We start from the raw sequence: 187,939 nt of genomic DNA, 5'->3' as shown, positions 1-187,939 counted from the left end.
CGTGGTTCGTGTCTCCACGAACCATTGTATTTTTGCCACGGAGGCTCGGAGCACACGGAAAATCCATCTGACAGATGCATTAGCTATCAATCCCCAAATAGCAGTACCGTCCTTGCCAACTAAACCTGATCGGTAGGAACTTGCTTTTCAAATTATGAGTTAAACATTAATCTTATTTCGTCTTTTAAACAATTTATCAGAAAGTCTTAGCGAGAGGCTAAGACCAGATAGTAAATCAGGCTAAGCGTTTCCTTACAGTAAAAATATTTTCAATACCGTTTAATTCTCGATTTAAAATTACATTTTTGCAAAAATTATTTAAAAGTAAATGCAGAGTTACTCAGAATTTCTTGATCTAAGTGTTGGTTTCCCTCAAGAGGGTTTCGATGTTATAGATGATGAATTATATTTTCAGGATTTAAACCTGATGGAAATGATCGAAACTTACGGTACTCCCCTACGTTTCACGTACTTACCAATGGTAAGCAAGAAGATCCAGCAGGCAAAGATTCTTTTCCAAACCGCTATTTTAAAGAACAATTATCGTGGCGATTACAAATATTGCTACTGTACAAAAAGCTCGCATTTTAAGCATATTGTAGAAGAAGCTTTAAAAAACAACATCCACCTGGAAACTTCTTCGGCTTTTGATATGCCGATGGTTGATGCGCTGGAGAAAAAAGGCGTGTTAACGAAAGATACCACCATTATCTGCAACGGCTTTAAAACCTACCAGTACAAACAATATATCATTGATATGTTGCATGATGGTTATACCAATATTATCCCTGTTTTAGACAACAAAGAAGAGTTTAATCTTTTTGATGATGAGGTTGATATTGATACACCTTGTAACTTAGGTATCCGTATTGCAGCTGAGGAGCAGCCAGATTCGCAGTTCTATACTTCGCGTTTAGGGGTGCGTATGGAAGACATTATTGATTTTTACAACAATAAAATCGTTCACAACCCTAATTTCAGGGTTAAATTATTACACTTTTTTATTAACTCTGGTATTACCGATTCGCCATATTATTGGAACGAGTTAGAGAAATACGTAACATTGTATTGTAAATTCAAAAAAATCAATCCTGATTTAGATACCCTGGATATTGGTGGTGGTATGCCATTTAAAGATTCGTTGGTTTTCGATTTCGATTACGAATACATGGTAAACGAAATTGTAAAAAGGATTAAAGAAATCTGCGCCATCCACGACGTAATGGAACCAGATATTATTACCGAATTTGGTAAATATACGGTTGCAGAGGCTTCTGGTATTTTATATAAAGTATTGGGCCGTAAACAACAGAATGATCGTGAGCGTTGGTTAATGCTGGATGGTTCTTTTATTACCAATTTACCTGATGTTTGGGCATTGAATCAAAAATACATTTTATTGCCAATTAATAATTGGGACGCTGAATATGAGCGGGTTAACTTAGGCGGCATTACCTGCGATGGGCAGGATTATTATAACCAGGAGGCACACATGAACAGTGTATTTATGCCGAAAACGCGTAAAGTGCAATATTTAGGTTTCTTCCATACTGGTGCTTACCAGGAAGTATTGAGCGGTTATGGTGGTATTCACCACTGTTTATTGCCAAGCCCGAAACATGTTTTGATCCGCAGAAACCGTGATGAAAGTTTCAATTTCGAAGTTTTTGGAGAAGAACAAAATAGCAAGCAGGTATTGAAGATTCTGGGTTACTAAGTTTAACCGCAAAGAACACAAAGTTTTTCGCAAAGAGCGCCAGGTTTATACTTGGCGCTTTTTACGTTTTTAACCATTGGAGAAAACTTATTTCTTTTGTTTAAACTAAAGTGAATCCTGCTGAAAGCAAAACATTGGATTAGTGGCTACAAGCTTTGAGGCATTGTCATCTCGACCGGAGTGTTCCAAAGGAACTCCTTCGGAGGAGAGATCTTTTAATTGAGTTTAAAGATTTCTTTCACTATTATTTTTGAACTTTATCCAACTGAAACTGAAGACTAATTTTACATCCTACGATTGGTAATTTATTTAACCATCATTTATTCAAGATAGGCCCTGAAATAAATCCGATAGCTATCAGATCAGAGTGACGACAGCATATGATAAATTCTTTACAATTTTCTTTATTAACTTAGCGATAAAACAACTCAGGGATGACTACATCTACGAATAATTTGGGAATTTTGGGTCGATGAAAATATTTATAAAAATCATTCTAATTATCTTAATATCCTGCTTGGCATTCGTAGTATTAATGTATTCAAGTGATTTTTTCACTTCAATTATTCCCGGTTGGCACTCTGTAATTTCCGTTCCAAATTTAAAACAATTAATAGTTGTCTGTTTAAATATAATCCTACCTCTATTTTACTTAATTAGATTTCGTAAGCTTATAAAAAGCTGGCTATTTTTCGCCTACATTTTTTCTATTAATCTTTTTTATTATATAGGTTATCTGTTGATAAAACACTTTGAAAACAGATTAAGTATAGATATCATTGCCTATAGCAGTCTAATTAACGAATTGCTCTATTTGATATCACTTACGCTACTTTCCCATATTATCTTTACATTATATCTTTTAAAGAAATTAAAAAAGACAGATTATTAGCTGGACATTTCAATATATTTGATTTGAAATAAAAAAGACCAACATGAAATTCGGCCAAGTAGACGACCCAACCATTATAGATTATACGCTTCCTGCTGATGCGCCTGAAACAGCAGCAATTTTAGCAGCAAATAAACCTAAACAATCTTTCCAAGCATACGTAGGTTGCGCCAAATGGAATAAGGCCGATTTAAAGGGCTTTTATCCAAAAGGGACTAAGGATGAATTAACTTACTATTCTACTCAATTTAATTCTATTGAGCTTAATGCCACATTTTATGGTATGCCAAGCCGTGAACAGGTAATCACCTGGACACAAAAAACACCTGCAGATTTTAAGTTTTTTCCAAAACTCACCAATACCATCAGTCACTTTAAAAGGTTGATCAACGTTAAAGAACCTGTAGAACAGTATTGCGATGCCATCAGTAATTTCGAAGATAAATTAGGAATGGCTTTTCTTCAATTGCACGATAACTTTAAACCTAAAGATTTTGAAAGGCTAAAAATTGTAATCAGCGAATTCCCAAAAGTAATTCCTTTGGGTGTTGAAGTGAGAAATGAAGAATGGTTTTCAAATCCGGCCATTGCCAACGAATTTGCACAATTATTTCAGGAAAATGGTGTAGCCAATATCATTGTTGATACTGCAGGCAGAAGAGATATGCTGCACATGCGTTTAACTTCGCCCACCGCCTTTGTGCGTTTTGTTGGCGCAAACGATGATGACATAGATAAAAAACGCTTAGACGATTGGATTGAAAGAATTGTAAGCTGGAAAGAACAGGGTTTGCAAAACTTGTATTTCTTTGTTCACCAGAATGTAGAACTTTCCTCTCCGTTATTTTCTGCCTATTTTACAGAAAAGCTGAATAAAGCTCTAGGAACTGATTTAAAAATCCCGGTAATGGCCAATCAGGCTTCGCCTAGCTTATTTTAGTTCTTTTGGTACGTCATTCCCAATCAAGTTGGGAATGACGACTCTTCTAAGTTTATTTTCTTCTATAAATCGTTTCGGTAGCTTTAGCTTCTTCCCCTTCCGGCGAAACATTGTAGGCCGTTAATACGATTTCATTTTCGTTAATTATTTCAAGCGCTGTTCTCCAGCCCCAAAGCTGCTCGCCATATTCCGGATTGCCATATTCGCCAAAAACAGAAAAACCTTTTGTTGTAGCCTCACCGCTCGAAAGCATAATCTGCGTGCCCATGTGAAAACTATCTATCCAACTTGTTGTAAATCTTTGGTAAGGAATATCAAAACCGATAATCATTTTGCCTTCAAAAGCTTTTCCTTCTAAACTTCCCTGGTAATCAAGAGAAATAAAACGGTTGCCTAAAATAGAAGTAATTTTTGCTTCAGCTGGAGATTCATCTGCAAGCACATCCTTTTCGAACCAGGTTTTGGTTATCCCATTCCAGGTACCTATTAAACTTTGAAGCTGTTGGTGAGCACCATCTTCCAAAGATTGCTCAAATTTACTTTTCGCCATAATCCAAACTTATAAAATTTAAGTTGTAATGTTTAATTGTTTGCATAGAAGATTTTGAATTGAAAATTGTAAATTGTTAACTGAAAACTATCTATTTATGTTAAAGGCGTTAGATCTCAATCAGGTAATGGTTATCGATATCGAAACTGTACCTCAATATCCATCTTTTCAGGATGTCCCCCCGCATTTCCAGGAACTTTGGGAGCAGAAAACACATTATCAGCGAAGTTCTGATCAAAGTCCTGAAGAATTTTATGAAAAAGCAGGTATTATGGCCGAATTTGGCAAGATAATCTGCATTAGCATGGGAATATTTAATGTTCAGGGCAAATCCTGCTCTTTACGCATTAAATCTATTTTTGGCCATGATGAAAAAGAAATGCTGCTACAATTTTCTGCGTTATTGAGTAAACAAATGCCCACCTTAATGTTTTGTGCACACAATGGAAAAGAGTTTGATTTCCCTTATATCTGTCGCAGATTATTGGTTAATGGCATAGAAATTCCAGCTCAATTGCAGCTTTCGGGCAAAAAACCCTGGGAAATAAACCATATTGACACGATGGAACTCTGGAAATTCGGCGATTACAAACATTTTACTTCTTTAAACCTGTTGGCTGCTATTTTAGATATTCCTACACCTAAAGACGATATCAATGGTGCGCAGGTAAGGCAAGTTTATTATGAAGAAAAAAATCTCGATAGAATTGTTACCTATTGCCAGAAAGATGTAATTACTACCGCCCAGGTTCTGTTAAAATTTAAAGGTATGGATATAATTCCAGCAGAAAACATTACAATTGTAACCTAAATGATGGTCGAAGTAAAACTGGAAATTCCAAAATATAACAATGAGGTAGGATTGCAATCTAGCTGGGTAGATGGGTTTATTCTTAAAACAGATATTATTGAAAATCAAATCCAAATTCATGCTAATAAAGCAGGACTCATTTCTCTTGCGAAACAGCTACTTTCCTTAGCACAAGATGAAACCCCAATTGGTTGTCACTATCATTTAGGCGATTATGACAGTTTGGAAACAGGTTCAAATGAGCTTATTATTTCAAAAATTTGATGCTAAACGTAGAAAATCTAAATATCGATTTTTATAACCAAGATGAGAAAACCTGGTTTAAAGCTGTAAAACAGATCAGTTTTAATGTGAAAAAAGGAACCGTTTTAGGTATTGTTGGCGAATCTGGTTCTGGAAAATCAGTTACCTCTTTCTCCATTATGCGCTTGCATGATGAACGTGCCGCAAAAATTACCGGTGAAATAGATTTTGAAGACATTAGCCTGCTCAACCTCAGCTCGAACGAAATCCGCCAGATCAGGGGAAACCAGATCTCAATGATTTTTCAGGAACCAATGACTTCGCTCAACCCCGTTTTTACCTGCGGATACCAAGTGGCAGAAGCCATTATGTTGCATAGGGAAGTAGATAAAGCGGAAGCCAGAAAACATACCATTGCGTTATTTAATGAAGTGCAATTACCCCGACCAGAAAAAATATTTGATAGTTACCCACATCAAATATCAGGGGGGCAAAAGCAAAGGGTAATGATTGCCATGGCCTTAAGCTGCGATCCGAAACTGTTAATAGCCGATGAACCCACAACGGCATTAGATGTAACCGTTCAGAAAACAATTCTACAGCTCCTGTTAAAATTGAAACAGGAACGGAATATGGCAATGATCTTTATTTCGCACGATTTAGGTGTAGTAAATGAAATTGCCGATGAAGTTGCTGTGATGTATAAAGGCGAAATTGTAGAGCAAGGTCCTGCAAAATCTATTTTTGAAAATCCACAACATCCGTACACCAAAGGTTTGCTTGCCTGTCGTCCCTCACCTAGTCTACAATTAAAAAAATTACCGGTAGTGGCCGATTTCCTTACCGGAAAAATTGATGATGCTTCAGCACATTTACAGGCTTCAAACCAACTAACAACAGCAGAAATAGCCATACGGAGAGCGGAACTTTATACCCAGAAACCCTTACTTCAGATTAAAGATCTGTGTACCTGGTATCCTATCCATAATGGTCTTTTCGGTAAAACGACTGATTATGTTAAAGCTGTTGACCAGTTGAATTTTGAGGTTTTTCCTGGTGAAACCTTAGGTCTGGTTGGCGAATCGGGTTGTGGTAAAACCACTCTTGGCCGTACCATTTTACGGTTGATACAGCCTACTTCTGGTGAAATCATTTTTAATGGAGAAAACATTACACACATCGACAAAACAGCCTTACGGAAGTTAAGGAAAGATGTTCAGATTATTTTTCAGGATCCCTACGCTTCATTAAATCCGAAATTAAGTATCGGTCAATCGATTTTAGAACCACTGCAAGTGCATAAATTATACCATAACGATAGCGAGCGTAAACAAAAAGTACTGGAATTGCTTGATAAAGTAGGTTTAAAAGAAGAACATTTTAACCGATATCCGCATGAATTTAGTGGCGGACAAAGGCAGCGTGTAGTGATCGCAAGGGCTTTAGCTTTACAACCTAAATTTATCATCTGTGACGAATCGGTATCTGCTTTAGATGTTTCTGTTCAGGCGCAGGTTTTAAATCTCATCAAAGATCTCCAACGCGAATTCGGACTTACCTATATTTTCATTTCTCATGATCTGGCGGTTGTAAAGCATATTTCAGACCGTATCTTAGTTATGAATAAAGGAAAAATTGAAGAAGAGGGTTTTCCCGAGCAGATATTTTATGCGCCAAAAGCAGCTTACACCCAAAAACTGATCGAGGCCATTCCAGGACACCAATAATAAAAAATGCTTAGAAATCTTTCAATTACTTTTACACTGATTTTTCTTTCTTTAAACATTTATGCACAAAAAGTAGAAATCATTCAGTCGACTACTATTTTTGAAAAGGCGCCATTCGAGGCCTGTCATGCCTCAACCCTGGTTGATTTAGGTAAAGGAAAAATAATGGCTGCCTGGTTTGGCGGTAAACATGAAGGCAATAAAGACGTAGTAATCTGGTCATCAATAAAAACCGGCACGCAATGGAGTTTACCGATCGAAATTGCAGATGGAATAATAAACGATACCAGCAGATTTGCCTGCTGGAATCCTGTGCTTTTTAAAACAAAAAACGGCACGTTATTTTTACATTATAAGGTTGGTCCAAATCCAAGAATCTGGTGGGCAGAATATAAAACATCTATTAACAATGGAAAAACATGGTCTAAAGCACAGAAATTGCCTAAAGATTTTCTAGGGCCAATTAAAAACAAACCTATCCAATTACCAAATGGAACAATTCTATATCCCTCAAGTACAGAAAGTTTAGATGAAAAAACATGGGCCATCCACATTGAAAAATCAGATGCGGAATGTAAAAACTGGAAAAAGATCAATATCAACTGTGATACTTTTGGTGTAATCCAACCATCTATTTTAACCTATCCAAACGGCAGGTTACAGTTATTATGCAGAAGCAGGCAAAATGTGATTGTAGAAAGCTGGTCGGAAAATAATGGCGAAACCTGGTCAAAACTTAAGGCTACCCAATTGCCTAATCCAAATTCTGGTAGCGATGCCGTAACCCTGAAAGATGGTCGGCAATTACTGGTTTACAATCCGTTAACAGCAGGTAAAAACTGGTGGGAAGGCAGATCAGTATTAAAACTGGCCATATCAACCAATGGTGAAAACTGGCAGGATATTTACACACTAGAAAACCATGCTAAAGGCGAATATAGCTATCCGGCCATTATTCAGGATAGAAACGGCAACATCCATTTGAGCTATACCGCAGAGCGGAAGAAAATTACTTACGTGGAGATCAGGTTAGTCCGTAGTCCATAGTCCATAGTCCATAGTCCATAGTCCATAGTCCATAGTCCATAAGATGGAATGAGGGTTAGAAATAAGGTTTAATCTTGAATATTATTTATTTTATTCGTGGTTAATCGTAGATAGTCAATAGCAATTTTCGCTAACCCATCTTGGCCTATCAACAGTGAGCTATTAAAAACCAGCAAGTAGCCGATTTGCTTTACCGATGAACCAATGGCCGATGAACCAATGAACTAAAATCATCATGCCTTTTACATATTATCCGCTATATTTTCCATCCTGAGCATCTTTTCTGTATCTTCGGTAAATTCAGTTTAGCATATGGCAAAGAAAAAATCGGCAAATATAAAATTAGTTCTGAATCAATTGGTTAGTGATGTTTTTGAAAAAAACAATAATCAGCTGCTTAATTACAAGCAGGTTTCGGCCAAATTAAATTTGAACGATCAAGAATCGAGAGAAACCATTCTCGAGATCTTAAAAGAAGGGAAAAGTACGGGCATTTTCTTAGAACCAGAAAAAGGTAAATTTAAACTTAAAGAACTGCAGAACTTTATTATCGGTACGGTTGATATGACTGCCGATGGTTCAGCTTATATTGTTCCGGAAGATGAATTTGAGAAAGATGTTTTTGTAGCTCCAAGGAAACTTAAAAATGCATTGCATGGTGACACCGTAAAGGCTTATGTTTTTGCGAAGAAAAGCGGTCGTAAAAACGATGGTGAAGTTGTCGAAATCATTAAAAGGGCAAAGTCAGATTTTACAGGTGTAATCAAGATATCAGATCGTTTTGCATTTGTAATTGCTGATGATAAAAAAATGATGCACGATATTTTTGTGCCTCTGGCCGATACCCACGAAGCCAAAAATGGTCAGCGTGTATTAGTAACCCTATCAGATTGGCCTGAAAGCGCAAAAAATCCAATCGGGATTGTTAAACATGTACTGGGTAACCAGGGCGAGAACAATACCGAAATGAATGCTATTTTAGCACAGTATGGTTTTCCTTTAGAGTTTCCTCCCCAGGTAGAACGCGAAGCCAATGCCATTCCTGAAGAAATTCCTGCAGCAGAAATTGCCAAAAGAAAAGATTTTAGAAAGGTATTAACCTTTACCATAGATCCGGCAGATGCGAAAGATTTCGATGATGCCATCTCTTATCAAAAACTGCCTAACGGAAACCACGAAATTGGTGTGCATATTGCCGATGTTTCGCATTATGTAATCCAGGGAACCGATCTTGATAAAGAAGCGTACAGCCGTGCCACTTCGGTTTATTTGGTAGACCGTGTGATCCCGATGCTGCCAGAGCGTTTGAGTAATGGTGTATGTTCATTACGTCCACATGAAGATAAATTATGTTTTGCGGCTGTTTTTGAACTGGACGAGCAGGCGAATATTCAATCTGAATGGTACGGTAGAACGGTAATCCACTCCGACAGAAGATTTAGTTACGAAGAAGCACAAGAAGTAATCGAAAATAAAGAAGGTGATTATGCAGCAGAAATCCTGAAACTGAACGAACTGGCTTATATCCTTCGCGACCGTAAATTTAAAAACGGGGCCATCAGTTTCGAAAGTACCGAAGTTAAATTCAAACTGGATGAAGCTGGCAAACCAATTGGTGTTTATGTAAAAGAGCGTAAAGATGCGCATAAACTGATTGAAGATTACATGCTTTTGGCCAACCGTAAAGTTGCCGAGTTTATAGCCAAGAAAACTAAAGGAAAAGACAAACTGACCTTTGTTTATCGTGTGCACGATTCGCCAAATATGGAAACCCTGAATACTTTCGCAACCTTTGCTTCACGTTTCGGTTATAAAATCAACACCAAATCAGATAAAGAAATTGCCAAATCACTAAACAATTTAATGGCTGATGTAGAAGGCAAGAAAGAACAGAATATCCTAACTTCGCTGGCCATCAGATCTATGGCAAAAGCAATTTATTCTACTAAAAAAACCAGTCATTATGGTTTGGCTTTTGAATACTACACTCACTTTACTTCCCCTATCCGCCGTTATCCGGATGTGATGGCGCATAGGCTTTTACAGACTTACTTAGATGGAGGTAAATCTGCTGATATGGAATTTTACGAAGTGGCCTCTGTACATTCTTCGGCAATGGAGAAAAGAGCTGCAGATGCTGAACGTGCTTCTATTAAATACAAACAGGCCGAATACTTAGAAAACAATATCGGTACGGAATATAAAGGCATTATTTCGGGTGTTACCGAATGGGGTATGTATGTTGAGATAGAAGAGAACAAATGTGAAGGCATGATCCGTTTAAGGGACATATCAGACGATTTTTATGTGCTTGATGAGAAAAACTACTGTATTGTAGGCCAACGCAAAAAGAAAAAATACCAGCTGGGAGATGAAGTGATGATCAGGGTGAAAAAAGTAGATCTTTCTAAACGTCAAATCGATTTCACCTTAATTCCAGATTAAAATTTAAAATTGTGCCTTAAACACAGTGTTTACGCAATAATTACAATGCATACTACAGAACAATTACAACAAATTTTAGATACTGCAATACAAAATTTAAAGTTTCCGGATCATCCTAAACAGCTTTACGATCCGATTACTTATATCATTAATCTGGGTGGGAAACGGGTAAGACCACTATTGGTTTTAATGGCGACAGAGTTGTTTGGTGGAGATGCAAACGAATCTGTTCACGCCGCTATGGCCATTGAAATCTTTCATAATTTTACACTTGTTCATGACGACATTATGGACAATGCACCACTCCGTAGAGGGAAAGCCACCGTACACGAAAAATGGAGCACCAATATTGCCATTTTAAGTGGTGATGTGATGATGGTGGAAGCAAATAAAAACCTTGCGAAGGTGAATCCGGCTTTTCTAGGTCCGGTGTTGAATGCCTTTAATGCTACGGCACAAGGCGTTTGCGAAGGTCAGCAATTGGATATGGAATTTGAAGGCCGTGATGATGTGAGTATTGAAGAATACATCAACATGATCAGGTTAAAAACGGCAGTCCTTTTGGGTGGTGCTTTAAAACTTGGAGCCATTATCGCTGGTGCTTCAGAAAAAGATGCAGACTTAATTTATCAGTTTGGCGAAAATATCGGCATTGCTTTTCAGTTACAGGATGATATTTTAGACGTTTATGCTGATCCTGAAAAATTCGGAAAACAGGTTGGTGGCGATATTATAGCCAATAAAAAGACCTTTCTGCTATTAAAAGCCTTCGAACTTGCCGATGGAGAAACCAGGGCATCATTAGATACCTGGACAGGCTATAAAGAATTTAATGTGCAGGAAAAAGTAGATACTGTGCGCCAGGTATACGATACTTTGGATATTCAGGATATTGCTAAAGAAAGCATGAACAATTACCTCAACAAAGCTTTAGCTGTATTTGCGCAGATTAATGTAAGCGATGAGCGCAAAGCGAATCTTTTAACGCTTACAGATCAGTTAATGGCCAGGGAATATTAAGGTATTCGTCATTTCGAGCGAAGAGCAACGAAGCCGAGAAATCTATATCTAAAGATCTCTCCATTTCGCTGCGCTTCAGTCGAGATGACGTACTTCATATATTTTACTTAGGCCTTTACCAACTTATACTTGATCCAAAAATCAGAAGATTTGGCTGCAGATTCTCCGCCTTCTGGTGGTCGTTGACCTCCACCGCCCATTCTTCCACCACCCATACCGCCACGGCCGCCTCCACCCATACCCCCGCCTCCCATTCCACCTCTACCACCCGATCTGCCTTTACCACCGTTTGCACCTTCAGGCCTACCTTCTCTTTTAAAACCAGATTTATTCGGCTCATTAATTTTGATATTGTACGCCAATGGCTTTTTAAGGTCTAATCCTACCTGTAATTGTGCTAATGGAATGCTTAATTCGTAAATAAGATCTCTATTGGGATGAATGCTCATTCCGGTTTCGATACCGTCCTGATTCATCGCTGGCAGCTCACCATCAGCAATATTTTTAAAGCCTGAGACTCGAATGCTTTTATTCATCATTACGGGATCTTGTGTGGCCCCATCTGGCGATAAAGGAATATGTTCAGGATGCTCCTCTCCTTCTTTCGGCATGGGAGGTCTTTCCATTAAAGGAAAAGTTAACTTAATACCGTCTTTCTTTTTACCCTCAGTGTTGATATTTAAGGTAATGCCACCTCTTAGCACACTAAAAGTGGTTTGCGGATCTAACGATTCGATAATGATATACAGGTTTTTGTCGTCGTTGGCCAGCGCAAAGGCCAGTTTGGTGGCATCATTGTATTGGTTAAGCGGCTCGTTCCACTCGTTCGATATACCATCGGCCTTAAATGGTTTCACCATACGGATATTCTCTTCTACATCTTGTGCTTTAACCGAAAAGCTGACTAACATAATAGAAAAAACAGATAAGCTGAGTATTTTAAAATTCATCGCAAATAATTAAATAATGATATACGAATGTATCGCGATGAATTGTTAAATTTTGTTATTTAACAGGCTTTAACAGTTAGTTGAGTTTAGCGTAGGGCGTTTTGGGTTTGGCGTCGATTAATCGGTCTACTCAATGTGCCACCCTAAAAGGTAATTTATTGTAAAAAAATCAATATTAATGACAGCAGAGAAAAGATTAACCACCAAGTCACAAAGAACACAAAGTTTAGTTCCTTTATGATATAGCGGCAAAAAAACTGAACCTATAAGAGACACATAAGTTACATATAAGCTCAATGCCCCATATGTTCTTACATTCCTTATATGGTGAAAAACTATAATAAAGTGATCGCGTTAAGATTGCTTCGTCCAATTAACTGATTTGACTAATGACTAATGAACCAGTGAACCATATAAAAACAAAAAAAGTCCCGATTTGCATCGGGACTTTCCTTTATAAATTGTTACTAATTATTCTGCAGGTGCAGCTTCTTCAGTAGTTTCGTCTTTTTTAGCTGCTTTTTTAGCAGGTGCTTTTTTAGCAACTGGTGCTGCTTCAACAGCCTCTTCAGCTACAACTTCTTTTTTCGCAACCGCTTTTTTAGCAACTGGTGCTTTAGCTACTGCTGCTTCGATTTCAGCTTCAGTGATAGGAAGGATAGAAACATAAGATTTGTTATCTTGTTTCTTTCTGAAAATTACAGTACCATCAACTAAAGCAAATAAAGTGTGGTCTCTACCAATACCAACACCTTTATCAGGGTGGTGTTTTGTTCCACGTTGACGTACTAAAATGTTTCCAGCGATAGCTAATTGCCCACCGAAAATTTTAATACCTAAACGCTTACTATGCGATTCACGTCCGTTTTTCGAACTACCGGCTCCTTTTTTGTGTGCCATGATTTTATATTTTGTAACTCGCTAAAAAGCGAATTATTGGGTTAACAATTAATTATAGAGTGATGTCAGAGATCTGAATCTTAGTGAAAAACTGGCGGTGACCATTTTTCTTTTTGTAACCTTTTCTACGTTTTTTGTGGAAAATAATTACTTTATCACCTTTTAAATGAGATACGATCTTAGCTGAAACTTTAGCACCTTTAACTGCAGGAGCACCTACAGTAATTGCACCACCGTTGTCAACCAACAATACATTATCAAATTCAATACTAGCGCCTTCATCTCCTTGTAATCTGTGTACAAAAAGGTGCTGGTCTTTAGCAACTTTAAATTGCTGCCCTGCTATATTTACTATTGCGTACATTGTTTAAATATTAGTTTTTTAATTTTTATTTAACGAGGTGCAAATATAGAACAAATTCAATTAACACACAAATACATATCGAAAATATTTTTCACTAAAATCATACGGCATCAGGATTCGGAGAATTTAAGGATTTCAAGATCGATTTGACAACTATGTTAATTGCATTTTTTGAAAATCATGGCTTAATAATTCTTAGGCTAAGCCGGCCTTCCTTTCTATTGAAGCAAACACTTACGATTGGAGCGCAAGGTCAGTGCAAAATATTAAGTTTCTTCCCGTTTTACGCTTATACGCTTCGCTTCCTCGTACCTCGTTGCTGCAGGGTAACGCTTCAACCAGGGCTAGAAAATTAAGACTGCATTTCATTTTTATGAGTACAAGGTGCACAAACCCTTGTTCCTAAACCTGATTGGAGCGAACACGAAGTGCAACGGAGTAAAGCGTAAAGCAGGACTGAAGCCTGCCAATAACCACAAGCCGATCATTTCCAAATCATAATTAAACGCTTGCGAGCATACTATTGGGTTTCGGTCGGTGAGACGCCAACCGATAGATCTAATTAAGACTGCATTTCATTTTATGGGTGCAGGGTGCACAAACCCTTGTTCCTAAACCTGATTGGAGCGAACACGAAGTGCAACGGAGTAAAGCGTAAAGCAGGACTGAAGCCTGCCAATAACCACAAACCGATCATTTCCAAATCATAATTAAACGCTTGCGGGCATACTATTGCGTTTCGGTCGGTGAGACACCAACCGATAGATATAATCTTGGTTCAATAATCCTTAGATTAAGCCTACCCTACAGCCTATTCCTGTGAATGCTTATACTGGAGCATTAATTTAACCACAGATAGGAAGGATGTACACAGATATGAAATCCGTGTTTATCTGTGTGCATCCGTGGTTAAAAGCGCTTACCTTAATGACATTGGGGTAACGCTTCAGCTGGGCTATTGGGCCAAAACAGTATTTCATTTTCGGAGTTGCAAGGGGAAGAAACCCTTGTTCCTAAACCTGATTGGAGCGAACACGAAGTGCAACGGAGTAAAGCGTAAAGCAGGACTGAAGCCTGCCAAGAACCACAAGCCGATTATTTCCAAATCGTAATTAAACCCTTGCGGGCATACTATTGGGTTTCGGTCGGTGAGGCACCAACCGATAGATCTATAACCATTCATTTCCAAATATTTTCCTGAGTAGTATTCCAGTCAGGGTCAACTGTCATTTTCAACGCAGCGAAGAATTTTTACTTAACAGACTTAGAACCTAGTTCAGCCCAGAGAGATTCTTCATTACATTCAGAATGACAAATTCTTCTTTCACCTTAAGATAATAGCAATAATTCTCCGTTAATCTATATCTCCGCAGCTGAAGCGCCTACTTAATTCTTTTCGTTAAAAAATGTTAAAGCATTTTCACAACTACGAATTATTCGTAGTTTTACGAAAATTAAATAGACAACTTAAAACCAGATCTCATGAAACCAACCTTAATTATCTGTTTAGCAACAGTACTAAGCTTTTCAGTTAAAGCCCAAAGCCCTGATAAGGCCCTGGCCAGAGTAAGATATACTCTTACGCACATTGCGGATACTACCCAAAGGGATAAGCCCCGCACTGAAAATATGTTGCTTGTAACGGGAAAAAATGCTTCTGTTTATACCAGTTACGATAAGCTGAACCAAGCGTTAAATACCCAGAAGCAGATTCAGGAGCAGATGAAAAACCAAACAGGCAACTCCAATATCAAAATCGAGGTGAAAAGTGAAATGAAAGCTCCGTTAACACAGGAAGATTATTTCTTTTTTGCCAATGAACATAAAATGATTACCAAAGAGCGCTTATTTAACAATTACCTTGTTGAAGAAACTGCTCCACAAATTGACTGGAAGATTTTAAAGGACACCATGAGCTTTTCGGGAATAGCCTGCCAAAAAGCTACCACAAACTTTAAAGGCAGAAAATGGATTGCCTGGTTTGCCACAGAAATACCTTTTCAAAGTGGTCCATGGAAATTAAATGGATTACCAGGCTTAATTGTAGAAGCTTATGATGAGAAAAAAGAAGTAAAATTTACATTCGCTGGCCTTGAAAACGTAAAAGACGATGCCAACCAAACAAACTCAGGTGAGGATGGCAAAATTGTAACGCCCAATGGCACAGGCGTAGTAAAAATGGTGGGAATAGATGTGAGTACCTCTTACCTTGGATCGGAGATTAAATTACCTGCAGATGCCATTAAAACCACAAGGAAAGAACTAGATAAACTTAAAGAAGCCAGAAATAAAGATCCTCAAGGTTTTATGCAGGCCCAAATGGCCGCAAGTGGCATGCAAGGTTCTTTTAAGGCTAATCCTGCTCCCCGCCCGGCTGGAGGCACAACGATAAGCAAACCCGAGATCAACAATCCAATCGAAATTCCAGAGAAAAAATGAGAAAATGCGCTATAATGCTGGTGCTGCTGTTTGCTGCTTTTTCGGTGCTGGCACAAAAACCGATCAAAGGAATGGTTAAGGATAGCAAGGGAAAAGCGATTGAATCTGTTAATATCAGTTTAAAAGATCCCGAGGGAAATATTATTAATTTTAGCAGAACCAACCGCAATGGCGAGTTTAGTATTGCTTTAAAAAATGATCAGATTTCCGGCTATAAAATAGAAGCATCGAGCATTGGCTATAAAAAACTGAGCACGGTTGTGGCCGATGTAAACAAAAGTTATGATCTGGTTCTGCAGAACAGCGAAACCGCATTAGAAACAGTTACCGTAAAAAACCGACCATCTTTAAAGGCAAATGGTGATACCTTAAATTACAGGCCATCTGATTTTGCCGATAAACAAGATAGAAGTATCGGCGATGTACTTAAAAAAATGCCTGGTATCGAAGTTGCCGAAAATGGAAAGATCAGCTATAACGGAAAAGCCATTTCTAACCTGTATGTAGATGGTGATAATCTTTTGGACGACAAGTATAACATTGGCACTAAAAGCATCCCACAGAGCGCTGTTGATAAGGTACAGGTGATCCAGAATGATCAACCGATTAAAATGATGCGCAAAAACAACATGAGTGATGATGTTGCACTTAACCTGGTGATTAAAGACGATGCTAAACTTAAGGTAATGGGCGATGCCACGGTCGGTGCCGGAATGCCCGACCGCTTTGACGAAAACCTCACAGCAATGCTGTTCAATAAAAAACTAAAGTTTATCAATAATATTAAAGGCAATAACATTGGTAACGATCCGGGTATTGACCTCACCTCGCATAATTTATCGGATTATTTAAAACGCCTCGACAACGATAAGCCGAGTGGATTGCTGTCTACAGGAGCTGCCGGTGTGCCCTCTTTACCGCAAAGCAGGTATCTTTTTAATAAAGCTGGACTAATCAATCTAAACAACTTATATAAGTTTAATCAGGACCTGCAATTGAGGGCAAACCTTTCGTACTTATATGATCAGCGCGATCAACAATACAGCAAATTTTCGGAAACTTACCTTTCGGACCAAATCATCAGTTATTCAGAATCGCAGAACAATGCGATCAATCCGCAAAAATTAAGAACCCAATTCAACTTAAACGGAAATGCAGAAAAATACTATCTGAACAACAACTTTGTATTGGATTATGCACCTTATAAAACTTCTTCTGGCTTTGTAATCAATAATGTTGCGGCCAATCAGATACTCCGGCAGGAAACCCTCGATATTTCTAATGAATTTAATTACCGAAAAAAATTGAAGTCGGAAGATGTAATCAACCTCTACTCCTATTTAAACCGCACAACACAGCCTGAAACGCTAAACATTACACCGGGCCTCAATGCCGATATCTTAAACAACGGAAATAGTTACCTCGGCTTAAACCAGTACATTAAAATACCAACCTGGTACACCAATAATTATGCATCGTTTGCTTTTGTAAAAAACAATTTCGTACAAACCTATAAGGCAGGTTTTAATGTACAGCAGCAACAGCTCAACACTGAACTTTACCGTACACAAAATAACCAGCAAACAGAACTGGTTTCGGGTAATGCGGTAAACGATCTGGACTGGCTTAAAACCAAACTCTATGCAGATGCAACCTATGAATTTACAAACGATAAATTGAAAACAGGACTGAGTTTACCCTTGAGTTATAACCAGATCAAGTACAGTGATGAGGTAAATCAACTGGACAAAAGCCTCCACAAATTATTCCTAAACCCTTCATTTAATTTTAAATATCAAACAAGTCCTGAGAATTATGTAACGGCAAATTATGCCTTCCGAAATGATTTGGGAGGAATTGACGATGTTTATCGTGGTACAGTATTAAAGAATTACCGCTCACTTTTCGCGAACAATGCACCGATTTCGGAATCGAAAACCCATAACGTTGCGGCTGGCTTTAACTTTAGAAAAGCGATGCAGATGTTGTTTATCAATTTAACAGCTAACTACAGTGATGCTAAACTGAACACCATTTCTTCATACAGTTTGAGCAACAACATTCAGCAAAGGATTGTTTTACCGCTAAACAACCACATCCGTACCCTCTCATTGAGTGCAAATGCAAGTAAATATCTTTTCGACCTGAGAAGTACAGTAAGCGCTGGAGTAAGTTTTTCGCAGAGTAAATACGATCAATTGCAGAATAATGAACTGTTTGCCTTTAATGCACAAACGGTTTCTTATAAAATAGGTATAGAAGCGAAACTTACCAATTTTATCAATTGGTGGTACCTCGCAAATTTTGCGGTAACCGATAATAAAGCTAAAGTGGCCGATGCAATTAAAACTAATTTCCAGCAGCTTAGGCAGCAATCTACCCTGGCCATTGCCACCGTTAGAAATGTGTATTTAAATTTATCCGTAGAGCATTTATTTACGCATCAATCTACACAACCTAATCTGAAATATCTTTTTGCAGATATGAACATCAAATACAAACTATTAAAAATGAAAACAGATTTAGAATTTGGCATAACCAATCTGACCAATATCAAAAGGTTTGATGCAATTTATCTTTCTGCAAATTCACTCACCACCGGAACTTATTATATACCAGGAAGGGTGGCCATGCTGAAGGCTACTTTTAATTTTTAATAAATAGATTCGACATTTCGAGGAGGAACGACAAAGCCTTCTGAATACAATCAGATGAACAGGTCTTCGAACTTAAATCTGCGAAATCTTTTTGATCTGCGGGAAAAAAACGATTGGCTATTCGTTTTCCTGCAGATTTAGAGGATAAACGCAGATTTTTTTTCAATAGCAACTGCGCTCGAAATGACGAATCAGATGAAATCAACTATGGCTTCATACTAATCTGGATTGCCTGGTTATTTCTATCAACTTTGAGATCAGAAATTTTATTTACATTCAATTTATCAAGCTCCTCTTTTGATATTTTATTGCCATTTAAAAAATAGGTTGTGGTTTCGTTAACTATAGTTCCATTGCCTGTTACACGTTGATTTCCGTCTTCAGCAGATGAAGTTTTGTCCGTTGATTTTAAAAAATAAAACATCGCAACACCGTTTTTCCTTGGTATTGGTAAATTTTCGAAATCACCATTTTTGTCAGCTAAAACATTAATAGTAATATTTTTATGGTCTGCATTTGAGGTATCAGTAAAGCTAAAATGTTGTACAAAATTTTTGCCTTTAAAAGTTCCATCCGTTTTAAACCTCATGATCTTCACTTGCTTACCTAAACCTTTTAAAGTCTCTTCTATCGATTTTCGTGAAGAATCTGCACCGTCTACAATGCTTTTAAAAATAAAAGTCATTTTGGTGGTGGTATCGGGTGCTTTCAGCGTATCAATGATTATTCTCTTTTTGAATTTAGCTTTTAAAACTGTTTTAGGTTGTACAGCTACCGCAGCAACCTTTTCGGGCAAAACATCATCCACCATTTTGGTTAGGGGTGCTAAACTTTTCTTTACCTCCTTGTTATCGATGGTAAACGCTAAGGTAACGCAAAGCAATATCGGTAACACAAATAAATACCTGGTTAAATTTACTTTTGATGAACGTTTCGCGTTCATCATTTTAATCCGCTTTTTAAGGTCGGATAGATTAAAATTATTCACAATAGCTATCGGTGACTGCAACGTTCCAACATCTAGCAAGCTATATTGATAAGCTTTTTTATCGATCCCTTTTTTTAAAATCTTTGCGTCGGTAATAAACTCAATATTTTCCCTTACTGCCTTTTTCATCAACCAAACCCCTGGATTAAACCAATAGAAAACCACACAGATTTCGGCCAGAATAATATCTAAAGTATGCCATTCTTCTACATGTACTTTTTCATGTTCTAGAATATTGTTTAAATCTTGCTTTTTATGCAGACGCGGATTGATATAAATGGTCTGCCAAAAACTAAATGGACTTACCTCATCGTTTAAAATCCTCACCTTATAATCATCTAAATGATCGGGTGAAGAATTTTTATGCATGCTATAAAGCGAAATAAACTGCACTAGTAATCTTAAGGCCATCAATAAAACACCGGTATAAAAAAGCACCGTAAGTCCTTGCCAAAATACCGAAACGGCATCTTGTCTTACAAATTCACTTACATGCTGGTTAAATTGTGGAACAAAGGCAGGTACAGTTTTCCTGCCGGCGAAAAACTCGGTGAGGTTAATAAATGGATAGGCAGAAGAAAAGACGATTCCAAACAGCAGAAATATCCTGTTGATGGAGTAAAATGTTAGTCTCCGCAACACCAGGTAATAGGTTGCAGAAAACAAGATCAGCACCAGATTAATTTTCAATAAAATGATAAAGAAATGTGGCATGGCATTTACTTTTCAGGGTTCTCAATTAAATTTATAATCTCTTTAAGTTCCTCCGCACTTATTTTTTTATCCTTTGCAAAAAAAGCAACCAGTTCTTTATAAGAGCTCTGGAAATAATTATTCACAAAACCACTCATAAAGCGCTTTTTATATTCTACTTCCTTAACTTTTGCACTATAGCGGTTAGCATTGGCAAAACGTTCGCTCATCAAATATCCCTTGCGTTCTAAATTCTTGATGGTAGATGCCAATGTAGTATACGGTGGTTTGGGATCGGGAAGTACATCCATAAAATCTTTGATAAAGCCCTTACCTATCTGCCAAACAGCCAGCATGGCTTCCTCTTCCTGCAATGTTAATTTTTCCATTATTACGAATATATCGTAAATATACGAAAACATCCTAAAAGGAAAAAGACTTTAACAAAACGCTAACATTTAACGCTTTATTAAAGTCTTTTTTGGTTTATTGACCATTTAATGCATTGGTCAATGGTTTAATCGGTTAATTGTCTCAAACGCCAATTTAATTTAATCGACTTGAGACTCTGGACTCCCGACTAACCTGACCTACTTCCCGCTTCTTTTTTCGGCTTGTAATAACGTTTCCTGAATGATTTTTCTCATTTGAACAGCCGCATCCAGTAATTTTGGATTGCCATCAAAGTCGCCATAAATGGTCACGTGTTTTGACTTCTTTTTATAATTGAAAGTGATATCATAACGCGGTACCAGTCTGGATTTATCACTTTTTTTACCAATGGTATCTGGGAAATTCCAAAGGCCGATTTCGTTTGCCTTTCTATGCATGTATAACACATCATTGCTCTTTAAAAAGAACTTTTTGGTAACTACTGAGTCTTTATTATTTACGTAGTGGTAAACACCAGTCTTTGAATCATATGTGTTCTCCAAAGTATCTTTTAAACCATAACTATATTGCATTGACACAAAATCATCTTTACGAAAAGGCGCATTCTGTATAATAGGTTTATAATAGATGTAACAATAAATGATCATCGGAACGATAATGGTAATGGCTAAGAATATTTTTTTTCCTCTACTTGACACTTGATGTTGAATTATTGAATGAATATTTAATTATTGAATGAGAGATTGATTGAATAATTGAGTTATTGAATGTTTGAATGAATGAATTATTGAATGAGACAATAGGACTCAAGACTGCCGACTTTAGACTTACGCCTCCTTAAGCTCTCCTTCCCACTTACTTACCACTGCTGTTGCGATGCTATTTCCAACAACATTAGTTGCAGAGCGGCCCATATCCAATAAAGGATCAATACCAATTAACAAAGCTAATCCTGCTTCCGGAATATTAAAGCTCGCGATGGTACCAGCAATTACCACTAATGATGCCCTTGGTACACCAGCAATTCCTTTACTGGTTAACATGAGGATTAAAAGCATCGAAATTTGCTGCTCGAAACCTAAATGAATGCCATAAGCCTGCGCAATAAATAAGGAAGCAAAGGTCATGTACATCATCGAACCATCCAGGTTAAACGAATAACCCAATGGCAGTACAAAACTTACAATTTTATCTTTACAGCCAAAACGCTCTAAAAGCATCATTGTTTTTGGATAAGCTGCTTCGCTACTCGCTGTACTGAAAGCCAAGAGCGCAGGCTCTTTCATATCATTTACCAAACGGAAAATACGCTTCTTCAGTACCAAAAACCCTAAGAAAATTAAAACTGCCCAGAGTATGGCCAAACCCAGATAAAATTCGCCTATAAATATGGCATAGGTATTAAGTACATTCAAACCTTGTTTGGCCACAATGGCGGTCATTGCTCCAAAAACGGCCAATGGTGCAAAATTCATTACATAACCGGTCATTTTTAAGATTACGTGCGCAATGGCATCGAATGCTTTAATTACAATCTGGCCTAAATCACCAATGGCAGCTGTTGCTACACCAAAGAATAAAGAGAATACAACAATCTGCAAAATTTCGTTGGTTGACATCGATTCGGCAATGCTTTTTGGAAAAACGTGCGCGATAAAATCTTTCACACTCATCGATGCTTTCTGTATCCCGGTATTTACCAATTGATCGGGCAATGATAATTTCATATGTCTTCCGGGTTCGAATAAGTTTACCAAAATCATACCCAGTACCAGCGACATTAACGACATGGCCAAAAACCAGCCCAATGTTTTACCGCCAATTCTACCTACGGCCTTAATATCGCCTACTTTGGCTACACCAACTACTAAGGTTGTAAATACCAATGGCGCAACAATCATTTTAATCAGGCGAAGAAAGATATCGCTCAACAACGTAAAATATTCTAATTTTTTCTCCCTGATATCTTCGTTTTCTTTTTTGATTTTAGCATTTACTTTTCTTTCGGCCTTAAGTTGTGTATAGCCAATACTAGTGGTATCGGTCGTTTTGGCAATGCTTACCTCTATACTTTTAACTTTCGCATCGGCAGTGAGTATTTTCTGGTTATAGACATCGATTGAATTGACATTTAAAATATAGCCCAATGCAATACCCGCAATCAGCGCTAAGAAAATGAAAAGCGTGAGTTTGTTTTTTTTCATGAATATAAAAAGTTTGTGGTACTCTTAATTTGGTAAAACTACGATATTTACGGCGTGTAACAAATTTTGATAACAGCTGGCATTAAAAAATATATCAACGTTGTTGAGTTAAGCCATTCGACAAAGCAGAAATAATTTAACCACAGATAGAAAGGATGCACACAGATACGAAAATCCGTGCTTATCTGTGTGCATCTGTAGTTAAAAACTTTTAAGTCAATAGCATCAAAAAATATATTATTTTTGATTTCTGGTGTAACAAAAAATGTACATCCTCATCTAAAACGCAACTATAAACCCCTAAATGGAACAAAAAGACAAGTTATTTAAAGAGATCTTCGATTCAAATTCCAAAAAGATATTCCATTTATGTTATGGTTATACTGGCGATACCGACGCTGCAAACGATCTTCTACAGGAAACTTTTTTAAAGGTTTGGCAAAATCTGGATAAGTTCAGAAACAAATCTTTAATTTCTACGTGGATTTATAGAATTGCCGTGAATACTTGTTTAACTTATTTGAGATCAGAAAAAAGACAGGCGAAAGACGAATTAACAGATAACATTATAGAAAATAAAATAGAGGAATTTTCAGAGAAAAATGAACAGGTTGCCTTACTTTATAAATGTATATCCAAGCTCGAAGAGAATGACCGTTTAATTATTACAATGGTACTTGATGAATTACCATACCACGAAATTGCCGACATATCTGGAATAAGCGAAGGCAATTTGAGGGTAAAAATTCACCGTATTAAACAAAAATTAACAGAACTATATAGCCAGTATGCAAGCGTTTGATCAAATACAGGAGTTGTGGCAAAAGCACGAGGTAGAAGTTAAGGTTTCTGCTGATGAAATGCTGCAACAAGCGAAGAAAGAAGTAAATGGCATCAAGCTGAAATCGGCTTTGAACATTTTGGGTATGCTGGCATCCTTTATTGCCATTGCTGCATTGTGGATCTTTTTTCACTTCGAATCGTGGACCACACACGTAGGAATCAGCATCACCATTATTGCCATTGGCGTATATACCTTAATTCTGTACCGCGATTACAGGCTAATTTCGAAAACCGATTTCACCGCTCACCCGCACGAATATTTAAACAACCTAAAAACCTATCAATTAAACCGTTATAAACTTTACAACTCCTTATATTGGTTTTATATGATTGCACTTTCCTTGGGCATCATATTTTATTTTGTAGAAATTCTTGCGCACTTCAACACTGTTCAAAAAGTTTTAGCTGTTGGCTTAACAGCGATATGGATGTTATTTTGTTCAACGATATTAAGAAAGGCGGTGATGAGCAGGGAAAAAGAACGTATAGCTTTATTGATCGAGAAATTTGAGCGCATTAGCGGACAGATTTCTACTCCCGAATAATTTTAGGCACGGTTTTTTCACTGTAAAAACCAACACATGAAACCATCATGATTTACCATTTAACAATGGAATAACTAAGTCATGATAGCTTCACCAGCGTTGAAACTAAAATTACACAGGTGAAAAGACATATTATATTCCTTTTATTTTTGCTGGCACTGCCATGTACTTTTGCTTTTAAACAAGATTTTTCCGAGCCGATTCAATTGAATTGGGAAACGCATTTTAAAGGCAAAGCCGATATGCGCTCGCCATTTTTTGCGCTGACTGCTATGACATGGAAATACAGTTACTCCAGCACTGTTTACCGTAATCGCGTTGCCATTAAGCTTAAAAATGATGTGAGCATTGATAAAACGAGATCTTGGGTTAAGTGGGATAAAATTAAAGATCCTGAAATTAGGGCAAGTCTTTTACACCACGAACAAGGCCACGCCGATATTCAGTATGTTTTATTATTGGAGGCCGAAAGGGTATTAAAAAACCGGAACTATGCTGTAAGCAACTATAAAGCTCAAATATCTGAACTCGCCAATCAGATCAGCAATTATTTCGACACCATGCAACGTAACTATGATGAAGAAACCGAGCATGGCAGCAACCATAAAATGCAGGCCCGATGGGATGACATTATCCAGGATAAGATTGAAGAATCGAGGACTGCTATGGCCGAATTACAAAAATAGTTTTGGGATAAAAATAATGGCACCAACGACCAAAGCTAAAAACGCGGCCACCAAAACCGCAGCAGCAGCCAAATCTTTTACCACTTTAATTTTAGGATGATATTCTGGAGAAACCACATCGGCCAGTTTTTCGAGAGCAGAATTTAAAATTTCGGCAACAAAAACAGCCGAAATAACAGATAAAATGGCAATCCATTCTGAACCGGAAATTTTCAGGTAAAAGGATAAACCAATGGCAACGATTGCTGCAAACAAATGAACTCTTCCATTATGATCGTTAACGAAGAACAGTTTTAGTCCGTTAAAAGCATATTTAAAGCTCCTGATCCGATCGATGATAGAAAATTTTTCGTTGTTCATTGTTTTTAAATTGCGTGATAGATCCTGAAACAAGTTCAGGATGATGAATTAGTGTGGTCGTCGTCATTGCGAGCCACAAAACAATCTTAAAGCACATGCTATAACCGATTTATTCAGCACAAGAAAAGACCCTTCGACTACGCTACCATTGACGTTATTCTATAAACAACTATTAATCAATATTTTAGCCGCCATCGAATTTCCATCCAGCTAGGCCATAGCACGGTATCCCCGTTCTACTTAAATCCGGCCTAACAAATTTTTCGGGCTCCACCGACCCAGCCTACCCACTAGCTTTGAAAGAAAAATTTTCAGCCGGTGTTTTTTGTTTCTTTTTGACAGCAAAAAGAAAGAGCCCATCGGCGGCGGCGAGCCGAGGCAAGGATGAGCCTCTGGGCAAAAAAAAGATATGCGTCATTCATATTGATTTTTATACAATAAATTATCCCTCATGATGACAACGATTGCAAAAAGCCGTAACAGGCAGTCTCCTCGCCGCTTTATGCTCCACACCCTTTCCCTCTACCTTCCGCCTTTTACCTTAAACCTTACTTGACCTCACTTGTAGAAAAACTATTACCACTTAATTTATATTGATAGGTCTTCGTAATCGTTTTAGTACTATCTGCACTGTCTTTTACCGGAAAAGAACGGAACAGGTCTCCATTTTTAATAAAAAAATTATCGTTACCGTTATAACCTTTCTTTTGACTGGTACTTAAAGAAGGGAAACTGATTTTATTGAAATCGCCACGCGTGTATTCAAAAACATTTAAATCCGAAACTGTTTTTTTGCTTAAGAGCTGAATATACAATTCAGGATTTCCGTCATTGTCTAAATCCATATTCCAGGCATCAATCACAATGCCTTTACGATCTACGGCGGCTGACCTGTAATTATTATGCACTGAATCAGACATCAGAATCTGATATCCCCCAATAGAGTCAACCCCTTTTCCCCAGCTTACAATTTCGAAATTTAATCCGGGTCTCACTTCTATATCTTTATAAAAACGGAAAGGGTTTTTCTGCACTTTTTCAGTTTCTGTCTTAATTTCTTTAGGTTTTTCTTCTGTGCATGCAAAACAAAACAGCATCCCTGTTATTAACAAGAGATGCTGTAATGTATATTTCTGTAATTTCATTCTATTTAGGACGTTTTGGTTGCCCCAAATTAAGTATTTTAGCTTTTTAAAGCAACATTTTATTTCTTTGCATCTGTTTTAACTTCAGGTGCTCCGTTATTTAAAACGGTTTCGGCAACTACGCTTCTTTTGCCACTTGGTGCAATAACAATGGTTTTTAATACTCTTTTTTCTCCTTGTGGTACTGTAATTTTAATTGGTGCGGTGTACAAGAATGCATTTTCTGATGGACGGGATAAATCAATTGAATAATAAATTTTAGCTCCGGTTACAGGTGCTTTTAAATCAATTGTAAATTCTCCGCCTGTTAAGGGTTTATCGCTCTGACCAATTGGTGTAGGTACCCAGAAATTAACATTCATTTTATCTAAGCGAGCCAAATGAGCTGGTAAACGTTGTTCAGAAAAATTCTTTAAATCTTTACGCTCAACCGGCGACCATGCAATTTCAGATAAAGCCAATAAACGTGGGAAAGCATGGTTTTCTGCTTTTGCTGTGGTTTTAATATACTCCGTCCACATATTAGCCTGCACACCTTTAATGTATTTTCTTTCATCGGCAGTTAACACTTTCGGAATCGGATCGTAAGCATAAATCTTTTGATAAGGGGCAAATCCGCCAATGGTTACCGGCTCGTCAGGAGAGTTTGATTGTTTGTGGTCGATATATAAACCCATCGATCCTGGGGTCATAATTACATCGTGTTTTTGCTGTGCAGCTGCAATTCCGCCATCTTCGCCTCTCCAGCTCATTACGGTTGCATTAGGCGCCAAGCCACCTTCTAAAATCTCATCCCAGCCAATGATTGAGCGTCCCTTTCCGTTTACATGTTTTTCTATCGTCTGGATGAAATAGCTCTGTAATTCATGCTCATCTTTCAAACCTTTCTCTTTCATGAGGTTCTGGCAGAAGGTAGATTCTTTCCAATAGGTTTTAGGCGCTTCATCGCCTCCAATATGAATGTATTTAGAAGGGAAAATAGCGATAACCTCGTCTAAAATATTTTCAAGAAAAGTAAAGGTATTTTGCGAAGGCACAAAAATATCGTCAAAAACGCCCCAGGTTTGTTGTACCTGTTTACCTTTTCTGCTACCCGCCCATGGTGTTTTATCGCTGATAAAAGTATCGCGATCAGGGAAACAGCTTAATTCAGGATAAGCAGCAATTGCAGCAGAAGCGTGTCCTGGCAATTCGATTTCCGGAATTACCGTAATGTATTTCGTAGCTGCATATTTAACAATTTCTTTGGCTTCTTCTTGTGTATAATAACCTTTAACGGGCGTAAGATAATTGCCATTGCCTGGGTAATTGCCAATAATCGTTCCGTTACGTGAAGAACCGATTTCAATTAGTTTAGGATACTTTTTAATCTCCAGTCTCCAGCCCTGATCGTCAGTTAAATGCCAGTGGAAAGTATTGATTTTGTAATAAGCCAACTGATCGATGTATTTTTTGATGAAAGAGATCGGGAAGAAATGACGGCTTACATCCAACATGGTTCCGCGGTAGGCAAAACGTGGATAATCGTTAATATCAACTGCAGGGATGGTAATTTTATCGGCCACTTTATCTGGCATCATCTGCATAGCAGATTGAACCGCATAAAAAAGGCCCGCGCCTTTTCCTGTTAAAATAATTTGTTTAGGGGTAACTTTAATTGTGTAACCTTCGGCTGGCAATTGATCTGCTCCAAGAGATGTTAAAACAATTGCTTTCTGGTTAGGTTGGGTAATTTTCGTTTCACGTAAGGCAAAACCTGCCTTGGTAACGATAAAAGCGTTTAATAAATCAGCCATCTTTGCGCCGTCGATGCTTTGATTTACTAAAACCGTGGTTTTATCTAAAATGAAATTTCCGTTTGCCCTGGTAATGGCTACAGGTGCAGGTATGATACCCAGATTAGGATCGCTCTGCGCAAATGCACTCGTGCTGATTAATACTCCAATAAAAATCGATAATGCTTTGTTCATGCTGTGTTTTTGTTTTTATAGATTTATTTGATTGTTGGAACCAAGATAGAGATTATGGCCAGATTCCGAATCTCACATTCTTGTTACAATTTAGATCAACCGTTTGACTGCACCGCATAACGCAGATAATCTAAGTATTAAAAGGTCGTCATTTCGAGCGGAGTGCAACGCAGTCGAGAAATCTACATAACAGATTTCTCCATTCCACTGCGTTTCAGTCGAAATGACGACTACTTTTATGAAAATCAGGTGCAGAAGCGTTTGGGTAATGATAGTCCCGCTCCCGCTTTCTGCTCCCGATGTAAAATCGGGGGCATCCCGCTTTGATCGGGTTTAAATGGCACAGCCAGTTGAACTATTTGGGGTTGCAAAGTGTAGAAGAATTATTCTAGGCAGCATGCTGTTCAACTTTAAATTTAGCAGAAACCTAAGTATTTAAACCTGATTGTAATGGAAAGCACGCAATCCCGATTTTTCATCGGGAGCGGACTTGAAATGTAAAGCAGGACTAACAATAAAAGAACCACTGCAATTGCTTTCCAAAAAAAGAGAAATTGTAAGCCTAGTGAAACAAGATCAGCGTTGATAGATCTCTCCATTCCACTACGTTCCAGTCGAGATGACGACATTAACAAAAAAGAGAAACCGTTGCTGATTTCTCTTTTTAAAATTATATTAAAATATTTTACGCTTCTACAGGATGCTCTTTAGCAGCCAAGTACCTTTCGGCATCGAGCGCGGCCATACATCCAGAACCTGCAGCAGTTACCGCCTGTCTGTAATACATATCCTGCACATCGCCACAGGCAAAAACACCTTCGATATTGGTTAAAGTGGAACCTGGTTTGGTAGCTAAATAACCCGTTTCATCCATATCCAACTGGCCTTTAAAAATATCAGTATTTGGCTTATGACCGATAGCCACAAAGAAACCTTCTACAGCGATATCAGACTCAACACCAGTTTTGTTATTTAAAACTTTAACCGCAGTTACATTTTTACCGTTACCTAAAATCTCCTGGGTTTCGGTATTGTAATGCACCACAATATTCGGTGTAGCCAATACTCGGCTCACCATTGCTTTAGAAGCTCTGAATTCGTCTCTACGAACCAATAAATGAACGGTTTTACATAATTTAGCTAAATATGTTGCTTCTTCGGCAGCAGTATCTCCAGCACCTACAATGGCAACATCTTGTCCTTTAAAGAAGAAACCATCGCACACGGCACAGGCCGAAACCCCAAACCCATTGTATTGTTGCTCACTTGGTAAACCCAGCCATTTTGCTGTAGCGCCTGTAGCAATAATTACGGTATCAGCTGTAATGGTTTTAATTTCATCAACCACTACTTTATGCGGCGTTGAAGAAAAATCAACCGAACTTACATAACCAAAACGGATATCGGTACCAAAACGCTCTGCCTGCTTGCGGAAATCCTCCATCATTTCTGGCCCCATAATTCCTTGCGGATAACCTGGAAAATTTTCTACATCTGTAGTTTGCGTAAGCTGCCCACCGGCTTGCATACCGGTATACATAATTGGTTTTAAATCAGCTCTGGCAGCATAAATAGCAGCAGTATAACCTGCAGGACCTGAACCTATAATTAAACACTGAACGTGTTCGTTTTCTTGTGACATTATATTGTGTGTTTGAAATTCATTAATCGTAGCGCAAATTTAACGCTTTAAATATTTGTTGGCAAGTGCACATTGTCAACATAGTTTACTTATTAACATCATAAGCCGAGTGGAAAGCGCATGGCGTTTGGCATTTAAAGCTATTCGTGGTGTCAGATGTTTCCATCTGACACTGACTCCATATATGCGTGATAATTTTTTACCAGTCAGATGGTAACATCTGACTGCACAACAAGCTCCAATTCAGGAATACTTTAAAGTAAGACGGTAACATCTGACAGCACAAAAAATTATCCTCCTTTATTCTCTCTGATCAACCGAACTACATTGCCTCCCAAAATTTTCTTGATATCGTTTTCCGAATACCCATTTTTAATCAGCTCATCGGTAATTTTAGGATAATCTGCTACACTGTTCATTCCTAAAGGAAAAGATTCGGCACCATCAAAATCGGCCCCCAATCCTACATGGTCTATGCCAATTAATTTCACCACGTGACTAATATGTTTAACCAAAAGTGCAATCGGCGGACGTGTGGCATCGGCATCAGCCTGATGGTTGAAAATCAACGTATCAATGGCATTGCTTCTACCATATTTAGCAGTCAATGTTTTAAGCTCGCTAACATATTTTGCAAAGAATTCTTTTTGTTTGGTATTGAAGCTAGCATCTAAAAAACCACTGTAGAAATTAATGCAAACTACACCGCCATTTTTACCTACAGCTTTAATCTGATCATCTTTTAAATTTCGCGGAACCGGATTTAAAGCATAAGCACAGCTATGGGAAACAATTACGGGTTTAGCAGATGCAGCAATGGCATCATAAAATGTTTTTTCACCCACGTGTGATAAATCGACCATTGCACCGAGTTGATTCAATCGTTTTACAACCTGTTTTCCAAAATCGCTTAAACCCGCATATTCGGGTTTCACTTTACCCGAAGTTTCTTCGGTGGCCGAACTCGACCATGGGGTACTGTTGTTCCAGGTTAAAGTAAGGTAAGCCATTCCGCGCTTTGCCAAACTATCGATATAATCTAAACGGTTTTCGATCATATGCCCACCTTCTACCCCTATCATCGCAGCCAATTTTTGTTGTTTAACCGCTTGTTCGAGATCTTTAGCATTTGTTACCAATTTAATTTTATCGGGATATCGTTTAATTAAACTATAAAGTGAATCTATTTCCTGATTAGCTACAGCATATCCACCCGTTTCATAACACCAGATAGAAAAAAACTGAACATCCAAGCCACCTTGTTTGGCCCTCACTAAATCGAAATTCCCCTTAGATTGAAGTTTCCCGATATCGATGCCCGATTTGATCTGATTGAACAAAATATCGCCATGTGTATCGATTACAATCGCATTTTGATGAATTTTATCCGAATTTTGGGCAAACAGATTGATCTGCAACAGTATAACGACAAGAAAAAGATAAAGATTTTTCATGCACTAAATATAATATTAATTGTTTTTACAAGTACAGACATTCAACGTCCCATCTATTTTTTAACCACCAAGAAACAAAGGCACAATATGTTCTGAATGAGTTGACCGCCTTAGAAACTTAGTTCCTTATAGATGGTTATTTGTGCTCAAAACTCAGGTGCTCTAAGGTGCCTCAGGTGGTAAAAATAATACAATGTAACTGTCAGATGGTAACATCCGACAGCACATTATAACTAAGTCTGTATCACACCTACATTAAACTTCTTAGTAATCGGCGATTGGTTGGCAGCCTCAATTCCCATCGAAATAACTTTTCTCGTTTCTAACGGGTCGATAATACCATCTACCCAAAGCCGGGATGCAGCATAATAAGGGGTGGTTTGGCTATCGTATCTGTCGGTGATTTCTTTTAACAACTCTGCCTCTTTTTCTGGCGTAATTACCTCTCCTTTTGCTTTTAAAGAGGCTTCCTGAATCTGAAGTAAAGTTTTTGCAGCCTGCGAACCGCCCATTACCGCAATTTTAGCAGTTGGCCAGGCATAAATCAATCTAGGGTCGTAAGCCTTACCGCACATGGCATAGTTGCCAGCACCATAAGAATTACCCAATACTATTGTAAATTTTGGCACTACAGAATTGGCAACAGCATTAACCATTTTAGCACCATCTTTAATAATACCACCATGTTCTGATCGGCTGCCTACCATAAAGCCAGTAACATCCTGCAAAAACACCAATGGGATTTTCTTCTGGTTACAGTTCATAATAAAACGGGTAGCTTTATCGGCGCTATCAGAATAAATTACACCGCCAAACTGCATCTCTCCTTTTTTCGACTTCACCACTTTACGCTGATTGGCCACAATACCTACTGCCCAGCCATCAATACGGCCTAAACCACAAACAATGCTTTGTCCGTAGCCTTTTTTATACTCTTCAAATTCCGATCCATCAACCAAACGGTTAATGATATCCATTATTTCATAAGGTTTATCTCTGTTTTCGGGTAAAATACCATACAATTCTTCTTCATTTTCTTTTGGTTTTGCTGGTTTAATCCTATCAAAACCGGCATTTTGAGGCGCGCCCAACATACTCATGATGTTCCTGATGCTATCTAAGCAGGCCTGATCATTGGGATGTTTATAATCGGTAACACCTGATATTTCGCAATGAGTAGTGGCTCCACCCAAAGTTTCATTGTCAACCTCTTCACCTATGGCCGATTTAACCAGGTAAGACCCCGCTAAAAAAACCGATCCTGTTTTATCAACAATCATCGCTTCATCGCTCATAATGGGCAAATAGGCACCACCGGCAACACAAGCCCCCATGATGGCAGAAATCTGGACTATTCCTTCCGACGACATGATGGCATTGTTACGAAACATCCTTCCAAAATGTTCTTTATCAGGAAAAATCTCATCTTGCATCGGGAGATATACACCAGCGCTATCAACCAGGTATATTACTGGTAGGCGGTTCTCCATAGCAATTTCCTGAGCACGGAGGTTCTTTTTTGCAGTCATGGGAAACCAGGCACCTGCTTTTACTGTGGCATCGTTGGCCACAATCATACATTGTCTTCCGCTTACATAGCCAATACCGCACACCACTCCTGCGGAAGGACAGCCACCTTGCTCGGCATACATACCATCAGCCGTAAAAGCACCAACTTCTAAGAAGCTGGTATCTTTATCAATTAAATAGGCAATCCGCTCGCGGGCCAATAGCTTTCCCTTTTCTTTTTGTTTGGCCGCATTTTTTTCACCGCCACCTAAATATATTTTTTTGAGTCTGGTTTTCAGTTCGTATACCAACTGTTTATTTACATCCTCATTTTTATTGAATTCGATATTCATGGTGGCAATTTAAATTTAATTTTAGAAAAACAGTATTGACCAAAACGGTTTCTGGTACAAAGCGATTTTTAACCACAAAGAAAACAAGAGAAATCACTGAGGGCACAGCGTTCTGAATGCTTTTTAAAGATTAAATTACCTACAACTTAATTGATAACTAAAGTATTTTCTCAGTTTACCTCTGTGTAAAAACTCTGTTCCCGCTGTGGTTAATTATCCATTTTAACCACAGAGAAATAAGAGAAATCACGGAGGGCACAGAGATCTGAATGCTTTTATTTAGGATTAGATTACCTACAATTTGAGTGACAACTAAAGTACTTTCTCAGTTTACCTCTGTGTAAAAACGCTGTTCCCGCTGGGGTTAATTATCCGTTTAAAATGATATTTTTGGGTAAATCCGAAAAATGGAACTAACCATCAATATTCCTGCCCTATTGTTTCCTGCCATCAGCTTAATTATGCTGGCTTATACCAACCGTTTCCTGGCTTTGGCAAGTTTAGTGAGAAGTTTGAAATCGAAATATGAGGATGGCGATAAAAATGCAGCGCTGCATAAACAGATCGAAAACCTGCGTTACCGCTTAAGATTGATCAAAAACATGCAGGCTTTTGGTGTACTTAGCTTTGCCAGCTGCCTTTTTTGTATGTTTTTTATTTATTTGGAGTGGAATACCGTTGCTGAAATTCTTTTTGCCCTGAGTTTGATATTTTTCATGATATCGTTAATCATTTCGTTAATAGAAATCCAGATCAGTACAAAAGCCCTGGAGCTGGAGCTGAGCAGTTTAGAAGAACTCGATAATCCATCAATTGTAAGTAGATTTAAAAAGAAATTTGATAAAGATTGATATGCAACCATCTGTTAATACGCCAGAAGACTATTTAAACAGCCTCCCTGAAGAAAGGAAAGCGCCAGTTTCGAAATTGAGAGATACTATTTTAGAGAATCTGCCAGCAGGTTTCGAAGAACAGATTACGTATGGTATGCTGGGATATGTTATTCCACTCAGGCTTTATCCTCCAGGTTACCATTGTACACCAGAACAGGCTTTACCTTTTATCAATATTGGTTCACAAAAGAATTTTATTGTTATGCACCACTTGGGATTATACGCATTTACTGATTTACTGGAATGGTTTCAGGCAGAATATCCTAAACACAGCAAATACAAATTGGATATGGGTAAAGGTTGCGTCCGTTTTAAAAAGCCTGATGATATTCCATACGCATTAATTGCCGGGCTTATCAGAAAGGTTACACCTGCAGAATGGATTGAACAATATGAAAAAGTATATAAACGTAAAGGCTAATTTTGATAAACTACCCCATCAATCTTCAGCTTTTTAAACTTTTCGGCCCAGCCTTTACCTCTTATGTATTTTACCTGCGATGGGTATCCTTTTAAATTTGGATGATAAATCGGATCAAATGAAAAAGTCATTTCGGTATCCGATTTTTGAATAACAGTGACTTCGTTATCATTTTCATCCTTTTCTCCAGTTGTAAAAAATTTATCGCCCATTTTTGCATTAAAATCAGCTCTGGTATAAGTTTTCAAAGGACTATCGGGATAGCCCTCAATCAATTTATTCTGTTCGTCGATCCTTAAATAAACTGTACTCACTGCATCGCCTCCTAACAATGAATAAAACTTGAAAAAAAGCTTTTTATTGATGCGAACAGTATCCTTGATTTCGGTATAAGATTGAGCATTCATATACCATAAATTGCCAATCTGCATCGGCAAAAACGAATCGGCTGCCAAATTTTGATCTTTATTCATTTGGCAGGATAGGATAAACAGACTAATTAAAACAAAACTTAAAGATTTCCAGTTTACGATCATGAGGCATTTATTTTTTCTTATTTAACGTTAAAGATAAACAATGCACTACATTGTAAGCTATTAATTCACAAAATGATACAAGAAAACAACCTCACCACTAAAGGCAGGTTTCTTTTGATCTTCAATTTCCATTTCGATAGCCATATTTACTTTGGTTACGCCTCGGAGATTAATAATAGAAGCCAGTTTTGCTTTTAGCCGTACTTTGCTGTTAACGGTAACTGCCTGCGCAAACCTTAAACTTTCGATACCATAATTGATCTCCATTTTTAATTTTTGGATATCAACAATTTCTTTCCATAGGTAAGGGATTAAGGAAAGCGTTAAATAGCCATGCGCTATGGTTGCTTTAAAAGGGCCTTCATTTTGGGCTCTTTCTTCATCAACATGAATCCATTGATGGTCTAATGTGGCATCGGCAAATTTATTAATCTGTTCTTGTGTAATGGTGTGCCATGAAGAAACGCCTAATTCCTTGCCAAGGTATTGTTCAAATTCTGCGTGGGAAGTAATGATTTGCATTTCGGTATATTTTTAGCGCCAAGCGTTATGCGGCCGGCGAATTAATAATTATTTTTTTAATTCTGGTTAAGAGGCATTTTTGGGTTAATAGCTTATAGTAGATGGTTAATGGCCTGATGATATAAGCACCCTAACTATGAACTATTGACTATTAACCATAAGCATCTTGCTATAATTAACTCAGGTTCCGCTCTCTAAACCAAACCTCGTCTGGAATGGCAGAAAAATCATCCATTTTATCAATTAAAGTTTCGGCATTTGCTTCATTAAAAACTAAATCGCGATTGGCCGGTTTCAAAAACTTACTTTGCACCATCATATCCATTTGGGCAAATAAGGGATCGTAAAAACCACTTACATTTAATACGCCGATTGGTTTTGTGTGCAGGCAGAGCTGCAACCAGGTTAACACTTCAAAAAACTCTTCAAGGGTGCCGAAACCACCGGGCAAAATAACAAAACCATCACTTAAGTCGGCCATTCTCTGTTTTCTTTGGTGCATATTTTCGGTTACGATCATTTCGGTTATCCCTTTATGACCAACTTCTTTATCCATTAAAAACTGTGGGATTACACCTGTAACTAAACCACCTAACTCAAGTACATCATTGGCTAATACACCCATCACGCCTACACTTCCGCCACCGTAAACCAATCTGATCTGCTGTTTTACAAGTGTTTCTGCCAATTGCCTTATTGCGTTACGCAGCGCTACATCGCCATTAAAGTTTGAGCCACAATACACACAAACTGATTTAAGCTTATTCATTTAGTTAAAATTTACCGAAGTTAAGACTTTATCGGCTTTCTGTAAATTTTAATTCTGCACAAAGCTGTTACAGTTTTAGTTGTTTCGTTAACAAGTGCTGTATCTTAAGTGATGATTTCCATTGGAACTTGTTACGTTGTCCAAAGGACTCCTACGGAGAGCTTGTCGAAACGCTTTTCGGGAAATTTAACAGGTCCTTCGACAGGCTACCATTGACGTTATTTGCAATTGCTTACTAATAAGACATTTGCAACTATATACATTTCCGTCCAGCTAGGCCATACCACCCCATCCCCGTTTTACTTAAATACGGCCTAACAAATTTTTCGGGCTGTACTGACCTAGCCAACCTACTAGCTTCAAAAGAAAACGGCGAAGCCCTCATGAATGCAGCTGAAAACTATAATACGAATGAATAAATTTTCAGCCGGCATTTTTTGTTTCTTTTTTGATGCCAAAAAGAAAGAGCCATTCGGCGGCGGTGAGCCGAGGCAAGAATGAGCAGTTGGGCAAAAAAGGATATGCGTCATTCATATTGATTTTTATATAATAAATTAACCCTCAGGATGACAATTCTATATTTATAATAAAGCCTCTTACTAAAAAAAGGAGTGGCATTACACCACTCCTTTTAACCAAATATAAGAGAGAAAAGATTAATTTAGAGATTAGAAAGCATAACGGATTGTAGCACCATAAGTTCTTGGATCGCCCAGTACGCCTGCGTATAAGCCTGAGTTACCAGCTGCAGCCTGCAATTGTTCATAATAGTTTTTGTTTGCGATATTTCGGCTCCATACAAACAAAGAGAACTTATCCGATTTAAATCCTAACCTTGCATTAAATAAAGCATAACCTTTAACATTTAAAATGCTTGATGGTGTTGGGTTTGACGAATATTCTGAACGGTAACTCGCATCGCCGGCGATAAAATATCTACCAGCCCTGGTTGCTAAATTACCTGGGGTACTAAATTCAGAACCTCCAGAGATATTCCATTTAGAAATACCCGGCAATCTGCCTCCCGAAGCATCTTTAAATGCCACTTGGGTAGCCACACCGTTTACCAATTCGGTATGGCCGGTTTCTTCTAAAGGAAGTGGCGCATTGGTGAATTTCACATATTTACCATCAAGGTAAGCTACCGCAGCATTTAAAGTTAAGAATCTTTCCAATTGATAAGTTCCATCAATTTCTAAACCTTTTACTTTAACTTTTTCTGCATTAGCAAGATACCCCCTATTTACCCCCAGCTGTGGAGATTGTACATTGGTTTGGTAATCTTTAATGTCGGTATTAAAAGCGGTAACATTCAATATGGCACCTTTAACCGGTTTTGTTTTTAAACCTAATTCGTAATGTTGAACATATTCTGGCTTTACAACAGCAAGCGACAAGTCTGCTTGTCCGGTTGAAGTAGTTGGCAAGCCACCTACGTTAACACCAACAGGTTTATAAGCAGTAGAGAAAGTTCCATAAACGTTTAACTTTGTGTTAGGGCGGTATGAAACCGTTAAGTTACCCGATAGGTTATTGTTATCTACTTTGGTAGTAAACTGCTGATTACTATACACAGCGGCTTTTAGTGCAAGTAAAGTGGCATCTGTAGTCTGCAATCCGCCATAAGTTACCCTGTCGTAATCCACATCTTTTTTATCGTAGGTGTATCTTAAACCAGGTAATACGTGAAAGTGCGCTAAAAATTCCCAGTCTACCTGAGCAAAAATAGCTGCACTTAACGATTTGATGGTCGAATTGGTTTTGATTCCAAAGCCATCTAATAAACCAGGGGTTGAATATAATGCCTGATTACCCGTATTGCTGGTTTGCACAAATCTCCATTGATCTTTACCTACTTCTTCCGTTTGGGCCAAACCTTTTAAGTTCTGAGCAAGGGCAAACACCCCAATTACACCACTTAATTTATCAGTGATATTACCAGCATATCTAATTTCCTGTGAATATTGATCATGACGGGAGTTGCCTTGAGATTTTGTTAATGCAGACAGTTCAGAGAAATCCCTGTCGTTTGTGGGATCCCAGTTCCAGAATCTCCATGCAGTGGTAGAAGTTAATGTTCCGCCACCAATCTTATAATCCACATTTAAGGATATACCACCGATTGATTGATTATGTCTCCATGGAGTATTGGTGTTTATTTCTCTGGAAAAAGGATCAATTTTAGGTTGCTGGTAGCCTAAATCTGAAACAATTTTGGCATACTGACGGTAAGCGCTTCTTTCTGTCTGCGCAACACCAGCAATTACCAATGGGTAACCCGCAGGGTGCTGAACACTTACATCGCTACTCAATAATATCTGTAGCCTATCTGAAGGAGTAAAATACAACTGGCCTTTAAAACCAAGGTTATTTTGTCCGCTATATTTACGTTCTTCTCTGGTATTCCATATTGTACCATCTCGTTGGGTACCGGAGATTGATATTTTAGCAGCAAGATTTTTTGCTACCCCGCCCGAAACTGACGTTTTTGCCTGGATAAAGTTATAGTTTCCAACGCTTAGTTCTACTTTGGCACTTGGTGTTTGGGTTGGTTTTGTAGTGGTGATGTTAAATGCACCTGCGGTAGTATTTTTTCCAAATAACGTACCTTGAGGACCACGGATTACTTCTATTTGTTCGATATCCAGGAAATCGGTTGAGGTAGCAGCCGGACGAGCATGATAAACACCATCTACGTAAAAACCTACACCTGGGTCGATACCATCGTTAGTTAAACCGAATGTTGAACCCAGACCTCTAATATTAAGTGTTGTATTTCTTGCATTCGAAGCATATAATTGTACAGATGGCACTAACTCTTTTAAACGGTTAACATTAAAAGCACCTGCATTTTCTGCTGCCTGGCCACCGATTACAGTAATTGGAATAGGCACGTCCTGTAAAACCTCCGAACGTCTTCTCGACGTTACAACGATCTCATCTAATAATGCATTTTCTACCAGAACCAATTCTATTGGCGTTTCCTGAAGTTTTAAAATCTGAAAATCCTGTGGTTTATAGCCAACTGAGCTCACTTGAAGGTAAAATGGAGTCTCTTGTTTTACATTTATGCTGAAAACACCATTATCATCTGCCACTACGGCTTGGTTTGTTCCTCTTACCTTTACAGTAGCATGTGGTATTGTACTGCCATTTGTTGTTTTAATTACGCCGGTTACTGGGCTTTGGGCAAAGGCAAAACTTGCCGAAAGTAAAAATGAAAAGAGGATAAGTAAACTTTTGTTCATGATTAGTTATATAGTTTGTTTAAATGTTGTTGATTAATGACTCGTTCGAAAGTATGCGATTACTGTTTTAGAATGGCTACAACAACAATACGAGCGTGTTTTTTGATTTGTTTTCATAATTATTATATAAATCCTATAGATTTAGTCGACAAATATATTAAAAAATTTTAGCTGCCAAATTTTATTTTGTGATTTTTATCTTTATTATCAATTCTCCAGACCTCATAGGTTTTAAAAACCTATAAGGTCTAAAAACAAAACGGGGCTATCGTAAACGATGCCCCGCTGAATTATAAAAATATTGCTAATGAGATTGCTTCGTTCCTCGCAATGACGATTATTCGAAAGGATTATACCTTATCTGGTATAATTTGGTGCTTCTTTAGTAATCGTAATATCGTGTGGATGGCTTTCGCGCATACCTGCCGCAGTAATCTGCACAAATTGTGCTTCTTGTAATGCCTCTATATTTGCTGCACCGCAATAGCCCATACTTGCACGTAAACCACCAATGTACTGATACATTACTTCTGCTAGGGTACCTTTAAATGGCACACGGCCTACAATACCTTCTGGAACTAACTTTTTAATATCATCTTCTACATCCTGGAAATAACGGTCTTTAGACCCCTGCTCCATTGCTTCAATTGAGCCCATTCCACGGTAAGATTTAAATTTACGTCCTTCGTAGATAATGGTTTCGCCTGGTGATTCTTCAACTCCTGCAAATAACGAACCTGCCATTACGGTGCTTGCTCCAGAAGCAATTGCTTTGGCAATATCACCTGTGTGTTTAATACCACCATCGGCAATAACAGGAACACCTGTGCCTTTTAAAGCTTTGGCACATTCGTAAACCGCATATAATTGAGGAACACCAACACCGGCAATAATTCTTGTTGTACAGATAGAACCAGGACCAATACCAACCTTAACAGCATCGGCACCAGCATCGGCTAAGAATTTAGCAGCAGCACCGGTAGCAATATTTCCAACGATAACCTGTAAATCAGGATATTTAGCTTTAACTTCTTTTAATTTATCAACTACTCCTTTAGAATGGCCATGAGCAGTATCAATGGTAATTACGTCAACACCGGCATGAACCAAGGCATCAACACGTTGAATAGTATCAGCTGTTACACCAACCGCAGCACCTACACGTAAACGACCGCGTTCATCTTTACAGGCAGCAGGATAATTTTTAACCTTCGAAATATCTTTAAAAGTAATTAAACCGCTTAAGTAACCGTCTTTGCTCACCACAGGAAGTTTCTCGATTTTATGGTTCTGAAGAATTTCCTCTGCCTGAACCAAAGTAGTACCTTCTGGTGCAGTGATTAAATTTTCTTTAGTCATTACCTCAGAAATTGGTCTTTTCATATCCTTTTGGAAACGTAAATCCCTATTTGTAATAATACCCACCAATTTATTGTCGCTGCTTACAACAGGAATACCACCAATTTTATGCTCTTTCATAATCTTGAAAGCATCGGCTACAACAGCTGTTTCCAATAAGGTAACCGGATCCTGGATCATACCGCTTTCAGAACGTTTAACCTTACGTACTTCTTCGGCTTGTCTTTCTATGGTCATGTTTTTATGTAACATACCAATACCACCATTTTGCGCAATGGCAATGGCTAGTTCGGCTTCTGTTACAGTATCCATCGCTGCAGAAATCAATGGAACATTAAGTTTAATTTTTTTTGTTAAAAAAGTGGATGTATTTACTTCACGGGGCAGAATTTCGGAATATGCAGGTACTAGAAGTACGTCGTCATACGTTAAACCTGTGGCAATAAACTTTGTGGAATCGAGTTGCATAGCAAATAAATTAGGATTTATTATTTGCCAGGCAAAGATACGAAAATTGAGGGAATATAAAAGTATAATAATAAAAATGCTTAAATATTGAGCTTGTCTGACAATCGCAATCATCACACAACAAAAACTAAGCTTTAATAAGTATTTGGTAACAATGACCTAGCTATTTAGCGAAATTATTTGAATAAAATTTTAGTTTTATATAATTTCAACAAACCAAATATAATAAGATGATAGATTTTCTTGAAGGCGTAAAGGAATGGCTTGTAGGATTTTTCGGCTTACCAGCACTGCTAAAACTACTGCAAACCAATGACTATAGCCAGTTTATGAGCTGGAATGGCATTAGTGCGCTTATGGGGCCTTTGATTCCCTTTTTATTGGTTTTTGAAATCATCAGGATGGCATTTTACCGCCGTTTTAAAGTGGTTGATTACCGGATTTCTTTCTTTTCACTGGTGATTAATTCTTTTATTGGCCGCATTATTTCTATCGGCATGGTATCTATCTGTATCGGTTTATTTGGCAAATACGCCATTTTTAAAACAGAGATTACCTGGTACTGGCTGATATACGGGTATGTGATCTGGGAATTCGGCCATTTTATTTATCATTTTTTAGCACATAAAGTAAGGCTTTTCTGGTGTTTGCACTCCACCCATCACGCACCCGAAACCATGAATTTATCGGTAAATTTTGCACATTTTTTTCTTGAAGCACCTTATGCAGACCTGATTAGAACTACAACGTGCATCCTTTTGGGTGTAAGCCCTGCCCTGCTTTTTTTAATCATGTTCATCGACGGTTTTTGGGGATCTTTTATCCACATTGGAGAAAACATTTCTAAAGATGGCCGTTTTGGATTTTTAAATAAAATCATCCTTACGCCTTCTCATCATCGTGTACACCATGCCAAGAATGCCTTGTATATGGATACCAATTTCTGCAACCTGCTACCCATCTGGGATCATGTCTTTAAAACCTATCAGGAAGAAGACAAAACAATAAAAATTGAATATGGTATTACCCGGGAAATGAAAAAAAACAGCTTTTTAGATGCTTATTTCGGCGAAATTGTTCTCTTGGCCAAAGATGTTTGGCGTGCACCTGGCATTAAAAATAAGTTTCTATATATCTTTATGCCACCGGGATGGAGCCATACTAAAGACCATAAAACGGCTAAAATAGTGAGATCGGAATATTTGAAAAACTACAAAACTGAAATGCTCAACTCATAAGATGAGTTAACGGAAATTCTTTATAAATTAGCATATGATTACTGAAAACCAATATTTTGATGGCAACGTTAAATCGTTAGGCTATGAAACCGCTGAAGGAAAATCGACTGTCGGCGTTATAAACCCGGGAGAATATACTTTTGGAACAGCTCAGAAAGAAATTATGCATGTTATAGAGGGTGAACTAACAGCGCTTTTACCAGATACTACAGATTGGCAGCGTATTAAAGCTGGTAGTAATTTTGAAGTACCTGCAAACTCCTCTTTTAAAGTAAAAGCCAGCGTTCAAACGACCTATCTTTGCCAGTACAGGTAGTTAATAAAAGAATAACAAACCGAAAAAGTCGTCATTTCGAGCGGAGTGTAACGAAGCCGAGAACCCGAAGGCTCTGCGAAGCAAAATCTATCTGGATAGATCTCTCCATTTCGCTACGCTCCAGTCGAGATGACGAATAGCGGGGATATTTATAACTATTTCTTCCCTATCACCACCTCGGTAAAATGATCGGTTGTTAGGTATTTATTCGCCAAGGCAAGTAATTCTTCGGCAGTAATGGTTTTAACCTTCTCTATATATTTGGTATAGTAATCGTAATCCAACCCTGCGAAATAAATGTTCTTGAATTTATCGGCGTGTGAGAATACATTTTCTAAACTGCCCAACATCGAACCCAGCATGTAGTTCCGAACAAGATCCAGCTCTTCTTCTCCTACCAGTTCATTTTTCAATAGCTCTATTTCTTTGTAAATCTCAGTTAATGCAGCCGAACAAACATCGGCGCCAACTTCAGTAGCAATAAAAAGATAACCGGCCTGTTGTAGCGAAGAAATCCCAGAACCAATACCGTAAGTGTAACCTTTATCTTCACGGATGTTATTCATTAAACGCGAGCCAAAGTATCCACCTAAAACAGTATTTAAAATCTGAAGACCAGAAAAATCTTCATGTTTACGGTTAATGGCCAACTGACCAATTCTTATCGCAGACTGTAAAGCTTCTGGTTTTTCCGTATAAACAAACTGCTTTTCTGTTGTCGTGAAATTGAAACTGTTCTTTACCGCATTACTTTTTTCCCAACCTTGTCCAAAAGTATCGTTCAGCAGGTTAAAGCTAACATCGTCAAACTTACCTGAAACAATAATGGTACAATTATTTGGTGCATATGCGGCCTTAAAGTAATCAACCAGATCTTCGCGCTTCAATGCATCGTAATGCCCTGCTTGTATGTTTACCCCATAAGCTGTATCACCAAATAAAGCATGTGCAAATTCTTTTCTCGAAAGAACATCGTTTTTCTTCAGGTTTACCTGTAGCTTTTGCTTTTGGTTTTGAATGTAAATGTCAAGTTCATGCTGTGGAAACTGGCTTTCTGATAAAACATCCTTCACAATCGGCAGTACCGAGCGTAAATGTTTATTTAAAGTGTATAGTGTAACCGAAGATTGATCCTGAACATATTCTGTCTGAAAAAATGCACCATAAAAATCAATTTGTTCGGCTATTTCTTTCGCCGATAATTTATTTGTTCCATTATTGATCAATGCGCTTACCGCAATGGCCTGTAACGGTTTTTCAAACTTCCAGTTTACGTTTTCGAAAATAAATTCGATACGTACCAGATCCTGTTCTCCGGAATAGATTGTAAAAACGGGCACACCGTTATCCAATACTTTCTTTTCTGGGTGGATAAAATTTATTGTCGATACCTGCTTAAAATCAGGCGCCTGTTGTCTGTTAAGCATTTTCTTCAGTTAAATAATATAAAGTTGATGATGAATTTGGTTGGAAAGTTTCGTTGGAGATCCGTTTTATATCTTCTGCTTTAACCTTTAAAAATTCTTCAGTTTCCTGGTTTAATAAAGCGGCATCACCTAAAAGCTCATAATAAGCCAGGTTCATCGCTTTATCCAATAAACTCATTTCAGAAAAAACAAGTACCGATTCTACTTTGTTCTTTACTTTTGTTAATTCAGCATCAGAAACCAGTTCGGCTTTTAATTTATCCAGTTCTGCCCAGATTGCTTTTTCTGCAGTTTCGGTTGTTACTCCTCCTACCAGTTTACCTTCAACTATAAACAAACCCGGATCTAAACTGCTCGAAATGTAAGCATTGATATCGCTAAAAAGTTTCTGCTCTTTCAACAAACTATTGTACAAGCGCGAAGACTGCCCACGTGATAAAATATCAGATAATAAATCAAAGGCATAATAATCCTGATTTAAGCGCCCTGGCATTTTAAAAGCCATATAAATCGCATTTAAAGGCACATTTGCCTTCACTGTTTCTTGTCTTGCTTCTGTTTGCGGTTCTTCCTGAACTAAATCACGGTTATACTTCTCTCCCGCAGGGATCGGTTCGAACCATTTTTCAGCCAGTTTTTTTACATCTTCGGTTTTCACATTTCCACCCACAACCAAAATTGCATTTTGTGGTGTATAGTGTTTTTTGAAAAACGCCTTCACATCTTCCATCGTGGCGTTTTCGATATGCGAAAGCTCTTTTCCGATAGTTGCCCAGCGGTAAGAATGCTTTTTATAAGCCAGCGGACGCAACTTTAACCAAACATCGCCATATGGCTGATTAAGATAACGTTGCTTAAACTCCTCACTCACCACATTTCTTTGCGTATCTAAACTCTTTTCAGAAAAAGCCAGGCTCAGCATACGGTCGCTTTCCAACCAAAATGCCGTTTCTATGTTTTCTGCAGGCAGCGTGATGTAGTAATTGGTAATATCATTGCTCGTAAAAGCGTTATTCTCACCACCTACACGCTGCAAAGGCTCATCATAATTCGGAATATTTACCGATCCGCCGAACATTAAATGCTCAAATAAATGCGCAAAACCGGTTTTTTCAGGATCCTCGTCACGGGCGCCAACATCATATAAAATATTTAAAACTGCCATTGGCGTTGTCGCATCTTCATGCACCAAAACTTTTAAACCATTGGCAAGTGTAAAACGATTAAAATCTACCATATTAATTTTTAGAACCGTAAAGATATTGTTTTAAGGGAAATTGGAAGATGGAAAATGATGGAGAATGTAAAATGGCAAATTGTGGACAATTACGATGGAAAATGGATGGTCCATGATGTAAGACGGAAAATGAATGATGGCAATTTCCAGCTATTCGCCAATCGCCTAACGCCTACCATGATTTTTTTTGACAAACCTTAAACCTTAGCCCCTCAACCTTCCCTCCCTTTTCCTTATCTTTGTGGTATGAATACAGCCGATTTACTGCAACGGGCATTACACTTCGATTTTTTAAGCCTTGAAGAAGGAGTACATTTATATCATCATGCCGATACGGCATCGTTGATGTTTGTAGCGAATGAATTAAGGAAAATTCAGGTACCCAGTGGCAAAGTAACCTGGCAGATCGACCGTAATGTAAATACGACCAACGTTTGTATTGCCAACTGTAAATTCTGTAATTTTTTCCGCAGGCCTGGTCATGATGAAAGTTATATTACTGATATCGAAACTTATAAGGTAAAAATTGAAGAAACTTTCCGTTTAGGTGGAGATCAGTTATTATTACAGGGCGGTCATCACCCGGATTTAGGTTTAGCCTTTTATGCCGATCTTTTCAAAAAACTAAAAGAATTATATCCAGATTTAAAATTACATGCTTTGGGCCCGCCGGAAATTGCACACGTTGCAAAGCTGGAAGGAATGACGCATACTGAAGTATTAAAAGCATTAAAAGAAGCAGGAATGGATTCGCTTCCTGGTGCAGGTGCAGAAATTTTAAATGACCGCGTAAGGCGTTTAATTTCAAAAGGAAAATGCGGTGGACAGGAATGGCTTGATGTAATGCGTGCATGCCATCAATTAGATATTACCACATCAGCAACAATGATGTTTGGTCACGTAGAAACCATCGAAGAGCGTTTTGAGCATTTGGTATGGATCCGTCAGGTACAGAGCGAAAAACCTGCCGATGCAAACGGATTCCTGGCTTTTATTCCATGGCCTTTCCAGGATGACGGAACTTTATTAAAAAGACTCCGCGGCATCAGCAACAATGTAACAGCTGATGAATATATCCGCATGATTGCCCTGAGCCGCATTATGCTGCCTAATATTAAAAACATTCAGGCCAGTTGGTTAACCGTTGGTAAAGCAACCGCACAGCTTTGCTTACATGCAGGTGCGAATGATTTTGGATCGATTATGATCGAAGAAAATGTGGTATCGGCTGCTGGTGCACCACACCGTTTCACTGCGAATGGTATTCAGCAATCTATTAAAGCTGCAGGTTTCGAACCTCAGTTACGCGGACAGAAATATAACTATAGGGATTTACCTGAGCATTTGGAAGAACAGGTGATTACTTACTAATTAGTGATTGAATTAGTGCGTGATAGAATTTAATGAATGTTTAAGTTTATTCCGTATTATTTGGGTAAGTAAACCCGATTGCAGCGATATACTTTTTAGCTGTCATCCTGAGTGTAGTCGAAGGGCAGTTAAAAAGATTTAGCGTAAAGCGGGACTAACGTTAATTGAAAAACAGAACCTTGCTTTCCAAATCACATCGCACTAATTTGGATCCTAAAATCCTTACATCCAATTAAATCCTAATCAAAAAAGGGAAGTAAAACCAAGTTCTACCTCCCTACCTTAAACAAAACATTACCTAATTAATAATGTAAAAACTTTTGCTATGATAACTTTTTGCCGTCTTTCAAGAACAAGTTAGCAATTGTGATTACGCTGGCTTTATCCAAAGGCTCATCAAAACTTTCTACCGCTACAGCTTTGGTTATGCCTGCATTGCCACCTAAACCTACAATATTTGCACCAGCTTGTACGGTTAAATCTTCGCCAGCATATACTGCATCTACCTGAGGAACTCCAGAATCATTTGCCTGACCTGAAGCACCAAGACTAACCCAGGGCTTATATATTGCTGTACCAGCCGCTGTACGCATTTGACGGATGTGTGAAGCATGACGTGCCTCCACCGAGTGGATCTGCAAAGCGGTTTGCAACACGCCCGGACTTACCAATAAGTTTCCTGCCTGACCTTTGTATGCCCTAACTCCGGTATCTTCGAAACCCTGTGCTACTGCTAAAAAAGTACCATAATCAGAATATACAGTAGAAAACGTTCCACCTGCTCTAAAATCGGTATCCGCATAGGCAATTGGTGCACGGGCAGAACTTCCCAAGGCACCTATCAGTAAATCAACGTGTGCTTTTTCGTGATCACGAATGGTAGTAATGGCGGCTTGACTGGCTGCATTAGGAAAATTAAAAGTAACATCAGTTACTGCCGATCCCGGAGTTTTGCCTACAATACAGTGATTATAAAAATGGTATTCCAAATACTCCAGCGATAATGCAAAGTTCAATACATCAACAACCGCAGCAGGTAAAGCTGTTTGCCCATATGCTTTTTGAAACATTGAACCTAGGGCTAGTGGCATAGCAGCCAAAGAGATTTTTTTCCCCATGTTGAAAAAGCTTTTCATTGCGGCTCTTCTTGGATTTAATCTCTCATAGATTTCACCGTCAACTTTTTCAATTTCTTCTAATATATTTACGATATTCATGATTTTCTGATTTTAAAAATTAAAGATTGATAACATTAATTTTGGTTTTAATATACTTTCCAGCAATGGCTAAGACCTTATCTGGTGTTAAAGCTGCATCTAAACCAGCTGCGTTATTGGCACCCAATGGAGCAAGGCTATTAAGATCAGCAAACGACCCGTTTGAGATTAAATCGCGAACATAAGCTGCGTGACGAGCCTCAACCGAAACAATCTTACCTGCCAACAATAAATAAGTACCATTTTTAATTCTTGGTCCGGCACCATTGTATGCTGCTACGCCTAAATCTTCAAAAGCCATTGCCGCACCTAAAACACTAGCAGAACTGGTAAAATCAATTGATGAAAAATCTACCTCCAAACTTCCAATTGCGGCTGTACTTAAAGCGGCTTTAAAAAACTCCCTGTGTGCAATCTCATGGAACTGAATATCCTGGAAATATGCTTTCTGGGCAGCTGTGAAACTTGCAGGAGGAGCTGAAGCAACTTTTATGTAAAATGCAGCTTCTAATTGCTCTAAAGCATATGCATAATTTAATACACCGAAGTCATCTTTAAAATCTAAGGTCGCGCCTCCCATAGTAGGATTGTCGTAACCGCGATCTTTTTTACAACCGGCTGCAACCAAGGCGATGCCAGCAGCACCTGCACCTGCATACTGAAGAAAAGATCTTCTCCCTACAGTTTTGTCAAATAAACTTTTTTCCTGAAGTTCATTTTTTGTTTCTAGTTCATTGTGTTTCATAGTAATCTATGTTTAGTGGTTTTGAATTCGTTTGATGATACATACGTGACAATCAGAACACTGGTTTTTTTGATTTGCATTTTTTTTTATAAGCGCATTTTAATACATTCACCAACCTATAGTTATGACAACATTAAAAGCCATTATTGTTGATGATGAGGAGTTTGCCCGGTCATCATTGTTTTTTTTACTGCAACAGAACTGTCCACAGGTAGAAATTACCGGTATTACAAGATCTGTAGTGGAGGCGAAAGATATTCTGGCACACCATCCTATTGATTTAATCTTTCTGGATATAGCAATGCCCGGAGGGAATGGTTTCGAATTAATTCCTGAGGCTCAAAAACATAATGCAGCAGTTATATTTACTACCGCTTATGATCAATATGCGCTAAAAGCAATTAAGGCTAACGCACTCGATTATTTATTAAAGCCAATTGATATCGATGAGCTTAAAATAGCTGTAGATAAGGTTTTTCAGCACATTAAGCGCTTTAAAGGTCAGAATGAGAACGATGAAAGAATCAATAATCTGGCTTCCAGTTTAAGCTCAAGATCCGAAATCAGGAAGCTTACCCTTCCCTATGGCCAAGGTTTTAAAATGATTGATATAGATGATATCATTTATATCGAAGCCGATAGCAATTACTCTATTGTACACTTAAATAACCATGATAAAATAACGGTCTCGAAAGTTTTACGAGAATTTGAGGAGCTTTTACCGGGCGACCAATTTGTACGGATCCATAAGTCGAGCATTATCAATCTTAACCATTTAAAAGAGTATAATTCTAAAAACGGACTTCAGGTTTTCTTAAAAAATGGAGAAAGTATTAATATTTCGCGAAGAAGAGCAAGCGATTTTTTTGAAAAAATAAAATTATTTACAAAGGCGAACAGTGATCATTAAACTAGGCAAAAAAGTGTTTTTATTTGCTGAAAAAGCAATCCTGAAGTTAAGCTTCAGCCGCTCTTTTATTGCTTTTTTATTCGGGCTTATTATATTATTTAGCGCTCCAAAAACCCTGCTTGCTCAAACCACTTACCTTCCCCATTATAATACTAAAAATGGGCTGGCCAGCAACAACTGTTATTACATTTTACAGGATAAAAAAGGCTTTATCTGGATTGCAACGGATAATGGATTGAGCCGTTTTGATGGTACAAATTTTCAGAATTTTACGATCGAAGACGGACTTCCCGATACCCAGATCCTCCAGATGAAAGAGGATAAAGAGGGTAGGCTGTGGTTTTTTGCCTTAAATGGTCAGCTCAGCTACTTAAAGGAGGGAAAGTTTTACAACCAGGATAATGACGAACTGCTTAAAAAGCTAAACTTTAATACGGTAATTGTTTCCTTTTTAGTAGATAAACTGGGGCGGATTTGGCTCGGAACCAATGCCAACCTCATTGTTTGCTGGGATGGAAAAACGATCAAAAAGTACATTTCGCCTAATCCAAATGATCAATTTATCAATGCCTTTATACACGAAGATGAGCAAGGTAACATATTTGCCTATAGCGATTTAAGTGTACAGAAATTTAATGGGAAAACTTTTTCCATGGTCAGTTCGAAAGTGCAGCCCATCTCCTACATGACTGCTGTTAATTCTACGCACAGATCTTTATTTTACCTAGATGCTGGCGGCTTAAAACAATATAGACATGGAAGCATCAACGATCTCATATCTATTCCTCAGAATCTGATCAAGAACATGTCGGGTTACTTTTACTACGACATTGCCAGTAAAGAAGTTTGGCTATCGAATGCCAATGGTGCCTTTGCTTTAGATAAAAGCGGAAAAACAGTCCAGTATCTACAGGATATACCGGTTAATCAAGTCATTAAAGACAGTAACCAAAACATGTGGTTTGCCACCAATCAGGGTATTTATATGCTTCCTAATGCAAATAACCGTTTATCCATCATTGATGCCGAATCGGGCCTGAGTAGCAACGTAATTAAAAGCATTACCAAAGATGGAAAAAACCGCCTCTGGCTGGGTACCGATGATGCTGTAATCGACGTATTAACCATCAACAATTACCAGGTTGATGAAATTGGTTTAGACGATTTCAAGAAATACAAAACAATTAAACAGGTTACTTTCGACCCAAAAGATCAATCGATATATTTTGCATCCGATTATGGAATGGGTGTTTTCAAAAATATCTATAACAGCAGGAATGAAGTAAGTTATTTAAAGGAATCGAACAATTCCATGTTTGTAATCAAACATTTTAGCATTGGCAAGAATAACGACCACTTGGCGCTGGCCCTTTCATCGGGTGTTGTTTTTTTATCGGATAGAAGAAACAAATTTGAGTTTAATGCCGCAAAGTACCGCGAAAAAGAAGATTTTTTTAAAGACAGATCTTATCACGTTTTTTACGACCGCGAAGGGAATTTGTGGTTTTCGAATATTAATGGGCTGTCTCAATTTTCGAAAGGTAAATTAATTAAACATTACGAAAATCATCCCCTGCTTACCAAAAGGATAAACGATATTCAGCAGCTTGCAGACGGCACTTTGATTTTGGCAACAGATGGTTACGGTTTAATTTTCTATAAGAATAGGCAGATTACCCGACAGATTACCCAAAAAGATGGCCTAACCAATAATATCTGCACCAAAATATTTGTAAAAAACAACGAAATATGGGTATTAACAAACAAAGGTGTAAACAAAATAGCCGATTATCCCAATCAATTCACCGTGACCAATTTTGACTATGGTAAGGATCTTTTGAGTGATGACATCAACAGCTTGTTTATTGATGATAGCACGGCCTATTTTGCAACAAACAAAGGCCTGATCCTATTTAAGTACAACAATAAAAACAGAGTTAAGAATCTTCCTAAGGTTTACGTTACTTCTATTATTAAGGACAATGAGCGTTTGCCGGTTGATCAAGGTAATTTTACTTTCGAAACAGGTAACAATACCATTCTATTTACCTTTAGTGCAGTCGATTTTACCACGAGTGATATCACTTATCGTTACCGTTTAAATGAGAATTCAGCTTGGGTAGAAACCCGCACAAGGCGGTTAGATTTTTCTTCACTACAAGCAGGTGATTACATATTTGAGGTGAGTGCCAAAAGCCAAAATGGTAATTGGGGTGAACCGGCAAAAATCGCTTTTACCATTAAAAAGCATTTTTGGCAAAGCTTATGGTTCTTATCTATTTTGATACTGCTCGTAGCCTATATTTTTTATAAAGTGGCTGTTTACATTACCCGTAAGCAAAAAGATAAAGAGCAAGAGCAATTGTTGTTAAAAAACAAAGTGCTGATGCTCGAGCAACAAGCCTTACAGGCGATGATGAATCCACATTTTGTTTTCAACGTGATGAATTCGATCCAGCATTATATCAATACGCAAAATACGGCTTCAGCAAATAAGGTTTTAACGGGCTTTGCCAGATTGATCAGAAAGAACCTGGAGATCTGTACCAAAAGTTATATCTCTTTAGAGGAAGAGCTGGAATACTTGAATCTTTATTTGAAATTAGAGAAGAACCGTTTTGGCGATAAATTAAAATACATTTTTAATATTGATGAAGAAATTGATAAAGAAGAAACCTTTATCCCATCTATGTTGTTACAGCCTTATGTAGAAAATGCAATATGGCATGGCATTATGCCAAAAGAAACAGGTGGCGAAATCCTGATCAACATTAAACTGAAAGATGAATTCTATCTTAACATCGAAATTATTGATGATGGGATCGGAATTGACAACTCTTTAAAGGATAAAAAGGAAACACACATTAGTAAAGGAATGCAGTTAACCAAAGAAAGATTGCACCTTTTAGGTCAGATTGGAGCAAAACCTATACACTTAAACGTTAGACAGAATACCACAAATGGTACAACAGTATCGATTTCTATACCGTTAAAATAGAAAATTTACCGTTTACTCAATTATTAATACCACTCACTAAATAGAATCTTGATCGAACCCGCTTTAGCCTTAAACTTGTGTTAGAAATAAACGATAGTGTTTATCAAAGACGTTCTTATAGAATTGATATAGATATTTAATAACCTAACCTAAAACTATATCTTAATTCAGGTTTCATTTGTGTGTTGAAAGCGGTCTTGTTTTTAAAAGCGAGACCGCTTTTTTTATGCCCAAAAATTCTATTTTTGTATATGCCCAATCACAACATCACCAGGCACATCGAAGCCCTCGTATTTTCTTCCAGCCAAAGCATAGGTACACAAGAAATTATACTTGCCCTAAATGCCGTTTTTAACGAAGAATTTACCGAAACACAGGTATTCGAAAGCATAGAGCAGATTAAGGAAAAATATGGCCATAATGATTTTGCCATTGAATTGGTATTCTTAAACAATGGTTACCAGTTTCTCACCAAAAAAGATTACCATGAAACGGTCAATCAACTTCAGTTACACCGCTCGAAGAAAAAATTAAGTCAGGCCGCGATGGAAACACTTGCCATTATTGCCTACCGCCAACCAATAACCAAATTGGAAATCGAACAGATCAGGGGTGTAAATTCAGATTATTCAGTACAACGCCTGCTGGAAAAAGAGCTGATCAGTATCGACGGAAAAGCAGAAACGCCAGGCAGGCCTATCCTATACAGTACAAGCACATTATTTATGGATTATTTTGGTTTAAATAACTTAAACCAGCTTCCTCAATTAAAAGACATCGTAAAAGAGGAAAATACCGTTGGAGAAAATGTGGAATAAATAAATTAATTTCTTTGCTTCCAGATTGTTATTAAAAAAAGTTTTTTTGTATTTTTAAACTATAAAAGCAATTTTTATTTTTGTGTTATGAAAGCGCCAAAGAAACTCCCAACTAAGCCGACTGCCAAGAAACAGGTAGACGAAGATGATGATCTTGAAGATGACGATATTCAAACAACGAAAAAGAAGCCTCAAGATGACGACGATGATGATTTTGATCTGCCATTAGATGATCTTGACAACTTCGATAATTTCGACGATGACGACGACGACTATTAATATTTAAAATAACATATATTTGAAAAAGCATCCGCCCGCTTGGTAGGATGCTTTTTAATTTTAAAATCTGCCCATGCAAGTTATACCAGTAAGCAATTCATCACTAAAAAAAGACTTTCTAAACACACCCAAAATCCTATATAAAAACGACAAAAACTGGATCTGTCCGTTGGATAGTGAGGTTGAGAATGTTTTTAACCCAGAGAAAAATACCTTTTTTGCACATGGAAAATGTACACGCTGGGTTTTAAAAGATGATGCAGGAAAACTGATTGGCCGTATAGCTGCTTTTATTAATGAGAAAAAAGCTTACCACTACGACCAGCCAACCGGTGGTATGGGATTTTTTGAATGTATTGATGATGAAAAAGCGGCCTTTCTTTTATTCGACACAGCAAAAACCTGGTTAGCCGAAAATGGAATGAAAGCCATGGACGGCCCGATTAATTTTGGTGAAAACGATAGCTTCTGGGGCCTGTTGGTTGAGGGTTTTACCCCTCCTTCTTTCGGCATGAACTATAACTTTCCATACTATCAGAAATTTTTCGAGAAATATGGCTTTGTTACCGAATATGAACAATTAACCAACCATATTAACCTAACTATCCCCTTCCCGGAACGTTTTACAAAAATTGCCAACTGGGTAAGAAATAAACCGGGTTATACTTTCGAATATTTCAGCAAGGCCAATTCGAGCAAATACATTAATGATTTAATGGAAATCTACAATGATGGCTGGCAGGATTTCGAAAACTTTGTGCCTATTAAAAAAGAAACGCTCGAGGAAAGCTTTAAAAGTATGGAACCCATCATGGATGAACATTTGATCCAGTTTGCCTACTTTAATGGCGAACCAGCCTCTTTTGTAGTATTGATTCCAGATGCAAACCAGATGATTAAAGGCTTTGATGGAAAACTTGGTTTAATTGAAAAATTAAAGTTTGCTTACCGCCGCTGGGTGGGCGTTACCCGTATGAGGGCAATTGTAATGGGTACCAAACCCAAGTTTCAAAAACATGGCCTGGAATCGGTACTTTTTATCCGTTTAGGCGAATACGTACTTCCTAAAAATCAGTACAAAGAGCTTGAATTGAGTTGGGTAGGTGATTTTAACGAACAGATGATTGCTATCCATAAAGCCACGGGTGCTACCTTTGGTAAAAAACACCTTACTATGCGTAAGATATTTTAAATTAATCGTCATTGCGAGAAGGCTTTTTCAGCCGACGAAGCAATCTTAATTCGATAGTATTTATCTAATTGAAAGATTGCTTCGTCGTTCCTCCTCGCAATGACGATTTGCCGAAAACTTAGCCTGCACTTTTATATTTCGGCAGATTAATCAAAAGCACACTACCTAAAATAATCACCAAACCAATAATCTGAGTAAGGCCTATCACTTCGTTGGTAAAAGTTAAACTCAGTAAAACAGCCACTACCGGGTTTACATAAGCATAGGTGCTCACTTGCGTAGCCGGGCGCACCTTTAACAACCACACATAAGCGCTAAATGCGGCAATTGAACCAAATAGAATAAGGTAAACGATAGATAACCAGGCATCAAGCGGTATGTTACCCCAATCGAGTAATTTAAACTCAGATTTGAAAAACCCTCCGGGTAAAAAAGCCAAGCTGGCCATCAACATCTGCCAGCCTGTATTAACAGAAACCGAACTACCGGTAGTGGGATGATATTTCGAATAAAGCGATCCTCCAGCCCAGGCTATTGGTCCAAAAACAAGTAATACCATACCTATAATCTGCAAGTTGCTTTGAGGTTTATCAAGCGCCTGTACAATCTGATCGCCGAATAAGAGCACTACGCCCAAAAAGCCGATTACCAAACCCGATATAATATATTTATTACTAAGGTTTTCTTTCCAATGCGATTTATCCAGAATCACGAACCATATTGCTGCCGAAGCGACCATAATGGCTACTAAACCGCTCGGAATAAACTGCTCTACCCAAATTACGATTCCGTTACCCAAACCCAACATTAAAATCCCGCTTACAGTAGCAATTTTGATGGTTTTTAGGTTAAAAATATCTTCTCCGTTAATCTTGCACCAAGTCAACATCAGCACTCCCGCAATAGAAAAACGGAATGCACCTAAAATAAAAGGTGGAAAACCCGCCAAGGCCTTTTGAATAAAAAAATAGGTAGAACCCCAAACAATATATACGATAGCAAAAGCCAGATAAACCATTACCGGCGATGCTGTTTTGTTTAAATTTGCCATATGCTTATTTTTCAGGAATTACTAATTTTTGATGCTCTTTTACGGTCTCCAGTACAATCGTGGTTTTAACCGATAAAATATTCGGAATCTTACTAAATTCATCCCGCAGTAAAGCCATTAATGAGGCCGAATCTGCTGTCCTCACCTTAATCAGAAAGCAATCATCTCCTGCAATAACGTGTACTTCTTGTACATCAGGTATTTTTGCCAGTTCGTTTGCGGTATCACTACAGCCCAAACTTTGAGATGATTTCATTGAAATAAAGGCGAGTAATTTTAAATCGAGTGCCACAGGGTTTATCCGGGCATTATATTGGGTAATTACATTTTTTTTTTCCAACTTCTTTACCCGTTCCAACACAGCTGAAGGAACCAGATCCAATGCCTTTGCTAAATCTACATTCGAGATCCGCGCGTTATCCTGCATAAGTCTGAGTATAGCCAGATCGATATGATCTAAACTAAAATTGCTTTCGATTACCATTCTATATAAATATAAATATTTAGAATAAAATTCATAATAATTTAATTAAAAATGAATTTTATTCTTATTTATTGTTTTATAATGATAATTAGTCAGTAAAAGAACAGATAAACCGATTTTTATATCCCGAGCTTATCATACAGATCGATAACCTTTTTACGGAGCTTATTAATTTCTTCTTCCTTTTCGATCAGTTCTTTTTTAAGTGCAAGAAGTTCTTCTTCTGATGAATCTGATATTACAGATTGGCCAGATATCAACTGCATTACCGGAACCTTAAATGTTCTGGAAATCTGGAGTAAACGGGAAATATTGAGATCGGTTTGGCCTGTCTCTATTTTACAAAAGGCAGGAGTAGAAATATTAAGTTTTTTAGCAGCATCCGCCTGACTTAGACCTAAGGCCAACCTACTTTGCTTAATGTTATCTCCGATGCTTTTCATACTTTTTTTTTAGATTTGAGATATTAGACGTGAGATAGAGAATCTGAATCCGTCTCATATCTAATATCTCACGTCTAATATCTATCTCTTTAAAGAAGCTGCCAACTCAGGCAGATCGAAACCTGCGTAATTGCCAGAACTCATCATGAGTAGATTAGTGTTTTTATAATTCAAGCTCAATAAATAAGCTTTTAACTTAGTTGCATCATTAAAAAACTTCAGTTTTGGATTAGCAAAGGCCTGCTGAACATCATCTTCAGAAAAAGGCTCCATCCGTTTTTGTTCAAAAGATTTAATATCTATAAAAACAATTGCCTCATCGGCTTTATCCATTGCTCCTGTATATTCTTTTAAAAAATCTTTATTCAGGCTACTGAAAGTATGCAATTCGATACAGGCTACTAATTTCCGATTGGTAAACTGCGCTTTAACAGCATCGATAGTAGCTTTTAACTTTGACGGCGAATGTGCAAAATCTTTGTAAACGTTGGTTGATTCATCAGCTGAGATCACTTCTAAACGTTTAGCTGCACCAGTAAATGAAGAAATGGCGGCATCAAATTCTTTCGCATTGATTTCCAATTGTTTGCACACCAATTTAGCTGCATTCAGGTTCATCAGGTTGTGATCGCCAAAAATCTTTAAAGCTGTTTCTTCTGGAAGCAGATAGGTTATTCCATTTCTGATTTCATGCGCTGGAATAGCATAAGCAATCTTTGTAACGTTGGCTTTTGATTGTGTTACAATTTCATTTAAATCAGCATCTGCTTCACAATAAATTAAAGTTCCGTTATCTTCAATCGTATCGATAAATTTATCAAACTGCGAAGTATAATCGGCATAGGTTGGAAAAACATTGATGTGATCCCATGCAATACCGCTAATTACAGCCACATTTGCCTTGTAAAGATGAAATTTAGGTCTTCTATCAATCGGTGAAGCTAAATACTCATCTCCTTCAATAATCATCACCGGTGCTTCTTCGGTAACCTTTACCATGGTTTCGAAGCCGGCCAGCTGTGCACCTACCAAATAATCGAAATCGCGTTTATAGTAATTTAGCACATGTAAAATCATACTGGTAATGGTTGTTTTACCATGACTGCCGCCAATTACTACGCGTAACTTATTTTTGCTTTGCTCGTAAATATATTCAGGATAAGAATAGATTTTAACACCTAATTCTTGTGCTTTCAATAACTCTGGGTTATCGATACGGGCGTGCATGCCTAAAATTACAGCATCCAGGTCGCTTGAGATGCGATTTTCATCCCAACCCATTTCAGCAGGCAAGAGTCCGTATTTATCTAAACGGGATTTTGCAGGCTCGAAAATCACATCATCAGATCCCGAAATTTGATACCCTTTTTTATGTAAGGCGATGGCCAGATTGTGCATTGCACTTCCACCAATCGCAATAAAATGTATGTGCATATAAGTTAATTATTGAATGAGAGAAGGGTTGAATGAAAGAATGGGTATTGTCTTAAACTCAATCATTTTCTCATTCAACATTCAATCATTATTTTTTCTCAAACTGAGCCGCAACCCAATCGCCATTTTGTTTATGATCGACGTATTTGATGCCATATTTAGCACACTCAGCGGTAATCATTCCTAAATCAGGATCTAAATAAAATCCACTGAAGAAAATTTTGCCTCCAGCTTTCAATACCTCGGCGTAACGGTGAATCTGATCCAGAAGTATATTTCTATTGATATTGGCAAAAATAACATCGTATTCCTCGTTAGGAATCACCTCCTTACTACCACAAAGCGCCTTTAGATTGTCGACATTGTTAAGCGCAGCATTTTCGATGGTACTTTCGTAACAGATATCATCATAATCAATGGCCATTAAGCTTTTAGCACCAAGTTTTGCAGCCAGAATTGCTAAAATCCCGGTACCACAGCCCATATCCAGAATATTTTTATCCTTTAAATCAGCCGCTAAAATATACTGCATTACCATTGTGGTCGTTTGATGATGACCAGTACCGAAAGCCATTTTAGGATCGATTACAATCTCATACGGATATGATGGCTGAGGTTCATGAAAGGTTGCCCTTACATAACATACATCATCAATAATCAGCGGACTAAAATTTTTCTCCCATTCAGCATTCCAGTTTTCGTCGGCAACATCTTCTAAAGTATAATCGGTTGCAAATTCTTCGCTATAATTTGCCAAGAGATCTTTTAATTCCTGCTCGTTAAAGTTGTCTTTGATTACGAAAGCCGTAAAACCACCCTCACTATCTTCGAAAGTATCGAAGCCTAGATCGGCAAGATCGCTGATGAGCAGATCCTGTTGATAATCTTCGATACTTTTGAATGTAAATATTGCTTTTGTGTATTGCATTTAGCTATTTAATGCTTTAATAATATCTGTAAAATCGCGTGATTTTAACGATGCACCACCAATTAGGCCGCCGTCAATATCATTCTGAGAAAATAAACTTGCAGCGTTGCCCGGGTTACAGCTACCACCGTATAAAATGGTTGTATCATCAGCCACATTAAAACCATAGTTAGCTTGAATTTCACTACGGATAAAAGCATGAATATCTTGCGCTTGCTCTGGAGAAGCAGTTAAACCTGTGCCAATAGCCCAAACTGGCTCGTAAGCAATAACCAATTTTTTGAAGTCTTCTTCAGTTAAACTAAAAATACCTTCTACCAACTGTTTTTTTAATACTTCATAATAACTACCGTTGTTACGTTCGTCTAAAGTTTCGCCAATACAGAAAATTGGTGTTAAGCCATTCGCCAAGGCAACTTTAGTTTTTTCAGCTAATAAAGCATCGCTTTCAGCGAAATATTGTCTGCGTTCTGAGTGGCCTAAAATAACGTATTCTGCACCAACAGATTTCACCATTTTAGCTGAAGTTTCGCCTGTATATGCTCCGCTTTCTTTATCGCTAATATTTTGAGCGCCAATTTTAACATCGTTACCCCCCAATTTTGCCAAGCTGTTTAAGTGAATAAACGGTGAGCAAATAATAGCCAGTTGATCGCCTTTGCGCTCATCTTTAACCATATTTACGATTTCGCTGAACAACGAAACACCTTCGTTATAATCTAAGTTCATTTTCCAGTTACCGGCAACAATCTTTTTTCTCATTTTGTATTATTTAATGCTTGGTTGATCTTTCCAGATCGGGTTTTATATTAAAATCGTCTATACGATTCAGTTAATTCAAATACTTTAGTAATGATATCTTTTTCTACCTCATCGAAAGCTATATTTTTTCGGGCAAATACCTTTTCTGTTGTTTCGAACATTTTATTCAGTTTATAGGTATCAAAACCGCTGGTGCCTCCCCAACTAAAATCAGGAATATGATTTGGAGGAAAACCTGCACCAAAAACATTGGCTCCAATACCAACCACACTACCGGTGTTAAACATGGTATTTATGCCAGATTTAGCATGATCGGCCATAATTAAACCACAAAACTGCAAATTGGTGTTTCGCATTTTTTTGCTTTCGTAATCGTAAAGTTTTACTTCGGCATAATTATTTTTTAAATTCGAATTATTGGTATCGGCACCTATATTACACCACTCGCCCATTACCGAATTGCCCAAATAACCCTCATGGCCTTTAGCAGAGTTGCCCCAAATTACCGAATTGTTAATTTCACCTCCTGCACGGCTATTCGGACCTATGGTAGTACCTGAATATATTTTAGCACCCATTTTTATAGATGAATTTTCGCAAAGTGCAAAGGATCCTCTTATTAAAGAACCTTCCCAAACCTCAGCATTCTTACCGATATAAATCGGTCCGTAAGTACTATTAAATACGCTGCATTCGGCTTTTGCCCCCTCCTCTAAAAAAATATCATCTCCGAGTAGCTGATTGGTACCACTTAACCTTGCCGAACTGCGTCCTTCGGTCAATAATTTAAAATCTTTTCTGATCTCGCCGGGATTATTACCAAAAATATGTTCAGGATAAACAATCTGTATAAAATCAGCTGTGTATTCTATCGGCTTTAGCGATTTAACCGATTCTAAGTCGTGCTGATCTGCGATATATGCGATTATGACATCTCTTTTGTAAAGCACTTCACCTGCTTTAAGTTTATTTACAGCGTTTAGCAAAGCCTCATCCGGACAAACAGAACCGTTTATAAACAAATCGGCATTGGGTTTTGGCGCAAACTTTACAGAAAGGTAATCTTGGGTATGAAAGCCAAAATCGGCTTTTAAATATTTAGCCCATTTCTCGGCAATGGTTAAAATTCCTATGCGTAAATCGGCCACAGGCCTAGTAAACGTAAGCGGACGTAGGGACATCCAAGAAGCATCATCAAAAAGATTGATTGTCATAAGCAACAAAAATAAAAAAAGTCCCGATGCTTTTGGCAAAGGGACTTCAAAAAATGCTTTTTGTTGCTAAAATTATTTCTTAGCGTAACGGTTTTTGAATTTATCGATACGTCCTGCTGTATCAACCAATTTCATTTTACCAGTATAAAAAGGGTGTGAAGTGTGAGAAATCTCTAATTTATAAAGAGGATACTCGTTACCATCTTCCCATTTAATTGTTTCTTTAGTATCTACGCAAGATTTTGTTAAGAAAGCATATTCGTTAGACATGTCTTTAAAAACAACTGGTCTGTAGCTTGTTGGGTGCAAATCTTTTTTCATTTGAATATTATTTTAAGTTATTTGTGTGAAAGCATCAAGAACATTTTTGCAATTTGCTGGCAACAACGCTTATGACATTTCCTATTAGTCTTTCTACCTCTATTTTAGAGGATGCAAATATCTTAATTTTATTTTTGATTTACAAGCCTAAATTAAAATTTTAATTATAAGATTTCCAGGCATCTGTTTTAGTAAAACTGATTTAAACAATGTTTATTGTAAAACGATTGCTCCATCCACATATAATGCAACAAATCTAAAATTTTTGGACTGAATATTGTTTTTCAGATATTTAAAAAATATATATAAATTTGATATATGAGAAAAGATAGCGAGTTTGATGGAATTATCCATTCTAGCAGTAGCGGAAAGCTCTACATTAAAAGCCCCGATTTCTTTGCGCAGCCAAGGATCAGACAAATGGTGGGTGCTTTAATGGAATCGAGTATTTTCAAAAAAATAGAAAAGGATAAAAACAAGAAATAGCCGATATAGATGCCTTTTAACCTGCTCTTATTCCCTCTTGTAGGCGGCTATTACATTCTTATTAGGTTCAGATACCTTAGATACGTACAATATCGGCTAGAAAACCAACGTGTACTGTTAAATTCTGCTTTTGCAGGCATCCTGCTTTTAGGTGTATGCTTTTTATTAAGAGGATTATTCATTGCCATTTTTCCTGAAACCGTTGAACAGTTAAGTAAACTACTCCCTATCCATACTCCTTATTTCGGAACCACGAGCATGTCGTTATTTGTGGCTGTAGGTGCAACAGAAATCGCAAATCTTTTCATTAACAGGCTTAAGGCTATTAAAAGAGCGATAGCTACTTCAGGAAATGAATTTGAGCTTTTACTGAGTTCTTCTTTTTTTGATGCCCATCTTTTACAGTTTACCTTGGATAGCGGCAAATTTTACATTGGCTGGGTTAAAGAGCTGCCAAAACCCTTTACCACCAGTTATATCCGCATTACCCCTGCCTTTAGCGGCTACCGCAAGGCTGACGATAAAGAACTGGTTTTTACCACTCAATATTTAACGGTTTATGCCAGTTATATTGAAGATGGCTCGGTTGCAAATACAGATGAGTTAAAAACCGACCTCGTACTAAAAGCGGATAAGATCAATTCCGTTTCGTTTTTTGATATGGATATGTACAACCGTTTTAATCCTTCGCAAGGATAAGCTTTCAAAATTTAGAGCCTGTTTAAATTTTATCAGAATTTATTCGTATGTCAGTCTGTCCAAAGGACTCCTACGGAGAGCGTAGTCGAAGACCCATTTTTTGATTTATTAAAGGCAATCGACTCCGCTACCATTGACAGATCTTTTAAGAAGGGTCGTCATTGCGAGGCACGAAGCAATCTTAAAGCGCTCGCTACTAGCGATAGTTGTAAGATTGCTTCGTCGGCTGAAAAAGCCTTCTCGCAATGACGATAATCTGAGGAGATTTAATTTTTTAAATTCTCCTGTCATTAATATTGATTTTTATACAATAAATTACCCCTCAGTGTGACAGAAATATAGATAGGTAAAATAATTGCATTATTTAAACAGGCGCTTAATCTTTTTTCTGACTGTACTTTTTCCATGTTTCTATTTTAGCCATTTGGCGGGCAATATAGGCATCAGCAATTACTTCAGCCGAACTCGAGCCTTCAACAGTTTCCAGCAGTTCCTTTAATTTATACTGATCTACATCTGCCTTATATAAGATCTGGATCAGTTTTGGAAAGTCGTTATCAATTAAATAAGCAAAGGCATCAACCAATGCATCGCGCAACTGATTATCAGAAAGATGATCTGGTATATCGAAATCTTTGTTGATGATACTAATTAATGACATAGAATTAGGATTTTTTGGGATTATAGGATTTTAGGATCAGGGCTTTAAGATTACCTTTTTTATGCGCTTAACCAAGAACCACAGGCCAAAATTAAATAAACCTGATAATAGCGGCAGGTCCCGATTTAAGTACTATATTTTGTCTTTTATTTATGGTGTGCTTGCTTGTTTCACAGGTTTCATCGGGACTATAGCGGTTAGCAGGACTGAAGAGGCCATGGAATAGGGATCTTTCGTTTTCAAAATTATAATGGAGTTACTAACCGCTTTAAGATCCCTGCATGCGCGAGGATGACGGTATCGAAAACTAAATTCATCTTCCGTTTAATCTATTATATCCATTTAATTTCCTGGCAGATCTCAATCAGTACGCCATTGGTATCTTTTGGATGTACAAAACACACCATTTTATTGTCTGCACCCTTTTTTGGCGACTCGCTGAGCAATACAAAACCTTCCTTATGCAGCCGTTCCATTTCTGCCAGGATATCATCAACCAGAAAAGCGACATGATGAATCCCCTCTCCTTTTTTTTCGATAAATTTAGCAATTGCACTATCCGGAGCCGTAGCCTGCAGCAGTTCGATCTTGTTTTCGCCAGTTTTAAAGAAAGCCGTATTTACAAACTCGGATGCAACTTGCTCAGTTTTATAGCAATCGGTATTCAATAGTTTCTGATAAATATCTATAGAACTGTTAAGGTCTTTTACCGCGATGCCGATGTGTTCTATCTTATTCATAGATTATAAGGTTATGTGAATGTAAAAATGCGGCTTTTCTCTATAAGGTCATAGCTATTATTTATAATTGTTAAATAAGTTTTTTCGTATCTTTGTGTTATAATTAACAGAATAGAGATGAAACAGCCGATATATTTAGATAATAATGCTACTACCCCGTTAGATCCAAGGGTGTTGGAAGCAATGCTACCTTACTTTACAGAGAAATTTGGAAATGCCGCAAGTCGTAATCACGCGTTTGGCTGGGTGGCTGAAGAGGGTGTAGATTATGCCCGTGAGCAGGTAGCCAAACTAATCGGCTGTACTGAAAAAGAAATCATTTTTACATCAGGTGCAACTGAGGCCGATAACCTGGCTATTAAAGGTGTATTTGAAATGTACAAAGAAAAAGGTAACCACATTATAACTGCGGTTACTGAACATAAAGCAGTTTTAGATACCTGCAAACACTTAGAGAAAAACGGAGCACGTGTAACTTATTTAGGTGTTAAAGAAGACGGTTTAATTGATTTAGCTGAATTAGAAGCTGCCATGACTCCTGAAACTATTTTAGTTTCGATTATGTATGGCAACAACGAAATTGGCGTAATCCAACCAGTTAAAGAAATTGCAGCTATTGCACACAAACATGGTGCTTTATTCATGACTGATGCTACGCAGGCAGTTGGCAAAATTCCGGTTGATGTAAATGCTGATGGTATTGACTTAATGGCTTTCTCGGCACATAAAATGTACGGTCCGAAAGGTGTTGGTGTACTTTACGTTCGCCGTAAAAACCCAAGAGTTAAAGTTACTGCACAAATGGACGGTGGTGGCCACGAGCGCGGAATGCGTTCTGGTACATTAAACGTTCCAGGTATTGTTGGTTTAGGTAAAGCCTGCGAACTTTGCCGTTTAGAAATGGAAAGCGAATCAGTTCGTTTAGCTGCTTTACGTGATAAGTTAGAAACTACTTTGAACAAAATGGAAGAGAGTTATGTTAATGGTAATACACAACACCGTTTACCACACGTAGCCAATATCTCTTTCAAATATGTTGAGGGTGAAGGTTTAATGATGGCGATGAGTGATTTAGCAGTATCTTCGGGATCAGCTTGTACTTCAGCATCTTTAGAACCATCATACGTTTTAAAAAGCTTAGGTTTATCTGATGATTTAGCGCACTCTTCTATCCGTTACGGTTTAGGAAGGTTTACAACTGAAGCAGAAATCGATCAGGCTATTGAAGTGACTCAAAAAGCGGTTAATCACTTAAGAGAACTTTCTCCACTTTGGGAAATGTTTAAAGAAGGAATTGACTTGAGTAAAATTGAGTGGGCGGAACACTAAGCCAGTTTGGAGTTGGCAGTTAACAGTTTGGAGTACGCGAACTGGCAATTGAAAATTGGTAATTGAAAACTAAAAATAAAATTGCTCCGTAAAGGAGATTAAAAAATAAAATCATGGCATATTCAGAAAAAGTAATTGACCATTACAATAACCCACGTAACGTAGGTACTTTAAATAAAGACAGCAAATTTGTAGGAACAGGATTAGTTGGTGCACCTGAGTGCGGCGATGTAATGCGTTTACAGATTGAAGTTGGAGAAGATAACGTAATCACTGATGCTAAATTTAAAACATTTGGTTGTGGTTCGGCTATTGCTTCTTCTTCTTTAGCTACAGAATGGTTAAAAGGAAAAACAATTGATGAGGCTTTGTCTATCGACAACATGGATATTGTTGAAGAATTGGCTTTACCTCCAGTAAAAATTCACTGCTCGGTTTTGGCAGAAGATGCAATTAAATCGGCCATTAACGATTATCGCGTTAAAAATGGTTTAGAAGCAATTGTGTTAGAAAAATCGCACCATTAATAGGTAACAAGACATAAGTATCTAGTATCAAGACTATAATAATTCAATCTTGATACTAGATACTAAATACTCGATACTATGATCACAATAACAGATAAAGCAAAAGAAAAAATCACCCACTTAATGCAGGATTCGGAAATGGGTTCTGATTACTTTTTACGCGTTTCGGTAAAAGGTGGTGGCTGTTCTGGCTTATCATACAATTTAGATTTTGATAACGAAGAACAAAAAGGCGATCAGTTTTTTGAAGACAGGGGAATCAAAATTGCTTTGGATATGAAATCATTCCTTTATTTAGCCGGAACTGAACTCGACTTCACTGACGGTTTAAATGGAAAAGGTTTTAACTTTATAAACCCAAATGCCAGCCGTAGCTGTGGCTGTGGCGAAAGCTTCTCTGTTTAAAATCTTATAAAACGTATATTTAAGGGGCCCCGAAATTTTCGGGGCCCTTTTGCATTTTTAAACCAAAAAGCCTTATAATTGTTAATTATAATTAGCGAACCAATACGAGCATGCCATTAATAAACGAATTTTCAACCGTTCCTACCTTGTTGCGGAATGTTGTAAAAAACATCCATAAACCTCAAGAAACCTTTTTGATTCATAAACAAGGTGCAGAATGGACTGAAATTTCTTATGAAGATACTTTAAAAAGAGCCGACGCTGTTTCTGCCTTCTTTTTAGAGAAAGGAATAAAAAAAGGTGACCGATTAGGATTAATGATCGAGAATTCTCCTGAATACGTATATTATGATCAGGGAATCCAGCAGATTGGTGTAATTAATGTTTCCATTTACCCTACACTTTCTGAACAGGAAGTAGCTTATATCATTAACGATTCTGGCATAAAAGCTATTCTTATTGGGAATAACTTTCTATTCCGTAAAGTATTAAAGGTTGCAGCCAATTGCAAACAGTTAAAATATATTATTCCTGCCTTTAAAGATTTTGAAAAAGTTGTTATTCCAGAGGACGTACATGTAGAAGTTATTGCCTTTTCTGATATTCTGGCACTTAAACATCAGGTTACGGCCGCCGAAAGGGCTGACATTGACCAATGCAGAAGTTTGGTTTTACCTGACGATGTTTCCTCTTTAATTTATACATCGGGAACAACAGGAACTCCAAAAGGTGTAATGCTTACCCATTTTAACTTTGTTAAGAATGTGGAGGTTTGCTTGCAACAGATCCCTGTGATCGATCAAACGGAAACTTTTCTTTCTTTTCTACCGCTATCCCACGTATTCGAGCGTACAGCAACCTACCATGTTTGTTGCGCACAAGGCTGTAAAATTGCCTTCGCGCAGAGTTTAGAATTATTGGCCAAAAATATGGGAGAAGTTCGTCCTACGGTAATGAGCTGCGTTCCACGTTTATTGGAGCGGATACACGATAAAGCCATAAAAGGAGGAACAGCTGGTGGGGGCACAAAAGCAAAAATATTTACCTGGGCTTTAGAAACGGGTAACAAATACCGTTTAGCAAAAGAGGCCGGAAAAAACCCAGGCTTCATTTTATCAGCTAAAAAAGGAATAGCAGAGAAACTGGTTTTCAGTAAAATTAAAGAGAAAACCGGTGGACGTTTAAAGTTTATGATTTCAGGCGGTGCCGCCCTGCCTAAAAATGTGGGTGAATTTTTTGGCGATCTGGGCATTAAAATATTGGAGGGATTTGGCTTAACAGAAACTTCGCCCGTAATGTCGGTTACCGAATACCACAGGCAGGTTTATGGCACTGTTGGTCGCGTAATCCCTGGTATTGAAGTGGGTATACAAGATGTCGAAACTAAAGAAATGCTCAGTATCCAAACGCACAATACTTTTAATGAAGAATTTGAATGCGCTGAAGGGGAAGTAATTGTACGCGGTCACTGCGTAATGAAAGGTTATTTTAACAAGCCAGCAGAAACAGCCGAAGCGATAGATAAAGACATGTGGTTCCATACCGGAGATATTGGCCGTTTTTATAAAGGTAATCTGCAGATTACAGACCGTTTAAAAAACATGATCGTAAATGCCTATGGCAAGAATGTTTACCCTACCCCGGTAGAAAACATTTACCTGAAAAGCCCAAAAATTGATCAGCTTTTCTTAATCGGAGATAAACGTGAGTTTATTACAGCAATTATTATCCCGAACAAAGAAACTTTAGAAGAAACCTTCAAACTCAAACCATCATTTTTTGAAGAGGCTGATCCTTTTATCCGCGATCAGGAAATTATAGATTGGATGGAACAGGATATTAAAAAAATATCAAACGAGCTGGCCAAATTTGAGCGCATTAAAAACTTTAAAATCAAGCGTAATCCTTTCAATATAGATGAAGGAGAAATTACCCCTACCATGAAAGTTAAACGCCGGATTGTAGAAAAGAAATATGCCGAAGCCATTAACGAAATGTATGAGGAAGGTAGAAGCTGAATCATAATTAAACAAAGGGTCATCATTACAAAATAAGTATGATGACCCTTTAATTTTTTTCCGGCAATCCTAAAAATCAACTACAGATCCATTCCATTTGCATCGGTTGTCAATATTTCGCTCATATAATCAAAGAAAGGTCGCATGTTTTTAAATTCCCGATTACAATATCCTAAGTAATCTTTACTTAAAACTTCCTCATCGGTAAATCGATGAACTAACAAAAATTGCTTATAACGTAACAGATCGATATCCTGATGATCTCCATCAAAACCCTTTGGAGCAGTCTTTAATTGCTCGCCTTTCAAAGTTCCGAAGGAAGCCATAAAAGTTTTATCACTTAATATTGCTCTCAAGGGTTCGGCATCAAAAGCTATATTTTCCCTTATCAATTTCAAATCTTGTGGAGAAGGACCGAAAAAGCCACCAGCTACAAAACTATTGCCTGGTTCGATATGAAAATAGTAGCCACCCCTTCTTTGTTTACCTGCCCGTTTAAAACTTCCGCTCCAATGTGTTTTATAAGGCGTTTTATCATTTGAAAAACGCGTGTCCCTGTAAATCCGGTATAAACTTTTCTTTCCCGATGGTGTTTCAATTACATCATGGGTATTCATGAGATCTAATAAATCCTGGGCAAAAGATTCTATGTATGTCAGTTCTTTCTGGTAAGCTGTTTTATGGTCATTAAACCACTCACGTTCGTTGTTATTTTTTAACAACCTTAAAAACTCAAAACTAGAAGGTGGTATTTGTTTTATATCGGGCATCGTTTTTTAGATGGCTATTCACATCCAAACAAATATAACATCTGTAAAACACTAAATCCATATCGCTGAAAAATTACTCGATTAAATACTTAAAAATTTCAGAAGGGATCTGACCATGGAGTGGCTCTAAACCATTGAAACTATAGAAAAGTCTTTAATAAAAAAATTCCCAATGACGAATTATGAAACAGATATATTTAATAGCTTTATGTATCATTTGCCAGAACGATGAAACACGATTTATTTTTTGAACAGGTTTGGGATTTAACCAGAGAAATACCCAAAGGAAGGGTAACGTCATACGGAGCAATTGCAAAAGCCATTGGTACACCTAATCTATCAAGAATGGTTGCCAGAGCAATTGGTGCCTGTGGATCAGCACAGCCTCCTGTTCCTTATTATAGGGTAATCAGCAGCAACGGCTTGCTCAGCGGCGATCCATCATCTACAGCTAAAAGACAGGAACTCCTCGAAAACGAAGGCGTTGAAATTAAAAACCTGAAAGTTCAAAACCTTAAAAAGGTATTCTGGGATCCATTAATTGATTTGGAATAAATACTATTGGTAAAGTTTCTGCGCATCAATTTTTATCCAATTGCTTTTAACATGCTAAAATGCGATGTTATATCTATAAAGCATTTAGTAATTACAATAGCTTTCTTATCTTTGCAACCATCTGTTTTAAGTGGATAGCTAATTGGTACTGAAAATTGAATTTTTTCCAATATTAATTCAAAATTTAATCAGCTAATTATTTCTTTTCATTAAAGCGCCAAAATTTAACAATAACAAAAAATGCAAGAGCATTACTTTTGCAAAAAATACCTGAAATGAGTATAGGATTATCAGAACAAGAAGTATTACGACGTGAGTCGCTAAAACAATTACGCGCGTTAGGCATTGAGCCTTATCCTGCAGAAGCTTATGAAGTAAATGCATATGCTGCAGATATATTAGCTAATTATGAAGTAGATAAGACAGCGTACAAGACCGTAGTATTAGCAGGTAGAATTATGAGCCGCAATATTATGGGTGCTGCGTCTTTTACGGAGTTACAGGATTCTACCGGCAGAATTCAGATCTACTTAAAGCGCGACGAACTTTGTCCTGGTGATGATAAAACCTTATATAACACAGTATTTAAAAAACTTTTAGATATTGGCGATTTCATTGGAGTTAAAGGATATGTATTCACTACGCAAACAGGAGAAATTTCTGTACATGTTACTGAATTTAAGGTGCTTTCTAAGTCACTGCGCCCGCTACCAATCGTTAAACGCGATGATGAAGGCAATGTTTATGATGGATTTACCAATCCGGAATTGCGTTACCGCATGCGTTATGTAGATTTAACAGTAAACCCTGATTTTAAACAGATCTTCATTAAACGTAGCAAGGTGATTAACACCATGCGCAATTATTTTGATAACCAGGGTTGGATGGAAGTAGAAACGCCTATCCTCCAGCCTATTCATGGCGGTGCTGCTGCGCGTCCTTTTGCCACACACCATAATACTTTAGATATGCCGCTTTATTTGCGTATTGCAAATGAGTTATATTTAAAAAGATTAATCGTTGCCGGTTTTGATGGTGTATATGAATTCGGTAAAATGTTCCGTAACGAAGGGATGGACCGTACGCATAACCCCGAATTTACTTCGATGGAAATTTATGTTGCCTATAAAGATTATATCTGGATGATGGCAATGGTTGAAGAATGTTTAGAAAAAGTAGCTATTGCAACAACTGGTGCAAGTGTAGTTAAAGTTGGGGCTAACGAAATTAACTTTGAAGGACCGTACGAAAAATTAACCATGTACGAGTCGATCCAGAAATATACCGGAATTGATGTTTCGGCGATGACGGAAGAAGAAATTGCGCAGACTTGTAAAGATTTAGGCATCGAAATCGATGATACAATGGGCCGCGGTAAATTAATTGATGAAATTTTCGGTGCTAAAGTTGAGGCGAATTTAATTCAGCCAACCTACATTACCGACTACCCAATCGAAATGACACCGCTTGCTAAAAAGCACCGTACGGCAGAAGGTTTGGTAGAGCGTTTTGAGCTATTTGTTAATGGTAAAGAGATTGCAAATGCTTATTCAGAATTAAACGATCCTATTGACCAAAAAGAGCGTTTAGAAGATCAGTTAAAGTTAGCTGCCCGCGGTGATGACGAGGCCATGGCCATGGATGATGATTTCGTACGCGCATTAGAATATGGTATGCCACCTACTTCAGGTTTGGGCATTGGTATTGATCGTTTGGTGATGTTAATGACCAACCAAAGTACCATCCAGGAAGTTTTATTCTTCCCGCAGATGCGCCCGGAGAAAAAGAAAATAGAAATGACACCTGAAGAAACAGAATTATATTCATTGGTTTCAGAAGGCGAACAATATCTGTTAACTGAAGTAAAAGGAAAACTGGTCGATTGGAGTAACAAAAAATGGGATACAACCTTAAAAGCTTTAACAGGAAAAGGAATTTTAAAAGTTGCCAAAACAGACGACGGCTTATTCTTATCTCATAAATAATCAATCTGAGCCCCGAAAAAGGGAATTCTGGATTTGGTTTTAACAAAAACATAACATAAACTTAAAAGGCTTGCTAACAATTATTTAGCAAGCCTTTTCTATATTTACGGCAATCGATAATTAAAATCATTGCGATATGAATACGTCAAGTTTAGAAATCAACGAAAGAGAATACTGCATTAAATTAAGCAAAGATGCTTTTGATTTAACGCTGGTACGTCAGTTAATAAAAAGAATTCAGGCCGAGGCCTTATTCTTCTCAAGAGTACAAGCCGAAGAAGAAGATATCTTAAGCAAAAGAGCTCAAAGAGAAGAATTTGAAGGATTTGATTATTTAGGAGATAAGTAGTCAGTTTTCAGTTGGTAATTCCCACTTAACAGTTAATTTAACAATTAACCAGTTAACCAACTAAAACAATTAACCTCACTAATCCACCTCCAAAGTTCCCTCTACCGAATCATCCATTGTTTTTCCTGTAATTACCGACGCTGCCATCTTTAAAAATGCAACGGCAGTGCCGTGTTTGGTGTCCCAATAGTATCCCTCCGAAGGGATAACCTTAATCAAGGTAATATCAGGATCCTCTTTCCCTCCTTGAAACCATGTTTTGATAAACGGGCTCCAAAGCTTGTCGATTTTAGCCTGATCCCTGCTGATTTCTGAAATTCCATAAATATTTACAAAACCCGAGTGTGCTCCGGCCTGAAACAGCAAATGAGTAAACGGATCAGTTGAAATCTCATCATTTTTATGACTGTCTTTCATGCTCATGAACCATATATTCCCCTCATCATCGACCTGCTGAATAGCCATTGGCCTTACCGACAAGGGTACACCAGTTTTAATATTGGTACAGAAAAAACAGCTTTCAGCCTTTTCGGCTAAACTCCTAAGTTTTTCTATAGCTTCTTTGCCGCCTAAATCTTTAATGTTATTTTCTTCCTGAGTATTGTTGGTACTCCCTTCTTGTGATGTTGCCATAGTATTAGATTTTATATAAACTACAATGGAAAATAGCGTTTGGTTTTGATTTTTTGCGAGAGCGGTTGGCGAATGGCGTTAAGTAGCGCGCATAGTGTATGATTTATTGACTAAAAATTATGGAGTTTTAATCAAAGCCAATATCTTTATTTAATAGAAAGCCAATGGACACAAAAAAACCGAAACCCTTTACTGCTGAAATCAAGATTATTGGCATCAATCCTTTTGTATTTGTACCGGAAGAAGCATTAAACTATGTTTTCCATCAAGCTGGGAAAGACAAAGGTCAGCTTCCAATTACAATGAAAATTGATGGGCATGAGTTTAAACAAACTTTGGTAAAATATGCGGGCGATTGGCGTTTGTACCTGAATACGCCGATGCGAAAAGCCGCAGGCAAAGCTATTGGAGATACCGCAAGCTTCGAAATTGAATTTGATACTGAAGAACGAACAATAAGGATAAACCCTAAGTTGGAACTGGCTTTAGTAGAAAATAAACAGGCTAGGGATGTATTTGACGGCCTTGCCCCCCATTTACAGAAGGAAATTATACGTTACATTGCCAACCTCAAAACGGAAGAATCGGTAAACCGCAATGTAAAAAAGGCGATTCAGTTTCTTTTGGGTAAAGAAAGATTCATCGGCAGAGATGGACTTTAATGGAAAATAGTGCCATAGTTACAACGTTACCAACCTAAGTTTGAACGAACTACTGATTTTGCTTTTATCCATCAGCACAGTCTTGCCTCGGCTTGCCGCCGCAGAAGGGCTCTTTCTTTTTGCTGCCAAAAAGAAACAAAAACCACCGGCTGAAAATTTTTCTTTCGAAGCCAGTGGTAGGGCTAGGACAGTATAGCCCGAAAAATTTGTTAGGCCGGACTTGAGTAAAACGGAGATACAGTACTACGGCCTAGCTATGCGGAAATATATGGGCACTTCAAGGCACTCATTGATATACAATTACAGAATAACGTCAATGTTAGCCCTTATTGATTATAGTACAAAGGTCAATTGGTAACTGTCCTTTGTACTATAATTTTGTTTTACAACAATCCGCGTTTTTTAAGCATTGGTTTAATATCAGGATTATGTCCCCTGAAATTAAAAAACATTTTGCCAAGATCTTCGGTATTTCCTTTGGACAGAATCATGTCCCTAAAACGCTGACCATTTGCCCTGGTCAGTCCCCCATTTTCCTGAAACCAAGAAAAGGCATCATTTTCAAGCATAGAAGTCCAGCTATAGGCGTAATAACCTGCGGCGTAGCCATTACTCCAGATATGCAGAAAATAGCTGGAGCGGTAACGTGGCGGCACATATGATAAATTTAGATTGGTTTTCTTTAAAGCTTCGGCTTCAAATTTGTCGACATCCTGTAATGGTGAACCCGGAGAAATCGTGTGCCACTGCATATCCAGATCGGCTGCTGCCAATGCTTCAGTAAAAATATACCCTTGGTTAAACGAACTCGCCTTTTTAATTTTATCTAATAAAGCTTGTGGCATCTGTGCTCCGGTTTGATAGTGAAGGGCATAATTCTTTAATATTTTTGGATCGGAAGCCCAATGCTCATTAAACTGTGAAGGAAATTCTACATAATCGCGGGCTACGTTTGCACCCGAAAGACTGGGATATTGCTGGTTGGCAAACAGACCATGTAAACCGTGCCCAAATTCATGGAACATGGTTGTAACATCATCAAAACTAATTAATGCTGGTTTTCCGGTCTCGGGTTTGGTAAAATTGCAGACATTATAAATAACCGGTATCGTGCCGAATAGCTTAGATTGGGGAACAAGGTTATCCATCCAGGCACCACCATCTTTATTATCACGCTTATAGTAATCACAATAAAACAAACCTAGCTGTTTTCCGTCTTTGTCTATCACATCAAAAACACGAACATCTTCCTGGTAAACAGGTAAATCTTTACGTTCTTTAAAAGTAATGCCGTAAAGTTGTGTTGCAGCATAAAAAACACCGTTAATGAGTACTTTATTTAACTCGAAATAGGGTTTAACCTCGTTTTCATCTAAATCGAATTTTGCTTTGCGAACTTGCTCGGCATAATAGTCCCAATCCCAGGGGGCTAATTTAAAGCCACCTTTTTGCTGATCAATTACGGCTTGTATATCCGCCGCTTCACTTTTTGCTTTAGCGGTAGCAGCCGGAATAACTTTACTAAAAAAATCTTCAACTGCTTCGGGTGTTTTAGCCATCTGATTTTGTAATTTCCAAGACGCATAATTTTTAAAGCCAAGCAATGCAGCCTGAGCAGAACGGATCTGCGCAATTCTTGAAATTATTTTACGGGTATCATTTGCATCACCTTTTTCAGCCCTGTTCCATGATTTATTAAAAAGTTCTTCTCGCTTGGCACGATCAGCCATTGATTGCAATTCGGGTTGTTGGGTAGTATTTTTTAAACCTTTGCCTGCTGCCTGCAATTGTGCGGTAAACTTTGCGCTCAAGGTAGCTTCTTCTTTGTTCAGTTCTTTAAGCTTGCCTTTGTCAGCATCAGATAGCTTTGCTCCTGCCAGTTCAAATTTTTGGCAATAATACTCCAGTAAGCGCAAGGATTCGGCATCCAGTTTCAGCTGATTCTTCTGTTTGTAAAGGGTTTCTACGCGGTTAAAAAGTTTGGTATTTAAATAGATGGCATCGGTATTTGCAGTTAATTTAGGGGCTTCCTCTTCTTTAACCTTTTGCAATTCGGGATTGGTATTGGCTCCTGTAAGCAGGTTAAAAACCATACTTGTCCGGTTCAGCAGTTGTCCGCTTTTTTCGATGGCCAGAATGGTATTTTCAAAGCTGGGTGCATCAGTCTGATCAGCAATTTTCTGGATTTCATTCATCTGCTGTTTCATCCCTTCCTCCAGTGCGGGTTTAAAATCGCCGTTTTTAATTTTGCCGAAGGCAGGCGCCTGAAAGGCAAGTTCGCTTGCTTTAAAAAAAGGATTAGCCGATGAGAAGCTTTCATTGCTTTCTTCAGCATCTTTTTTGTTATTGCAAGCACCTAGAATGGCAAAGAAGGCCAGCATCGGTAAATAAGATACTTTTTTCATGAATATTTAAAGTTAGTTATCCATAAAAATAGTAATTTATACAGTGTAATTTTCAACAAACAAAATTGAGCTGAAACAAAAAAGCCATTCCGGTTAAGAAATGGCTTTAAAATTTTATCTGTAACGAACTTGCTGCTGCTTGTCCATCATGCCCATCTGATCCTTCATTTGTTTAATCTGATCGGCCAGTAATTTATTTTTATCCGCTTTTTTCGCTTCAGCAAGATACATGGTTGCTTCGCGTTTGTTACGCTTAGCCATTGCAATACCCGCTAAACTTAATTTTGCTAAAGCAATGTTATGATCCATTTGCATACCTAATGCAAGCGACTTTTTGAAATACTTCTCACTTTGCATCGGCGCTGTTCTGCTTTCAATTAATCCGATCAATAAATTATAATAACCATGTTGAACTTTGATCAACTGCGTTTCGTAATTGGTAATCCGATCTAAAAACATTTTTGCTTTAGGCATGTTATCTTTTCTAAGAAACCATTGTGCTAAAAGCATGTTCTCATTAAAGAAATAAGTTACAAGTACAATTATTCCCAATAAAATGGCAACAATGCCCCATGGCCAAAAGCCGAAGATAAATAAAGCTACTGCGCCACCCAGTAAAGCAAACCCCGCAATTAATCTGATAATATTTGGCATAAATTTTATTCTAATTATTTTTTTTGCAAATATCGTGTTTAAATGGCAGAAATTAGATTTTAAAACAATAATTTCATTAAAAATTTAAAAGCTCACAAAAACCGTCTCTTAAATATGAAAATCCTATTATCCATCACCCTAATCGTACTTGCAATGAATGTTTCTGCACAGGAAGTTAATAAAAAAATCCACGATCAAGTCCACAATAAAGATATTCTGATTAACGCCTGTACGCGTGAAGGAATTACCGCTTTTCCTGAGTTTAAAGAAATGTATGATCCACTTTATGCGGCGTATGTACCGGATGCAGCAACCATGATCGAACTGAAAAAACTGGTTAAAAACGAAAAAATAAAAATTGTTTTGGGCACCTGGTGCGGCGATAGCAAAGCAAACGTACCAAACTTTCTTAAAATTTTAGATGCCTTACACTTTAAAGGGAAAAACGTAGAAATTATTGCAGTAGATGGAAATAAAAAGGCTGAAAACGGCATCCTAGACGGCCTGGATATTGTAAGGGTACCAACATTTATTGTTCTTGATAAAAAAGGAAAAGAACTGGGACGGATTATAGAGGGACCAAAAACAACGCTCGAGGGTGATTTACTGGCGATATATAAGAAGAAATCTTAAACTTTTTAAGAAGATTTTGGTTCATAGTTTAATGGTCCATGGTCGATGGCCAAGGAGTTCAGACCTAATAGCTTAATACTTACGGACTCAGTTTAATAATTTATAGATAACGGCCCATGGTCTAAACTGAACACCCAAACCATTGACCATAAACTATCAAACCATCAACCATATTACATAAACATCTTACATAAAAAACATGTCTGCAGCATTAGAACCAGGTTGGTTAGCCGTTTTAGAGGAAGAATTTGAAAAAGACTACATGAAAAGCCTTAAATCTTTTTTACAGGAGGAGAAAAACAAAGGAGCCACGGTTTACCCAAAAGGTACTGATATTTTCAACGCATTAAATACCACACCATTTGACCAGGTAAAGATCGTGATTTTAGGTCAAGACCCCTATCATGGTGCTGGCCAGGCGCATGGCCTGTCATTTTCAGTACAACGCGGTGTAGCCGTTCCACCCTCGTTAAAAAACATTTACAAAGAGCTGGAAACTGATATTGAAGATTTTAAAACACCAAACCATGGGAACTTAACGCATTGGGCAGAACAAGGCGTATTGTTGTTAAATGCAACTTTAACCGTTCGTGCTTCGGAAGCAGGCTCGCATCAAAACCGTGGCTGGGAAATTTTCACTGATGAAATTATTAAAGCTCTATCTCAAAAACGCGAACATATCGTATTTCTGTTGTGGGGTAAATATGCGCAACAAAAAGCGGCTTTAATTGATCAGAAAAAACATTATGTACTTACGGCTGCCCATCCATCACCATTTTCGGCCTACAATGGCTTCTTTGGATCGAAACACTTCTCTAAAGCAAATCAGCTTTTAGTACAGAACAACTTAAGCCCTATCGACTGGAACTTACCAGCCTAATGAATACTTACTTTATCAGCGGTTTAGGTGCCGATAAAAGGATTTTTTCTAAGCTAAAGCTTAATGAAAACATCAATATGATTCATATCGATTGGATTAGTCCGAATAAAAACGAATCATTAGCTTCTTACGCCGAACGATTAAGTAAGGTGATTGACTTAAGCCAACCATTTGCTTTGGTTGGCGTTTCTTTTGGAGGGATGATTGCAGTGGAAATGGCCAAATTACTAAAACCTGCAACAACGATTATCATTTCGAGCACCATGTTAAGCACTCATCTGCCAGCATTATACCGTTTCGCAGGCAAGCTAGGTCTACTGAAATTTATCCCCGCTCAGTTTTTAAAATCATCGAACAAGCTCACTCAAAATTATTATTTCGGTACGCGTTCCAGTAGCGAGAAAACTTTGTTGAGCAAAATTATAAAAGATACCGATCCTTATTTTTTGAAATGGGCAATAGGGAGTATTTTAAGCTGGAAAAATAAAATCAGACCTAAAAACATCTACCATATCCACGGTACCAATGATAAAATTTTGTATTCGAAAATTGCTCAGCCAGATTTTGTGATTAAAAACGGAACACACTTTATGGTTTATCAAAATGCTGATGAAATTTCTGGAATTATTGATAAATTGCTCTTGTAATTCTACCAACTAACGAATTACTTAAAAATCATCCTAAAAACATTATTAACTAATTAATGGATTTTATTGTGATCAATAAAACTTTTCTCGACCAATTAGAATACAAGGTTACAGGTGCTTGTATAGAAGTAAATAGAATTCTCGGCCCTGGCCTTCTCGAAAGTGTTTACCAGAAGTGCTTAATGAGAGAACTACAGCTACAAAACATAAATTTTACTACTGAACATCCTATTATACTTTCTTATAAGGATGTGCTACTAAACACAGAGCTCAAGGTAGATTTGGTGATTGAAAACTGCCTGGTATTAAAACTAAAAGCAGTTGAGCGTATATTACCCATTCATGAAGCACAGATTTTAACCTATATGAAATTACTAAAAATACCAAAAGGATTATTGATCAATTTCAATTCGACCAATATAGTTCATAACGGAAAAAAGAGTTTTGTTAATGAATTTATGTACGATATAAACCCTTAAACATAAAAGCATGAACGCCCAACTTAGATGATCTCAGGTGGCTTAGGTGGAAAAAAAATAGTGGACCACCTTAGTCACCTCAGGACACCTTAGCATTTTAGGTTGCCGTAATTACTTAGTGTTAATACTCCAAAGGCACAATTGGTTCTTTTTTCGTGGTCGACATAATCATCATCGTTTGGAAAGTTTTAACCACAGAAATCTTACTGATTTTATCCATGATTAAACGTTCGTACGCTTTAATGTCTTTCACATAAACCTTTAACAAAAAATCGGCCTGACCAGTAACGTGGTGACACTCCGTGATTTCCTTGATTTGATTTACTTCATCCAAAAAGATCTGAATGGTGTTATTTTTATGAAAATCGAGTTGAATCTGAATAAAGGTTTTTATACCTAAACCCAGTTTTTCTTCATCTACCAAGGCATGATAACTTTTAATATATCCAGCCATTTCAAGCTTGCGTACACGCTCTAAAGTTGGTGCAGGTGATAAACCAATTTCTTGGGATAAAAGCAAGTTGGTAATTCTTCCATTCTCTTGAAGAATTCTTAAAATTTTAAAGTCAATTTTATCTAATTCAGATGCCATATGGTGTTAAAGGTATTTGAGAATACAAACATAACCAAATTATATTCTAAATTTTAACATAATTTATCATATATATTTTAAATAAAAATTTTTAGATTTACCTAAAAATAAAATTAGATAAACATAAATGCAAAGTTACACGGAAGAGAACTATCTAAAGACTATTTACCATCTGGCAGAGAAAACTACAAACGTTCAAACCAATGCCATTGCCGAGCAAATGCAAACCAAACCGGCATCTGTAACCGACATGATTAAGAAATTAGCTGAGAAGGGCTTAGTTGATTATATTAAATACCAAGGCGTTACTTTAACCGAAACAGGAAAAAATACAGCGATAGATATTGTACGTAAACATCGCTTATGGGAAGTTTTTCTGGTTGATAAATTAAACTTTAAGTGGGATGAGGTACATGATGTGGCTGAAGAGTTGGAACATATTAAATCAATTGAACTGATTGAAAGATTAGACGAGTTTTTAGGCTTTCCGAAAGCCGATCCTCATGGCGACCCCATTCCCGATAAAAACGGAAGATTTGCCAAAACCCAGTTTATTAAATTAATCGAACTAAAAATAGGTGATCATGGCACCATTACCGGTGTTACCCAACATAGCTCGGCATTTTTAAAACATTTGGAGAAACTAGGCTTAACCTTAGGTAAAAAAATCCAGATCAGCGATGTGACCGATTTCGATGGTTCAGTAGAAATCCTGTTATCCGGTAAACAAATTAATATTAGTAGAGAAGTTGCAAAACATATTTTAATCAGCAGTAATGGCAAAAACTGAATCGTTAAGTGAAGTACATCAAAGTGTAAATACAGATAAAAGAAAAGGCTGGAGAAGAATTTTAGCTTTCATTGGTCCTGCTTATTTAATTAGTGTTGGCTACATGGATCCAGGCAACTGGGCAACCGATTTAGCAGGTGGCAGTAAATTCGGTTACCAATTAATTTGGGTTTTACTGATGTCGAATCTCATTGCGTTACTTTTACAATCGTTAAGTGCCCGCTTGGGGATAGTAAGGGGACTGGATTTAGCACAGGCTTCTAAACAAGCTTATCCGCGCTGGGCCAATATTCCATTATTTGGCTTAGCACAAACCGCAATTATAGCCTGCGATTTAGCCGAAATTATCGGGATGGCCATTGGTTTACAGCTCCTTTTTGGATTGCCATTAATCTGGGGTATTTCAATTACCATTTTCGACACCATTTTATTGCTCTTTTTACTCAATAAAGGTATGCGCGCCATGGAAGGTTTTATCGTTTCGATGGTTTTTATTGTCGGAATTTCCTTTCTGGTTGAAATGTTTATTGTAGAACCCTCGCTTAAAGAAGTGGCCAAAGGTTTTGAACCCTCTATACTAAATGGTGATGCGCTTTATATTGCTATTGGGATTATTGGTGCTACGGTGATGCCACATAACCTATATCTGCATTCATCTTTAGTACAAACCAGGAAGATTGAGCGCAGCAATAAAGGAATTAAGGAGGCCTTAAAATTTAACCTCATTGACACAACGGTTGCATTAAACCTTGCTTTTTTTGTTAATGCCGCCATACTGATTCTTGCTGCAGCTGCTTTTTATAAAAATGGATTGCACGAGGTAGCCGAAATTCAGGATGCACATAAACTTCTTTCCAATATTTTCGGCGATGTTGCCCCAACCCTATTTGCGATAGCGTTAATCGCCGCCGGACAAAGCTCTACTGTTACCGGAACTTTAGCTGGACAGATTATTATGGAAGGTCACATTAACTTAAGGATTCAACCTTGGTTACGGCGCATGATTACACGTCTTTTGGCTATTATTCCTGCATTTTTCACTATATTACATTATGGCGAAAATGCACTTGGTGGCTTGTTGGTATTGAGTCAGGTGGTATTAAGTTTGCAATTGGGTTTTGCCATTATTCCATTAATTCATTTTACATCAGATAAAAAACTGATGAAAGATTTTGCAATTAAACCCTGGGTTAAAGTATTGGCATGGGCAAGTGCTTTAGCTATTATCGCATTGAATGTTAAACTGGTAATTGAAGAGATAAGTGGCTGGGCAAAAGAGGCCAACACCTGGTGGATTTATGTGATTGTAATACCAGCATTAATCCTAATCGTTTTACTCCTGCTTTATGTTTTCTTCCACCCATTATTAGAAGAGAAAAGGAATGCTTCAAAACAGCTTGTACCACATGGAAATGCTTTGGATATTGGAAAAATAGACAAAATCAGCTATAAGCGGATTGGAATTGCCGTAGATTTCTCTAAAAACGATCGAAACACCATCAGGCATGCTTTAATTCAGGGTGGTAAAGAGGCACACTATTACCTTATCCATATCGTAGAGACTGCTGCAGCCCGCTATCTTGGCAATGAAGTAATGGACCATGAAACGCAGAGTGATGCTGCAAACCTGGAGAAATACAGGGCTAATCTGGAAGATCTTGGATATGATTCTACGCCTTTTATTGGTTTTGGAAGTACCGGTAAAGCCATAGCCGATATCAGCAACAGAAATGAGATGGAGCTATTGGTAATGGGTGCGCATGGTCATAAAGGCTTAAAAGACCTTATTTTCGGCACTACGGTTGATTCTGTACGGCATAAGGTAAATATTCCGGTTTTGATTATCCGGTAAAATTTAGACTTGTCCTTTAGCTTATAACTTACTCATTGTTGTAATATAATTAACCACAGATCAAAAGGATAAACACTGATATCAAAATCCGTGCTTATCAGTATAATCTGTGGCTAAAAAATAAGATTATTTACCTACTACCGTCATTAGCTTTTTTACGCCACCATCTCCCGATTGGTACATCAGCAATTTACCAGTTGAAGAATATAAGTACATTGATGGGTATTGTTTTGGCAAAAAGGTTGGGATAAACATGCGTTTTTTGTCCTGCAATACCAATACATTGGGCTTGGTGTTTAAACCTTTGGCGTAAGAATTGAAAAACTGCGGAATGATATAGCCCTCATCCATGGTAATCATGTAAATATTAACATCTTTAAACTTGGCGTAATTGGTGTTCAGGTTTTTACTTTCCCTCTGGCAATGCTCACAAGTACAATCAAATAAGATAAAAAGGTTCTTTTTTCCCTGTTTAATATCATTATTTGAAAATGGTTTTCCATCCAGTTTGTAAAAAGTGAATTGTGGCAATAAAGTAGGTTGCTGTGCTTTTACCTGAAAAGTAACGGTTAACAATAAGATTAAAAGTAGGTTCCTGAATTTCATTTTTGAGATTTAAAGTCCAAACTTAAACGAATAAATACGAACATAATAATATATCCTTAGCTTTTACAAACAGATGAACATTTTTATTGATTCCTAACCTGGGGTTTTAGTTTAAAAATCGTCGTCATCTCGACTGAAGCGCAGTCCCGAACTTTCGGGAGAGAGATCTATCGAGACAGATTTAGCTTCGCTGAGCCTTCGGGTTCTCGACTGCGTTGCACTTCGCTCGAAATGACGACCTCTTACCACTTCTCCCATAAAACAAGAGCCTGGTTGGCGGATGAAAGGGCTAAGCAGGGGCCATTCTTATCTATGGGCGGGATGAAGGGCTTGAGTCTCTTGCACGGGCCCATCTTAAATAAACCTGATTGACGCGGAAACCAAAAGCTTTTTCTGCTTTTGTTGGAGCAAAAGCAGGACTGAGGCTGCCAAAAGAACTGTCCATACATTTCCAAATCATAAGACCCTAAAAAATATTGCAGTTTGCGTAAAAAATAAACTGTGACCGCTACAAGCCTTAACTTAATGTGATTAAAACTAAATTATCACATCAATTTTTAGGATATTTGCAATCCGGCATATATATTTTATGCCATTGCCGAATATTACAACAACATATACTTTATTACAATTTTGAAAAACGACATCAACATAAAGAATAAAAGAGCATATTTCGACTACAATCTTTTAGATAAATACGTAGCAGGGATTGCCCTTTTAGGAACTGAAATAAAAGCAATCAGACAAGGTAAAGCCAATATGACCGATGCATTTTGCATGTTTATTGGGGGGAACCTTTATGTACGCAACCTTCATGTTTCGGAATACTCACACAGTTCTTTCTATCATCACGATATTAAACGCGACCGCGCCTTATTACTGCAGAAGAAAGAAATTAGAAAATTAAAGCTTAAAGGCGAAGAAAAAGGTTATACCATAGTTCCATTGCGCATTTTTATCAACGAAAGAGGTTTCGCTAAAATAGAAATTGCACTGGCTCAAGGTAAAAAAGAATTCGACAAACGCGATAGCATTAAAGATAGAGATACCAAACGTGAGTTAGATAGAGCGATGAAGAGATAGGTTAGTTTGGAGTTGAGGGTTTAGAGTTTGGAGCTATTTTTCGTGGTGTCAGATATTCTTATCTGACACTAAATCTATTTTTGCGCTTTATTCACCTAATAGTCAATCTTTTCTTAATATACTTATTAGTCAGATGGTAACATCTGACTGCACATTTAAAATTAGGAGTTTAATTTTTACTTAAACTCCTATCTCCAAACTTGTTTACCACGCTTGGTCGCCCACTAAAGGCACAAACCTAAAGGTATCCAACACAATTTTTTCGTAGTCGGTTTCGCTTACGCGGATGACAGTAACCATTTTCTGGGTTTTCTCATCTCCTACCGGAATGACCAGAATGCCACCTATTTTTAATTGCTTTAATAAGATTTCTGGAACCAAAGGAGCACCAGCGGTAACGATTATTTTGTCGTACGGTGCATGAGCAGCAATTCCTTTCGAGCCATCACCACAGTAAAAAGTAGGCCGGTAGCCCATTCCGGGTAAAACCTGAATGGTTCTGTTGTAGATATTCTCTTGTCTTTCGATGGTAAAAACATTTGCGCCCAGTTCCATTAAAATACAGGTTTGATAGCCTGAACCCGTTCCGATCTCGAGTACCTTATCTCCTTTTTTAATGTGTAGCAGTTCACTTTGGTAAGCAACCGTATAAGGCTGGGATATAGTTTGCCCATCACCTATTGGAAAAGCAATATCTTTGTAGGCTTGGTTCCAAAAAGTTTCATCAAAAAAGAAATGACGTGGAACTTTACCTATGGCTGTTAACACATTTTCATCTTCAATTCCGCGAGATTTTAACAACTCAACCAGTTTTTTTCTCGCTCCACGTTCCCGGTAATTATCAACAAATTTATACGCCATGAGCTTCAAAATTAGCTTTTTTTAACGGGGGATACAATGATTAAATGAGAGATTGTTTCAATTATTGGGTTATTAAATAATGATTACCTGAGTTAGAGAATGATACATTATCCACATCTGAGAAGGATTGAATGAGCGAATTATTGAATGAGAGATTGAACAAACCCATCCAATCATTCAAAATTCAGTCATTCACTCATTTCTAATACGGATCCACATCTATTTGAGTAAAAATGCCTTTAAATTCTTTGGTAGCGTTAAATTGAGTCAGGGTTTCTCTCAATGCATCTTTAACTTTTTGAATGGCAGTATGCTTATCAGCCTTGATAATGATCTGTTTGATATAAAGATTGCGAACACGACTTACCAGAGGTTGCTCTGGACCTAAAACCCGTTTGCCAAATTTTCCTTTAAGGATATTTGCAAGCGTGAATGCCGCATGATCCAGTACATGAGAATCTTTATGTTTTACATACAAGAATATCATTCTGGAAAAAGGCGGATATAAAAATTTTTCCCGTTCTACGATTTCGTCGTTGTACATGCCTTCATAATCGTTGTTTACCACTTGCTTGATAATACGGTTTTCGGCATCATAAGTCTGAATACAGACATTCCCTTGATCAGCCCTTCTCCCTGCCCTACCTGCAACCTGCGCCAATAACTGGAAACTCCTTTCGTAGGCACGGAAATCAGGATAACCTAAAAGCGTATCGGCATTAATTACCCCAATAAGGTTCAGGTTATCGAAGTCCAGCCCTTTAGCTACCATTTGTGTGCCGATTAAAATGTCGGTTTTCTTTTCTTGAAAATCGTTTAAGATCTGTTGGAGCCCATTTTTTGTCCTTGTACTATCCATGTCCAACCGGGCAATGGTAACTTCAGGATAAAGCAACCTGAGTTCTTCTTCAATACGCTCAGTACCAAATCCTTTTTGCTCTACATGCACCGAACCACAGGCCGGACAGATATTTACGCTACTTTGTTGATAGCCACAATAATGGCAATGTAATTTACCACTGCTTTTATGATAGGTTAAACTTACATCGCAGTTTACACATTTTGGAGTATAACCACAGGTAGCACAGATCAGGATAGTAGCGTATCCTCTTCTATTCTGAAATAACACAATCTGTTCCTTTTTAGAAAGCGCTAGGTCGATATCTTTGATCAAGACACTCGAAAAATACGAGCTCATTGTTTTTTTCTTCGTTTCTTCCGAAATACTTACCACCTGCTGGTTTGGAAGCTGAACACCACCGAAACGTTCCTTCATCTCTACAAGTCCATATTTACCTTGTAAGGCATTATAATAACTCTCAAGTGATGGTGTGGCAGAGCCTAAAACCACTTTGGCCTGATGCAGATAACCTAAATAAATGGCCGCATCTCTTGCCTGGTAGCGTGGTGCAGGATCGTATTGTTTGTAAGATGGTTCGTGTTCCTCATCAACAACAATTAATTTAAGGTGTTGAAAAGGAAGAAAAACGGCTGAGCGAGCACCAAGAATTACCTTGTAGGCGCCTGTCCGCACTTTATTCCAGATTTCTACCCTTTCGCTATTATTGAATTTAGAATGGTACACCCCGATCGAATTTCCAAAATAACGCTTAATCCGTTCTACAATCTGTGTCGTTAAGGCAATTTCGGGCAACAGGAACAATACCTGACCATCTGTATCTTGAATAATCTTTTCAATCAGCTTGATATAAACCTGTGTTTTTCCAGATGCGGTAACACCATGCAGCAAAACCACCTCCTTCTCTTCAAAATATTGATTAATCTGACTCAATGCCTTCTGTTGCCCTTCGTTCAGTTCGAAATTCACACTGAATTCTTCATCGTGAGCGGCCAGGCGACTAACCGGCCTTTTCATCACCACAAAAATATCTTTGTCGGTTAAAGCTTTTAATGCTGCTGGTCCACAATTACTTTCCTCTAAAAGCTGCTCTTTAGAGATCGGAAGATTTGATTTTTGCAGTTTCAGGTAAGCCAATAAAGCGTCTAATTGTTTAGGTGCCCTATCCAAAACATTAAAAAGCTGTTTCAGATTTTCTTCATCACTATAAAAATCATTTAATATGATGAACGATTTAAGTAAAGGTTTATATTTTTGCACCACCTCCTCAGCTACGAGAATCAATTCTTTATCGAGCAAATGATTGATGATCGGATATACTGTTTTCTGTCCAAGGAGCTTGGAAACATCATTAACAGTAAGTTTCTGTTGCTGTTTCAGTGCATTGATAATGATTTCTTCCTTATCGGTAAGTTCGGTATCTTCATTGTAATCTTCGCGAAGAATCAAGATCGTTTCGCTGGCCAGTTTTAAACTTGCTGGCAAAGCAGCCGCCATTACATCACCTTCATTGCACATGTAATAATTGGTCATCCATGTCCAGAATTTAAGCTGCATGGGTGTAATTACAGGCTCAGTATCTACTACATCGATAATATATTTTGCCTCATAAACCGTTGGGGGTACAGTGCTGATGCCGCTAATTAAAGCGGTATAAATTTTATGCTTTCCAAACTGAACAACCACACGTTTTCCGACGGCAACCTGATCGTTTAAATCGAAAGGTACCCGATAAGTATAGTTTTTCGCCAAAGATAATGGCAAAATAACTTCAACAAAAAGTGTTTCTCTTTCTGCAAAAATATCATTTTCGAAAGTATTCATTATTTATCTTTAAATGCTGCAAAAAAGAGCATTATCCATCCCAATACAAATAAAAGCCCACCAATTGGCGTTATTGGACCAATAAATTCAGTAAATCCTAAATGCGATATGCTTCGGGTAGCCAATAAATATAACGACCCTGAAAAAAGGATAATCCCAAACGTGAAGCAGAAATAAGCGATATTAATGAGCTTGTTTCTGTAACGTGCAAAGGTAGAAAGGTACAATAGTGCAAATGTATGATAGAACTGATAATCAACACCTTTTTGCCAAATTTCTAATGATGGCCCATCAATTAGGGCCTTTAGGCCATGAGCACCAAATGCACCCAGCAGAACAGCAACAGCACCAAAAAAAGAAGCAGTAAGGATTATTCGTTTATTCATAGTTATTTGCTAGTAGCAATCGCTAAATTAATAAATTGACAAAGAACTTCTCACTAATCAATGTAATAAATTAAATTTGTTGCACAGCAGATGAAAAAAATCGTAATTCTAATAAGTGCATTATTTTTAGGTGTAGCCTTTATGGCCTACGTCTATTTTTCGAAATTGGGAATTGATAATGATGCGAAAGATCTGGCGCTGCAATCGGCAACCAATAATGCCGCATTGGTATTTTCTTTTCAGAACGATAAAGGTTTTTACGACATCATTGAAGGGCAACAGCTTATCCAACAGGTTTTAGGGAAGGATAAAATGAACCTGTTAAAACAGCTAAAAACAAGTATCATCGACGATAATCTGCTAAACAGATACCTGAAAGATCAGCAGGTTTATATTAGTGTACTGCCCGACTCGAACAAAACCCTGAACTTCTTAATCACCGTACAGATACAACGTGATAATGACATCAAAAAATTTTACGAACAGTTAAAATTAAAAAAAGCGATTAGCGAAAAGGCTAAAGACCTATACACGGTGAAGCTCAATGACAGCTTATCGGTTTATTTAGGCGTTCATGACCAGGTATTAACAGCTTCAACATCGCTCAAACTGATCAATGATGCCAATGTACGTTTAACAGAAAATCCCTTTACCGAATATATTAAGCAGAATAACCGTCAAATTAAAAATGTGCTCACCCATGTTTATATCAATTTTAACCAGGCGCCCTTACTACTCAAAAATATTATAGCCGGCAACATTAATGGAGAAATTTCAATTTTTAATAAACAGAACAGTTTTGCCGTGCTTAATTATAATTTCAGTAAAGAAAAAATCCTTTTCAGCGGCAATACAGAGTTAAAAGATCAGTATAACTACCTTAAACTATTCGAAAATACCACTGCACAAAATACATCTATCCAAAATATCCTGCCTGATAATACAGCAAACTATGCACTTTATGCCTATGATGATTACGGTAAATGGCTCAAAAAGTTGAATGGTTGGCAGGAACAAACGAAAATACTTCCCAAAACCAATGCGGTAATAAAAAAGGTAAAAGATGAATACAGAACAGATTTAAATCTGATTTTTACTACTTATACTAAAAATCAATTTATTCTTTTTCAGTTAAGCACCAGCGAAAAACTGGGTGCAATTATATTATCAGATGGGGAAAAAGTAAAACAGTTGTTGCTTGATGTAAGTGCAGATTACAATGAAGAGATTAAGCTCTTTAAATCGTCTGATATCCTATATAGTTACTTTGGCGAACCATTTAAAAAATTCAGCAGGCCATATTATACTATTGTAGATAATAACTTGGTTGTGGCCAATAATGCGAGTACAGTTCAATCATTTTTAAATGATTATAAGCATAACAGGCTCTTAATACAGACCCCACAATATTTAGATGCAGTAAACCAGATTTCAACTACTTCGAATGTGAGTTATTACATCAACACCAAAAATTCGGCAGATATTTTCAGGAACAATATTCAGCTTCCATTTTATAAACATTTGAGGGCCGATAGCGGTTTAAAAAATTTCGATACTTTTTATTACCAAATGAGTGCAGACAAAAACAAGTTTATCACTAACTTGCTTTTAAACAAATATTTAAAGCCAGAAATACCAGATTCGTTAAGTAACCGTTAATAAGGAAACAAGCCCAGAAAAACTATTTTACATGAAGAAACTTTTACTTGCGTTACTGGCATTAGCCAGCTTCGGGGTTGCAAATGCACAACAATATGCACTTTTTGGCACCAAAACAATGTTTGATGCCTTCGAAAACCCATCTCAAAAATCTTTCACCCTGGATTCATCGCGAAGATTTTCTTCCAATTTTTTCCTGCCCTATTTTGGAACAAATGCCATTAACAAAGGAAGCTCTAAATTTGCGATAAGAAAATTAACACAGGAAGGTGTTTTTGATACAAGAAGTTTACCGATTGGTACCGGAGAAGTGAACCATTTTTTCGAAAACAGCAATATTTATGTAGCTGCATTCAGACTTTTCAAATCTTATAAGTATCAAAAGGAGATGGGTTTTTCGTGGCAGATCAGGTCTGATGCACATATAGATTACACAAATGAAAGTCTTGCTATTTTCGATTCTTTTGAAAGATTTAACAAAGGACAGCAATATACCGGAATATTCGATTCTAAAGGGTATGAACAAAGTTACCATCAGTTTAGCTTTACCTACAGGGAAAACTGGGACAAGAGGCTTGCTTTTGGGCTAAAGGCGAGTTTATTGAGCGGAATTTTATACAACAAACTCGATATAGCTGATTCTTATTTATTTATTGATCCAGCTGCTTCTGCATTATTGATCGGACTGAATGGTAACTACTCGAGCAATTTTTCTGATTTTGACGAGGTAAACAAGAAAAACTTCTTTCCCAATTTTAAAAATCCTGGCGTATCATTAAGTTTTGGAACGAATTATACCACTAAAAAAGGCTTGTTTTTAATGGCCAATATTAAAGATTTAGGTTTTATCTGGTGGCGGAGCAACACACAGCGCACTACGATAAATCAATCTAAAATAATTGAAAATCTAGAGGATCAATCTAATACCAACCAGGAAATAAAGGACATTTTTCTGCTTTCTGAACAGAGCAAAAAGTTTTTAGCACCTACCAATGCCAAACTGGATATTTATCTATCTAAACGCTATGGATTTTACAAACCAGGGTTGGCCGTTTCGAAAAATCTGTTTTACAAAGGTGGAGATATTGCTTTTGTAAATACTTTTATTGCTAATGATTTTTCGGGAAGTATTACCCCATTGTATAACTTAAACGGTGTTTTTATGGTTGGACTGCAGGCAAAATACCAAACTCCGAATTTCGAATTATTTATAGGCACCGACAATTTAATGGCTACCAGTTTCCAAACCATGGGCATGATTAAAAATGATGCTACGGTAGGCAGCGGTCCAAATGGCGCTTCTTTTTATATGGGTGTGGGCATTAAATTCGGTAACGTGGTTAACCATCCGCAGTTTGCCGATGTAATACCTGGCATAAATGATAATGAAGGCGGAAGTTTTTTTAAAAGTTTGTTTTCGATCTTTAAAAGAAGATAACCGACTTAGCCCTGTGCTTGTTGTTTTTTAGATTGCGTAACGACAAAATCTTTCAGGTAAAAAGGTTCGAAATAGGCTACATCTTCAAATTTACCGTTGCTGAAAGCTTTGTTAGCTAACCGCGACATGTATGTTGCAGCATTGAAATTAGCCTCATCAAACTTTGCATTTTGGTGTGTTAAAACTTCAGCGCACTTGGCTGCTCCATCGCCTAAAAAAGTAACAGTTTGCGGTGAAAGATAATCAGTGAAACTTGTTTCATCAATAATTTTTGCTTCAGTTGGCGTGATTACGTTTAGAGAACGGTCGAAAATTGAGGTATACACTTCCATTCTGCGGGCATCGATCATTGGACAGATTAAACCAAAATAATCAGGATTTTCAATTAAGAAACCTGCAGCCATCATCTCTAGCGTTTCAATAGCGATTAATGGCTTATCTAGCGCATAACAGAGTCCTTTTGCCGTAGAAACACCAATTCGAAGCCCTGTATAAGACCCTGGGCCTTTACTTACCGCAACAGCATCCAATTCCTGATAGCTTACGCCTGCCGTTTTAAGCACCTCATCAATAAACAGGGTTAAATTAGCAGCATGTAGGTTTTGTCCTTTTTCTTCTTTAAATGAAATCGTTTCGCCGTTGATAGATAGCGCTACAGAACAAATTGCAGTAGCCGTTTCTATTTGAAGTATTTTAGCCATTGCGCAAAGATAAGTAAAAATGAAAGAGAAGATAAGTTTAGAGTTGAGAGTTTGGCGTTTGGAGTCAATTAACCGATTTAAACAATTAACTGGGGCAATTATCCATCGTGGTGTGTCATCCTGAGGGTTAATTAATTGTTTAAAATCAACATGAGTGACGTACAATTGATGTCTTTTGCCATACGTCACGATCTTGCCTCGGCTCACCGCCGCCGAAGGGCTCTTTCTTTTTGGCATCAAAAAGAAACAAAAAATGCCGGCTGAAAATTTTTCTTTCGAAGCTAGTGGGTTGGCTTGAGGAGTGCGGCCCGAAAAATTTGTTAGGCTGGGTTTAAGTAGAACGGGGATACGGTGCTGCGGCCTAGTTGGGCGGAAATACAAAATCTGTTAAAAGATTGATTAATAAAGTCTTGTAAAATAACGTCAATGGTAGCGTAGTCGAAGGATCTTTACTCGAATTTCGACTCAATTTAACCAACTTACAATCTAAAAGATTCTTCAGCTCGCTCATATCCCCTGCCTCGAAACGACGAATGTAGTATGAACTAATGACTAATGAACAACTGAACTAATAAACCCATCTAAGGAACAGGATCGTGACCATGTTTGCCCCATGGATGACAACGACCAATGCGCTTCAGTGCCATCCAGCCACCTTTAAATGGGCCGTGCTTTTTAATGGCTTCTATCCCATACTGCGAGCAAGTTGGCGTAAACCTGCAATTTGCACCCAGCATTGGCGAAATGGCATATTGATACACCTTGATTAAACCTAAAAAAAACCATCCGAAAATTTTATTGATGAATTTCATTTGGCTGGATTAAATTTTGAAAACGTTTAAAAGTAGCAATCAGTTTTTTCTCGATAAAGGCAAAATCATATTTTTCTTTACCCACAAACTGAATAGAAATCAAAAGCAATCCCCTATCATTAGGTAAAGGCAAATATAATTTATCTTGTTTATTTAGGCGATAAGCTTCGCGTATGCGGCGCTTGAGCAGATTGCGATCTACTGCCCGTTTATATCTTTTTTTAGGAACGTTGATTACCACCTGCGCTTGCACATCAGCCGGTTGATCGACAAAAAGATAAGAAATCCGGAAGGGGTATAATAAAAAAGAAGAACCGTTTTTAAACAACAGGTCTAAATGTTTCCTGCTGCATAACCGTTCTTCTTTCCTGAATGTGTACATATATTTTTGATTGATAACTGCAGATTTTGATCTGCCGATCCCGAATTAACGGAAAAGCAATCAAAAATTATGCTTTATGCTTGCGTTCGTCAGAAACCGTTAATCTTTTTCTTCCTTTAGCACGACGTGATGCTAATACTCGTCTGCCGTTAGCTGTTGCCATTCTTTCGCGGAAGCCGTGTTTGTTTCTTCTCTTTCTTTGCGAAGGTTGGTATGTTCTTTTCATGACTGTATATTATCTATTGTAAAATTAAGAGGTGCAAATATAAAGCGATTTCTCTACAAATGCAAGAGTGATTAATTATTATTTTTTCTATTTAAGTGCAAATGTAATAATTCTTTTGAAAAAGATGCCCAGTGGGTACTTAAAATATGTGCTTGTATGTTTTATTATTTCACCAAACCTCCTACAGAACGAAATATAAATATTTTTTTTCCACCCATGATCTATCCGATGCAATGTCATCCTGAGGGTTAATTTATTTTATAAAATCAATATTAATGACAGGAGAATTTAAGAGATTAAATCCCCTCCAAGTATCGTCATTGCGAGAAGGCTTTTTCAGCCGACGAAGCAATCTTACAACGATCGCTACTAGCGTGCGCATTAAGATTATTCATTTTTGCAGTTGCTTTTAAAGGCATTCATGAGCTCACTCTGTTCGGTTATCTTCGTGCCTCGCAATGACGACCTTTCTAGGGAGGTCTGTCAATGGTAGCGTAGTCGAAGGGCAAAAAGATTGTAACGGAAAGCAGGGCCAACAATAATTTTAGCACTCAATTGCTTTCCAAAAAAGATCTTCATTTTCCCTATCAGTTGCCATCTCATCAACCAACAAAAAACTCAGTAATATCATTTCGGTCGGTGAGACACCAACCGATAGATTCATTCGAAGGGTAAATTACAAGCCCAACGCGGCTTTCAATTTCACGTAGCCGGTTTTGCTTACAGGCAGCCATATATCAGACTTTAATAACACAACATAACTATCTTTCTCTTTTAGTTCTATTTTGGTCACCTGGGCCAGGTTAATGATGTATGACCTATGGATACGGATAAACTGGCTCACATCGAGCGTTTGTTCGAAATAAGCCATCGTTTTATTCTTATAGAAAGCACCGTCAACAGTACTTAATTTCACATAATCATCATCAGCCTCTAAATAGTTGATATCGGCAACAGGAATAATTTTAATTACACCATCTTTTTTAACCACTACCCTATTGTTTTGTGCCGGACTTAAAGCCGCTGCATCCAAAACAGCCTCCGTATTTTCGGTTTGATTTAATTTGTTCGGCAGTTTTTTAATGGCCGCATCAAAGCGCGATTTATCGATGGGTTTAAGCAAATAATCTACTGCATTAACCTCAAAAGCTTTAATGGCATATTCATCAAAAGCTGTAGTAAAAATTACTGCAGGTTTATCTTCAACGAGCTCGAGCATTTCGAAACCGCTTATTTTAGGCATTTGGATATCCAGAAAAATTAAATCAGGCTTATGCAGGGTAATGGCTTTTAAACCTTCGAACCCATCACCACATTCGGCTACAATCTCTATTTCTGCATGATCTGAAAGGTAATATTTTACAATATCTCTTGCTAAAGGCTCATCGTCAATTAGTATTGTTCTGATCATTTTTTTGTGGAATTTTTAGGGTGGTAATATATAAATTATTTGCCTCAATATCGGTTTGCAACAGATGGGTATTCGCAAATAACAGATATAACCTGCGTTTAATGGCACTTAAACCAAATCCTGTTCCTCCGGCAGCCTTCATTTCTGGATCAAAAGGATTTTGTACCCGGATCTGCAAAATATTATACTCAACGGTAACATCTATCTTGATGGTAATGCCTGCGGAAGTGTTATAAAGTCCGAATTTAATAGCATTCTCTACAATGGGCTGCAATAGTGTACCTGGCAAACAAAGGTTTAAAGTATCTTCAGCCACATTAACTTCGATATTTAACCTGTGGCTAAACCTCACCTTCTCAATATCAAGATACAATTGGATGTACTCCATTTCCTCTTCTACCGAAACCCACAATTCGTCATCACGTTTTAGGGTTCCACGAAGAAAAGAAGCTAATTTCATTATCATTACGCCTGCCTCTTTCGGATTAACCATGGTAAGTGCAAATACCGAGTTTAAGCTATTGAAAAGAAAATGCGGCTGTAATTGGTGTCTTAACTTATTTAACTCGGCCTCTTTGGCTAAACTTTTAGCTGCCGATAGTCTTTCGTGTGTTTCTGATTGCTCTTCTAATCTATACCATAAAATATTAGCCAAAGCACACCAGGCTAAACACATAAAAGAAATTAAACCCCTAAAGGCAAAAGAGAAATTATAAAAATCTTTATATTCCTTATAATCAGAAAAAATATAGAGCACCACATATTTTGAAGCGAAAATAATCACAAAAGTAAGCGCAAGCGTGATGATCAGTACGTACAGTATCCGCTCATTTTTTGGCTGGTAATACCCAAGCATGTTACTGATGCCAATGCAGGCCAAAGCCAATAAAAAATTATTGGTTAAGCTATCGGTTATTGATATCCACCAGGAAAAATTAACTACATAATGCAATCCTGCACCACACAAAACAGTCCACACTATTGCTATGGTAAGCGATATTTTCTGTATTTGCGGAACGGATAAAGGTCTAGTTGTCAAAATGGTTTTGATTAGTTAATGATTTATTGCGGTGCGCTAGCTTTTCCAGGTATTGCGCAACCGATTTTGGCTCAACAATCCTGGAACTTACTTCTACACCATCAGCAAGTTCTTCCACTGCCGATATTCCACCTACACCTAAAAACTTCCATACCACTTTATCACCATTACAATTATTAAAAGATGGGTTAAAATGTACAGCATTTAATTTGGCTTTATCTAAAGCCTGCGCAATCCCCTCTGCCTGGATTAAACGCGTTTGTTCATTAAACTGGGGCGTATGTTTTCCCTCACCACAAATTACCTGATAGATACAATTTACTGCAAACCATTTCATAGGCGATGTTTTATAATAAATGTTTAGAAACTTTTAATTTCGATCCCTCCAAATAAAGCCGTCCCATCTAAAATCAATGTTTTTTTCATCTCTGCAACCGGCATTACATGCGATCTTTTATCTTCAACGCTACCAAATAATGCCGTTACGTTCGATTTTATTGCCCAGTTTTGTGGTACAATTAATTTGATTCCTCCAAAAACTGCCGTTACATCAAGCGACACCGTTTCAGGGAAATCAGCCTGAGTCATTACAATATCTGCTCCTCCAAATACAGCCGTAATATCGCCGCCCTGAAAGTTTTTAGAGTAGACCGTTTGGTTACTTCCCCCAAAAACGGCCATTACATCAATAAGATCATTATTATTTGTGGTCTTCTGATCGGCAGCTGTATCAAAATCGAAATCGGCTTTATGCTTATCTTTAGGTTTTTTCTTAAACACAAAAGCATCCTTTGGTCTGAAGATTAAAAACCCACCTACTATAACCAAACCAATACCTAAAGCGTATTTAGATAAATCAAGATCTAACCCAGGTATATTACTTAAGGTATTGTAAGCGCCGATCAAAATCAAAATTAGCCAGGCTATTCCTTTAAAGTTACGACGAACGCCGATAAATACACCAAGTGCAATTAAAAAATTAGACCAGCTGAATATCCATCTCGGAATATTTAGTCCCATGTTGTTCAATAGAAATGCAAATCCGATGATGACTATGATGAAACCACTCCAAACTCGTCCTGAGTTTTTAATGTGGTTGTTATCGTTTTTATTAAGATTATCCATGTGTGTTCATATTTAATAATCCAAAAGTATTGATAAACAATACATCATAATATACACAAGGTGCAAGAACTCGGTAAAAGACGGTAAGTGCCCTTATTTTATCGGTGAAAATTATTTTGTTATTTTGATGGTATGAAATTTTCACTATTAATGTTTGTTTTTGCTATTTCTACCAGCTTATATGCACAGGAAATAAGTAACCATTATAAGATTTACGATGTAAAAAAACAGAAATCCATTTCAATGAACGATATTGTTACTGATATGGACAAGGCTGATGTTTTATTCTTTGGCGAAGATCATAATGATTCTATAGGTCATTATCTGGAAGCAGCGCTTTTTAAAAGACTTCATTCAAAATATCCATTAAAAACGGTACTGTCTTTAGAAATGTTCCATACCGATGTACAACCTGAGGTAGACGAATACCTGGCAGGATTAATTTCAGAAAAGAACTTTATCAAAGAAGGCAGGGCCTGGGGCAATTACAAAGATTATAAACCTTTAATGGAGTACGCCAAACAAAATAAGCTAAAAGTTATTGCTGCAAATGCCGCTGCGCGTTACAGCAATGCCGTTACCATGGGAGGGCTTAAAGTTTTAGAAAATTTCCCAAAAACATCATTTAATTTTTTACCACCCTTACCCATTGATACGGCTCAGGGTAGGTATTATGAAAAATTTACAGAAACTCTGGGTGGCCACAGCATGGGCTCGATGAAGATTTACCAAACGCAAAATTTATGGGATGCGACCATGGCATGGTCTATAAATAAGTTTCTTAAGGCAAACAGAGGCTTTAAGGTTTTTCAGCTTAATGGCCGTTTCCATAGCGATGAAAAACTGGGAACATTAGCAAAACTTGCACAATCAAATCCAAAATTAAAAATCCTGAACATTTCGTCATTTTCTGACGAAAGCTTTGCCAATCCCAATTGGGAAAAATTTAAAAATCTTGGCGATTATATCATTATAACCGATCCAAGTGTAAAAAGAAGTTATTAAAGCAAAAAAGCCGCCCCTTTTTACATCTGGGACGGCTATTGATATTATGCTTTTGCTTTTAATAAATCTCTGATTTCGGTTAAAAGCACTTCTTCTTTTGTAGGTACGGGAGGAGCCGAAGGCGCAGCTTCTTCTTTCTTTTTTAAATTATTGGCACCTTTAATAATAAGGAAAAGAACGAATGCAACAATAATAAAGGTGATTACCTGCGAAAGGAAATTCCCATATTTTATCGCGGTACCTGCAATGGTAAGTTTGCTTAAGTCTTCCAGTCCTGCTGCTTTTAGTGCCGGCCCCAAAACCGCTGGAGTTATTATATCTTCAACCAGAGAACTAACAATTTTGCCAAATGCAGCACCAATGATTACACCCACAGCTAAATCGAGTACATTTCCCTTAACTGCAAATTCTTTAAATTCTTTAATAATGCCCATATTTCATTAAGTTTTAGTTTTTTATTACTAAAGTAGCAAACATTAAACTCAATACAAACGTTTAGCAAATAATTTTAAAACCAAACATATCGATAGCATTTAAGTCAATTCAGCAGAATATCTGAAATCTATTGTTTATTTTTGCCCCATCCTTTTATATTTACTATGCTTAAGCAACACTTACAACAAAAATTATTACAAAAGTTATCACCGCAACAAATACAGTTTATTAAACTGTTGCAGGTGCCAACCGTTGCTTTAGATACCCGTGTAAAAGAAGAACTTGAAGAAAACCCAGCGCTTGAAGACCCAAGCTTAATGACTCAGGATGAGCCAAAGAGTGAATATGATGATCTGAATGACGGGCCCGAAGATTACGAACAATCATCAGAAGATACCAGCATGGATGAATTTAATGTAGATGATTATTTACAGGACGATTCTACCAACGATTATAGCACCAACTATAATAATGGCGATGACGATGAAGAGAAAAAAGAAACTCCAATTGCCATTGAAAGTACTTTTTTTGAAAGTTTACAGGAGCAATTAGACCTTATTCCATTATCCGATCAGGATTTCATTATTGGTAAACAGATTATCGGGAGTTTAGATGATGATGGTTATTTACGCCGTCCGCTGGGCTCCATGATTGATGACCTTGCCTTTTCTCAGAATGTTATGGTTGAGGAAGAGGATGTACTGGAAATGTTAAAACTGATTCAAAGTTTCGACCCTCCAGGCATTGGTGCAAGAGACCTGAAAGAATGTTTGTTGATCCAGTTAAAAAGGAAAGACCCGAACAATCCGATTATAGTAAAAGCAATGAATGTTGTAGAAAACTATCTGGATGAGTTTACGCGTAAACATTACGATAAATTAGAAAAAAGCTTAGGTTTAGATAGTGAAGAACTTAAAGAGGTTGTAAACGAAATTTTGCGTTTAAACCCAAAACCAGGTGATGCCAATCAGGTTACCACCAAACAAATGCAGATTATTCCTGATTTCCATATCAGTAATAATGATGGCGTATTGATTTTGACGCTAAATTCGAAAAATGCACCAGAACTAAAGGTAAGCAGATCTTACCAGGAGATGTTTGAGCATTACGACAAAGCTTCATCAAAAGATAAAAAGCTGAAAGAGGCCGTGCAGTTTGTAAAGCAAAAATTAGACTCCGCCCGATGGTTTATCGATGCGATTAAACAAAGACAACAAACTTTGTTAAAAACCATGAATGCCATTATGCACTACCAATATGAATATTTTTTAACAGCCGATGAGCGTAAAATGCGCCCAATGATCTTAAAAGATATTGCCGATAAAATTGATATGGATATTTCAACCGTATCAAGGGTGGCAAATTCTAAATACGTGCAGACTGAATTTGGTACTTTCTTATTAAAATCATTCTTCTCAGAAGCAATACAAACCGAAAATGGTGAAGAAGTTTCGAATAAAGAGGTTAAAAAAATATTGGAAGACTGTATTGGGAACGAAGATAAACGCAAACCTTTGGCTGATGAAAAATTAACCGAAATTTTAAAAGATAGAGGTTATAACATTGCCCGAAGAACCGTTGCAAAATATCGTGAACAAATGAATATTCCGGTAGCAAGGCTAAGAAAAGAACTTTAGCCAGTTGGCAGTTATCTGTTTACAATTCAAGTTTACAGTTACTTATTTAAATTATTGAATTGTAAATTGCCAAAGAAAGCGTTGCGAGCCAAATATAACTAGTGTATTTATTGTGACTGGGAAATGAACAGTTCTGTGTGCTTGGCCGTCTGCAGTCCTGCCATTCGCTATAGTCCCGATGAAACCTGTGAAACAAGCAAGCACACCATAAAAAGCGAAAAATAGTGCTTAAATCGGGAGCTGCCGCTGCTGTCAGGTTTAAACACAAAGTTGGTGCACCCTGCAACCTCAAAAATGAAAAACTGCCCTAGCCATTTAGCCCCGGTTGCAGCGCTACCCTGCAGCGAGGAGGTACGACGAAGCGAAGCGTAAAAGCGAAAGACGGGAGGAAACTTCCTGTTCTATACAGGTTTTGCGCTCCGATTTACAAGCTGAATATTTTGCAGAAGCCTAAACACCAGCATGTTACCACATTTTAATATACGATGGCACCTTATAGATATTATTCAACAATAGGCCCAATACAATTTCATGGCTGCCGTTACTCACCTGATTTAATTGTGAAGTGGTAAAATCGTACGAATAAGTTAAATTAACCATTTTCCCAACATTGAAACCTGCCATTGCTGCAAACGAATCATCTTTACGATAACTCCCTCCTAACCATATTTTGTCTTTAAAAGCCAGTTTAAGGTTTAAATCAACAGAAACCGGTGCAGGTGATACGTATTTTACCATCACCGATGGTATTGCAGCAATTTCATCATCAAAGAAAAACTTATATCCTGCCGTAGCAAAATAATGTGGTGCCTCTTTGCCTAAATTATAACTATTATCGCCGGTGAAGCTTAATTTTTGTGGTAAAATCTGCTGTACCGATAAACCGGCAAACAACCTTGCGCCATATAACCATAAACCAATACTCAAATCGGGTTTCACCTGGTTAATCAGCGCCCTGTTCATAATCGGATCTATTGGTGTGTCGAAAGTAAGTGCATTTACATCTAACGAAATACTCGAAATGCCCGCAGCAACACCTGCCGAAAGATTAAAATTATTACTCAATTGAAGATGGTAAGCGTAAGTAACGTTTGCGTCCAGTCTTTTTATTGGGCCAGTTTTATCCAACACGGCCGTTACCCCCATTCCATGATGCGATGGCGACGACATGTAGTTTTGCATATAATTACGGTCCATCGGATTACCTGTTTGCTCGGGGAAAGAAGTTAGCGCATTACTCCACAATTGATTATCGCCCAATGCCCAATGTGCCGATACAAATGAAGTTTGAGGCGCATCGGTAATACCTGACCATTGTTTACGGTAACCGGCTTTAAAATCAACGTAATTTTCAATTCCTGAGAGCGCCGGATTTAGCAGATACTGATTAAAAATGTATTGGGTATACTGTGGCTTTTGTTGTGCAAACCCCTTAAATGTTGCAAAAAGTGCAAATATGATGATGAGCTTCTTCAATTTATCTGATTATAGTGAGCGGGCCAGTTATTGTTTTTCGTCCGTTACGCGGGTTGATAATATAATAATAAACACCTACCGGAAGCGGTTCATTTCGGTAATTCCCATCAAAAGGAATTTTATATCCAGTGCTAAAAAACACCCTGTTTCCATTTCTGTTAAAAATTTCGACGGTAGCATTTGGATAAGAGTCTAAATATTTAATGATCCAGGTATCGTTTACATTATCGCCATTTGGCGTAAAGGTATTAGGTGGATTTAATACTTGCAAAACTTTTACCAATACCGTCGATGTTGTGGCGCATCCGTCAGGCTGTGTGGTTGCTGTAAGCGTATACTCAGTATCGTTATCTGGTGATGCAATTGGATTTAATACATCCGTTTTATTCAAACCTGTTGCAGGCGACCAATTATATTTCAAATTAGTACCTTCTGCAGTGGCGGGGATCTCGATCTGTCCGCCTGCCAGGATATAAATTAATGTACCTGCATTGGCCACAGGAGATTTATATACCTCAATTGTATTGGCAATGGAACTAGGACAACCATTACTCCCCGTAAATGTATAAGTGATGGTATGCGGCCCAAGCCCTGCAATTTTCGGATTAAAAGTACCATCTTCCTTTATGCCATCTCCAGAATATTTGCCATCACCTCCGGTCACCTCTTCTTCAGCTTTCTGTTTTGCCTGTGTAATTAAAACGGTGCCATCGGCCTCGCAAACCGGAGCCATATCATCAAACACCAATTGTGGTACTGGTTTTAAGATAAGTGTTTTATCCGAAAATTTAGAACAATTTTCTCCTGAATAAGCCACAAGCCTGATGTTGAATGTACGATCTGCGGTGCCACCAAAACTGTCGTACTTAAGAACAAAAACTTCGTTATTATCCGGATAAGGGATTGTTTTATAAATGGAAGTTTCCCTACCAAAATCTCTGTAAATCTCGATTTTTGTAATGTTGCCTGTAAATACAGTAGACATATTTTTGATCATGATATCCTCGCTCACACAGCTATGGTCGTTAATAATTTCAAAATCTGCTGTTTTAACATCACCGTTAACGGTAAACTGTTTTGGCCTAAAGCTTTCGCAACCATCCGGGTTCTTCACAATCAGCGTTACATTATAATTTCCTGTGGCTGTCGGCGTAAAAGCACCATCGACACCCGTTGTAGTGGCTATTACATTATTGTTATTATCCATGTATTGCCATACAAAAGTTAAACCGGTTGTACTTCCGTCTGCATTCTTGGAGGTATTTTTAAATCTGGCCACGCCATCGGCTAAACAAAAATCAGGAAGTTCGAAATCAGCAGATTGTGGATCAATTACGGTTACAATTTTACTTTTCACTAAACTTACACATCCGTTATCACTTTCTGTCGTTAGTGTAATGGTATAAGAACCAATAGCACCGTATTGATGGATGGGGTGCTGTTCAGTAGAAGGCGTACTTCCATCCCCAAAATCCCAGGTCCACTTCACAATAGTTCCGGGGCTTTCAATCGTTGATTTTTCGGTTAAAATTATCGGTCTGCCTACACATAAACCTTTCACATCAAAATCGGATACAGGCTGAGGATTAATCACGATTGGAAATGCGGAAGATGTTCCTGAACATTTCGAATCTGTTGTAGCGGTTAAAACTACATTATAAGCACCTGGGCGATCGTAAACATGAATAGGGTTCTGTTCAGTAGATGTTTTTTCGTCACCAAAATCCCATAACCATTGTGTAATGCTCCTCGAATTTGAATTGGATGCACTTGTGTCGGTAAATTGAACACCATTGGATTGGCAACCAGTGGCTGGTAATTCGAATGCCGCTGTAGGTTGATTATCAACTGAAAAATCAATGATCAATTCTTCTGTATTACCACAATTATCTGCGTTGGGCTTAGTGGCAATTACTTTAAACTGATAATCGCCAGGATTGGGATAATTCAGGTCGTTAGGATACTTATAAGTGTAATACGTATTATTATCATTTGGCCTCGTAAAGGTCTTTATTGCCACCGGATTATCATCCGTAAAGTTTGCCGCTCCCTCAATCACCCAATCTATTTTAATGGCCTGATAGGGCAAGTTTATAGTTAAACTGATGGGCTCCCCTAAACAACCGCTGCTAATGGGTTGTCCCGTAACCATACTGGTAGGCTGAAAAGTAAAGTTCTGAATATTTGCACCAGCTAAGTACGCATAAGATTCTACCGGCCCATAACCGTATGAAATCGCCGAAAAACCACCTGCTGCAGATAATCTGTGCTGGGGCTGCGTATTGGTTACATCAATTACAGCATAACTAAAAGTGTTATCAATAGCTATAAAATTATTCACCGGATTCCCATCCAGTCTGAACGAAGCTATATCTGCTGTTTTAATAATTACATTCAGGTAGTATTTCAAGATCTGGGTAGGCACTCCTACTGATCCCAAATCCGAGAAAACCGTAATATTATTTAGTGTCTGCTCTACAGGATTAAGCACCGTTATTTCAGGGTCACCCGGAAATTGATATTGGTTGGTATTGCTGCCATTGTTTAGATTACAAGTTTGAGAAGTCTGGTATTGTGCCACAGCAATTGGTTTAGAACCAGAAATTACATTTGCTGAAGTAGAGAAAAAGGTAACTACCACTCCCTTATTATATGGATTAGAAAGCGGGGTTCCATTGGCGCTAGTAGTACTCCCATTAACGGTTAATATAGTATTATCGTCAGCTACAATTATCCTCACAATATCGGTATTACCATGAAGTGTATTATAAAAAGGTGCAGTTACAAAATTTTTTCCCCATGCAGAAACTGGAAAAACCTGCTGATACAGGTTATCGCCACCACCCGGATTGCGGCTATTACCTTCATTGCAAAATGCTGCCCAGGTATTACCTGTAAATACGGCTACAGGATTACAGTTTAAGGCTTTAATGTGGCTTCCTGTTAAATCACCAACTGATTGATATTGATAAACATCCCCACTATCCAACTTAATGGTAAATGTCGTATTTGCCGCCCTTCCCCCATATCTCTCGTTTTGTTTAGGGGTAATTTCGACATCTGTATTATCAACCGTCGCCACAATTGTAAATTGTGAAAAGCCTTGTTGATTTCCATGGTTTTCATAGCTAAAAGCATAATATTCTTGTCCTAAAGTATTGGTAGGCAATACTAAAGTACCTCCCGTACGGGCATTATTAGAAATAATGCTATACAATGATATTGCTTTAGTGGTAACCACGTGAATGGCTTTATTGGATTCTATTAAATTGGAGCTACTCATTAATACTGCATAATCATTTGGATTGATCACAAATGGTAAACAGGTATTGGCAGGTACTGTAGCGCCTGCCGGAGAAATTAAAGTATTACCGACATAAACTTTATATTCAGTAGCCTGATCTGCAGATAAAAATAAGGTTAACCTTGACCTATCCCCATCGATATGGCCGGCATAAGGAACATAAAAATCTTTTCCCTTATTTGATGTGTTTTGAGCAAAAGATAAAGATGTTGCAAAAAGCAAGATAAGCAAAACCAATAACCAATGCCTGCTCATTACCTATCAGTTTAATTTGAAAACGTTATACATGTTTGTTTGATTAGATATGCAATATACTATTAATCAAATCACAAGAAAAAACAATTGGTAGAATTTTAACAATTTAAGCGGAAAAAATCACCTTTCGTGTAATAAACCACGGCAGTGGTGTAAAAAAGTTTTACATAAATGTATAATTCTTATGAGAAGAATTAATAAGATAAAACCAAAAAGCCACTATTAAAAGTGGCTAAATGATAAAAATTCAGTTACTACCCTGATCTGACTGATCACCGCTACCGTATTTTGCGGAGAAATCTTTGGCTTTTTCGTCTGCAGCATTATCGTTATGCTCTTCAGGCTCCAGGTTTTCATCTAATCGGTCATTCCAATCATTTATTCCTTTAACCGGATGTTTTGCATTTTCTGCTGTAAAATCGGATTTTGATTTAGCCAGATCTTGTTTTTGATTTTCCATGTTGGCGTTTATTTTAGTTAAAACAGCGCCACTAACAGAAAGTTTTGTTTGTTGCAATTATTTAACCGGAGGTTCGTCTTTGGCATCTTTAAATTCTTTCACACTTCTCCCTATTCCCCTCATCAATTCAGGTAATTTTTTGCCACCAAAAATAAGCAGAATAACCACTCCTATTAAAATAATTTCTATTGCAGACATATCTTTATATTTTTCACAATATACGAATAGTTTTATCGGTTAATTTGTTCATTGTTCATTAGTTCTTTATGTGCGCAAGAAGATTCTGACCCCAAATATTCGGGACAGGAAGACGGAACTAAAGATACTAATGCTTGCCGCCATCCCCTTAACATCAACTGCCTACTGTTACACCAACAAAGCATTCAAAGTTCTTGTTTTTATCTTTGGCACCGCTCCATGACGCATAAATTCGGCGAAACCTTTTAACTGTTTGATTGATTTAATGGCTTCATATCCTTCATAAGAAGTTCTGATTTTGTTTAGCAACATGGTATCTGTTTTAAACATATCACTTTCAACCAACACCCCTTTATTCAGAAATTTCTTAATTAATTCGGCCATTTTGCCGTTGGCGTAAAGGTGAAGCGGTAGTTTAAACACGTCATTATTCAGTTTTTCAAAAGCTTCATTAATCCAAGCCACCTCAGTTTCTGCATTCACCGCTATTTTCCCATCCTTCAACACAATGGAAGTCAAAAACTCGCGGGCACGCTGACGGGAAATTACCCCACCATGAATACCGTCACGCAAAGTGTAGTCCAAACGATCGGCACAGAGCCCTGGCAGTGGCTGTTCTAAAATATCAAACGTACCATACAGAATCTGGTTAACATTGTATCCATAATTCAACAGCACATCAGGCACTTCCGATCTGCATAAAACTTCAGCGAAAACCTTTTCATGATAGTCTTCATCTGTATTGTCGAAAACATAATCGCCCACATGAGAAAAAGCGGTATGCGAAATATCGTGTAGCAACCCCGCAATTTGTTCCAGTTCCGAACCACCAAGCATCCTGATCAACATGGTAACTCCTATGGCATGCTCCAACCGCGAATGGCAGATATCTGGATTGACCAAAAATATAGCACCGCTTTGATGAATTCCGCCTAACCTTTTTAAAGCATCGGTATTTAACAGATCAGAAAATACCATTGGCAGTTCCATTTTGCCATATAAAAAATCGTTTACCTGGATCATCTTGCTTTATTTAGTTATAAGGAATAATTAAAAACAAAAATACTAATTATTTTAGTTTTTTAATAAAAAAATATCAACAATATAATTTGGAAAAAACTAAAATAATTAGTCAAAAACCAACTTTCAAATATTTTGAAAGCTATTATTACAATTTCATGATCAACAAAAAACCAACTATAAAAACAAGCCAATAAATTAAACGTTATACTTGTAAAAAACAGGTATATGGCAACTGCTCAGCAAATTAGAAAAGCATATTTAGATTATGTTTTAACAAACAATGAAAAACCAAAATCGGTTTATGTTTTTGTGAAAAAGCTTAAAATTGCGGAAGCCGATTTTTATCAGTTTTTCTCTTCTTTTGAAAGCATTGAAAAAACAATCTGGTTCGAACTTACTTTCGAAACCATTAACAAAATTAAAGAGCAGGAAGTTTGGCCCCAGTACACAGCTAGGGAAAAAATGCTTTCTTTCTTTTACAGTTACCTCGAAAACCTGAAGAACGAACGCAGTTTTGTAATTTACAGCTTAAAGAATCACCGTGGTAAATTTTCCACTCCTGATGTACTTGCTGGCGTAAAACCTATTTTCGAAAACTTTGCACAAGAAATTATTGAAGAAGGTTTAGATAGCGGGGAGCTTGCCGAGCGCCGCTTTCTAAGTAAAAGATACAAAGATGCCTTATGGATCCAGTTTGCATTTATTGTTAATTTTTGGATCAACGATGATAGTGAAGGTTTCGAAAAAAGCGATGAGGCCATCGAAAAAGGCATTAATGTAACTTTCGATCTTTTTCAGCATTCGCCAATTGATAATTTATTGGAATACGGGAAGTTTTTAACCAGGAATGGGAAGTTTGCAGAAAAGATGAGGTTTTAAATACCAGATGAAGACACAAAAAAGTATTCCAACAACAAAGGTAGAACGTTCGGCAAAATTTGTTAAAACAGGTATTCAGATCGGGGGCAATTACATTAAACATTATTCGAAAAAACTGTTTAACCCTGAAATGGACCGAGAACAGCTTAACGAGGACAATGCAACCGACATCTATAAATCGCTGAGCGAATTAAAGGGCAGTGCCTTAAAAATCGCACAGATGTTAAGTATGGATAAGAATATCCTGCCTAAATCTTACGTTGATAAATTTACCCAATCTCAATACAATGCTCCACCCCTTTCAGGTCCGTTAATTGTTAGAACTTTCACCAAAAATTTCGGTAAAACACCTGAAAATATTTTCGATAGTTTTAACTTAAGCTCCAGCAATGCAGCTTCTATTGGACAGGTGCATCAAGCGATGCTTAATGGTAAAAAACTCGCCATTAAAATTCAATACCCTGGTGTTGGAGACAGTATTTCTTCTGATCTGAAACTGGTAAAACCTTTCGCTTTCCGTTTATTGGGCATGTCGGAAAGAGAATTGAATATCTATATTAAAGAAGTTGAAGAACGTTTGCTCGAAGAAACAGATTACGAACTGGAAGTTAAACGTTCTATCGAATTTTCAGAAGCCTGTAAAAACCTCGATCATGTTGTATTTCCAAAGTACTATCCAGAATTATCAGGAAAGCGGATCATTACCATGGACTGGATTGATGGTTTGCATTTAAAAGAATTTTTACAAACGAATCCTTCTCAGGAATTACGTAATAAAATCGGACAGGCGCTGTGGGATTTCTATAATTTCCAACAGCATGAGCTAAGGGCTGTGCATGCAGATCCACATCCTGGAAATTTTATGATTACGCCTGATGAAAACCTTGGCGTAATAGATTTTGGCTGTATTAAAGAAATGCCTGATGATTTCTATTACCCGTTTTTCGCCTTAATTTCTACTGATGTAATTAATGATAAAAATAAAACGATAGATGCATTTAGAAAACTGGATATGATCCATGCCGACGATTCTCCTGAGCAGATTGAGTTTTACCATAAATCGTATAGGGAGATGATCAGTCTGTTTGCCAAACCCTATACCAGTAAATTTTTCGATTTTAGTAAACCTGATTTTTTTGAGCAACTGTATGTCTATGGCGAAAAAATTTCTAAAATGCCAGAATTTAAACAGGCCCGCGGCGTAAAACATTTTATTTATGTTAACCGGACTAATTTTGGGCTGTATACGATATTACATGAATTAAAAGCAACGGTTAAAACAGATACATTTAAGCCTAATATCAATGTGTAAACACATCATTTCTACAGCGCAGAGGAATAATCTATAAGTTATTTGAATATTGGTTCCTCATTGCGTGATCAATACTGACCATTAAGAAATTAAGAACATTAAGATTTTATCTATGATGCTGTAGAGGAAGTGATCCCTCAAGAAAAATCCGTCATTTCGAGCGTAGCCGAGAAATCTGATAGTTGTTATAAAATAATTTTAATGATTTCTCCATTCCGTTGCACTCCAGTCGAAATGACGACTGTTCGATTGTATAAGAAAATCTAGCTGTTTTTCTTCACTACTTCAACCATATGATCGAGATCAAACGGTTTTTCGATATAGTCATCGGCTTTGCATTCTTCTGCCTGCTGAGGTAAATTATTTGATGTAGAAGTTAACACAGCCGATACATCTTCTGTTTCAGGGTCAGATTTAAGTTCTTTAATCACCTGTGATCCTCTCTTTTTTCCCTTAATGTGATCATCTACAATCACTACATCAGGTTCAATTTCATCTATTTTATCTATAGGCTCGGTTGTCAATGATGCCGTAACATCAAATCCCTCCTCTTCCAATACATGGTCCATTATATCAAGGATATCTTTATTATCCTGAACAAGCACAACCTTTTTCTTCATAAATAAACAGACTAAAATTCTCATTAAATATAAAGAAAAAGACTAGATCAATAAAAGATCTTAAAATATTTTACAAATGCTTGGTAAAAGTTTCAAGTTTTCGTCTTGAATTAATGCCTGTTCGTCGAGTATTAACTATCGATTGTATAAAAACGCAACATTGCCTGCAACGTTTTTCATTTCACTGCGTCTTATCATCAAAACTATAACAAAAAAGACTTAAACATTTAAATAACAATTAATTAACATTTAATTATTAAATGAAAATATTATGAAAACCTCAATCAAAACCCTAATCGCCACTTCATTAACCGCAATCGTTCTATCATCAGCTCTGTTTACTACAAGCGTTTCTGCAACAGAAAAAGAGCCGGATGCAATTTTAAAAATATCAGCTTTTAAAAGAATTTCTGTAAAAGGAAATGTAGAAGTAACCATTATCCAGCGGAGTAACCCAGGCATTTCTTATACTGATGATAATACAGGAACAGCAAAAGTGATGCAGGATGGTGATAATTTAAAAATCACTTCAACCAGTACTGAAAAAGCAAAACTAACTGTTTATGTAAACGATTTTTACAGAATAGAAGCATCAGAAAATGCAATTGTTAAAACTGAAGGAAAACTAAAAACTAAATATCTTCAGATCTTTTTAAAAGGAAATGCACATGCCGAAATCAATACCAGCTCAGAGGGTTTGTACACTGTAATTGCCGATAATGCAGATTTAAAATTAAGTGGTTCAACTGATCAACATACTTTGGTTATGGGTAAATCACAAAAATTAACCATCGATAGATTTGCTGCTTTAAAAACGAACATCAGCTCTGTAGAAACTTTTGCAATTGAAAAAGAAATTGCTGCAATCAAATAATATAAAACACACAAATGAAATAAGGCTTTCTGATCTGATCAGAAAGCCTTTTGTTATTAAACATAATATAGTACAAACTTCTAAGGAGGCTTTATCATAAATATAGGTTGCCATCCTGTCCAAAGGACTCCTACGGAGAACCTGTCGAAGGACCTGTTTAAATGCTCCGCAAGGCGTTTCGAAAGCTCAACGTGACAAGTTCGAATGGAATCAATATGATACTGCCTTTAACTTGTAGCGTCGCTGACCTGTAGTTTTAGTGCTGTAACACTTTCGCAATTTCCTTCTCGATGGATTTGATCTCTTTAGGTTTAAGTTTTTTAGCAGCATCTGTTTTACCTGCTACTTTACTTTCCAGATATTTTACGCCTACCCTTAAAGCTTTTAACCCAGAAACACCTTGAAGTTCATCTAGTTCAAGCTGCTCTAAATCGTCGTTTAAATAGCCTTGAACCTGCATATATTTAATGTACTCCATATATTCTTTGGCTTCTTCAGGATTGAAATAAACCATTGCGATTTTATGGGGCTGTGTTAAACGTTCGGTTGTACCTTTAACCAATACTTTATCGATACGTTTTTTAACTACTTCGTAACGGATGTTGTAAGCACCTTCTACATCAAAACGGCGTTCATCGTTCCTAAAGCTAATATCAATTGCATTAGAGTGGATAAAGATCAGCTGTGTGGTTTCTAATGCACGGGGCATTTCACCAATTAATCCTTTCGATAAACGCGCGATATCGACCATTGAAGTTAACTGCCATAAACGAATATTTTTGAGATACAACAAATCAAATGGGCGATCTGGTGCAATTTCCTGTCCGATGTAAATATCGTACTCCACGCCATCAGTCCTGAATTTGGCAAAATAACAAGGGTACGAAGCCTGTAAATTAGCCTGCGATTTCTCCAGGTACTGACTCACTTCGGTATTGATCAGCTGCATCGAAATTTCCAACTGCCTGCGATTTGCAAATGCAGCACCGGTTTCCGGAACAATAACTTCGAAATAACGATCTACAAACTCAGCTGTTATCGGGTAGTTTCCTTTTATAATTGATAAGAAAGGGTAAACTTCGATTTCTAAAAACTCGTTCAGTTTATTTTCTTCGTTTGATGAAGCAAAATCGCCGATGCGTTTAATCCAATCTTTACAATTGAACAATAGTTTATCGGTAAGTTCTAGAGAAACATGCTTACGGATAGCCTTTAAAGTATCAATTAAACTGTTTAACTGTACTTCCATATCATCTTTTAAAGCTTTATTCCGCTCTATGGTAGAATTACGGATATCAATTGCACCAAACAGCGGATACATATGTTTAAAGGTGATCGTTTCGATTTCCTTTAATTTATGGTAACTGTTATTCTGCTGAAGAAAATGCCAAACAGCTTCGTTAAACTTCCATTGTACCGATGGTTGCAAGGCGGTAAACTTATCCATCAACACTTCGTCCATTTTAGCATCAAATTCTTCAATACTGTATTGGAAAAGCTGACCGATTAAAGGCATCGCCGGACGTAACCTCGATAAAAGTTTATCATCAACCAATACTTCCTCGCTAGAATAAACTTCTAAAACACCAGCCAACTGCGTATTGTAGTAAACAGGCAGTACGGAGTAAGAACAAACACCGGCAGCTTTTAAAACCCTCAAAAAAGGATCTTTATCGATCTGATCGTCGTTAATTGAGCTTACAAAAATGGCCCTTGGGTTTTCTTTATACTTATCAACCAACGAATAGAAAACTTCTTCTTCCAGATTGGATGATTTTGCCGAATTAATCAGCATACTTTGTGAAAACTCCTGGTTATCGAAAACCAACTTATTGTTAACGGTTAAAAAAGGCATTAAACCAAATTCGAGTTTTCCGTTTCCACTAAGGGTTTTTAAGGCATGGATTACATGTGTATAGGCTTCGGTTTGATAATTGTGATTAACAAGCGCATCGCGGATACCATCTATAGCATGTTGCAAGGTCACATCTGTTATTGAGATGATGCTGAATCCTTCAAAGTGAAAATCTTGTAAAGGCAGGTGCTTTACCAGGTATTCCAGTTCGGTTTCGTCTTGAAAATGCTTGCCCAGTTCTTCAAAATTAAGTTCAGGTAAATCGCCCTTATGCATAATATCTACAAACTTCGTATCGGTTTGGATATTGTAGTATTGTGTCAGTTTTGTTTCCTGATTAATATGAGCATAAATGATCTCATTTTTCAGCACTGAAGTAAAGTTATAAAAACGGCCTAAAATAACATTGTAGATAAACTTTAGTTGTTTTTTCTCAATAGGCTCGTTGTCTTTCGTTACCTTATTTTTAGGATCATGATCCTTAAAAAATTTATAGAATGCATTGGTGCTAAAGAAAATCTGATCTGGAATTGGCGTACTTAAAGCCCAAAACAAATCATCTTCATTATCCATTAAAGGGGTTAGGATTGTAAAAATTAATTCTAAGGTATCTTTATATTGGGATAAATCTTCTGCACTGATGTTGCCAAGCAGCACATCGTCTTTTTCAATTTTTTGAAGTAAAAACCTGTAAAATTCAGATTTTACCGATTTTTCTGTTTTCAATCTGCCTTTTAAATATTCCACAAGTGGGCGGAAAGACAGAGATGATTCTACCTGGCAATGTATACATTCGTTTTTATGTAGTTGTATTACATTGGTATTCATTGTATAAGTTTTGCTATAGTGTAAATTTTATAGTTATCTATTTAATTATTAATTCATTGCAAAGATACATACTCGTTAAAGCAATGTTCGTCTGCTGAACGTAATACTTGGATATTACATCTATTAATATGTTACACAAATTTAGTACCTAAAATTAAGCGATACGTATGGATACCAGCCATCAGACGAGTGTCCCATCACAAAACGCACAACTGTAAGTGATGCCGGAGCGAAGTAAACGCCCCCTCCTACACCGTGGTGCCATAATGTAGAAGTTTCGTCACGTTTCCAAACCCGCCCTACATCATAAAAACCCAGCAGGCCAACTTGTCCGGGTAAAACATAACTAACCAGGTCGCCAAGTTTGGCCCTAAGCTCCAAGTTGTTATAAAAAGTATGTTCGCCGGCAAACCTAAACTGGCGGTAACCTAAGAGATTACCTTGCCCGCCCAGATATAAAGCCTGATAAAAAGCTGGTTTACCAATGGTTACCCCTCCGCCAAAACGATCTGCCAGAATGAAGTTTTTCCTGCCATCAAGGTTTTTGTACAAGGCTATACTGGCCGTAAACTGTCCGTAAGAATTTGAATATCTGTTAACGCCTTTATAACCCAAAATTTTAAAATCAACATAACTGCCCAAGGTTGGTAACAAATCATTATCGCGGGTATTGTTGGTGAAATTTACAAATGCACCTGCAAACATCTTTTCGTTTCGTACCGTTATTGAATCAGATGAATGTAAGCGTGATGGATTTTCGATAAAACGGCCATCGTTATCTTCCTGATTATATTTATAATATTGATATGACGGGCCAACGCTAAAGGTAGATTTCGGGCGGCGCCACCTGATTGAAGCATCAACCTGATAAAGGTTGAAACGTGCGCGGTAGTACCTAATGTTGTCTCCATCATTGAAAGGTGTTTCGTTGCCCAAGCCAAAGAAATTTTGTGTGTTATTTGGTGCAAAAGCATCGGCTTTTAAAACAAAATCGCCCTTACCTAAAGCTTTTAGCCATTCGCCTTTATAGTTAAACCTAAAAGCTTTTGTAGAGAATGAATGTAAAAAAGAAATAGTCTGCGAATTGCCATAAGGCTGTTTTCTGAAACCAGGATTAGTTTGTTTGTAGATCAAACCCAATAAAAGGCCATCATCTTGATTGTAACCTGCATTTAACAACCACGAACTCCGGCGGTACATATCTTTTGGTATATAACTGAAGTTCGAGGTATCATTAGAAATAATTTTCCTTATTTTATTGGCATCCTCTCCATTGTAAGTTGCTTTATCGGTTCTACCGTATAACTTTACAGATCCGTTGCTGTTTGCAAAATTGTAAACTTTAGCGCCCTTGCCCCCGATAATCCGCAATTTAATATTTGAATTTTTATTGTTTAGAATCAAGCTGTCATTACCATTGTGCATGTACACCCTGATTTCTTTGGTTACTTTGGGATCGAATTTCCGATCGAAGAGTTCATCTTTGATATTACCTTCTTTAGAAATTTTATTGATTTTAACGCGTAACCCATCGTTTTCAGCATCGGTAATCTGAATCAGTTCATTTTTATTGCTTACTTCGATATCTACAATGCGGTTAAAGAAATGATAATATTGGTTCATTAACTTTGGCAAAGTGGCTATCCGGTTACGCATCTGTGCTAAAAAGGCATCGTGATGTAATGAATAACTTGGTTCAGGGAGTTTTTTTAGTGCTTTTTCGAAAACGGCATCGTTATAGTTTGCGCAGAAATCTTTCACAATTTTATCAAACTCTTCTTCATCAATATTAGCGGTCCAGCGGCTGCTGATTTCTCTTCCTTCCCATAAAAACCAATTGATATTTTTTATACCACGTTCATAACCCTGCATCATGGGTAATAATGACGAAGATTGTGTGTATCGCTGTAAAAGGCCGTCAGATCTGAAAAATACCTGATCGCGATCTCTTGGTACCGGCGAATAAAGCGAACCATCTTTAGTTTTGGTTTCTTTCCAGCGCCATTGGTCTTCATGTCTGTCCCAATCGCCCAATAACACATCAAACGCCCTGGCTTTTACCCAGGCAGGCCCGTCTAATCTATTGTCGTTATCTTCGGTTAGTTTTTTATCCATTTTCGGAGAACTGTCTGATTCTCCTGTGGGTTCTCTTTCTTCGAACAAACACAAAGTATTGGCAAATGCAGATTCAAACTCTCCAAGATTATCATCAGGAGAAACCCAGCCAATAATCGGGTTGCTATGCGCAATACCGCCAGCCTTAGCAAGTTCGGGAACTACCAGTGCCGAAAAGGGATGCTGCGCCGACATGTTATCCTTTATAACATCTTTAGCAAAAGTTTCGCGCAGTGCGGCAGGCAAAAGTACTTCAGGGTATTTCTCCACACTACGCAATACATATTCTTTACCGTTTTTATCTTCTAATCGTAGAGAACGCGATTGATTGCCTCCACCGCGCTGAGTCGCTTTTAAACCACCCATCATTTGAGAAACCCGTAACACAGGAACCTTTGTTTTTGCAGCATATTCTTTACGGTAATTTTCGCCAAAAATAGTACGATGAAAACGCCCAACGCTATCATATTCGGGCTTAATACGTACAAAAATACTATCAGCGGTAATCGGTTTATCTCTATTCCTTATTATTTTAGGGATGGTTTCGAACTTTTTAATGTAACTGTAAACTCTTTTAACGCTCGTATCCGAATAAATGTAATATTCGTAGCGCATATCATTGTTTTTCAACTGATCGGCAACCACGTAGCCCTGCTGCATTTCGTGAAACAAAGAAGTTTTACCCTCTTTATTTGGCGACACCTTTGAACCCGAACCGCTTATAACCTGCAATTGTTTGCCTTTAATCAACTGTAAACCATGCTCATGCCCCGCTACATAGGTTACATTTGGATAATCGCCAAATACACCTGTTACTGATTTAATCATATCCTTATAAGCAGGGTGATTTAAATCTTCAGGACTTAATAAAGTGGAACGCAACATCGGGTAAATAGAGCCCAAAACAGGCAATGGGATATATAGATTTTTATCCAGCGAGGTGAGCGGAAAAATGTGGTTCCTCAAATTGAAATAACCGCCATGTGGGCCGTAACTCTGAAATGGATGATGTGAGGCTAAAAGAATAACCTTGTCTTTGTTCTCTTCGAGTAACTGTTCCATTTTCACTAAAACCTCATCTTTGGTACGGCATTCGCATTCGCCGTTAGGGTTTGATTTATTGTATGGAAAAACCCACCATTCACTATCGTAAGCAATGATGGTTAATTTATCAGTTAATTTAATGGCCACAGGATCAGGGCATCCGTTTTCTGGTATTAGCCTCAGTAATGGATCGTTCTGTGCTTTAAGGAAATCATCCTGCGCTTTGATTTTGGCTAAACCTTTGGGGCCAGATTTATCCCAATCGTGGTTGCCGGGTACAAAATAAACCGCAGCACCCATTTTACGCATAGGCTCGAATTGGGAACGGAGGATTTTCTTGGTTTCTTCCTCTTCAACGCTACCTGGCAGGCCCATCCCTGTTGGATAAATATTATCACCCAAATATATAACGGTTGTTTTTTTGGGAAGTATTTGTTTGGCAGCATTTTTTAAATCCTGCATCTGCGCAGGGTTCATTTCGCCGGCATCGCCAAAAAGAATTACACGATATTTCACATCATCCTGCGCAAGGGCAATGAAGTTGATTAAAAATAAGATGGTAAAAAGGGTAAATCTTTTAATCATAGACTCAGCGTTTGTATAAAGATAGGTATTTTAAAATTTATTTTATTTCTTGAGGATTTTTCCCATTGCACCGTCATGCTGAATTTATTTCAGCATCTATATAGCAGGAAAGATCCTGAAACAAGTTCAGGATGACGGTCGCCAAATGAAAACAGGATTTACTTTTTCAATTTAAACATTAAAATGTTTCCTGCCGATAATGTACCACCTTCGTTAGAGATGTAAAGGTTCTGATCGCGATCAAATGCAATACCTTCTGGTTGATTAAAAAAATCTCCTTTTAGCGGATATGTTGCTTTAATTTTAAAGTTTGCATCAGTAACAACCAATAGTTTATTCATTGATGAAAGCACATACCACTCGTTAGTTGATGGGTTTTTAGCCAAAGCAGAAGGACGGAACTTAATTTTGGCTTCGCCTGATAGGTCAGCTATTTCTTTATAAGACAAGGCAAAAGTTCCACTTTCGGTAAATTTACCATCAGCATATTTAAAGGCATAAATATCCGTCTGATCGCTTTTATTTTTCTTAATTTCTTTAGTTAATACATACATCTGGCCTGTTTTTTCATCAGCAGCTAGTCCTTCATATTCGGCTTTGGGAACCAGGTCTTTGGTTTTAACCACATCTGCAACTTCAGGTTTATTGATCTCGCTAATGGGAAAGCTATGCAGTTCGCCATTACTTTTTAACACAATTACAGTGTTATTTAAGATAGCCAGATCTTCATAATCGCCTTTGCCACCAAATTTGGTAAATTTCGATTCTTTATCGGTTAAACCCAGATGAAACAAATCTCCATCTTCATCCTGAATTGCAAATACTTCTTTAGGATCACCATTATGAAATACAATTCCGGAAATTTCGAATAAATTTTGCGGCATCTTATATTTTACAGGATTGGCTAAATCGTAAGGAAGGTTTGATTTTTCTGCTCCACCATTAAAAACGGTTTCCGTAGAATCACCTTTTTTATCATCGCGATTACCATTTACGCACGAAATGCCCAAAAAGGCAACTGAAATTAGCAAGCTAGAGGCGAGGAAAGTTTTATTGTATTTCATAAGGGTAAAATTTAATGCTTGTTTATTTATTAATCGTTATCTCAACAGCATAGCCGTCATCTCGACCGTAGCGTTACAAAGGAACTCATTTGGAGGAGAGATCTATCAAAGATCATTTTCTATAGATTTCTCCATTCCGTTGCACTCCAGTCGAAATAACGATCGTACGGTGAGGACACAGACCACGGCACTATTTATTTTTTAATAATTGATAAATATCGTATTGAGACTCGACAAGAGCCCCACTACCTTTAACAGGAATATTGTTCATGTTTTCATCTATACAAACCGCCTGTACGTTATCTTGTTTTTGGATTTCGATAATATCTATCATTTCTTGCTTAATCTGCTCGTTATGAATCGGAAAGCAAACTTCAATTCTTCGATAGATATTACGGTTCATCCAATCGGCAGAGCCTAGGTATACATCGTTTTTGCCTAGATTATGAAAAATAAAAACACGTCCGTGCTCTAAATAACGATCTACAATACGGGTAACCTTAATATTTTCGCTCATTCCTGTTACGCCTGGAATTAAGCGACAAATACTCCGGACAATCAGTTCGATCTTTACCCCTGCCTGCGAAGCCTCGTAAAGTTTGTTGATCAATACTTTTTCTTCGAGATTATTCATTTTAATGGTAATACCCGATGGTTTGCCTTGTTTGGCATGTTCAATTTCGCGATCTATCAAGTCAAGAAAAACTTGCTGTAAATTAAACTGTGCTACCAATAAATGATTAAATTTAATCAGGTCCGCAGAAGTAGGTTTAACCCTTTTTGCCAGAAAGATAAAAAGCAGTTCTACCTCGCGCAGCATTTCTTTATTGGCCGTCATTAAAATATGATCGGTATAAAAAGCTGCTGTGCTTTCATTAAAGTTTCCGGTAGAAAACAAACCAGAATAACGCATGCGGTCACCTGTCTGGCGTTTTACCAAAGCTACTTTGGCATGAACTTTTAAAGCGGTTACACTGTAAATAATATCAACGCCAACCTCCTTCATTTTCTTGGCCCATTTGATGTTGTTGGCCTCATCAAAACGGGCTTTAAGCTCTACCAAAACAGTTACTTTTTTACCGTTTTTTGCAGCGCTGATTAAAGCGTTAACAATTTTCGAATCGCTGGCTACACGATAAAGCGTAACATAGATTTCCCGAACCTCAGCATCAATAGCCGCTTCGTTAAAAAAACGCAATACACTATCGTAACTCTGGTAAGGTGTATGCACTATAATATCGTTTTTATAAATGGCCTCGGTTAAAGATCCATCTATGAGGTCGGTATTGCAGATTTTTGGCCAGTTTTGGTTGGATAATTTTGGCGAATTAATTGGAAAACCCATAAAATCTTTCAGGTTATGGTATTGTCCGCCTTCCATCCTATTGGCTTTTTTTAAATTGAAAAGCTTTTTGAGCAATTCGAAAACGTTGGCCGGTATGCCTGGCTGGTGAAGAAAACGTGTAGCCAAGCCCGAATCGCGTTTGAGCAACTGCTTCTCCAATTGTTCGGATAAACTGCCCGAATATTCATCTTTCAAATCAATTTCGGCATCTCTGGTAATTTTGAAGCTATAACATCCTGTAACTTCAGCTTCCGGAAAAATACGGTCTAAATGAAAACGCACGATATCATCCAGAAAAACAATAAAGGTTTCATCACCTGATTCTACCTTATAAAAACGGGGTAACTGGTTGGAAGGAATATTTAAAATAACAACTTCAGCATCTTCTTTCTTTTTTAGCGTAATCAGAAAGTACAGTTCATTATTTGAGGGAAAGAAGTTGGTATCAGCATTAATGTAAACAGGCTGCAAAAAGGCCATTACCTGACTCAAAAAATATCGGGTTATATTTTTCTGAATTTCTGCAGGGAATGGTTGTCCATAAATTAAGTTTATCTTATTCTCTTTAAGCAAGGGAATAAGGTCTGATTTAAGTACCTTACCGTAACGCTGCTGCTGTTCTGAAATAAGCAAATTGGCCGTATTGAGCAAATTATCGTCAATCTGGATATCATTATCTTCCTTATTGCTCAATTTCTCTAAAGCGAGTAACACGGGCATTCTTACACGATAAAACTCATCAAGGTTGGAAGAGAATATCGACAAAAACTTAATGCGTTCTAAAAGTGGAACAGTACTTCGCTCGGCTTCCATTAAAATACGCTCGTTAAACTTTAACCAGCTTAAATCTCTATTAAAAAAAGAGGTTTCAACTATCTGTTCCATTAAAGTTTACCGTAAGCTGCGTAAGCAATTACAAATGCAAATACTGCTGCAATTAAACCAAACATGAAAATATTGTAAGCCAGGCGGATCAGTTTATACTTTCTGCCCAAAACTACACCTTGTGAGTATACATCGGTGATCAAGGTACCATATAAAAAGTCTTTATCGTTCATCACCTTAATCATACCATCGGTATAACTGGGTAGGCTCATTTTATAAAAGTTACCAAAAAACAATAAGTTTACCTTTTTATTATCCATATCTTCCTGAGTGAATTCTCCCTTAGGGATAGCCGGACGGGTTGATAAAATGGAAACCACCACACAGGTTAAACTCACTATTAACAAAATAAATGTGGGAATAATCAGGTTGCCATGGTCTTCCAATCGCCTTAACAATAAACTCACGATCAGGGAAAGCATGATCGAATTTACGGTGATCAGGATATGAGCCTTGTTATCGGCCATGTCACTCAGGCGTTGGTTATTGGCTGAGGTAATCCTAAACATCGTTTCGATCCCTTTATCCGGCCGATCGTCTTTATCCTTTTTCTTTTTATCTTTCTCTTTCTCTTTCTCGATGACAGGGGCAAAGTTTACGGGTTCTGCCAATTCGGTGCTAATTTCTTCCTGCGGTGTTAATTTACTTTTCAGTTTGTTGATATTCTTCTGTTTCTGATCGCTCAGCAACAGGTTGGCATAATCGGTATGGTAGTGATGCGATTCCATAAACTGGATATCTTTTTTACGCCAATCAAGCTTACTGATATCTTTTTTATAAATCAGTTCATTTTCCTTGTGCATCAATTTCCCCTTTGCGCGGAAATCGGGCAAACCTAAATGGAACAGATCTGCATCGCAAATGATTTTATCAATTTCATTTTTAGGGTTCTGAGGAATTTTAGTGGCCAATATTGCACTTTTAACATGGTCACGGATTTCTTGACTGACCTGATGTTTCGCTAAAAAATTATCAGCCAGTTCTGCTCCTTTTGCTTCGTGGTTTAGTGCATCTTCAAAATATCCCGTATCGTGAAAATAGGCCGCAACAGTTACAGAGAAAAAATCCTGTTCATTAAGCTGATAATGATTGGCAATTTGCTGTGCAGCATTTACCACTTCTTGTGTATGTTCCAGGTTATGATAAACCAAGCGTGGATCGTTATGGGTATGGAAGTAATCGCCAACGTGCTTTTCTACATCTTCCTGCAATTTTTTATAGTTCATGAGTGTATTCGGGGTTGCGGTAATTTATTATGACGATGGAAATGCATTTCTTGAAAATGTTTAAAGCTGAAAATTGTACTATTTTTTTTATGATTATAAAATTACGCTAATTTTTTAAAAACAACGCTGATCTCCCCTTAACAATAATAATGCCTTGTTTATTTTACAATTAGATTTAGAAATGATTAAATTTAGCACTATAATCTCCCGCGACCAGGTTATTTCTTGTTAAAAAAAGATTATAATCTGATATAAACAGCACATTTATTAACTCCGGAAAATTCTAATTTGCGCTTATTAGCTTGTAGTTGATAAGCAATAGTATTTTGAGTTGGCACTAATAGCCTGAATGATAGCAATTATGGTATTTATAATTGTTAATACATCTTAGCGCTTAAAAGTTGATTTGCTTATTCTAAAAACTAGCCTCGATTTTACAAAACCAAATATAAAAGATACAAACACCATATACTACTCAAAATTTCCTGAATAAATAATGAAAAGAAAAACTACTTTTTTTTTACTCTCAATGACAATCGGCTTAAACAGCTTAGCGCAAAAAACGATAGAAATTGCTACAAAAAACAATGTACTGATTTTAGAAACAGATCGTGATAACACTTTATTATCGACATACCTGGGCAAAAAATTAGATAATGCAAGCGAATACCCAAGTATACAAGCATTAGATAAATACAAACCCGGCTCTGATGACCTTTTAAATAAACGTGAAGCTTACATTGCTTCCGGCTCGCTTAATTTATTAGAACCGGCATTAACCGTAACCCATGCTGATGGAAACAAATCTACTGTATTAACATTTTCGGATGTAAAAACTGAACAGCTGGATCAGAACAGAAAATTAACCAGTATTATTCTTAAAGACTTAAAATACAACTTTCAGGTTACTTTAAAATACCTGGCCTATTTTAATGAAAATGTAATTGAGCAATGGGCCGAAATTGAACATAAAGAAAAAGGCACAATAGTATTAAACAAATATGCTTCGGCAAATCTTACCCTGAGTGGAAAAAAATTCTTCCTTAAAAACCAATATAGTGGTGCTACACGCGAAATGCGATCGGAAGAACAGCAATTGCTGCATGGCATAAAAACCATCGATTCTAAACTAGGAACCAGAACAAACCTGCTTCATTCTTCTTCGTTTATGGTTTCGATAGATCAGCCTGCAACTGAGGATACGGGCGAAGTAATTGCCGGATCGTTAGCATGGACAGGGAACTTTAAGTTAGATTTTGAAACTTTTGATGAGTATTACCTCAGGATAACGGCCGGGATTAATAATTTTTCTTCGAACTATACTTTAAAGGCTGGCGAAAACTTCATTACTCCCCGCTTTATTTATACCTATTCATCGGCAGGAAAAGGTTTAGCCAGCAGAAATTTACATGATTGGGCCAGAAACTATCAAATATTAGATGGAAAAGGCGAAAGATCTACCATCTTAAACAACTGGGAGACTACTTATTTCGATTTTAATGATGAAAAATTAAACGAATTAACAAAAGATACCAAAAAGCTAGGGGTTGATGTTTTTTTATTGGACGATGGTTGGTTCGGCAACAAATACCCACGTAACGGTTCTACTTCTGGCCTGGGAGATTGGCAGTATAACAAGCAAAAGCTAAAAAATGGAATCAGTTCATTAGGTAAAGAAGCCACAGCAAGCGGTGTAAAATTTGGTATCTGGATCGAGCCCGAAATGGTGAATCCTAAAAGTGAGTTATACGAAAACCATCCCGATTGGATTATCAGACAGCCTGAAAGAAAAGAATATTACATGCGCAACCAGTTGGTGTTGGATTTAACCAACCGCAAGGTTCAGGATTTTATTTACAAAACCGTTGACGATATTTTTAAGGAAGTGCCAGAAGTTGCTTTCATTAAATGGGATTGTAACTCCTTAATATACAACGCCAACTCTCCTACTTTAAAAAATCAGGATCATTTTTATCTTGAATATATCAGGGGATTAAATAGCGTATTGGAGCGGATTAGAAAAAAATACCCTAAAACACCAATGATGCTGTGTGCCGGAGGTGGTTCGAGAGTAGATTATGCTGCACTACAACATTTCACCGAATTTTGGCCTAGCGATAATACCAATCCCTACGACCGCATCTTTATTCAGTGGGAATATTCGTATTATTTCCCTTCTATTGCTGTAGATAACCACATTACCGACATGGGTAAACAGCCTATTAAATTTAAAACAGATGTGGCCATGATGGGAAAACTCGGTTATGATGTACGTGTAAATGAGCTCAGTAAAAATGATTTACTTTTTAGTCAGAATGCCGTTAAAACCTATAATAACTTTAAAGATATTATCTGGCATGGCCAGCAGTACCGTTTGCAGGATCCTTATGAAAATAAAATAGCTTCAATTGCCTACGTAAACGAAGCAAAAGACCAGGCTATCGTTTTTAATTATTATGTGGCCACCCTTTTCACCAATGGTGTAATATTACCTATTAAACTAAAAGGATTGGATCCCACCAAAAAGTATAAAATAGAAGAAATTAATCTGTACCCTGGTGCTAAATCGCCAATTGACAGCACTAAAGTTTACTCTGGCGACTTTTTAATGAAGGTAGGTTTTAATCCAGAAGCCAATGCTTACAGAACCAGCGTGGTTTTAAAGGTACAGGCGATATAAACTGTTAAAAACATAAACTTATGGTATTAAGGGTAGCTTTTCGCCTTCTTTTTTTATAGACCCATAATACATGTTGAAGAAAAAAGGATATTCTAAAAAACAGAATATCCTTTCTATTTAAATTCAATATTTTTCGTTTCCTGTTGATCCGCTGAAAAGCATTCGAACTAGTGCTATTTTTTCTGAAAAATTATTCCGTTGCATAATCAAATGCCTTAAACTTTTGGAAAACATTTGCTGCACAGCCTAACAAACCAGCCTTGTTGCCCAGCTTGGCCGCAACAACCAATTCATTACCAGGTGTAATAGGGACCGCTAATGTTTTTATTCTTCTTTCTATCTCCCGGACATAGAAGGCACCTGATTCGCTTATGCCGCCACCAATTACAATTTTTTGCGGACTAAACACATTTATAAAACTAATAATGCCCGTAGCCAGGTAATCGAAATGCGATTCCATAGCTTCAACGGCGTATTCTTCTCTAGCCAGGTATTTTTCTACCATATATTTACCATCAATCTCTTCTGGTGAATTAGGGTTGATAGACTGATAATGGTTAAGCAGGGCAGATACCGACGCATAAGCTTCTAAACAACCGCGACCCCCGCAGGCACATGCAACCCCACGGTGTTGTACAACAATATGCCCTAACTCTGTACCTCTATTTCTAAATCCTCCATAAAGCTTGTTATCAATCATCACGGCGCCTCCAACTCCCGTGCCAACGGTAAGAAAAACCACATCGCTACAATCTTTGGCCGCCCCGTAAGTCATCTCTCCTAACCCCATTAAATTGGCATCATTATCCATTACAATATTATAACGTGTTACTTCTTGCAGAATTTCGCCTAAAGCCAATTGCTTAAACCCGGGTAAATTGTCGGCACCGGCAATAATCTTGTTGTTATAAATAGTCCCCGGAAAACCTATACCTACCCCCAGAATAGGGTTTTTAAATTTTTTAGCACAGGTATTGATCGCTTCCACAATAACTGCAATAATTGCACCCTGAGTTTTTGCATTCTTTAGCGATACAATAATGGAATATAAAATTTTGCCTTTTTGGTTTACTACTCCACATTTGAGTGAAGATCCACCCACATCAATTCCGATAGCATACGATTGTTCCATGTTGAAATTATTTAAAATAATCATATATAGAACCTAGTTTAAATCTTTTTTGCATTTCTTTTTTGGACATGTTTTTTTAATATCATTTTATATTCGAATCTAATATAGGCTAAAATTGAATCCGATAAGCCTTTGCCCGTTAGATTTCATCTCAAAACCTTTCAATATTGATTAAAAAGAGAAATATACACTTAACAGTAATCATTTTTAGGCAACACAGCCATAAACGTAATACTTTTAAGCGTGAGGAATGCAGCGAATAGCTAAACCCTTATTCAGTTTGGGGCACACGGCTACTAAATCTTCATCACTAAGCAGTTTTTTCCTACTATATTACATATTTCGCTTAAAAATAACCCACCGAGCTAGCTATAAGCAGTCTCCTTTTTTAGAAAAACTACAAATATCTTTTTCTCCAAACCTGCATCATAAATACATTTATTTCCCATTGATCGGCAACTGGGAGGTTGGTAAACGGAATGGTTGGCATATAACTGGGCGGGCCAAATTCGGTTAACATAGTGAGGATTTTACCTTGTTGTTTTTTAATGGCAACAACTTTGTCCCACCAGGCAAAATGTGCATCAACCGCTTGCCTCCATTCCAGCGCTCTCGGATCGCTTACCTGTGGTCCTTCTGCGTGGCCAACCCTGGAGTGAACATGATCGGTACGTGAAATGGCAAGTGCCACAGTTTCTGGTTGATCTTCGAGTAAACTTTCGCTCACATTGCACCAATGAGAAATATCGAGGGTTAACCTTAAATCAGGGTTTTTCTCTAAATATTGTAATGATGCCGGAGCTGAATAAAGCATACGCGACCGATGGGTTTCATGATAAATTGGAACTCCTGTTTCTTTGGCATACTGAACAGTAAAATCAATGAATTTTTTATTGTCCTGGTATTGAAAAAAATCCTTTCCGGAGTGAACATTTATATACAAAGGTTTTTGATACCGATGTTCAATAGCTTCTTTAAGTACTTTTTTAAAAGTTGCAAAGTGCGGCACCGGAAAGGCTTCATCTCCACGACAAAGGAAACCAACTTCTAATTGATATTTTTTTAACGCTTTAAATAACTCTTCTGCAATTTCTGGCGACCATAAGATTTCTATTCCATCATAGCCTGAATCTTTTGCCTTTTTGCAAAAATCAGTTACCGAGCCATTAAACCCCCAATAGGGCGCCATGATTTTTAGGGCGAAACCATTTGTCCATTTTTCAGATCCGGAAGAAGGTGTAGCATATGTTTCCATTGGTTTTAAAAATAAAGCTGATGTGAGTGCCATGCTACCACCAATAAAATCGCGCCGGTTATATTTCATATGATATGTTTTACGGATTGAAGTTACACATTTTTAGTTTTTAACGAATTTAGCTCATATTAAAAGGTGATTTCATTTATAAATCAATGGAAATAACAATTCAAAATACTTTTAAAAGCACAAAAAAGCCCTTCAGAATACACTGAAGGGCTACCTTAATTGGATGTTTTTCCAATGATTTTTAGCTTAGCTCGATTAATTACGAATTTAAAAAAACCTTGTTATCGAATCTGATAAACTACTTGATGCGCTTCCCATTGTACAGGCACTTCGAGTTTACGCGCTAGTTTATTAAGTATTCCTGCAGGAACAATAGCAGATCTATTTTTATTCTGAACGTGCAAATGTTGATAAGGCACTTCAATATAGATAATACTTACTTTTGCCTTGTAAATACCAAACAGATCAATTAATTGCATGCGCATCTGGCTCGTCGTATTGGTAGCATTCCAAACAAATGATTGCTGTTTTCGCAGATAAACCCTGGCTTGCTCTTTTGCTTCTTGTATTACCCTCCCATTACCTGCTCTATCCGTTGGAGATATTCCCTTTTCCTTACGGATACTGTCTAAAGAGATTATCGGCCAATCTGCGTAATGTGTTTTAATATAGGTGTCTTTTCCGGCACCAGGCAAACCACTCATCAAAATAACTTCCGTTACTGGCTCATCAAATGGGATGTAATCTAAATAAGCATCTTCATGTTGCATAAAATACATTTGCGCAGCATTTGATTTAAACCGATAGGAGTTTCCCCAGCATTCGTTTTCCTTACAAAATTCTTCGAAGCAAGCTATACGATATAACATCTCTTCCTGATCATCACAGATACGGCCAAGCATATCTGCTTTTGCCAATAAACATAACCATTGCAAATTAACTTCCATGCTTGCCTTAACTAAAACTTTCACAGGATCAGTTTTTTCGAATAACCAAATTGGCAAACCATGGTGCCTTACCAGCCCTACAATTTGTTCACGAATGGCAAAAGGCGTAGGTTCAACCTGATATAGTAATTGCCTTGCAAATTGAGCTCCTTTACGCGCATGTCCTTTTGAGGTAATGCTTCCGTCTGTTTCAAAAACAGTAGTGCTGTATTTTTCAACATCGTGCAATAAAGCAGCTGCCCATAAAATTTCCTGATCCTGTTCAGATAAATCTTTAAAAGCAGGTTCATTTTGCAAAGCTGTTAATACCATTTGCGTATGTATGGCCACATTGCCTTCTGCATGATAGCGTGAATCTTGTTGAACATCTGCCATGCGTTTTATCCAGTCAAAGCGAATTTCAAGATCCGCCCACTGTTTATTTTCACTTAATGTCCACATGCTTACCTCCTTCATTTATCAGTGATGCGCGTTTCCAGCTTCTGGTCCAATGCTCATCAGTTTTAACATGCCCCTTGCGTACGTATTTGAACACATTTTGGGCAAAATCATCAACAGCGTACCCATCAGCATTCCTGCTAACAATTCCTTCCATAGTAACCTGGGTTTTATCGTAAACATCATAGGTATCAAATTTACCTGGTGCCTTCACCAACTCGAGTATTTCTTTTTCGTACTGTTGTTGATTTTCTGGTTTTTGCTCTATTTTAATTACTGGGACAATTGGCAGATCTAACATAGTTGCATAAAACTCCGTTTCTTCCCAACTGAGCCAATGGTCGCCTTCGCGGATACCGAATACATAAAAATGATGTTCCAGCTTACGGTATTCAATAGAATGGATGGCATATAAGTTTTCTACGAAGATTTCTAAGTCTCCTAAATCATGTTTCGCAAGCTGCCAAAAACGCCTAAGACTTTCGGTCCATGGTGATGTTGTTGGAGCTGCATGCGAGCGGGCAAACACCCCGTGTTTAGACAGGCAATTATTCTCGCCATCAAGTTTTTCGGTGTGTATAAGTGTAGGGATTTTTTGTAAATATTCCCAATAGTCGTGCTGTATCCTGTCATCGCTGGTTGTTCCCGGCGAAAAAGGATAGTGATAAGTACGACCATATTTTTGTGAAATAGCCATATTGTAATAAGTAAAATAAAAAATAAATAGTAATTACTCCCTCCCCGGGTGGGAAAGGTCATTCAACATTATATGCAAATGATATTACATGACACAAGACTTAAATAGTTCGTTTGGCAACAAAAGTAATAAAACTAATTTAGTTTCTTAAATTAACGGAATGTTATTTAAGAAGTTAACAAAAAAAATCCATTTTTCTTTAGCGAAAAATGGATTTATATTCTTGCGGTATTCAAACTTACCAGTAAGAAGAATACAGAAGTTTAGAAGTGCCTTAAAACAATTTAAATCCGACAGATAAATTAAACAAACCGCTTTTTTCACCTAGTCCTTTATTAATTTTTGCAAGGCCCCTGCTGTATCTGGCATCAATACTGATGTTTCCAATATCTACGCCTGCATTGATCACTCCACCGAAATTAAGCTTTTTATAATCAAAGCCAACCGGCCCTTTTGCTTCGTTAAGGGTATAATTAACATCAGGCCCAGCAGAAACCCTAAAATTTAAGGCTTCGGTATCGATCAGTTTGTAGCCCACCATAAGTGGTAAATTAAGTTGGTTAAATTTTGGTGTATAAGTGTTAGCTGCATAAACATATGAACTCTTAAAGCTAACATAGTTCAATTCTGGTTGAAAATATAGCGATTTCCCAACCCGTGCAAATACCCCAAAATTATAACCTACCTTTCCTTTTTTATCTGTTATGGCATTTAAACTTGTTGGCAATGTTCCATAGTTTACACCGGCTTTTACACCAAATACAACGTCAGCATCTTGTGCTTTTGCCACTCCCGCTGTAATAACCATAACAGCAAATAATAAATAAAACCTGTTCATTTTCATACTTTTTTGTTTTTAAATAATTGAATATTTATTGTGTTTTGAAAGTATGACAACAACATTTGTATTTACCCCTACGCCCAATGTCATTTATTTTTTAGGAGAAAACAAAAAACATTTGTCATCCTGAGGGATAATTTATTGTATAAAAATCAATATTAATGACAGGAGAATTTAAAAAATTAAATCCCCTCAGATTATCGTCATTGCGAGAAGGCTTTTTCAGCCGACGAAGCAATCTTACAACTATCGCTAGTAGCGAGCGCTTTAAGATTATTCATTTTTGCAGTTGTTTTTTAAAGGCATTCATGAGCTCGCTTCGTTCGGTTGTCTTCGTGCCTCGCAATGACGACCCTTCTTAAAAGATCTGTCAATGATAGCCTGTCGAAGAACATTTTTTTGGGTTTTTGACCATAGAAAGGTCTTCGACAAGCTCAGACTGACAACGGCATAGCACTTAACTTAATCACATTGCCACGCCATTAAAAAAACAAATTAAACTTATGGTGGAAAAAGCTAGATGTTGTTAGGCTCTTTTAAATTTAACTGAGCTTCCCGGTTTTACCCAAACTGCTTTCTTCACAATGGTTTTTCCCTTATCATCTAAAAATTTAGGCTGCCAAAGAATTTTCTTTTGACCATTGTTACTTAGCGTCGTAGCAATATTACCCTCATGTTTTACCGTAACAGAAGTCATTAAAACTTGTAAATCTTTTAATTCGGAACTTGTTGTTTTTTTACCACGGTACAAAGTTGTGATCTGATCAAACCGGGCATCCGCTTCTATCCCCATTAACCCTTCTGTAAAACCTTTAATTACACCGAAAGAAACTTCGGGGTACTCCCTTCTGGTTGTTGCAGGATCGGTTAAGTGCAATAAATAACCGTAGGCTTTTTCTGACTGCCCGTTCTGGTACATAATTAAAGGAAAATACGACAGGTTTTCTACATTCCAGTTTTTCGATAATAGATGTTGAATGGTTTTTTCTTTGCGTTCACCGGCTTTTAAAGCATCGAACCAAAGTAGAAAAGTTTCCCCTTCATCCATACCAAATTTATGGTCGTTCGAATAAAAAGTATGGTATTGCGAAGCGCTGTCGTTCCACCACAAAGCATCGATACTTTTCTGATAAGCTTCAGCCTTTTCTTTAAACTGTTTTGCTTTATCGTGCTGCCCTTTTAGGTCGAGCATTGCTGCATACGACATTAGTCCCCTATAGATTGCGGCCACAAGATCGACCCCCATTTTAATATTGGGCACTCCCTCCGAATAAGAAGGTAAACCACGGCACCGATGAAATGAATCGTTGTTATTAAAAGGCACTGGAGCATTTGGATGCGTTGGCCTTTTAAGCAAAGAATCGGCCTGCAATACCCAACGGTTGATATATTCGGTTACTGATTTTTCGTGAAAGTTTTTAAAACCTGCGCCATTGATGTATTCAAGGTCGCCTGTCCATAAATATAATTTCCAACTGGCATTAAGCACATCAAAATTCGCATTCAGGTTATACCAAAATGCTGTATCATTGCGATAATCATCTTTAGCGGGTTTACCTAAATGATTTATTTCCCAATAAGAACACCAGTCTTTAGATTCGGATATATTGTTAACAAATAGCCTGAACATATTTTTATTTTCCTTATTCAAGCCCAATATCTCGCCACCAATGCTCTGGTGGGCTACATCGCGCATACAGAACGCCGATCGTGGCGGTAAAGCAGATTCGTACCAGGGACCAACCGGATCAGAAGGCTTGCCTTTATAACTTAATGCCATTTCTTTGGCCCTAACAAATGCGGTTTGCAAAGCGGCATCGGTTGATTTGAAAGTTACTCCGCCCTGGGCATAAACGCCGCAGCATAGGCAAAGAAAAATGTGTACAAAAAGGATTCTTTTCATGTGTTTAATATAAGTTAATTTCTACAGCCTGTTTTCCGCCCCAGTTGATTTCTTGTTTTTTGCCACTTTCCTGTTCTACCAAAATTTTGATCTTTCCTCCAATCTCGAAAACCGTAATACTGAAATCGCTATTAAATGCACGTATGTGTTTAAGCGACATTTGTTTCCAGCCTGCTGGAAGATAAGGGCACAACCGGAATGATTTAAAACCAGTAGGTTGTATCCCAAACAATCCTTCGGTTATGGCACGACAATATAATCCACTCTCAGCCGAAAGATGTCGTTGATCTCCTTCTGGCCAGGCTTCAACAGCATAAGGCACATGTTCTCCCAGCAAACGTTTGGCAGTATAGTATTTCAGGTATTTCATGGTGGTATCGGTCACACCCGCGTTGAACAAACCACGCACAGCGTACAAAAGCGAACGATCCCAGAATACTTTTGATCCCGATTCGCTCAACATCCCGTCCTTTGTCCACAGGTAATCAGACAAAAGCGCCTTGGCAGTCTGCTCTTTTCTGTCGTAAATACCCATTACCAGTGGCATTCCTATCCATGATCTAAGCTTATCGTTTCCATCGTAGTAACGGTAAGTATCGAATCCTTGCACCTTTGCTCCAAAATATTTCTCTATGGCTATTTTTAGTACTGATGCTTCTTTAAGCAAATTTGTTGAAGTTGTTTTATCGCCAAGACTTGCTGACAGGTCTGCAGCACTAATCAATGCGCCGTAAACCAGCGTATTGGTTGATAGGTTAATTTTACCCGCCGGAAACCTTCCTTCCAGCTCATCCGAATCGGAAGCAATTACCCCATCTGCACTTTTTTTCCTTCTTGAAAATTCCAGGCACCATGTTATCAGTGGCCACAATTGTCGGGCCTCGGCTGTATCTGCATAAGCCAGTGCAAACCTCGATGCACCATAAGCAATCATAGCCATATCACCGCGATCGCCCGCTCCATTCCATTTATCAGTTCCTTCTGCTATAATCGAACTAGGAATCGGTTTGTATTCGGGATTCATGTATTTGGCAAACAGCCGGAAACTGTTTTTAGCACTTTCATTCCCTGCAGCATTGCCCAAAAAAGGGAAAAACGGGTCCATGTATTCGGCCTGATCGTTTGCCCAGATTGCAGCGTAATAAGATCCACCACCCGGACCATGCATTAAACCATTTTTCGTATCAAAAATACTTTCAGAAGCTCTGATTTTGGAAAAAGCAAACATCTGGTTCAGGGTATCATCTGGTGTTTTCAGTACCAGTTGCTGCGTAATTTCGCTTACGAAATTCCGTCGTTTTAATGATTCGTATACTGAAGAAAAAGTATAAGGCTGGTCGGCTGTTTTCCGTGCCGAATAAACAATTGCATAGGTTTGTTCTTCTCCTGCTTTTAAAATAAACTTACCCGTCCCAAATATTTTTGTATTGAGCAGGTAAGTACCATAAACGCCTTTACTGCGTGCAGTACTATCTGTTTGATCAAACTCCGGAACAACAATTTCGACTGGTTTCAATCCCCTATTTTTAAATATCGTGTGTTCAATAAATGCCGGTTTATCGGTTGATGGGAAGAGCTCGCGAAGTACGTTCACATTTCCAATTTCAGACCTCACCTTTACCGAACCATTGATAGAAAAAGCCATGGGCTGTTCGTTCAAGGCTGCTCCGTCGATCAAAACAGGAGGTATTAACTGATCAAAATCTTTAATCAGGCTTCCACGGGTATCGTTTGGGATAATCCGCAGCATCGGGAATACGAGTTTTCTTTTTAAGACCAGGTTATTTTTATCGTTTACACCATAGGTAATTATGGCGGAAATTTGTTTCCCGCTCATTTCTATCTGATCGGTATGTTTGGTGTTTTTTTTAACAGTCCATTCGATGCCCCCGTTCTTTTGCAGGTGCCAGCGTAAATCCTGAGCGTTTACATCAAAACAATGCAGCAAAATTAAGATGAACGGTAAACATTTTATTGGGAAAGATTTCATATCAAAAAAGGAAAAAATGAAGTATGAACGTTTTGTCCACACTTCATTAAAAACAGCATTTAATTAATAATTTGGATTTTGCACAATGGCAGGGTTCTTTTGTATTTCACTTCTTGGTATTGGGTAGAAATAAAAACTTGGCACCCAGGTACGCTCCTGAACAGTCATTAATGCATAGGTAAAAGTACCGTTTGCCTGTTTGGTAATCGTTACACCTTTTGCATCTTCTGAACCTGTTTCTGCTATTCCCCATCTTCTGATATCAAAATAACGGTGTCCTTCAAAGCAAAGTTCTATCCTGCGTTCATGTCTTATCTGATCCATTAGTAATGCTCCAGACCCACTTACGGCCGGCATACCCGCTTTTTCAATTCTTATTTTATTCAGGTAATTTAGGGCCTCTCCCTCTTCGCCAAGCGCAGCACAGGCTTCGGCATAATTCAAATAGATTTCCGATAACCTGAAAACCACCCACTGGCTGGCATCGTAATCCTGAACGTTCCAATCGAAAGCCTCATTTACCATTTTTTTCACACAGTATCTGGTTTTCGAAGCATTCCACGGAGAATAAGGGCTTTGGGGAGAGTCGTCACCACCTTCAAAAAAGCTGGTTAAACGTCCTTTAAACTGCTGATTATTGGCCAAAATTGTTGCATAAAATCTTGGTTCTCTATTCAGATACGGATCTTTTGCCTGTTGAGGATTGCTCCAGCTAAATTTTGTACCATCGGCCATTTCAAAATCATCAACCATTTGTTGAACAACGTTATAAGCACTATAACCATTATAACCATTTGGGCTTAAATCTCTGCTCACGGTATTATAACGATCTGCTCTTACCAAGCCGCTGTATACCCTCGAAAAAATAATTTCAGAATTGAAAAAATCGAGATAGGTTTTATTATAGCTTCCGTTAGCTGCATTGCCGTATAAAGCATATTTAGGCGTAGTAAAATCTATTACAGCCTTGGCTGCCAGTTTTGCATCTTCCCATAATTTTTTGTCATTGCTTTTGTTGAAATACGGGCTCGCCGCATAAAGCAAAAGTCTCGATTTTAAGGCCAAAGCTGCGCCTACAGTGGCACGGCCTTTATCATTTGCACTTGCATAAACTGTTGGCAGGGTTTTTAAAGCTTCCGTTATCTCGGCAAGTATAAAATCCTTCGTTTCGCTCCATGTAGCTCTTTTTTCGTTAAAACTTTTGTCGTTCACATCGTAAACCTTAACAACAAGCGGTACGCCACCAAACCTTTTTAGGAGTTCGAAATAAGCCAAAGCACGTAAAAAGTGTACTTCACCTTTCATGGTTTTAACCGCATCGCCTCCTGCTGTTACCTGATCAATATTTGTGAAAAATATATTACTATAGCGGACAGAAGCATACATTTTGTTCCAATGGTTCAGCGATCCTGAACTTTGGTTATCAGGCGTGGCCTCCCCCCGTACATACAGGTTTTCATTTGTCCAGTTAAAGTTTCCATAAAGCTCATCAGTTTGCGCGCCCCAGCCTAGCCCACCATCCTGGTAAGCCAGCACCGTCTGATCGTAAATACTGTTTACAAAAACCTGAACCAGTTTTGGATCGGTCCACACATCCTTTTCTGAGTAAGCGTTTAAAGGCTGCAGCTCGAGCGCCTTTTTACATCCTCCGATTAGCAGCAGTGTACAGATGAGTAAAACTGTACTGTTTATTTTTAAATTATTGATGTTCAATTTCATGATATACTTTTTTAGAAGGTAATGTTTGCGCCAACATTGATCACACGCTGTTGTGGATAATACTGTCCTGAATTACTTGGGGTTTCTGGATCGAACGATGGCCCGAAACGATCGATAGAAAATAGATTTGTTCCGCTGATATAAAGTCTTACATTTTGCATTTTTATCTTTTCAATCAATGTTTTTGAAAAGGTATAACCCAGCTCCATGTTCTTCAACCTTGCAAAAGCCGCATTCCGTAACCACAGATCCGATTCAAGGGTATTTACACCGAATGTTCTGCCAGTTGGACCGCTAAAGTTTCTTGGATATTTATTATCTCCTGGGTTTTGCCATCTTTCTTCAAAAAATTCCTGAACCATATTTAAACCCGCTGGCGCCAGGTAAGATTTGGCCCTTGCCTGTCCTTGAAAGAAAACCGTAAAATCTATGTTTTTCCAGCTGGCGCCAAAAGAAGTACCAAACATAATCTCCGGTGTACGGGTAAGTGGCGTTCTCACTTTATCCAAATCATTAATTGCACCATCATTGTTTATATCCTTATATCTGATATCGCCAATACCCGTACCTGCCGGATGCGGCGTATTGTTAATTTCCTGTTGATTTTGATAAATACCATCACTCTGATGCAGGAACCACGAATCAATCGGGATATTGGTTTTGCGTTGATAATCCGGAATATTCGCGGCTTCATCCATAAAGATGACCTTATTCCTTGCGAAAGTGATATTACCCCTAACGTTGTATTTAAAAGAATCGCCAATAGTGTTGTGGTATAAAACCTCCATTTCTATTCCACGGTTTAATACTTTCCCCAGGTTTTCACTCGGCAGCGTTAAACCTGTGTATCCTGGAACAGATTCACTTCTGGTGATTAGAATATTAGAGCGCAACGATCTGAATACATCAATATTAACGCCTAACTTTCCTTTAAAAAACTGTGTTTCCAAACCAATATCGGTAGTATTGGCCAGCTCCCAGGTAATGTTCGGATTTGGGGTTGGACCCAATACCAGTGAAGAAACCTGCGAAGCGCCAGAACCCAAAGAATAGCCATAGCCGCTACCAAGCAAATAGGTTTGCAAATAGTTAAAGGCAGAAACGGCATCATTACCAGTCTTACCCCACGACGCCCTCAATTTCAGCTCGTTGATCACATCCGATTTGAAGAAATCTTCCTGCGAAATACGCCACCCTCCTGATACTCCCGGAAAAAAACCATAACGTTTTCCCTGTGGAAAATTCTGAGAACCATCATAACGCATGGTATAATCTAACAGGTACTTACCTTTATAATTGTAAGAAAACCGGCTGATGTAATTCACACGTGCGGCCTTTGCAGCGCTCGAATTGTTCTGTTGACCGATAAGGCTTCCTGCAAAAAGCTGATCTAAACTATTGCTGAGGAAATTTGACCTGTTGGCATTAATGATATCAGTATTGCCTTTAAAGCTTTCGAAAGCGACAAAAGCATCAAAAGTATGATCGTTGATTGTTTTTAAATAACCTAGTTTTAAGTTTAATAAACCTTGATTAATATCGCCGCGTTGCTCAAATAGCGATGGCGTAATCGAAGAAAGCACCTGGGTGTATCCCTTTGTTACAGGATTATAACGGAATGCCGGAGGTGGTGTTTTGGTAAACGATTTTGTTTTCGATATGGTTTTGTCAAACGCATAATATCCATCCACGAAAAGTCCCTTGGTCACCTTATCCAGCTTCCAGCTAAAAGATGCCTTAGTTTGCAGGTAATCAGTGGTGAATCTTTGGTACCCGGCCTCTCCAGAAGTAATGTAAACCATACTGTTATCCGGACCGCCTCCAATTCCCACACCAACAAGATCATTGTCGTATATTGGGGTAAGGTAAGGATAGGCTAGCCACAACTCTCTAAAAATTCCACCAGCATCATAGCCACGTTTGGCTGCATTGCGAAATTCGTTGCGATAACTCACATCTACACCCATTTTAAAATTATCGGTCACATTCACATCTACATTTGCCCTCGCCTGGTCTTGTGTATAATAAGCGGCATCGCGTTTATAGATACCATCTTGTTTCTGGTGCTGACCTGAAAAGAAATAACTCACTTTATCCGTTCCACCGCTAAGCGAAAGAATGTGGTTTTGCTGTAATGCACGTTTTTTCATTACCGCATCCCACCAGTTGTTGCTTGGATACGCGAGCGGGTCAGATCCGCTACGGAATTTTTCAATATCCTCTGCTTTCCAAGTTAATTGCTGCCCAACTAAAGCATCGTATTCATTTGTAGCCTGTGCATATTGGTAGGCGTTCAGCATTTCTGGTACACGCGTAGGCTGTGTTGTAGCCCAGTTGGTTCCAATCGAAAATACTGGCCGACCAGATTTACCTCTTTTTGTGGTAATGAGGATAACCCCATTTGCCGATCGAGCACCATAAATTGCAGCACTTGCATCTTTGATCACCGTAAAAGATTCGATATCAGCTGGGTTTAGCCTGGCGAAGCCGCCTGATCTGTCTGGAATCCCATCAATTACGACTAGGGCGCCCGTGCTTCCTAAAGTACTTTTTCCACGAACAAACACATCGGCATTATCATTGCCCGGTTCACCGCTTCTTGTATTTACAATAAGCCCTGGAACCTGGCCGGCAATAGAATTGGTAAGATTGGTTGAAGGTGATTTTGCCAGTTCAGCCCCACTTATTGTGGCAACGGCACCCGTTAAATTTGCCCGCTTCTTGGTACCATAACCTACCACCACTACGTCATTTAAGCCAGAACCTGATGTTTCTGCCAGCTGTACATCAATGTTGGTTTTATCACCTACAGTAATTTCCTGATCGGTATAGCCCACATAACTAAATATTAAAATGGCATTAGCCGGAACGCTTAATTTAAATCGTCCATCGGTATCTGTTTTTGTGCCTTGCTGGGTTCCTTTTACCCTAACCGAAGCCCCTGGCAATCCCAGTCCATTGTCTGTTACCCTGCCCGAAACCATTTGCTGAGCAAACGAGGGAACACAAACAGCAAAAAAGAGCAGTAATAAAATAAGCTTTTTCCAGAGCAGATCGGAATAGCCTAACTTTTGAAAAGTAAGTTTTAAGTTCATATTTGGTTTATTTTGGTTGGAAATAAAAAAGATAGTCAAGTTAATCTAGTCTATTCTGTTCTATTATGTTGTAAATATAAACGATCTTTTATTAGAATTGCAAAACTTATTTTCTGCTTTTTGTAAAAAACATGTTCAGCACCTGGCTGCCCCCAACAAAAAAAAGTCGATTTTGTGCCTTTATTGTTACAAAAACTATCTTTACAAATCACTACGCGAAAAATGAGATGTGGAATATTTTTTTTTCAATTGTTGATTAACTGAATTTTATTACCTTGTAAATTAAAAGGCAACTCATATTACAAACCTATAGACTAGTGTAGCCCAATCTACTTTATGATAACTATTTTCGAAAAAATACGGGAACTAGAAGAAATACCCTCCTATTCAAAACATGAGCAGTTCGTTCAGGGCTTTATTAATGCTATTGATGAAAGAATTATTTCTAAAGGAGAAGCGCTTCCTTCTATCAATGTGTTGATTAAAGAACTTGGTTTTGCCCGCGAAACGGTAATGAAAGGTTATCGCGAGTTGATTAGCCGTGGCATAGTGGAATCGAAAAAGCGTTTAGGGTATTTTGTGGCTAACGACGATACCGAACAAACCTTAAAGGTAGCGTTGCTGATGTACCTGATCGATTCCTTCCAGGAGCAATTTTACCGTAATTTCAGGAATGAACTTGGACCAAATGTACATATCGATGTTTTTTTTCATCACGGCAATATCACCATCTTCGAAACCATGCTGGATATGATCAAAGGAAAGTATGGAGTTTACGTCATTTCGCCAATTCCACATCCTAAAACCAAACACCTGTTAGATAGCCTGCCAAACAATAAACTCATCATGTTCGACCGCTACGAAGCCTTAAAAGGTGAATTTAATTATGTAACGCAGGAATTTGAGCAATCTACCTACCAAGTTTTGGCCGAACTTGCCGATACCATAAAAAAGTTCGATGAAATGATTTTCTTTCATGTCCCCGGTTCGTTAGATCCTGTCGAAATTATCAGGGCCTTTAAAAAATTCTCGAAAGATTTTGCCGTAAATACCCGGATAATAAATGAATATGAGCCTGGAAGTGTAGAAAAAGGCAAGGTTTACTTTACACTAAACAATTCCGAAATCTGGAAAATCCTGAAGGACTGCGAAGCAAAGCAGCTTCAGGTAGGAAAAGATATCGGAATCCTTTCGCATAATGATGAGGTTGTAAAAGAACTTATAGGTGGAGGCATTACCACTTATTCGGCCGATTTTTCGTTAATGGGCAAAAAAGTTGCACAGGCAGTGCTGAAAAAAGAAAAAATCCAGGAAATTATTCCAACAGTACTCATCAGAAGAAATTCTTTATAAGCTAAAGCACATGAATACTACGGCGCTCGTTACTTTTATAGTGGTAACCTTTCTGGTTGCATTGATTTCCTGGATCAAAACCCGAAAGCATAAAATCACGACTTCAGCCGGGCTTTTTCTGGCCAATCGCACCTTAAGTTTTACTGCTGTGGGAAGTGCATTATTTTTCACCAACATCAGTGCCGCCGAATTTGTAGGCAGCAGCGAATCGGTATACATCAACAATATGACGGTAATGGCCTGGGGTGTAAGTTCTGTATTTGCTATGTTATTGGTTTCAGAATTTGTGATTCCGGTTTATTTGAAGGGCGCCATGTCTACCACACCCGATTTTTTGGAAAGCCGGTACGATCCGCAAACCAAAAAACTTGTCTCCTTTCTTTTTTTGATCAGCTACCTCGTTAACCTCTTGCCTATTGTATTGTATAGTGGTGCAGTTGCGCTAAATGGCCTGTTTCATTTTTCCGATATCTGGAACATCAGTTATGGCAGCAGCATCTGGATTTTGGTTTGGTGCATCGGGCTTGTAGGCAGTTTATATTCTATATTGGGCGGCTTAAAAGCCATCGTTATTTCTGACCTGGTATTGGGTGCCTGTATGTTTACCGGTGCATTGTTACTGGCTTATTTTGGGGTGAGGCATGTAGGAAATGGAGATCTGCAACAGGGTATGCATACTATTCTTACCTCAAAAACCGAACACTTTAATTCAATAGGAAAAACAGGTGATGCCATTCCGTTTTCGACCATTTTTACCGGTATGATTTTAATGAACCTCTTTTATTGGGGTACGGAACAGGTAATTGTGCAACAGGCATTGGCTTCTTCTGATCTTAAAACCAGCCAGAAGGGAATTGCACTGGCCTGTGCGGGCAAACTTCTTGGCCCCTTATTATTTATGCTGCCGGGAATTATTGCTGTTCATATGTACAGCAACATGCAAAATACGACTGAAGTTTTTTCGAGGGTGGTAAGCGATGTATCGCCCCCTATACTCAGCGGTTTTATTGCTGCCGTTATTTTTGGCGCTGCCATTACCTCATTTTCTCCGGGACTGAACAGCGCCAGTACATTGTTTATCCTCAACATTTACAAACCAGCCAAAGAAAAGAAAGGAATTGTGGTTACCGAGGCCAAAATGTTAAAAACCTCGAAAAGATTTGAAATGTTTGCCTCCTTATTGGCCATGTTCATAGCGCCCTTATTTATATTTTCAAATGATAGCTTTTATACCTTCATGCAAAAGATAAATGCGGCATTCAGTATCCCCATCTTTACCATTATGTTTGTTGGCTTTGCAACCAAAAAAGTTCCGCCAATTGCCGCAAAAATAGGCCTGGGATTTTGCTTTGTAGCCTATATACTTACACAAATGGTATTTGATACCGGCATCCACTTCCTGCATGTACTGGCTATTCTTTTTGTTGTTACCACCGCCATTATGCTCATTATAGGAAGATTATACCCATTGGAAACTGCCTATGTAGCCCAGAACAAACAGGTTGTTGATTTAAAGCCCTGGAAAAACCGTTATTGGGTTAATGGACTCTTATTATTGATTATGGTTTTATTGTTTTTATTTTTCTCCCCTGCATATCTCGCTAAATGATGATTTAAGCCCTCGCATATTTTCGTTTGTACTCCATAGGCGAAAGCCCCGTAATGCGCTTAAAGATTTTCCTGAATGCTTTCAAATCGTTATAGCCTGTATCTTCCATAATAAATGGCAAATCTTTATGGTTCATTTCGATGGCTTTTTTTGCTGATTCTATTCGTACCCTTTGCAGATATTCGAATGGTGTATTATGGGTAGCGGCCTTAAACCGACGGATAAAATTACGCTTACTCATGTTAACCAGCCCGGATACCTCGTCCATCGCGATTTCGTTCTTATAGTTTTCTTCAATATACTGCTGGGCTTTCAAAATGTCTTTATCATCATGCTGATGCTGGCCGGTAAATACCTTAAAATGCGCCTGACTGGTTCGATCCATTTCAATGGCAAACATTTTACTGATCCACAGCGCAGCTTCGCGACCGCAAAATTTCTCGATCAGGTAGAGGATCAATTTAAGAGAAGAGAATGCTCCGCCACTGGTATAAACCCCGTCTTGATCAGTGGTTACCAAATCGCTTTTCATTCTTATTTTAGGGTAACGTTTCTGCATATCGGCTGCTACAGCCCAGTGTGAGGTTACTTCCTTACCATCAAGCAAACCCGCTTCTGCCAAAAAATAGCTGCCTACGCATAAACTGGCCACTTCTGTCCGACTGGCGTACATTTCTTTGATCCATTTAACAGCCGCTTGGTTTCGGCCCAACACGCCATCGTTACCAACACTAAATGATGGAATAATAATCAGATCAGCTTGTTGAATATCCTCATAATTTAACTGCTCAATATTGACGTTATTAAAGTGAAAGGGAATTTCGTGACCTTTCTCTGCAACCAAACTTAGCGCAAATACAGGCTTTTTACCAGCACGCTCCATATAACGGTTGGCACCACTCAATAAATCTACTACTCCGGTAACCGATGAAGGAACAGCCTCGTCGAAAATATAAAGGCAAACTTTTAACATGCTCAAATCGTTATTTTAATCCTAACTAAATTAAGCATTTTAGTTGTCACTTTCACGCCCTTAAGTTGTCATTTATGCCGCCTAAATGATATCGATAATCTATAGAGATTTGTAACAGATAAAACAACAGACGTATTATTGAGTGATGAGGCACTATAATTAAGAATCAATATCTAAATACTATAATTATGAAAACAAAAATCTGGGCCAATTTAGGCGTTAAAAATGTAGAGAAAAGCAGAGCCTTTTACAACAAACTAGGTTTTGAAAAAAATGCAGGACTCGAGAGCGATGAGCTGGCCAGCTTTTTATTTGGCGAGGATAATTTTGTGATACACTTTTTTAAGGAAGATAGTTTAAAAAAGGGCATGAAAGGCGAGTTAGCCGATTTGAGCAAGGGCAATGAAGTTATATTTACCATTTCGGCCGAAACAAAGGAAGAAGTAGATGACTGGGCCGTAAAAGTAAAAGATGCCGGCGGTTCAGTATTCTCGCCACCAGAGGAATTTCAAGGCATGTGCGGCTGCGCTTTCGCCGACCCTGATGGGCATAAGTTTAATATATTAAAATGGAAATAAGTATATAAAAGCGGCCGCTAACGCAGGCCGCTTTCTAGTTGATCTGACCTAGGAACACTATAAATAATTCTCCCGCGTTCCTTTTACTTCATATCCATGTCTCACCTTATTTAAGCCGTGAGATTAGCTGGAGTTATGTATTTCAAAAATATAATCCCTTTAATTAAGCATCTGGTATTTCTGGTTCGACCAGCTTGGCTAACTTTTCGAGCGATTCCTGCCAACCCAGGTAGCACATCTCAACAGGGATAGCTGAGGGAATTCCTTCCTGAGTAATTTTAATTTCGGTACCCACTAAAGTCTTTTTCAACCAAACTGAAGTAATCATTTCACCAGGCAGGTTTGGATCATCAAACTGATCGGTATACTTTAAAAACTCGTTTGGTGTTACTTCAAGGTATTTTCCGCCGAACGAATGACCATTAGCGGTAGAAAAATTCTGAAATGACATTTTAAAAGAACCTCCTAATGCTACTGTCATTTCGTGAACAGTACAAAGAAAGCCATATGGAGGTAACCATGAAGCGATTGCCAAAGGTTCAGTAAATGCACGATATACTTTTTCTGGCGATGCTTTTAAAACTCTGTGCAATGAAACGGTGTTGTTCGACATAAAATCATTTTTTAATTTCCTACTCTTAAGGCTTTTCGGTTTCGCCCGTTTTTGGAATGGTAGCTGCTCCATTAATTTATCTTTTTTTTATATCAATTCCTGACTATACAAAGATGGCATGTAAATTCGAGTTTGCCAGTGGTGATATACGACAATGTTGAAGGGGCTTTACGGCCTAACTTATGCTGTACCATGCCAGAAGGTCACTTAAAAACTTAGCTGTTTATTCCAAGTGAGCTAACCATTTTTTTGATGTAATAAACAAAAGTTTCACTTCACCGAATTATTGTTATTAAAATCAGGTACGATAGTTAACTTTGCATACTACTTCCCTATTAAAATGACAAAATGGATTACCCGTGAACATCCAAAAATTGACCGGATTGCCTGCCCCTGGCTAATCAGGCGTTTTATCGATCCCGATGCAGAAATTATTTATGTCCCCTCAGATCAGGTGATGATTAAAGCCAGGGAATTCGGAGCCATACCATTCGACATGCCAGATGTAGAATATACACATTACAATGATCAATGCACTTTTGATTATTTCATCAAAAAACATCAGTTAAAAGATTCTGCTCTCGACCGCATTGCGGCTATCGTTCGCGGTGCAGATACTGATCGCCATGACTTCGCACCACAGGCAGCAGGGCTAGAAGCTGTATTTTCGGGTTTAGCTTACCACAGTTCAAATGATCAGGAGTTACTGGCTTTAGGTATGCAGATTTATGATGGCCTGTATAGTTGGGCAAAACACCTTTACCACAAAACACATACACAGGCCGGACCAGTTGAACAAATGTTACTCGACATATACACCAGGTACCTTCGGGAAAATAAAGGAAAGAAAGCACCGGCCTGGGCGAATGAATTACGGGAAATGATACAGGATCAGATGGATACGAATATGTCTTTGAGTCTCCAGCAGGCTTCAGATGAATTGGAAATTAATCCAGCTTATTTATCCCGCGAGTTTTCCAAGTATTTTGATGATCTGTCTTTTGGAGATTATATAAGGAAGATGAGGATTGAAAAGGCTATGCTGTTGATAGAAACAACAACATACTCATTAACCGAGATTGCCTATCTTACCGGATTTTCAGACCAGAGCCACTTTAATCGAATCTTTAAGAAACAGACCGGAGAAAACCCGTCGTTTTACAGAAAAAAACACCAAAAAGGTAAAACGGATACAAATAGTTAAATCCGTACAATTATAGCGCCTTACGAATAAGCAATATTGTAATAAAATACAATTTGCTGATGAAAGAACAAACAGATAAAGCCAAACCGCTATACTCACTAACCGAAATTACAACGTATTTCCTAAAATTGGGCACTTGGGGCTTTGGCGGTCCCGTTGCGCTGGTGGGCTATATGCAGCGTGATCTGGTTGAACAGAAAGGCTGGCTGAGCGAGGAAGAATATAAAGAAGGGCTAGCGCTTGCGCAATTGGCGCCCGGGCCGCTTGCCGCGCAGTTGGGGATCTATATCGGCTTTGTACACTATGGCTTAATTGGCGCTACTTTAACAGGTTTAGCCTTTGTGCTGCCATCCTTCATCATGGTGGTTTTGCTTGGTATGGCCTACCAACAATATGGTGGGCTGGCATGGATGCAAGCAGTATTTTATGGTGTAGGCGCTGCCGTAATCGGTATCATTACCATGAGTGCTTATAAATTAACCATTAAATCAATCAGCAAATTGGAACTTGCTGCCATCAAATCCAAATGGCTTTTATGGGTGTTCTATATCATTGGAATCGTGATCACCGTTGTTACCGAAAAAGAGGAAATCTTACTTTTTCTAGCTTGCGGCATCTTATATATGCTTATTAAGGCCCCACCACAATGGGTTAAAAAGCCTTCAAATCTACACGCAGGAATATTGTTCAGTACTGGTTTTTGGCACTATGACAGCAAGACCTTACAAGATATTAGCTGGTTTTTCGTTAAGGCAGGAGCATTTGTATTTGGTAGCGGACTGGCCATTGTACCTTTCCTGCATGGTGGTGTGGTAAAGGAATTTGGTTGGTTAACGGAGGCTCAGTTCGTAGACTCGGTGGCAGTTGCCATGATCACACCTGGACCCGTAGTAATTACAGTAGGATTTATCGGTTATCTTGTCGCAGGGTTTCCAGGGGCCTGTGTTGCGGCGCTAGCTACTTTTCTGCCCTGCTACATTTTCACAGTAGCTTTAGCACCCTCTTTCAAAAAGGTTGCAAAAAATAATAGTGTTAAAACATTCGTTGAAGGAATTACTGCGGCTGTGATTGGCGCACTCGTTGGTTCAGTAATTGTGATCGGTATGCGTTCGATAAAAGACATTCCAACAGCATTAATCGCAGTAGCAGCTATACTTTCACTTATCTACATCAAAAAATTACAAGAGCCCTACATCATTGGTGTAGCGGCTGCGATAGGACTACTCATTAAATTCTTCTAATTTCTCATTATGCATAAAATTTCTACAAAATCGCCTATTAAGCACAGTATATTTCTACTTATTTTCACTACGTTCCTAAATTTATCAACAAAAGCGCAACAAACAGGTCAAAACCAAGCTTATCCGAAGATAACCGGTTATTTCAGCTTGCTTCACCCCATCGGTTCCTGGGATAAAAATGGATTCCACGATAACTTTTCGAATGCATATACACTTATATTTCCATTTGGAATAAACATTTTAAAGAGTGATAAATTCGGGGTCAGTTTCGAGATTGCCCCGGGTATCCGTACCGAAAATAATATTTCTAAGGTCAGTTCAGTATTATTTCATCCGGGGGCAATGTTCAGGTTCAAACATGGCTTTACTTTTATAGGTCGTGCAGCATTTGAAACCAATGGCCGTTATGGCTTTACACCGGTTTTGAACCAGGTTGTAAAAAAAGGAAAAGATGTGAGCCTGTATCTTGCATTGCCTTTCCCTGTAAGATTCGGCAACAATTTACCAGCATCACTATCCACGGGTTTACAGGTGGGTGTTAGTTTTTAAATAAGTGACGATACAAATGGATTGGATGTTTAAATGAAGACTTAAGGTTTAAAGCAACCCGTCGCGTAGTAGTAAAAACATAAATAGTCAGAAAAATATTGTAACTATTTGATTACATATAATTTGTTTATATATTAGATTCGTCTGATCAACACGATTAACCTAAACTAACTTAAACATGAAAAACACAAAATTTTTATCACTAACCATGGTATGCGCTTTATTTTTATGCATATCTTCTTGTAAGAAAAACAAAACTTCAGAAGAAACTGACAACAAAGCCGAAATATCAGCAAGTACTTTACAACAAATAAAAAGCTTAGGATTTAGCGTCGAAAATGCACGTAAAGTTGATAATGGTTACCTGGTAGAAGGCGACATCGTTCTAACAGATGCCAACTTAAATGAAAAGTCTTTAAGTCCTAATTTAAATATTGCTGAAACCGAGCAGTACCGCACAACAAATGTTGTTAAAGCACTACCACGTGTGATTACAATTTCAGTTACAAATTTACCACAGGTGTATAGCGATGCGGTTGACCTGATGATTTCAAGATACAACTCATTGGGCCTTCGCATGACTTTTCAAAGGGCAAGTACTGGCACTACAGGTAACATTGATGTATTTGGATTTAACGAAGGACCAAGTGGTGGTTACATCACTTTAGGCTCATCTGGTTTTCCTACTTCAAGCGGCGAACCATTTAATCAGGTTAAAATGAATACGAATGTTAATGCCTACGGAACTAATCCTAACTTATTATATGTAGCCTCAGTGCTGCAACATGAAGTTGGGCATTGTATAGGATTCCGTCATACAGACTATATGAACAGAGCATATAGCTGTGGAGGAAGACGTTCTAATGAAGGAGCAGCAGGAGTTGGCGCAATACAAATCCCAGGTACACCATCAAAAGCTGATGCAGAATCATTTATGCTGGCTTGCTCTAACGGAGGCGACCGTACATTTAATGCAAATGATGTAATTGCAATGAATTACCTTTATAAATAAACCAAATACAGATCAAATAAAAAAGTATAGATCAGATAAAAAAGAGGGAGCTGAAAAGTCTTCCTCTTTTTTTTTTTGAACTGAAAAGACTGGAAGAATATATTTTTTTTCGCTTTTAACAAAATAGCCCTTTAAAAAAACACAAACACGGAGCAAACACAAAAAACAATGTAATTCAGAAAAAAAATAGCCATTTTTTAAATAATAACATATGGCTCACTTCATTGTGTTAAATCTAATCCTTAATTCTGAACCTATTAATTAAAAATCCTTAACATTATTTTCAGTTGGCCCTACAATTCTTAATGATTTCTTAATTCTAACTGACAAAATCCATAATCGGGTTAAGGCATCTTTGTGGGAAATTCACAGGGCAAGAACAATCGTTTGTTTCTGTGAATGATCCAAAACAATCATAACCAATCATTCATGAAACAAAACTACAAAAAGACGTACTTGTCTTTGATTGGCAGATGGCAATGTCTTGTTGCAATGCTGCTTTTCATTTCATTAAACGCCCATGCTCAGAGCAGTAAAACAATAACAGGTAAAGTTGTTGATGAAACCAACCAGCCATTACCAGGCGTAACAGTTAAAATAAAAGGCAGCAATTTAGGAACATCAACAGATACCAATGGTGTTTATACCATTCAGGCAAAACCATCTGATATACTAACATTCTCTCTACTTGGAAGCTTAACCAAAGAAATTCTGGTTAATAACCAATCTAAAATAAATGTAGTCCTTGCTTCCGATAATCAAAACCTGAAAGATGTTGTGGTTATTGGCTATGGTACCGCTAACAAAAAAGATTTAACAGGTGCGGTAACTTCTGTAAAGTCAGAAGAATTTAATCAGGGCGTTTTGGTTAACCCAGCACAACTTTTACAAGGTAAAGTTGCGGGTTTAAACGTTACTAAAAGTGGCGATCCAAATGCTAAACCCTCTACTATTTTACGTGGTCCATCTACTTTAAGAGAAGGTGCTGCACAAGAGCCATTTTACGTTATCGACGGTGTTCCTGGCGCTTCAATTGATTTATTGGCTCCGGCCGATATAGAAAATATCGACATTTTAAAAGATGCATCTTCTACTGCGATTTATGGGTCAAGAGCCGCAAACGGCGTAATCATTGTAACCACAAAACGTTCTAAAAGCGGCCAATCTCGCTTAAATTATAGCGGTTATGCTGCCGTAGAGAAAGTTTCTAAAAAATATGATATGCTTTCAGCTCCTGAGTTGAGACAATACCTTGCAGATAATAAGCAAACTTTAAACGCTGTAGATGATGATGGTTCGGACACAAACTGGCAATCACTTTTGGAAAGAACAGGTTATTCTCAAAATCATAATCTTTCTTACGGCGGCGCTGGTCAAACATCAGATTATGGTGCAAGTGTGAATTACCTCGATAATAAAGGGATTCTTAAAAATACATCGCTAAAAAGAACAATTGTTCGCGCTTTCCTTAACGAGAAGTTTTTTAATGATAGGCTTAAACTGGGTTTAACCATAACTAACAGTAATTCAAAAAGTTCTGATGTATATCAATCACAGGCACTTCCCAATATGCTTTTCTATTTACCAACAGTAAATCCTTTTAATACTGATGGCAGCTATAAAGAGAACTACAACCGTACCGGAAGTGGAACAAGAAATCCATTATCAATTGTTGATAATAACGTTATCGATAACCTGAATAATAAAACGTTGATTAATGGTATGGCTCAGGTAAATATTATTGATGGGCTAAAGTTTACAGCCAGCGTTTCATCTCAAAGAGACCAAAATAACTACAGTACTTATTTAAATAGCCAATCCGGATTGGCCAGAGGCGTTAACGGGCAAGCGCAAAAAATTGATGTCCTAAACAAAAGCCAGGTTTTAGAGGGCTACTTTAACTATGATAAAACTTTTGGAAAACACAGTTTAAAATTGCTTGGTGGTTATTCATGGCAAGAAGATAGAACCAATGATGGTTTCGGCGTAACTACACAAAATTTTTCAAATGATAATTTAGGCTATAACAACCTGTTTTTATCTAACCCAAGTTTACTCTCCCAAATCACCTTTAACGATGCGCCAATATCTACTTTAAGGTTAATTTCATATTACGGTAGAGTTCAGTACAACTATAATGAGAAATATTTATTTCAGGCATCTTTAAGAGATGATGGTTCTTCCGCATTTGGAAAAAATAATCGCTGGGGCTTATTCCCTGCTGTTTCTGCGGGCTGGAGAATTATTAACGAAGATTTTATGCAGTCGGTTCCGGTGATTAGTGATCTAAAACTTCGCGCCGGTTATGGTGTATCCGGTAATAGTTTAGGTTTCAATGCTTTCTCTTCATTATTGATTTATGGAACACTTTCCGGAAGTAATAAATTTCTAAACAACGGTTCTATCAGTAATGCGATTGGGCCAGTGAGAAACCCGAATCCAGATTTAAAATGGGAAAGTACAGCAACAACCAATATAGGTTTAGATTTTGGTTTATTTAAAGGTAGAATTACAGGTTCGTTAGATTTCTACGTGAAACAAACATCAGATTTGATTTACGACCGCTACGAAGTATCTACAACACAGTTTTTCTTACCAACCATTACAGCCAACGTTGGTAAAATCAAAAATACAGGAGTAGAATTTTCATTAAATGCTACAGTTTTCCAAACAGCTAGTTTCAGATGGACAACCTCGCCAAATGTTGCGCACAATAAAAACGTAGTAGAAACCTTATCTGATGATTTCTATAAAATCGCAGCCATTCAAACAGCTCAGCTTGGTGGTAAAGGCCAGTCGGGCAATTTCAGTCAGTTAGTTCAGCCAGGTTATGCATTAGGTACTTTTAACCTTTGGAATTATGCAGGTAAAAATGCTGCAGGTGTAAGTACATACATCAATGCTGCCGGTCAAACTATTGCCACACAGCCTTTAACCACTGATGCAAAAATTGCTGGCAACGCCCAGCCTAAATTAATTTACGGATGGGTAAATAGTTTCAGCTATAAAAACTGGGATTTTAACTTTTTAATTAGAGGCGTTTTGGGCAATAAGATTTTGAATGCTACAAAAGCATCTTTAAATAATCCTGCCGATGCAAAACTCCAAAACATCCCGACCTTTACTCTGAGCGAATCGTTCAATGATATTAATGCATATCTGATTTCAGACCGTTTCCTTGAAAGTGGCTCATACTTGCGTTTGGATAACGCTACACTTGGCTATACGCTAAAGCCTAAAGCACCGGCCATCAAAGCCATTAGATTATATGTTACGGCAAATAACCTTTTTGTAATCACTAAATACAGTGGTTTAGACCCAGAAATCAACATCGGAGGATTAACACCGGGAATTGATAACAATAATTATTATCCAAAAACAAGAACCTTCAGTTTCGGTGCAAGTGCATCATTCTAAAAAAATAAAAATGAAAAAGATTATAATCCTATTTAATATCCTTGCTTGCCTGATGGTATTAGAATCGTGCAGTAAGCTAGATGTCGATGTTGAATCGCAATATGTTAAAGATAATTTTCCTTTTACCAATTCAGATTATGCGGCACTTTATGGCACCATGTATTCTAACCTTTCTTCCCAGTATGGCGTTCCATATTGGAGAATGCAAGAGCTTTCTACAGACGCCGCAATTATTCCGGCACGTGATGGAAACTTTGATGATGGCGGTCAATACCGACAGCTCCATTACCATACCTGGACGATTGATCACCCGAATGTGAGAGATATCTGGCAGTGGGGATTTGGCGGAATCAATAACTGCAACCGCTTAATCAACCTAACTAGTGAATCTTCAGTTTCTGCTACAGTAAAAAGCAGCAGTTTAGCAGAAGTAAAAGCAATGAGGGCCTTATACTATTACTTTATGATGGATTTATATGGTAATGTACCGATTATCGATACTTTCCCGGTAAGTACGCTGCCTGGAAACCAAACCAGAGATAAAGTATTTGAATTTATTGAGAAAGAACTTTTAGCCGTTATTCCGCAATTACCAATAAAAGATAATAATAACCGTGTATTGGTTTATGGCCGACCAACCCAGGCAATGGCTTATGCTTTATTAGAAAAAATGTACCTTAATGCTGAAGTCTATACTGGCAAACCGAGATATGCAGATGCCGTAATTATGGCTGATAATATTCTAAAAAACACCAACTACGCTTTGGATAACAAATATTCAGATATTTTTGATGTAAACAACGGTCCTTTGATTAATGAAACTATATTCGCTATTCCTTACGACCAGCAGATTCCGGGTAACCAGATGACAAGATTTGGTTTCTACCCTGCTTTAGCGGCAGCTTATGGAATTAACGTAGGTTTCAGTATTGCAATGAGCACTACTCCCGAATATTATAATCGTTTTAATTTAAACAATGATATCCGAAACAGTTTCTGGTTAATTGGCAAACAATATGCGCCAGATGCTAATCGTAAGCCTGATCTAACTAAACCTGTTTTTGTTGCAGGAACAACTACACAAATAGAAATTACGCCAGATTTAATCTTGAAACCAGGCAAGCCAATGGACTTAGGTAATACCGTTGCAGATCAGGCTAAAGGTGTTCGATCGGTGAAGTACTGGCCTGATGTAAATGCAATTCAGGCGACACGTTTAAATGGCAACGATATGCCCCTACTCCGTTTGGCAGATGTAATGCTCATGAAAGCAGAAGCGATATTAAGAGGAGCAACTGCTACTACTGTTAATGGCGAGCTGCAAACTCCATTGGTGCTTTTAAATAAAATAAGAAGCCGTGCAGGTGCAGAATTGGCAAGTTCCGCAACATTAACGAATTTATTAGATGAAAGAGCCCGTGAATTTAGCTGGGAAGCTTGGAGAAGAAATGACTTAATCCGTTTCGGACAATTTGAAACTGAATATCCGTTACCAAACGATGTACTTTTCATGAATAAGGATATAACCAGAAGAATTTATCCTATTCCAGCAAACGAGTTGAAGCTTAATACAAACCTGAAACAAAACCCTGGGTATTAACAATCAAAAAGGTGTATGAGAATCATCAGTTGCATTAGTCTATTGCTGGTATTGCCAGCAATAGCGTTTATTACGGTTCACGAAGATCCAACCATCAATCAGATTCAGGTAATTGGTTCGCACAACAGTTATAAGCAAGCCATCGATCCGGCATTATTTACGATGTTTAAGAAAACGGATTCGATATCTGCGAGTAAGATTGATTATGAGCACATTTCTATTCCCGAACAATTAAATATGGGATTAAGAAACCTGGAGATTGATGTTTATGCTGATTCTGCTGGTGGTCGTTATGCGCATCCAAAAGGTTTAGATTGGGCGAAAGATCAACCTGCTTTTGATGCTTCCGGAGAAATGAGAAAACCTGGTTTTAAGGTTTTACACATCCCCGAACTCGATTTTAGAAGTTCTACACCAACTTTTGTCGAAGCTTTAAAAGTGTTGCGTACCTGGTCAGAAGCACATGCAGATCATACACCGGTTTTTATTACACTTGAGGCTAAAGATGATTCGATAAAAAAACCTGGATTTACGTCACCGGAATTATTTACGCCAAAGGTTTTTGATGAATTGGATAAAGTGATTTTAGAGCATTTAGGTAAAGAACATATCATTCTTCCTGATTTAGTAAGAGGTAAATATAGTTCGCTTGAAGGTGCTGTACTTCATCAGAACTGGCCAAAATTGAGCCAGGCGAAAGGCAAATTTATTTTTGTACTGGATGCTACCGGCAAAAAAAGAGAAACTTATATTCTAAATCATCCATCACTAAAAGGCCGTGTAATGTTTACGAATTCAGATCCCGGCACACCTGAGGCTGCTTTTATGATTAGAAATAACCCGAAAGACAAACAGATTTCTGAAATGGTAAAAAAAGGTTACATCGTTAGAACACGGGGCGATAACGATACGCAACAGGCCCGTAAAAACGATAAGGGTGATTTTAATGCGGCTTGTAATTCTGGCGCACAGGTTATCACAACAGATTATTATTTAAAAAGTACACACTTTAATTCCGATTACGCTGTCAGCTTTGCTGGTGGCAAATATTACAGAGCTAATCCCTTATTTAAAAGTAAATAGAATATGAATAGAAGGTCATTGTTAAAAGGTGGATTGTTAGCAGGTTTAACTATTCCATTTACAGGTGTAAGTGATGTTATCGCTAAACCTATTGGCGGTTCAAAGAAAGCTAAAAACATCATTATGATGGTAAGTGATGGCATGAGTATAGGAACGCTGAATATGGCTGATATCTATTCCAATCGCATATTTGACAAAAGCAGTAAGTGGCTGGGGCTTTATAGAGATAACAAGGCTGTTAGGGCATTAATGGATACGGCTTCCGCAAGTTCTTTGGTTACCGATTCTGCCGCGGCAAGTTCATCTTGGGGTGGTGGTATGCGGGTTCGAAACGGTTCACTTAATGTAGGCATGAAAGGCGAAAAACCACAACCGATCCTTCAGAAATTTAAAGAAAAAGGTAAAAAGGTAGGTTGTGTAACCACTGTTCCCATAACACATGCAACACCTGCTGGTTTTTGTATAAACATAGATAACCGTGGGGGGCAGGATATTATTGCAGAGCTCTACCTGGGCTTAAAATTTGATGTGATGATGGGTGGCGGACAAAAGTATTTTGGAGAAAAACGTGCCGGAGGAAACCTGATTCCTAAATATTTAACCCAAGGTTATAAAGTAGCTGAAAATAGAGACGAAATGCTGGCTTTGAATAATTATAAGCCCGTTTTAGGTTTATTTGCCGAAGATGGATTGCCTTATGAAGTAGACAGAAAGTACGATAAAAACCTAATGAAATCTACCCCATCATTAGCAGAAATGACGATGAAGGCTATCGATTTGATGAAAGATAATAAAGACGGGTTTGCTTTGCAGGTAGAAGGTGGAAAAGTAGATTGGGCCGCACATTCTAATGATGTAAGTGGATTAATATTCGACCAGCTTGCTTTTGATGAAGCGGTTGGTAAGGTTATTGAATTTGCAGGAAAGGATGGAGAAACGCTGGTTATCATCACTACTGATCACGGGAATTCAAATCCTGGTTTATTTTATGCTGATGAAGCTGATAAAAAATTTGAAAGTTTACAGAATTTCAAGCATAGCAACACCTGGTTGTTGGCGCAATTGAACCAATCCTTTAGCGAACAGAAAATAATTGATCTGATAAAAGAAAACCAAGGTTTCGAAATGAAATCTGAAGATGTAAAATCCTTATTAGTGCATTTCAAGGATATTGTTCCTGGTCAGCTTTACAACGAATCGAACCTGCCATTTTACGAGTATGGTAAAATTTTGGGCAAATATACCGATGTACAATGGGCCGGAATGAACCATACCGGTGACTACGTGGAACTAACTATGTTTGGCCCGGGTTCGGAAAATTTGAAGCCTTTCGTTAAAAACTACGAGCTGCATAACTTTATGCTCAAGGCAGCAGAAATGCCTGAAGCGTTTTTAGTAAAAGCTTAATCTTAATTACAGGGCAAATAAATAATCAGGCACCTGCATTGCAGGTGCTTTTTAATTCTATTTTAAATTAGGTTATGACTATTCAATTAAAATATTTTCGTTTTTCATTTTGCCTCATTTTAATGCTCAATGCAGGCTATCTCCAGGCACAGGAAACTATTAATCCTCCGGCAATCATAAATAAAAATGGTGTTTGGCTAAAAGGCGACTTACATGTGCACTCACGGCATAGTACAGAATCATCGAATAATTCGATAGCAAAAATCATTAATTTTTCTAAATCTGTTAAAATGGATTATGTGTGCATTACAGATCACGATAATCATGTAGACGGTGATGTGGAACACCATACCTGGGCAGATCCAGAATTTAAATCAGACTCGCTTCTATTGTTATATGGTGCAGAATGGACTACAACCAGAGGGCATGGAAATGTATTTTCTGATAAACCATATCATCATAAACACTTATTTGATGTTCGAGACGAACGTGATGTTAATATTGGTAAAGTGAAGAAATCTCTTAATATTCACTTATCGGCAAACCATCCAAGCGGAAAAGACAATTTTGGTTTTTCTTATGATCTGGTTCAATCGATTGAAGTTTGGAATTCGTCAGTTTGGTCAAAAAATGCAAATGCAATTATGATCTGGGATGATATGCTTTCATCAGGAAGGATGATGACGGGAAGAGGAGGAAGTGATACACATCACGGCGTACCTACAGGAGCTGAAAAACCAAGTGCAAACACCTATCAAGCTGAATATAATTATGTTGGTACGCCAACAACCTGGGTTTTTGCAAAGGAAAAAAGTTTAACGGCAATTGTTGATGCGCTAACTCATGGAAAGGTTTCTGTGAGTTCAAATCCTTTTGCACCAAGAGTAGAATTTTATGCAGATGCAAATGAAGATGGGAAATTTGAGATGATGATGGGCGACAATGCCATTTCGAAAGGTAAACCTGTAAAATTTTTGGTTCAGTTAATTGGTAATACTTTGCCTGATGTAGATTACACTATTACCATCATTAAAAATGGAAAGAAATTGAATACTTACCATGCTAAAGGCGAAATACCAACGGTTCAATTTGAAGATACACCAGAAACAAAAGGGAGAAGCTATTATCGGGTAACTGTTGAGGGCATAAATACACCGTATCCACAGGTACCAAAATCTATGGCTTTAAGTGAAAATATGGTTGCTTTATCAAATCCGATTTATTTTAACTTCGATCCAAAATTTTAGATTTCTTTAAAATTATTAAAAAGACTATTTAAAGTCTGTCAAAAGCATGGATGCATTAAACGTTAAACATGCAATTATATTAAGTCAATTGAAGAATCTGCTAATCAAAACATAAGGATTCTTCAAGGTAACATTTACCTCAACACAATAATAGCTGTCTGGCCAAGTCCAACCTTACATTATAATATACTGCCCTGCCAATCATAAATTTGCTGCAATTTTGATTATGCTATTAAATCGGGAGCCATACTATCAAAAAACTGAGAACTTTAATATATTAGTGTTCAATCAAATTACTGTGATGAAAAGACTATGTATCCTCCTTATTACCGCTATTTTTCCCTTTTTCCTTATAGCACAACAGATACCATGTAACTGCCTGCAGAATTTAAATGAGGCAATTGTTAAAACTGAGCTCAACTATGCCGGATTTCCACAAAAAGTATATGCTAAGACAAAACCGGCCTATGAAAATCTGGTAACCAGTCTCCGCGCAAAGGCAGAGAATGAAAGCAATCCTAAAAACTGCTATTATCTTATTAAAGATTATGTTCGTTTTTTTGCAGACAAACATTTTTCATTGACATACCTCAACAAAGATGATTACGAAAAAGAGACCATAACTATAGACGAATCTTATTTTAAAACACTGAAACCAGGTATTGGCACTGAAGGCATTTGGATAAACGCAGACAGTTCAATTAAGCTGGGCATAAAAAAATTCCCGGGCAATGAATACAAGGCTATTGTACTTAGTGCAAAAGATAGCATGCTCCATAAGGGGCTTGTCTATTTCACACTAAAACCGCATCAAAAAGGCTATCTCCTAAACCAGTATAATGTATTTAACAGTATAGATTTTTATGCCCAGCAAAGAGGTGGCCTGCTACAACTGTGGAATTTTTCACTTTTTGGAAGGGTTTTTCCGAATGAAATGACTGCCAAAGAAAAAAAGGAGTTAGGTACATGGAAAAACAGCAACAATGGACTCGATTATTATCAATTGGACAAGGAAACCAGCTATATCAAAATTCCGACCTTCTTTAATAACGACAGTAAAATCGAGAAATTAGTTGCAGCCCATGATAAAACCATCAGGAATAGTAAGTACCTGATCATAGATCTGCGTGGGAACGGAGGGGGCAATTCCGGTTGGAACTTTCTCTTACCCTACGTGATGACCAACCCCATCAAACAGGACAGCCCTTTACTTCGGATTTCCCAGGACAATGTCCGGCTCAAAAGATCAGAGCTTGAGTATTTCGTCAAAAATCCAGTACCTGTAGATCTAAAAAAATACTATCCGGATCAATATGTGGCTAAGCTCAAAAAAATCTACGAAGAACTCCCATCTGCCAAAAGCACGTTTTATCAGATCCCCGGATTGACGATCCCTCTTGATTCTGTTCTTGGCAGTCCTGCTAAAGTTGCACTAATTACTGATGAACTTTGCGGTAGCTCTACAGAATACTTTTTTCATTTAATGAAACAGAGCAAAAAGACAACACGATATGGTAGGAATAGTGTAGGCATGATGGATTACGAAGGGCCAACATCACAAACGCCACTTCCGTGCAAAATGCTGATACTTATGATGCCAGTATCGAAATCGAGCTGGACCGATAAAAAGCCAATTGATGCAACAGGATTCCGTCCAGATGTTAAGCTCAACATATCAGCCGATCAGTGGGTTGAATACATTATCAAAGACCTCAAAAAGGAAAAACTGAATTAAGATGAATAACCCTTTTCCGCAATTCCTTTAGGGAGTAAGCTTTATACGAATTTTTTCGCAAGTAACCCCGTCTTTCCTGAAGTCGTGTGATCAATTTTAATACGGCATCGATAAAAAAATCATTTCAACCCGGATACATCTTTTAAAATTCTGTTTTTTTAGATACTTAATTAAAAAAAAGAGGCTATCTCAAAAAAAGGGTAGCCTCTTTGGTTGGGTGTTACTCAGCCATTTACTCCCGATTACACTACCTACTTTGCCCGAAAATGCGTCATTTGCGCCTTTTGAATACATTGCCATAATTTTTGTTTTTTATTGAAAGAATGTTTCTATAAAAGGATTTCTGTTTATACCGGTATATTTTAAATCCATGCTCAAACCTAGCGGTTTAGCTGCATTGCCATGTCATTTTGAGCTAAAATGAGCTAAATTGAGCTAATTTAGACCGTTATTGAGCTAAAATGGACCGTTACTGTTTGGGCGGCGGTGCAAAAGCCAAGGCATTATGGCAGCCCAATATCATTAAGTTGAACCATTCGGCACAAAAAATAATTTAACCACAGATAGAAAAGAATGCACACAGATATAAAAATCTGTGTTTATCTGTGCGCATTTGTGGTTAAAAACGCTTAAATAATGACATTGGGTGGCGGCCTGCTTAAGGGCAGCATAACCGTAAGCGGTGGTGCCATTCTGCGAAAGCAGGCGCTGGCTTTACCTTTTAGGTAAAGAAAAGGTAAAGCCGGGGTAACCCTGGGGTTAACTTGGGGTTAACCTGGTAGCAACAAAGGGTACAGAACAGGTATAGCAGGGGTAGTCAAATACGGCCATTTCGCCGGCTTTTTTAGTAGGCAGTCAGTAAATCTTTCAGGTAAAAACGATCGCCACCAGGTAGTTTTACAGATTTGACTGTGCCGTCTTTTACCTTACGTTTGTAACTGGAATTGGTTAGATTTTGAAACTGCAGCAGTTTGCTACTATTACAGAAAACAGCCTTTAAACCACCTATAGCATATTTTTTTTGAGCAACAAAAAACCCCTTCAAGTCATCCTTAAAGGGGTTTAAAGCAGTGGGCCCACCTGGGCTCGAACCAGGGACCAAAAGATTATGAGTCTTCTACTCTAACCAGCTGAGCTATAGGCCCGGAAAAAAGGTTATCCTTTTTTGCGAGTGCAATGTTACAAATTTGAATTGAATTTTCGAAAATGTTTTCGGCATTTTTTCATAAAAAGAAAGAATATAAACTCATTTTCAAGTGCTTAATTTTACTTTTCATTTTACGGGCAGTCTTTTCTAACTAAAAATTGTGGATAAAACGCCGATTAATCTATCCTCAAATCCATTTCGAATAGGTTAATTTTGTAATTGATATGAATACGCCCGACCCGGACAACCAACTTCTTTTAGATTTTTTAGCCACCACCAACCAGCCTGTTTTTTTAACAGGTAAAGCTGGAACGGGCAAAACTACGCTGCTACGCAAGATTAGAGATACCACCAAAAAGAATTTTGCCATTGTTGCACCTACTGCTGTGGCCGCAATAAATGCTGGTGGCGTAACACTTCACTCCTTTTTTCAGATTCCTTTCGGTCCTTTGGTTCCTGTTGTTGATGAAAATGCGGAAACGAATTTCAAATATTCAGACGAAAAAACAAGGTTATTACGCTGCCTTGATTTATTGATTATTGATGAGATAAGTATGGTAAGGGTTGATTTAATTGATTTTATCGACCGTACTTTAAAACGTGTTAAAGGCTCTAACCGTCCCTTTGGTGGTGTTCAGGTGTTAATGATCGGCGATCTTTACCAGCTCTCTCCTATTTTTCACGATGCCTGGCATATCCTGGGCAGTTATTATTCCAGCCCCTACTTTTTCGATAGCCTGATTTTCAGGTCTACGCCAATGCTTACCTTTACCTTAGATAAAGTTTATCGCCAATCAGACCCCATATTTCTGGATATTTTGAACGGCATGCGCGAAAACAGTCTTGATGTTGGCTTACTAGCGAAGCTGAATGAGCGTTACGATCCATCTTTAGATCAGGAATGGAAAGATGATTACATTACTTTAACCACACACAACCAGCTGGTTAACGAAATCAACCAGGGCTGTTTAGAAAAATTACCAGGAGAAATTTTCGAATTTAATGCGGAGGTAAGCGGCGATTTTCCGAAGGATGCCTACCCTACCGATGAAAAACTCCAGTTAAAACTCGGGGCGCAGGTTATCTTTATTAAAAATGATTCTTCGGGCAAAAAGCAGTTTTACAATGGAAAAGCGGCAAAAATAACGGCTATTAGTCAAGATTCGATAAAAGTAACCTTCACCAATGGTGGCAGGGAAATCGAAGTAGAAAAAGAAATCTGGCAAAATGTTAAATATAGCCTGAGTGACGAAGAAAATAAAATCGACGAAACCAGCACTGGATCATTCTCGCAATACCCGTTTAAATTAGCCTGGGCCATTACCGTACATAAAAGCCAGGGATTAACCTTTGATCAGGCGATAGTTGATGTAAGCACCGCATTTACCCACGGACAGGCCTACGTAGCACTCAGTCGCTGCAGAAGTTTGGAAGGGCTTATCTTAAAATCACCTGTGGTTGCCGAAAACATCATTACCGATGCCAAGGTAATCAGTTTCACAAAGGCCGCTCACCAGGATAAACCTACGCCAGAGCTGCTGGCACGTTATACGCAGCGATACGCCTGGGGATTGATCCATGAATTGCTGGATTTTTCACTGGTTGCCAAAGACTGGGAGAAACTCGGGCGTTCCAAACTGATCGACAAGGACGAGAAAAATGCCTTTTTATCAATTTACGAACAAGGCTGCCAGATCCTTCAGCACGAAATCTTTAAAGTGGCCAGGAATTTTATCGCAAAAGAATTTTCTAAAATAAGTACCGATGAAAATCCGGCAAATGAAAGTGCTTTTATGGAACGTTTGCAGAAGGCATCTGATTATTTCGTTCCAAAACTTGAACAGCTCATTACCTTAATGGCAAGAATTGTAGCCATCAATTTTTATAATGATACCCACTCTGACAAACTCCTTACGGTATTAAACGACTGTAAAGATGCACTCCAGATAAAACTGGCTTTATTTAAAATTTCGTGGAATCCATTTTCGATCAAAGATTATATCGATACTTTACATGCGGCAGGCAATAAACAGCCAGAGAAAAAACCAGTTAAATCGAGCATCAAGCCGAAAGAGGTTTCCAATCCACAGGTTTATAAAAATCTGGTCGAATGGCGCAAAACAATCGCGCTGCAACGGGGTACTCAAGATTATGCGGTACTTTCAGACTTAGCACTACTTTCCATTGCCGAAAAAATGCCCAGAACTACCGATCAACTGGCAGCACTTAAAAGCGTAGGAATTGGCAATGCAAAAGAACTTGGCCAGCAAATTACACGCATTGTAAACGCCCATTTGGGTACAAGTGAGTTATTTTAAAAAAGTTTAGTTCAATAGCTCTTTTTTTAATACTTTCGCAACCCCATTTTAGTCGCCAAACACAGCATACCAAGCCATGAGTAAGTTTTTATACGGAATCGATTTTGGAACAACCAATTCGGCACTTTCTATTTATGATGAAGAAAAGAAAGAAATTGTAGATACGATTTCTATCCCCTCATTAATCTATTTTACAGAAGTAAAAAGCGTTATTGATGGTGAAAGTCATATTGTTGGCGAAAAAGCAATCGACGCTTACCTGAACGATGGTATGAAAGGCCGTTTTATCAAATCCATTAAACAGATCCTTTCGAGAACTACTTTTACTGAAACCCGCATTCACAATAAACGATATACAGCTTCCGATCTGGTTACACTCATTCTTAAAGACCTGAAAGAAAAAGCCGATCTGATTACGGGCGATGATTGCCACAAAGCCATTATCGGCCGGCCAGTTTTCTTTGATGATGATAATACGATGAAAGATACCCTGGCGCAGACCAGGTTAAAAAAAGCTGCCGAAAGCGCGGGTTTTACTGATGTGCGTTTTCAATTCGAACCTATTGGGGCCGCCTTTGCCTACGAAAAAACAATTAAGAAAAAAGAACGTGTTTTAGTGGCCGATTTAGGTGGGGGTACAACAGATTTCACCTACCTGATTCTCGATCCGGATAAAGTTGGCAGCAAAGACCGTAAAAACGATATGATTGCCTCTGGTGGTATCTACATTGGTGGCGATAGTCTGGATTCTGCTTTTATGTGGGATAAAGGCACTCCTTACTTTGGAAAAAACACGATGTATGAGGCTACACCCGGCAAAATTTTAAATGTGCCGAAATCGCTTTTTGCCAATATCTGCACCTGGGATAAAATGAACTTTTTTAACGGTTTAAAAATCCAGAAAGAGATTGAGGAATATTATTATTACTCAGGCAACGATCCGAAATTTAAAAACCTGATCACCTTGATCGAAAATAACCTCGGTTATTCTTTGTTCAGATCGATTGAGAAAACGAAAATCGAACTTTCCGACCAGCCTGTTTCTACCTTTGCCTATAACAATATGGAAATTGAGATTGATGAAAATATTTCACTCGAACAGTATAATTCGATTATCGAAAAAGACATCAACAAAATCGATGCTTATCTGGATCAGTTTATGGAAACATACAAAATCAAGCCAGAAGACATTGACTGCTTGTTTTTAACCGGAGGAACATCGATGGTTTCGGCCGTACAAAACTTGTTTAAAACCAAATTCCCGCACATTCCATTAAACTCTGGCGATAATTTCAAAAGTGTGGCTAAAGGATTGGCGTATAGCGGTTATTTATTTGAAAATTAGCATTTTGTCATTCTGAATGTAATGAAGAATCTGCAGCAGCCAAGTTCAAATTTGCTACCGACTGGTTTTTAACCACAGAGGGCACAAAGAATAAAGCGCAGAGAGAACAGAGCTGGGTGCCAATTTTCGCTTTGTTTATCTGAATTAATTTTATTACACTTTGGTCTTTATCTTAACAGATCAAAACCTATAAACCTAAATGACTTTATTTTATGCTAACGCTCGTTTCTAACGAGCGTTGAATAGTCAATCGTTTACAACGATTAAATTGTTTAGCCCATAGCCCTTCATTTTTAAGGTTTCCACTCCCCCTTGTTCCTAAACCAGATTGGAGCGAACATACCGATTCTTCATCGGTATAAAGCGTAAAGCGGGGCTGACAGCCGCTAAGAACCACAAGTCATTCATTTCCCAATTCCAAAACCTAATAAAGAGTTTTCTATTTCGGTCGGTGAGACACCAACCGATAGCATAAAAGGATTGGCGTATAGCGGTTATTTATTTGAGGATTAAAGATAAATCTGCAACATAGCAGCACTGTCTGCATAGGTCATAGGCCGAGGAGAAGAATGCTGATTTGGATTTGGAGCGCAGGATCTGTGCAAACCACCCAGTTCCTTCCCGTTTTCCGCTTTTACGCTTCGCTACCTCGTTGCTGCAGGGTAACGCTTCAACCGGGGCTAATGGGCCAAAACAGTATTTCATTTTTAGGGTTGCAGGATGCACAAACCCTTGTTCCTAAACCAGATTGGAGCGAACATACCGATTCTTCATCGGTATAAAGCGTAAAGCGGGGCTGACAGCCGCCAAGAACCACCAGTCATTCATTTCCCAATTCCAAAACCTAATAAAGGGTTTTCTATTTCGGTCGGTGAGACACCAACCGATAGCATAAAAGGATTGGCGTATAGCGGTTATTTATTTGAGGATTAAAGATAAATCTGCAATATAGCAGCACTGTCTGCATAGGTCATAGGCCGAGGAGAAGAATGCTGATTTGGATTTGGAGCGCAGGATCTGTGCAAACCACCCAGTTCCTTCCCGTTTTCCGCTTTTACGCTTCGCTGCCTCCTACCTCGTTGCTGCAGGGTAACGCTTCAACCGGGGCTATTGGGCCAAAACAGTATTTCATTTTTGTGGTTGCAGGATGCGCACAAACCCTTGTTCCTAAACCCGATTGGAGCGGACATACCGATTCTTCATAGGTATAAAGCGTAAAGCGGGGCTGCAATCCGCCAAAAGAACTGCGCGTTCATTTTCTAATATTAATAAAAAAATTATCTCCTCGCTATGCTACAATATCAAATTCAAAAAAAAAAGTTGGTGAGACACTAACCTTGAAATTAATTTAGTTAAACTGCCAATAGAAATATTCATGTTCTTTAGCTGCTAAACTTACTAGACTTTTTATTTTACCTGCCCGAGATTATCGCAGACGCTTGCTTGTAAATACTAAAATACAACTTCGTAACATTATTAGGAATATTTTTTTTCTTTAAGCTAAGATTTTATAATTTAGCCGAGGCAAAATTGGTGCGGCTGATAAAATAGATGCAGTAAGCAAAACTTTACGCGTTAGGCGTGAAAGCAATTAATGTAGTGAGGTCTGGAAAACCTGTTTTCTAGAAGAGATGAAATCGAACTGCCGAACATTTCTTTGGCAGACGCACCAATTTTTCATTCAATTTAAGTCAGGCGGCTAAATTGAAGTACCGATATGCCTTTATGCCGCCTAAAACTCGTGCTAAAATTAGTGGTTTGTTCAAAACCCAATAATTCAGCTATTTCATCAACCGTATAATCACTATGAAGCAACAATTCTTCCGCTTCGCGCATTATCCGATCTTTGATGAGCACTGTTAAGCTTTTCCCAAGTACACGGTCTAAAAATTTATTCAATTTGCCAGGGCTCATCCCCATACCTTCCGCATAAAACTGAATTGACCTTTCTTGCTTATAAAATTGCTCCAAAATAGCCCTAAACCGCAATACCTGCTGTAAATCATCTAAGGTTAAAGCAGCGAGATAACCGTCTAAACCAGCCGTAAAACCCAGAAATAATGATAAGTATTGCGCTAAAAAGGACATATCTTTTTTAATATTGATTTCTTTTTTTAGCTGATCGAGCAAACTATAAGTTTTAGTTGATTTATGCGGATCGAGATCCCTTAAAGACAAATTTAAGAAGAGATTCTTAGCCTGTGGATCCAAGTGCTGAAGTAAAAATTCTGCATATAATAAACTGCTAAAACTGAGCCAATAACCTGAGGTAATTTCTCCTTCGAGCCTAACCAGGCCCTCCTCCGGAATAAAAAATATCCTGCCGTTTAACAAGGGGTAATCGCCAGAATTCATGCACAAAAAGCCTTTCCCCTCACGTACAATCAACATACGCATAGGGTATATTGCCTGCAACGCACGTTCTCTTTTAAAAAAACCGGTAATTGGCTCTAGCTGTATCATAAACTTAAGGATAAACAACAGTAAGACCAAAGTTATCAGATTTGGTTACAAGTTGCTAAAATAATCTATTATAACGATTAAATTCCATCTGTAATACAGGCTATAAGAATCGAAGCATCAACCAATCATTATTCCTTCGGCTCAATAATTAACAAATTTATTGCGATTGATAATGTTTGATGCAATTCGAAAGAAACCTTTAAACCCTTTTTTAGATTAAATCCATTTATTGGGCCGCTTTGATAAAACAGAACTTCTTCTCCAATATCGTTCCTGATTTTCCCAAAGCCTTCAGTTTCATTATAATAATCTATTGTTCCCATTTCTTTTGTCACCATTTCGAACTTTTGCGTTAACTAATACATAGTTAACCCAAAAAACTGTGCCAAATAATAAATAGACCGTAATATAATATAAAAAGAACCGACTGTAAGGCCTACCTATGCAGATAGCACCATCACTTTAATGGCCTCGATACCACTTTGTGTAAATTCGATTTCAAACTGAACAATATTATTGGGCTTTATCGGATCGATTACGCCGCGGGCAAAAACACTCACTTCGCGCCCACCATTTGACGGAGTAATACTGCCAACACCTTCTTTAGGGTTATAAAACTTTACGGTACCTAATCTCATTGCACCATTAAATCAGTTTTACATCAACCGCATTGGGGCCTTTTTTCCCTTGTGCTATTTCGAACTCTACCCGATCATTCTGGCTTATTTTATCAACCAAGCCTGTTACATGAACAAAAACTTCTTCTCCGTCTTCTGTTATAATGAAGCCAAAACCTTTAGATTCATTGTAAAATTTTACTGTTCCTTGCATTTAATTTAGATTTAATACAATAAACATACAAAAACTCAAAAAGTTTTAGCAATTAAATAGATTTCTATACCAAATCTATAGATCAAGCGACAATTAATGATGATTTTAATATTCAAACAAACAAAGCACATATAAACAAAAAAAAGTCGTAGACTGAATCAGCAACTTAGCTATTTTATTCCGTTACACTAAGTATTGACTAAGCGAATTTGGATCAAAAAACCAACAAAAACAGACACGCTTTACCAGAATTGATATTACGATTGACATAATATAAGGAATACAAGTCCTTAATAGAGAAATTTGTAAAAACTGCTCCTATTAATAAGCGCTCACCTTACATTATTATTGCGCATTGCAAAACAACCCTAAATGCTACAAGGCTGTTGTGAATACCAGAAAATGAATTCTTTTTTTATCCGGATACCGAATTTTGCCGCATCATCAAAATAAACCATTCGAAGAGAAAAATTTCTCTTGAAAAAAGTATTTGAAAGTTGAAACTAACCCTTTTTTCCGCTAAAAATCACAAAGAAAACACTAAAACCACCCAAAAGGAAAACTATTCCAAGAATCAAATTTACTTTATCGCCCATTCTGTAAGTTACAGATTAAAATCAGAATGACAATAGGCTGACACAAAATAATTAAAAAAACAACTTAAAGTTGTATGATTTTCAATTTTTATAGCTTTTTCACACTAATTCCGATGAGTCCGGTTGATGATGAGATAAGCTGATAACTGACCCGATCACCAATTTTTAGTCCTTTGAGCCTAAGAACCAGAACCCGCTTTTTAAGCTGATCATCTTCTAAAAAACAGATAGGCCTATCCTTATGAAATGCGACTATGGTTCCCTTTGCCATGCGTATGAAATCAATTATTTTATCATAACTGATTTTAAATCGCCTAAACGGGACACTCTTAGAAGAGATTAAGCAGAATTTTAAAATCGAAATCTTTATATTAAAATTTTGGGCCTCGCCTTAAGTTTAACTATACCCATTATGTTTTTAGCAACTATTCCTCTTTTCGTAATAGCAGTATCAAATTCGACTGTACTTCCAACATACAAACCTTTAGCTTTGCAATCTACTATATCAAAATAGATGCTTTCTAAAACCAAATATTGAGAGATTAAACCGAAACCTCTTTCTTTATTGTAAGCTGTTATTACTCCAGTCATCGTAGTATTGTTAGCGTGCATACCTACATAAAGCTAACATTACCAGTACAATACCTATTAAACAGTAGAGATTATTAACAAAAAAATAGATAACCTTAATAAATCTGTTGATGTATGTATTTTGACCAAAAACGTTTTATAATTTCATTTTGGATCCATTCAATATACAATTCAACCGCCCTATAAATAACTAATTCTATTTTAACATTATTCGCATAAATTTTGATACAATACTTCAGGCTATAAAACTATATCCTATATTTATTCAAAATACCTTAATCAAATAAATGAAAACAACTTTTACGCTACTGTTATCTGCCATTGCATTTGTATTAATATCGGCAACAACACTGAACAAAAACATTTACGAAAGCAGGGCTTTCGATTTTTTCCCAAAATATAAAATAGACACACCAGATCAGGATCGTTTTGTAAAAGTGACCCTTGCTCAAGGAGAATTTACAGAACCTACAGAAATGACCATCCTCCCTAACCTGGATATTTTGGTAGCACAACGCAGAGGTGAAGTATTGATTTATAAAAACCAGACCAAAAAAATCAAAGAAGCTGGTAAACTTGATGTTTATTTTAAAACCAACACCCCTAATGTTAATGCGGAAGAAGGTTTATTGGGCATGGCTGCCGACCCAAAATTTGCCATAAACAATTATGTTTATCTTTTTTATAGCCCTTTTGATAAATCTGTAAACCGATTATCAAGGTTTAAACTGGTAAACGATCAGATTGTAAAAGAATCAGAAAAGATCGTTTTAGAATTCTATTCTCAGCGCGAAATCTGCTGCCATACCGGAGGATCTATTGCTTTTGGTTCAGACAATTTACTTTATGTATCTACTGGTGATAATTCTACTCCTTTTGATGCCCCAAAACAGAAATATGTAAATAAAGGTTATGCGCCGCTTGATAACAGAAAAGGTTTTGAACAATACGATGCCAGAAGATCGGCTGGAAACACAAACGATTTGAGAGGTAAAATCTTAAGGATCAAGGTAAATGAAGATGGTACTTACAGCATCCCGGAGGGTAACCTTTTCCCGAAAAATGATCCAAAATCTAAACCGGAAATTTATGTAATGGGTGATCGAAATCCTTACAGGATTTCAGTAGATCAAAAAACTAATTTTTTATATTGGGGAGAAGTTGGTCCGGATGCTTCCAATGACGACGCTTTAAGAGGCCCCAGAGGATATGATGAAGTAAACCAGGCAAGAAAGGCTGGTAACTTTGGCTGGCCCTTATTTATAGGCAATAACTACCCATATAAAGCTTACGATTACACGAATGGAGCCAATGGCAACGCTTTTGATCCTGAAAAGCCAATTAACAATTCGCCAAACAATACAGGTTTAGAACAACTGCCACCTGCGCAACCTGCCTATATCTGGTATCCGTATGGCGAATCGAAAGAATTTCCACAGGTAGGTTCGGGCGGGCGTACCGCAATGGCCGGACCAGTTTATTATGCAACTGCAAACTCACCCTACCCCGCTTACTATAATGGAAAACTGATTATTTACGAATGGGTACGTGGATGGGTTAAAGCCGTTACGATGAATGCACAGGGTGATTACCTGAGCATGGAACCTTTTATGTCTAATGTTTCTTTAGCTGCACCTATTGATATGGAATTGGGGCCTGATGGAAAATTATACATTCTGGAGTATGGCAAAGGCTGGTTTACCAAAAACCCTGACGCAGCAATTACGAGGATCGATTATTTAAAAGGTAACCGACCACCATCAGTTGAAAGTTTAAATATTGCTAAAACAAGTGGATTACTTCCTTACAAATTAACCGCAACGGTTAAGGCTAAAGATCCAGACGGAGATGCTTTAACTTACATTTGGAACCTGGGAAAAGGAGTTACCAAAACTACAACCACGCCAAGTTTACAGTATACCTTTACTAAAGCGGGCGAATATCCGGTTAGCGTTACCGTAATTGATAAAAGTAAAGCTTCTGCAAAAAGCCAGGTTGTACCGGTATATGCAGGGAACGAGCACCCAACTGTAGCTATTGACTTAGCTGGAAACAAAAGCTTTTATTTTCCGAATAAACCAGTTGATTATAAAGTTTTAGTAAGCGATAAAGGTGCTAAAGTGAATAATAATCGCATATACATTTCAAATACTTATACAGAAGGGACAGATTTAGCTGGAGCAGAATTGGGCCACCAACAAGCAGCACAAACCCTTGTGGGTAAAACGATTATGTTAAAATCTGATTGTAGCACTTGCCACAAAGAGGCTGCTGTTTCCATTGGTCCTGCGTTTAATAAAATCGCAGCAAAATATAAAAACGATAGTAAAGCGGTTGATTATCTGGCTTCGAAGGTAATTGGCGGCAGTCAGGGTGTTTGGGGAGAAGTACCCATGCCTGCGCATACTGCGATGAAAGAAGCTGAAGTGAAAAAAATTACGGAGTGGATTATGACTTTAGGCAATAAAGAAGCAGTCAAAGCATCACTCCCAACTGCAGGCAAAATCATTCCACCAGCTGCTGCTGATAAGAAGAAATCGGTTTTAACTTTAAAGGCAACTTATACAGATGCAGGAGGTACAGCATTTAAAAAACCGTTAACCACAACAAAAGTAATCAACCTGAAAAGTAATGTAATTGATGCGGATGATATCAAAGATTTTGGCGGTTTTGAACGAAAAGATATCTATGGTGGTGAAAAACTTATTCTGACCAAAGCAAATGGTTGGATAGCCATTAAAAATGTTGATTTAACTGGCATTTCAGGATTTGGTTTTTCATTTTTAAATCTTGATCCTGGATCAGATGGTGAAATCGAGATCAGGTTAGATGATAGCAGAGGCATTATGATTGGCAAATCTACCTTTAGGAAAAGTATCCCGATCAATATGCTTTCAGATGGAAAATTCCATTCAATTTATTTTGTGTTCAAAGAGCTAAAAACCGGCGACAAAAAGAACAGACCGATTATTCAATCGATCACGGTAGAACCTAAATAGGTGTCTATAAATAAAATTATTTTGATGTTGCGTCATTCCCGCGAAGGCGGGAATCTTAATGCGAATAGAAAATACCACTAAAGCATTAAGATTCCCAATCAAGTTGGGAATGACGCATCTATAAAATATTACTCTCCAATTAAGTACTTCGGGTTTTTTATTGTAAAAAAATGCCGTTTAATACCCTCCATTAAATCAGCAATAATATCTTTGCAACAAATGCTAAAGGATTTCCATGCAAAACATTAAAAACATTATTTTTGATTACGGAAACGTAATATTTGATATCGATTTCAGAATTGCGCAAGCATCTTTTCAAAAGTTGGGCATTACCGACATCGAAAATTTCTTTGCCCATAAAGCACACAATCAATTATTTGATGACTTTGAAACCGGAGCAATTTCTCCTGCCGAATTTAGGACAGGAATTAGAAAGGCAGCGCGCAAACCAGACTTAACCGATAAACAGATTGATGATGCCTGGAACAGCTTATTGATCGGTACCATCCAGGAAAATCACGATTTATTACTTCGGGTAAAAGAAAAATACCGTACATTTTTGCTGAGCAACAATAACGAAATCCATTACGACTGGATTATCAATTACCTGAAAACCACTTTCGAAATCAATAATTACGATGCTTATTTTGAGAAAGCCTATTTTTCTCAACACATGAAACTGCGTAAACCCAACACCAATATTTTCGAACAGGTATTAAAAGACAATAATTTAGACCCTGCCGAAACTTTATTTATTGATGATAGTCCACAGCATATTGAAGGCGCAAAAAAAGTAGGTTTAAATGCCTTATTAATGACCGAAAAACCAGCTCAACTGGAAACTTTTTTAAAAGCAAACGGAATTTTGTAAATTAGTGTATGTCAGAAAAAAAGTTTAAGTCGCTAAAAGAGTTCTACCCTTTTTACTTGTCAGAACATACCAATACTACATCACGTATTTTACATTTTATTGGTACCGGATTGGTTTGCCTCGCTTTTTTTACAGGCTTTCTTTTCCACAACTGGCATTTCTTTTTGGCTATTCCTGTACTTGGATACGGCTTTGCGTGGGTTGGTCACTTTTTCTTCGAAAAAAACAAACCCGCTACTTTTCAATATCCGGGTTATAGTTTAGTAAGCGATTTTATATTGTTCTATGATCTCTTGACCGGGAAACAATCTTTTGTAGTGAAGAAATAATTCGGCGTAATTAAAAACGACCACTGGGCCTAAACTCGATCGATAGCTATCGGATGAAGCGGCATCCTTTTTGGCTGTCACCCTGAGGGGTAATTTATTGTATAAAAATCAATATGAATGACGCATATCTTTTTTTGCCCAGAGGCTCGTCCTTGCCTCGGCTCGCCGCCGCCGATGGGGCTCTTTCTTTTTGCTGTCAAAAAGAAACAAAAAACACCGGCTGAAAATTTTTCTTTCAAAGCTAGTGTGTAGGCTGGGTCGGTGGAGCCCGAAAAATTTGTTAGGCCGGATTTAAGTAGAACGGGGATACCGTGCTATGGCCTAGCTGGATGGAAATTCGACGGCGGCTAAAATATTGATTAATAGTTATTTACAGAATAACGTCAATGGTAGCGTAGTCGAAGGGCAGCCAAAAAGATACAGCGCAAAGCGAGGCTGCATGCCCCGAAGAACTGCTGCATGTTCATTTCAAAAAACAATGAAAAAAACTATAAAACATGAGATGCTGAACTAAATTCAGCATGACGATACGAAAACAAAAACAGTTGGCAATTTTCAGTTAACAGTATTTATTACCACCCAAAACTGAAAACCACCAACTGTTAACCGAAAGCTGAACTACAGTTTTCTTCTTTTTAATTCTCTTTCAATCAAACCCAGCTCACGACCTGTTTGCCCAGCAACTGATGTATTTTCCTGTGCTCTTCTGAACAGATAAGGCATTACTGCTTTAATAGGCCCGTAAGGAACATACTTTGCTACATTATAATTTGAATCGGCAAGGTTAAAACTCAAGTTATCACTCATCCCTAACAACTGGGCAAAATATACATGAGGGTGATTGTGGGAAATATTTTTTTCTTCTAAAAGATAAGTCAATAAACGGCTGCTATCTTCATTGTGCGTTCCTGCAACGATGGCAATTTCTTCAATATGATCTACACAATACCGTAAAGATTCGTTATAATCACGGTCAGATGCTGCTTTATCCGGTTGAATTGGCGAAGGATAACCCATTTCTACTGCACGTTTACGTTCTTTTTCCATATAGGCACCGCGAACCATTTTCACACCCAGAATAAAACCATCAGCTTTGGCGATTAAATGGTCGGCTTTCATATCGGCCAGTTTATCATGGCGGTACATTTGGTAGGTATTGTAAACAATAATACGCTCGCGGTTAAATTTACGCATCATATCCAAAGCCAGTTCATCAATGGTATTCTGGATCCAGGTTTCTTCTGCATCGATCATAATCGGCACATCTTTATCGAAAGCCGTTTTACAGATCATTTCGCAACGCAGTTTTACTTTTTCGTATTCTGCCTTTTCTGCATCATTTAAGGTTTCTTTAGCATCAAGCTTCTGCAATAAGGCAAAACGGCCAATACCGGTAATTTTGAAAACCGTGATCGGAATTTTGGCATCACCATCCGCGCGAACAATCGTACGGATAATCTCTGCACAGGTTTCATCAAAAACCTGTTCTTCCTCTTCCCCCTCAACCGAATAGTCTAAAATGGTACCTACACCACCTTTATGTAATTGTTCAATGGCTTTATCACATTCTGCAATGGTTTCGCCCCCACAAAATTGTTGAAATATAGTGGCTTTTATTGCACCCTGGATTGGTAAACCAATATTTAAAAAGAAATTGGTAATGGCAGGACCAACTTTGGTAAGGAAATTACTCCCTATCATTTTAAAAAGCCAATATGCTTTTTTTAATTCATTGTTAGATTTTTGACGGAAAGCAATTTCCGTATTGTCGAAATTTGGTTGTTTGTTGGGGGATAAATCCATTTTTATCTATTAATAAGTCAGATTGGTGCAAAATTATAAAAAGCATTGGTTGTTAAAACTAAAAACCTCTAAATAATCGTATTTTTGCACAAAATGATACAATTCAAATTAGAGGGCGAATTTATTCCATTAATCCAACTGTTAAAAGCAAGCGGATTGGTTGGGAGCGGCGGCGATGCCCAAACCGTGGTAGAAGATGGTTTAGTAAAAACTAACGGTGAGGTCGAATTCCGTAAACGTTATAAGGTTAGGGTTGGCGATATTATTACTTTTGGAGAAAACAAAATAGAAGTTATTTAATGGAACCACTAACCAGTGCAGGTCACACCCTATATTTCGAAAGTAATTTAGCAGCGCTAAAAACACTTTTGGAAAGTAACAAATACAGCAAAGTTTTTGTACTTGCTGATGAACATACCAGCGAAATCTGCTTGCCCCTATTTCAATCACTTTTAGATGATTATGCCGAATTTGACCTGATCGAAACTTCGGCAGGTGAAGAAAACAAAAACATCGATTTTTGTATCGGAATCTGGAAGACGCTTTTGGATTTTGAAGCAGACCGCAAAAGTTTAATGATCAATTTAGGTGGTGGTGTAATTACCGATATGGGCGGATTTATTGCCTCTACCTATAAAAGAGGAATCGATTTTATCAATGTACCTACTACCCTTTTATCGCAGGTTGATGCTTCGGTAGGTGGTAAAACCGGAATCGATATCGACAATGTAAAAAACATGGTAGGTACCTTTACCTTACCACAAATGGTTTTTATCGAAACAGCCTTTCTAAAAACTTTGCCACAACGTGAGCTTTTATCAGGTTTTGCCGAAATGATTAAACATGGCCTGATTTATGATAAGCCATATTACGAAAAATTAAAAGAAAGCAATTACTTAAGCCCTTCGGCACAAGATATTTACAGATCTGTAGAAATTAAAAATGAAGTAGTAACCATCGATCCGCATGAAAAAAACCTGCGTAAGATTTTAAACTTTGGGCATACCATTGGACATGCTGTAGAGGGTTACTCTTTGGCAAATGATGAAAACCCATTAACACATGGTGAAGCCATTGCCATAGGTTTTGTTTGTGAGGCTGCATTATCGATCAAAAACAGTACGTTAACTCAGGAGGAATTAAAGGATATTAGTGGATATATTTTATCCTTATACCCTAAATACCACATTAAAAAAGAAAGTTTCGATACACTTTTAGAACTGATGCAAAGTGATAAAAAGAATGAAGATGGAAACATTCTCTTTTCACTTTTAGAAACAACAGGTAAATGCACGTTTAACTGCCGTGTAAGTACCGCCGATATTTTGAGCAGTTTAGATTACTATAACAGTTTATAAAATGAATTTTACCGGAAGTGATATTTCTGTTGTTGGCCTATTTGGTTTCGTAATTGTTTTAACCTTGGTTGAAATGTATTTCAGCTATGCCCACGACAGAAAATTATATACCAAACGCGATACGTGGACCAATATCTACCTGATGACGGCTGCTATTGTGATTAATTTAGCAACAAAAACAGGTACTTTTTTTCTACTGCAGTACTGTTATCAATTCCGTTTGTTCCAAATCCCTAATATTTGGCTTTATTGGTTTGTTTTGATTTTAGCGCAGGATTTTCTGTATTGGTTTTTGCATACAGTTGGCCATTACGTACGCTTTTTCTGGGCGATGCACGTTACACATCACTCGTCTGAACACTTTAACCTAACCACAGGTTTCCGTTCAACCGTTTTCGAACCTTTGTACCGTGTTTTCTTTTATTTGCCCTTAGCATTTATGGGTTTCACGGCTGTTGATATTCTTTTTGCCTACCTGGTAACCCAAATTTATGGCAACCTGGTGCACACACAGTACAATATTAAGCTTCCAAAATGGTACGGGTATATTTTCGTAACGCCATCACACCACCGCGTGCACCATGCCAGCAATGTACGTTACCTAGACAAAAATATGGGTATGGTTTTAATTCTTTGGGATAGATGGTTCGGTACCTTTCAGGAGGAATTACCAGAAGATGTGGTTAAATATGGTTTAACTACTCAGCCTGAAGATACTGGTGCGGTTAACATTATTTTCCATGAGTTTATTGCATTGAGTGCTGATGTTAAAAAAGCACCAACTTTTATAGATAAAGTGAAATACATTTTTAACCCGCCGGGATGGAGCCATGATGGAAGCACTAAAATTGCTAAAATTATGCAACAGGAATTGCGTGAGGAGGAACAGAAAAAATACGAAGCCTTACAACAGGACAAAGTAAAAGGGCTTAACGATAGAGGAGAATTAAGTTCTACAGGATAAAAAATATTAATTTGTTTAATCTAAAGGTCTGTGTCTCCACAGACCTTTTTTGATATACCTTATCAATTGTTTTTTAGCCACAGATGTGCACAGATAAACACAGATGATGTTTTATTCGAAAAAATGCTGTCATTCTGAGCACAGCGAAGAATCCCTGACTGCAGTAAACTGGTATTTCTTCGCCTGTAGATGCTTCGTACCTCAGCATGACAACTTATCTGTGTTTATCCTTTTCATCTGTGGTTAACAATACCTAAACCATATAAAAATCCGTTTTTAAGCTATTTCCAGAAACAAAAAGACCCATCAAGAAATTAGTCCATTTTAAACAAAATTAAATTTTATTAAAAATATTTTCAATTTCCTATTGACAAATTAAATTTTGTTGCTACATTTGGCTCAACAAAAAAAGGATGAAAAATTTTAACACATATTACTTTGGTTACTTTTACTATTTTAGTGAGAGCCGGGGCTAATATGCAAAAAGATATATAACAATATTAAAATGTATAAAAAAGTCCCGGCAAACAGCCGGGACTTTTTTGTTTTAACGCAAAAATGGAAACGACAAAACGAGTAGCAATCCAGGGTATTAAAGCATCTTTCCACGAGGAGGCCGCCTACAAATTCTTTGGTAAAGACATTGAAACTGTTGAGTGTAATTCTTTTAAAGAAACCTGCGACAAGCTAGAGAAAAACGATGCCGATTTCGTAGTAATGGCTATCGAAAACTCTATTGCAGGCAGTTTATTGCCAAACTACACACTGATCAGAGATTTTGGTTTTTCGGTTGTAGGCGAGGTTTATTTACCTATCCAGTTGCACTTGATGGCGCTACCAGGCGTAAAGTTTGAAGATATTAAAGTGGTTACTTCACATCCTATCGCCATCCGCCAATGTATCGATTTCTTTTACGATTATCCACACATTAAAATCGTGGAGAGCAACGATACTGCTGCTTGTGCAAAACGTATCCAGGAAGAGCAATTAACGGATACCATGGCCATTGCAAACAGTTTAGCTGCAGAACTTTATGGCTTAAACATTTTAGAACGCCGTGTAGAATCGAACAAGAAAAACTATACCCGTTTTCTGATCCTTAAAAAGGATAAAACAGACGAAGGAAAGAAAATAAACAAAGCATCAATCTGTTTTCAGGTTGGGCACAAAGCAGGCTCATTGGCAACTGTGTTAAATATTTTCGCCGAACAGGATGTAAGCTTAACAAAAATACAATCTATGCCGGTTTTAGGTAAAAGAAACGAGTATTACTTTTACGTCGACTTAGAATGGCCAAGTACAGAAAAATATGATAAGGCCATTAGAAAGGCATTAAAATACACCTCGAACTTTAATATTCTGGGAGAGTACCAGAAGAACGATAAAGTATAAAAGTCGGGAGTCCTAAGTCGGGAGTCCGAAGACAAATAAGAGAACAAATCAACTCATAATATAAAATAATTAAAATATAACTCCGGACTTCCAAAAAGAACTACGGAATTTAAACACCCCATCATCATGAAACTTAATTTAAACATCCAACCATTAAACACCTGGTTAAACGTAAACAACGAACCATTAATCATTTCTGGTCCTTGTAGCGCAGAAACTGAAGAACAATTATTAACTACAGCACATTTATTGGCTGCTACCGGTAAAGTATCGGTATTGAGAGCCGGTATCTGGAAACCACGTACCCGTCCGGGAGAATTTGAAGGTATCGGAAGTATCGGTTTAGAGTGGTTAAAACGTGCTAAAGCAGAAACTGGTTTACCAACGGCTGTAGAGGTTGCAAATGCAAAACACGTTGAAGAGGCTTTAGCAGCTGGTGTAGATATCCTTTGGATTGGTGCACGTTCTACTGTAAACCCCTTCACTGTTCAGGAAATTGCTGATGCTTTAAAAGGCCATGATGTTCCGGTATTGATCAAAAACCCAGTTAACCCAGATTTACAGTTATGGATCGGTGCAATTGAGCGTATCAATGGCGCTGGAATTACTAAAATCGGTGCTATTCACCGCGGTTTCTCATCATTCGAGAAAAGTTCTTTCCGTAACGAACCAATGTGGGAACTTGCTATTCAATTAAAAACACTTTGCCCTGAATTACCGATCATCAACGATCCAAGCCATATTTGCGGTAACCGTGAGTTAATCCCTTACATTTCTCAAAAAGCATTAGATTTAGATATGCAAGGTTTAATGATCGAATCTCACGTAGATCCTTCAGTTGCCTGGACAGATGCTAAACAACAAGTTACTCCTGCTGCTTTAGCTGAATTGGTTGACCGTTTAACTGTACGTGAACCAGAAGCACCAAATGAAGCTTTCGCTGATAAATTAGCCGACCTGCGTAAATCAATCGATAAAATTGACGATATCTTATTACAGAAATTAGGCGAGCGTATGGCTATTGTAGAGAAAATTGGTGAGTTTAAACGCGATAACCAGGTAACTATTTTACAGGTTAACCGTTGGGATGCCATCATTAAAAAAGGTCATGCTTTTGCAAAAGCTTTAAAATTAGACTTAAACTTTACTGAGAAATTCTTAGAATTGATGCACGGGGAATCAATCCGTAAACAAACTGAAATTATGAATGCTGGCAAAGCTGAACAAGGTATTGCTGCTGAGCAACATACTGAGGTTAAAGCGTAATTGAGGTTATAAGCTGAAAGACTAAAGCTGAAAGCTAAGTTTAACAGTGGTGTCATCCTGAGCCTGTCGAAGGACTTACGATAGTTTTCGACTAACTCAATATGATATTAAAAACAAATATAATGTAGTGTCAGGTGTTTCCATCTGACACTTACATTTAAGAATAAAAACAGAATAAAATGTCGAAAAACGCCTTAGTTTCTTTTAAAGGAACCAAGAATATTAATACGGAAATCCAATTAACAGGCTCGAAAAGCGAATGCAACAGGGCTTTAATTATTAGTGCTTTAAGCAAGAAACTGGTTAAAGTTGAAAACCTTTCCAATGCTGCCGATACGGTAACCTTAAATGGCATCCTAAACAAGTTGGGAGTTGAGACTAGTGAGTTGGGAGCAGACTCTAAACTGAAAGCTGCAAACTCCGAACTGGTTGACGTTGGTCCTGCAGGAACCGCTATGCGTTTCTTATCGGCTTATCTTTCGGCTAAAAACGGCAATTTCTTACTTACCGGAACCGAACGGATGAAACAGCGCCCCATTGGTATCTTGGCAGAGGCTTTAAAAACCATCGGCGCCGATATTTCTTATGCAGAAGCTGAAGGTTTCCCTCCATTGAATATTGTTGGCCCTTTAAATCAAAAAACTGCTGAAGTTAAAATTAAAGGCGATATCAGCAGTCAATATATTTCGGCCTTGCTGATGATTGCTCCTATCCTACCTCAGGGTTTAACTTTAGAAATTGAAGGTGAGCTTACCTCTAAACCATATGTAGATATGACTTTAGATATGTTGGCTGAAGTTGGCATTGCACATTCCTGGAACGGAAATTCAATTTCCATCAAACCACAGGTATTTAAACCTGGTACTTTGGTTGTTGAGCCCGACTGGAGTGCAGCATCATATTGGTATAGCATTGCAGCTTTAGCTGTTGAAGCAGAAATTAGTTTACCTGCATTAAAAGAGAAAAGTTTGCAGGGTGATAGCCAGATCAAAAATATCATGAAGATTTTTGGCATCGCTACCAGCAAAACTGATAAAGGAATCGCCATTAGCAACTTAGGCCTTTCTTTAGAGACTAAAGAAGTTTTAGATTTAAAAACCTGTCCGGATTTAGCACAAACTATTGTAGTTATTGCAGCCGCATTGGGCAAAAATATGTCTTTTACAGGCTTAGAAACCTTAAAAATTAAAGAAACAGACCGTATTGCAGCGCTTCAGAATGAATTGGCTAAAATAGGCGTTACTTTTACAGAAGATAATCTGGTTTATACCTTAAATACAGACAACCTTCATTTTCCGGATAAAGTTACTTTTGCAACCTACGAGGACCACCGTATGGCGATGGCTTTTGCACCACTTGCTTTATTGATTAACGAAGTTGAAATTGAAGAAATGCAGGTAGTAGAAAAATCTTATCCGTATTATTGGGAAGATTTGAAAAAAGCGGGATTTGATATTAGTATCAAGTAAAAAGTATCAAGAACCAAGTTTAAAGAACCAAGTATAAAGATTGGATGTTAAAATCCATTCAATAATTTAATCAATCTATAATTCAATCAAAAATAATGGCAGGCAACTCATTCGGACAACTATTTCGCATCACAACCTTTGGCGAATCTCATGGCGTAGCCATTGGGGTAATTATTGATGGCTGTCCGGCGCAATTGGATATCGATATGGATTTTATCCAATCAGAACTTGACAAACGTAAACCTGGTCAATCCAAAATCACCACTCAAAGAAAAGAAAGCGATACCGTTCAGATTTTATCGGGTGTATTTGAAGGAAAAAGTACGGGTACGCCAATTGCACTTTTAATTCCAAACGAGGATCAACGATCAAAAGATTACGGTCATAATGTTGATGTTTACCGTCCCAGCCATGCCGATTATGTTTATGATGCAAAATATGGCATCCGCGATCACCGTGGCGGAGGTCGCTCTTCTGCCCGCGAAACTGCTGCCCGTGTAGCTGCTGGTGCTATTGCAAAGCTGTTTTTAAAACAACAGGGCATTGAAATTTTCGCACACGTAACTTCGGTAGGTACAATAGAAGCCCCTAATTTAGAAAGCAATGATTTATCCGCTTTATTGCAAATTAGGGAAGAAAATATTGTGCGTTGTGCTGATCCTGCAACTGCACACGAAATGATTGAGTTTATTGATGCCGTTCGTAAAGATGGCGATACCGTTGGCGGAAAAATAGGTTGTGTAGTAAAAGGCTGCCCTGCAGGTTTAGGTGAGCCTGTTTTTGATAAATTACATGCCGATTTAGGTAAAGCTATGCTCAGTATTAATGCTGTTCATGGTTTCGAATATGGCTCTGGTTTTGCCGGAAGTGAATTAAGAGGATCGCAACACAATGATATTCCTCAGCCAAAAGCAGCCGATTCGAAAGTTTTTAAAACCACAACCAATTATGCCGGTGGTATTTTAGGTGGCATTTCTAACGGAATGGACATTACTTTCAAAGTAGCTTTTAAGCCTGTTGCAACCATTATGCATAACCAACAAACCATCAATGCTGCTGGTGAAGCTTCGGAGATTAAAGGCAAGGGCCGACATGATCCTTGTGTAGTGCCCAGAGCAGTAGTAATTGTTGAGGCCATGGCTGCATTGGTTTTAGCTGATCAGTTTCTAAGAAACAAAGCAAGTATTATATAATTTTTTGTTAATGAGAATCATCACCTTCTTATTTCTATTGATCAGCATGAATAGCTTTGCACAAAGTTATGCTGATCAGATCGCCAAACATCGTGAAACCTATAAAGAGGATTTTATTAAAGATGAACGCTCACCTCTTAAGAAGAGCGACCTGCAAAATCTTCATTTTTATGAGGCAGACAGTGCTTATAAAATCTTGGCCGATGTAGAAATACTGAAGAATGAAAAAGTTTTCAAAATGCCTACTTTTAATGGCTCTAGCAGCGATTACTATAAATATGCACATGTAAACTTCGTTCTTGATGGCAAAAAAATCCAAATGACTTTATATAAAAGTGTTTCTTTATCAACGAACCCGGTTTATAAAGATCACCTCTTTCTGCCCTTTACTGATGAAACCAACAATAAGGAAACTTATGGCGGTGGCAGGTACATTGATCTGGATGCAAAAGAAATTGTAGATAATCACATCGAAATCGATTTTAATAAAGCCTACAATCCTTACTGTGCCTACAGTGACGGGTACCGTTGCCCAGTTCCTCCAGAAGAAAACGACCTGCAATTGGCGGTAAAAGCTGGCGAGAAATTATACACTGGTGAAAAGAAACACCAGAAATAAAAGTTAATGTTACGTTTATCCACAAAATGATACCTGATTGTATTATAATCCACATTTTAACGTAAATTACAAACATTAAGTAAAAATACGTGTTCTCTAACTAAATTACATAACCCATTCCTAAATGACGTACAGCTGTTTAATTGTTGATGATAATGAAATTGAAAGAGATGCCATAGAAATGCATCTAAAAAAAATCCCATCATTAAATATTATCGCTGTCTGTAGTAATGGTATAGAAGCTTCGCAAATTTTATCAACTACTTCTGTAGATATTGTTTATTCTGATATTGATATGCCGGAGCTTTCTGGCATGGATTTATTAAAAAGCCTGAAAAAACAACCGCTATTCATCTTTATCACTTCATTTAGTGAGTACGCGGCAGAGAGCTTTAATCTGGATGCATTGGATTTTATTGTTAAGCCCGCAACGTTCGAACGTATATTAAAAGCCACAAATAAAGCAATCGAGTATATTGAATTAAGGAAACAGGTAAATAAACTTCCCGTCGAAAACTTAAACAACGACGATAAAAAAGACGACGATTATTTCTTTTTTAGAGAGACCAAAGGCATAACCAAACTGAAATATAATGATGTAATTTATATTGAAAGTATGGGCGATTTTTCAAAGCTGTTTACCAGTATCGATAAACATGTTATTTTAGTAAGCCTAAAAAATCTAGAAAAGCAGTTGCCTTCAAAAATTTTCTCCAGAGTACACAAACAGTACATCATTAATATAAACCACATTGTAACCTTAACCAACCATGAGGTTCATTTAGATCATAACTTTCTTGTTCCGATAAGTGCTTCTAACAGGCAGGAATTATTGGAAAAATCAATTGACAAGAAAATTCTGTCGAGATTTTTAAAATAAGTTATTTTTTCAGAATTATTTTAAAACAACTTCCTCCTGTAGGATTAATATCGGCGCTGATTTTACCATCCATCAAGCTAATAAAGGTTCTGCAGAGCAATAAACCTAAACCTGTACCTTTTTCTTTATTGGTTCCTAATGTACTCACACCCGCGCCTAAATAGCCTGGCTTATTAAAATGCTCAACCTGTACAGGTGTTAAACCGATCCCTGTATCTGAAATTTTAATCTCAAGCACATTTCCGTTATGAATGGCACTAGTTGTGATTGTACCACCATCCGGCGTAAATTTAATGGCGTTACTGATGATATTTCGAATAACCAGCATGAACATATTCGAATCTGCTTTGCAAAATGTTTTGGTTGACACTAAATTCTGAATAGTTAAGTTTTTTTCGTTGGCGTTATCCCGCAAAGAAAGTATAACTTCATTAATCAGCTCATGAATATCCAACGATTCTAAATACGGGTTAAACCCCTGCATCTGGCTGGCGGCCCAATTAAGGAGATTCTCCATCATTGTAGAGGTATAGGTGAGGTTGTTTTTTAGTGATGCAGCATATCTGTTTAATTTTTCCTGTTCTATGTTACCGCCCTCTAACAACTGCATAAAGGAAATTAATGAATTTACAGGGGTACGCATATCGTGACTTACCACACTAAAAATACGGTCTTTAACCTTACTTAACTGCTCCAACTCCCGTTTCTGACTATTGATAATCTTATTTAACCTGGTTGTTTTCCGCTGATTAAAAAATATAACCACGGCAATAATCAGAATCAGTGTGGTGGCTATGGTGAGGAATAATTTTACACGTTCATCAAATTTAATCTGTTGTACCTGTTTACTAATCTGCTTATCCTTTATCCCGGCGGCCAACTTTGCCTCAAATTTGGCATTAGCAAATTTACTATCCTGAGCGAAACGCTGAATATCGAGATCAGCTTTTGCCTTTTGAAAAGTTAGGAGATCCAATGCTTTTTCTTTATCACTCAACACTAATTGTTGCCTTTTTAGCTCAAGTTCTTGTTGTTGTCTTTTTAACTCGCCTTCTGTAAGTTTTTGCTTCAATAAATAGTCGCGTTCCTTAATACCAAAATCGAGCTGCATCTGCCTTCGGGTAATTTCCTTTTCCTTTTCCTGATCGAAAATCTTATCTCTAACGGTAATATATTGCCTGTAATAGGCTAACGATTTATTATAGTCTTTTAGTTTTTCATATACCGTACTCAACCCTAAACTAGCTTGTTTTTCTATATCCAATAAGCTGTTTTCTTCGGCAATTTTTAAACTATTATTGAGTAATAGGGTGGCGTTTTCAAAATCGTTCTCTTTTTGGTAAAAGTTTCCCAAGGCATATAAACTTGAGGCATAGGCTTCTTTATCTTCTCCCGACTTATTTAACTCAACTGATTTTTGATACGATTTTAACGCCGCATCCTTCTGTCCTATTGAACTGTATAAATCGGCAAGATCTCGTTTAACAGTGGCTATTAAACCTATGTCTCCAATGGCTTCTGATACCCGCAAAGATTTGTTATAATACGCTAAGGCCAGTTTTATTTTCTGGTTAGGCAATACATCCATCTCCTTTAATTCACGATCTGAAGCCTCGAAATAATTGGTACCGATCAAGCCGTAAACAACGGCTACGCCTCTTGTATTTTCGCCTCCTTTAGCAAATACTTTCAGCGCCATGTTCATGTAAACCAAGGCCTGACTTTGATTACCCAAACTTTGGTAAATAGTAGAAATATTGGTATAACAACTTGCCATGTCGGTTTCGTTGCCCATTTTTTCGTAAATACTTATTGCCTTTTGGTTAACTTCTAAAGATTTTACATAATCGGGAATGCTGCCATATAAAGCCCCTAAATTGAGATAAGTTCCCGCAACCATATCTAAATTACCCACTGAAGAGAACTCAGCAGCTGCGTGATTATAATTCTCTTCTGCCTTTTGATAATTAGACCTACCGTGATACATTAAACCCCTACGATAGTAAGCCATTGCAGAGAATTTTTTTAGATTTTTCTCTTGCGAAAGCTGAATGGTTTTATCCACATATTCTTCCGCTTTATCTACATTTTTCATCCTCATGTATTGGCGGTAAACTTCCGTCAATATTTTGATTTTGGTGGAATCTGTTTTTAAATTCTTTTGATTTAAACTTAAAAGGCTATCCAGTTTTTTCTGCGGCGCACTCACCTGGCTAAAACTAGCCATGCATAAAAATGAGAAAAAGAGAAACAGCATGCCTTTTTTAGAAAAACACGCTTTACTAACGAACTGAGCATTTACAAGATAGCGCTTCATTTTCAGATCAAACCAATGATTTGTTTCTTCTATATAATACGCATAAAAAATCTTGAAAATTACAGCGTTTCATGTCCGGGCTGAGATAAAACATACTGAAATAACAAAATAGAATTTGGTTTATAAAAGTAGTTAAAAAACTGATCAATAGGTGACCAGTTTTTTACCTTTTCATCAAGAATCCCAATCATCTAAGCATAAACAAAATAAGAAACTGATTTGTAAACCTTTAAATTATCCAGACAGTTAAATCTTATGCCTCAGCGATTGCTTTATTAAAAAAATGCGGGGTATTTAGTTGGATTTGCATCGTGCATCATCTGATAAATAGTTTCAATTACATCATCAACCGATGGTTTACTGAAATAATCACCATCAGATCCAAATGGCGGGCGGTGTGCTTTAGCCGATAATGTTTTCGGCTGACCATCTAAATGGAAATAACCTTTTTGCTCTTCGAGTACTTTTTGCAGGATATATGCAGATGCACCTCCAGGAACATCTTCATCTACAACCAGTAATTTATTGGTTTTGGCAAGGGAGTTTACACAAACCTGAGTGGTATCGAAAGGTAATAATGTTTGTGGATCAATAATTTCTACAGAAATGCCCAATAAGCTCAATTCTTCTGCGGCTTCCTGAACAATTCTTAACGAAGACCCGTAAGATACTACTGTTATATCCGTTCCTTCTTCTAAAACCTCTGCTTTACCTAATGGAACCGTAAAATCGCCAACATTAGTTGGTAGTTTTTCTTTAAGTCGGTAACCATTTAAGCACTCAATTACTACAGCAGGCTCATCAGCCCTAAAAAGGGTGTTGTACATGCCTGCAGCTTGAGTCATATTTCTTGGTACGCATAAATGCATCCCCCTTAAAGCACCTAAAATCATGCTGATTGGTGAACCTGAATGCCAGATTCCTTCTAATCGATGGCCACGGGTACGCACAATAACAGGTGCTTTTTGAATTCCTTTGGTTCGGTATGATAGTGATGCTAAATCGTCGCTGAGTACATTTAGTGCAAAAATTAAATAATCAAGATACTGTATTTCGGCAATTGGTTTTAAGCCCCTCATGGCCAAACCAATGCCTTGCCCCATAATGGTCATTTCTCTAATTCCAGTATCGGTAATCCTCAACTCACCATATTTGGCCTGTAAACCTGCAAAACCTTGATTTACATCGCCAATATTTCCTAAATCTTCTCCGAAAGCCACTAACCGTGGATCGCGGGCAAAGTTTTCGTTAAAGCAGGCATTAAGCACTTCCCTACCGTCGACCATTTTTGATTGTTCATCATATGCCGCGTTAACGACTGCAATCATATCCGGACTTTCTTTGCCATCAGTATGCAGTTTAGAGTTATAACGGTCGTGATTAGCCTTAGCCTGCTGTTTATACCAGGCTAACAGTTCATTGCGTTCGGGAGAATTAAAACTAGCCGATAAACGGATGGCTTTTCGCACAGCCGTGAACACTTCCCTGCGTTGTGCATCGGCAGTTGAGGCTAGATTTGCAGCGATTCTAGCCAGTTCCGGTTGATGTTTAGCTACACCACCAATTAAATCAACCACTTGTTTTTGTTCGGGTTTAATGCTATCCAAAAACTCATTCCAAGCTTCTTTTTGTGCATTGCGTACAAAAACCTTTGCGTCTTTTTCAACCGCTGCAATTTCCTCTTCGGTTGCTACTGCCGAATCGAGCATCCAGGCACGCATTTTCAGGATGCAATCGTGTTCGGTTTCCCAAGCTAAACGGTCTTTTGATTTATACCTTTCGTGCGAGCCAGAGGTAGAGTGCCCCTGAGGCTGAGTAAGTTCGGTAACATGAATTAAAACAGGTACATGTTCATCTCTGCACACATTTATTGCTTTTTCATACACCTCGCATAAAGCTGGATAATCCCAGCCCTTTACTTTATAAATTTCATATCCTGGTTGATCAGGCTCACGCTGAAAACCTTTTAAAACTTCAGAAATATCTTCTTTTGTAGTTTGATATTTTGCCGGAACTGAAATGCCATAAGCATCATCCCAAATTGAGATGGCCATGGGTATCTGCAATACACCTGCGGCATTAATGGCTTCAAAAAACACGCCTTCAGAAGTCGAGGCATTACCAATGGTACCAAAAGCAACTTCATTTCCGTTAACCGAAAAGTGTTTTAAGTAATCCAGTTCCTTATTTTGCCTAAATAATTTAGAAGCATAAGCTAAGCCAACCAAACGGGCCATTTGGCCACCGGTAGGAGAAATATCTGACGAACAGTTTTTAATCTGCGTTAAATCGTTCCAGCTTCCATCTTCGTTAACTGATTTTGTTGCAAAATGGCAGTTCATTTGCCTTCCACCTGAAAATGGATCGGCTCCATCGGTTGGATTGGCATAAAGCTGTGCGAAGAATTCTTTAATGGTAGAAATCCCAGTTGCAAAAGCAAAAGTTTGATCGCGGTAATAGCCCGAGCGCCAATCGCCGTTTTTAAAAGCTTTCGCCATAGCCACCTGCGGCACCTCTTTTCCATCGCCAAAAATACCAAATTTAGCCTTCCCTGTTAATACTTCTCTACGGCCTAAAACACTGGCCTGCCTACTTTCAAAGGCTATTTTATAGTCGTTTATAACGATAGATTTAAAATCGTTAAAACTGAGTTCGGAAGCATCAATAGTGTTGGTCATCAATTTTTCATTCGGCATAGTAATCAAAGATTGGTTGCGGCAAATATATACAAAATTAAAAGTTTGCCTTTATCCTAGATTGTAAAATTATATATGGATTTGTAAAATATATTTGGAATAGTTTTTGTTTTAATATGAAAACATTAAATTTGTTTTGGAATTAAAAAAATAAATTACAACCACATAACATGAAAAAGATCTTAGTATTATTCGCTTTTGTTTTAGGTTTAGGTATTGCTGTAAATGCACAAACTAAACCTGCAGAGTTTAAATTTGAATCGGAAACTCACGATTTCGGTAAAATCGTTTTAAACAAACCAGTAACTTACGATTTCAAATACACCAATATTGGCGAAGAGCCATTAATTATTACCAAAGCTGAAGCAAGTTGTGGATGTACAGTACCTAAATACACTTCTACCCCATTGAAAAAAGGAGAAACTGGTGTAATTTCAGTAACCTTTAACGCTGCTGCTGGTCCATCAACTTTTTCAAAAGCTGTAACCA

The 187,939-nt window shown here is 37.8% G+C and carries 159 protein-coding genes and 1 tRNA gene (1 of these 160 running past the window's edge); 77 read left to right on the top strand and 83 right to left on the bottom strand.

The window, feature by feature from the left end:
* Positions 1–328 precede the first annotated feature (328 nt).
* Together LQ227_RS21875 and LQ227_RS21870 are read left to right on the top strand one after the other, a co-directional pair.
* Positions 329–1,717, top strand: coding sequence for an arginine decarboxylase (locus LQ227_RS21875; RefSeq protein ID WP_029277861.1), 1,389 nt, complete (start codon positions 329–331; stop codon positions 1,715–1,717).
* Between the two features lie 935 nt (positions 1,718–2,652).
* A complete protein-coding gene (locus LQ227_RS21870; RefSeq protein ID WP_230145988.1) occupies positions 2,653–3,549 on the top strand; it encodes a DUF72 domain-containing protein in 897 nt (298 codons plus the stop codon).
* Positions 3,550–3,601: 52 nt separating this feature from the next.
* Here the strand turns inward: LQ227_RS21870 and LQ227_RS21865 are convergent, their stop codons facing one another.
* Positions 3,602–4,099 (bottom strand): DUF1579 domain-containing protein, encoded by a 498-nt coding sequence (locus LQ227_RS21865; protein WP_230145989.1) that lies wholly within the window; start codon positions 4,097–4,099, stop codon positions 3,602–3,604.
* Positions 4,100–4,196: 97 nt separating this feature from the next.
* Here LQ227_RS21865 and LQ227_RS21860 point away from each other — a divergent pair, with 97 nt between their 5' ends.
* From LQ227_RS21860 to LQ227_RS21835, 6 genes are all read left to right on the top strand, one after another.
* Positions 4,197–4,910 (top strand): 3'-5' exonuclease, encoded by a 714-nt coding sequence (locus tag LQ227_RS21860; protein ID WP_230145990.1) that lies wholly within the window; start codon positions 4,197–4,199, stop codon positions 4,908–4,910.
* A complete protein-coding gene (locus LQ227_RS21855; protein ID WP_230145991.1) occupies positions 4,911–5,174 on the top strand; it encodes a hypothetical protein in 264 nt (87 codons plus the stop codon). It begins immediately after the preceding gene.
* The gene (locus tag LQ227_RS21850) at positions 5,174–6,880 is read left to right on the top strand and encodes an ABC transporter ATP-binding protein (protein WP_230151074.1); all 1,707 of its coding nucleotides are present in this window, start codon (positions 5,174–5,176) and stop codon (positions 6,878–6,880) included. The genes LQ227_RS21855 and LQ227_RS21850 overlap by 1 nt, the downstream gene beginning before the upstream one ends.
* Positions 6,881–6,886: 6 nt before the next feature.
* Complete coding sequence (locus LQ227_RS21845) at positions 6,887–7,927, top strand: exo-alpha-sialidase (protein ID WP_230151072.1); 1,041 nt, start codon at positions 6,887–6,889, stop codon at positions 7,925–7,927.
* 312 nt (positions 7,928–8,239) lie between these two features.
* The gene (rnr, locus tag LQ227_RS21840) at positions 8,240–10,372 is read left to right on the top strand and encodes a ribonuclease R (RefSeq protein WP_230151071.1); all 2,133 of its coding nucleotides are present in this window, start codon (positions 8,240–8,242) and stop codon (positions 10,370–10,372) included.
* 45 nt (positions 10,373–10,417) lie between these two features.
* Entirely contained in the window at positions 10,418–11,392 is a 975-nt protein-coding gene (locus tag LQ227_RS21835) for a polyprenyl synthetase family protein (RefSeq protein WP_230145995.1), read from the top strand.
* Between the two features lie 107 nt (positions 11,393–11,499).
* Here the strand turns inward: LQ227_RS21835 and LQ227_RS21830 are convergent, their stop codons facing one another.
* The 3 genes from LQ227_RS21830 to rplU form a co-directional block, all read right to left on the bottom strand.
* Positions 11,500–12,342 carry a hypothetical protein gene (locus tag LQ227_RS21830; RefSeq protein WP_230151069.1) on the bottom strand — a complete coding sequence of 281 codons (843 nt, stop codon included), beginning with the start codon at positions 12,340–12,342 and terminating at the stop codon, positions 11,500–11,502.
* Positions 12,343–12,813: 471 nt separating this feature from the next.
* Complete coding sequence (rpmA, locus tag LQ227_RS21825) at positions 12,814–13,242, bottom strand: 50S ribosomal protein L27 (RefSeq protein WP_230145997.1); 429 nt, start codon at positions 13,240–13,242, stop codon at positions 12,814–12,816.
* 52 nt (positions 13,243–13,294) lie between these two features.
* Positions 13,295–13,606, bottom strand: coding sequence for a 50S ribosomal protein L21 (gene rplU, locus LQ227_RS21820; RefSeq protein ID WP_025146774.1), 312 nt, complete (start codon positions 13,604–13,606; stop codon positions 13,295–13,297).
* A gap of 1,482 nt (positions 13,607–15,088) precedes the next feature.
* Here rplU and LQ227_RS21815 point away from each other — a divergent pair.
* On the top strand, positions 15,089–16,045 hold the full coding sequence (locus LQ227_RS21815; RefSeq protein WP_230151067.1) for a GLPGLI family protein: 957 nt from the start codon (positions 15,089–15,091) through the stop codon (positions 16,043–16,045).
* On the top strand, positions 16,042–18,702 hold the full coding sequence (locus LQ227_RS21810; protein ID WP_230151065.1) for a TonB-dependent receptor: 2,661 nt from the start codon (positions 16,042–16,044) through the stop codon (positions 18,700–18,702). The genes LQ227_RS21815 and LQ227_RS21810 overlap by 4 nt, the downstream gene beginning before the upstream one ends.
* A 205-nt stretch (positions 18,703–18,907) precedes the next feature.
* Here the strand turns inward: LQ227_RS21810 and LQ227_RS21805 are convergent, their stop codons facing one another.
* The 4 genes from LQ227_RS21805 to LQ227_RS21790 all read right to left on the bottom strand — a co-directional run bounded on the left by LQ227_RS21805 (position 18,908) and on the right by LQ227_RS21790 (position 22,980).
* The gene (locus LQ227_RS21805; RefSeq protein WP_230151063.1) at positions 18,908–20,404 is read right to left on the bottom strand and encodes a M56 family metallopeptidase; all 1,497 of its coding nucleotides are present in this window, start codon (positions 20,402–20,404) and stop codon (positions 18,908–18,910) included.
* 5 nt (positions 20,405–20,409) lie between these two features.
* Positions 20,410–20,772, bottom strand: coding sequence for a BlaI/MecI/CopY family transcriptional regulator (locus LQ227_RS21800; RefSeq protein ID WP_108201046.1), 363 nt, complete (start codon positions 20,770–20,772; stop codon positions 20,410–20,412).
* 201 nt (positions 20,773–20,973) lie between these two features.
* The gene (locus tag LQ227_RS21795; protein WP_230146001.1) at positions 20,974–21,474 is read right to left on the bottom strand and encodes a hypothetical protein; all 501 of its coding nucleotides are present in this window, start codon (positions 21,472–21,474) and stop codon (positions 20,974–20,976) included.
* Positions 21,475–21,603: 129 nt separating this feature from the next.
* On the bottom strand, positions 21,604–22,980 hold the full coding sequence (locus tag LQ227_RS21790) for a dicarboxylate/amino acid:cation symporter (RefSeq protein WP_230146002.1): 1,377 nt from the start codon (positions 22,978–22,980) through the stop codon (positions 21,604–21,606).
* A 304-nt stretch (positions 22,981–23,284) separates the two neighbouring features.
* On the opposite strand from LQ227_RS21790, the gene LQ227_RS21785 reads away from it, so the two are divergent.
* From LQ227_RS21785 to LQ227_RS21775, 3 genes are all read left to right on the top strand, one after another.
* Positions 23,285–23,782, top strand: coding sequence for an RNA polymerase sigma factor (locus LQ227_RS21785; RefSeq protein ID WP_029275756.1), 498 nt, complete (start codon positions 23,285–23,287; stop codon positions 23,780–23,782).
* Complete coding sequence (locus LQ227_RS21780) at positions 23,769–24,368, top strand: hypothetical protein (RefSeq protein ID WP_230146003.1); 600 nt, start codon at positions 23,769–23,771, stop codon at positions 24,366–24,368. The genes LQ227_RS21785 and LQ227_RS21780 overlap by 14 nt, the downstream gene beginning before the upstream one ends.
* Before the next feature lie 119 nt (positions 24,369–24,487).
* Positions 24,488–25,054: a DUF922 domain-containing protein gene (locus LQ227_RS21775; protein WP_230146004.1), complete on the top strand. Its 567-nt coding sequence runs from the start codon at positions 24,488–24,490 to the stop codon at positions 25,052–25,054.
* On the opposite strand, the gene LQ227_RS21770 is transcribed toward LQ227_RS21775, so the two are convergent.
* The 6 genes from LQ227_RS21770 to LQ227_RS21745 form a co-directional block, all read right to left on the bottom strand.
* Complete coding sequence (locus tag LQ227_RS21770; protein ID WP_230146005.1) at positions 25,043–25,414, bottom strand: diacylglycerol kinase family protein; 372 nt, start codon at positions 25,412–25,414, stop codon at positions 25,043–25,045. The two genes, LQ227_RS21775 and LQ227_RS21770, sit on opposite strands and share 12 nt — an antisense overlap.
* 548 nt (positions 25,415–25,962) lie before the next feature.
* A complete protein-coding gene (locus LQ227_RS21765) occupies positions 25,963–26,559 on the bottom strand; it encodes a hypothetical protein (protein WP_230151060.1) in 597 nt (198 codons plus the stop codon).
* 59 nt (positions 26,560–26,618) lie between these two features.
* Positions 26,619–28,529 (bottom strand): beta-N-acetylhexosaminidase, encoded by a 1,911-nt coding sequence (locus LQ227_RS21760; protein WP_230151058.1) that lies wholly within the window; start codon positions 28,527–28,529, stop codon positions 26,619–26,621.
* 685 nt (positions 28,530–29,214) lie between these two features.
* Positions 29,215–30,171, bottom strand: a complete 957-nt coding sequence (gene trxB / locus LQ227_RS21755) for a thioredoxin-disulfide reductase (protein ID WP_113951968.1) — start codon at positions 30,169–30,171, stop codon at positions 29,215–29,217.
* Between the two features lie 290 nt (positions 30,172–30,461).
* Positions 30,462–31,625 (bottom strand): dipeptidase, encoded by a 1,164-nt coding sequence (locus tag LQ227_RS21750; RefSeq protein WP_230151044.1) that lies wholly within the window; start codon positions 31,623–31,625, stop codon positions 30,462–30,464.
* A 233-nt stretch (positions 31,626–31,858) separates the two neighbouring features.
* Complete coding sequence (locus LQ227_RS21745) at positions 31,859–33,487, bottom strand: acyl-CoA carboxylase subunit beta (RefSeq protein WP_230146009.1); 1,629 nt, start codon at positions 33,485–33,487, stop codon at positions 31,859–31,861.
* A gap of 407 nt (positions 33,488–33,894) precedes the next feature.
* On the opposite strand from LQ227_RS21745, the gene LQ227_RS21740 reads away from it, so the two are divergent.
* Together LQ227_RS21740 and LQ227_RS21735 are read left to right on the top strand one after the other, a co-directional pair.
* Entirely contained in the window at positions 33,895–34,338 is a 444-nt protein-coding gene (locus tag LQ227_RS21740; protein ID WP_230146010.1) for a DUF2721 domain-containing protein, read from the top strand.
* A gap of 1 nt (position 34,339) precedes the next feature.
* On the top strand, positions 34,340–34,801 hold the full coding sequence (locus LQ227_RS21735; protein ID WP_230146011.1) for an iron chaperone: 462 nt from the start codon (positions 34,340–34,342) through the stop codon (positions 34,799–34,801).
* Here the strand turns inward: LQ227_RS21735 and LQ227_RS21730 are convergent.
* From LQ227_RS21730 to guaB, 5 genes are all read right to left on the bottom strand, one after another.
* The gene (locus LQ227_RS21730) at positions 34,798–35,274 is read right to left on the bottom strand and encodes a hypothetical protein (RefSeq protein ID WP_230146012.1); all 477 of its coding nucleotides are present in this window, start codon (positions 35,272–35,274) and stop codon (positions 34,798–34,800) included. The genes LQ227_RS21735 and LQ227_RS21730 overlap by 4 nt on opposite strands.
* 123 nt (positions 35,275–35,397) lie before the next feature.
* A complete protein-coding gene (locus LQ227_RS21725; RefSeq protein WP_029275744.1) occupies positions 35,398–35,859 on the bottom strand; it encodes a MaoC family dehydratase in 462 nt (153 codons plus the stop codon).
* 175 nt (positions 35,860–36,034) lie between these two features.
* A complete protein-coding gene (locus LQ227_RS21720; protein WP_230146013.1) occupies positions 36,035–36,628 on the bottom strand; it encodes a TIGR00730 family Rossman fold protein in 594 nt (197 codons plus the stop codon).
* A gap of 668 nt (positions 36,629–37,296) precedes the next feature.
* Complete coding sequence (locus LQ227_RS21715) at positions 37,297–39,876, bottom strand: TonB-dependent receptor (RefSeq protein WP_230151042.1); 2,580 nt, start codon at positions 39,874–39,876, stop codon at positions 37,297–37,299.
* A 357-nt stretch (positions 39,877–40,233) separates the two neighbouring features.
* Positions 40,234–41,703 (bottom strand): IMP dehydrogenase, encoded by a 1,470-nt coding sequence (gene guaB, locus LQ227_RS21710; RefSeq protein ID WP_230146015.1) that lies wholly within the window; start codon positions 41,701–41,703, stop codon positions 40,234–40,236.
* Between the two features lie 230 nt (positions 41,704–41,933).
* Between guaB and LQ227_RS21705 the strand changes: the two genes are divergently transcribed.
* Both LQ227_RS21705 and LQ227_RS21700 read left to right on the top strand, forming a co-directional pair.
* The gene (locus tag LQ227_RS21705) at positions 41,934–42,941 is read left to right on the top strand and encodes a sterol desaturase family protein (RefSeq protein WP_230146016.1); all 1,008 of its coding nucleotides are present in this window, start codon (positions 41,934–41,936) and stop codon (positions 42,939–42,941) included.
* Between the two features lie 34 nt (positions 42,942–42,975).
* The gene (locus LQ227_RS21700) at positions 42,976–43,257 is read left to right on the top strand and encodes a pyrimidine/purine nucleoside phosphorylase (protein ID WP_230146017.1); all 282 of its coding nucleotides are present in this window, start codon (positions 42,976–42,978) and stop codon (positions 43,255–43,257) included.
* A 155-nt stretch (positions 43,258–43,412) separates the two neighbouring features.
* On the opposite strand, the gene LQ227_RS21695 is transcribed toward LQ227_RS21700, so the two are convergent.
* On the bottom strand, positions 43,413–44,684 hold the full coding sequence (locus LQ227_RS21695) for a pitrilysin family protein (protein ID WP_230146018.1): 1,272 nt from the start codon (positions 44,682–44,684) through the stop codon (positions 43,413–43,415).
* Complete coding sequence (locus tag LQ227_RS21690) at positions 44,677–45,921, bottom strand: pitrilysin family protein (RefSeq protein ID WP_230146019.1); 1,245 nt, start codon at positions 45,919–45,921, stop codon at positions 44,677–44,679. The genes LQ227_RS21695 and LQ227_RS21690 overlap by 8 nt, the downstream gene beginning before the upstream one ends.
* Positions 45,922–46,167: 246 nt before the next feature.
* Between LQ227_RS21690 and LQ227_RS21685 the strand changes: the two genes are divergently transcribed.
* Positions 46,168–47,292 (top strand): CofH family radical SAM protein, encoded by a 1,125-nt coding sequence (locus LQ227_RS21685; RefSeq protein ID WP_116251886.1) that lies wholly within the window; start codon positions 46,168–46,170, stop codon positions 47,290–47,292.
* Between the two features lie 323 nt (positions 47,293–47,615).
* Here LQ227_RS21685 and LQ227_RS21680 read toward each other — a convergent pair whose 3' ends face one another.
* Complete coding sequence (locus LQ227_RS21680) at positions 47,616–48,509, bottom strand: ferritin-like domain-containing protein (RefSeq protein ID WP_230146020.1); 894 nt, start codon at positions 48,507–48,509, stop codon at positions 47,616–47,618.
* A gap of 19 nt (positions 48,510–48,528) precedes the next feature.
* Positions 48,529–49,254 carry a ferritin-like domain-containing protein gene (locus tag LQ227_RS21675; protein ID WP_230146021.1) on the bottom strand — a complete coding sequence of 242 codons (726 nt, stop codon included), beginning with the start codon at positions 49,252–49,254 and terminating at the stop codon, positions 48,529–48,531.
* Positions 49,255–49,378: 124 nt separating this feature from the next.
* Between LQ227_RS21675 and LQ227_RS21670 the strand changes: the two genes are divergently transcribed.
* The 5 genes from LQ227_RS21670 (at position 49,379) to LQ227_RS21650 (ending at position 55,451) form a co-directional block, all read left to right on the top strand.
* Entirely contained in the window at positions 49,379–50,164 is a 786-nt protein-coding gene (locus LQ227_RS21670) for a LytTR family DNA-binding domain-containing protein (RefSeq protein ID WP_230151038.1), read from the top strand.
* A complete protein-coding gene (locus LQ227_RS21665) occupies positions 50,154–53,162 on the top strand; it encodes a two-component regulator propeller domain-containing protein (RefSeq protein WP_230151034.1) in 3,009 nt (1,002 codons plus the stop codon). The genes LQ227_RS21670 and LQ227_RS21665 overlap by 11 nt, the downstream gene beginning before the upstream one ends.
* A gap of 251 nt (positions 53,163–53,413) precedes the next feature.
* The gene (gene scpB, locus LQ227_RS21660; protein WP_230146024.1) at positions 53,414–53,980 is read left to right on the top strand and encodes an SMC-Scp complex subunit ScpB; all 567 of its coding nucleotides are present in this window, start codon (positions 53,414–53,416) and stop codon (positions 53,978–53,980) included.
* 87 nt (positions 53,981–54,067) lie between these two features.
* Positions 54,068–54,259, top strand: coding sequence for a hypothetical protein (locus LQ227_RS21655; RefSeq protein ID WP_230146025.1), 192 nt, complete (start codon positions 54,068–54,070; stop codon positions 54,257–54,259).
* 73 nt (positions 54,260–54,332) lie between these two features.
* Complete coding sequence (locus LQ227_RS21650; RefSeq protein ID WP_230146026.1) at positions 54,333–55,451, top strand: GNAT family N-acetyltransferase; 1,119 nt, start codon at positions 54,333–54,335, stop codon at positions 55,449–55,451.
* A gap of 118 nt (positions 55,452–55,569) precedes the next feature.
* On the opposite strand, the gene LQ227_RS21645 is transcribed toward LQ227_RS21650, so the two are convergent.
* The 8 genes from LQ227_RS21645 to LQ227_RS21610 all read right to left on the bottom strand — a co-directional run bounded on the left by LQ227_RS21645 (position 55,570) and on the right by LQ227_RS21610 (position 62,088).
* Positions 55,570–56,502 carry an EamA family transporter gene (locus LQ227_RS21645; protein WP_230146027.1) on the bottom strand — a complete coding sequence of 311 codons (933 nt, stop codon included), beginning with the start codon at positions 56,500–56,502 and terminating at the stop codon, positions 55,570–55,572.
* Between the two features lie 4 nt (positions 56,503–56,506).
* Positions 56,507–56,986 (bottom strand): Lrp/AsnC family transcriptional regulator, encoded by a 480-nt coding sequence (locus LQ227_RS21640; RefSeq protein ID WP_230146028.1) that lies wholly within the window; start codon positions 56,984–56,986, stop codon positions 56,507–56,509.
* A 119-nt stretch (positions 56,987–57,105) separates the two neighbouring features.
* Complete coding sequence (locus LQ227_RS21635; protein ID WP_230146029.1) at positions 57,106–57,429, bottom strand: helix-turn-helix domain-containing protein; 324 nt, start codon at positions 57,427–57,429, stop codon at positions 57,106–57,108.
* An 81-nt stretch (positions 57,430–57,510) separates the two neighbouring features.
* Positions 57,511–58,863 carry a UDP-N-acetylmuramate--L-alanine ligase gene (gene murC, locus LQ227_RS21630; protein ID WP_230151032.1) on the bottom strand — a complete coding sequence of 451 codons (1,353 nt, stop codon included), beginning with the start codon at positions 58,861–58,863 and terminating at the stop codon, positions 57,511–57,513.
* Positions 58,864–58,951: 88 nt separating this feature from the next.
* Positions 58,952–59,791 (bottom strand): 50S ribosomal protein L11 methyltransferase, encoded by an 840-nt coding sequence (gene prmA, locus LQ227_RS21625; RefSeq protein ID WP_230146031.1) that lies wholly within the window; start codon positions 59,789–59,791, stop codon positions 58,952–58,954.
* Positions 59,792–60,553: a triose-phosphate isomerase gene (gene tpiA, locus LQ227_RS21620; RefSeq protein ID WP_132396929.1), complete on the bottom strand. Its 762-nt coding sequence runs from the start codon at positions 60,551–60,553 to the stop codon at positions 59,792–59,794.
* Positions 60,554–60,600: 47 nt separating this feature from the next.
* On the bottom strand, positions 60,601–61,767 hold the full coding sequence (locus LQ227_RS21615; RefSeq protein WP_230146033.1) for a putative sugar nucleotidyl transferase: 1,167 nt from the start codon (positions 61,765–61,767) through the stop codon (positions 60,601–60,603).
* Positions 61,768–61,839: 72 nt separating this feature from the next.
* Entirely contained in the window at positions 61,840–62,088 is a 249-nt protein-coding gene (locus tag LQ227_RS21610) for a type B 50S ribosomal protein L31 (protein ID WP_025142617.1), read from the bottom strand.
* Positions 62,089–62,406: 318 nt separating this feature from the next.
* On the opposite strand from LQ227_RS21610, the gene LQ227_RS21605 reads away from it, so the two are divergent.
* Together LQ227_RS21605 and LQ227_RS21600 are read left to right on the top strand one after the other, a co-directional pair.
* On the top strand, positions 62,407–62,574 hold the full coding sequence (locus LQ227_RS21605; RefSeq protein ID WP_157258143.1) for a hypothetical protein: 168 nt from the start codon (positions 62,407–62,409) through the stop codon (positions 62,572–62,574).
* A gap of 9 nt (positions 62,575–62,583) precedes the next feature.
* Positions 62,584–63,273, top strand: a complete 690-nt coding sequence (locus LQ227_RS21600) for a hypothetical protein (RefSeq protein WP_230146034.1) — start codon at positions 62,584–62,586, stop codon at positions 63,271–63,273.
* A gap of 376 nt (positions 63,274–63,649) precedes the next feature.
* Here the strand turns inward: LQ227_RS21600 and LQ227_RS21595 are convergent, their stop codons facing one another.
* A complete protein-coding gene (locus tag LQ227_RS21595) occupies positions 63,650–63,934 on the bottom strand; it encodes a hypothetical protein (RefSeq protein WP_230151029.1) in 285 nt (94 codons plus the stop codon).
* A 332-nt stretch (positions 63,935–64,266) separates the two neighbouring features.
* Positions 64,267–64,674: a methylmalonyl-CoA epimerase gene (gene mce / locus LQ227_RS21590; RefSeq protein WP_230146036.1), complete on the bottom strand. Its 408-nt coding sequence runs from the start codon at positions 64,672–64,674 to the stop codon at positions 64,267–64,269.
* Between the two features lie 117 nt (positions 64,675–64,791).
* Here mce and LQ227_RS21585 point away from each other — a divergent pair, with 117 nt between their 5' ends.
* The 4 genes from LQ227_RS21585 (at position 64,792) to LQ227_RS21570 (ending at position 68,953) form a co-directional block, all read left to right on the top strand.
* Entirely contained in the window at positions 64,792–66,003 is a 1,212-nt protein-coding gene (locus LQ227_RS21585) for an IscS subfamily cysteine desulfurase (RefSeq protein ID WP_029275719.1), read from the top strand.
* Between the two features lie 113 nt (positions 66,004–66,116).
* Positions 66,117–66,530, top strand: coding sequence for a Fe-S cluster assembly scaffold IscU (iscU, locus tag LQ227_RS21580; RefSeq protein WP_025142622.1), 414 nt, complete (start codon positions 66,117–66,119; stop codon positions 66,528–66,530).
* A 78-nt stretch (positions 66,531–66,608) separates the two neighbouring features.
* Entirely contained in the window at positions 66,609–66,935 is a 327-nt protein-coding gene (locus tag LQ227_RS21575) for an iron-sulfur cluster assembly accessory protein (protein WP_025142623.1), read from the top strand.
* Positions 66,936–67,045: 110 nt separating this feature from the next.
* The gene (locus LQ227_RS21570; RefSeq protein ID WP_230151026.1) at positions 67,046–68,953 is read left to right on the top strand and encodes a long-chain fatty acid--CoA ligase; all 1,908 of its coding nucleotides are present in this window, start codon (positions 67,046–67,048) and stop codon (positions 68,951–68,953) included.
* Between the two features lie 80 nt (positions 68,954–69,033).
* Here the strand turns inward: LQ227_RS21570 and LQ227_RS21565 are convergent, their stop codons facing one another.
* On the bottom strand, positions 69,034–69,723 hold the full coding sequence (locus LQ227_RS21565) for a DUF2461 domain-containing protein (RefSeq protein WP_230151023.1): 690 nt from the start codon (positions 69,721–69,723) through the stop codon (positions 69,034–69,036).
* A 228-nt stretch (positions 69,724–69,951) separates the two neighbouring features.
* Between LQ227_RS21565 and LQ227_RS21560 the strand changes: the two genes are divergently transcribed.
* The 3 genes from LQ227_RS21560 to LQ227_RS21550 all read left to right on the top strand — a co-directional run bounded on the left by LQ227_RS21560 (position 69,952) and on the right by LQ227_RS21550 (position 72,612).
* The gene (locus LQ227_RS21560; RefSeq protein ID WP_230151021.1) at positions 69,952–70,278 is read left to right on the top strand and encodes an MGMT family protein; all 327 of its coding nucleotides are present in this window, start codon (positions 69,952–69,954) and stop codon (positions 70,276–70,278) included.
* 275 nt (positions 70,279–70,553) lie between these two features.
* Positions 70,554–72,263: a lysine--tRNA ligase gene (lysS, locus tag LQ227_RS21555; RefSeq protein WP_230151020.1), complete on the top strand. Its 1,710-nt coding sequence runs from the start codon at positions 70,554–70,556 to the stop codon at positions 72,261–72,263.
* A 136-nt stretch (positions 72,264–72,399) separates the two neighbouring features.
* The gene (locus LQ227_RS21550; protein ID WP_029275714.1) at positions 72,400–72,612 is read left to right on the top strand and encodes a hypothetical protein; all 213 of its coding nucleotides are present in this window, start codon (positions 72,400–72,402) and stop codon (positions 72,610–72,612) included.
* A gap of 78 nt (positions 72,613–72,690) precedes the next feature.
* Here LQ227_RS21550 and LQ227_RS21545 read toward each other — a convergent pair whose 3' ends face one another.
* Positions 72,691–73,245 carry a pyridoxamine 5'-phosphate oxidase family protein gene (locus LQ227_RS21545; RefSeq protein ID WP_230146041.1) on the bottom strand — a complete coding sequence of 185 codons (555 nt, stop codon included), beginning with the start codon at positions 73,243–73,245 and terminating at the stop codon, positions 72,691–72,693.
* A 164-nt stretch (positions 73,246–73,409) separates the two neighbouring features.
* Here LQ227_RS21545 and LQ227_RS21540 point away from each other — a divergent pair, with 164 nt between their 5' ends.
* A complete protein-coding gene (locus tag LQ227_RS21540) occupies positions 73,410–73,907 on the top strand; it encodes a YdeI/OmpD-associated family protein (RefSeq protein ID WP_230146042.1) in 498 nt (165 codons plus the stop codon).
* Between the two features lie 383 nt (positions 73,908–74,290).
* On the opposite strand, the gene LQ227_RS21535 is transcribed toward LQ227_RS21540, so the two are convergent.
* Positions 74,291–76,312: a M3 family metallopeptidase gene (locus LQ227_RS21535; protein WP_230146043.1), complete on the bottom strand. Its 2,022-nt coding sequence runs from the start codon at positions 76,310–76,312 to the stop codon at positions 74,291–74,293.
* 114 nt (positions 76,313–76,426) lie between these two features.
* Positions 76,427–76,966 (bottom strand): DUF2892 domain-containing protein, encoded by a 540-nt coding sequence (locus LQ227_RS21530; RefSeq protein ID WP_029280631.1) that lies wholly within the window; start codon positions 76,964–76,966, stop codon positions 76,427–76,429.
* A gap of 114 nt (positions 76,967–77,080) precedes the next feature.
* On the opposite strand from LQ227_RS21530, the gene LQ227_RS21525 reads away from it, so the two are divergent.
* The 4 genes from LQ227_RS21525 (at position 77,081) to LQ227_RS21510 (ending at position 79,605) form a co-directional block, all read left to right on the top strand.
* Positions 77,081–77,599 (top strand): thioredoxin family protein, encoded by a 519-nt coding sequence (locus tag LQ227_RS21525; RefSeq protein WP_230146044.1) that lies wholly within the window; start codon positions 77,081–77,083, stop codon positions 77,597–77,599.
* 199 nt (positions 77,600–77,798) lie between these two features.
* Positions 77,799–78,479: a uracil-DNA glycosylase gene (gene ung / locus LQ227_RS21520; protein ID WP_230146045.1), complete on the top strand. Its 681-nt coding sequence runs from the start codon at positions 77,799–77,801 to the stop codon at positions 78,477–78,479.
* The gene (locus LQ227_RS21515; protein ID WP_230146046.1) at positions 78,479–79,126 is read left to right on the top strand and encodes an alpha/beta fold hydrolase; all 648 of its coding nucleotides are present in this window, start codon (positions 78,479–78,481) and stop codon (positions 79,124–79,126) included. The genes ung and LQ227_RS21515 overlap by 1 nt, the downstream gene beginning before the upstream one ends.
* Positions 79,127–79,182: 56 nt before the next feature.
* Complete coding sequence (locus LQ227_RS21510; protein ID WP_230146047.1) at positions 79,183–79,605, top strand: GxxExxY protein; 423 nt, start codon at positions 79,183–79,185, stop codon at positions 79,603–79,605.
* Positions 79,606–79,726: 121 nt separating this feature from the next.
* Here the strand turns inward: LQ227_RS21510 and LQ227_RS21505 are convergent, their stop codons facing one another.
* Positions 79,727–80,197 (bottom strand): Lrp/AsnC family transcriptional regulator, encoded by a 471-nt coding sequence (locus LQ227_RS21505; RefSeq protein WP_025142637.1) that lies wholly within the window; start codon positions 80,195–80,197, stop codon positions 79,727–79,729.
* Between the two features lie 127 nt (positions 80,198–80,324).
* Between LQ227_RS21505 and LQ227_RS21500 the strand changes: the two genes are divergently transcribed.
* Together LQ227_RS21500 and LQ227_RS21495 are read left to right on the top strand one after the other, a co-directional pair.
* Entirely contained in the window at positions 80,325–80,987 is a 663-nt protein-coding gene (locus LQ227_RS21500; protein ID WP_230146048.1) for a metal-dependent transcriptional regulator, read from the top strand.
* A complete protein-coding gene (locus LQ227_RS21495; protein WP_230146049.1) occupies positions 80,974–82,839 on the top strand; it encodes an Nramp family divalent metal transporter in 1,866 nt (621 codons plus the stop codon). Before LQ227_RS21500 ends, LQ227_RS21495 begins: the two co-directional genes overlap by 14 nt.
* A 126-nt stretch (positions 82,840–82,965) precedes the next feature.
* On the opposite strand, the gene LQ227_RS21490 is transcribed toward LQ227_RS21495, so the two are convergent.
* Entirely contained in the window at positions 82,966–83,445 is a 480-nt protein-coding gene (locus tag LQ227_RS21490; RefSeq protein ID WP_230146050.1) for a redoxin domain-containing protein, read from the bottom strand.
* A 633-nt stretch (positions 83,446–84,078) separates the two neighbouring features.
* Between LQ227_RS21490 and smpB the strand changes: the two genes are divergently transcribed.
* Entirely contained in the window at positions 84,079–84,528 is a 450-nt protein-coding gene (gene smpB, locus LQ227_RS21485; RefSeq protein ID WP_208745894.1) for an SsrA-binding protein, read from the top strand.
* A gap of 204 nt (positions 84,529–84,732) precedes the next feature.
* On the opposite strand, the gene LQ227_RS21480 is transcribed toward smpB, so the two are convergent.
* From LQ227_RS21480 to LQ227_RS21470, 3 genes are all read right to left on the bottom strand, one after another.
* Positions 84,733–85,389, bottom strand: coding sequence for a protein-L-isoaspartate(D-aspartate) O-methyltransferase (locus tag LQ227_RS21480; protein WP_029279871.1), 657 nt, complete (start codon positions 85,387–85,389; stop codon positions 84,733–84,735).
* 202 nt (positions 85,390–85,591) lie between these two features.
* On the bottom strand, positions 85,592–88,072 hold the full coding sequence (gene priA / locus LQ227_RS21475; RefSeq protein WP_230151018.1) for a primosomal protein N': 2,481 nt from the start codon (positions 88,070–88,072) through the stop codon (positions 85,592–85,594).
* The gene (locus tag LQ227_RS21470) at positions 88,072–88,458 is read right to left on the bottom strand and encodes a DUF423 domain-containing protein (protein ID WP_029279875.1); all 387 of its coding nucleotides are present in this window, start codon (positions 88,456–88,458) and stop codon (positions 88,072–88,074) included. The genes priA and LQ227_RS21470 overlap by 1 nt, the downstream gene beginning before the upstream one ends.
* Positions 88,459–88,548: 90 nt before the next feature.
* Here LQ227_RS21470 and LQ227_RS21465 point away from each other — a divergent pair, with 90 nt between their 5' ends.
* On the top strand, positions 88,549–90,117 hold the full coding sequence (locus LQ227_RS21465; RefSeq protein ID WP_230146052.1) for a hypothetical protein: 1,569 nt from the start codon (positions 88,549–88,551) through the stop codon (positions 90,115–90,117).
* Positions 90,118–90,148: 31 nt separating this feature from the next.
* A complete protein-coding gene (locus LQ227_RS21460; protein WP_230146053.1) occupies positions 90,149–91,555 on the top strand; it encodes a DUF5723 family protein in 1,407 nt (468 codons plus the stop codon).
* A gap of 5 nt (positions 91,556–91,560) precedes the next feature.
* On the opposite strand, the gene tsaB is transcribed toward LQ227_RS21460, so the two are convergent.
* The 8 genes from tsaB to LQ227_RS21420 form a co-directional block, all read right to left on the bottom strand.
* A complete protein-coding gene (gene tsaB / locus LQ227_RS21455) occupies positions 91,561–92,256 on the bottom strand; it encodes a tRNA (adenosine(37)-N6)-threonylcarbamoyltransferase complex dimerization subunit type 1 TsaB (protein ID WP_230151016.1) in 696 nt (231 codons plus the stop codon).
* Between the two features lie 581 nt (positions 92,257–92,837).
* Positions 92,838–93,068, bottom strand: a complete 231-nt coding sequence (yidD, locus tag LQ227_RS21450) for a membrane protein insertion efficiency factor YidD (protein ID WP_215128375.1) — start codon at positions 93,066–93,068, stop codon at positions 92,838–92,840.
* The gene (locus LQ227_RS21445) at positions 93,052–93,450 is read right to left on the bottom strand and encodes a ribonuclease P protein component (protein WP_230146055.1); all 399 of its coding nucleotides are present in this window, start codon (positions 93,448–93,450) and stop codon (positions 93,052–93,054) included. The genes yidD and LQ227_RS21445 overlap by 17 nt, the downstream gene beginning before the upstream one ends.
* A 67-nt stretch (positions 93,451–93,517) precedes the next feature.
* Positions 93,518–93,676 carry a 50S ribosomal protein L34 gene (gene rpmH / locus LQ227_RS21440; RefSeq protein ID WP_010601723.1) on the bottom strand — a complete coding sequence of 53 codons (159 nt, stop codon included), beginning with the start codon at positions 93,674–93,676 and terminating at the stop codon, positions 93,518–93,520.
* A 676-nt stretch (positions 93,677–94,352) separates the two neighbouring features.
* The gene (locus LQ227_RS21435) at positions 94,353–95,087 is read right to left on the bottom strand and encodes a LytTR family DNA-binding domain-containing protein (protein ID WP_029280416.1); all 735 of its coding nucleotides are present in this window, start codon (positions 95,085–95,087) and stop codon (positions 94,353–94,355) included.
* Positions 95,065–96,126, bottom strand: a complete 1,062-nt coding sequence (locus tag LQ227_RS21430) for a sensor histidine kinase (RefSeq protein ID WP_230146056.1) — start codon at positions 96,124–96,126, stop codon at positions 95,065–95,067. The genes LQ227_RS21435 and LQ227_RS21430 overlap by 23 nt, the downstream gene beginning before the upstream one ends.
* Positions 96,116–96,463: a DUF4288 domain-containing protein gene (locus LQ227_RS21425; RefSeq protein WP_230146057.1), complete on the bottom strand. Its 348-nt coding sequence runs from the start codon at positions 96,461–96,463 to the stop codon at positions 96,116–96,118. Before LQ227_RS21425 ends, LQ227_RS21430 begins: the two co-directional genes overlap by 11 nt.
* A 23-nt stretch (positions 96,464–96,486) precedes the next feature.
* Positions 96,487–97,251, bottom strand: a complete 765-nt coding sequence (locus LQ227_RS21420) for a LiaF domain-containing protein (protein ID WP_230146058.1) — start codon at positions 97,249–97,251, stop codon at positions 96,487–96,489.
* Between the two features lie 132 nt (positions 97,252–97,383).
* On the opposite strand from LQ227_RS21420, the gene LQ227_RS21415 reads away from it, so the two are divergent.
* Positions 97,384–98,256, top strand: coding sequence for a ChaN family lipoprotein (locus tag LQ227_RS21415; RefSeq protein ID WP_230146059.1), 873 nt, complete (start codon positions 97,384–97,386; stop codon positions 98,254–98,256).
* A gap of 44 nt (positions 98,257–98,300) precedes the next feature.
* Here the strand turns inward: LQ227_RS21415 and mscL are convergent, their stop codons facing one another.
* On the bottom strand, positions 98,301–98,690 hold the full coding sequence (gene mscL, locus LQ227_RS21410) for a large-conductance mechanosensitive channel protein MscL (RefSeq protein WP_230146060.1): 390 nt from the start codon (positions 98,688–98,690) through the stop codon (positions 98,301–98,303).
* A 165-nt stretch (positions 98,691–98,855) separates the two neighbouring features.
* On the opposite strand from mscL, the gene rpoN reads away from it, so the two are divergent.
* A complete protein-coding gene (gene rpoN, locus LQ227_RS21405; RefSeq protein ID WP_230146061.1) occupies positions 98,856–100,328 on the top strand; it encodes an RNA polymerase factor sigma-54 in 1,473 nt (490 codons plus the stop codon).
* A gap of 465 nt (positions 100,329–100,793) precedes the next feature.
* Here the strand turns inward: rpoN and LQ227_RS21400 are convergent, their stop codons facing one another.
* The 5 genes from LQ227_RS21400 to LQ227_RS21380 form a co-directional block, all read right to left on the bottom strand.
* Entirely contained in the window at positions 100,794–101,804 is a 1,011-nt protein-coding gene (locus LQ227_RS21400) for a type IX secretion system membrane protein PorP/SprF (protein ID WP_230146062.1), read from the bottom strand.
* A gap of 1 nt (position 101,805) precedes the next feature.
* Positions 101,806–105,363, bottom strand: coding sequence for a PKD domain-containing protein (locus tag LQ227_RS21395; RefSeq protein ID WP_230151014.1), 3,558 nt, complete (start codon positions 105,361–105,363; stop codon positions 101,806–101,808).
* Between the two features lie 247 nt (positions 105,364–105,610).
* Positions 105,611–105,823, bottom strand: coding sequence for a hypothetical protein (locus LQ227_RS21390; protein WP_230151011.1), 213 nt, complete (start codon positions 105,821–105,823; stop codon positions 105,611–105,613).
* A 57-nt stretch (positions 105,824–105,880) separates the two neighbouring features.
* The gene (locus LQ227_RS21385) at positions 105,881–106,021 is read right to left on the bottom strand and encodes a twin-arginine translocase TatA/TatE family subunit (RefSeq protein WP_083505447.1); all 141 of its coding nucleotides are present in this window, start codon (positions 106,019–106,021) and stop codon (positions 105,881–105,883) included.
* 168 nt (positions 106,022–106,189) lie between these two features.
* Positions 106,190–107,044, bottom strand: coding sequence for an HD domain-containing protein (locus LQ227_RS21380; protein WP_230146065.1), 855 nt, complete (start codon positions 107,042–107,044; stop codon positions 106,190–106,192).
* Positions 107,045–107,269: 225 nt separating this feature from the next.
* On the opposite strand from LQ227_RS21380, the gene LQ227_RS21375 reads away from it, so the two are divergent.
* Positions 107,270–107,923, top strand: coding sequence for a TetR family transcriptional regulator C-terminal domain-containing protein (locus tag LQ227_RS21375; protein ID WP_230146066.1), 654 nt, complete (start codon positions 107,270–107,272; stop codon positions 107,921–107,923).
* A gap of 7 nt (positions 107,924–107,930) precedes the next feature.
* The gene (locus LQ227_RS21370; protein WP_230146067.1) at positions 107,931–109,235 is read left to right on the top strand and encodes an AarF/ABC1/UbiB kinase family protein; all 1,305 of its coding nucleotides are present in this window, start codon (positions 107,931–107,933) and stop codon (positions 109,233–109,235) included.
* Positions 109,236–109,498: 263 nt separating this feature from the next.
* Here LQ227_RS21370 and LQ227_RS21365 read toward each other — a convergent pair whose 3' ends face one another.
* Positions 109,499–109,855, bottom strand: coding sequence for a two-component system response regulator (locus LQ227_RS21365; protein ID WP_230146068.1), 357 nt, complete (start codon positions 109,853–109,855; stop codon positions 109,499–109,501).
* A gap of 271 nt (positions 109,856–110,126) precedes the next feature.
* Between LQ227_RS21365 and LQ227_RS21360 the strand changes: the two genes are divergently transcribed.
* Positions 110,127–110,729, top strand: coding sequence for a GIN domain-containing protein (locus tag LQ227_RS21360; RefSeq protein ID WP_230151009.1), 603 nt, complete (start codon positions 110,127–110,129; stop codon positions 110,727–110,729).
* 256 nt (positions 110,730–110,985) lie between these two features.
* On the opposite strand, the gene LQ227_RS21355 is transcribed toward LQ227_RS21360, so the two are convergent.
* The 5 genes from LQ227_RS21355 to LQ227_RS21335 all read right to left on the bottom strand — a co-directional run bounded on the left by LQ227_RS21355 (position 110,986) and on the right by LQ227_RS21335 (position 121,676).
* Positions 110,986–113,412 (bottom strand): GAF domain-containing protein, encoded by a 2,427-nt coding sequence (locus LQ227_RS21355; RefSeq protein ID WP_215128405.1) that lies wholly within the window; start codon positions 113,410–113,412, stop codon positions 110,986–110,988.
* A gap of 141 nt (positions 113,413–113,553) precedes the next feature.
* Positions 113,554–117,156: a BamA/TamA family outer membrane protein gene (locus LQ227_RS21350; RefSeq protein ID WP_230151006.1), complete on the bottom strand. Its 3,603-nt coding sequence runs from the start codon at positions 117,154–117,156 to the stop codon at positions 113,554–113,556.
* Between the two features lie 158 nt (positions 117,157–117,314).
* Positions 117,315–118,220, bottom strand: a complete 906-nt coding sequence (locus LQ227_RS21345; RefSeq protein WP_230151004.1) for an SdiA-regulated domain-containing protein — start codon at positions 118,218–118,220, stop codon at positions 117,315–117,317.
* 190 nt (positions 118,221–118,410) lie between these two features.
* Positions 118,411–120,450: a polyphosphate kinase 1 gene (gene ppk1 / locus LQ227_RS21340; protein ID WP_230146072.1), complete on the bottom strand. Its 2,040-nt coding sequence runs from the start codon at positions 120,448–120,450 to the stop codon at positions 118,411–118,413.
* Positions 120,450–121,676 (bottom strand): Pycsar system effector family protein, encoded by a 1,227-nt coding sequence (locus tag LQ227_RS21335; protein WP_230146073.1) that lies wholly within the window; start codon positions 121,674–121,676, stop codon positions 120,450–120,452. Before LQ227_RS21335 ends, ppk1 begins: the two co-directional genes overlap by 1 nt.
* Positions 121,677–122,172: 496 nt before the next feature.
* Between LQ227_RS21335 and LQ227_RS21330 the strand changes: the two genes are divergently transcribed.
* A complete protein-coding gene (locus LQ227_RS21330) occupies positions 122,173–124,356 on the top strand; it encodes an alpha-galactosidase (protein WP_230146074.1) in 2,184 nt (727 codons plus the stop codon).
* 190 nt (positions 124,357–124,546) lie between these two features.
* Here the strand turns inward: LQ227_RS21330 and LQ227_RS21325 are convergent, their stop codons facing one another.
* From LQ227_RS21325 to LQ227_RS21285, 9 genes are all read right to left on the bottom strand, one after another.
* Positions 124,547–125,488, bottom strand: coding sequence for an ROK family protein (locus LQ227_RS21325; protein ID WP_230146075.1), 942 nt, complete (start codon positions 125,486–125,488; stop codon positions 124,547–124,549).
* 397 nt (positions 125,489–125,885) lie between these two features.
* On the bottom strand, positions 125,886–126,812 hold the full coding sequence (locus tag LQ227_RS21320; RefSeq protein WP_230151001.1) for a sugar phosphate isomerase/epimerase: 927 nt from the start codon (positions 126,810–126,812) through the stop codon (positions 125,886–125,888).
* A 221-nt stretch (positions 126,813–127,033) separates the two neighbouring features.
* Complete coding sequence (locus LQ227_RS21315; RefSeq protein WP_230150999.1) at positions 127,034–128,074, bottom strand: AAA family ATPase; 1,041 nt, start codon at positions 128,072–128,074, stop codon at positions 127,034–127,036.
* A 49-nt stretch (positions 128,075–128,123) separates the two neighbouring features.
* Positions 128,124–128,834, bottom strand: a complete 711-nt coding sequence (locus LQ227_RS21310) for an RNA ligase family protein (RefSeq protein ID WP_230150996.1) — start codon at positions 128,832–128,834, stop codon at positions 128,124–128,126.
* Positions 128,835–129,108: 274 nt separating this feature from the next.
* A complete protein-coding gene (locus tag LQ227_RS21305; RefSeq protein ID WP_230150993.1) occupies positions 129,109–129,672 on the bottom strand; it encodes a porin family protein in 564 nt (187 codons plus the stop codon).
* Positions 129,673–130,201: 529 nt separating this feature from the next.
* Positions 130,202–131,578 (bottom strand): trehalase family glycosidase, encoded by a 1,377-nt coding sequence (locus tag LQ227_RS21300; RefSeq protein WP_230150990.1) that lies wholly within the window; start codon positions 131,576–131,578, stop codon positions 130,202–130,204.
* Positions 131,579–131,582: 4 nt separating this feature from the next.
* Positions 131,583–133,568 carry a hypothetical protein gene (locus tag LQ227_RS21295; protein WP_230150987.1) on the bottom strand — a complete coding sequence of 662 codons (1,986 nt, stop codon included), beginning with the start codon at positions 133,566–133,568 and terminating at the stop codon, positions 131,583–131,585.
* A 63-nt stretch (positions 133,569–133,631) separates the two neighbouring features.
* A complete protein-coding gene (locus tag LQ227_RS21290; RefSeq protein WP_230150984.1) occupies positions 133,632–135,287 on the bottom strand; it encodes a RagB/SusD family nutrient uptake outer membrane protein in 1,656 nt (551 codons plus the stop codon).
* An 11-nt stretch (positions 135,288–135,298) separates the two neighbouring features.
* Positions 135,299–138,382 carry a TonB-dependent receptor gene (locus LQ227_RS21285; protein WP_230150981.1) on the bottom strand — a complete coding sequence of 1,028 codons (3,084 nt, stop codon included), beginning with the start codon at positions 138,380–138,382 and terminating at the stop codon, positions 135,299–135,301.
* A 336-nt stretch (positions 138,383–138,718) separates the two neighbouring features.
* Between LQ227_RS21285 and LQ227_RS21280 the strand changes: the two genes are divergently transcribed.
* The gene (locus LQ227_RS21280; protein ID WP_230150978.1) at positions 138,719–139,735 is read left to right on the top strand and encodes a GntR family transcriptional regulator; all 1,017 of its coding nucleotides are present in this window, start codon (positions 138,719–138,721) and stop codon (positions 139,733–139,735) included.
* A 10-nt stretch (positions 139,736–139,745) separates the two neighbouring features.
* The gene (locus LQ227_RS21275; RefSeq protein ID WP_230146085.1) at positions 139,746–141,344 is read left to right on the top strand and encodes a solute:sodium symporter family transporter; all 1,599 of its coding nucleotides are present in this window, start codon (positions 139,746–139,748) and stop codon (positions 141,342–141,344) included.
* Positions 141,345–141,348: 4 nt separating this feature from the next.
* Here the strand turns inward: LQ227_RS21275 and LQ227_RS21270 are convergent, their stop codons facing one another.
* On the bottom strand, positions 141,349–142,317 hold the full coding sequence (locus LQ227_RS21270; protein WP_230146086.1) for a GlxA family transcriptional regulator: 969 nt from the start codon (positions 142,315–142,317) through the stop codon (positions 141,349–141,351).
* Between the two features lie 188 nt (positions 142,318–142,505).
* Here LQ227_RS21270 and LQ227_RS21265 point away from each other — a divergent pair, with 188 nt between their 5' ends.
* Complete coding sequence (locus LQ227_RS21265; RefSeq protein ID WP_230150969.1) at positions 142,506–142,895, top strand: VOC family protein; 390 nt, start codon at positions 142,506–142,508, stop codon at positions 142,893–142,895.
* A gap of 163 nt (positions 142,896–143,058) precedes the next feature.
* Here LQ227_RS21265 and LQ227_RS21260 read toward each other — a convergent pair whose 3' ends face one another.
* Positions 143,059–143,508 carry an SRPBCC family protein gene (locus LQ227_RS21260; protein WP_230150967.1) on the bottom strand — a complete coding sequence of 150 codons (450 nt, stop codon included), beginning with the start codon at positions 143,506–143,508 and terminating at the stop codon, positions 143,059–143,061.
* A 340-nt stretch (positions 143,509–143,848) separates the two neighbouring features.
* On the opposite strand from LQ227_RS21260, the gene LQ227_RS21255 reads away from it, so the two are divergent.
* The 10 genes from LQ227_RS21255 (at position 143,849) to LQ227_RS21210 (ending at position 158,003) form a co-directional block, all read left to right on the top strand.
* Positions 143,849–144,712 carry a chromate resistance protein ChrB domain-containing protein gene (locus tag LQ227_RS21255; protein WP_230150964.1) on the top strand — a complete coding sequence of 288 codons (864 nt, stop codon included), beginning with the start codon at positions 143,849–143,851 and terminating at the stop codon, positions 144,710–144,712.
* Positions 144,713–144,771: 59 nt separating this feature from the next.
* Positions 144,772–145,953 (top strand): chromate transporter, encoded by a 1,182-nt coding sequence (locus LQ227_RS21250; protein ID WP_230150962.1) that lies wholly within the window; start codon positions 144,772–144,774, stop codon positions 145,951–145,953.
* 9 nt (positions 145,954–145,962) lie between these two features.
* On the top strand, positions 145,963–146,502 hold the full coding sequence (locus LQ227_RS21245; RefSeq protein WP_230150959.1) for a hypothetical protein: 540 nt from the start codon (positions 145,963–145,965) through the stop codon (positions 146,500–146,502).
* Between the two features lie 178 nt (positions 146,503–146,680).
* Positions 146,681–147,514 (top strand): M57 family metalloprotease, encoded by an 834-nt coding sequence (locus LQ227_RS21240; RefSeq protein WP_230150948.1) that lies wholly within the window; start codon positions 146,681–146,683, stop codon positions 147,512–147,514.
* 429 nt (positions 147,515–147,943) lie between these two features.
* The gene (locus LQ227_RS21235; protein WP_230150946.1) at positions 147,944–150,931 is read left to right on the top strand and encodes a TonB-dependent receptor; all 2,988 of its coding nucleotides are present in this window, start codon (positions 147,944–147,946) and stop codon (positions 150,929–150,931) included.
* Positions 150,932–150,941: 10 nt separating this feature from the next.
* Positions 150,942–152,531 carry a RagB/SusD family nutrient uptake outer membrane protein gene (locus tag LQ227_RS21230; RefSeq protein ID WP_230146094.1) on the top strand — a complete coding sequence of 530 codons (1,590 nt, stop codon included), beginning with the start codon at positions 150,942–150,944 and terminating at the stop codon, positions 152,529–152,531.
* A gap of 15 nt (positions 152,532–152,546) precedes the next feature.
* Positions 152,547–153,614, top strand: a complete 1,068-nt coding sequence (locus tag LQ227_RS21225; protein ID WP_230150944.1) for a phosphatidylinositol-specific phospholipase C1-like protein — start codon at positions 152,547–152,549, stop codon at positions 153,612–153,614.
* Positions 153,615–153,617: 3 nt separating this feature from the next.
* Positions 153,618–155,021: an alkaline phosphatase gene (locus tag LQ227_RS21220; RefSeq protein WP_230150942.1), complete on the top strand. Its 1,404-nt coding sequence runs from the start codon at positions 153,618–153,620 to the stop codon at positions 155,019–155,021.
* A gap of 74 nt (positions 155,022–155,095) precedes the next feature.
* Positions 155,096–156,268 (top strand): CehA/McbA family metallohydrolase, encoded by a 1,173-nt coding sequence (locus tag LQ227_RS21215; RefSeq protein WP_230150940.1) that lies wholly within the window; start codon positions 155,096–155,098, stop codon positions 156,266–156,268.
* A gap of 301 nt (positions 156,269–156,569) precedes the next feature.
* The gene (locus LQ227_RS21210; protein ID WP_230146098.1) at positions 156,570–158,003 is read left to right on the top strand and encodes a S41 family peptidase; all 1,434 of its coding nucleotides are present in this window, start codon (positions 156,570–156,572) and stop codon (positions 158,001–158,003) included.
* Positions 158,004–158,847: 844 nt separating this feature from the next.
* On the opposite strand, the gene LQ227_RS21205 is transcribed toward LQ227_RS21210, so the two are convergent.
* Positions 158,848–159,048, bottom strand: coding sequence for a hypothetical protein (locus LQ227_RS21205; protein ID WP_230146099.1), 201 nt, complete (start codon positions 159,046–159,048; stop codon positions 158,848–158,850).
* A 26-nt stretch (positions 159,049–159,074) separates the two neighbouring features.
* Positions 159,075–159,148: transfer RNA gene (locus LQ227_RS21200), tRNA-Ile, on the bottom strand.
* A 226-nt stretch (positions 159,149–159,374) separates the two neighbouring features.
* On the opposite strand from LQ227_RS21200, the gene LQ227_RS21195 reads away from it, so the two are divergent.
* The 3 genes from LQ227_RS21195 to LQ227_RS21185 all read left to right on the top strand — a co-directional run bounded on the left by LQ227_RS21195 (position 159,375) and on the right by LQ227_RS21185 (position 164,018).
* Complete coding sequence (locus LQ227_RS21195; protein ID WP_230150924.1) at positions 159,375–161,468, top strand: HRDC domain-containing protein; 2,094 nt, start codon at positions 159,375–159,377, stop codon at positions 161,466–161,468.
* Positions 161,469–161,544: 76 nt separating this feature from the next.
* Positions 161,545–162,813, top strand: coding sequence for an Hsp70 family protein (locus LQ227_RS21190; protein ID WP_230150922.1), 1,269 nt, complete (start codon positions 161,545–161,547; stop codon positions 162,811–162,813).
* 989 nt (positions 162,814–163,802) lie between these two features.
* Positions 163,803–164,018 (top strand): hypothetical protein, encoded by a 216-nt coding sequence (locus tag LQ227_RS21185; protein WP_230150919.1) that lies wholly within the window; start codon positions 163,803–163,805, stop codon positions 164,016–164,018.
* Between the two features lie 481 nt (positions 164,019–164,499).
* On the opposite strand, the gene LQ227_RS21180 is transcribed toward LQ227_RS21185, so the two are convergent.
* The 5 genes from LQ227_RS21180 to LQ227_RS21160 form a co-directional block, all read right to left on the bottom strand.
* Positions 164,500–165,276 (bottom strand): AraC family transcriptional regulator, encoded by a 777-nt coding sequence (locus LQ227_RS21180; RefSeq protein ID WP_230150917.1) that lies wholly within the window; start codon positions 165,274–165,276, stop codon positions 164,500–164,502.
* A gap of 128 nt (positions 165,277–165,404) precedes the next feature.
* Complete coding sequence (locus LQ227_RS21175; RefSeq protein WP_230146700.1) at positions 165,405–165,599, bottom strand: cold-shock protein; 195 nt, start codon at positions 165,597–165,599, stop codon at positions 165,405–165,407.
* Between the two features lie 117 nt (positions 165,600–165,716).
* Positions 165,717–165,914: a cold-shock protein gene (locus LQ227_RS21170; RefSeq protein ID WP_215128475.1), complete on the bottom strand. Its 198-nt coding sequence runs from the start codon at positions 165,912–165,914 to the stop codon at positions 165,717–165,719.
* 7 nt (positions 165,915–165,921) lie between these two features.
* Positions 165,922–166,107, bottom strand: coding sequence for a cold-shock protein (locus LQ227_RS21165; protein ID WP_029279505.1), 186 nt, complete (start codon positions 166,105–166,107; stop codon positions 165,922–165,924).
* Between the two features lie 962 nt (positions 166,108–167,069).
* The gene (locus tag LQ227_RS21160; RefSeq protein ID WP_230146106.1) at positions 167,070–167,294 is read right to left on the bottom strand and encodes a cold shock domain-containing protein; all 225 of its coding nucleotides are present in this window, start codon (positions 167,292–167,294) and stop codon (positions 167,070–167,072) included.
* A 287-nt stretch (positions 167,295–167,581) separates the two neighbouring features.
* Between LQ227_RS21160 and LQ227_RS21155 the strand changes: the two genes are divergently transcribed.
* The 3 genes from LQ227_RS21155 to LQ227_RS21145 all read left to right on the top strand — a co-directional run bounded on the left by LQ227_RS21155 (position 167,582) and on the right by LQ227_RS21145 (position 171,493).
* A complete protein-coding gene (locus tag LQ227_RS21155) occupies positions 167,582–170,293 on the top strand; it encodes a PQQ-dependent sugar dehydrogenase (protein WP_230150914.1) in 2,712 nt (903 codons plus the stop codon).
* A 235-nt stretch (positions 170,294–170,528) separates the two neighbouring features.
* Positions 170,529–171,164, top strand: a complete 636-nt coding sequence (locus LQ227_RS21150) for an HAD family phosphatase (protein ID WP_230146108.1) — start codon at positions 170,529–170,531, stop codon at positions 171,162–171,164.
* An 8-nt stretch (positions 171,165–171,172) separates the two neighbouring features.
* Positions 171,173–171,493: a DUF962 domain-containing protein gene (locus LQ227_RS21145; protein WP_029279495.1), complete on the top strand. Its 321-nt coding sequence runs from the start codon at positions 171,173–171,175 to the stop codon at positions 171,491–171,493.
* A 618-nt stretch (positions 171,494–172,111) separates the two neighbouring features.
* Here the strand turns inward: LQ227_RS21145 and LQ227_RS21140 are convergent.
* Positions 172,112–173,296 (bottom strand): proline dehydrogenase family protein, encoded by a 1,185-nt coding sequence (locus tag LQ227_RS21140; RefSeq protein ID WP_230146109.1) that lies wholly within the window; start codon positions 173,294–173,296, stop codon positions 172,112–172,114.
* Between the two features lie 93 nt (positions 173,297–173,389).
* Here LQ227_RS21140 and LQ227_RS21135 point away from each other — a divergent pair, with 93 nt between their 5' ends.
* The 9 genes from LQ227_RS21135 (at position 173,390) to LQ227_RS21095 (ending at position 182,437) form a co-directional block, all read left to right on the top strand.
* Positions 173,390–173,596, top strand: a complete 207-nt coding sequence (locus tag LQ227_RS21135; protein ID WP_029275915.1) for an RNA-binding S4 domain-containing protein — start codon at positions 173,390–173,392, stop codon at positions 173,594–173,596.
* On the top strand, positions 173,596–174,654 hold the full coding sequence (aroB, locus tag LQ227_RS21130) for a 3-dehydroquinate synthase (protein WP_230146110.1): 1,059 nt from the start codon (positions 173,596–173,598) through the stop codon (positions 174,652–174,654). The genes LQ227_RS21135 and aroB overlap by 1 nt, the downstream gene beginning before the upstream one ends.
* Before the next feature lies 1 nt (position 174,655).
* Positions 174,656–175,618: a sterol desaturase family protein gene (locus tag LQ227_RS21125; RefSeq protein WP_230150911.1), complete on the top strand. Its 963-nt coding sequence runs from the start codon at positions 174,656–174,658 to the stop codon at positions 175,616–175,618.
* Between the two features lie 558 nt (positions 175,619–176,176).
* Positions 176,177–177,010, top strand: a complete 834-nt coding sequence (locus LQ227_RS21120; RefSeq protein WP_108201601.1) for a prephenate dehydratase — start codon at positions 176,177–176,179, stop codon at positions 177,008–177,010.
* A gap of 126 nt (positions 177,011–177,136) precedes the next feature.
* Entirely contained in the window at positions 177,137–178,276 is a 1,140-nt protein-coding gene (locus LQ227_RS21115) for a chorismate mutase (protein WP_057934078.1), read from the top strand.
* Positions 178,277–178,455: 179 nt separating this feature from the next.
* Entirely contained in the window at positions 178,456–179,745 is a 1,290-nt protein-coding gene (gene aroA, locus LQ227_RS21110) for a 3-phosphoshikimate 1-carboxyvinyltransferase (protein ID WP_230146112.1), read from the top strand.
* Positions 179,746–179,840: 95 nt separating this feature from the next.
* Positions 179,841–180,938, top strand: coding sequence for a chorismate synthase (gene aroC, locus LQ227_RS21105; RefSeq protein ID WP_029275921.1), 1,098 nt, complete (start codon positions 179,841–179,843; stop codon positions 180,936–180,938).
* A gap of 10 nt (positions 180,939–180,948) precedes the next feature.
* Positions 180,949–181,557, top strand: a complete 609-nt coding sequence (locus LQ227_RS21100; RefSeq protein WP_230150908.1) for a DUF1684 domain-containing protein — start codon at positions 180,949–180,951, stop codon at positions 181,555–181,557.
* 124 nt (positions 181,558–181,681) lie between these two features.
* Entirely contained in the window at positions 181,682–182,437 is a 756-nt protein-coding gene (locus tag LQ227_RS21095; protein WP_230150905.1) for a LytTR family DNA-binding domain-containing protein, read from the top strand.
* Position 182,438: 1 nt separating this feature from the next.
* Here the strand turns inward: LQ227_RS21095 and LQ227_RS21090 are convergent, their stop codons facing one another.
* Together LQ227_RS21090 and LQ227_RS21085 are read right to left on the bottom strand one after the other, a co-directional pair.
* Positions 182,439–184,754 (bottom strand): tetratricopeptide repeat protein, encoded by a 2,316-nt coding sequence (locus tag LQ227_RS21090; protein WP_230150903.1) that lies wholly within the window; start codon positions 184,752–184,754, stop codon positions 182,439–182,441.
* 275 nt (positions 184,755–185,029) lie between these two features.
* Entirely contained in the window at positions 185,030–187,450 is a 2,421-nt protein-coding gene (locus tag LQ227_RS21085) for a thiamine pyrophosphate-dependent enzyme (RefSeq protein ID WP_230146116.1), read from the bottom strand.
* A gap of 170 nt (positions 187,451–187,620) precedes the next feature.
* Here LQ227_RS21085 and LQ227_RS21080 point away from each other — a divergent pair, with 170 nt between their 5' ends.
* Positions 187,621–187,939: the 5' portion of a DUF1573 domain-containing protein gene (locus LQ227_RS21080; RefSeq protein WP_057934084.1), read on the top strand. 74 nt of this gene lie beyond the right edge of the window; only the first 319 of its 393 coding nucleotides appear in the window; the start codon lies at positions 187,621–187,623; the stop codon falls past the right edge of the window.

This window comes from Pedobacter sp. Bi27, from assembly GCF_918698255.1.
In the GTDB taxonomy this organism is placed as follows: domain Bacteria; phylum Bacteroidota; class Bacteroidia; order Sphingobacteriales; family Sphingobacteriaceae; genus Pedobacter.
This window is presented reverse-complemented; position numbering and strand designations above follow the sequence as displayed.

Excerpts from the sequence above, each read along its gene's own strand:
- LQ227_RS21875 (WP_029277861.1), top strand. The coding sequence starts at position 329 with ATGCAGAGTTACTCAGAATTTCTTGATCTAAGTGTTGGTTTCCCTCAA.
- LQ227_RS21870 (WP_230145988.1), top strand. The coding sequence starts at position 2,653 with ATGAAATTCGGCCAAGTAGACGACCCAACCATTATAGATTATACGCTT.
- LQ227_RS21865 (WP_230145989.1), bottom strand. The coding sequence starts at position 4,099 with ATGGCGAAAAGTAAATTTGAGCAATCTTTGGAAGATGGTGCTCACCAA.
- LQ227_RS21860 (WP_230145990.1), top strand. The coding sequence starts at position 4,197 with ATGTTAAAGGCGTTAGATCTCAATCAGGTAATGGTTATCGATATCGAA.
- LQ227_RS21855 (WP_230145991.1), top strand. The coding sequence starts at position 4,911 with ATGATGGTCGAAGTAAAACTGGAAATTCCAAAATATAACAATGAGGTA.
- LQ227_RS21850 (WP_230151074.1), top strand. The coding sequence starts at position 5,174 with ATGCTAAACGTAGAAAATCTAAATATCGATTTTTATAACCAAGATGAG.
- LQ227_RS21845 (WP_230151072.1), top strand. The coding sequence starts at position 6,887 with ATGCTTAGAAATCTTTCAATTACTTTTACACTGATTTTTCTTTCTTTA.
- rnr (WP_230151071.1), top strand. The coding sequence starts at position 8,240 with ATGGCAAAGAAAAAATCGGCAAATATAAAATTAGTTCTGAATCAATTG.
- LQ227_RS21835 (WP_230145995.1), top strand. The coding sequence starts at position 10,418 with ATGCATACTACAGAACAATTACAACAAATTTTAGATACTGCAATACAA.
- LQ227_RS21830 (WP_230151069.1), bottom strand. The coding sequence starts at position 12,342 with ATGAATTTTAAAATACTCAGCTTATCTGTTTTTTCTATTATGTTAGTC.
- rpmA (WP_230145997.1), bottom strand. The coding sequence starts at position 13,242 with ATGGCACACAAAAAAGGAGCCGGTAGTTCGAAAAACGGACGTGAATCG.
- rplU (WP_025146774.1), bottom strand. The coding sequence starts at position 13,606 with ATGTACGCAATAGTAAATATAGCAGGGCAGCAATTTAAAGTTGCTAAA.
- LQ227_RS21815 (WP_230151067.1), top strand. The coding sequence starts at position 15,089 with ATGAAACCAACCTTAATTATCTGTTTAGCAACAGTACTAAGCTTTTCA.
- LQ227_RS21810 (WP_230151065.1), top strand. The coding sequence starts at position 16,042 with ATGAGAAAATGCGCTATAATGCTGGTGCTGCTGTTTGCTGCTTTTTCG.
- LQ227_RS21805 (WP_230151063.1), bottom strand. The coding sequence starts at position 20,404 with ATGCCACATTTCTTTATCATTTTATTGAAAATTAATCTGGTGCTGATC.
- LQ227_RS21800 (WP_108201046.1), bottom strand. The coding sequence starts at position 20,772 with ATGGAAAAATTAACATTGCAGGAAGAGGAAGCCATGCTGGCTGTTTGG.
- LQ227_RS21790 (WP_230146002.1), bottom strand. The coding sequence starts at position 22,980 with ATGAAAAAAAACAAACTCACGCTTTTCATTTTCTTAGCGCTGATTGCG.
- LQ227_RS21785 (WP_029275756.1), top strand. The coding sequence starts at position 23,285 with ATGGAACAAAAAGACAAGTTATTTAAAGAGATCTTCGATTCAAATTCC.
- LQ227_RS21780 (WP_230146003.1), top strand. The coding sequence starts at position 23,769 with ATGCAAGCGTTTGATCAAATACAGGAGTTGTGGCAAAAGCACGAGGTA.
- LQ227_RS21770 (WP_230146005.1), bottom strand. The coding sequence starts at position 25,414 with ATGAACAACGAAAAATTTTCTATCATCGATCGGATCAGGAGCTTTAAA.
- LQ227_RS21765 (WP_230151060.1), bottom strand. The coding sequence starts at position 26,559 with ATGAAATTACAGAAATATACATTACAGCATCTCTTGTTAATAACAGGG.
- LQ227_RS21760 (WP_230151058.1), bottom strand. The coding sequence starts at position 28,529 with ATGAACAAAGCATTATCGATTTTTATTGGAGTATTAATCAGCACGAGT.
- trxB (WP_113951968.1), bottom strand. The coding sequence starts at position 30,171 with ATGTCACAAGAAAACGAACACGTTCAGTGTTTAATTATAGGTTCAGGT.
- LQ227_RS21750 (WP_230151044.1), bottom strand. The coding sequence starts at position 31,625 with ATGAAAAATCTTTATCTTTTTCTTGTCGTTATACTGTTGCAGATCAAT.
- LQ227_RS21745 (WP_230146009.1), bottom strand. The coding sequence starts at position 33,487 with ATGAATATCGAATTCAATAAAAATGAGGATGTAAATAAACAGTTGGTA.
- LQ227_RS21740 (WP_230146010.1), top strand. The coding sequence starts at position 33,895 with ATGGAACTAACCATCAATATTCCTGCCCTATTGTTTCCTGCCATCAGC.
- LQ227_RS21735 (WP_230146011.1), top strand. The coding sequence starts at position 34,340 with ATGCAACCATCTGTTAATACGCCAGAAGACTATTTAAACAGCCTCCCT.
- LQ227_RS21730 (WP_230146012.1), bottom strand. The coding sequence starts at position 35,274 with ATGAATAAAGATCAAAATTTGGCAGCCGATTCGTTTTTGCCGATGCAG.
- LQ227_RS21725 (WP_029275744.1), bottom strand. The coding sequence starts at position 35,859 with ATGCAAATCATTACTTCCCACGCAGAATTTGAACAATACCTTGGCAAG.
- LQ227_RS21720 (WP_230146013.1), bottom strand. The coding sequence starts at position 36,628 with ATGAATAAGCTTAAATCAGTTTGTGTGTATTGTGGCTCAAACTTTAAT.
- LQ227_RS21715 (WP_230151042.1), bottom strand. The coding sequence starts at position 39,876 with ATGAACAAAAGTTTACTTATCCTCTTTTCATTTTTACTTTCGGCAAGT.
- guaB (WP_230146015.1), bottom strand. The coding sequence starts at position 41,703 with ATGCAACTCGATTCCACAAAGTTTATTGCCACAGGTTTAACGTATGAC.
- LQ227_RS21705 (WP_230146016.1), top strand. The coding sequence starts at position 41,934 with ATGATAGATTTTCTTGAAGGCGTAAAGGAATGGCTTGTAGGATTTTTC.
- LQ227_RS21700 (WP_230146017.1), top strand. The coding sequence starts at position 42,976 with ATGATTACTGAAAACCAATATTTTGATGGCAACGTTAAATCGTTAGGC.
- LQ227_RS21695 (WP_230146018.1), bottom strand. The coding sequence starts at position 44,684 with ATGCTTAACAGACAACAGGCGCCTGATTTTAAGCAGGTATCGACAATA.
- LQ227_RS21690 (WP_230146019.1), bottom strand. The coding sequence starts at position 45,921 with ATGGTAGATTTTAATCGTTTTACACTTGCCAATGGTTTAAAAGTTTTG.
- LQ227_RS21685 (WP_116251886.1), top strand. The coding sequence starts at position 46,168 with ATGAATACAGCCGATTTACTGCAACGGGCATTACACTTCGATTTTTTA.
- LQ227_RS21680 (WP_230146020.1), bottom strand. The coding sequence starts at position 48,509 with ATGAATATCGTAAATATATTAGAAGAAATTGAAAAAGTTGACGGTGAA.
- LQ227_RS21675 (WP_230146021.1), bottom strand. The coding sequence starts at position 49,254 with ATGAAACACAATGAACTAGAAACAAAAAATGAACTTCAGGAAAAAAGT.
- LQ227_RS21670 (WP_230151038.1), top strand. The coding sequence starts at position 49,379 with ATGACAACATTAAAAGCCATTATTGTTGATGATGAGGAGTTTGCCCGG.
- scpB (WP_230146024.1), top strand. The coding sequence starts at position 53,414 with ATGCCCAATCACAACATCACCAGGCACATCGAAGCCCTCGTATTTTCT.
- LQ227_RS21655 (WP_230146025.1), top strand. The coding sequence starts at position 54,068 with ATGAAAGCGCCAAAGAAACTCCCAACTAAGCCGACTGCCAAGAAACAG.
- LQ227_RS21650 (WP_230146026.1), top strand. The coding sequence starts at position 54,333 with ATGCAAGTTATACCAGTAAGCAATTCATCACTAAAAAAAGACTTTCTA.
- LQ227_RS21645 (WP_230146027.1), bottom strand. The coding sequence starts at position 56,502 with ATGGCAAATTTAAACAAAACAGCATCGCCGGTAATGGTTTATCTGGCT.
- LQ227_RS21640 (WP_230146028.1), bottom strand. The coding sequence starts at position 56,986 with ATGGTAATCGAAAGCAATTTTAGTTTAGATCATATCGATCTGGCTATA.
- LQ227_RS21635 (WP_230146029.1), bottom strand. The coding sequence starts at position 57,429 with ATGAAAAGCATCGGAGATAACATTAAGCAAAGTAGGTTGGCCTTAGGT.
- murC (WP_230151032.1), bottom strand. The coding sequence starts at position 58,863 with ATGCACATACATTTTATTGCGATTGGTGGAAGTGCAATGCACAATCTG.
- prmA (WP_230146031.1), bottom strand. The coding sequence starts at position 59,791 with ATGCAATACACAAAAGCAATATTTACATTCAAAAGTATCGAAGATTAT.
- tpiA (WP_132396929.1), bottom strand. The coding sequence starts at position 60,553 with ATGAGAAAAAAGATTGTTGCCGGTAACTGGAAAATGAACTTAGATTAT.
- LQ227_RS21615 (WP_230146033.1), bottom strand. The coding sequence starts at position 61,767 with ATGACAATCAATCTTTTTGATGATGCTTCTTGGATGTCCCTACGTCCG.
- LQ227_RS21610 (WP_025142617.1), bottom strand. The coding sequence starts at position 62,088 with ATGAAAAAAGATTTGCACCCAACAAGCTACAGACCAGTTGTTTTTAAA.
- LQ227_RS21605 (WP_157258143.1), top strand. The coding sequence starts at position 62,407 with ATGAGAAAAGATAGCGAGTTTGATGGAATTATCCATTCTAGCAGTAGC.
- LQ227_RS21600 (WP_230146034.1), top strand. The coding sequence starts at position 62,584 with ATGCCTTTTAACCTGCTCTTATTCCCTCTTGTAGGCGGCTATTACATT.
- LQ227_RS21595 (WP_230151029.1), bottom strand. The coding sequence starts at position 63,934 with ATGTCATTAATTAGTATCATCAACAAAGATTTCGATATACCAGATCAT.
- mce (WP_230146036.1), bottom strand. The coding sequence starts at position 64,674 with ATGAATAAGATAGAACACATCGGCATCGCGGTAAAAGACCTTAACAGT.
- LQ227_RS21585 (WP_029275719.1), top strand. The coding sequence starts at position 64,792 with ATGAAACAGCCGATATATTTAGATAATAATGCTACTACCCCGTTAGAT.
- iscU (WP_025142622.1), top strand. The coding sequence starts at position 66,117 with ATGGCATATTCAGAAAAAGTAATTGACCATTACAATAACCCACGTAAC.
- LQ227_RS21575 (WP_025142623.1), top strand. The coding sequence starts at position 66,609 with ATGATCACAATAACAGATAAAGCAAAAGAAAAAATCACCCACTTAATG.
- LQ227_RS21570 (WP_230151026.1), top strand. The coding sequence starts at position 67,046 with ATGCCATTAATAAACGAATTTTCAACCGTTCCTACCTTGTTGCGGAAT.
- LQ227_RS21565 (WP_230151023.1), bottom strand. The coding sequence starts at position 69,723 with ATGCCCGATATAAAACAAATACCACCTTCTAGTTTTGAGTTTTTAAGG.
- LQ227_RS21560 (WP_230151021.1), top strand. The coding sequence starts at position 69,952 with ATGAAACACGATTTATTTTTTGAACAGGTTTGGGATTTAACCAGAGAA.
- lysS (WP_230151020.1), top strand. The coding sequence starts at position 70,554 with ATGAGTATAGGATTATCAGAACAAGAAGTATTACGACGTGAGTCGCTA.
- LQ227_RS21550 (WP_029275714.1), top strand. The coding sequence starts at position 72,400 with ATGAATACGTCAAGTTTAGAAATCAACGAAAGAGAATACTGCATTAAA.
- LQ227_RS21545 (WP_230146041.1), bottom strand. The coding sequence starts at position 73,245 with ATGGCAACATCACAAGAAGGGAGTACCAACAATACTCAGGAAGAAAAT.
- LQ227_RS21540 (WP_230146042.1), top strand. The coding sequence starts at position 73,410 with ATGGACACAAAAAAACCGAAACCCTTTACTGCTGAAATCAAGATTATT.
- LQ227_RS21535 (WP_230146043.1), bottom strand. The coding sequence starts at position 76,312 with ATGAAAAAAGTATCTTATTTACCGATGCTGGCCTTCTTTGCCATTCTA.
- LQ227_RS21530 (WP_029280631.1), bottom strand. The coding sequence starts at position 76,966 with ATGCCAAATATTATCAGATTAATTGCGGGGTTTGCTTTACTGGGTGGC.
- LQ227_RS21525 (WP_230146044.1), top strand. The coding sequence starts at position 77,081 with ATGAAAATCCTATTATCCATCACCCTAATCGTACTTGCAATGAATGTT.
- ung (WP_230146045.1), top strand. The coding sequence starts at position 77,799 with ATGTCTGCAGCATTAGAACCAGGTTGGTTAGCCGTTTTAGAGGAAGAA.
- LQ227_RS21515 (WP_230146046.1), top strand. The coding sequence starts at position 78,479 with ATGAATACTTACTTTATCAGCGGTTTAGGTGCCGATAAAAGGATTTTT.
- LQ227_RS21510 (WP_230146047.1), top strand. The coding sequence starts at position 79,183 with ATGGATTTTATTGTGATCAATAAAACTTTTCTCGACCAATTAGAATAC.
- LQ227_RS21505 (WP_025142637.1), bottom strand. The coding sequence starts at position 80,197 with ATGGCATCTGAATTAGATAAAATTGACTTTAAAATTTTAAGAATTCTT.
- LQ227_RS21500 (WP_230146048.1), top strand. The coding sequence starts at position 80,325 with ATGCAAAGTTACACGGAAGAGAACTATCTAAAGACTATTTACCATCTG.
- LQ227_RS21495 (WP_230146049.1), top strand. The coding sequence starts at position 80,974 with ATGGCAAAAACTGAATCGTTAAGTGAAGTACATCAAAGTGTAAATACA.
- LQ227_RS21490 (WP_230146050.1), bottom strand. The coding sequence starts at position 83,445 with ATGAAATTCAGGAACCTACTTTTAATCTTATTGTTAACCGTTACTTTT.
- LQ227_RS21480 (WP_029279871.1), bottom strand. The coding sequence starts at position 85,389 with ATGGCGTATAAATTTGTTGATAATTACCGGGAACGTGGAGCGAGAAAA.
- priA (WP_230151018.1), bottom strand. The coding sequence starts at position 88,072 with ATGAATACTTTCGAAAATGATATTTTTGCAGAAAGAGAAACACTTTTT.
- LQ227_RS21470 (WP_029279875.1), bottom strand. The coding sequence starts at position 88,458 with ATGAATAAACGAATAATCCTTACTGCTTCTTTTTTTGGTGCTGTTGCT.
- LQ227_RS21465 (WP_230146052.1), top strand. The coding sequence starts at position 88,549 with ATGAAAAAAATCGTAATTCTAATAAGTGCATTATTTTTAGGTGTAGCC.
- LQ227_RS21460 (WP_230146053.1), top strand. The coding sequence starts at position 90,149 with ATGAAGAAACTTTTACTTGCGTTACTGGCATTAGCCAGCTTCGGGGTT.
- tsaB (WP_230151016.1), bottom strand. The coding sequence starts at position 92,256 with ATGGCTAAAATACTTCAAATAGAAACGGCTACTGCAATTTGTTCTGTA.
- yidD (WP_215128375.1), bottom strand. The coding sequence starts at position 93,068 with ATGAAATTCATCAATAAAATTTTCGGATGGTTTTTTTTAGGTTTAATC.
- LQ227_RS21445 (WP_230146055.1), bottom strand. The coding sequence starts at position 93,450 with ATGTACACATTCAGGAAAGAAGAACGGTTATGCAGCAGGAAACATTTA.
- rpmH (WP_010601723.1), bottom strand. The coding sequence starts at position 93,676 with ATGAAAAGAACATACCAACCTTCGCAAAGAAAGAGAAGAAACAAACAC.
- LQ227_RS21435 (WP_029280416.1), bottom strand. The coding sequence starts at position 95,087 with ATGATCAGAACAATACTAATTGACGATGAGCCTTTAGCAAGAGATATT.
- LQ227_RS21425 (WP_230146057.1), bottom strand. The coding sequence starts at position 96,463 with ATGAAATGGTTTGCAGTAAATTGTATCTATCAGGTAATTTGTGGTGAG.
- LQ227_RS21420 (WP_230146058.1), bottom strand. The coding sequence starts at position 97,251 with ATGGATAATCTTAATAAAAACGATAACAACCACATTAAAAACTCAGGA.
- LQ227_RS21415 (WP_230146059.1), top strand. The coding sequence starts at position 97,384 with ATGAAATTTTCACTATTAATGTTTGTTTTTGCTATTTCTACCAGCTTA.
- mscL (WP_230146060.1), bottom strand. The coding sequence starts at position 98,690 with ATGGGCATTATTAAAGAATTTAAAGAATTTGCAGTTAAGGGAAATGTA.
- rpoN (WP_230146061.1), top strand. The coding sequence starts at position 98,856 with ATGCTTAAGCAACACTTACAACAAAAATTATTACAAAAGTTATCACCG.
- LQ227_RS21395 (WP_230151014.1), bottom strand. The coding sequence starts at position 105,363 with ATGAGCAGGCATTGGTTATTGGTTTTGCTTATCTTGCTTTTTGCAACA.
- LQ227_RS21390 (WP_230151011.1), bottom strand. The coding sequence starts at position 105,823 with ATGGAAAATCAAAAACAAGATCTGGCTAAATCAAAATCCGATTTTACA.
- LQ227_RS21385 (WP_083505447.1), bottom strand. The coding sequence starts at position 106,021 with ATGTCTGCAATAGAAATTATTTTAATAGGAGTGGTTATTCTGCTTATT.
- LQ227_RS21380 (WP_230146065.1), bottom strand. The coding sequence starts at position 107,044 with ATGATCCAGGTAAACGATTTTTTATATGGCAAAATGGAACTGCCAATG.
- LQ227_RS21375 (WP_230146066.1), top strand. The coding sequence starts at position 107,270 with ATGGCAACTGCTCAGCAAATTAGAAAAGCATATTTAGATTATGTTTTA.
- LQ227_RS21370 (WP_230146067.1), top strand. The coding sequence starts at position 107,931 with ATGAAGACACAAAAAAGTATTCCAACAACAAAGGTAGAACGTTCGGCA.
- LQ227_RS21365 (WP_230146068.1), bottom strand. The coding sequence starts at position 109,855 with ATGAAGAAAAAGGTTGTGCTTGTTCAGGATAATAAAGATATCCTTGAT.
- LQ227_RS21360 (WP_230151009.1), top strand. The coding sequence starts at position 110,127 with ATGAAAACCTCAATCAAAACCCTAATCGCCACTTCATTAACCGCAATC.
- LQ227_RS21355 (WP_215128405.1), bottom strand. The coding sequence starts at position 113,412 with ATGAATACCAATGTAATACAACTACATAAAAACGAATGTATACATTGC.
- LQ227_RS21350 (WP_230151006.1), bottom strand. The coding sequence starts at position 117,156 with ATGATTAAAAGATTTACCCTTTTTACCATCTTATTTTTAATCAACTTC.
- LQ227_RS21345 (WP_230151004.1), bottom strand. The coding sequence starts at position 118,220 with ATGAAATACAATAAAACTTTCCTCGCCTCTAGCTTGCTAATTTCAGTT.
- ppk1 (WP_230146072.1), bottom strand. The coding sequence starts at position 120,450 with ATGGAACAGATAGTTGAAACCTCTTTTTTTAATAGAGATTTAAGCTGG.
- LQ227_RS21335 (WP_230146073.1), bottom strand. The coding sequence starts at position 121,676 with ATGAACTATAAAAAATTGCAGGAAGATGTAGAAAAGCACGTTGGCGAT.
- LQ227_RS21330 (WP_230146074.1), top strand. The coding sequence starts at position 122,173 with ATGAAAAGAAAAACTACTTTTTTTTTACTCTCAATGACAATCGGCTTA.
- LQ227_RS21325 (WP_230146075.1), bottom strand. The coding sequence starts at position 125,488 with ATGGAACAATCGTATGCTATCGGAATTGATGTGGGTGGATCTTCACTC.
- LQ227_RS21320 (WP_230151001.1), bottom strand. The coding sequence starts at position 126,812 with ATGAAATATAACCGGCGCGATTTTATTGGTGGTAGCATGGCACTCACA.
- LQ227_RS21315 (WP_230150999.1), bottom strand. The coding sequence starts at position 128,074 with ATGGCAGATGTTCAACAAGATTCACGCTATCATGCAGAAGGCAATGTG.
- LQ227_RS21310 (WP_230150996.1), bottom strand. The coding sequence starts at position 128,834 with ATGGCTATTTCACAAAAATATGGTCGTACTTATCACTATCCTTTTTCG.
- LQ227_RS21305 (WP_230150993.1), bottom strand. The coding sequence starts at position 129,672 with ATGAACAGGTTTTATTTATTATTTGCTGTTATGGTTATTACAGCGGGA.
- LQ227_RS21300 (WP_230150990.1), bottom strand. The coding sequence starts at position 131,578 with ATGAAAAGAATCCTTTTTGTACACATTTTTCTTTGCCTATGCTGCGGC.
- LQ227_RS21295 (WP_230150987.1), bottom strand. The coding sequence starts at position 133,568 with ATGAAATCTTTCCCAATAAAATGTTTACCGTTCATCTTAATTTTGCTG.
- LQ227_RS21290 (WP_230150984.1), bottom strand. The coding sequence starts at position 135,287 with ATGAAATTGAACATCAATAATTTAAAAATAAACAGTACAGTTTTACTC.
- LQ227_RS21285 (WP_230150981.1), bottom strand. The coding sequence starts at position 138,382 with ATGAACTTAAAACTTACTTTTCAAAAGTTAGGCTATTCCGATCTGCTC.
- LQ227_RS21280 (WP_230150978.1), top strand. The coding sequence starts at position 138,719 with ATGATAACTATTTTCGAAAAAATACGGGAACTAGAAGAAATACCCTCC.
- LQ227_RS21275 (WP_230146085.1), top strand. The coding sequence starts at position 139,746 with ATGAATACTACGGCGCTCGTTACTTTTATAGTGGTAACCTTTCTGGTT.
- LQ227_RS21270 (WP_230146086.1), bottom strand. The coding sequence starts at position 142,317 with ATGTTAAAAGTTTGCCTTTATATTTTCGACGAGGCTGTTCCTTCATCG.
- LQ227_RS21265 (WP_230150969.1), top strand. The coding sequence starts at position 142,506 with ATGAAAACAAAAATCTGGGCCAATTTAGGCGTTAAAAATGTAGAGAAA.
- LQ227_RS21260 (WP_230150967.1), bottom strand. The coding sequence starts at position 143,508 with ATGTCGAACAACACCGTTTCATTGCACAGAGTTTTAAAAGCATCGCCA.
- LQ227_RS21255 (WP_230150964.1), top strand. The coding sequence starts at position 143,849 with ATGACAAAATGGATTACCCGTGAACATCCAAAAATTGACCGGATTGCC.
- LQ227_RS21250 (WP_230150962.1), top strand. The coding sequence starts at position 144,772 with ATGAAAGAACAAACAGATAAAGCCAAACCGCTATACTCACTAACCGAA.
- LQ227_RS21245 (WP_230150959.1), top strand. The coding sequence starts at position 145,963 with ATGCATAAAATTTCTACAAAATCGCCTATTAAGCACAGTATATTTCTA.
- LQ227_RS21240 (WP_230150948.1), top strand. The coding sequence starts at position 146,681 with ATGAAAAACACAAAATTTTTATCACTAACCATGGTATGCGCTTTATTT.
- LQ227_RS21235 (WP_230150946.1), top strand. The coding sequence starts at position 147,944 with ATGAAACAAAACTACAAAAAGACGTACTTGTCTTTGATTGGCAGATGG.
- LQ227_RS21230 (WP_230146094.1), top strand. The coding sequence starts at position 150,942 with ATGAAAAAGATTATAATCCTATTTAATATCCTTGCTTGCCTGATGGTA.
- LQ227_RS21225 (WP_230150944.1), top strand. The coding sequence starts at position 152,547 with ATGAGAATCATCAGTTGCATTAGTCTATTGCTGGTATTGCCAGCAATA.
- LQ227_RS21220 (WP_230150942.1), top strand. The coding sequence starts at position 153,618 with ATGAATAGAAGGTCATTGTTAAAAGGTGGATTGTTAGCAGGTTTAACT.
- LQ227_RS21215 (WP_230150940.1), top strand. The coding sequence starts at position 155,096 with ATGACTATTCAATTAAAATATTTTCGTTTTTCATTTTGCCTCATTTTA.
- LQ227_RS21210 (WP_230146098.1), top strand. The coding sequence starts at position 156,570 with ATGAAAAGACTATGTATCCTCCTTATTACCGCTATTTTTCCCTTTTTC.
- LQ227_RS21195 (WP_230150924.1), top strand. The coding sequence starts at position 159,375 with ATGAATACGCCCGACCCGGACAACCAACTTCTTTTAGATTTTTTAGCC.
- LQ227_RS21190 (WP_230150922.1), top strand. The coding sequence starts at position 161,545 with ATGAGTAAGTTTTTATACGGAATCGATTTTGGAACAACCAATTCGGCA.
- LQ227_RS21185 (WP_230150919.1), top strand. The coding sequence starts at position 163,803 with ATGCTGATTTGGATTTGGAGCGCAGGATCTGTGCAAACCACCCAGTTC.
- LQ227_RS21180 (WP_230150917.1), bottom strand. The coding sequence starts at position 165,276 with ATGATACAGCTAGAGCCAATTACCGGTTTTTTTAAAAGAGAACGTGCG.
- LQ227_RS21175 (WP_230146700.1), bottom strand. The coding sequence starts at position 165,599 with ATGGGAACAATAGATTATTATAATGAAACTGAAGGCTTTGGGAAAATC.
- LQ227_RS21170 (WP_215128475.1), bottom strand. The coding sequence starts at position 165,914 with ATGAGATTAGGTACCGTAAAGTTTTATAACCCTAAAGAAGGTGTTGGC.
- LQ227_RS21165 (WP_029279505.1), bottom strand. The coding sequence starts at position 166,107 with ATGCAAGGAACAGTAAAATTTTACAATGAATCTAAAGGTTTTGGCTTC.
- LQ227_RS21160 (WP_230146106.1), bottom strand. The coding sequence starts at position 167,294 with ATGACTGGAGTAATAACAGCTTACAATAAAGAAAGAGGTTTCGGTTTA.
- LQ227_RS21155 (WP_230150914.1), top strand. The coding sequence starts at position 167,582 with ATGAAAACAACTTTTACGCTACTGTTATCTGCCATTGCATTTGTATTA.
- LQ227_RS21150 (WP_230146108.1), top strand. The coding sequence starts at position 170,529 with ATGCAAAACATTAAAAACATTATTTTTGATTACGGAAACGTAATATTT.
- LQ227_RS21145 (WP_029279495.1), top strand. The coding sequence starts at position 171,173 with ATGTCAGAAAAAAAGTTTAAGTCGCTAAAAGAGTTCTACCCTTTTTAC.
- LQ227_RS21140 (WP_230146109.1), bottom strand. The coding sequence starts at position 173,296 with ATGGATTTATCCCCCAACAAACAACCAAATTTCGACAATACGGAAATT.
- LQ227_RS21135 (WP_029275915.1), top strand. The coding sequence starts at position 173,390 with ATGATACAATTCAAATTAGAGGGCGAATTTATTCCATTAATCCAACTG.
- aroB (WP_230146110.1), top strand. The coding sequence starts at position 173,596 with ATGGAACCACTAACCAGTGCAGGTCACACCCTATATTTCGAAAGTAAT.
- LQ227_RS21125 (WP_230150911.1), top strand. The coding sequence starts at position 174,656 with ATGAATTTTACCGGAAGTGATATTTCTGTTGTTGGCCTATTTGGTTTC.
- LQ227_RS21120 (WP_108201601.1), top strand. The coding sequence starts at position 176,177 with ATGGAAACGACAAAACGAGTAGCAATCCAGGGTATTAAAGCATCTTTC.
- LQ227_RS21115 (WP_057934078.1), top strand. The coding sequence starts at position 177,137 with ATGAAACTTAATTTAAACATCCAACCATTAAACACCTGGTTAAACGTA.
- aroA (WP_230146112.1), top strand. The coding sequence starts at position 178,456 with ATGTCGAAAAACGCCTTAGTTTCTTTTAAAGGAACCAAGAATATTAAT.
- aroC (WP_029275921.1), top strand. The coding sequence starts at position 179,841 with ATGGCAGGCAACTCATTCGGACAACTATTTCGCATCACAACCTTTGGC.
- LQ227_RS21100 (WP_230150908.1), top strand. The coding sequence starts at position 180,949 with ATGAGAATCATCACCTTCTTATTTCTATTGATCAGCATGAATAGCTTT.
- LQ227_RS21095 (WP_230150905.1), top strand. The coding sequence starts at position 181,682 with ATGACGTACAGCTGTTTAATTGTTGATGATAATGAAATTGAAAGAGAT.
- LQ227_RS21090 (WP_230150903.1), bottom strand. The coding sequence starts at position 184,754 with ATGAAGCGCTATCTTGTAAATGCTCAGTTCGTTAGTAAAGCGTGTTTT.
- LQ227_RS21085 (WP_230146116.1), bottom strand. The coding sequence starts at position 187,450 with ATGCCGAATGAAAAATTGATGACCAACACTATTGATGCTTCCGAACTC.